This is a genomic window from Chryseobacterium jejuense (assembly GCF_900100075.1).
Lineage (GTDB): Bacteria > Bacteroidota > Bacteroidia > Flavobacteriales > Weeksellaceae > Chryseobacterium > Chryseobacterium jejuense.
Window position 1 is genome coordinate 115,343 of sequence record NZ_FNEG01000004.1, and the last position, 230,686, is coordinate 346,028.

Below are 230,686 nucleotides of genomic sequence, written 5' to 3' on the forward strand. Positions count from 1 at the left end.
AACTGAGGTAAGCGTAATCAGTGCGGTACTTACCCCTTGTAGTGTAAAGCTTTGTTCTCTATATCTTAAAGAGCCTATTACAATACAGCTGCCAATGATTCCGGTAAGGATTATCATCACGGCTGCAAAGACTGTATCTCTGGCAAGGGTAATGGTTTCTAAGCCTTTCGCTCCCATCATAATGGAAATAATAAGTCCTACTTCTATAACCGTAATAGCAAATGCCAGAAGTAAAGTTCCGAATGGCTCCCCCAAACGATGGGCAATGACTTCGGAATGATACACTGCAGCCAAAACACTTCCTATCAAAAATAAAGTAAGAATCACAGAGTAATACCCTGAAGAAAAAACAGAATTTCCAACATAAGAGAGCCACGCCAGGATAGGAACCAAAACCGTCCACATCCATAAATATTTTTTTATATTCATAAAAACATTAATAATTTACAATTGAACTGTCCTTTGGAGGAAATCAAGAGTTTTATATTTTCTTTTTCAAAACAGTCTTATTAATGATTTGAAGCAGATTAGAAATAATAATATACCGGAAATATTAAATAATGAAAACAAGAGAATATGTAGGAACTGAAAGTCCGGATCACCAGTTCAATGTCGTTATTCAGCAAGATACGAATAATCAATCACTTATTTGGAGTTATATAGCAGCATTTTAAGTTTGTAATCTTTTCCTAAGACTCAATAACTTCCATCACTTCATCAGACTCATCAAACTGAACAACCGTATTTCAAATGCTCAAAACAAGCTGATATTTTGTAAAAGTGTGATATCTGCAACATAAAAGAAACTATCTGTAATGCAATAGAGTATTAAACGTCCAACTTTGTACTGTAGCAATGGTGTTACACTAAAATCCACCTTATGGACACAAACCACAATAAAGGCGATAAATCGTTCAACATTCCCGGAGATTGGAATGAACAGTCTAAACAACTGAAAGAAAAATTCTCAACATTAACGGATTATGATCTGAAGTTCGAAGAAGGTAAAGAAAAGGAAATGCTTGAAAGAATCGGAAACAGATTAAGAAAAAACCGTGAAGAGGTTCTCAATATTATTAAAGAAATTAATCTTTCATAAATTGTTTTCAAGGACAGTTAAAGCCTATGATAAAGCCATATTCATCAAAAGTTTTAACTGGAAAAAGGGATAGGATATTAGACAGTTCTGTCCCTTTTATTTACAATACCTGTCTAGTCTTTTATACTTAAAAAGCTGTGATGAATCATAAAGAACTTGAGAAATCAAAAGTATATATTACCAGCCAGATTGTAGAATACATTCCGAATTCTGTTGTCAGCAAGACGATACTGGAAAAACTAACCGGCACTATCAGTGCTTTATCGTTTGATGACAAAGAAGGGCTACCCGAAAAAATCTCTCCTTTTGATGCTGTTGCACAGATCATTGAAGGTAAAGCAGAAATTATGATAGACGGAGCTTCTTATTTTATGGAAGAAGGTGAATGCATTATCATTCCCGCCCATAAATCTCATTCTATAAAAGGAAACAAACGCTTTAAAATGATAGTAACGATAATAAAAAGTGGCTATGAATAATGTAGATACCATATCAATTTTAACCAAAAAGATATTTAAAAAAACGGTTGAAATTCAAAAAGAATTTCCTGAACTGTATGAACTTTTAGATGAAACTCCACTATTTTTTTCTGCAAAAGAGAAAAATATCACGATCAAAGATTTAAGACAATATCTTATTTCCCTTATTATACAACAAAAGTCCTTTGAAAAGGGGACTATCAAGAAAAATAATTTACAATAAAACTCTGATGAAAAAGCTAACTAAGCATCCAAAGAGCAAATTGGGACTCAGAAATAAAAAAAATATTTCAAGAAGAGCCTATTACTCACAGTTTGTTGCTTTATTCTATATTAGAAATACCAATATCACCCTGGAAAGGGATGCAACGGAAATTCTTAGAATGTTAAAAGAATTGCAGCAGCTTATTAACAGATCAAGATTGGTATTCAGTACATACTGCAGCTTAAGCCAGCATAATCTGTGGCAGTCTGTTTTAGAAGATCTAAGCGAGAACATAAAATATATTAGAATGCAGTTTGAATATATACTGGAGAATATTATTAAAAAAAATACAATCAATGCATCTATATTCTGGCAGCAAAACAAAATCTATATGGATGAGCTGGAAGTGAGCCATAAAAAACTCATCCAACTGGCCACTCAGGTTTTACCAAAAGAAGAAAGATTATCATGGAAAGTAACTATTTGCAATTTTTATGATGAAATTTTTTCTTTACTCATCCCGCTTATCGGCATGTGCAGGCTTGAATTGGACTTTATAGAAAAACACTCACCTAAAATCTTTAACCAAACCACTATGGATATTATTAAAGATATTCCGAAAAATTACACATTACAGGAAGCAAAGGAATATGAACATGAGTACTTAAAAGTATTAACCAACTACAGTCATGAATTCTATAGAAAAAATAACTTTTGGAACAGCTTATTATATATCCTTTCAGGCGGTATATACCCATTGCCATCAAAACGTACCTTGTCTAAAAGATGGATCAGCAGGAAAATGAAAGATAAGCTTCCAAAATAAACCTCAAACTAAATTTTCATCTTATTAAATATTTTTGCAGTGAAAACAATACATCTTTTTCGGTTTAACGATACTATTTTCCATAAAATTCCTTTTTTTAAAGAAGAACATAGGCTGAAAACCGATGTAAAAGAACTCGATGTAATGAATATTGAAATTGTAACTGAATATATTGTGAAAGCCCACGATGACTTTAATTTCGAGAACACATCCAGGAATGACCTTTTATTAATGTGCAGAGAAGCACAAAAAACAATTGAACATTATTTTGTGATAAGCTTAGATCATTATGATTCTATATGAAATGATAAAGAAAAATAACATCTCCTACATAAGCCGGTTTAGCATAGTCTTTTATCAGAAGTTTCGCTTCTACCACTACTTTTACCGTTCCTCTTAGATCTATCACAGATTTTATGGCAGCTTGTAGTCTCACCTCACTATCTACAGGAACTGCCTGTCCGAATTTAAGATTCTCAATCCCGTAATTGATTTCCATTTTCACATTTCTCACCTCTGCAATTTGTTTCCAGAGATAAGGAATTAGTGATAATGTTAAATAACCATGGGCTATAGTGGATTTAAAAGGACCTTCCTTTTCTGCTTTTTCTTTATCGGTATGAATCCACTGATGATCTAAGGTTGCTTCTGCAAACCTATTAATCTGAGCCTGATCTATTGTATGCCAGTCAGAAACCCCAATCACCTTGCCTTCAAGAGCTTTATATTCAATAAAATTGTTGATAATAATCATATGGTGTTCTTCTTGTTTATAAACGTATATGCTGGTGTTTAATTATCTTATTTCCGAATACTTCAGATTTCTTATTTCCAACATTTTTAAAAACCTCTTACCAAAAGTAAGAGGCCAATGAACATTATGGAAATAAAAAGTAATGTATTTATAGTAATGTCCGTTCAAATAATATATCCAAACGAATACGTATGGATTCTGAATTTGTAAAAAAATATAAAATGATGAAACTGGAATTGCAAAAAATTTTCTTTTGAAATATCTACAATCAAGTTTAAATTATGCCAACTTTACGTTAACAGCATTTAAACCCTTGTCACTTTTTTGTACATCAAAAACGACTTTATCATTTTCACGAATTGAACTTACGCTTAACCCTGAAGAATGTACAAATATATCCTTACTTCCATCTGCTGGAGTAATAAATCCGAAGCCTTTTGCTTCATTGAAAAATTTTACGGTGCCTTGTTGCATTGTAATTATTATTAAAAATTGAATATTATGTTCTGTAAACGCTACAGACTTTATTTATAAAATGATCTGACCGGGACTGTAAATCCGATCAGCTTTTGAATGTTCTTAAGATCTACACGCTCATCTGCATCGCAAAATGAAATGGCGGTACCTTCTGCTCCTGCTCTTCCTGTTCTTCCAATTCGGTGAACATAGGTTTCCGGGACATTTGGAAGTTCGTAGTTAACTACATTTGGAAGGTCATCTATATCAATGCCTCTCGCAGCAATGTCTGTAGCCACCAATACATTAATTCTGCTGCTTTTAAAATCCTCAAGCGCATTTTGTCTTGCCGCCTGTGATTTATTTCCATGAATAGCTGCTGCAAAAATCCCCACATCCTCTAACTGCTGAACGAGTTTATTCGCGACATGTTTAGTACGGGTGAAAACTAATGATCTAACAGTACTTTTTTCTTGCAGAATATCAATCAACAGATCTGTTTTATCTTTTTTCTCTACGAAATATACAGATTGTTTTACGGTTTGTGCTGTTGAAGATACAGGGGTTACCGTAACTTCTACAGGATTATTCAGAATTGTTTCTGCAAATTTCTTTATGCTCACTGGCATGGTTGCAGAAAAAAACAATGTTTGTCTTTTGCGTGGAAGTAATTGTAAAACCTTTTTTACATCATTTACAAATCCCATATCAAGCATTCTGTCTGCTTCATCCAAAACCAATATTTCAAGCTTAGAAAGATCAATATGTCTTTGATTCACCAGGTCCAGTAATCTTCCGGGAGTTGCTACAAGAATATCTACTCTTTTTCTCAGGGCAGCAAGCTGGCCGCCTATTGAAACTCCTCCAAAAACAGAAAGTTGAGATAAGGGCAGATATTTGCTGTAAATGCTAAAATTTTCTTCTATTTGTATTGCCAATTCCCGGGTTGGAGTGAGAATTAGGGTTCGTATTCCTTGATGTTCAGGGTTATGTCTTTTCAGTAACTGTAGTATAGGCATAGCAAATGCTGCAGTTTTCCCGGTTCCGGTTTGTGCACATGCTATGATATCCCTTCCTGCCAGAATATGTGGAATTGCAGTACTCTGTATTTCAGTAGGTCTGGAATATCCAGCTTCCGTTACAGCACGAACAATGGGATTGATTAAGTTTAAGTTTTTAAAGCTCATTATAAATTCCGGTCTTCCGGTAATTGGTAAGCAAATCTGTTTATCAGAATTTGAATTGGTATAAGGATAAACAAATAAAGAGTACTTTTCCGGTTTATCATTTTGCTTGCTTTATCAGTAACAATACCATATTGTTTATGATCAGCAATAACATAGCGCTCCTATTGATAGTAGGACTTTTATAACCTTCGACTTTTCATTCATGAAATCAAGATTATAAATGGTAGCTGAAAAAGCAAAACTGGAAAAGAAAATTGTGATTTTAAACTATTACAGAATAGCAAAGGCAGTGACCTGTTTTATTAATGTTCTGCAAACCTACGATAAAATAAACAAAGAAAACTACATTTAATTAGTTGATTATCAAAAAATTATTTATAACTTCCGCACGTTAATCGAATTGTTTGCGGATGCGGATAATTTTAAGCTTTCCCAAATGCAAACTGCTTTTCCCATACCCAAGACTCAGACTCAACCTCTAGAATCATCCTCAATACCGCATGTAAAAATTGCCTATTTTATAATGATACATCATAAACCTCATGTATTCAAGGCAATGTTTCAGAAAATTTATACAAAAGATCAGTTCTACCTTATACATATTGACAGAAAGGCTCAACCAGCCTTCACAGAAGAGATACAGCTCTACATAGCACAATTTCCCAATGTTTTTATTTTAGATAGTTTGAATATTGTTTCAGGAGGCTTCAGTATGATCCAGGCAGAGCTTAATGCAATGGAATTCCTTTTAAATGCAAGTCGGGAATGGGATTATTTCATCAATCTGAGTGGTGAAGATTACCCCCTGAAATCCCAGCCCATCATACGTAACTTCCTTACGGTGAATAACGGCCGGAATTATCTGTTCTATTACGACCAGAAATTTTACAGACCAGACACCCTGAAAAGAATACAAAATCATTTCACTGAATTAGCCTATATCATCTCCTCATTCATTTATAAAAGAGAATTTATGAAAGGCGTAATACCCTATATTGGAGGAAAATGGTTTATGTTCACAAGAGAAACCTGTACTTTCTTAACAAGCAATAAAAAGGTAATGGATTTTGAAGATTACTACCTCCATACTTTTTTACCTGCCGAATCATTTTTCCAGACTGTTCTTATGAATACAGCATTTAATGACATTATTGTGAATGATGATAAAAGAGCCATATTCGAAAAAACAATTTTTCAGAATAAGCAGGATACACTGAATTATATAGAGTCTCTGAAATCCACCAATCAGCTTTTTATCAGAAAAATAAATAATAAAACGGATGAAAACATCCGCAGCTATATTGAAAACACCTTTCTTCTTCCTTTAACAGAGATTGATGAAGTGGAAAGAGAATTAAGAAGGGATGACCGGCAAAATAATTAGTTTATTGAATGGTCTATGAATTGTAGCTGGTAAAGCAATCACACTAAATATAAGTATTATGGCAACAAAAAATGTAACAAAGAAAACAACAGCAAAAAGAGCACCTGCTAAGTCGGTTCCGGCAAAAAAGACAGCAAAGAAAAATACTGCCAAAGGACTGAAAGACCTGTTTGAAGATGGACTGAAAGACATATACTGGGTAGAAAAAGCATGGGTAAGAGCATTGCCTAAAATGCATAAGAATGTAACCGACAAAAAGCTTAAACTGGCTATTGAAAATCATCTCAGAGAAACAGAAATTCATGTAAAAAGACTTGAAGAATGCTTTAAATCCCTGAAGAAAAGAGCACAAGCTAAAAAATGCGATGCCATGCAAGGTCTTCTGGATGAAGGAAAAAACATCATGAAAGAAACCCAGGCAGGAGCTGTAAGAGATACAGGAGTCATAGCAGCTTCACAAAAGGCCGCACACTATAAAATTGCTGCCTATGGAACGCTTGCTGCCTACGCAAAAGTTCTGAAAGAGAATGTTTCCCTCAAAAACCTTCTGGCAACCCTCAACGAGGAAAAAAAATACGATAAGCTCCTTACAAAAATTGCAGATACAGCACTAAATACTAAATCTTTATAATAATCCCAGTTGGTTATTTTTAAGGAAATTTGTCATCAAGTCTAGAGTAGACTGTTATAAGGTCACTTTATTTAAAATAAAAATCTGAAAGGGCAATTATGCCCTTTCAGATTTTTGCGATATTTCTTTTTAGATGGTATATAATTAACCTCAGTTCGGGATAAGAATTCCTGATTTAAAACCGGAAGTAACTTCCAACCTGCCTCTTCCAGCTTCCAGCCTTTACTCCTGATTTCCTTATCTCAAACTCAGCGTAAATATATTCTCTGCTAGTTTTGAAGATTAAATAGCTCCATTCAAATATTTAGCGGCTTTTTCATCAACCAAAAATAAAAGTTCACCTTGGGTAGGCGCTAATAATTGTGAAGGATATAATGAAGGATTATACGCTCCTTTCAGAACTTCCTTCAAAGCTTCAGCTTTCGCATCACCAAAAGTAAGAACAATGATCTTCCTGGCTTTATTTAAAAAAGGAGCCGTAAGGGTAACCCTGTACATTTGCTGAGCATCCAGATAATAAGCAGCAACCCACTTTTCTTTCTCATCCAGAACAGCAGTTCCCGGAAAAAGAGAAGCAGTATGGCCATCACCTCCCATTCCCAGAAGGATGAGATCCATTACTCCATCATCGCCCAGTTTTTCTTTTAAAAGTGTACTGTATGCTGAGGCAAAATACTCCGGGTCTACCCCTTCCTTGAACATTGGAAAAACATGAGATGGCAGAACAGGTACATTTTTTAGAAGAGTTTCCTGTGACATTTTAGCATTACTCAGTTCATTATCCAGGGGAACCCATCTTTCGTCACCCCAAAAAACAAGAACTTTGCTCCAGTCAATCTGGTTTTTATATTGATCTTCTGATAACAGCCTATACAGCCCTTCCGGTGAAGAACCTCCTGTTAAGGCCACTGTAAAAGATCCTTTCTGATCTATTGCTTCATTTGCAGCGGTTACAAATAGTTTTGCTGCTTCTTTAAAAATTTCTTCTGTTGATGATAATATATTAAGCATTTTCTTCACTTTTCAATGTTTCTTGGGAATTAGTAAACCAATAATGGCCTTGTCTCTTTAGCAATTCATCGGCAGCTTCCGGTCCTGAACTTCCGGCAGGATAAGTATACATTTTTGAAACGTTTCCTTTTTCCCAGGCCGTCTGGATATTGCTGATAACATCCCAGGCCTCCTCTACCTGATCAGAACGCATAAAGAGCGTGGAATCTCCATCCAGCGCGTCCAATAATAACGTCTCGTAAGCTTCCGGTGTATCGGGTGAGCATTCAAAATAATCGAATACCATTTCAGCTGGTTTTAATTGCATCTCAAGACCCGGTTTTTTGGTCATAAAGGATAATTTAATATCCATTTCAGGTTGAATATCAATCGTTAATTTATTGGGCTTCAATGTATTTACTGTACTCTTAAAGGTGGTACAAGGAGCTTCTTTAAAACTGATAATTACAGAAGATGCTTTTTCTGACATCGATTTACCAGTACGCATATAAAACGGAACGCCATTCCATCGCTCATTATCAACATAAAACTTCATGGCAACATACGTTTCCGTGTTTGAATTTGGATTAACTCCAGGTTCCTGCAGATATCCCCGTTTATGTTGTCCTTCAACTTCTCCCTGAGTGTATTGTGCTCTGACTGTATAGTGATTGATATCTTCCGGATTAATTCTTCTTACACTTTTCAGTACATCTACTTTTCGGTTTCTGATCTCTGTAGATTCAAATTCTGTAGGGGCTTCCATGGCTACCATACAAAGAATCTGCATTAAATGGTTCTGGATCATATCCCGCAAAGCTCCTGAACCGTCATAATAACCTCCCCTGTCTTCAACGCCTACTGTTTCTGCAACAGTAATCTGTACTGAATCAATATATTTATTATTCCACAGGGGCTCAAAAATAGTGTTCCCAAATCGGAAAGCCAGGATATTCTGTACGTTTTCTTTTCCCAAATAATGGTCTATCCTGTAAATCTGTTCTTCTTTGAAGGTTTGTGCCAACATAGTATTCAAAGCCACTGCCGATTCTTTGTCGTACCCAAAAGGTTTCTCAATAATCATCCGGTCCTGATCCACATTTTCAGCCAAGCCATTTTTCTTAAGACTATTCGATACCTTTTCAATAAAACTAGGGGCTACCGATAAGTAAAAAAGACGATTAGCTCTGCTTCCTAAATTGGTATCAATATAATCGAGTTGATTTTTCAATTGAATAAAAGATTCTTCCTGTGTAATATCAAACCTTATGAATTTGATTTTTTCTTTGAATGCATTCCATTTGTCTTCAGAGAAGTTTTTGATCCTCGAAAAAGCTTTGATATTTTCTAAGATATAGGCTCTGAATTCTTCCTGGGTATGCTCAGTTCTTCCCAGGGAAAGAAGCTCAAAGTCGTCCGGCATCCAGCCTTCCAGAAACAGATTGAAAAATGCAGGAAATAATTTTCTTTTTGCCAGATCCCCTGTTCCTCCAAAAACGACGATAGAGGTTGGCTTTTTATCATTATTTTTCATTTGATTTATTTTTTATGATTCCCAACGGGTATGGAAAACGCCTTCTTTATCGATTCTTTCATAAGTGTGTGCACCGAAGAAATCACGCTGGGCCTGAATAAGATTAGTGGGTAGATTTTCAGAACGGTACGCATCAAAATAAGATAATGCATTCATCCAGGCGGAAACCGGAGTTCCATTTTGAATGGCTTCATTCAGAACAGAACGAATACTGCTTTGTGCTGTAATTAACTGAGTAGCAATCTGTTTATCAAGCAACACATTTGGTAAATCTGATTGTGCAGCAAATGCTTTTCTAAAATCCTCCAACAGAGTAGCTCTGATAATACAGCCTCCTCGCCAGATTTTACACACTGTTTCCAGATGCAGATCATAACCATAGGCATCAGAAGCTATTTTAAGCTGAGCAAGCCCTTGCGCATAGGTGGTTATAATGGCAAAATAAAGCCCTTTTTTCAGCTGATCTAAACTAACATTCTTGATTTCCTTATCATTATTCCAGGTCAGCAGCTTTGAAGCCTGAATTCTTTCCGGTTTGTATTTGGACATATCTCTCATATTTACCGCTGCATCAATTACCGGTATCGGAACCTGCAGATCCATTGCATTTTGAGAGGTCCATTTTCCTGTTCCCTTGGATTTAGCCCAGTCTGAAATCAGATCTACCAAATACCTGTCCCCTTCTTTTTGCTTTAGAATATCAGCAGTGATTTCGATGAGATAAGAATTTAATTCTTCTTTATTCCATTGTTCAAAGGATTGTTGTATTGTTTCATGATCCAAATGGTAAACATTCTTCATGATATCGTAGGTCTCTGCAATAAGTTGCATAATTCCATATTCTATACCATTATGCACCATTTTCACATAGTTTCCGGCAGATCCGTTCCCTAAAAACTCTACACAAGGTTCACCATCTACCTTAGCCGCAATAGCTTCGAAAATTGGGCGCAAACGTTCATACGCTATTTTATCACCTCCAGGCATCATGCTTGGACCTCTTCTTGCCCCACTCTCTCCACCTGATATTCCCATCCCGAAAAAATGAATCCCTTTTGAAGAAAGTTCTTTATATCTTCTGTCTGTATCTGTAAAATAAGTGTTTCCGCCATCTATAATGATATCGCCCTGATCCAAAAACGGAAGCAAAGTTTGTATTGCTCCATCTACAGGAGCTCCGGCTGGAACTAATAGCATAATAGCTCTTGGTTGTTCAAGGGATTTCACAAAGGCTTCCGGCTGAACAGTGGCATAAATATGATGGCCTTCTTGAGCTTCTGCCTGTAATGAATCTGCTTTTTCCTGATCTAAATCTAAACCAGCAACCGCATATCCGTTATCAGCCATGTTAAGCAATAAATTCCGGCCCATAACGCCTAAACCAACTATACCAAAATTGTATGTAATCATTTTCAAAATGTTTTTTATGAATGTCAATTGATATCGAGTACTGCTAATAAATGAGTTATTTGAAATAGCAGCAATTCTGTATTTAAAATACTTGATTAAAATTAGTCCTTATTTTCGACATGTCTGAGATAAAAAAAGAGATATTTATATAATCAATAGCAGAAAAAGAAGGGTTGAAGAAGGATACTGGAGGCTGAAGGCTGGAAGTTACTTTTAGCCATACCACTACTCACAACCCAGCACGAAACCTATTTCAACACTGAAAATACAACAGTTACATTTTCATAAGCTTCAAAACATTACTCTTCCAGCTCCTATGTTTATTTTCAAATAGTTTAACAAGATTTTAAGCGGTATAACTACTGAGAAATCTCAGATTAAAAATTCCTCTAAAATTTGTATTTTTATAGTATGGAATATATTTTCTGCTCAGTCAATATCATAGCAGTAGAAATCCAACACTATTATTCATGAAAAAATTAAATCCCAGTTATTTCGAATTCTTCTTTTTCAGGTATGGATTCATTGTTATTTTTGTTCAAATAGTTTCAATATCACTTTATTTTTTCACTGAAGAAAAAGATACTGCTTATATGGCTGTTATGGCTGTTCTATGCTTTTTATTTCTGGTGTTTGTATGTTCATCAGACTATCGCATGCTGAGAAAAAACCTTCCTCTTGCCAATGTTTTTCTAACCAATGATGGCCTTATCATTAACGAAAAGCCTTATCCTGCCGAACAAATAGAAGAAGTTGCCTTTATGCCCGTAAGACATGCTTTGAACAAACTTCCGGCTTATTTTGTTGAAATTACAACTCGTGATGGAGCTGCTTTTTATTTTCTTGAGAAAAATATGGGCTGGAATTTTGAATCACCCACCATAAAAGTATTGAACCAACATCCTCTATTCTCTTCAAAAACAAAAGAAAAAAGTGAATCTTCAGAGGGGTTTTCAGCCTTTAAAAAGCAAAAACAATCATAAACCCGGAAGCTAACCGAAAAATAAATTATCTTTAATACAAACCTAAAATTTCTCAATTATGAAGTTAGAATTATATCAGATAGATGCGTTTACGGAAGAGATTTTCCATGGAAATCCTGCCTGTGTTGTTCCCTTGAAAAATTGGTTACCCGATGAAACCCTTTTAAAAATAGCCTGTGAAAATGCTGTGGCAGAAACAGCGTTCTTTATTGATAATGGCAATACCATTCATCTGAGATGGTTTACTCCTGAAATAGAGATGGATTTATGCGGACATGCTACCCTTGCTACCGCTCATTGCTTAGCGACCATCCTAAATTATCCGAACAGCAGAATTGTTTTTGAAACCAAAAGCGGTGAATTAACAGTAGATGTAAAAGACGGATTTTATTATATGGATTTCCCATCAAGAATGCCTGAAGCATCCGTTCTTCCTGATACTATTGCCAAGTCCTTGAATATACAGCCTAAAGAAGTCTTCAAATCAAGAGACTACGTTCTGGTATATGAGTCTGAAGAGGATATCAAAAATATTAAAGTTGAAAAATCTATTTTAGACCTTATCAATCTGGATCCGGGAGGTGTTGTAGTGACTTCCGCAGGTAGTGACAGTGATTTTGTGTCGAGGTATTTCACACCACAGGCTTCAATTCTTGAAGATCCTGTAACCGGCTCTGCACACTGTTCCCTTATTCCGTTCTGGTCAGCACGGCTTGGAAAAGATACACTTTTTGCCCGCCAGCTATCAGAAAGAGGCGGCCAGCTTTATTGTGAAAACAAAAATGAAAGAGTGATTGTGGCAGGGAAAGCCAGAACCTATTCTACAGGAAATCTTTGGATAGAATAATATTATTTTGATTGGGCAGAACAGCTTTATCTAATAAAAAAGTGATCTGAAAATAATCCTTTCAGGTTCATCAACTACAATAGGCACTTATTTAGGAAAACAGGTGCCTATTATTGTAAAGGTATAAAAGTTTATTTTTATTCACGCTTTCCGTTAATATAGGCATACATAGCAGTAGCATGCCCATGTCCTAATTCAAAATCTTCTTTTAGCCAATTGATTATTTCTGTTGCTTTTACTCCTTTTTTAAGTTTTCCTTCTTCGGTAAATCCTTTGTTGGCGGCTAAACTTTCAAAATCAGAGCGGGACTTTCCGGTTTTTTCTTCAATGTTTTTAATGTAGGTTTGAAATGACATACTATTTTATTTTTTGGTTACTCTTTATTTCTAATGATTAAGGGGCTATACTTTTGTTACATTCGGTAAATCTACCCCTGCTCCTTTGAGGGCTGCATAGGTTAATTTATCCATCATTGCTCCTTCAAAATCAATACTTTTAAGGGTTTTATAATATCTGTTGGTAAGGGCAAATGTTGATCGGAAAGAAACATTTTTCAATGCAGATCCCTTAAAAGAAACTCCTTTTAAACAGGCATTATCGAATTTTACATTAATGAAAAGCTGCCCATCAAGACACAGCCCGCTCATGTCTGAAGAACTAAAATCTACCCCGTCAAATTCACAGTTTTCAAAAATTGTTTTTCTCAGATCACCGCCCACCATCTTTACATCCATTAAGTTGATATCGGTAAATCTTGCATGAGTAAGATCAGATGAGGAAAACTCTGTTCGATGCAAAACAGCTTTGTTAAAGTTTGCTCCAGAGAGGTTATTATTAGACAGCACACAATCTGTAAGATCTGCACCTTCAAAATTACCATTACTCACATCACTGTTTTTAAAAGAACTGCCTGCTAAATCTGCTTCGGAAAAATCTGCTCCCTTCAGATCACTTCCCCAAAATTTTCTCTCCGGAGCGTTTACTCCAGCAAAATCTGTCCCTACGAAAGCTCCACCGCTAAAATTAGTGAGTAATGGTTCACTTACAGAATGTGAAGACTCAACCTCTGCATTATTTTTTTGCTCAGTTTGGTCAACATTATTAGCACTATTTTTAATAGCCAACTCTTCTTTTTGAGCGGGTGCATTCTCTGAAAAATAGTTAAGGTCTAAATTAAAAATTTCAGAGAGACGGTTAATGGTAATAAAATCAGGTACTGATTCTCCACGCTCCCATTTTCCAACTGCCTGCGGACTGATAAACAAAAGTTGCGCAAGCTGCGCCTGGGACATTCTGTTTTCTTTTCGTGCCTGAACGATTTTATCGCCTAGTTTCTTTATATCCATATTCTTGTATTTTTAGTCTTTTTGACAGGACAAAGATAGCTTCTGGCTTATCCATATCTATCAGGATTATAGATACTCTTAGTTATAATTACACTACTTATAGTTGTATTTGACAACGTACAGTAGTATTGGGAATATTTGTATTCTTTAATAATAAAATTTCTCTTCAATACGGAACAACTACCTCCAGGAATTCATTTCATAATTTGAAAAGTTCATCTTCATATCTGCTATTCTATCTTCAAGGGCTTTTATGCCTATTTGTAGGTATTTTTCTTTCTCGGTTTCGTTCAATATATAAACAATATCAAATCCAGGGGTTGGTTTAGCAGTTGGGATGGACAACTCAATATGGCCATTACTTTCAAAAATATAACATTCCCATTCTTTTTTTTCCAGTAACTTTTTTTCATTCATTTTCTAGTATATTTTACAGGCTGTTTATTATTTATGACTTTTAATTCTTCTGCTCTATTTTTTCTGCTTCTTCCACATTGTATTCAATCCTGTTATCCTGGTTTATTGAAAGAGTAAAAACCTGTCTATATTCATTGAATTTATTTTTGTCATAATGAACCAACACCGGAAATAATTGGCTGGCCTGATAGTATCTTTTATTTCCCAAAGCATTTTGCATTCCTTCTTCCATTTCTTTTAAAAGTGGACAACAGTCTTTCTTCAATAAAAAATGCTTTAAATGAGATTCAAAAAACCAGTCTCCGTATAGGTTCAAAAACTGTTTGATATAAGGATATAATTCCTGCCCATCTTTCCCATTAAAAGTCGAAATATACAATGCATTGGTAATGATATCATACACATTATCTTCACCATGAAGCCTATGAGGTTCAAATTCTTCTTTTTCAGCCCATTTTTCGCTCATAAACCGATTGAGGAATTCAAATCCCTCCGGTATTCCCCATGCAAGTAAAATAAGCATGGCCTGATAAGCAATATATTGATCGTTATTATGAAGCAGCAATTTCAATCCTTCAACCCTGTCAATATCTATTTTTTCAAGGAGCTGTACTTCGTTCAAATCGTAACCTTCCTCCCCATCTTCGTTATAGTGATAGAGCAGTTCATGGATTTCTTTATTCATTTGATTACATTTCATTAATTGCTTCAACTTTATGTTCAATGTGATTCATCCAGCTCAAACCACTACTTCCAACTTATTAGATAGTATCCTCGAAAATTCAAAGGTGATATAAAATTTTTCGTTTCTGGGAATCCTGAATGAAATTCCTTTGAAGGATAATATCTGCTCACCATCTTCTTCAAAAACCTTAGCCGGAAACTCAAACCGCTGTGTTTCATTGGGAGGCAGTCTATTTTCAGAAACCGGCTCAGCATTATATGCAGGCGACATAAAAGCTCTCTCGTAGATTTCTATTTCTGCATCCTTTGCATCAAAAAGTCTTATCCCGTTCCTGGCCAATCTGCCCGTCTCATTAGAGAAATAAAATTTCCGTTCTTCACCGCTATGGTTGGTGATATCTAGATAAAGTATAAATCGGTTTTCTTTGAGATGATAAGAAATATCATGTTTCATGTTTATAGCATTCATCATGTGAAGATAAATCAAATAAAAAATATTTTGGTTGAATAATAATAAATTAGTTTAAGGCTTAATGACCATCCAAAGATCCGTTAGATCTGGAATGTAAGTCGTTATGAATGAGGACTGCTGTTCTGGATAATCTTTTGCTTCAACACATCCCCATTCGCCACGTTTTCTATACGGAATTACATCTTCCCAAAGTGCTTTCGAAGGATCAATTGCCAATAAAGCTGCCACAGTATCGTGAAGCGCTTTTTCTTTGAGTTCTATGGCATCCAGAAACAGATCAAGACCTTTGTTGTGGCTGCGAAACGGAATAAGCAGTTCGGCATCCGCTTTGGTAAAGATGGCACCATGGCATACATTTTTACTAATCATACGTCTCTCACTCATCGGGATCGAAAAGAGGGCTTCGGCGGCAAGCGGGTTCCCGTTCAGGTTAAAGGTTGCACAAGTACGTTTTCCGTCAAATTTTTCCAATCGATATTCTTTTGGGACGATATTATCTCCTGCAAAACCTCCCTGACAAAACCAACGGTCAAAGAAAATCCCGGTTTCAAATAAAGCGTATGGATTCGTAAGGGCAGCTCCAGTTAACAAAGTACAGTCGGGAAATTGAAGAAGCGTTTCTGCCATAATGTTTGCGGCAGTATCATCGGCTTCTGAATGTTCAAAATTCCCAACCCATTCCTTGTGAAACACAGAAACGCGGCTGGCAGATGATTTGGGAGTTCCGGCTCCAATGCGGACATCTTCCCTGTCAAGAATTCGTAAAATATGGCGTACAAAACCAACTTGGTCTGTTCCTCCCGGATGCACGGAAACACTTACCAAGTTTACCTTTGGGTGAGTTGCCAAAATAGCCAGGGTCATAGAATCATCGGGATCTGCAGTTTCCATATCAAAATGGAAAGGCAATTTAGGTTGCATATAATGAGTTTTTATTTAGTATACTAGTTTTCAAGGGCAAAGATATGGAAATTTAAAAACACACCTAACAAAATCGTCGCACCACCTTCGCGGAAGGAAGAATAAAGAAACCTCAATATTTGTTAAATTTAATAGATCAACACATATCCCTTGTTCACAAATTCTATCCTGAAGATCTTAATTATTAATTTCTTTCTTTTGAAATAACCTGCTAAATATCAATTTTCAAATCTTTAAATGATTAAATTAGCGCTGAATTAAAATGCGTTAAGATTTCTATGAAAAATATATTCGGTGTATTGCTTCTTTCCATGGTGCAACCTATATTGGCCCAAACGAAACTGGAAAAAGCAATTACAAGTCTTGAGGATAATTACGAACAAGAAAAAGTATATGTACTTACCGACAAATCACAATATGCTGCAGGTGACAAAATCTGGTTCAAAAGCTTTGTATTTGATGGATATAACCGTTCCACCTTATCTACTACTCTATTTGTAGAATTGTACAATTCTGATAAAAAATTAATAGCCTGGAAAACAGTACTTCTTACCAATGGTGAAGGCAGCGGAGACTTTCAGCTGAAAGAAGATCTCCCGGAACAAGTGTACTTTGTAAGAGCTTATACGCCTTACATGACCAACTTTAACGAAGAATTCCAGATTGTTAAATCTTTTCCGGTTTACAATCCCAACTCTACGGAATCATTAGTAGTTTCTAAAAGTTCAGACTGGTCTGCAAAAACCATCCCGGAAGGTGGTAATTTCATTAATGGTGTGCCTACAAAATTTGCTGTAAGATTAACCAGCAATGCTTCTTTGCCGGAAAACTGGTCCGGAAAAATAGTAGATGCACAAAACCCAAATGTTTCTATCACAACCTTTAAGTCTTTTGATAAAAATGTGGCCTCTTTTACGATAACTCCAGCTTCAGGAAAAAAATACCAGGCTATCATTCAGGATAATGCGGGGAAAAGTAAAACAATAGATCTTCCACAGGTTGCAGACAGCGGTCTTCATTTAGTAGTTAACAGTTCAAAAGAGGGAATTAAGTATACTTTAAAAGGTGTTAATTTAAAACAACAGCTTCAAAATTATAAAATTGTAGGAACTATTAATAACCACCTTGCTTACAAAGCCACTATTAAGCAATTAAGCAACGAAGCATCCAGTCTTATTCCTACCAAAATAAGCAATGGAGCTAACGGTGTTTTTCAGTTAGCTATTTTTGACGATCAGGACAATCTGGTTGCCCAAAGACTTTGTTTCATCAAGCCCAACGATTTAAAGCTTGAGAAAGCTGAAATTATAGGTCAGAGCATCAAACAGACTCCAAGATCTTTTAATAGTATTGATCTTTCTCCGGAATCTTATTTTAAAAACTATACGGTTTTGGTAAGCGAGGATGACGGAACTCAGAAGCCTGAAGAAGACAATATTCTGAGCGGACTTTGGTTAACAGGAGATTTTACTACCAAAATAGACAACCCGGCTCAATATTTTTCTAAAACTGCCAATAGCGAAGCTCTAGATGCTTTACTTATTTCTGAAAAATGGAACAGGTTTGATTGGAACTCGGTATTAAACGGATCTGTACCAACCATTAAAACCAAATCTCAGAAATTCCTTTCTTATAAGGTAAAACCTGTTAAAAATAACGCCCTGATGATCAACTCCAGTGTCATTTTATTATTGAAGTCAGGGAAAAGTGAACCCATTATCAGTCCGTTTCAAACTGACCAAAGCGGTTATGTCTATTTAAATAATCTTAGCAATGATGAACCTTTGACGGTCTCATTATTTGCCAATTCAAAAGATGATAAAGAATCATCGGCAGAGAATTTATTCGTAACGGCAGAACCATTGGTAAATCCTACACCGTTTACAGGCAATTTCCCGGGGACAAAATATAAATTGGTAAAAGCCAGTGGAAATAAAACCCTTCCACCAGCCATCGCCAAAGCAATTAATACTCAAAAAAACATCAAAAAGACAGAGAGTAATGATATTGAGATTAAAGAAGTAGAATTGGTAGGAAAAAAGAAAGATCCAAAAGAAGAACTGGACCAACAACTTTCCACCGGAATGTTCAGCTCTATGAATTCTACTATATTTGATTTTGTAAATGAAGATCAACATGCTGAGGGAATGGCTAATATATTAGACTGGCTACAGGGAAGAGCTGCCGGTTTAACCTTCCAGAAAAACAATTCAGGGGTAAATGTACCTTATATTCGTGGTCAGCAGGCTAAGCTCTATTTAGATGAAATCCTTACAGATCCTAGTATGATTTCTACCCTGCCTATCAACAATATTGCTATGGTAAAAATCCTTAAAGGAGCAGGATTAATAGGTGATGCAGTAGCCATCTATACTATGAAAGGCAATATGAAGTCTAAAAATAAAGGAAAAGAAGCCCCAAAAAACAATTCAGCCATTATAAAAGGCTATGATAGACCTTCAGAATTTCTTGTTGAAATGATAGATGAGAATGCAAAAATTGAAAATGATACCCGCGAAACCCTTTATTGGAATCCTAATTTATTTGACAGCGACTATGTTCCACCAAGAATTAAATTCTTCAATAACGACAGCGCAAAGCAGTATAAAGTAGAGATCATAAGTTTTGATGAAAGTGACAATCTTCTTTATCAGAATGAGATTTTTAAATAATAAAAAAAGCCTTTCAGGAAAACTGAAAGGCTTTTTTGTATTGAAGCTGGAGGCCGGAAGAAGGAAGTTATGAGGGTTGAAAAATGGCTGGTTATCTTTTTATCTAAATGATTTAATTTCATAGAATAAGAATATGAGATATTTTAGCCACGAAAGAACAGTTTTTTGAGACGCAAAGAATGAGTGATTCTACCGTTTTATCTTAAGGCGGTAAAAGAGAGCGACAATGTCGCTGATGGAGTAATATGGCCCTGCGTTCGCTTAAAAAGAATCAATGAAATTGATTCCTTCTTTGCTTCCTCAACATATTGCAATTGTATTATAAAATCTTTACGTTATATTTAAACAGGGATACAAGCAAAAGAACTAAGAAAACAAATGGCCATAATGCATGCCCTAAAACATCCATAAACTGCTACTCTATTCTCAAAAAAAACAGGATATTTCAAAAGAAAACACTAAATATTCCGTTTAATTCTTAAATTTAACCAATGCAAAAGAATCTTTATCTCATCATCATATTATTTTCTCTTACCAGCTGCTATACTTACCAGGTTAAAAAGCAGACGAATACAGAAACCAACAACAAGCAAGAACCTAAAAGGGCCTCAGCTTCTGCTAATATGGCTTCTTTACCAATGGAAAGTACAACCACTGAATTTAAAAGTAAGAGTTCTCAACAACCCGCTGCACCCATCAATATCCAGGAGAAACTTTCCTCTAATAAAAATGTTAAAATTGACGTTGATGGCAAGAGCTATAAAGTAATCGTTGACAAATGGGAAGGCGACAGCCTTGTAGCACACCCGGTTCATAATGCTAAAAAAACGCTGAAATTCCATAAGAACCAAATTAATGCCGAGAAAATTGCGGAAAAACGGTTTTCACAACCCATAGCTGATATTATTACCGTTGTTGCCTATGCCGGAATTGCTGCTGGAATATATTTTCTTGTTCGCTAATTTTTAAAACGTATCCGTTAAAATTTCCTGGCTTTGGAGTATTTTACGGAATTGTTTTTATTGCATTGACTTAAAGTCAGGAAGCTTTGTGTAGCTTTTTGAAACGCAAAGAATGAGTGATTCAACTGGTTATCTTAAGGAAGCAAAAGAAAGCGACAATGTCGCAGATGAAGCGATGTGGCTATGTGTGCGCTTAGAAAGAATCAATGAAATTGATTCCATCTTTGCTCCCTTAAAATATTACAATACATTATAAAATCTTTGCGTTTTTAAAGCAATTTGTTTTTGTAATACTTATCCAATTACTATAACTTAAAGTAAACTCCAGTTTCCAACTCTCAACCTTTATTGAATAGCTTTTTTTAAACGCAAAGAATGAGTGATTCTACTGGTTATCGTAAGGAAGCAAAAGAGAGCGACAATGTCGCTGATGAAGCGATGTGGTTATGTATGCGCTTGGAAAGAATCAATGAAATTGATTCCATCTTTGCTCCCTTAAAATATTACAATACATTATAAAATCTTTGCGTTTTTAAAGCAATTTGTTTTTGTAGTAGCTATCCAAATACAATAACTTAAAGTAACCTCCAGCTTCCAGTCTCTAACCCTTTTCCTCTCTCCTTTCCAGAATGAGGTGTGCTGCATCTAGCATTTTTATCAGATGAATATACGGATTAATGATATTCTTTTCCGGCAGGTTCTCATAAACACCCATTGAGAAATAAACCATTCCGGACATAAAATAATCAAACTCTTTGATGCTGTATTCGCTGAAGGCCTTTTGAAAAACCAGCAAAGGATTTTGGTATTCTTCCTCAGAAAGCAACCCGAAAAGTAAGGGTGAAACCTTCTCCAACTGAGTATTGATGACCCATTTCCTTTCCTTCAGCATGATAAGATATCCTGCTCTGATCAACGACCGCACCGCCTGATGAAACTGAAAGATCACCACCGAATCTGCATCTATTCTGCTGTTTCTCCTTACGGCATGACTCACAATCCTATTTAATAGCTCTTTAGAACCCACCAGATCATTGAACTGAAAGAACGCTTCTATCTGCTGTAATGCGGAGTATTTCTTACGATTGATCCGGCATCTGGTTTTTAAATCTGTTTTATTCTTTTTCATGTGTTTGTATTTTTTTATAAATGTAGTAAAAATCTACAAACATTCGGACTTAAGTCCGAGATTTTTATAAGAATAAGTAATTTATTTGTTTCTATGACAGAAGCAAATAGAAAAATTGTTGAATTTATAAGGGATGAATGGGTTATCCCCATGAATAATAACAGCAAGTTTGCAGTAGATCATAATATAGATGAAAAGACCGTTCGAAGAATAAAGGATGATGAAAACTATCAAATTGCTCTTCTTACGATCATGCGAATTTGTCATGCTAAGAATTTAACCCTTGCCAACTTTTTCAAAATGGTTGGAATATAGATAGAATTTATAGATCTCACTATTTTTTCTATTCATACTTAATAACTAACAAATGATTAGAAAATATTTATAAACCTAATCCAGGGTTAGATTATATTTTCGCAAAATTTATATATAAACTAGATCAGAAATTAAAAAATAATAAATAAAAATATCTAAAACCATGAAAGAAATATATAATCAAATAATTGAAAATACAAAGAAAATTGCTGCAAACCAAGACAGTTTTAGTTTACCACAAATAAATAATGCCACTGTAATATCTCAAGAACTTGAGACAATAGCTCCAATCCTTTTTAAAGAAAAATTCATTATTGAAAACAATGATGGAAAAATTGAAGTAACTTATGAATCAAAAGATAAATGTAGAGTTAGCCAAATTAATCCAGATTGGAATAGAGTAGAAGTTTTGTATTTAGGAACTAATGGTGATCGTGAATCATATACTGATGGCTGGTCTGATAAAATATAGAGTTCAATTCTTATTTTATATAATTCAGCAACTATAAAATAATCAGGATCCTCATAATTTATAAATTAAAACACTTTAAATTCGCTGATCTAGAAAACTCATAAGTTAAAATCTAAAATTTAATTAGTAAAATCGACACAATAAATCCCAACAAAAGTTGGGATTTATTGTGTCGATTTTACCAAGTTTTAAATTCTATACTTATTTTAAGCTTTAAAGGAATTCAGTAAAAATACTGACTCAAAAATTTAAGAAAGTTTTTATTTTTGAGATTTACGGAAATCCATAATAAAAATAAAGTACAGTTTTATATATTTAAAAAATAATTCTATATCCATGAAAAACAGCAAAACTTATAAATAGATTCCTATTTGCTCGAAGTGACTGGTACTTTAAACAAGTCAGAAAAATTCCCATATTTATATAACTTATTAGCAAATACTATATAACGATTGACAACGGATATTAAAAAAAATAATAATCTATATATCTACAATAAATAAAGAATTAATTATCACCAATAATCATAATAATATTTACAGGAAATGAACCTAAGCCTAGATAAAATTAAGTTAGCATACAATAAATTAAAAACATATGTCTATTATGATAATACTGAACTTTTCCTAAGGGAAAAACTTGTAGAATTCGAAACGGACACTGTAAAATCCAATTTTAATCTTAATTGGGAAGTTTCTAAATTATATACAGCAGATAAAACAATAGACATATTTGATATTTTCACACAAAATGAGAAAAGTATAGAAGAAAATCTAGAATCCAAATTTACAAAACTACTTAATGAGTTAAACGATTTTAATCCAAACAGTGAATATTTCAAACAACTTTTTAATTCTATAAATGTAAATTATTTTCCTAAAAAAATACACGATTCTAAACAAGATGAGAATTTTGTTACTAATAAGAAGCAATCTAACTTATATGAGTTAGAAAAGATTACAGCATTTATTAATATTCCAATTGAATTACATATTATATCCATTATTTGGATAAATGAGTTTGGGTTTAAATTTGACACTGAATTATTAAAAGAATGTAAGGGTAACAGATTAATCTTAAACAAAGAAAAAACAGATGTAATTAAAAACTCATCATTATTTAAGCCATATTTTACACAATATCAAAAGTGGAGAGATGAATCTATAATCGTTGCTCAGAATCTATTAAATAATGAAAAAAATGCTCTATTTATAAATTTAGATATTAAAGATTACTTTCACTCCTGTCGTGTAAGTTTAGATAGATATTTTAATATAGATAATGAAAATTTTAATTGTATAAATTATATTCTAAGAAAAATACACGTTATTTATTCGAATCTAATTGCAAAAAAGCATAAATTCCCTTATGACTTTTCTCCAGAATTGGAAAGTAAATCATTAATACCTATAGGGCTATTATCATCATATGTTATCGCTAATCACTACTTAAATGATTTTGATAAAATTATTACTAATAAGTTTAAGCCTGCATATTACGGTAGGTATGTAGATGATATATTAATTGTACTTTCTGAACCAAATATCGAAGATTATCCAAATGGAATTTATGAAAAATATTCTTTTGACTTTGATGAATATAAAACAAAAGTTTTAGCCGAAATCAATTGGGATACTAACCAAACGGTTTTTGAATTGTCAAGAGTAGACAAATATTTATTACAAACACTATATCCACTGTTTAAAATCATACCAGGTCAAGATGGTAAAAATATTGTCAAAATAGATCAGTATGATAATTTAGTTTGTCAATCACAAAAAACATCTATGTACTACTTTGATTATAAAGAATCGGACTTAGTAATTGATAAATTGAAACAAGAATTAGATTTTAAATCAAGCGAATTTAAAGATCTTCCTGATGACAATGAAGACCTTGGTGACTTTGATAAAAATGCATATTATTTGAACTATACTGATTCTGATGGTAAAGTGAGAACACTCAAGGATTATAAAGAAAATAGATATGGTTTAACTGTTTATTTAACCAATAAAATTCTTGGAGCAATTAAACATAAGAAAAGTGTTTCCGATGATGAAATTAAGAAGTTTTTAAAACTGTTTAATGGCCAAAATATAATTGAATTTTATAGATTATGGGAAAAGATATTTACATATTTATTAGTTAATAATAAACCTGCTGAATATGTAGATTTTTATTTTAGGTGTATAGAAGAAATAAAAAAAATTAATCTACATAAAGACTATTTCAAAGGTACAAATGTTAAAAATCATCATATTATGGATACTTTGATTAAATTTTTAGATATTTCTCACGAACTAGTTTTATCATTAAATCCAAATTTCTTAAAACAGAACAAAAAAGTTTTAAAAAATTTTGAATATAGAAGTAACAAATTGGAAAGTGATTATATTAACTATTTTTTTAACGAAATAACACGCCCAGATTCATTTTGGTCAATGAGGTACCGAAAAACAAATATGATGAGACATCATTATGTTTCTATACCATTATTAAATTATACTAAAGAAAGTTACACAACACGGATTAATCTATTAAGCTTAAATTTTAATGTGGAAAACTATACAATTGATAACAATCTGATATCAAACTCACCACGCCCTATTAAATTTTGGGAGTGCACAATTTCACAATTATTTACTGATTTAAAAGAAAAAAGCAATGGAAAATAAAAATGGATATTTTGATATCGCAGATTATTATGAAAATGAACATTTTCTCAATCAAGCTTTTGAAAGATTCAAAATGGCAAATCAAAATCATATGTCATCAGATAAATTTGAGAAAAGTATCGATTATTTTAGGGATAAGTTTTATAAAATAAAAGAGAATAATAATGATGATGAAGTTTTGCAAGAAATACATTTTAACTCTACTGAAGAGAAACTAAAACCTAAAATAGGCGTAGCAAATACTTTTATTGATCATAAAAATATTATTGAAGGCTTACGTAACACCCCCAATATTTCCAATACACGTTATCAAAATCTTGTACGGTTTCTTAAAGAAACAAGAAGAAATAAGGTTGACATTGTAGCTTTTCCTGAATTCTTTATTCCAGTAGAGATCTTTTCTAGTCTGGTTAGATATGCAGAAAAAAATCAAACTTTAGTAGTGTCTGGTTTGGAACATATAACTGTAAACAATTACTCATTTAATTTTGTAGCGACTATCTTACCTATTGAAATTGATGGCTATAAAGATGCTACAATTGTTTTCCGATTAAAAAATCATTATGCACCTCTTGAAGAAGAGTTTATTAAAGGGAATCATTATTTAGTTCCAAAACCATCAAAAAGCAGATACCACATCTTTAAATGGAAAAATATATACTTTTCTGTATTTTATTGTTTTGAACTTGCTAACATTGCACATCGCAGTTTATTACGAAGTAAAATTGATTTACTTTTTGCTATTGAATACAATCAGGATACAAATTATTTTTCAAATTTAGTTGAATCGATTATAAGAGACATACATTGTTATGTTGTACAAGTTAATTCAAGTCATTTTGGTGATACTAGAATTAGTCAGCCTGCTAAATCATATGATGTTGATATTGTAAAGCTAAAAGGTGGGGAAAATAATGTAACTGTTTTAGGAACTATAGAGATAGATAAACTGAGAGAATTTCAACGAAAAAAATATAGTTTAACAAAAACAGATAAGACATTCAAACCACTCCCGCCTGATTTTGATAAAAATGAAGTTCTTAAAAGAATTAAAAATCAATAACTTGCTACCAGACAAATTTTAAACAATCAATAATTTATCAATTTTATAGATTAAAAATCATGAAATCTTATGAGTACACCGCGTAATCATCATTATATTTCACAGGTTCATATAAAGAATTTTTTTAATGAACAAAATGAGATATACCTGTACAATAAGTCTTCTAAATTGTTTCAAACAAAAAAATCTTCTAAAAGGATTTTCAGTGAAAAAGATTTAAATACAAAATACGAGGATGGTTTAAATGACTATACAACTATTGAACAGCAACTTAACCAATATTATGAAAATGATTTTGATTTCTATTATAAAAATATATTAAAATTAATTGCTGATAAAAATGTAAATATTGAAGCACAAACAGCACTCTTGTATCTTGCGAGATATGGAGCAATTGCAAATTTTAGAAATCCAACATATAAGGCAAACTTAGAAACCATTTTTTTTAATGCATTAAAACCAGTAATGGATAATGCAGTAAATGGTTTAAAGAAGAGCTTTTATGACTTTTTTAATAATAGAGGAGATTCTAAATATCTTGGTGGAGATGATTATTTACAACTTGGTAATGAAATTATTTCAAAAATGGGATTAATTTATTTTATAATAGAAATACCAGAAAATAAAGATGATTATTTCATTTTGCCTGATTTTGGAGCTGCCACCCATCGAAAAAAAATTAATCCATATTTTAACCCTGACATAGAAGAAATTGCATACATAAGTTTACCACTAAGTAGTAAAATATACATTCATTTTTATTCTGGAAAGCACCCTGAAGGTATTAATACGTCTGGAATCAAAAAATTAAATTCAGAACAAATGTATTATATCAATAGACATAACTTATTACTTGCAAATGAGATTGTAGCTTGTGAGAATAAGCAATATCTAGAAAATCTTACTTATCGAGTTTATTCAAACCAAGATCTGTAAGAGCAGATTCAATATTTTAGCCACTATTTCACAAATGAAAATCATCATTATTGTAATGACAATTTTGTCTTATAAATCTTTGATACACAGCCATCCTCTACTCATACTTCGAAAAATCCACCGCAAAAATACATCTGTTAACCTGGCTACCGTTCTGGGCTCCGGCATTGGGTTCATATTCTGTGAGGCTCCACAGATAGTTGTATTGGGATTCGTGATAAAGGGATTCTGCACCATAGGGCCATCGATAGCGTACAGTATCATCGGCACCGTCGGTATATCTTGCCAGTCTGGCATTGGAACCATAAGAATTGCTTGGAGATCCGGTGCAGGAAAGCCATGTTCTGCTTCCTTTTCGGAAAACGCCTTGGATGCCGTGGGCATGATTATCGGTAAAGAGACTGTTCTTGGGAGCTACACTCACAATTCCTGAATTTTGAAGTGTTCCACCGGCATCAATAGGGAAACCAAAAACTTTAGGAACAATAGAAGCATCAGAACTACCTGCATAGTATTGGCCGGTCCAGAGTTGGGTTCCTTCATCATTCACCTGTATGGTAGAGAAAGGGCTGGCATTATTAATTTTCTGATATCCTGTCTGAGGCAATATATACCGGTAGTTGAAGGCAAATAGATTACCATTGGCATCTTTACCACATTTATCATTAGTAGTGTCTCCTGTACTTACTTCAATGATTTTATCCAGATCGAATATGCGAACGCCCAGATTGGTACTGCTGAGATACACCTTCCCTTTGAAATAGGCAATTCCACCAGCATGTACTTTGAGTGGAGCGTAAGAACCATATTGTGTATAATTGGTGATATTGGCTGGAATATCAGGCTGTACCAACAAGATGTGTCGGTACGTGAGATAAGTGCTTGAACTTGGACTGATGTCAATCAAGGTAATTCGGGAACCTTTGTATTCGGCATCATCTTTTGCATACCAGCTCACTAAAAGATATCGAACTCCGTCTTTGGAAAACCCTGCAATGCCTTGTGGACGCCAGATAGAGGTCGTTTCATCATCTGTATTCCAACGGATTCCTCTTACTCTGTTTTCTTCCGGAATATTGAATCCATAGACTTCAGTGTAAGCATTTCCGCCAATGGCCTGACGGTTTTTATTAACCTGAGCCGAATTTAAAAAGCTGAAGCCAGAATTGATATATGCACTCGTATCTACATAAGGATTAACACTTATCTCTGCAGCCGCTGTTCTGCTGGCATTACCTTTCAATGGAAGTTCTTCCTCCATGGAAGCTGAAGTTAACTGATTATCCTGGCACCCAACTCCAATTACTGCAAGCATAAGCATCCAGCCTAATATTTGTTTTTGAATCATAGTTTAATTTTTAGAAATAATACCCTTACTATTCGTTTATACATTGCTTACGAAACTACCGGATTCTGCTTTCATAGGAATTACCTCAGCATTAAATGTGTATTACATTTTATGATTCCTGCACGCTCCTACCTTTCTGATAAACACGACATGTAACCCTTGTTTTCGGATCATACTATTTAATTATATTTGATGATAGACCAACAAATCGTTCAAAATGACACACATAACACTCAGACCCACAGTAGTTGGTGATTTGGATATTCTTTTTCAGATTCAACTTGATGATGAAGCCAATTATCAGGCTGCATTTACTTCAAAAGATTCCCAAAATAAAGAAGCTTATCTGGCTAAATACACCCAATTACTGGATGAACCCACCGTTAACAATCAGACTATTATTGTTGATTCCACTATTGCAGGAAGCATTGCAAAGTTTGTGATAGAAGGCGATGCAGAAATCACCTATTGGATTGATAAAAAATTCTGGGGACAAGGCGTTGCCACAACAGCATTGAAAGATCTTCTTACCCTTGAAAAGACCAGACCTATTTTCGGACGTGTTGCCTTTGACAATCTGGGTTCTCAAAAGGTGCTGGAAAACTGTGGTTTTATCAGAATTGGTACAGATAAAGGTTTTGCCAATGCCAGACAAACAGAAATTGAGGAATTTATTTATAGGCTGGATATTTAATTTGGATTAAACTGTGGAGCTTCATTTACAGGAATCAGGTATTATTTCATTGGCCCAAATGAGAAACTGTTTTTTTGAAACGCAAAGAATGAGTGATTCTACTGTTTTATTGTAAGAAGGCAAAGAACGGCGACGGTGTCGCTGATGAAGCAGTATGGCTATACTTACACTTAGAATAGGGTATCTTAATAGTAAATATTTGTCTTTTTAAAGCAATTTGTTTTGTAGTGACATCAATTATTATAGCTCAAAATAACTCTGCTCTCCGCAGTCTCCTGACTTTGGGCATGGTTTACAGAAATCATGTATTATTTCATTGGTCCAAATGAGAACCTATTTTTTTGAAACGCAAAGAATGAGTGATTCTACTGTTTTATTGTAAGAAGGCAAAGAACGGCGACGGTGTCGCTGATGAAGCAGTATGGCTATACTTACACTTAGAATAGGGTATCTTAATAGTAAATATTTGTCTTTTTAAAGCAATTTGTTTTGTAGTGACATCAATTATTATAGTTCAAAATAGCTCTGCTCTCAGCAGTCTCCTGACTTTGGGGCATGGTTTACAGGAATCAGGTATTATTTCATTGGCCCAAATGAGAAACTGTTTTTTTGAAACGCAAAGAATGAGTGATTCTACTGTTTTATTGTAAGAAGGCAAAGAAGAGCGACGGTGTCGCTGATGAAGCAGTATGGCTATACGTACACTTAGAATAGGGTATCTTAATAGTAAATATTTGTCTTTTTAAAGCAATTTGTTTTGTAGTGACATCAATTATTATAGCTCAAAATAACTCTGCTCTCAGCAGTCTCCTGACTTTGGGGCATGGTTTACAGGAATCAGGTATTATTTCATTGACCCAAATGAGAAACTGTTTTTTTGAAACGCAAAGAATGAGTGATTCTACTGTTTTATTGTAAGAAGGCAAAGAAGAGCGACAATGTCGCTGATGAAGCAGTATGGCTATACGTACACTTAGAATAGGGTATCTTAATAGTAAATATTTGTCTTTTTAAAGCAATTTATTTTGTAGCGACTATCAATTATTATAGCTCAAAATAACTCCTTATTCCCTTTATTTTCTAAACTCTCTTATCATCTATTGAGTCGGATATTTCAGGCATAATCTTTTTTTGCTTATTTTTACATAAAATAAATAAAAATAACACATGAAAAGAGTCGTATTAGCAGGGCTAATAACTATGGGAGGATTTCTAACGGCAAAAGCACAATGTAAAACCGAATCTGCAATTTCAGAAAATTTCGATAGCTGGAAGGATATCAACAAATGCTGGACTGCTCAGGCAGGTGGAAAAACCATGCTTTATGCCAGTGACAAAAAGATTATATTTTATTCGATGAACAGCCCGGGAGAAAATATGTATTTAGTGACTCCAAAAATTAAAGAAGGAAACTATACGCTTACTCTTGATATTTCAGATAACGGAGGAGAGACCACACTGGAAATTTTCTCAGTAAACAATACTTCTGATCCTAAATCATATGTTTCTATAGCTAAGCCTTCCAAGATAACGGGAGATAAAAAAACATTTACTATTTCTATAAAAAAAGATACTCATTTAGGTCTGAAAGTTTTATTGAATGGAGTTCATCAGGCCGTTTACGTGGATAATTTTTCATTGACACCAAAAAAATAAAGTCGGATAGGCTTTTACACAACCTATCTTTTAAAAGATATTTAACCAGGTTTATCATGCTCCGAAGTCTTTTGGCTTTGGAGTTTGTTTTATAGCATGATTTTAATGTATGGCCTACTCTAGCTTAAAAAAGAAATATACTACCGCTGCCCATTCTTTTTTGATGCCTTTCGCATAGCCAATGGTACTTCGGCTGCTATTTTCCACCGTTCCATCATCTTTAATGTAACCAAGGGTGGAACGATTACTGTTTTCTACAGTGCCATCTTTTTTAACATATCCTACAGTAGAACGATTTTGATTTTCTATAGTACCATCATTTTTGATATACCCGATTATTGAGCGGTTTTTATTTTCAATAGTTCCGTCTGACTTAATGTAACCAACTGTGAAACGGCTGCTATTTTCGATAGTTCCATCCGATTTGATATACCCTGTTGTACTTCGGCTTCCTGACTCTAAAGTTTGTGCACATACAATAGAAAAGCTAAATAAAAGAAGGCCAATGAATAGTATTTTTTTCATTATTTTAAAATTGTAATAAATTATTATTCAGGGATTTTTAATGAGTCTCTCTATTCAAACTCAAAATCCCATTCTTTACTGAACATCTGGGTTTCCTGATGAATGATTTCAAATAAACGATCCAGTTTTTCTTTGCCGTGAATACTTTCTAATTCTACCCATTCTGCTTTTGATAATGGCAAAAAGGCTAAAGTATCAGATCCATCACTCCCTTTACAGAATCTAATTTCATAATCAGGCTGCAATACTCTATTTAAGAAAATCAGTGTAGGATCCCGGTCAATAACTTTTTCTTTAAAAGTCTGGTCTTTATAAGTAATCGTAAGAAAAATATCATCTCCACTGTAGTTCATTTCAGCCTTTAAAGCATCTGTATGGAGGCATTTTTCGCAATATTCTACAATGGCATCATCTTCTTCCCGCCAATCTACCCAAAAGATATGTTGATTATTAAGGGCGTTCAGTTCTTCAAAACTTTCTGTTTCAATATATTTTTTCAGAGTATCAATCTTATTCATTCTGTGATTTTAAAGATTAAATATACAATTTATATGAATCTCAAACCCTATCAAAAAATAGCGCCACTTAAAAAATAAGTGACGCTATATATTTAATAAAAACTAAGATTGTCAGGATTTTACCTCTCAATAATCTTTAGCTATATAATTTATCGTTTGATAACTTTTACAGTTTTAACAATGTCATTAACAGCATTTATTTTAACCAGATAAACCCCTGATACAAATCCGGAAGCATCTATTATTCCTTTTATATCATTAATTGCTTTTGTAAGAACCAGCTGTCCTGCTGCATTGTAAACCGTTACAAAAAGAATCTTCTGATCGTATGAGATTGTAAGAATATCCTGCACCGGGTTTGGATAGACTTTCCATTGATCTGCTTTTGTTGAAACTTCGGCAATAGCTAAAGTACCTGTAGGGCAAGCAATAGGTGTGAAAATTGTTTTTTGAATGGTTGTACCATCTCCTAACTGGCCATATGTATTTCCTCCACAGCTTGATAAAAATCCATGGCTATTGATAACAAGTCTGTGATGCATATTTATTGCAACGACTTTTCTATCAGTCTCTGTTCCTATTTGAGTAGGTATAAGTTTGTTAACTGTTGTACCGTCACCTAGTTGTCCATAATTATTACTTCCCCAAGCCCAAAAGGTTCCGTCTTTTTTGAGCCCTGCAGAGGAGCTAAAATAGTCAGCATTAACACTCTCCCAATCTGTTGCCATTCCAATTTGTATTGGAGTAAGCTTACCTGTTGTAGTTCCATCTCCTAACTGGCCACTAGAGTTATCTCCCCATGCCCAAAGCGTTCCATCTATTTTGAGAGCTACCGTATGGGTAAACCCACCACCAATATCTTTCCAATTGGCAGCTGTACCGATTTGTGTTGGACTCCATTTATTAATTTTAGTTCCATCTCCTAATTGTCCATCAGAATTATATCCCCAGGTCCACAGTGTTCCATCTGTTTTGATAGCAAGAGTATGCATGCCACCAGGCGTAACAATTTTCCAATTATTTCCGGTTCCAATTTGTATAGGAACATTTTTAGGTATGGTTGTTCCATTTCCTAATTCACCATGACCGTTTGATCCCCAGGCCCAAAGTGTTCCATTTGATTTTATTGCTATTGTAAAATGATCCCCCGCAGCAATACTTACCCAGTCTGTTGCTGTTCCAATTTGTGCTGGAGTAGTTCTACTGGTATTAGTTCCATCGCCTAATTGTCCACTTGAATTATATCCCCAGGTCCAAAGCGTTCCATCTGTTTTAAGAGCTGCAGTATGGCTGAATCCGGCTGTTATTTTCTTCCAATTATTTGCGGTTCCTATTTGTATTGGGCTATTTTTTGAAGTTGTAGTTCCATCTCCCAGTTGTCCGTCTAAATTATCTCCCCATGCCCAAAGAGTTCCATCTGTTTTAAGTCCTATCGAATGATTATAACCAGCACTCACATTTCCCCAACAGCCTGTTGTAATTGCAGGTGGTGTAGTAAATGAACCAGCAGGTACCCAACCAGGCTGGCTGGATCCACAATTAGAAGCCACCCACCAATAGTAAGTAGTGTCCGGTAGTAAATCCATCAAATTGGCTGTTGTAGAAAGAGTTTTTACCTCTGTTCCTCCAATAACTGAACTGGTACCGTAAAGATACGAATACCCTTCACTAGGAGCTGTAACTGCTGCCGTCCAACTAATATCAGCAGTAGTAGAAGTGATATTAGAAGACAAGAATTGGCTAGGAGGATAACAACTTACAGGACAGGCAATAGGTACAAAAATTGTTTTTGAAATAATGGTACCATCTCCTAACTGCCCATATCCATTTTCTCCACTCGCTGACAAGAATCCATTCGTATTGATCACAAATCTACTATTCGTACTTGATGAAATACTTTTTGTATCAGTAGCAGTTCCTATTTGGGTTGGAACAATTTTGTCAATTTTTGTAGCATCACCAAATTGACCATAATTATTATTTCCCCATGCCCAATAGGTTCCATCATTTTTTATTCCTGCAGAAGAATAATAACCATCTGCATGAATACTCTTCCAATCTGTTGCTGTCCCGATTTGTATTGGGGTTAATTCATCAATTGTAGTTCCATTTCCTAATTGTCCATAAAAACTCTGTCCCCAGCCCCATAGTGTACCATCTATTTTGAGCCCTATTGAATGATGAATTCCTCCAGCGATATTTTTCCAATTTGTATCCGTTCCTACTTGTGTAGGCACATTTTTCCTTATAGTTGTGCCATCTCCTAACTGACCGGCAGAATTATAACCCCAGGTCCATAATGTTCCATCTGCTTTTATGCCAAGTGTATGATTATACCCAGTAGTAATACTTATCCAGTCTGTTGCTGTTCCTACTTGTGTAGGTACGGTTTTATTAACGTTTGTTCCATCTCCTAATTGTCCATAATAATTATCTCCCCAAGCCCAAAGCGTCCCATTTGACTTGATCGCTAATGTATAATTAGATCCAGCAACAATACTTGTCCAGTCTGTTGCTGTCCCAATCTGGGTTGGAATCATTTTTTCGGTTGTAGTACCATCACCTAGTTGTCCATCATAATTCTCTCCCCAGGCCCAAAGTGTTCCGTCTTTTTTAAGACCTATTGAATGAAAAGAATTTGCTGATACTTTCAACCAATTACTTTCAATTCCGATTTGTATTGGGTTATATTTTGAAATCTTAGTACCATCACCTAATTGCCCGTATAAGTTACGTCCCCAGGCCCAAAGAGTTCCATCTGATTTAATTCCTAAAGAATGTTGAATGCCTGCACTCACATTATCCCAACATCCTGTTGTAGTTGCAGGAAGTGTTGTAAAGGAACCTCCCGATATCCAATCTCCCTGACTGGTTCCACAATGAGATGCCACATACCAATAGTAGGTTGTATTAGGTAACAAATTGATCAAATTTGCTGATGTTGAAACACTCGTTCCAGACAGCCCACCCACAACTGGATGGGTACTGTAAAAATATAAATAACCACCGTTGGGAGCTGATGTTGAAGATGCCCAATTAAGAGTAGCCGTTGAAGAAGTAATATTGTTTGTTGAAAACTGCACTGAAGGAGTGCAACTTGAAGGACAAGCAACAGGAATAAACATATTTTTCCAATTATTTGTGCCATCACCTAACTGACCATTTGTATTTCCTCCACACACTTTTAAAAAGCCATCTACGCTTTTTAAAAGTGTATGACCAAATTTTGCTGAAATCAACATATTATCTGAAGAAGTTCCTACTTGCATAGGTGACATAACAGTTGCATTTGCACCGTTCCCCAGCTGTCCTCCACCATTGTCTCCCCAAGCCCAAAGAGTTCCATCTGTTTTGATTGCAAAAGTGAACATGCTCCCAGCAGAAACATTGAGCCAATTGGTTGAAGTTCCTATTTGGGTTGGGTTCAATTTATCAATTGTAGTTCCGTCACCTAACTGACCGTCTTCATTATCTCCCCAAGTCCATAAGGTTCCATCTGTTTTAGCTCCTAAAGAGTGATTTCTCCCCGCGCTGATACTACTCCAATTAGCAGCTGTTCCTACTTGTTTTGGTGTATTTCTGTTAGTAAGAGTTCCATCACCTAATTGCCCATCCCCATTATATCCCCAAATCCAAAGGGTTCCATTTGTTTTCATAGCAAGACTATGATGCCCACCTGTTGCAACACTTTGCCAGTCTGTTTCTGTGCCAATTTGGATTGGAATCATTTTACGGGTTGTAGTACCATCACCTAATTGACCAAAACGATTCTCTCCCCATGCCCAAAGTGTCCCATCCGTTTTGATAGCTAATGTATGAAAACTTCTAGTACTGATACTCTGCCAGTTAGTTTCTGTTCCTATTTGGGTTGGAACAAGCTTATCAGTTTTAGTACCATCACCTAATTGCCCATCCCCATTATTTCCCCAAACCCATAGTGTTCCATCTGTTTTTAGAGCTATTGTATATTGACTTCCCGCCTCTATTTTTTTCCAATTATTGCCCGTTCCTATTTGAGTAGGTACATTTGTTGAAACTACAGTTCCATTTCCCAATTGTCCATTAGAGTTACGACCCCAAGTCCATAATGTTCCATCTGATTTTATTCCTGCTGAATGATCTTCTCCAGCACTAAGACTTTGCCAACATTGAGCAAAGGAATGTAAACTGATGAATACAAATAATAAAAATATTTTCCTCATATTTTAATTTTCTTCATATTGTCCTACTCGTATAGCTTTTCGGTTCCGCTTTGTTTAAATAACTTTTGAATTCCCTGAAATAAATCATTTGAACCTATTTTTCAGAATGAAATTGAATGGATATGATTTCTAACTCTAAAAAAATTTTGAGTACTTATTACTGCTTTTATATTGTTGAAACAATGAGTTGTGATGAAAGGGTAAAGATAAATACAGTGTAGCTCACTCATTTTTGTGGTTTAATTGGTTTTCAGGTTTTGTTTTTAAATTTTGAACTAAAACAACAGTACATTACTGATGTTTTTATTTTGTTGGATGCAAAAGTATATTTTTATTACGGGTAATCAAATAGTTAATTAAGCATAATTTAGGCTCAGTAGAATATTTAAAAATAGCGCCACTTATTTTTAAGTGGCGCTATCTATTTAGAAAAGAATATGGTTACCAAGGTTTTAAACCTCAACACTCCTACTCATAAAATTTACCGTTTGATAACTTTTACTGTTTTTACAAAGTCATTAACAGCATTTATTTTAACCAGATAAACCCCTGATACAAATCCGGAAGCATCAATTGTTCCTTTTGTATCATTAATTGCTTTTGTAAGAACCAGCTGTCCTGCTGCATTGTAAACCGTTACAAAAAGAATCTTTTGATCGTATGAGATCGTCAGAATATCTTTTACAGGGTTTGGATAGACATTCAGCTGATTTGTTTTTGCTGAAATTTCCTGAACTGCTAAGCTACTTGTAGAGCAAACAATAGGTGTAAAAATTGTTTTTTGAATGCTTGTACCATCTCCCACCTGACCATAAGAATTATAACCACAACCTGATAAAAAGCCATTGGTATTAATAACAAATGTATTAAACATCCCTGCTATAAAACTTTGTACATTAGTAGCTGATCCAATAAGTGTAGGTACATGTCTGTTAGTTGTTGTTCCATCTCCTAATTCCCCAAGGATATTATCTCCCCATGCCCATAGTGTTCCGTTTGTTTTCAGTCCTATTGAATGTTCAAAACCGGCTTCAATGCTCTGCCAATCTGTTGCAGTTCCAATTTGTGTTGGAATGTATTTATCAATAGTAGTTCCATCTCCTAATGGCCCAAATTCATTTCTACCCCATGCCCATAGTGTTCCATCGGTTTTAATTCCTACTGAATGTAAACTTCCGGCAGCAATATCTTTCCAATTCGTAGCTGTCCCGATTAGTGTTGGAGTCGTTTTTTCAATGGTAGTTCCATCTCCTAGTTGCCCACTCTGATTATCTCCCCAAGCCCAAAGTGTTCCGTTTGATTTTATAGCAAAAGTACTCACCCCACCAGATGTAATCATTTTCCAATTATTTTCTGTTCCGATTTGGATTGGGACAGTTTTATTGATGGTTGTATTATCTCCTAATTGTCCAGTCTGATTATATCCCCAAGCCCAAAGTGTTCCATTTGATTTTATAGCTAATGTATAATCTATTCCTGTAGCAATACTAATCCAGTCTGTTGCTGTTCCGATTTGTGTAGGAATAGTTCTGTCCGTTGTTGTTCCATCTCCTAATTGACCATAACTATTTCTACCCCACGCCCATAATGTTCCATCAGCTTTGAGTCCTACTGAATGAAAATAGCCCGCAGCAACATTTTTCCAATTTGTAGTCGATCCAATTTGTATTGGAGTATTTTTTGAATTTGTTGTACCATCTCCCAATTGGCCAAAATTGTTACGTCCCCACGTCCAAAGTGTTCCGTCTGTTTTGATGCCTAATGAATGAAAATATCCCGAATTCACACTTTGCCAGCAGCCTGTTGCATTTGTAGGAAGTGTAGTAAAGGAGCCTCCCTGCACCCAATCACTCTGACTGGATCCGCAATGAGAAGCCACCCACCAATAATAAGTAGTGTTAGATAATAAATTTGATAAATTTGCTGTTGCAGAAAGAGTAGATGCCTCTATACCACCAACAATTGAATTCGTACTATAGAGATATACATAACCTCCATTAGGAACCGGAGTGGACGCTGCCCAACCAATGGTAGCCATTGTAGAAGTAATACCAGTTGTTGAAAATTGTGTTGGAATAGTACAATTTGAAGGGCAACCAATATCAGCAAATGTATTTCTTGAATTGTTTGTATCATCCCCTAATTGTCCATAATTATTTGCTCCACAAACTTTTAAAAAGCCATCATCCTTTTTTACGAGAATATGATGGTCTCCGGCAGAAATTTGCATATTGTCTGTAGAGGAGCCTATTTGGGTAGGTGCTGTAATAATAGATGTAGTTGATCCAGTTCCCAATCTTCCTTGGGCATTTTGCCCCCAGGCCCAAAGGGTTCCGTCTGCTTTGCTTGCAAAAGAAAAAAATAATCCGGCAGATATATTGAGCCAATTGGTTTCCAATCCTAGTTGTGTTGGGATATTTCTATCAGTAGTCGTTCCGTCACCTAATTGTCCAAATTCATTTACACCCCACGTCCATAACGTCCCATCTGTTTTGAGTCCTAACGAATGTTGATTTCCTGCATCAACACTTTTCCAGTTAGTCGCTGTTCCGATTTGAGTAGGGACACCTTTATCATTTGTAGTTCCATCTCCCAGTTGACCATAGAAATTTCCACCCCAAGCCCAAAGAGTTCCATTTGATTTGATAGCTAATGTATAATTAGCTCCTGTAGCAATACTTACCCAATCTGTTGCTGTTCCGATTTGAGTTGGTGTATTTCTATCAGTATTAGTTCCATCTCCTAGTTGTCCATTGAAGTTACGTCCCCATGCCCAAAGGGTTCCATCTGTTTTTATAGCTAACGTATGAGAACTTCTGGTGCTAATACTTTGCCAGTTGGTTGCTATTCCGATTTGAACTGGGGAACTTCTATCAATAGTAGTTCCATCACCTAGTTCTCCATAAGTATTCATTCCCCATGACCATAACGTACCGTCTGTTTTGATGGCCACTGTATAATTAGATGCACCATCTATTTTCAACCAATTATTGGCCGTTCCTATTTGGATAGGAACATTTCTTCCAACCGTAGTTCCATCCCCTAATTGCCCATACATATTATTTCCCCATGCCCACAATGTTCCGTCTGTCTTTATTCCTGCTGAATGTCCACTTCCTGCACTAAAACTTTGCCAGCAGCCTATTATAGTTGTGGAAAATGTAGTAAGAAAACCTTCGGGAGTAGAGCTATCCTGGCTCAATCCATCAATAAGTTTGGGTATCTTGTTCGTTTTGGGTTGAAGTGTAACATCATGATCGATAGAATCCGATCCATTGGTTTTGAAATTTTTAATATACAGACCTCCTGCAAAAGCCATAATACTGAATAGGCCTGTTAAGACAATCATTAATAATTTTTTCTTCATGATATTGTAAATTAGTTTTTAATGACAACAACACGATCATTCATTATGCTTTTATGTGTTGTTCGACACAAAAATATATCTTTATTATGGGATATCAAATAGTCAGCAAATAATCAAAATTTCACTTCTATATTAGTGCTAAAAACATTGAAAAAAGTTAATTATATTATTAAAATAAATGACAATAATACAGCCTTTCATGGGATAAATAGAATATAAAAATAGCGCCACTTAAAAATAAGTGACGCTATCTATTCGGAAAAGATTTAGGTTACCAAGTTTTTAAACCTTACTATCGGTAACCATTGAATTTATCGTTTGATAACTTTTACTGTTTTTACAAAGTCATTAACAGCATTTATTTTAACTAAATAAACCCCTGATACAAATCCGGAAGCATCTATTGTTCCTTTTATATCATTAATTGCTTTTGTAAGAACCAGCTGTCCTGCTGCATTGTAAACCGTTACAAAAAGAATCTTCTGATCGTATGAGATTGTAAGAATATCCTGTACCGGGTTTGGATAGACTTTCAGCTTATCTTCTTTTGCTGAAACTTCTGTAACCGCTAAATTGCTTGTAGGACAGGCAACAGGTACAAAAATCGGCTTATCAATATTTGTTCCATCCCCTATCTGTCCGTATTCATTACGGCCAGTGGCGGATAAAAATCCATTGTTATTGATAGTAAGTCTAGTATATGGTCCTGCTGAAACCATTTTTCTATCAGTAGCTGTACCTATTTGTGTTGGAATAAGTCTGCTAGTTTTAGTTCCATCGCCTAACTGTCCATAAGTATTTCTACCCCATGCCCATAATGTTCCATCTGTTTTAATTCCTACAGAAGAATTAAAACGATTAGTAGCTACACTCTTCCAGTCTATTGCTGTTCCAATTTGTGTCGGAACGCTTTTAAGGGTTGTGGTTCCATCGCCTAATTGACCTTCGTAATTATCTCCCCAAACCCATAATGTTCCATCTGTTTTCATTCCTACAGAATGAAAAGATCCAGCACTCACAGTTTTCCAATCTGTAGCAGTTCCGATTTGAATAGGGGTTGATACAACTGATCCTGAAGATGAAGTTCCATCACCTAATCTTCCATAACCATTGCTTCCCCAGCCCCATAGTGTTCCGTTTATTTTGATGGCAAGAGTATGTTGTATCCCTGCTGTGACCATTTTCCAATCATTGGCTGTACCAATTTGTACAGGTACAGTTTTACGGATGATGGTACCATCTCCTAATTGACTAGTTCCATTATATCCCCAGCCCCATAATGTACCATTTGATTTTATTCCTAATGTGTACGAATTTCCAACAGAAATGCTCACCCAGTCTGTTGCTGTTCCAATTTGCACCGGACTATGACTGGAAGCTGTAGTTCCATTACCCAATTGCCCCTCTGAATTAGCTCCCCATGTCCATAACGTCCCATCTGTTTTGAGAGCAGCAGAATGCTCGTCTCCTGCAAAGACTTTCAGCCAATTATTTCCGGTTCCGATTTGTGTTGGAGTATTTCTTGAGACTGCAGTTCCGTCACCCAGTTTACCATTAGCATTATCACCCCATGCCCATAGTGTTCCATCTGTTTTAATTCCTACCGAATAAAAAGAACCTGAGCTTACACTTTCCCAACAGCCTGTTGCAGAAGTAGGAAGTGTAGTAAAAGAACCACCCTGTATCCAATTATCCTGGCTGTATCCACAACTAGATGCCACCCACCAATAGTAAGTGGTATTAGGCAGTAAATTGGTCAAATTGGCTGCCGTATTAGATGTCTTTCCCTCTATTCCCCCAATAACTGGGTTTGTACTATAAAGATATGAATAGCCACCACTAGGAATAGGATCTACTCCCGTCCAACTAAGGGCAGCTGTTGTAGAAGTGATATTAGAAGACTGCAATTGGCCTGGAGGGTTGCAAGTTGGAGGACAAGCAACAGGAATAAAAATCTTTCTGTCAATCAATGTACCATCTCCTAGCTGGCCAAAGAAATTAGCACCACAGGCTGATAAAAGTCCATCATTACTTAGAATAAGACGATTAAGCCTCTTTGCTGAAATGATATTTCTGTCAGTAGCCGTTCCTATTTGAGTTGGGCTCAATTTATCAACTTTAGTTCCATCACCTAATTGTCCATTATAATTACTGCCCCATGCCCAGAAGGTTCCATTTGTTTTAATTCCCGCTGAGGAATCGGATTTGTCTGCAGTAACAGTTCTCCAATCAGTAGCCGTTCCTATTTGTATTGGAGTGGTTCTATTAGTAGTGGATCCATCTCCCAGTTGACCAGCATCATTTTGCCCCCATGCCCATAATGTTCCATTTGTTTTCAATGCGACAGAATGATGCCATCCTCCGCCAGCGCTTTTCCAATCAGTTGCAGTACCAATTTGTACCGGAGTATTTCTATTTATTTGGGTTCCATCTCCCAGCTGGCTTTTATCATTAAGCCCCCAAGTCCACAATGTTCCATCTGTTTTGATTGCAATATTATGATACTGTCCACAGACAACACTTTGCCAGTTATTGTCTGTTCCAACTTGTGTTGGGGTTATTTTTGAAACGTTAGTTCCATCTCCCAGCTGACCATTGCTATTATTTCCCCAAGCCCAAAGGGTACCGTTAGACTTTAAAGCTACTGTATAAACAAAACCTCCTGTAACACTTACCCAGTCTGTTTCTGTTCCTACCTGTGTTGGAACAGTTTTGCTAATTTTAGTACCATCACCAAATTGTCCCTCTGAATTTGTTCCCCAAGCCCAAAGAGTTCCATTTGATTTTATGGCAAATGTTGTGTTTTCTCCAGTACCAATAATTGCCCAGTCTTTGTCAGCACCAATTTGGTTTGGAGTAACTCTATCGATTCTGGTTCCATCTCCTAGCTGGCCAGAATTGTTACCTCCCCAAGTCCATAATGTTCCATCCGTCTTGATTCCTACTGAATGAATATCTCCTGCTAACACTGTTTTCCAGCATCCCGTAGAAGTTGCAGGAAGTGTTTTGAAGGACCCTCCGGATATCCAGCTTCCTCTACTGGTTCCACAATGAGAAGCTACCCACCAATAGTAAGTCGTATTAGGTAACAGACTGCTTAAATTTGCTACTGTAGAGTTTGTAGTAACTCCATCTATACCTCCAACAATTGGATTTGTACTATAAAAATACAAATACCCTCCATTGGGAGCTGGCGTTGATCCTATCCACTTAATAGTAGCTGCTGAAGAGGTAATATTAGTGGTTGAAAATTGTGTTGGAGGAGCACAGTTTGAAGGACATTCAATAGAAATAAAGCTACTTTTATGACCAATTGTTCCGTCTCCTAATTCTCCAGAAGCATTTCGTCCACAAACTCTTAAAGCACCACTTGTATTTGTTTCCAGAACATGATAAGTCCCCGCAGCGATCAATTTACTTGCTGACAAAGAACCTACTTGTACAGGGGATTGGGATCCTGGAATTTGTCCTAATGTTCCATTTACAGCTGATCCCCAGCTCCAAAGAGTACCATCTGTTTTATTTGCAAAAGTAAAATTACCTCCAGCAGATATATTTTGCCAGTTGGACGCTGTTCCGATTTGTGTAGGAATATTTTTATACACATTGGTTCCATCACCTACCTGTCCAGAAGTATTATAACCCCATGCCCAAAGGGTTCCGTCTGTTTTAAGTGCTACAGAGTGCATATTCCCAACATCTATACTTTGCCAATTCGCATCTGCCCCAATTTGTGTTGGAGTGTATTTCTCTAATGTAGTCCCATCACCTAGCTGACCGGTACTATTATATCCCCATGCCCAAAGGGTGCCATTTGTTTTAATAGCAAGAGTATGTGATAAACCTGTTTGTACATTTTGCCAATTCGTTGCTGTTCCTATTTGTGTTGGGACAGTTTTAGGTGAAATTGTTCCATCTCCCAACTGCCCATAATAATTATGTCCCCAGCCCCAAAGCGTACCATCTGTTTTGATCGCAATTGAAGAATAAAGTCCAGCACTAATACTTTGCCAGTTTGTTCCTGTTCCTATCTGAGTTGGAGTAAATCTATTCATTTTAGTTCCATCCCCTAATTGGCCATACTCATTTTTACCCCAAGCCCATAAAGTTCCATCTGCTTTAATCGCTAAAGCATGAGAACTTCCAGCAGCTATTTTCACCCAATTATTTGCTGTTCCTATTTGAATAGGAACATTTGTTGAAATTGAGGTTCCATCTCCCAATTGTCCATTCTGGTTATTACCCCATGCCCATAGTGTTCCATCTGTTTTTATTCCTAATGAATATTCACCTCCTGCACTCAAACTTTGCCAACAACCTGTAGGTATTGGAGTTTCTACATTAATAACATTTTTAAAAGCTGGTCCCCACGCTCCCGTATTATCTTTAATACGAATGTTGAAAACGTGCAAACCACTAGAAGGTAAAGCAATACCTGTTTTAATCAGTTGCTCATAAGTACTGTTGAAATTTCCATCAGCAGCTAATACCGGGGTACCGTTTCCTTCTCCCGGATCGGTATCCCAGAAATATTCGGCCTGCGAAAGAGAAATCACATTTGATGTTACAGGTTGCTGAACATCAATAACATTGCTAAAAGCTGGTCCCCACACCCCTGTATTATCTTTGATACGGATGGAGAATTTGTGTAAGCCATTACCTGGCGTAACAATATCTGTTTTGATAAGTTGCTCAAAAACACTGTTGAAACTTCCATCTGCAGCTAATACCGGAGTACCGTTTCCATTTCCAGGATCGGTATCCCAAAAATATTCGGCCTGAGAAAGAGAAATCACATTTGATGTTACAGGTTGCTGAACATCAATAACATTGGTGAAAACTGGTCCCCAAACGCCCGTATTGTCTTTGATACGGACAGAGAATTTGTGTAAGCCATTACCTGGTGTAGCAATATCTGTTTTAATAAGTTGCTCGAAAACACTGTTGAAACTTCCATCCGCAGCTAATACCGCGGTTCCGTTTCCTGTTCCGGGATCGGTATCCCAGAAATATTCGGCCTGGCTTACAAATACTTGTGCCGGGCACAGTATTACCATAAGCAAGGCTATTATACTATAGATATAATTTTTCATATTGTTATATCATTAGAAATTATTTAGAAAAACCAGATCCGTTGATATTCAAAGTACCGCCACTGATAGTTCTTGGAGTTGCTAAATAATTTACCTGAGGTTTATTACCAACATTTACCGGCCAATAATTAGCCCAGCTGTTAGAACCTCCATAGTGCCCTGCATCATTTCTGGTTAAATCTAAATCTGTGTATTTTACATCAGGATTTCCTGCATTTACATTCATTCCGGTTACCGTGTAGGCTGTATTGCTAAAATTCATATTCACAGATCCTGAATTGTTACTTTGGGTCATAGTTCCATCGATTACAAAAGGATTGGTAGATAGATTGTAACTGGCTGTTATATTAACATTAGTACTGTTATTACTAATACAAGAATTAGTTTGCCCTATCACAAAAGAGATAGCATTGTTCATAATGGCAATATTTCCCGTACTTGTACTATTATTCATGCTAATCCATAAAGGAGCCACATCACCAGCACTTGTGTCATAGATCGTATTATTAATTATTTCATTAGAACCTCCTGTTTTAATCCCATGCACAGATATACGGCTGCAAAAATTATTATACAATTTAAAATCATAAAAAGGTTGTGTATAAGACATTACATTCTCAACGATATTACCATAAACCTCAACATCAGACGTCGCCATGTAAGACTCCTGTAGATTAGAATTAGAGCGTATAGTAATAAACTGTGCTTTATTAGCTGTAGCTCTTCCGTGAGAAAAATTGAGGGCTCCCCTAACAATACATCCTGAGATATTTGTGGTTACATTGGATTGGTTAGCATACACATTATTCAAATCACAATTCCAAAGGTTGATGGTGGTTCTTCCTCCGGACGCAGGTCCGTTAACCGTTACATCATTGATTGTATAATTCCCCGAAGTCAAGTTACTGATGGTTATCACTCTTCCTGCAGCCGGATTGATGGTAATGGTTCCTTTAATGAAATACCTGCTATAATTGGTTTCGGAAACAAAAGTAAGTGATTTGTTGATGATGAGGTTTTCTGTATAAGCATCTCCATTGGCTTTGGGCTGAATGATGATTCTATCTCCATCTGAAGCTGCAGTAATAGCTGCACTTACCGTAGAATAAGCTCCACCGGTTCCGCTGTTTCTAACATATAAATCGGCTGCAAAAGCCATAGTACTTGATAAGCCTGCGAAGGCAATGATTAGTAGTTTTTTTGTCATGATCGTATAAAAATTGATTGGTTTATTATTAAATTCTTTGATTTTCAGCCTCCTCAAACAGTCCCAAAAGCATTACTTTTCTCCAAATCAATAGCGAAATACCTAATTATTGGGGTATCTCTTTTTTGATTTGAAAAAATAATCTGGTAGTCCTATTGATAAAATACGACTTGATGCTACAGGCACTGTGAGGACTTAGTAAGATTTACATTGTTGGACACAATGTGTTATGATGAATTCGTACAATGAGTGTGTTCATGGTTTAATTAGTTTTCAGGTTTAGGTTTTTAGTTTTTTAATTGACAACAAGATCTATTATGATTTTATATCGTCGAATGCAAAAGTATATTTTTATTATGGATCATGAAATAGCTGAATAAAAAATAACTGTAAGATCTTTGTTTGGTAAAATTGTATTGTCTTTGTAGAAATACGTCTTAAAAAAGTAATGCTCAGCAAAAATCTTCGATTTTTGCTGAGCATTACATTGAATTATAGTTAGAAAAACAGTACTGAATGTGATAGAAACATCAGCAGCCTATATCATTTCCGTTCAAGTTTGTTTTCTGCGAACGGAACCACCACTAAAGGATATTTCTCTGTTTCAATATGGCTTTTATCTAGTCCGAAATTGATAAAATCTTTTACAGAAAGGTAGCGCAGGTTATAGTAGCCTTTCATCACAAAATTCTTCCAGAACGGCATTCTGTTATCGTAAGAAAGGAAGCTATCCATAATCATGAATTTAAAATCACCAATTTTATTCTGCTGATAAGCCTGCTCCAGGGAATCTTCAACGTCTACTTCATGGTTTTCGATCATGTCATTAACCACTTGTTTGAAATAGTATCCAATTCTTGGGTCTTCACGAAATCCGAGATCAAATTGAACATAATACACATCATTTCTGATGATAGTTTCTACAGAATACTTTTGTGCATAAGGCTCATCCAGGATATTGACATGTACAAACCAATAGATATCCGCTCGTTTAGGAAGTCCGAATTTCAGGATTGAATCCATCACGGTTTTTTCAATTCTTTTTTCAGAGTCTGAAGTGGTGAGATAAACCAGGTTGGTAGCATATTTCGGAAGCTTTTCATCGGTACTCAGCTTGGTTAGCAATGGAAGGTAATCTGAAAATTTGACAAATGACTGGATATCCGATTTGATCTTCCTTCCCCTCCACCAGATATACATCACAGTGAATAATGAAAAACCAAGCAACAGCGTAATCCACCCGCCTTCTTTTACTTTTTGAAGATTGGCTGCTAAAAAGCTTAACTCAATGGCTAAAAAGATTCCTGTAATTAAGATATTCAATATAAACGGAACTCTTTTTATACGAAGGTAGGCATTGATTAAGATGGTACTCATTAACATCGTAAGTGTTACACTCAGACCAAATGCAGCTTCCATTTTGGTACTTTCCTTGAAGTAAAGCACCATTCCTACACATCCGCACATCAGAAACCAGTTGATAGCAGGAATATAAAGCTGACCTTTTACATTGCTTGGAAAAAGTACCATGTGTTTGGGCCATATATTAAGTCGTATGGCTTCATTAATCAATGTAAAGCACCCGCTGATCAAGGCCTGAGAGGCAATAATGGTAGCCAGTGTTGCAATACATAATGCTACCCAGAAAATTGATTTGGGAACAATATGATAAAAAGGACTTAAGCTTCCCACTTCTTCTCCTACATGGTTCAAAAGCCATGTTGTTTGGCCCGCATAGCAAAGAATAAGCGCCACTTTTATAAAGATCCAGGTAAATCTGATATTGTTTCTTCCACAATGTCCCATATCACTGTATAAAGCCTCTGCTCCGGTTGTACATAAGAAGATACTTCCCAGAAGCCAGAATCCTTTAGGTTCATTCACCAGCATCTGATAGGCATAATAGGGATTTAAAGCTCTGAAAACTTCCCAGTTATCCCCTATTGCCATCATCCCTATAGTACCAATAAATCCAAACCAGATAATCATTGCCGGGCCAAAAACCTTTCCTATTTTATCTGTTCCAAACTGTTGAAAAATAAAAAGTAATACTAAAATTCCGATGATAACAGGAACGGTATTAAAACCAGGAACCACTGCCTGAACTCCTTCTACCGCTGAAGAAACGGAAATGGGTGGAGTGATGATTCCGTCTGCCATTAAAAAAGCACCCCCTGCCATAGCAATAAACACCAGCCACTTGCCGCTAAACCGCCTTACTAAAGCATAAAGCGAGAAAATTCCACCTTCTCCTTTATTGTCTGCCTGTAGTGTAATGAGGACATATTTGATGGTGGTCTGGAAAACAAGGGTCCAGAAAATACAACTCAAACTACCCAGAGCAATGGCTTCTGTGATCATTTTATTGTGAAAAACAGCATTGAGGGTATACAATGGCGAGGTTCCAATATCACCGAATACAATTCCTATAGCGATCAGAGATCCTGCGAGGGTGATTTTCTTGTGAAAATCTAGACTGTTCTGTCCGGACATAATGATTTAGTTTTTGATGCAAATTAATCAAATTCCGAATCGAAATGATCCCTAAAGTATTTTTTTAAAACAATTCAATAAAAATGATGATGATTTAGCTTCAAAGGTTCCTATTTTCAAACAAAAATATTAAATAAAATACTAAAAATCAACAATATACACCACACCCATTTAAAACAAAGCAAATAAAGACAATTAAGGTTTGTTGTATCCTCTTTTAGGTCAGAATGTAAACCTATGCAGAAGTTTTTAATTGTTCCACAAAATAGGACGGAGTAAACCCTTTTTCTTTTTTAAAGGCATTCACAAATACCCGTGGAGTGGTATATCCACATTCTTCTGCAAGATAGGCGATCTTGTACTCTCTGTAAATTGGATTGGCGTAGAGCATTTTAATGATATAATTAATCCGAAGTTCATTGATATAGCTGGTGAAATTATGATTTTTGTAGATTTTTATAACCTCCGAAAGATACTTGGGATTAGTCGTAAGACTATTGGCCATCCAGGTAAGACTCAAATCCTTCCGAAGATACTTTTCTGAGGCTTCAAATTTTTCAAGCTTAAGAAGTAAGCCTTTTACGGTTTCATCTGTAATGGTAATAGAGGATTTTATTTCATTATTTCGCTCTACTATTGGTTCTATTTTATTTTCTTTTTTTTCCTGACTTATTTTCTCAATAAGATCTTTATATTTTTCATGAATAATCTTATTGCTTCTTCTTCGATAGATCAGCATTCCTCCGGTTATAAGACTAAGGATAACAACAGAAATAATAACAATTCTATTGATCTTTTTCTCTCCGTTGATTTTAGTTTCTGAAATAATCTTTTTAACAGGAACTTCTACGGCTTCCTTTTCTATGGAATTAATACTGTCATTCAATTTTGAAAAAAGATCTAGATATTTTTGAGAGGTTGGGCTGTCTCCGAGTCCCAGATACGATTTTGCCAGTACCATATATCCTACTCTCCGGTTATAAGGCATGCTGTTAGACTTCTCCAAAGCCAGCATATTCTCTCCATATTCTATTGCTTTTTGGTAATCTTTTTTCATTTGATAAAACTCCTGAAGTGCCTGATACAAATCTATTTTTGTCTCCGGATTTACTTCTCCTTTAATAATATCAAGTTGTTTTAAAGCTTCCATAAAATAGAATTCAGACAGCTTAACATCCCTTCCTTTATTTCTGCCATCCCTGTAGTGAATTCCCAAGTTCATATTGACTGATATCAACATATCAATTTTTTCCTCTAAAGGAACATCTTTACTTTTATCACTTACTTTTAAGATTTCTTCCCTGCTTTTTTCCAAAGAATACAGGGCCTTTTCATCCGAGCGTCCCTGGTAATACGGTGCCATGTTGTAATACACCAAAGAAGTCTGATAATACCTCTGATTGATTTCAGGAATCAGTTTTGCATATTTCAGCGCGGTTTCATATTCCTTTAAGCTCACATCATATAAGCCCAGATTTTCATGCAATATTGCTCTTTTATTGTATAAAATAGATAAGGTTTTATAATCTTTCTGGCTTACTGCCAACTCTCTGACTCTGTTTGATATTTCCAAAGCCTTTTTATAATCATAGTCCTGGGAATAGATCAACATTATATTTTTTGTTGCATTCAATTCTCCTTTTTCACATCCCACAGCCTTAGCAAGATCATTTGCTTTTTGAAACAGTGCTAGAGCTTCTTTACTTTTTCCGTTGTTATTAAGAGCGGTTCCCTGATCTATTAATTGGTCTATATTTTCATTTCCGGGACATGAAATTGAAGCACCATTTACAATGGAAAAAGAAAGGAAAAATAACAAAGAAATAAAAGTGGTATACAACCTTTGAAAAAACTGATTACTGCCCCACCAAACAAACCGGGATATTCGCAAAAGTAATTTTTTAGCCATAAGATGATATTTTATATTGAACTAGTATTTTTCATGATCCTGACAGTCAAAAAACATGAAAGGATTGAAAATTTATGCAGAAACTTTTAATTGTTCCACAAAGTAAGAAGGTGTAAAACCTGTCTCTTTTTTGAAAGCATTTACAAATACTTTCGGGGTTGTATATCCGCATTCCTCTGCCAAATAAGTGATCTTGTATTCTCTATATATCGGATTTTCATAAAGCTTCCTGATGATATAGTTGATCCGTAGCTCGTTGATGTAACTGGTGAAGCTATTTTCCCTGTAAATCTTAATAACCTCCGAAAGATATTTTGGATTGGTATTGAGATTATTGGACATCCAGGTAAGACTCAGATCCTTTCGAAGATATTTCTCTGATTTCTCGAATTTTTCAAGCTTACTGAGCAGCGCTTTTACCGTTTCATCAGTAATGACAATGGAGGATTTGGATTCATTATTTTTAATATAAGGTAATACCTCTGTTTCCTTCACTTCTTTTGCATCCTCATTGATCTTAGCAATCAATTCTTCGTATTTCTTGTGAATGATTCTTTTTTTTCTTCTCCAAAGCATAATGCTCACTATTATAGCTATGAGAACCAGGACACCGGTGAGAATTAGTTGCTTTTTAGAATTCTCCTGATGTCCTTTATCTACCTCTGCAACCATCTTTTTTATCGTAGTATCTGCATTTGTCCTACCTGCAATGGTTATACTGTCCTTAAGATTAGTATATTTCCTCATATAGTACTTGGACTTCTCCTTTTCACCAATTTCCATATAACAGGTAGCAAGAAACTCATAAGACTCTACTCTTGAAGATGGACGTTCATGATGCTTTTCCAATTGTAATGAACGGTTGGCATAATCAATAGATTTTCGATATTCTTTCTTTTCCAAATACAGCCAGCTCAATTGATTCAAAAGCGTGGTTTGTGAGCGGATAGGCAAAGCATTCGTTTTCTCCTGAAGTTTTTCTGCTTTCAGAAGATTTTTTTCTGATAATTCCAAATTACCTTTTTCATCGGAATATTCTAGGTAAAATATGCCTAAACGGGTATAGATAAAAATGACTTCGTTATATTTAATCTGATTAGAGATCTCGCCATTATCATCTTTTATTTTCAGACCTACTTCCAATGCTTTATTAAGATAGTACACTGTTGAATCTTTGTATCTTTTCTTTTGGAATTGATGATTCATGCTGTTATAGTAAGAATGCAAGTCCATATAGCTCTGCGTTAATCTCAGGTATTTTCTGTCAGAATTCTTTATGGTCTTTGCCAATCTAATGGCTGTTTCTACATCCTTCTTACTGGCACTATCAAGGCCTAGATACATTAGTGCCAACGCATTCTTCCTATATATGCTGGACATAACCCCAGTAGGATCCTCATGCTTATTTTGAACTATTTTTTTCAGCTCATTACCCAATTCAACAATCTCCTTATTTTTGTCCTGCATACCATATGCACTCATCAAATAATCACCACTTAATAAGACCCCATTTTCAAACTTTAATTTTTCTGATGCTTCTTTTAGTTGAAGCAACATGCTTTCCTGTTGTTTTGAATCTATGGAGTCTCCATTTTCTTTAATGTATTTCAGTTTTTTAATAATTACATCTTTTGTAATAGATTCAGCGCCCACTTCTTTTATATGTTGAGCAGATATTGCATAAAAGGCAAAAAGGATAAAAAATAAATAGATTTTTTTCATTTGGAAATTGGAATTAATTTTTAAAGGGAAGATTTAATAAGGGAAAACAACCAGTGATACCAACATCTATATTAGGATAAAGAAACTTAGGCGACTATCATAGGTCTATTATCTATTTTTTGTTTAAAAAATTCATAATAACTCATCTTTTAGCTTCAATACATCACGAACCCTCATTATATTGATTCTTTCACATAACTCACCCATTCGTAATTATCATTTGAGCAAATTTAATGAAATATATACTCCAAAAATACAAATACCTATTTGGGATTTTTTTAATTACACACAAATACATTAAAAAAATACAACACACTGATTTACAGTACATCAAAATTGTAAAATAGATTAAACAGCATATGAATCTTTCCGAATTATTCCTATACTAAGCTTGTACAGGCATTATCGTAGTTATAATATTGCATAGAAATGCTAACCGATTCTGAAAATAACATGATGAACCAACACTTCTCTCTACATTTATTTGGAGGGAGAAGGTTTTTCTTATTGATCTTTTTGCTGGTGAATTTTCAGATCGTACAGGCTGTTTGTAAACATAATGAGATTTCTTCATCCAATTCCGATCCCTCATCAACTGCATTATTTATATCTGAGGGAACCGTAGTTTCAGGTATAGAACAAATATATGCTTCAACCCCAAAAAGGGAAAAAATAAAGAAAAATTTCAAAAGAAAAAATTTTACCACATCCAATAAAAGGAAGTCCAAAAAAGAGAAGATTTTTTCTCAAAGAGTTGAAAACAGTCATAAAGCCGTATCAATCTTCATCAGGAATACACCATCAGAAAAATCCCTATTGGCTATTTCTGATAATGATAAACAGATTGTAAGACCCAATCAGCATACGATGAAATTCTTTCTGCTTGGATTCGAAAACAAAACACCAGCATTAGTGAGTCTATTGGACATTTTTCTAAAAAAAACTCATAAAGATCAATGGTTTTCCAATCTCATTGTTTTCCAAAGTTTCAACCGCCCACCACCATTCCTCAAAAGGGCTGCCATTTAATTCAATTCATCAGGTAGTTTCCATTTTTTTATTCAACGAAAATTCAGCATGATTCATCCATTTCGCCGGGCTTATCCGATGCGAACAGGGAGTATCATGTATTGACCCAAATAAAACAGATGATGATATTTCAAATCATAAAGTAAAGAGTATCATACTCTAAACCAATGTGAATATGATGAAACAACATCAATAATCAGTACTACAAACTCACGTCTTAAAAAAAACTTGAAAGAATAAAAACACATCAGGTTTTATCCTACCATAAAACTTTAAAAACCCTTTTTAAAATGAAAAAAAACACAATTTTCTTAGCAACATTCCTTATGAGCCTACCTGTTTTTGGGCAAGTAGGAATTAATACACCCAACCCGCACCTCAGTGCTTCTTTGGAACTGGCTTCCAACAACAAGGCCCTCTACCTGAATAGAGTGGCCAATACTTCTGTAATCAACGACCCACAATCCGGGATGGTTATATATGATCTCACGGATAAATGCGTAAAAGCATACCAGGGTAATCCGGCAGGATGGTCAGGATGTATCATAGGAAACAGCGGACTTACAGGCGCAGTTACAAGTATTAATTGTGCTGGCGCTTATTTTACTCCAAATTTTGCAACAGTGGGTCAGCCTTATACAGGAACATTAACTGTTCCCTACACCGGAGGTAATGGCGGAATATATCCTGCACAAACCACTACCGTGAACGGACTCACCTTTAACCTTCCTTTAGGTGTTTTTGCTACCGGAGATGGCAATGTGGTTTATAATGTTACCGGAACTCCTGCCACAGCAGGAACCACTGCGGTAAATATTACTATTGGAGGACAAAGCTGTTCCGGAGCTAATGCTATCTCACTTGTGGTAAATCCGGCCACAGGCAATCCTGGCGGTGTATTGCCGGGAACTGTTACATTAGCACAAAACAGCCGTTATTGGGTAGCTTCTGTATATGACAATGACTATCTGCCTTACACCGCTCCTACAGCACCTGCCAGCACTGCTACCATCAATGCTAATGGTAGTCCAGACACCTTGGTTGATGTACAGGGAAGCATTACTACTACAGGTATTACAGTTTATATTCCAGCTACTGTAACAGGAAGCGGCGGGACTGTTGCAGCATGGAGTAATACGATTACCATTCCAGCAAATTTTACACAGGATGGTATATCCAGACAGGTACAATTATCCTGGGCTGCACAGACTCTTACGACCTCTAACACCTCAGTTACCGCTACCCTCAAAGCTATTGGCGGAACTTTGAATGCCAAGAAATTAGACATTAATGCAGGAATAGGGAATGATTATCTGGGATTGTTATTAGGTACTTTCCAATATCCATACAACCAAGCCGGTGCACTCACCACTTATCAGCTGCGTGACATACCAGGCATACCGGACAGGATGTTTGGGCAAATAGACAATGCCGACAAATATGAGCACAACTTCCTTTACTTACCAATACAGGCGGAAGACGGTAAAATATGGCTGAACAACAACCTTGGGGCAAATTATGCTAATCTGAATCATCCGGCATTTAATCTTACCCAGCAGGCAACGAGTACCACAGATGTAAATGCTATGGGTTCCCTCTTGCAATGGGGCAGAAAAGCCGACGGACATGAACTTATGGAAAGAAATATTAGTGCGCCAAGTTATGGGACTTTTAAATCTGGAGTTGTATATGGACAGGTAGCAACCTGGACCCCCACCTATCCTTATAGAATATTTTCAGCACCTAGTCACGTTCCTAGTGAATGGACATCAGCTACTGTACCACCAGCAGGAAACAGATGGCTGGCTTCTTCCCCCAACAATCCTTGTCCACAAGGCTTCAAAGTGCCTGTAAAAGCAGAATGGGAGGCAGAAATCACAGCTTCCGGCAGTGGTGGGCTATATTCAACAACCAAAAAGTTAAAATTAACTTATGCCGGAGAGGGTATTGATAATACAGCAATATTTAATCCAACCGTTCCCGTCTATTCAGCAGCAGATGGTTATAATGCTACATACAACGCCACAAACACTTTAATGAATAGTGTTGTTTACGGACCTGGCATAGGTAATACTGAAATAGATAAGGCTAAATCCGTACGCTGCATTCAGGAGTGATAAACATCGTCCAATACGGGCAATAAAAGAAATGTACAACAACACCAAACCTTACTAAAGTATTATGTTCTGGTTGAGGTTTTAGAAACAGTCATAATTTTTGCCAAATGACTTCTTCCCTGTAAAACAGGATGCCAACAAGCCATCAATACTAAGGTTTGGTGTACTCTGAAATAATAAAAAAATCATTAAATGAAATCCATTAATATTTTAAAAAGAATAATAACCAGCATTGCACTTATGCTGGGAATCCTTTCCTATTGCCAGATTGGTATAGGAACTGCAACTCCACACCCAAGCTCTGACCTGGACCTTGGTGCTAACAACAAAGCTCTTTATCTGAATAGGATCTCTAATACCACAGTTATCGACGACCCACAACCAGGTATGCTGGTCTTTGATGTATCTGAACAATGCATCAAAGCATACCAAGATGATCCTCCAAAATGGTCCGGCTGCCTGGACTCAGCGTCCGGTATCGTATCAGGATTTACTTGCTCCTCAGCATCATTCAGTCCTGCAACGGCTAATCAAGGAGTTGCCTATACAGGGACACTCACAATCCCCTACACAGATGGCAATGGCGGAACTTACTCTGCACAAAGTTTCACACAAAATGGGCTAACGTTCGCTCTTACAGCAGGAAACTTCAGCATAGGAACCGGAAACCTGGTATATAACATCAATGGTATTCCTACCGCTTCCGGAACGACCTCAGTAAACATAATGGCAGGAGGACAAAGCTGCAACGGATTGACGTTGACTGTAAATCCATAAAAATAACAAACCACCTTTTTTTGGAGAGAACAATATCAGGAAATAAAACATTCCATTCATATAAACCTAATTAAAAATCATGAAAAACAAACTTTTGCCCATAGCAATTCTACTTGCTGTAACGGGTACTGTACAGTCTCAGGTTGCCATAGGAAAACCAACAGTAACCAATACTGCGGTATCCTTGGAATTTGCAGACACAGAAAATAGGGGATTGATACTTCCTTATGTAGAAACGAAAACAGGAATTACAGAGAACGGTACCATCATTTATGACACCACCGATCACAAAGTAAAATACCTGAAGGATTCCGGAACGTGGACCGACTTAAGTGTTGACAACACCGGAACTGCCAACATTTTGATCCAAACCAGCAAGACTGAATCCACAACGGCAAAAACAGCCATCGGATCAGCTGCTGCTACAGACCCCACACCGGGGGTATTGGTTTTAACGGATACCAACAAGGCGATGATATTACCTAAAGTGGTGAGTCCACACCTCAACATCATTAATCCTGCCCCTGGTATGATGGCTTATGACACCGTGAAGAAGCAGATCGCTGTGTATAATGGCACAGTCTGGAGTTTTTGGAAACCTTAGATCAATAAAAATGAAGGAAAAAACACTTTTATCAGTCTCATTCTTTAAAAACACCCATTGTCGAAAATCCGACTAAAAACTATTAAGTCATGAAAAAACAAACCGTCTTTTTCTTCATATTCCTCATTATAGGCAATATGATGATTCTGGCACAGAACTGCAACATTAATGCAGGCGCCAATGCCGTTATTTGCGGCACATCAGCCAACCTCTCGGGAAGCCCTGGAGGTAGTACGTCAGGGAATCCCACCTGGTCATTGGTTTCCAAACCGGCAGGTGCACCCAATCCTATCATCGCAACCCCTTCAACATATGCTACCAACGTCACAGGGATGACTTATCCAGGTAATTATGTATTTCAGATTACCCAGAACTGTACTACAGGAACGGCAACTTCACAGGTAACCATTACGGCACCAGGAGAAGTTTCATCCTTTACGGCAGGGCCAGATATCACAAATATCTCTGCCAGTACTGGTACAGCAACCTTAAATGCAGTAATACCAACGGGGTATACGGCATCGTGGACTTATTACAACCTTTTTAATTATGAGAATTACAGTGATATCACGACCACGAATGCAACCATGTCTAATACGACAACAGCAAGCCCTATCCTGACCCTTACAAAGAAAGCCAATCATGATATTGATCCGGCTTATCGGGCAGTATTAAGGATAACATCCGTCAACAACCCAAGCTGTTGGTATGAAGATGATGCAATCGTGAGATTCATTCCCAATCCTCAGATTATTCCATCGGTAACCAACGATAGATGTTATCCATCAACAGATTCCGACCGCTATATAACCTTGAACAGTACTTCCCCTATGTTTGCTACCAGCACAGCAAACTCTTCAGGTAATCCTGCATTTGGTACTACAATAACCGTGAATCCTATTAGCCAGCCTGTAGGGGGAAATATATCATTTGGGAAATTAAGGAATAGCCTCCTATTTTTTAATGGTGTAAATACAATAGGAACCTATGTATTTACCATAACCATCACCAATGCTAACGGAACATATACCACTCCCCAGATTACCTACAATTATAATGGTATTCAACCGAATAATGTAAGTTTCCTTGATTCTTCATATCCTGAGCAGATGATGAACTACTCGCCAGGTGGAAGTGGAGGAGGCGTATATTGCAATATGGTAGGAAAAACAACTCCCATTACCTTTTATTTTAAAATTGACCCTTCAAATCAAGCATCCATAACTACTACAATTAGTAATTCAGGAATTACACCTCCTGGAGGAAATCCTACTTTTGTATTGAATGGAACAGGGACAATGAATAGAAATGTCATTGTAACTCCTCCATCTGGAGGATGGAGAGCAGGGACTTATGTCATTGCACTGTCTACAGGTGATGGGGCATGTAAGAACTCTCAATCCTATTATATCCATATTTCAGATGCAAGCCGTCCAAATGTAACGGTACCTACTACTACAGTATGTTATCCTGGATCTGGTTTAGTAACAGCCACTATTCCATTACCTGCTGTATATAAAGGAAATGTAAACACAAGCTATTTCCAGGCATTTAGTGGCAGATATGATTTTACGCTGATTTCTAAACCTACAGGAGCCTCCAATCCTACCTATGACGCTACCAACCTTAGAACGATTACCAATACTTCTACTACGATAAGCAATTTGGATAAGCAAGGAGAATATGTATTTAAAATAAAAGCTGTTCCCGATGCAGGAGGTGTAGATTCCAGATTCTTCGATAAGGAATATGCTTGCTCAGGAACTTCTTTTGAAGGTACATTCTCTATATTTGTTAGTACACAAGTTGGTTCTAATGCAGGATCCAACCAAATCCTGGGAATAGGAGCATCACAAGCCAATCTTAACGGAAATAATCCCGGAGTATCATCTACAGGTGTTTGGACTTTGGTATCAAAACCAGCAGGAGCTTCAAATCCTATCATAACAAACCCATCTCTATATAATACTGATGTTACGGGGCTTCTAAGTTCTGGAGCATATACTTTCAGATGGACAGTTACTACGGGTACTTGCAGCAGCTTCAGTGATCTGACAGTGAATGTTTCCGCACCATCTCCGGGAGGGGTTCCTGCCGCTGTCTGGTATAAAGCAGATGCTATTACTTCATCTGATAATACTGCACTCAACCAATGGAACGATCAGATGGGAACAGGATATAATCTTGTACAGGCTACTACTACCCTACAGCCTACTTTTTCTAATCTGAATAATCTTGCCAATTTTAATCCAACCGTTACTTTTAACTCTACAGGACATACGGTAGGACAAGGAGGTTTCATGGCTGCAGATCCGGGAACTGGAAATGAAATCATAGACCGTACCAAAGGAAGTATTTATATTGCCGGTAAAATGAACACGCTTGGTGCTGCAGGATTAGCAGGTTTTGATCCAACAATGGATTATCCAGGCTTACATATTTCCAATAATGCCACTACAGATAAATTATTGTTCTATACGGCAGGAAGTGGTTATACTACATTATCCACCAATTTATTTGCGGCTAAAAAACCTTTTGTAGCAGGATCTTCATGGTTGAATGCTGCAGGATCTACAGCGTCAAATCCTTTAGCTAAAGCATGGTTGGATGGTAACGAATCCATTTACAACAATACGCTTAATAATGTAAATACAGGAAATACAGCCCGTGCTTTTAGAATCGGACGTGATACCAACTGGGGAAGCCATGATGGACAAATGAATGAAGCCATTGTATTTGCCACTCCTCTTACCGCAACAGAAAAAGCCCGTGTAGATTCTTACCTGGCCGTTAAATGGGGAACAACACTGATGAGTGATTATGTAAATTCCACAAACAGTATTGTATGGAATACTTCTCCAACCTACCAAAATAATATTTTTGGTATTGCCAGAGACAATCTTTCCACTTTATATCAGAAGCAGTCACGAAGTGAAAATTCTAACCAAAAACTAATCATAGGAGTTGGAAGTTCATTAGCAAACACAAATGCTGCCAATACAAACAGCTTGACAGAAGGACAATTCCTGATTGCTGGAGATAATGGACTGAAGCAAGAACTGAAAACATTGCTACCTTATACAGCAGGAACCAATGGAGAAGCCAATTTCCGTTTTGAATCCATCTGGAAAGTTCAAAATACAGGAAATGTAGGAACTGTAACAATTGCATGGCCTAAAGGGGTTAAAAACATGTATCTGGTTCAGTCTTCTGATGCTACGATTGATGCTACAGACAACTTTACATCAATGGCTACAGAAGTTACTGTAAACGGAGTGGTATACAACACTGCCACTGTAACATTAACGAATGGACAGTACTTTACTTTTGCAGGATTCCTGCATGCACCAGGAGGAGTTGTTTCTTCTCTTTGGTATCGTGCGGATAAAAAATTAACTCCTGCAGGTGGAGTGGTGACTTCTTGGACAGACTATTCTTCAGGTGCAGTAACCATCACACCCAACCTAGCGACTACTACATCAGCGCCTACAGCAACAGATGGAACAGGGCTGAATCTGAACTTTAACCCAGGGGTTACATTCGTACCTGCAAACGCTTTGGGGAACTCATCCCTATTGAATGCTGTTTCCAGCACCAATTATTCAATATATACGAGCACTACACCAATTACCGGATCAGGTTATGACAGAGTTGTAGGATTGAATTATTCTACGCTTACAGGAGGTAATAAGTATGACAGCCCAGGGATTGCTGCTGTTAATATTAATATGAGGGACAATACATCAGGTTCCCATATTAATGCTGCTGTATCACCTGTTGCAGCTCAGTATGCGCAACTAAGCAATACAAGCATCGTAAGAAACAGTTTTACCAATAATCAGTTCCAAAGAGCTCTGAACGGTGCAGCTGTCATTTCTACTATGGCCATGGCCCCAGCCCTTACCACCTGGCCAGACGGAGGAATTGTATTGGGAAGAAATGCGAACGATGCCGGAGATGATAACGGTACTGGAATGACCATGTCTGAAACCATCGTTTTTGATAAAGCACTTACAACAAATGAAATCAACAGAGTTGACTCTTACTTGGCTATAAAAGGAGGTATTACTCTTGATGTTACCAGTACATCAAACTATCTTAGCAGTAATTCCTCTTCTGTATGGACATCCGGAAACAATACAGGATATAATAACAATATCTTTGGGATTGCAAATGATAAGCTATCTGATTTGAATCAAATGCAGTCCAGCAGTATCAATCAGGGGCAAAAGCTAATCATCGGAGCAGGAAGTTCATTGGCTAACACCAATGCTGCCAATACCAATACATTAGCAGATGGACAATTCCTTATCACAGGTGACAATGGTCTTAAACAAATCCTGAACACTCCATTAGTATACACAACAGGAGCGAATGGAGAAACTAATCACCGTTTTGAAGCGATCTGGAAGGTTCAGAATACCAATGCTGTAGGAACTGTAACAGTGGCGTGGCCTAAAGGGGTTAAAAACCTGTATCTGGTACAGTCTCCCAGTTCTGCATTTGATGCAACGTCTACTTTCACCCCAATGACAACGGAAACAACCGTAAATGGTGTAGTATACAACATAGCCAATGTAACATTAGCTAATGGGCAATATTTTACCTTAGCAGGATATTTATATGCTCCTGGAGGAGTTGTCGGAACAGATTTCTGGATCAGATCTGATGATGCAGGAGATATTGCCACTGCATGGAAGGATAATTCCATCAATGCAAATGACATTCCTGCAGTAGGTACATGGACTCTTTCTTCAGCAGACAGAGACCACAACTTCCATCCATATACTACAGGATACAGTGCTTCGAAGTTATTCTACAATAATGCTTCAGCATTAAATCCAACCAATGGAGAATTGCCTAATATCTCTCATTCTATTTTCTCAGCCGTGCGACCTACCACTTCAGGGACAGGACGTATTACAGGAATTGATGATGACGCAACCTATGCTTCTGAGCCTGCAACATCAATTGCCAATGGAAAGCCAAGACATTATGAATTTTACAATGTCACAACCTCAACAGATTTTTCAGCTACCTTCAATATCGGTGTTTCTAATGTATTCTCAACGATAGCAGATAATTCTGTTGCCAATGGTGGAACATCCACTTTTTCAGGAGGAGAAAAAAGATTAGGTTTGAATGGTACTTATGAAGCCACTACATTCAATAACACAAATAAATTCCAGATTTTTGGCCGTAACCTAAGGGTTGGACATGCTGGATGGGATGCCGCGGGAGCTTTCCCTGGAGACATTATGGAGGTTATTTGGTACAAGCGTACATTAACAACCAATGAACAGTCAAGAATCAACTCTTATCTTGCTGTAAAGAATGGAGTTACTCTGAATGAAAACTATCTTTCTACTAACAGTAATGTGGTATGGGACAGAACCAACAATACCGGATACAATAATAATATCTTTGGTATTGCAAAAGATGAGGTTACGGTCTTGAATCAGAAGCAATCTGGTAGTATCAATAATGGTCAAAAGCTTATTATCTCCACTACAGGACTAGCGGATAATAATATGGCCAATACTACTGGTCTTCCTACTAATCAGCAATTCCTGATGGTTGGAGATAACAACCTGAAACAAGGTCTTAACACTCCATTAGCTTATACTGGTGGTGCTAATGGAAATGTGAATTATCGTTTTGAAGCAATCTGGAAAGCTCAAAATACAGGAAATGTAGGACAGGTAACTGTTGCATGGCCAAAAGGAATCAAAAACCTGTATTTGATACAATCTACAGATGAAACTTTTGATACAACAGATAATTTTACCCCAATGACTACAGAGGTTACCATTAATGGAATAATCTATGAAACAGCTAATGTAGCATTAAACAATGGGCAGTTTTTCACTTTTGCAGGTTTCGGACTGGCTCCGGGAGGAGTTGTAAACAACCTTTCTTATTGGTACAGAGCTGATAAAGATGCCGTTAATACGGGAGATGGAACAGATGTTACAGCATGGACGGACCAGTTCTCAGGAACTACATCAGCACAATTAGGAAGCAACGCTCTACCAAAATTCAAGACGGGTACTTCCAATTATTTCAACTTCAACCCAGGAGTTAATTTTACAACAGGAACACAAACTCTTGGTAATGTAAATGTCAGAACATTTTCTGAAGACTCTTATGATGTGTTTACATTTACTAAAGAAGGTATGACTAGTGGAGGTGCCCATCCTAGTATCTTCAGATCTCTGGTGGATAATGCATTACTTACCGGAGATATACGCAGATGGGATGGCTTGGGTATTGTAATGGATAATAGAATAGAAAGGTTTTCCAATACAGGAGGTAATACCGATTATTATGGAACTCCAGCCGGAGCATTTTCAACAACCATCCCAAGTATCATGTATCATACATTTACAGCTCTTAGTACCACTAAGGCTCTTAATGGAGCTGCAAATTTTGCAACAACCAACCATACAGGTACGGGGGTCCGAAATCTAAATGGAGGACATTTATTCGGAGATTCTCAATTTGGAGGTAATGGTAGTGATAACCGTGGATTCATAGGTAATTTAGGAGAAACCATTATCTATGGTGCAGGTAATCTTACCACTACTGAACGTAGAAGAGTAGATTCTTATCTTGCGATTAAATATGGAGTTACACTAGGAAGAGTGAATACAGACCACTACCTGGCAACAGATGAAACTATCGTATGGAATGGAACGGCCAGTACTCCTTACAACAACAATATCTTTGGAGTTACCAGAGATGATATTGAAGTCTTTGAGCAGAAAGTTTCAAAAAGTGTAAACGCAGGAACAATTCTTACCGTTGCCACGATCAGTGATTTTGCTTCTCCCAACCAACTTGCCGCAAGAACAGGATTTGTAAATGACAAAACCTACTTCCTGATGGGAGATAACAATGTTACAGCAACACCGCTTGTGAACACTACGATTGCCGGAAATATGATGAAGAGAATCCAGAGAACCTGGTTGTCTCAACGTTCAAATACTCCGGGAGCTTTATACTTCGAAGCTGATCTCTCAGCTTACGGAGCTACTTTCTCCGCAGGAAATAGTATTCAGATGATTGTAGCAGATGATGCTGCTTTTACAACGAACGTAAAAACAATTGCCGGAATATTTACAGGTGGAAGATGGGTATTCATGAATGATTTTAATGCAGATAATGCTTTAAGATACATCACGTTTGCGGAGGGAAAAACCTATTGTTACAAACCTGGGGCTATTGCTACAGCTGGTAATCCTGAATTGCCTACAAAAGTGGGAATTACTTCTCTTGGAAGAGCCGGAGCTGGAAGTGCAGACAACTGGCCAATGGTAAGAAAAGGAGGATGGCTTGCAATGGAAGCAAAAACCAAAGGATTTGTACCAAACAGGGTTAAGTTCAATGCCTCTAATCAACCTGTTGCTGCTGATGGGGTAACTCCTGTTATTACAGCTCCAGTGGAAGGTATGATGGTATATGACACTACCAACAAATGTATGAAGGTATTCACCCTCAAAGAAGGGGATTCATCTACGGCTTGGCATTGTATATCTACGCAGACATGCCCTGATTAAAAACAAGTTAGTTCATTAATTGATAACCACTTAGCTCCGGGAAGTATTGTACGGAACGGAGCTAAGTCTATCAATTTAAAAATAATTGATTACAACACTTAGGCATTGAAAACCATATCATGATAAAAAATGGTAGTAAATACCCTATCAACACTATTTTAACAGGAAGGCATTTACAGCATTGTAACACCCTTCTCTCTCTTTTTAAAAGAAATACGGCTTATGAATTCAAATTTTAGAAATATTCATATTGGAAAACTCATCCATCTACGGGTTAAAGAAAACAATATTGACTTACCCCGTATCTGTAATTTTATCAAATGTACAGAGATTGAAGTCTCCGAAATGTATATGCAGGAAAGCCTATCCACCAATATCTTATTGAGATGGAGCAAGCTGCTTGAATATGATTTCTTCAGACTCTATTCCCAACATCTGATACTTTACGCTCCTCCTTCTGCCCCAATTCGGGAAGCTGATGTCTCAAAACTTCCCCGTTTCAGAAAGAATATCTATACGCGGGAAATGATAGACTTCATTCTGGAACTGGTAGAGAAGCAAGAAAAGACTAAACGACAAGTTACAGATGAGTATGGTATTCCTTATACTACTTTATGCAAATGGATTGCAAAGAATAATAAATAACAACATCAAGCCGGAAATGAGAAGTTAGCCATATTCACCATTGGATAACTTCATCCAGCATTTTAAAATAAAATAATGAAAAAACAGAGTCAACCTAATTATCAAAGAATCTATTCGGATATCATTGAACAGAAATTCCCTTATAAGAAAGCAGAATGTGAAACGTTATTGGAAAAAAAAATACTTTCCGCCATGGATATCATGGAACTGAACAACAGAATTTTTGGTACTAAAGATCAAGATTTCAAAAAAATGAATCAACAACTCCGTTCCTACAATGAATCGGATATTTTATCTATCCTTAATTATCAAAAAAGTCATAAAATGAATAATCTGCAGGTCGCTGAACATTTTGGACTGAGCAGAAATACGATGACCAAATGGAGAAGAATGTTTCAATAACAGATAGATTATTAATTATTTCATTAAAAATATAATGAAAAATCACAAAGGAGCTCTTTTAGGGCTCTTTTGTTTTTTAAAAGTGAATTAGGGTAAAGTATGAAATATAAAAGCTAAACTTTAAAAGTATAATTAGCGATAAAATATCCCATAAAAAAACAGAGTAACAGATAAATACCATTTAGGATCATCAATGTAACGCCCAATTTCGTTTTCCTTGAAGAAATGGCTAATAACAAAGCTAAAATGACAAGCATTACGATAAAAAGCATAGCGGCTTCCTCCCAGTCATTTTTATGCAATACCTCATCACATTTAATTAATAATACGAGTATAAAAATATGGATAAAGGTCGCTAACAGACTTAATTTTGAAGTAGATAAAAATTCTTTCAAAGGATAATAGATTGATGATTGGGCTAATATTCAATAATCAAATATAATAGAATTTTTTTCAGCACTGCATTTTCTGAGAACATTACTTATATTTCCCACCATACTGTTCCATATCATCAAGAATTTTTTTCCATTCAGGATCATTGTGGGCATTCATTTTGGAAATATCACCAGCACTTGTGGTTACGATAATCTTGGTATCAATCCCGTCTACAGGCTGTACACTATGCCCTTCCTTTGCCGCTCCAAACATTTTCAGATCAATTTTATCAACCAGGTTTTTCCAGTCTTCAGGCTTTAATTTTCTATTATATTCCATATTATTCGCTTCATTGGCAGCCATTGTGCGACTGTAATGAATAGAGTCTTTATCTATGACTGTACTGGAAGAAAATCCCAGTTCTCCGCCTGCAGAAACTACTTTCACTGCTTGTATTGTCGTAGCAGGTACCATCATATTCTGTTGTGAAGTGCTTTTGTCTTCTTTACAACCCGTAAGAATGAATACGAGTAGAATTATCAGCATATTCATTACCCCTTTTATATTTGATTTCCCAACATCTTTCATATGGTATTGATTTTTAAGTATTGCCCTTCAATAGATTATCTGATGAGACTATTCTTTAAAAGTATCATTAAAAATACAGAACAACAAATAAATGATGCAGGTAGTTACACCAAAAAAATTGAGCACTAAAAGAGTGCCCAATTCAATAGTAATATAGGTAGATCGTTATTAGTTTTGTTTGTCTTTTAAGCCTTGTTGAGTTTCTTTCTAAAGAGAAATAACAGTGAGCTGAAGAATGTAAGATAAGCAATATTGAATATCGCTCCCCCAACCCATCCTGAGTAAGGTAATGGTAGAAGACCTTTTATTGGAATAATGAATAAAGTCAGTACAAATGGAGTCAGCAAGGCCATCCATCTTGGAAGCAGTGTTTTATTTAAAAGGATACACACGGCAAATGAAATCCATCCAATCGCTAATACACCAATGGCAGCTCCCCAGGCTATATTAAGCATTTTCATAAACCCTCTGCCCGTTTCTAAAAGATAAGGATGGGCAACAGGATCTGTATGATAAATTGCTTTATAGATCTCTCCCACATAGAAGAACCCGGCATGACCTAAAGGAGATAAAACCGCACCCATCAATAAGATCCAATAGACCGCTACTGAATACCATGCTTTGGTGTCTTTAAAAAACTGGAAAACCAGCCATGTCGCAGGAAGCAGCAAAGGTCCCGTTAGCGCTCCGATTAAAGCTCCGAACATCAATCCTGGTGTTGAGCCTTCCAACATTAAAGTGGCAAATTCCACATTCACCTGATCGGCATAGGTCTTTGAGAATAATGGATAATCTGCTGGGTTCGGATCAAATCCCGCGACAAAAACATCACCAATAATCCAGCAGATAGACACCATTATGGCCGCTGCAAAAGACCAATTTACTTTACTTGAATATTTCATAATTTAAAATCATTTATTACGTTTACTTTCTTCATTATCTCTTTTTTCTCAATATTTTTTATTTCTCTTTGTCCTTAAAAACAAAAAATATTATTAAGAATCATTCTAAATAAATATCTATATTTGTGCAAATGTAATGCGTAAAGTAGCATCCTGAGGTACGCAAAAAGGAGTAAAAAGTCCGTAAAAAGGAGAATTCTAATTAAAACAAAACTAATAATGACATTACGACTTTATGATGATAAAATTGGCGGAACATTGGTTGAAAGAAAGTATCCCAATGCCTATTTTGTGAATGATGGCGATATCAAAGAGTGTATTACCTATCTGAAACCACCTTATGGAAATGGTTTTTATCACGAAATCTGTTTTGAGAATGTTCATATCGGTTTTGGGAATGTTTCTTTAGACAACAAGATCCTCCTTTATTTTGAGGCTGATTTTGATAGTGTGGAAATGCATTTTTCATTAAAGGGCAAAAGTTCTGCTCTTTCAGAAAATTTCAGCAATAAAGTAAGCTTTGACAGCTACCAGCATAATATTATTTATGCTCACCAAATGTCCGGGCAAATGGAATTTGATGGGCAGGAAATGCAGATTTTAGAAATCAATTTAGCTCCTGATTTTTTCAAGAAATTTCTTCCTGAAGATTCTGACCTATTCAATAGTTTCAGAAATGCTATCGAAAAACAGCACTCATGTCTTATCAATCCGGATCACAACCGCATTAGTCTGGAAATGTACCAGATTCTGAATGACATCATCCATTGTGATAGAAAAGGAATTTTTAAAAGAATTTATCTTGAAGCAAAAGTAGCCGAACTCCTCCTTTTACAACTGGAACAGCTTTTCAACAGCGAGTCTTCAACCTCATCCCTGCTTAAAAAAGATGAAGAAAAGATATACGCCGTAAGAGATTTTATAGTTAACAATCTTGATCAAAATTGTTCCCTGATTGACCTTGCTCATCAGGTAGGAACCAATGAGTTTACATTAAAGAAAGGGTTTAAGGCATTATTTGGAACCACCGTTTTTAATTTCTGGAATGATATTAAGATGGAACAGGCTAAAAAAATGCTCCTTGAAGGGGATTTAAACATCAATGAAATTTCTGAGCTGATTGGCTATAAAAATCCAAGACATTTCTCTACAGCCTTTAAAAGAAAATACAATCTAATCCCGAGCAAACTTAAAAATGTAAACGGAATACACTCTTAAAATTTATCAATAATTCCATGTAAAGCAATTGATATTCCTAATTAATTACAACCTTATTTATATCTGATAGTAACAAGATCTCCCATTATAAACTGTTGAGCCTAACCATAAGAGATAGCATCCCCTGTTTTAAATAATGAAATGGCACCATTTTTTGCCAGATCTAAGAATGCTTTTTTGTAGAATAGACTATTTTTTAGGGTTTTCTGTATATTGAATATCATCTACACCGGTTTTGTATTGGGTTGCAGCTATTTTACAGTATCTAAACAAAAAATCACAGATATCTCTGAAATATTTAAACAGGGCACTCTTTCATCATAAATCTTTTTCTATTTTAAGTTGATTTCATATTTTGAAGTTATACTTTTAATCAATAGATTTGGTACTGCTAATATCCACCTACCTCAAACCGTGAGGTTTAGTGGTTCATAAAACCATGAAATAAATAATCAACTATGACAAAATTAAGATTGTCTTTACTCATCATTACCATTACTACATTATTTACAAGCAGCCATTTATCCGGCCAAATAACCTCTAAGGAAGTAGATATTCTTGTTAACAATGCAATAGAGAAATTCCATGTTGCAGGAGCGGCTGTAGCTATTGTAAAAGACGGAAAAGTAATTCACAAAAAGGGATATGGTGTAAAATCAATAGATACAAAATCGCCTATTGATGAACATACAAATTTTGAAATTGCGTCCAACAGCAAGGCATTTACAACCGCTGCTTTATCAATTTTAGTAGATGAAGGAAAAATTTCCTGGGATGATCATGTTAAAAAATATATCCCTGAATTTAAAATGTATAATGATTATGTAACAGAAAATTTTACCATAGAAGATTTACTGTGTCACCGTAGTGGGCTTGGTTTGGGAGCTGGGGACTTGATGATGTTTCCGGATGGTACAGATTTTACGATTAATGATGTAATAAAGTCTTTCCAGTATTTCACGCCTGTTTCCGCTTTCCGAACCCAATTCAATTATGATAATCAATTGTATTTGGTAGCGGGTGAAGTCATAGCAAGAGTAAGTGGAATGAACTGGGAAACTTTTGTTCAAAAACGTATTATGGACCCCTTACAGATGCAAAACACATTCAGTTCCATAAGTCATGTAAAAGATCTTAGTTTAATGGCTTCTCCACATTCATCAGAATCAGGCAGTATTAAAAAAATATCTTTATATGGGGCAATGGTGAATGGTGCTGCGGGAGGGATAGTATCCAATGTTGATGACATGTCCAAATGGATGCTTGTTCAGCTCCACAAAGGTAAATATGGATCCGGTTTAGAAAAGCAGCTTTTTACTAAAGAAAGACAAAATGAAATGTGGACAATCCACACTGTTGATCAAATCAATCCTAACCCAAGATATAACCAACATTTTAATGGGTATGGTTTAGGCTGGAATTTATCCGATATAAAAGGAAATCTAAGTGTTTCCCATACCGGCGGCTTACCGGGAATGCTTTCCGTTGTTACCATGATTCCTGATTTAAATTTAGGAATCGTAATTCTTACCAATACTGAAAATGGTGGTTCAGGTGTTTTTTCTTCGGTGAGCCAAACCATTATTGACAGCTATTTAGGACTTAACGATATGGGGTGGGTAGATAAGTATGCCGCTTATTTTAAGTCTCAAAAAGAATCTGGAGATGAGGTAACCAAAAAGGTTTGGGAAACGGTAAGCAAAGCAAAAAACACAACGATAAAAAACGAGGATCTAATTGGACTGTATGAGGATAAATGGTTTGGGAAAATTGAAATTTTCTTACAAGGAAATCAATTATGGTTTAAATCTTATCGTTCACCAAAATTAAATGGACCCATGAGTTTTTATAAAGCAAATACATTTGCCATTAAATGGGATTATAAAGATATGAATTGTGATGCCCTTGCTATGTTTAACTTAGATGAAGAAGGAAAAGCACAAAGCATAAAAATGAAAGGAATTTCTCCCAATATTGATTTTAGCTTCGATTTTCAGGATTTGAATTTACAAAGAGTAAAGAAATAGCAGTAAATGAAATAAAGTAAGTTAACCGAAGCATAAAAATACATCCGTGTACCAAGCTCTGAGTCTTTACTACTTACTGTAAAACATTTTCTAACCACAAAAGGCACAAAAGTTTTTTATTCTTACATACTTTAGTCCACTTAAGAAAGTTTATAATGATCCTTTATATAAGTACCAATTAAGAGAAAATATGAGCTTCCAAAAAAACTTAAGTGACTTCATCTTTATAAGGACTGTCCCTTTAAGTAAATTAAGTATTTAAATCTTTTGTGGCTATTGCGGTTTACATCAAACTAGTTGAATGTAGCTCTGAATTCCAATGGAGAAACAGAGGTACGGTTTTTAAACAAACGGTGAAAAGACTGTGGATGCTCAAATCCTAATTGGTACGCTATTTCTGAAACTGACATTTCTGTAGTAGACAATAATTCTTTAGCCTTTTCAATCAATCGGTTCTGAATATGCTGTTGGGTAGTCTGCCCTGTCTGCACCCGAAGCATATCACTGAGATAATTTGCACTGAGGTTTAGTTTTTCAGCAACAAAGTGAACAGTAGGAATACCATTTACGATGAGTTGGTCATTCCTGAAGTACTCATCCAGCAAGGTTTCCAGCTTTGAAAGCAGATCGTTATTCACCTTTTTACGGGTTAAAAACTGACGGTTATAAAAACGGTCACAATATTTCAATAGTAGATCCAGATTTGACAGCAACAAATCCTGAGTAAAAGAATCCATATTGGCATCAATCTCCTGCCCTATATTATCAATAATGTCTATGATTGATTTCTCTTCTTTTTCAGAAAGAAAAAGAGCCTCATTGGCAGTATAGGAAAAAAAACCATAGTCTTTAACCTTTGAAGCCAAGGGATAGCCTTGAAGAAAATCGGGATGTACCACCAACACAAATCCCGTCACACTATCCAACAATATATCTTCAAACTGCAAGACCTGATGAGGGGCAATAAAATACATAATGCCTTCATCAAAATCGTAATACTGCTGTCCATATCGGCATTTTCCTCCTGCACAATCTTTCTTTAGAGCCACTACATAAAAGTCTGTGATCACCGAGCTCAGAATAGTTTCAGGGTCTACGCTTACATCATCAAAATTGAACACACTGACTAGCGGATTTGAAGGTCTTTTCAACCCCAAAGCCTGATGTAAAGCGTTTATTGATGAAACTTTTATGGGTGTTTTCATAACTGTTTTTTATTTAACCACATAGATACATAGGCTTTATGAGGTGCTAAAAATTTAATAAATACTTTTGATATAATAGCTTTATATATTAACCCATCTAGATATTTTAGCATTATCTATGTGCCTATGTGGTTTAAAATATAACCAATACTAAGTTACCTGTTTTTTTACTTTCCCGAAAGCTGTTCACTTTTAATCTGGCTAATCCCTTGCTTATAAGTGGTTACCTTAAATTCAGGAAATCTTGTTCTAAATTTTGAATCATCAAATATATTGTCATGCTCATATCTTGGAAGAAGTTCCAACAATTCCTTTATTTTTTTATTGAATAGAGCTCCTATTTTAAAAACGAATGTAGAGACCGCAGAATACTCCAGCTCTTTTCCGTAAATCCCGGAAGCAATTCTGATGAATTCTCTATAAGTTGGATGGCTTTTATCTACCGGAAGATGCCACGTTTGCCCGAATGCATCTGATGTATTTCCAATCAATGCTGTTGCCCGGCTTGCATCCGGAGTCCAGATCAGGCTCCTTTTCTTTCTCGTACTCAATGGAACTTTCAGTTTTTTACCTGCTTTGATATTATTAAAAACCAATGTATTGGTAATACTCTGTGTCTTTCCGGGGCCATAAAATTCCGGAGCACGGCAGATTACAGCTTCCAGCTCACCAGATTCTATTTCTTTCAATACCATTTCTGCCATTTTCCTTCTTACTCTTCCTTTTCTTCCCACCGGAGCAAAAACTGTATTTTCAGTTAAAACACAGTCATCCTGCGGATACATATAGGTATTATCAAAGAATACAAGCTTAGTCCCATTGATTTTACAGGCATCTATCACATTTTGAAGAATTAATGGAAACCGTTCCTCCCAAAGGTCTGAGCTTATTGGAAGTCCTAATGTAAAATAAGCAATTTCACTGCCTTTCACCGCTTCAATGGCCTTCTCACGAATAGAGAGATCTGCGGAGAACACCTCATCAGTATCATTTACTTTTTTTGCATTTCTGCTGACAATACGAATATCTGAAGTAAAACTTCTTTTTAATTCTCTTGCCAGTTCTTCACCAATCTGTCCGTTGGCACCTAATATTGTTTGCATATCGGTTCTATTTTTAACAAGGCTTTTACCTTGTTGTTTTGTATGACAAAGTTCAGAAGAATAACAATACCCTGAGTATCCGAATTAAGGTATGTTGTAACAGAATCTCTGTTTCGGAAATTGAGTTAGAGTTTCTGCCTTATTGCAAGATATCTACAGACTGATAAAATTGGAGAAAATAGCTTAAAGTATTTTGAACCCATATTGGAAACTTTTAAATAATTTCTTCTCGGTAATATGTTTGAATACCATTTTCTCAGCTTAGTTCTATTTTTATGGTAAAAATTTTTAATAAAAATGCCACACGAAAGGATTCGTGCGGCAGCGTGGGGAATTTATTTTATTATGCAAATATTTTGTTTTTTTTCTAAAGTATAATAATGATTATATTTAATTATAGTTGAATCATTTAAAATGTATTCATCGGGGGATTCAATACCATGTTGTATTAAATCACTAACAGGAACTATTTTTAAAGAATATCTTTTTCCTAATTTAATTTTTTTACAATTGTTAGATGTATTTTCTTTAAATATCTCAATAATATCGTTATTATCGGCTATTAATATATTTACCTCTTTATTTTCTTTAAAAGTGATTATTTTCCTTGTTATTTGAACAGGTTTTGAACTAATAATTACATTGTTTGTTTGACAACTATAAATAAAGAAAAAAAATAAAAAAACTATATTTTTCATAAGACTATTTTTTTAATCTTTGATCATCTGAATAAACTTTATATAAAGGTTGTGTCTGAATTTTTCCATTAGCATCTTTTTTTCCGGCAAAACCTTCGTAATATTTTCTTGTGGTTCCAACAGTATCAAACCTTGTTCTAGCTGATATCACTAAATTATCATACGGCATCATACTTCTTGTTTGATCATGGAATTTATCAAATATTGGACTAGGATTTAATACTGTTTTTATCGGAACGTCTGTTTTTGTATTTAAAGATTCTTGGGTTATAAGAACATTTTCGACAACTTCATGTGTTATTCCTGCTCCTTTTTGAGTTCCTATAAAACTTTCTGCACTTCCTAATACATCAGGATTTGTATACTGAGTTCCTATGCTAATTCCATTGGCTGAATCATAATCGGCGCCACCAAAAGATCCACCGGGGATTAAGCCTCCACTTGGCGTTATATTATTACTCTCAGCATAAATTATTGAATCAATATTGGTATTCTTTATACCATCATATATAACTTTATCAGTTGCTGAAAGCTTACTATAGTCACTTTTACTCAGCTTTGCAGTATCTAATTTGCCATTCGAATCCTTTGTCATAGCAAGACTACTATTTGCATTTAACTGCTCAAGTGCCTTATCTGCTAAATTCCCAAGAAGATGAATATCCTTATTCTCCATTCCATCCGGATCAATAAACCTTATCGGGTTGTTGTAAGCGTAGTTATAAGCCGACCAACGTCTCGATGTTTCAGCTAGCGGATCTACTACAGCCCATCTTCCTATATCCGGCATATACATTCTCGCGCCGTAATCATACATTCCACTTTCCTGCAATTCCTTTCCGTTGTACTTGTAGCTATATAATCCTCCAAAATTAGAACTACTAAACATTCCAGAAATATGGTTTAATCCAAATGGATAATAATTGTTCGTATCCGTAACTTCAAGAACGCCTGCGCTGTTTTTAGCAAAACTTACCCTCGTATTTCCTAAATGATCTTTATACTGGTAAATATAACGATTTTCTGTAAAGCTGTAAAAGCCTTCTGCTGTAGGTACAAAATCTAACTTCCATGTTGGAGTTCCTCCCAGATCAGGAAAAGTTTTATTGATACTTCCATATGCCTGCTCTTCAAAGGCTGCCTCTGTACGACAGGTTATACATATTCCACCACCTTCTTTATAAGAATACTGAAATCCATCCAAATAATCGGTCATAGATGTTCTTGTATTTCCTCTAGCAGGTCTGGTAGAATAGGTTTTTCTCAGCTTAGTTCCATCTGCACGGTATAAATATCCAATATTAGCACTAGATTGCTGACCAACAATAATAGGATCCGGATGACTTATTGCAATTGTATTGGGAAGGTTAAGATAATTATAGGTAATAGTATCGATCCCTTTATCCTTCATATTGATCATATTCCCATTTGCATCATAATCAATCATATTATTTCCGCCTTCATATCCTGTATCATTCATCGCCGATTCTATCACCTGATTTAAACGGTTTCCGGTGTATTTGTATTCAAGATTATCTACCAAAGTAGAAGTGCCTCCTGATACAGGAATAGCATTTCTTTTCAATGTATTGATATTCCCATTTACATCATAGGTAAGATATTCATCAAAATTACCATTAGAAGGATTAGTGGAATTAGGTTCTGAATAGAATCCATTTTTTAAGCGATTCAGAGGATCATACTCATAATTGTACCTTTTCAGAACGTCTTCTGAAGAATTTCTCCAGTCTACCTCTGCAATATTTCCATTAAACCTGCCTGGTAATTTTGTAGGGTTTAATGGATTGTTATACTTTATTTCATACCCAAATAATTTCCCGTTCAGAGTAGAAGGATCATTGATCTGCGTCAGCCAGCCACGGATATTGTATTTATAATCCATCTGCTGAAGAGAAGATCCTACTGCAATCCCTCCTACTTTTTTAGATTCCAGCTGGGAAATCTCGTTATACTTATTCCGGGTAAGGATTTCAGTAGAGTTGGCATCTACCTGATGTTTGTGCACAAGTAATCTGTTCTGATGGTCATATTCGAAGTTTTCTGTAATAGTTCTTTCGGTATCTGTTTCCAGCCTTTTATGTTTGGTGATAACGGTTTGGGCGGCTCCTGCAAAATCCAGTTTGGATTCTGTTTTGGTATACCCTCCCAAATGATTGATGGAATAGGTGCCTATCACTCTTCCTTTGGTATCGTAATAACTATAATTCTTCGTCCAGTTATCATCTTCAATATTCTTTACCAAACTCATCACTGGAAGCCCTTTGGTGCTTTTTCCTTCAGCAGATACCGTTTCTTTTAAGGTTTCCACATCCTGAATAGCTGATGGAAAGGATGGATTAAAGCCATACCCCGGATAGGTATCATAATAATTGACACTTAAAATAGTAGGAATTTCTCCAACAAAGGCACTATCGGTATAATAAACAGTAATACCATTTCGGGTAAACCCTGTGCTACTTCTATCTTCAGTAATCACTAAATCCTTGATCTGATTCTGCCTGCCAGCTCTATCACCGCCGGTTAAAAAACCGGTATAAGCAATTCTCCCCAACTTGTCATACTTGGTAATGAGCCATTTATTGGCGACACTGAGATTAGCATCCTGAGAGAGAACTAGCCTGTCTGATTTGTCATATACCATTAATTCCCAGCCTTTGCCAGGTAGTTTCTTTTCTACCAAACGGTTGCTGCCGTCATAACGGTATTCATAAGCTAAAGCCTGTTGATCGTCCCATCCCCAGGTTTGTTTTTTTGATAACAAAGGTGGAATTACCCAAGCCAGTTGCCCATATTCATTATAGACATAATAGGTATCTGCATTTTCTGTTGTACTTAGAATTTTTCTTACTAAAAGGAGCTGACCTTTGCCATTTTTGAACTCTATGGTTTGGTTTCCATCTTCATCGGTAACGGTATTTTTATACAATTGACCCATATTATAAGTTCCACCATGATCAATTGTTGATTTAGTAGCATTATTTTCCCAAGTTGTCGTAGTGGTATATTTTATTACTTCTCCTGTTTCATTGGCTGCATAATCAAATTTGATAGGTTTAGTACTCCAGTCATTTCCTACCTGAATCTGCTGCTGAATCCTGTTTAAGGGAGAATTTTCCACTATTTTCTCGGAATAGATCTTTTCTGAGCCATAAGGAGTACCAGCTGCATTGGATAACGGATTGGGAACAATAGCACCGTTCAAAGTTCCTCCCTGAGGAACGGGTAGATAATCTTTAAGTTGTCTTCCAAACTGGTCATATTCAATATGAGTAGCCACATCTCTTCCCAATGGTGATGCTTTGACATTAACCACCTGTTTGGGCCTTCCCAGACCATCAAAATACTGGACGGTTTCTGAGGTTTTGGTAGCAGTAGCTCCATTATAATCCAGATAGGTTTTGGATTGAATATAGTTTTCTCCCTGGGTAAGCTGGGCATCTACTGAATGACTCATCAGCAACATGCCTATGGGGATTATTATTTTTTTCATCGTCTTAGTTTTTGTAATGGTAGTTAAATTCTTTTAATAGCTTTCCGTCATTCTTATGCTCTCTGACTTCTTTAAGTCTGCCAGCATCATCATAAAGATAAATTTCCCGGATGCCGGATGGCGGGGTAATGCTTCTTACTCCTATTAATGGGTCGTAAGTATAAGTCGTAATCTGATAAGCTAACAAGTTATCTCTAAAGTTCTTAAAGGCATTTAACAGATCAGTTTCATCATTATTTCTTTCAGCTGATGCATCCGTATTAGAAGCATTTACTATACTATCTATCAGAGATTGATTAATATCAGAGAGTTTTGCTCCCATTATTCTGGCAATGGGTTGGCTTTGGGTATAGCCCCAGATAATACTTACTGGAATACCATCTTTTGTAGTATATTGTACTAGATTTCCATTGGAATCGTATTTATCATAGCTTACTTCCGTAGTGCCTACTAGAGGATTTTGGAGTTCATAGGATAATATTGAGGTAGGAAATAGTGTAGCCGGATCATCGTACTTGGTTTCAGTTTTTGAAACTATACTTCCTGAATCATTAAGGTTCTTCTTTTGTATTACCGAGGTTTCCAGCGGAATCTCTACTACATTCGCATTGATCAATTTCTGATTTCCTTTGTCATAAGCATATTGATAAGTCGTTAGACTAAGGGATTCATCAGGAAGCAACCTATTTTGTGTTTTGAGTTGATAATGATTTGTTGTTCCATAAGTATTTGTCACAGTATTCTTTATTTCCTTATTGGAAAAGTATTCTTTTGTAGTAGAGGACTCTAATAAATAAGGGGTACAATATATTTTAGAATAATGATACCAAGATACAGCTCCTCCTACTGTACTTACATAATTGTTAACAAGTAAAGGATTAGAACTTAAAGAAGTATATTGATTAGTGGTTTCCCTGATCTTAGCTCCTTCAGAATAATCATAAGTTTTAAGAAGCCTTCCTCTTTCATTATCCTTGTTTACATATTGAATAAAAAAATTTTTTGAATATAAAAGAGGGGTTACATTATCTGATATAGCAGGAATCTTTTCGGTACGATAAGATAATACATCAGGGTTTGTATTGTAATCTGTAAAATGATACTTCTTATATAGCTTGCCATTCTCTAATTCTGAGATTTCAGAATAACTAATATTATAAGAACTTAATGAATTGATACTAATATTATTCGCGTATTCCAATAATGTATTTGACTGGAATATGGTATTCCCTACCCAAGTTTGAGCTTTCAGATAATCAACCATTCTGTATTCATTATTCAAAACTCCACTTGAGCCACCTTGATTAGGCTCTGCGTAGTTGGTAATGTATTTATATTCTTTTACGGTTGTGTTTTGTCCATCAAAATTGGATAATTTACTGATTCTGGCACCTCCCACATATCCATTCTCATTTCTTAATGTTTTAAAAAACGAACCAGAATAATCTCGAACTACTTTTTTACCATAACTATTAGGTTCATATTCAAAAATTGTATACCCTCCTGTAGGATAGGTAAGCATTTTAAGTAAACTTACATTATAAAGAGAAAGATTAGGATTTCTGGTATCCCCAATAATCTGTAAATCTCCGGTATCAGTATTAAGTTGGTAAGACGGAATAAGTTTATTAGTAGTTTCATTTTTTCCATTCCAATACCCCCAAAAATCAACCCCCAATGTATTTGGGCTAGGCAGGTTATTCAAATTATAATAATCTAAAGAGTATTTTTTTCCACTTTGATCCTGTATACCGGATAAGAATCGATAACTCCCGCTGGATAGGTAATTAAAAGTAAATTTTTTAATATTATTAGGAGTACTGTTTGGTGTATTGTTTGGATAATTAATATTGACTTCATCAAGTAAGTACATATCAAATTCAGGCGCAGCAAATGCTACAGTAGTATATTTAAAATCAATAATGAATTTTCCATTGAATATAATCTGTTCGGGGATTACTTTTTTTACAGAAGAAAATGTTCTTACAGGTTGCTGATAATTAGAACTACTTCCTCCTTCTGAAATTAAATTGCCATTTAGGGTATAGCTTTGTAAAGAATTGGTTTGAGAGTAATGAACATTCACATCAAACAAAAACTGGAATGTCTTGAAATGCGTTTTATTGGGCAAGCTGTTTATACTTTTACAAAATGTATTGCCCATTCCTATAAAACCTAATTTTTTATTTTTTATTTCTAATTTTTCACCATTAGTATATTGTACTTCATAAAGGTTCCACGAATTAATATAAAAATTTGTATTTTGTTCAGTGTTTACACCTCCTTGACTTCCTAAACCATAATTAACTTCAAGATTTTCATGTTGTCCCCCAAATAAGTACTTTGTTCCTTTTCCATCCGTAATAACAATTTTTGAAAAATCCGGGGTACAGTTCCAGTTGGACTGTAAGGAAACCTCATCCAGTGATATTTTGAGATTAGAATCATTAGAAGAAATGACAGGTTTTCCATCATTACCAATATAGAAATACCCGCTGTTTCCAAAAAAATTAAAAGAAAACTTATCAGGTTTTAGTTCTGCCTGAACATTATTAACTATTAAGTTATCACTAGTTCCATTAAGTCTGGGATAAGCTCCATTATAAATATTTAAATTGCTGTTGGAAGCATTTCTTACTGTATAAAGGAATCCATGAGTAATATTATCTCCAACACGATCATCAGCCACTCCATTAACTTGCCGGGTAACACTTCCACCAAAATTTAACAGCCAGTTATAGCCAACATAATTATTCTTTTTAGCAGGTATAAAACCGCTTGAATTGTAGTTTAGAGAAATTGAAAATTCATTATTATCAGGTAATGCATGAGAAAATAAAGGTAGTGCTACATCTACACTTCCCGTATTAAGATTAACCGGGATATTTCCATACCTTTCAAAATCCAAAGCCTGGGGTGATTTTATATTGAGTAAGGTAGCCTCAGATTTATTTTGAGCTCCTAAGATATTATATATTAATATTACCCCTATAATTATTTGTTTCCTTTTCATGTTTTTTAATTTTTAATCAGCTTTGCACTCGCTGTTTTATTATTATCCGTTTTTATAGTCACCAAATAAGCTCCCTGTACCAAAGCCTGGGTATTGATCTTGGTCACTCTATTCTTAGTTTTGAAGTTCTGAAGCTGCCTTCCGCTCATATCATACAGCATAATATCAGCCTCTTTAAAATCAAAACCGATTTCTACATACGCATAGTCTGATACCGGATTGGGATAAATCTTAATATCATATTTTTCAATCAGATCATTCACTTGTTTATCTCCCAATTTGACAATCTTCCAGTTCTCTTTTCCAAGTTCTTTAGCACTGGTTCCGGCAAGAATAATAGAACCGTCCCTGTTTAATTTTAAGTCTGAAAGTCTCTCTTCTTTTTGTCTCGAGTCTCCACTTACATGCTTTCGCCATTGCTCATTTCCGTTTCCATCCAAGTACAGCATCCAGAAAGTCTCATCGTCTTTTTCTATCCTTCCTTCTGCTTGAGTATAACCGCCTAACAGAATTCCTTTTGAAGAGTTGTCATTTGCAGAATGGATTACACTCATTCCCATCAGAATATCCCGATTTTTGAAATTGTAAGATTTCTGCCACTGCTCATCGCCTCTTTCATTTAAAGCAATCAACCAAAGGTCTGTACCTTCTTCAATACCCACTGTTTTGTTTCCGGATCTTTCGGATCTGGATTCTCCACCGATGATATAACCGTTTGCTGTTAAAGCCAACGTTCTGATATGATCGTCTCCTTTGCCACCAAAGTTCTTTTCCCATTCTACTTTTCCGGTTTTGTCCAGCTTGATGATCCAATAGTCGCCTTCGCCAAAATTACTGCTGGCTTTGGGCATTTGGCTAATGGCTGTTGAACTGACAGATCTTTCACCAGAAGACTTCTCTTCGCGGGTTATAACCCCGGAACCCGCATCGCGAATCTCGGAACTCCTTGAGTAAATTCCCAGTAAGGCTCCACCATCTTTTGTTGGAATCATTTTTTCAACTTCATCTAACCCTTTTCCTCCTAATATCAGTTGAGAGAGTTCCTTTCCGTCTTTATCCAGTCTGGTGATCCAGACATCTTTAGAACCATAGCCTTTGGATGAGTTTTGTACATTTCCAGCTACAAAAAAGCCCAAGTCTGTACTTTGAATCACTGCTCTGGCTTCTTCATCGGAAGAAGTTCCTAAGGTTTTCTGCCATAATTCATCCCCAAATTCGTTAATCCTGATAAGCCAGATATCTGATCCGCCTTTAGAATCTTCTTTCTTATCAAGACCTTTCCCCGAATAGGTGGTTCCAGCCAATAGAAATCCACCATCCTGAGTGGTTACTGTTGCAGATAAATAATCATGGTTATTTCCTGAGAAATATTTTTCCCAGGCTTCTTCTCCTTGCTGATTCAATTTTACCAAATGGAAATCGTAGCCATTATTTTGTCTACTTCTCTGTTGGAATTTGTCGCTCTGTATTGAGCTTCCTGTAATGAGATACTGCTGATCGATGGTAGTAGTCACCTGGCTTAGAAAATCCTGAGTAGAGGATTTAATATCTTTTTGCCACAGAACTTCCTGAGCAGATAGCCCCAGAATGGTGCATACAGTACATGCACTGAGATAAATTTTCTTCATTCCCGTGTTATTTTGAGATTAGTAATTAGCTTTTCAAATTTTGCACAAATTTAACTTTTTTAGTTCGTACAAGTCATTATTTCGTGATTTAATATACATTATTTTTTTAAATCACGAAATTTCATTGTATTTCTGTGATCCTTCATTGATTCTACAAATCTACTACAGCATTGCGACAGAACTTGTCGTAAAATCAATCTGCTTTCATTTTATATTTAAATAAGACCATCGAAAACAAAATAAAATCAAGGCACTAAAAACAAAATAGCACCATTAAAAATGGTGCTATTTTATATTCACAAGATGACAATTAAAAACTATCATCTATTTTTATCCAGATATTAATTCAGTTCCTGATTGGCTTTCTGAACAAAATCATTCCATTGGGTATTCAGATATTCTATGGATTGTTTTTTCTTACCCTTATTTAAGGAAGAATAATTAATTGAATTGAAAACAAGTTTTTTCAACGCTTTTACATCCAATTCCCAATACACATAGGCCGTCCAAAAGTCATAACTCAATCCTTCATAACCGTATACCGCAGGATCATCACTATTAAGGGAACATTGTACTCCGCTGCTCATCAGCACTCTTGCAGGATGATTTCTCAGGTCGCTCACATACCCCAGAATCTGGTTACTGATTGGGCTTACTTCCACCAATTTGTTTTGTTTTTTAATCAGTTCCATTGATTTTGGAAAGTAAATCAGGTTAAGGCCATGACCAATTCTTTGGTTGTTCAGTAGGGTAATATCCAGTACATTTTTATTGAAAACGGAATTGCTTTCTCCTGCATGAAGGAACAAAGGTATTTCTACTCCTGATTTTTTAGTGATCTCATTAAGTTTCGTCCAGTTTTTCTGGAAAGAATTTATACTATTTCCAGCTGCTTCATCAGCAACAAGATCAAAGCCGGAAATCATATCAGGGAATTCCTTCTTTAATTTAAAAGCAATATCAAGTTGTTTTTCAATACTTTCTGAATCCAGGAATTTAAAGCTTGAATAAATCAGTTTCAGGCTAAACTGAGGGTCTGACTTACGCATTTGCTTCACAATATCCTGTAAATCTGTAATGGATGTTTCCAATGAATATTTCCCATGCTGGAAATCATACAATTCATCAAATACATATCTGATTTCAACGTGCTGTACTTTATCTTTAGCCAAGTCCTGAAAGCCTTTCAGATAATATTCTTTAAAGAAAGGACGATAAGGCAGCAGCAGATTGATACGTTGAAAACGTTTCTCAAATTCAATCCAATAATCGGTGTAAGAACATAGATTATCCCTTTTTAACAGAAGAAGTTCATGCAATACCTTTTCAAAACCTGGATCTGAAGTCAGTTTTTGATTGAGATTAACAAATCCATTGGGAACTTTCCCACTTTCAAAGAAACCTAGCTGACCGAAAATAAATTGAGCATTGTCTTTTTGATCATATACATAACATTCTTTATATTTTCTAGCCGTTGCAATGAGCCATGTAGCACTGGCCAAACCACCACTATGGGTATGCAGCAGCCCACCTTTAGGCATTGTCTGAATGACTTTAAACAACTTGCTGGATTCTATTAATGGTTTTATTTCATTAAAAGAACGGTTATATAAAGGAAATTTTTGTTTTTCTGTTTCGGTAAGGAACTGCTTCCTGATCTGGAATAATTTTTTATCCAAGGCGATTTCAGCATCAGATAATTTTATATCTGCATCAAAGGCCATTGCTGCATTTTCTTTCTCCAGCAATGTCCAGTTCTCTTGATAAGTGGCTTTTTCCGCCACCTTAGTTTGGGCTCCCAACAGAGGAAATCCCAACATTACAATATAGGTAAGGTATTTTCTCATAATAATAGTAACCTGCAACTGGCAAAAAAGACTTTGCCATGACAGTATTCAAAAATATAATTATTTTTTTTTGTAAAAGAATTTCAATCTGAAAAAAACAAATGATAAACCTTTTAACGACACATTTTTCATCTTTCATCATCCTTCCCTAGCCCCGATAGTAACGGTTACCCCGCAACACGCGTAAGCCTTAGCCCTGGTGTGAGGAGTATGAGTGGATAGCGGGATAAAGCTCCCTAAAAAAGAAATCGGGCGTAAAATACACAAAAAGTCTACAAAAACAATAGACTTATAGTGTTAAATTTTATTCATCTCTTAAAATGAGATTTTTTTTGAATATTTAAAACGCTCTTCAAGAAAACACAAATAACTGACAACCAATAAATTAAATTTTAAAACTAAGGCGAAATATCTTCATTTTTCAATTACCCCACTAAATTAGTAGACTAATATGATTTTTCTCATATCCCTTTTTAACAAAGTTTTATGAATTATTAAATAATTTTGACCCAGTTAAAAAAATAAAACTCTATTCTCATGAATAAGAATGACTTTAATTCTTACCAATGCACTATCATGGCTGTAGTTTCTGTTCAACATAAGTGTTGTACAGGGAAGAGCCTTTCACAGCACAACATTACTTCTAAGAACATGTGCTTTGAATGGATGATGTGTAAAATGATGATGCCATAAATCCCAAAGAAATAGGCACATTATTGTAGGAATTAAAGCCCGATAAGCTCAAGGCCTATTTAATCCGGGTACACCTCCTCTATTTTAACATTTTCTTTCTTACACCTCCTTACAAAAGGGAGGCAGGGACTTATTTTTTCCTAAACGGGAAGATAAAGCGTAATACACAATTCAATTTTTAAAACCTAAGATTAATATAATGAGAAAAAAACAATGCAAACTGGGTGTATTGGCCGTGCTCTTATTCGCAGAATATGGCTTTGCACAGAAAAAAGACAGTCTTTCTCAGGAGACTGCCATCAAAGAAGTGGTGGTGGTAGCCTTTGGAAAGCAAAAAAAGGAAGAAATTACAGGATCTGTACAGTCGTTAAAGGCTAAAGATCTGGGTAATCTTCAAAACGGAAACGTCCTTCAGGGAATTGGCGGTAAAGTGGCAGGGGTACAGGTGATCTCTTCCGGACAGCCGGGTTCTCAACCTACGATAAGAATGAGAGGAATTGGGTCTATTAATGCTTCCAGTGATCCTTTAATTGTATTGGACGGAATTCCTTACAGTGGTGATCTGAACAGTATTTCTTCAGCAGATATTGAGAGCATTTCTTTTCTGGAAGATGCTTCTTCCAACGCTTTATATGGTTCCAGAGGAGCCAATGGAGTAATTATTGTGAACACCAAAAGAGGTAAAAATAAAAAACTGAGCGTTGATCTTGATATAAAAACCGGAGTTAACTTCAGATCTATTGAGGATTATTCGGTGTATACTTCCCCACAGGATTATTATACAGCTTATTATAACAGAGGCCGAATTGGAGAAATTGCAAGACAAAAACAGCCAGGTGCTGTTCCTTCCACAACAACTCCTCATGCTGCAGGACTATCAGGTCTGAATGGACTTGGATACAATGCTTACAATATCCCTTTTAGTCAATTAATTGCTCCAGACGGTTCCTTTAATACCAATGCCAAGCTGCTTTATCAGGACAACTGGAAGAAACTGCTCTTCAAACCTGCTTTAAGAAGAGAAGCTACAGTAGGAATTAATGCCAGTGGTGACCAGGTGAAATCTTATACGTCTTTAAATTATCTGGATGATAAGGGATATCTTATTTCTTCCGGTTTTGAAAGATTCGGGATCAGATCGAACGTAGACTACTCTATCACACCAAAGTTAAGATTAACAACTGCATTGTCTTATACTTACAGCAAGCAGAATTTCGGAGAAACGGGTGGGTTTTCTAATCCATTCCAATTTGCCAGAAATATAGCTCCCTTTTATCCTGTTTTTCTTAGAAATGACAATTACCAGCAGCTTTATGATAACCACGGAAATGCTTTATACGATTATGGAGACGGACAAGGCCCCAACGGTTCTACAAGATCTTATGCTGTTTTTGAAAATCCGGTAGGAAACCTTCAGCAGGATAAATCTCAGAGAGTAACTAATATCAGCAATATCAATCTGGGTTTAAATTATGAGATTATTAAAGGATTAGATTTCACTTACAGTTTTGGAGCTTATCTTGAAAACTTAAGAAACCTTCAGTTCGGAAATACACTGGGTGGAACTTCTTCATCTGTGGGAGGAACGATTACTCAGGAATCTATATTTAATTATACCCTGAATCATCAGCAATTGCTTACATACCAGAAGAAATTTGATAAGCATAACTTCAATATCCTTGTTGGTCATGAATTGAATAAAACAAAGAATGAAGGGTTTGCAGGAACAAAACAGCAGCTTTTACTGCCTGAGTCATGGTCTTTTGATAATGCCGTAAAAATTACAGACTTGTCAGGAAACGGATATGAATATGCTGTAGAAGGTTATTTCTCAAGGTTATTATATAACTATGACGGTAAGTATTTCTTTAATGCGAATGTACGTAGAGACGGTTCTTCAGTTTTTGCACCGGAAAGCAGATGGGGAACATTTTATGGGTTAGGAGCTGCATGGAATGTTGCCAAAGAAGATTTCCTTAAAGACAATAAAGTAATTAATGCATTGAAGCTGAAAGTCTCTTATGGACAACAGGGAAATGACAACATTTTACTGAATAGCACAACCAGAGATTACTATGCCTATCAGGACATTTACGGGATTAATGATTTTGGAGATGGTAAACCTGTACTTACTTTAAAGAAACAAGGAAACAGAGACCTGAAATGGGAAACTTCCAAAAACCTGAATGCCGGTTTTGAACTCTCTCTACTTAACAACAGGGTAAATCTAAATGCTGATTATTTTGAGAGAAAGGTATCGGATATGATCTATACGCTTCCATTAGCAATATCCAATTCAGGTTCGTATGTGAAGTATGGAAATATTGGGGATATGTATAATAAAGGGATTCAGGCCAATATTAGTGTAGATATTGTCCGCACAGAGGATCTTCAGTGGAATTTTTATGCTAATGCGACTCACTATAAAAACAAGATTACCAAATTACCAGAGCAGCAAAGAGCTACAGGTTTGGTTTCAGGATTATTTGTTCTTGCTGAAGGCGGAGACCGATATACTTATTATTTAAAAGAGTTTGCCGGAGTAAATCCTGAGAATGGAGATGCATTATGGTATAAAAATACAATAAACCCAACCACCAAACAGGTAGAAAAAACCGTTACCAATAATTATAAGGAAGCGAGCGACTACAATACCGGAAAATCTGCAATTCCGAAAGTATACGGTGGTTTTGGAACGGACATTACCTATAAAAGGGTAAACCTGGCGGTTAATTTTGCTTATCAGTTTGGTGGATACGGATATGATGATATTTACAGATCCCTGTTCCATTCTGATACTTACGGTTCTAACTACACCAATGATCTTGATAAAACATGGACTCCGGAAAACCCAACAGCTGCATTACCGCGTGTAGATCTTACTTCTACCAACCAGAATGGGCATTCCACATTATACTTGGTTAAATCTGACTATATCAGTCTTCAGGACGTAACATTATCATATCAGCTATCTGACGATTTTACAAAACAGATCGGTTTATCAGCATTGAAAATTTATGCTACAGGAAACAACCTGTATTTATGGTCTAAAAGAAAAGGATATGATCCGAGAGCTTCATTAACAGGAGTTTCCGATGCTTACAAATACTCTTTATTATCCAGTGTTTCACTTGGTTTTAAACTAACATTTTAAAAGAAATTATGAAAACAATAAAATACTATATATCAGCTTTAGCCGTAGCCCTCATTACGACAGGCTGTGCTAATGATCTCAATACCTTACCGGAGGGTGATATTTCTGGTGAACAGCTGAGTGAAGATCAGTCAAAACCTGAAAAAATCCTGGGTGGAATTTATCTTGATCTTCGCAGCAATGGAGCCGGAGGAAACGTTTCATCTCACTCTGATTTCGGGATCATGGGAATAAAGGCAGGTGCTGATTTAATGTCTAATGACGTGATCCAGGCAAAAAACCAACATTTGGGAATGTTTTATAATTATGAAGCAACCAATGCCAGTAATATCGCTTCAGAAATTGTATGGACTACTTTTTATGCAAGGATATTCATCATCAACAAACTTCTTAGTGATTTAAAAGGTGATGAAAGTCCTAAAAATAAAGCCATTAAAGGACAGTTACTTGCCTTAAGAGCCTATTCATATTTTAATCTGATCCGTTTTTATGCGAATGATTATAAAGGCCATCAGTCTGATCCGGGTCTTCCTTTGGTTCTTACAACCAATAATCCGAGCCAGGGACTTCCAAGATCAACAGTAGCAGAAGTATACTCGCAGATTGGTCAGGATATTGAAGAATCTATTGTTCTTTTGGAGAGCTTTGCCCGCCCATCAAGAGCTCAAATCGATCAAAGAACTGCTAAAGCCATTGCTGCAGAGGTATTTCTTCAAACCGGAGATTACGCAAAAGCCGCAAAATATGCTGCAGATGGTAAACAGGGAATTGCCCTGATGACAGAAAATGATTATACCACTACCGGATTTTCTAACCTCAGTAATCCTGAGGTGATCTGGGGATTCCATAATACGATTTCTACAATGAGTACCGGAAATTATTATGCTTCTTTCTTCTCTATGTTTGATAATACCAATGAAGGATATGCAGGAGCAGCCCAGATTTATAAGCTTATTGACAAGCGTTTGTATGAAGCTATTCCGGATACGGATTACCGCAAAAAGGTATTCAACGGAAGCCAGCCTGCCAAGTACACCTTTAACGGAAAGACCAAAAACTATCCTGCCTATGTAAGCTGGAAGTTCAAAGATCCAAGCATGTTTGAAGGAGATTATATCTACATCAGAGCCTCTTCATTATATTATATAGAAGCGGAAGCTTTGGCAAGACAAGGAAGAGAAGCGGAAGCAAAACAGGTATTATTTGAAATCGCCTCCAAAAGAGATAAGGCTTATACCCTATCTACCAAAACAGGAGCTGATCTGATTAATGAAATTATCCTGCAGAAAAGAATTGAACTTTGGGGTGAAGGTTATGCATGGTTTGATATGAAGAGATTGAATACACCTTTAGAAAGAATATATACAGGCACTAACCATACATTTGGAAGATTTAACCTGACACCAGATAAATTTAAATTCCAGATCCCGAATAAAGAGATTAATAATAACCCTCAAATCAAACAGAATGACTAGATAAAGCAACAAAACAATTTTAATATATTTCAAGCAGCCACCATTTACAGTAAATGGTGGTTTTTTATGGGTTAGTAATTCCTTCCAAGTTTTTATTTTTCCGTAAGGAATTTATACCGGACCACCAGAATATCAAGAATTCCGATGCAGAGATAATAGATGCCTCCAAATAACATATTCACCAGAATATCAGAATAGATCGTTTGGAAAAACAAGGAAAAAATGAGAATAAAAAACCACAGGATCAACTTTGCTGAAAAAACTCCGGCAACCCGGGCAATCATCTCATCATCCTTTACTGTCTTAGATTGAACCAGGCACTGGACCAATGTAATCAGGCATCCGTAAAACAGTTCTTTTTCCTTAAATAAATCAAAGGTTAGAAAGTAAAGAATAGGTCCGGCAGCAGCCAACAACCAAACAAAAATTTTCAAAAAAAAGCCGGCTTTAAACTCTTTAGTAAGAATAAGGGTTGAAAAGATAAACAACGGATACACAAAAAACACAGAATAGAGCATGTATTTATATGTCAGAAGTTCTACTGTTTCTCTGCCTTCAGAAATCCAGAACATTCGAAAATATAAAAATGACAGGTAGAACGAGTTCAGCCCAAAAGCCACTGGTAATACTCTATGTTTCATAGAAAATGATGGATAAATTTGTTCATAACTTTATCATTTACTTTCCATTTCGAAGACTAGCCAGTTTATAAAAAAACTACGAATCTTCTTCAAAATCAGTCACCTGTTCTTACAATAAAAACAGCACCATTTGCTATAAATGATGCTATTCATACAATTTGATTATCAATAGAATAAACTTTTCTTCTTATTTATTTTTTCTGATTCCTTAAGTTTTCGTTTCATGTATTCTATTTCTGGCACCTAAGTTTCAGGAATAGATTTTATGCTCCGAATCATAGTCCTTATCAAGGTAACGGTTAATAGCTCTAAAAATTATGTGAGAAAGAATGAATACCTATATTTTTAACATACATTGGGCTTTATTTACTAAATGATTACTTCCTGAAAATTTTCCAGTTCTGTATTAAAAATGATGTGTCCGAATTCTTTAAATCAAAACATTTTTTTGCTTTTAGCTTTTAAAAGCTTACAATAATCCTCTGCAATGGTATAATAGGATTGATGGTCTCCGTTACCTATTAAAAAGTAAACAGTACATGTAATTTTCGGAGTTGAATCAATGAGGTTTACAGGGAATGAATATAAGAAGTGGTAATGTTATACTCTTATAAAAAGTAAAAAACTCCAATGGATAAAAATATTGATTTCAAATCAAAAAAGAGATACCGGAAATACATATATTTGGAAACCAAAAACCTATTCAAATAACCACCGTAAAATGAAGTCAAAGAAAATTATTCTTACCCTTTTCATCCTATTTATAAGCCTACCACTCTTTTCGCAAAACAATACCAATCCCGAATTTAAAAAAGTAATTGAAACTATTATTGCCCATAAAAAGGCAGATATAGGGGTTTCTATTGTAACAGCAGGAACTCACAAAAAAGAAGTAACCCAGATCAATGGGAATAAGCCACTTCCTATGTTAAGCACATTTAAGTTTCCTGTCGCTTTAGCAGTTCTTCATAAAGTGGAAAAAGGCGAACTTTCTTTACAGCAAAAAATTTACATCAAAAAAGAAGAGCTTCTGGAGGACACTTATAGCCCATTCAGAGAGAAATACCCTGAGGGAAATATGGAACTCAGCCTGGAAGAATGCATCCATTGGATGATGGTTTATAGTGACAATAACCTAACTGATATCCTGATTAGGCTCATTGGAGGCCCTGATTATGTTCAGAATTTCATCAACAGCAAAGATATTGTCATTAAAAATGATGAAGAAGGTATGCATAAGGATTGGGACTCTCAATTCATCAATACCATCACCCCCAACGCAGCGATCAGATTACTGGAACAGTTCTACAATGGAAAAATACTTAATAAAGAACATACGAAATGGCTATATACCGTCATGATCAATAATGCGACAGGAACTAAAAGACTTAAAGGGAAGCTGCCTAAGGATGTTAAAGTAGCCCATCGCACCGGAACCTCCTTCACCAATAAAGCAGGAATGACTGGAGCGATCAATAATTATGGAATTATTGAACTTTCAGATAAAAAAAGAATCTATATTGCCGTTTTTATACATGATACTTTTGAAACTTTTGAAAACTCAGAAGCCATTATTGCAGACATAGCCAAAGCAGCATACAACTACTACAACAAATAAATCCATGACCAAAACAAAATTATTTTTCACCCTTGCTATTTCAGCATTGTTGTCTGTTTCAGCAAAGGCACAGAAGACCCCTTCTTATTCAAAAAAAATTGACAGCATCATGACAACTTCTACTCCATTAAAATTCAATGGAGTGGTTCTGGTTTCTCAAAATGGAAAAATAAAATACCTGAAGGCCAATGGATATAAGGATTTTGAAAAAATGACTGCTTTAAAGACCAATGATCAGTTTGAAATCATGTCAAATTCAAAACAGGTCACAGCTGTTCTGATTTTACAGGCCGCTGAACAGGGGAAACTTGATCTTCAGACTCCTATCAAAAAATATCTCCCAACAATTACTCAATCCTGGGCAGATACGGTCACCATACATAACCTTTTGAACCATACCCATGGGATTGTAGACTTAGAGAAACCTGTTGCTTTTAAAGCTGGCTCACAGTTTAAATACGGAAACCTGTCTTACACGCTCCTGGGAGAAATTCTTCAGAATACAACAGGGGAAAGCTTTACAGAACTCGCTACTACCCTATTCAAGAAGCTGAAGATGGAGAAAACATTTGTGTACAACAGTAAAAATAATCAGGCTTTGGTTCCAGGGTATAGAAGTGAGCATAACCAATTCGAAAAGGTAGAAGGTTCATTTTTAAATGATGATATCGCTCCTGCAGCCGGAATTGTTTCCACTGTAGAGGATGTTGCAAAGTGGGATCAGGCGTTGTTTAAGGGAAAACTTCTTTCTCCAAAGTTTCAAAAACTGTTCCTGACACCTTCTACATCTTCCCAACACAATGTCTTTGGAAAAGAAAGTATGGGATTTGGATACAATATCAGATTCATCAAGGAAGTTGGGCTTAATTATTATGCAGTAACGGGACTTGGTGACGGTTTTACATGTCTGAATGTATATTTCCCGTCTACAGACACGAGTTTGATTATTCTTGAAAATCAAATGCCCAGAAACAGTGAACACTGGAGTTTTCAGGAGGCAGCTATTAAAAATATTATATTGAAAAGTATTACGTCAAAATAACTCCATCTTAAACAACAATATAAAAGGCAGCTTCTCTTCTGAAAACTGCCTTTTTTTTGTTACTAACCATTTGTAAAGTGTTGGAAAACGCAAAGACGCAAGATTTTTTTTAAGATTGTGTTATTAAGGCGCAAGGATTTTATCTCCGATAAAATTGTATGCTGCTAGAATATGTTCTAATAATGACGGCAAATATTTCCAAGTTTCTTTCACTCTATTTTCTATACTCCTATGAGGTTTAATCTTTTTACCACATAGGAGCATAGACTTTTAAACTATATATAATTTACTTATTTATGCATTAGTGGCTAAAGGCTTGTGAGCTTTACAATTTTATCTTTAATACCGGCAAAAGGCTTTTCAATGAAGAATCTATACAGTAAGCTACCTGCAATACATCCCAATAAACAAATGATAAGGCATCCGGTATCTGAAGGTTCTAAATTAAATCGTTCAAAAAGAGTCTGAATCATATGAATAATCCCCTTGTGGGAAAGATAAATCGAATAAGATAAGGCAGCTAGCTCAGCCGTAATATAAGATTTCCATTTTGAAAGAAATGAAGATGCTGAAACAGCAGACAAAACAATACAGCCATAGCTTATTGCTACCAAAGTAAATCCAAATACAGATGCTTCTTTTGAGGCTTGCTCATTACAAATCCAAAATGACATACTCAGCAATAGTATTCCTGCAATAAAAAGTTTATTTCCATTTTGATGAACTATTCTTTTAAAACCTGAAGAATACTGCATAAAATAGCCAATAAGAACTCCTGTTGCAAGTCCATCTAGTCTCGTATGAGTCGGGTAATATATTTTCATATACCAGTTTCGCCAAAACTCCAGGGAATTAGTATCCATTCCAGCTATAGCTACATTCCATGTTACAAGCCTCATGATTACGGAAGATATGATGAAGAGGAATATTAAAACAGGAAAATATGTAAACAGCCTTGAAGGTATTACCACCAAAAGAAACAAGGGAAGAAGAAGGTAAAACTGCTCTTCAATACACAAAGACCATGCATGAGAAAATGTTCCCTGATCTATTACATTCAATCCATAATTCTGAGTGAAGGTGACAAACTTCCATAAAGGTGGCAACGCTTCCCGCTCTCTGAAAAAAGGAATGGTACAATACAGAAAAAGAGTAAAAAAATAAGCTGGAACAATTCTGAAAAATCGTTTCATATAAAAGGTCTTTAAGCTTATGGTTCCTTTACGGTTCATCTCTTGAAACAATTGTCCTGAGATCAGGAAACCACTCAAGACAAAAAAGAGATCAACTCCGGTCCAGCCAAATCTGCCTATCGTATCTATCCATTCCGGATGTTTAAATGCCCGATAATGGAATAATAAAACCAACACTATAGCTAATGTTCTCAGATGATCTAATCCGTAAAGCCTTTCCGAACGTTCTGTTATCATATTTTTTTACTGCAAATCTTGCTAAAAACTGGATTCATTTTCAACAGAAAGTTCAGAAAACAGGAATTCAGGGGTCAATGATAAGATAGGCCGTCTGAACGTTGAATAATGCTATTTACCCTTAATGTATTGGATTCTGCATTACTTCTGACAGTTGTGTCTTAAGATTCTTTATTTTTGATGATAATGAAAATTGGAACAACCTCTTATCATCGACAAAATATATACTTCCAGCTATTTTTCTGGATCGCCTTGTTTTTGTTTGGAATCGCAAGAACTTATGATGATTATAATGATGAAATCTTTAAACAGTTGATAATCTATAACTTTTGCCATTGGATTTTTCAGATCCTGGCAGCCAATTTTATCTATTATGTTTTGGTTCAACATTTTTTTGACCGAAAAAGATATGCTGAATTCACATTCTATCTTATTCTAAGCTTATATTTTATTTCGGTAGCCAACAGAATATTTATTGTTGATTTTGCTGAACCCTTTTTCATCAATGAACCCCAAGACAGCCTTATCAGCATTTTTACCGACATCCGATACCTATTATTCCATTATACATTTCCGATCATCAGTGGTGCTTTTATCTTTATTTCAATCATATTTTTTATGCGGTATAAAGATGAAAAAGAAAACTCCATTCAACTGGAAAAGGAGAAAGCTGAACTGGAATTGAAATCCCTCAAATCCCAGCTTAATCCACATTTTTTATTTAATACTCTAAATAATATCTATTCTCTTTCCATCAGTCATTCAGATAAAACATCCCAATCCATTAGCCAACTCTCCGATATTCTGGACTACATCTTATACAAAGGACAGAAAAAATGGGTCTCTGTTACCGATGAATTGAGTATTATTGATGATTATATTGCCCTGGAAAGCCTGCGTTATGCTGATGAAAGATTAAAAATAACCAAGATGACCAGATTAAGTTCTGCTAATTGTATTCCGCCACTGCTGTATCTTACTTTAGTAGAAAATGCCTTTAAACACGGGGCGGGGAAAAGTTCTGAACAAACGGAAATAAAAATAGAACTGGAAACCAATGCCCAACATTCTGTCTTCAGAATTCAAAATACTTACAGTGATATTTCAGATCAAAATGAAAAAGGAATCGGGCTTCAGAATATTAAACGACAGCTTGAGCATTATTATCAGAACCATTTTACCTTCCATATCTTCAGAGAAAACAATATTTTTAATGTTGAAATAATCACTCCTTCACAATATGATTAACTGTATCATTGTAGATGACGAGCCTTTAGCGGCAACCTTACTGGAAAATCATATTTCCAAAATCGATCGTTTAAAACTGACAGGTAAAGCAGAAAATGCTCTTGAAGCTTATAAACTCCTTCAACATCAGAGTGTGGATCTGATGTTTCTCGATATTCATATGCCTCATCTCAATGGAATTGATTTTTTAAAATCTCTTTCTCAAAAACCCAAAACCATTTTTACAACCGCCTACCGGGAATTTGCTATTGAAGGCTTTGAACTGGAGGCTGTAGATTACCTTTTGAAACCCATCACTTTTGAGCGTTTTTTCAAATCTGTAGAACGGGTATTGAGGAATATTGATGATTTAAAAGATGATTTTATCATTCTTAAAACAGAGGGAATGCATCGGAAGCTTTCTCTTGCAGATATCATCTATATTGAAAGCCAGGGAAATGATATTAAAATAACTCTATCTACCACCGAAAATTTTATTTCAAAAAGTAAAATTACAGATCTGGAATTGCTTTTAGCCACAAAAGGTTTTATAAGAATTCACCGTTCGTTTATCATCAATACAGCATTCGTTACAGCTTTCAACAATAATGAAATTCACCTTGGAGCCTATGAAATTCCTGTGGGGAGAAGCTACAAACAGGAATTTGATCATTTTATCTCTACGTTCTCAAAAAAAAGACTTTTATAACTGTTTATTAATACCTTATGATTAGATTTATTATGTATTCTTATCAATTCTTCACTCACTGCCTATCATTTTAACATTTATTTTAAATATTTTTTAAAGACACCTTTGCAGATTAATTATTTTCATCCTGTTTTTCAATATATTACACAATTCTACCTCCATAAATACCTCATAAACATAAGTGGAGATATTTTCCACATAAAAGAAATAAAAACCTGTATTACAGCTTTTTACATACAACAAAAACAACCTGTCCCTATCTGTCCATTTATCTTAGATATTAAAAAAAAGTATTACTTTTGCCAGAACGAATAAAGTTGCTTTTTAGCCGTTTTATTCGTAAGTTTATGTGCACCAATTTATAAAACATTAAAATTCATTCCATGAGAAAAATAATTCTACTTATTACATGTATGTTCGGTATTTCAGTTTTCTCTCAGATTAAAGTGTTGAAAAATGAAAGTTTGGTGGAAATCGGCAAAGACAACTCTGTTGGTTTATATAAAAAAGAAGACAAGTATACCGTCAATTATCAGGATCTGAATACCAGCAACCTGAATACAATCCGAGCTTTTTCATTTCAAAATCTGAACGGAGACGTTTCAGGACTCTATAAGCTCATTACGGACGGCTTTATTTCTGCTCCTGAAGAGAATATCGTATTGGAACTTCCTAATGATATCATCGAACTTCATTACGAAAAAAACTATGGCCAGCCTACTGTACAGTTTATACAATACATCAACAAGAACAGAAAATATGTGGGAAAATCACAGTTTCTAACTCAAAAACAGGTTGATAAAGTATTTGGAAGAACAAACGGTAAGTATTCCATGTATGACAAAGCATCCGGCATTAATCAGGATGGAAAAAAAGGAGGCGCAAGTACAGCTTCTACTACTAATCCTGCTTCTGGAGCTAAGAAAAAAGCAAAAAAATAATTATAATTTATAAATATTGCGAAACTCATTCCATTGAATGAGTTTTTTTATTTTATTTTTGCAGAAAGACATTAAAAATTATGCCGCTTCAGATAAACAATTTAACTAAAAAATTTGGGGAACAGACTGCCTTAAACAATATCAATATTTCTATTGACAAAAATGAGATCATCGGTCTTCTAGGCCCTAATGGAGCTGGAAAATCCACCCTAATGAAATCAATTGTAGGAGCACTGAAAATTGATGAAGGAGAAATTATTTTTAATGGTCTGAATATTTCACAACACGAAATTGAAAGCAAGAAAAAAATAGGCTTTCTTCCGGAAAACAATCCGCTTTATCTGGAAATGTATGTGAAGGAATATCTTCAATTTGTAGCCAATATCCATAAAATTTCAGAATCTAGAGTTGATGAAGTTATTGAACTGGTAGGAATTACCCCGGAAAAATCAAAAAGAATCAGCCAGCTTTCCAAAGGATATAAACAGCGTGTAGGATTGGCTCAGGCTATTATCCATCAGCCTGATTTATTAATTCTGGATGAACCTACGAACGGACTGGATCCTAACCAGATTCTGGAAATCAGAAATGTGGTAAAGGAAATTGGACAGCAGAAAACAGTTTTACTTTCCACACATATCATGCAGGAGGTGGAAGCGCTTTGTTCAAGGGTTATTCTTATTCATCAGGGAAATATTCTTCAGGATTGTCCTATTGATGAATTTAAAAGGAAATTCAACAGTCTGGAAGAGGCTTTCGCAAGCTATACTGCTGTTCAGAAAAACTAAGATTTTTCTTGATATTGATTACATTCAAATCTTGAAAAAACTTTAAAATATTTGTATTGAGATTCCTACGGAATGGCACATCTGGTAAGTAAAAATAAGATTTGTCATTCCGGAGGAATCTCAGTCTTTTTACACTAATATATTGGAAAATTCCGTTCTTCATTAAGATGTATATTCCATTAAAAGAACAAATAATGGCTTCATATTTGATGGAGTTTGAACTATTAACCAATAACCATTACAATATGATTAAGTACTTCCTATTAGGAGCTTTCTCTTTAGCTCAATTTTCTTTTGTTTCTGCTAAAGAAACTCCTGAATTTTCAAAAAGCACTACTATTACCAATAATGTTTTTCAACAGGTTCCTAAAACCGTGATTATTAAAACTAAGAAATTTAAGATCAGAATTGATAAGCAGCCTAATGGTAAATACCTGTATCAATCGTGGAATGCCAATGCAAAAATTACGGCTAAGCCAAGCATGATTATCAGTGACGGGGAACTGATTCCTGATGGCAGCGGAGGTAATTATTACTTTAATTTTAATAATGATGGTCACAGCTATCAGGTATGGAGAAACTACCTTACCAACTCTGCGAAAAAAGCACCTTATACTCTTGTTGTTTATGATTCTAATGACCAGGAAATCGTACGTCAGGATGCACAGGTAGTTAAAAATTAATATAAGTTAGTTCCGGCAGAAAACTGGAAGCGAGAAGTTGAATGTAAGCTGTTTTTAAGCTATTAACCTCCCTCTTCCAGTATCTGCCTTTTTATTTTTAAATATTTATGTTCCGGCTTGTCTTAATTCCGTAAGAAAACGGCTGTCTCCATAGCTTTCTTTAGCCGCCTGATAGCCAATATCAAAAATTTGTTCCAGACGGTCTTTTCCACGTTCAAAAGTTCCGTAAGTAGATAGCTTTTGAGAAGAAATAAACCAATCGCAATAATCAAATTTAACTTTCTCGATTCTATAGGAAAGAAGGTCATAAGAACGGGAAACAATGGCTTTAATAGAGTTCAGATCTTTGATTTTAGCTTCATTGGGTGGTGAAACAAATACTCCAATCAGTTTATCACAATCGTCTCTGATGATATCTGCCGGGAAATTGTTCAGCACACCTCCATCACAATACATTTCATCACCAATAATATAAGGTGTTGTAATTCCCGGAATAGAACACGAAGCAATAATGGCGTCTACTACTTCAAAATCTTTATCAAAAATCTTCTGGGTTCCGGTAACCAATTCTGTCGCCACAATCTTCACTTCAATATCCAGATCTCCCAATTTCATGTCATGAAAAATAGGTTTAAGATAATTCCTGAAAATAACTGAAGAAACCAATCCCGGCTGGTTGAACGCAAAATGCTTCCAGTTAAAAAAATAAACGGAATTAAAAAATTCCATAATCTCATCAGGAGTCTTTCCTATGGCATGAAGGCATCCAACAATAGACCCTGCACTACAGCAGGAAAGAAGGTCTATTTTAATATCTTTTTCCTTCAAGAATTTCAATACTCCCGCATGAGCGATTCCTTTAGTACCACCGCCTGACAAAACAAGTCCAACTTTCTCAAAATTCATTGAATAAATGTAAGGAAACAGCTTGATATAATTAGGTTAATTTTTATAAATATGCTTATTTTAAAATTATTTTAACACAAAACCGTTAACAACAATCAGAATTTCACCATAAGGCTATTCAATGAGAAAATAGGATGAGCTAAGTAACAAACCTAACAGGTTTCAGAAATCTGTTAGGTTTTAGTGATCATTTATCTCAAACTATGAAAAAAGCTCAGATTTCTCTGAGCTTTTATATTGTACTGATCTAATCAAATTTTGCATCCCATAATTGTAAAAGCTGAATGCATTCTTTCTCTGATTTGGCTTGCTGGAGTTTTTCTGTAAAAACTGAATCATTTTTGAATAACTTTTTTAAACTCTGTCTAAAGTCATCAAAAGGACCTTCTTTATATTCGTAAAGGATATTTTTATCTTTATCTACCAGATATTTGATAAATTGAACTTTCGGTGTCAGAATTGAATTATTAAAAGATTTATACCAATTTATATTCTTTCCTTCATAAAGCACTTCAATCAATCCTTTCTCCTTAAGGAATTTATCTGTTGAAGCAAAATATTCATGCTTATTCTGATTTTCATCTAAAATTTTAATATACCTTACTTCATTAATGGGAACCCAGTTGGCTGCTCCTTTTTCGTCCATCATTTTCATTTTGAATAAAATGGTAGCAAATGAGTATTTTGTATTGGTATAAAGACCGGTATTTCTCACTTTAGCTTTTATAGTATCTCCAGAGGTTTTTAAAACATATTCTGCAGGAAAATATCTTTTGTTTTCTTTTTCTTGAGAAAAAAGGAGAGTAAAACAAAAGATCCCTAATAAAAAGATTACTTTCTTCATGGATAGTTATTAAAAAAGCTCAGAAAAATCTGAGCTTTAAATATAATAAAATAATTGATTAAATGTGAATCACTTCACCATAAGCTGCTGCTGCTGCCTCCATGATTGCTTCAGAAACAGTTGGGTGCGGGTGGATAGATTTGATGATCTCATGACCTGTAGTTTCTAATTTTCTAGCAACTACTGCTTCAGCAACCATATCAGTTACTCCTTCACCAATCATGTGACATCCTAACCATTCACCATATTTAGCATCAAAGATTACCTTGATAAATCCGTCTGTATTTCCGTTTGCAGTAGCTTTACCACTTGCAGAAAGAGGGAATTTACCTACTTTAATTTCGTATCCTTTTTCTTTAGCCTGCTTTTCAGTAAGACCTACAGAAGCTACTTCAGGGTGACAGTAAGTACATCCAGGAATATTGCCATAGTCAATTTTCTCAACGTGCATTCCTTTGATTTTCTCAACACAAGTGATTCCTTCTGCAGAAGCAACGTGAGCTAATGCCTGAGTTGGGATGATATCACCAATTGCATAGTAACCAGGTGCTGAAGTTTCATACCATTCGTTTACTAAAACTCTACCTTTATCTGTCTGGATTCCTACTTCTTCTAAACCGATGTTTTCGATGTTAGCAGCAATACCTACAGCAGATAATAGAACATCAGCCTCAAGAGTAATATTTCCGTTAGCTGTTTTAACGTTTGCTTTTACTCCTTCTCCTGTTGTATCTACACTTTCTACAGAAGCGTTTGTCATGATTTCAATTCCTGATTTTTTCAGAGATTTCTCTAAGTGTTTAGAGATTTCTTCATCCTCTACAGGAACAATGTTTGGCATAAATTCAACAACAGTTACTTTAGTTCCCATTGTATTATAGAAATCAGCAAATTCTACCCCAATAGCTCCAGAACCTACAACGATCATAGATTTTGGCTGCTCAGGAAGAGATAATGCCTGTCTGTATCCGATAACTTTTTTACCATCTTGCGGTAAATTTGGTAATTCTCTTGAACGAGCTCCTGTAGCGATGATAATGTGGTTAGCAGCATATTCAACTACTTTACCGTCTTTATCTGTTACAGAAACTTTTTTACCTTTCTGTACTTTTGCAGTACCAAGAATTACGTCAATCTTATTCTTTTTCATTAAGAACTCGATTCCTTTGCTCATTTTGCTGGCAACACCACGGCTTCTCTGAATTACATTCGGGAATTCAAAGCTAGCTTCTACTTTATTTAATCCGTAATCTTCAGCATGGTTGATATAATGAAAAACCTGAGCAGATTTCAATAAAGCTTTGGTTGGAATACATCCCCAGTTAAGGCAAATTCCTCCTAAGTTTTCTTTCTCGATAATTGCGGTTTTGAAACCCAATTGTGCTGCTCTGATCGCAGTAACATATCCACCAGGACCACTTCCAATGACAATAATATCGTAATTCATTACTTTAAAAATTTTTATGCGAATTTAAGGAAAAATATTGGATGTTTCACGTTTCTTCAAATTGATCTTAAAATCCATCAATAAGCCATTTTCATTCAATTTTAAACAAAAAAAGAGAACACAAAAAGCATTCTCTTTCAACAAAAATTATTTTAAACTATAAACTTCGTAAAATTCCCTTTATAGAATTCTACTCATCAAATTTTAATAAGTGCAAGAAATCTGTATTATTTCGCTTGTTTAAGCAATCGTTTTTCTGTCTGATATCTTTTATTTAGAGCCTTCATCTGATCTCTTTTCATCTGTTTGGTAGCCAATGGATGATTTAGGATCAGCTTCTTTTCGGTATTGTATTTTTTATCTAATTCCTGTGCCTTAAGATTGATTAATTCATTTTTTGACGGATGCGGTGGAGCCGGTGGATGTTTTTGTGCAGAAACGTTCATGGATAAGCCTAATAATAACAGGGTTGAAATCAATACTTTTTTCATGATGGTTATATTTTTGAATGAATTCAATGGGTATCAAATTCATTCTGGTTCATCCATTAATCTGCATATATCATACCAATATTTTATTATTAATCAACATGTCCATTTACCAGCAATTCGCTATTTATGGTTATTCTAAATAAAATAATTAAAATTTATTATTCTTTTAAAACAGAAAGATAAAGACCCTATTAGGATATATCTCATATTTTTTAACCATACAATCATAAATAACTCAATACAAATATATTCTATGTAATCATTTTTAATTATTTCACAATCTTCAAATATCCCATCATAGAGATTTATGTTAAAAAACAATAAAAATCATCAACAAAAACTATATCAATGATTATTTTTCTATATTTTTGCATAAAACATTAAAAAAAATAAATATGAGAAAATATATTTCAATTTTCTTGTTTGGAGCAGCTACTTTAAGTGCTCAGGTTGGTATTAATACCCCAACTCCTAATAGTACTTTAGCCATCAACGGATCTTTAGGTGCCGGCTACAAAGAAGTAACAGCAGCAGCTTATACTATTCTGGCTAACGATCACTACATTACATATAATGGAGCTGCTAATGCAACATTTACTCTTCCTGTGATCGGGACAGGAACAACAAGCTATACGGGAAGGATTTATAAGATTAAAAATATCTCCTCTTCTTCTATCACACTTCAGGCTTCCAGCGGTAACACCCTACGAATTGATAATACCCCTGTAGCATCATTTGTAATTCCTATAGGAGCTTACGCTGAAGTGGTGAACAACGGTAATACCACAGGAGGAACATGGGATCTGTCTTTTACAGTACTTCCCAAACCAAGTAATGTTGAAATTTATGGAGCACAGCTTTCAATTCCTCCTCATGGAGGCGGAAGTGGTGCCATTGCTGACTGGGATAACCATACGGTTACTACTTATGATACAGGTACTGGAACTGACAGATGGTGGATCATCAGTAAAACATCAGTAAGCAACGCTCATACTGCCGGATATTCTAATGCTAGTAGAATGACCATTGTATATGAATATCAGGGGGCTCCATTCAATGTAACCAATATGTATCCTACTTTAACAGCCGGAAATAACTCAAGTTTCCCTGATGTATTTACGGCATCTTTTGTAAGTCTTGCCAATAATGGCACTAGTGGAAGAACAAGGCTTACAGTATCGGTTGCCCGTATTGATTTTATTGGAGCTAACGGAAGTAACAATAGTAACTGGACAGGTACATTCCTTCTGAACTTATTATTGGCAAGAAAATACTAATAGTAAAGATGACTCTGTGATATCACAGTCGGTCTCCCCAATATCTACTCCTTCAATGATCTATTGAAGGAGTTTTGTTTTTTGAAAAATGGATATTGAAGCTCTATCAATTAAAATGGAAAGTTTTCATCCTCTATTTTAATATGAATTTAAGGTAGTAAGATTCTGACTGTGAAGTATTTTTAATACCTTTAAATATAAATATCATTTAATCACCATTCAAAAAACATCAATGAAAAAAAATACATTGACCAGAGACAATCTCTGGATGAAGGAACCAGAAGACCACGACTTTCCTGCAGCATTAGACTACCTGGAGCTTCTCTATATTCCTGATGAAGCAAACAAAATTGTTGAAAGCTTAAAAGGCGCAAAAACGATTACCAAAAAATCTAAAGATATTCTCAGAGCTAGTAAGCTTGCCCTGCTTCCAGAGACCAATATCCACGTGAAGGAAAATCTGAAAAAGGTAGAAAAGAATAAAAAATTATCTCCCATCCTACTGGTAAGAGGACAACATGAACTTATCATTGCTGATGGTTATCACCGCTTATGCTGCAGCTATTATCTTACGGAGGATTTAGAAGTTCCATGCAGACTGGTTTAGGTACATCATTCTTATTAAAAATTAAGTCTTCATAATTTAAGAATGGCCTCATCAAAGGTTGGATAAGAAAAGTGAAATCCGCTTTTCATGAGTTTTGCAGGATAAACGTTGCGACTCTTCAATAATAATTCGGTTTCTGTGTTCAGAAATATAGAGGCAATTTCCAGCTGCCATACCGGAGCATTCAATCCAAATGGAGCGCTGAATTCTTTTCTCAGTTTTTTCATCATGACTTCATTGGATAATGGAGCTGGTGCAGTTATATTAATTGCACCTTCCATACTTTTATTTTGAATAATCCAGTCAACAGCTCTGCAAAAATCATCAATATGAATCCAGCTTACCATTTGATTTCCTCTTCCCTGTTTACCTCCTAATCCTAATTTTGTAATCATTTTCAGCTTTGGAAATGCTCCACCGTTGTTTCCCAGTACAATGGAGGTACGAAGGGCTATTTTTCTTATTCTGTCATGTTGAGTTTTAAAAAATTCTGCTTCCCAACTCTTACAAATGTTCATAGAGAAATCATCACCGATAGTACCATTCTCTTCAGTATTTAAATGGTTTTCTGAATGTACATAAATGGTTGCAGAACTGGCATTCAACCAATTTTTTGGTGGAATAGAACAAGCGTTAACGGCTTCGTGTAATACTTTTGTACTGTTAATTCTTGATGCATAAATTTCTACTTTATTCTTCTCATGGTAACGGCAATCAACAGATTTCCCAGTAAGATTGATGAGAGCATCAGCTTGTTCAAGAATATTTTTCCATTCACCTATTGTTTTAGTGTCCCAATAGATTTCATTTTTACGTTGAGGCTTACGGGTCAGAATGTAGACCTGATCGCCTTTTTCTGTAAAATATTTTTCTAAGTTTTGACCGAGAAATCCGGTTCCAGCAGCGATGATTATTTTCATTTTTGTGAGGGTTTGAGAGTTTTTGAGTATTAGAGTTTAAAGATGTTTTCTATTTTAAATAAGGTCTTTTTTTGTTCTTACTTCTATTTCTGAACCTTCTGCCAGCATTACTGAAATGGGATCCTGATGATTAAGAAATTCAAAGTCTTTTCCGTAAACCTTTTGAAAATCGATTTCCAATTGATACTCTTTTACCTGATAACAATCCCATTTGGGGTGACAGACTTCATATTCTGAGGTTTTATCATCCTTTTTCGTGAAACCATAATAATGTTCTGTAATAAACTCAAACTCTGAGTCTGTTTCCATTGGTTGCACCTTATTTTCAGCAGTGATCTGGATAGAATGCCAGCTTTTATCTTTCCATGAATATTGGATCAGCAACTCATTTTCTTGATGATGAATCAGGTTTTTCATCGGCATCGTATGGTAATTTTCTTTATACACAGAATTAGCAACAAAGCTTAACGCTGGTTTTGGAACAATTTCTTTGATAAAAACCACCCCCCTCTTCCATTCTCCGTTTTCATTTTTCCTTACATAAAATCTGAGGTTTACTTCTTCGAAATTACGATGAAACGGAATCGGTAAGCCTAATAATTTTGTATTTAAAAACATAAAACCCACCACACTCACATAACACTTACCTTTATAAAAATCGAGTTCTGTACCTTTAGGCAGGTATTTTAATAATAGATCAGGATTGATTTCATAATTGATGATGGCTAATTTTCGCCATTCTGCTTTTAAAAAATTCATGATGTGGGATGTTTGATGGTTTGTTGTTGTTGTTGTTGTTGTTTTTGTTGTGATGGTTGATAGAATTTTATTCTATCCTGGGTTAAATCGCCACTTCGTGGCTGGTTGATTGGTGTCTGTTTAATTGGACGCCGGTTGATTGTGGGCTGGTCGATTGCGTGGTTGGTTCGTAGTTACTGGCTGCCGATTCTGCAGTGGATTTGATGAGTTTGTTTCTTTCCAATAGGAAATTTTTGAGATAGTTTTTCAGGAATATTTTGTTAAACACTTTCCCTATTATTCCTAATGGAGATTCGAAATTAAAAATGTCTGTCATCAATGTTTTGCCATCTATCGTTTTAAAAATATGCTGGTGATGCAATGATTTGAAGGTTCCTTGCTGCATTTCATCTGTAAACTGATTAGGCTTTTCCATGCTGATAATTTTTGTGGTGAGGGTTTGATATACTCCCAAATGTTTTGCTCTCCAGGTAACGGTTTCATTTTCTTCAATTAAACCGGATGTACGACCTGCAATTGCTTTTTCATGAGTTTTCGAGGTTGATTGTTGGTGTAAATCTATATTTCTTGCTAAATCAAAAACGGTTTGAATATCAGCACTAATCAGGGTTTCTAAATAAATTCGGGACATATCAAAAAGGTTTTATTTTATAATCTTTAAAGGCTGGTCAAAAGAATGATGGCCAAAGCGGTTAGTCTGAACAATATCCATGAAATGGTAGGAAGCATATTCAGTTTTAAGATTCTGCATCTTCTTAAATGTTCCAGGAACATGATGCATACTACAACTCCAAAATAGATAAGATAGAAAACCGGAGCAAAATTGGTCAACATAGCAGGAATTAGGAGTAGTGTTCCTAGTAATGAAACAGTCAGCATATTTCCGAGGTAATCCCAAATCTTATCTTTTAAATAAGCTTTTAAAAATAGGGTTTGCCAAAGGATCTGTCCAAAACAAACGGCTAATTCCCTTAAGAAATTTGGAGTTAGATTGACCCCAAGTCTTCCTGAATATAGACTTAAAATATAAGCTGAAAACAGGGCCACAAAAGTTATATAAGCTAATCTGTATTTCAGATTAAAATCCGGTACACAAGATTGTTCTGTATTGTCTTTTCTGGATGGAATAATCTGTTTCCGGTTATAGGAAACAAAGGAATATAGTTTTTTAAAGAACCAATACAAGGGCTGTATTCTGGCTATTTTTTCTAACAATGGGAATGAGCTTCCGATAATTAGCAACAAACTGTCTAAGCCATAAGTCACTTTATTATTTTCGTGATCCACAAGGGCAATTTCGTTTTTTGCCCGGTTAAAGTCTACCAGATTTTTATTTCTGACTGATATTTCTGTAAAGGCTTCTCGTCCATTTTCATCAAGCATTCCGCATTTTGTAAAGCCCTTGGAATAAATAGAACACATAGGGCATTCATTATCGTAAATCAAGGTGTGATTCTGTAGTGTTTTCATCATAGTCTATTTTAAAGGTTAAGAAAATCTCCTCGGGTTCGTTTGTGTTTCAATCGGAAAGTAATGTACATCCAGATCTTAAAGATTAATGTTTTCATTCTTAAATATTTTAAAAATATTATATTTTCAGTAATTTTTGAAAATTAAATTGAAATAAAAAAGGATTAGCATCCCTTTCTACTTTATTTTAACAGGTTGGTAATCTTTCCTACCAGCCAGTGATCATCACTCTTTATAGCCAGATCCATGATATTATTAATCTTTCCGGTTACAGAACTGAAATCATTCATCAGCTTGATAAATTCCTTTGCCTCTTCTGAATCATTATCATCAATATCTCTTAATTCTTCCAGAAAAGATATGACCGGTTCAATTTCTCTTTTTCTACGTTCTTTGGTAATTTGCTTAAAAAGATACCATACATCTTTTTCTGCAACGAAGTATTCTTTACGATCTCCTTTTATAAACTCTTTTCTTACAATTCCCCAATCAATCAAAGCACGAAGATTCATATTAGCATTTCCTCTTGAAATTTCCAATTGCTCCATTACTTCATCCGTAGACAATGCTTTTCCACTTGCCAAAAGCAGTGCATGCACCTGTGCCATTGTACGGTTGATCCCCCAATTGGTAGCAAAAGTTCCCCATGTCTGAATATATTTTTCTTTGGCTTCTGAAAGTTGCATTTTGTCTGTACTTTTAATTTCTGATACAAATGTAATTATATTTTTTGAATTTTCAATAATTTTTGAAAATAAAATATAAAAAACTACCTCTAGAAAATAACAAGCTGGTTTAAAACATATTAACCCAATAAAACTCAACCACAAAAGAGACAATAGAAACTCTTACTATCCCTTCTGAAAGTTTAAAATGATGATGCTGGATAAATTCACTAAATAGAAAATCCGTTCCATAATTAATGAAACGGATTTCTAGAGATTCATTTAAAAGGATATCTCATGATAAAAATTTATGGATGGGTTGCTTTATAACTCTCAACAAGTCTTATAAATTCTGCTCTGTAGCCTTCTGTATCTGTACTTCTTCCCTCTTTTGCCAGATCTTCTATTTTTTTAAGATCTTTATTCTTAATGAGTTTAGATTCTCTTAAAACTAATCCGAACCATGCTACAGAGGAAGCAAATTTAAAATCTGGGCTCGATGACGACATCTTACTATTCGTATTCTTCACTATTTGGCTAATTTCCTTGCTTGTATCCTCATTAGGTTTTTTATATCTAAATTTTATCGTAGCCAGTTCATCTCCAAATGCTTTGGATGAAGTATTTTGTGTATATTTCAGATCACTTTCTGTTGGGAGAAAACTTGAGTGAACTCCTGTAGGAATTATCTCATACAATGCTGTAACAGTATGCCCACTTCCCAATTCTCCTGCATCTATTTTATCATTTATAAAATCTTCATTTTTCAATTTTCGGTTTTCATACCCAATTAAACGGTAAGATTTTACATACTCAGGGTTAAATTCAATCTGAATCTTAACATCTTTAGCTATTGCATACATACTTCCGGCAAATTCTTTGCCCAGAAACTTATTGGCTTCCTGAAGATTATCTATATAAGCATAATTACCATTGCCTTTATCTGCAAGTGTTTCCAAAGTATTATCTTTATAATTGCCCATCCCAAAACCTAGACATGTTAAGAAAATACCTTCTTTTCTTTTATCTTCAATCAAAGTTTTAAGATCGGATGTTGAAGACATTCCTACATTAAAATCACCATCTGTTGCGATAATAACACGATTATTTCCATCTTTTATGAAATTTTCCTGTGCCAGTTTATAAGCCAGTTCAATCCCAGCACCTCCAGCTGTACTTCCTCCAGCCTGAAGGCGATCTAATGCCTGAATGATTTTGTCTTTTTCTCCTGCAGAAGTTGGTGGTAAAACCACTCCTGCACTGCCTGCATATACCACAATTCCTACTTTATCTTTAGGTCTTAGCTGATCTAACAATACTTTGAAAGAGGATTTTAATAATGGTAATTTATTTACGGCATCCATTGATCCTGAAACATCAATAAGAAAAACAAGATTGGATGCAGACAGTTGTTCCTTCGGAATGCTCTTTCCCTGAAGTCCTATTTTCAATAATTGATGATCCGGATTCCAAGGTGTTCCACTATATTCTGTATTAATAGAAAATGAATCTCCGGTTTTCGGTTGAGGGTAATTGTATTTAAAATAATTAATCATTTCCTCAATTCTTACTGCATTTTTATCAACTTTTTGCCCGTTGTTGATCATTCGTCTAACATTAGAATAAGAAGCATTATCAACATCAATAGAAAATGTAGACAGAGGCTGGCTTTGTGTTAATTCAAATGGATTTTCAACAAAATCATCATAAGCTTCATCATGGGAAACAGGTGATATTTGTTTCTGTTTTATAATTTCTTTCTGAAGCTTTTCTATTCTTTTCTTTTCTCTTCTTGAAAGATTTTTGGTTGTGACTATAACTGCCCCGTTTGCTGCGCTACTTCCATATAATGCCGTTGCGGAAATTCCTTTCAGTACATTTATGTTTTCTATTTTATTAGGATCTAAACTTCTGAAATAGTCATCTTTTTCCATTTTTCCATTAATAATATACAAAGGAGCATCCCCAGGGTTGATAGATGCTATTCCTCGGATCATTACCTGGTTATTATCAAAATATCCGGAATTAATATTGTTAGAAGCATTTTTAATATCCTTCTTTCCTCTTCCGCTCCCTGCAGCAGTAATTTGTATACCAGCAATTCTTCCTTGTAACGCATTCTCTACAGAAGGCTGAGAAACAATACCTGTTGTAATTACCGAAACCGCTCCAGTTGTATACGTCTTAACTTTCGGTTTATATCCCACCATAGCAATCTCATCAATATTTATGACTTTATCAGAGGTCTCCATATGGCGTTCAATCACAGGTGGCGGTGCCGAATCTACATGACTGAAATTAGGTGATTTTAATGGTTCCGGAACAGTATTATTATAAACGACAACCTCTTCTACTGTTGCATTTACTTTATTTTTATCTTTCTGAATATTCTTCTTCGTTATACGGTCTATTTTTGCAATATGGGTATCAACAGTCGGTTTTGGTATGGCTTTATGTTCTGCTATTTGAGTTTGGGCAGCTTGTTCTAGAGTACCTTTTTTATTCAGGAAATACAAGGCCCCCACTCCTATCATCAGACTTGCTGCCATTCCGTAGGGAAACCAGACAGGAATGATTTTCTTTTTTTCTTTTTTCTGATCCAGTTTTTCCTCAACCTTTTCCCAAACTTTATCAAAACCAGGAAAAACTGTTGGTTCCTCTGAACGCTGAGAAGCTTCATTGAATTGTTGATCTATATGATTATTTTCCATTGTTGTAAAAGTTTAAATGTTTTGATTCACCAAAAGTTCCTGTAATTTTTTTCTCGCAAAATTGAGCTGAGATTTTGAAGTTCCTTCACTGATAGAAAGCATGGAAGCAATTTCCTTATGCGGATACCCTTCAATGGCAAAAAGATTAAAAATGGCTCTGCAGCCTTCAGGAAGAAAATTCAGCAGGCTCAGAATATCTTTTTCAAAGGAAATGTGCTCTGATAATCCTTCTGAAAAACCAATCTGGTTCTCTTCCAGGGAAATAAATAAGGCTTTATCCGTTCTTAATTTCTGAAGACATTCATTCACAGCAATTCTTTTTGCCCAAGCTTCAAAAGTATCGGGATTCTGAAGCTGGCCAATCTTTGTGAAGATTTTGTAAAAGGTATCAGCCAATACCTCTTCTATATCTTCATCGTTTTTCAAATAGCGTTTGCAAACTGAATATAGCCTGCCTGCCATTTTCTCGTAGACTTTCCGCTGGGCTTTGCGATCGTTACGCTGACATTCCAATAATAATTCTCGTTCCATAATCAGAAGTTATATTAGTATAGATGCAGGAACTTTGGTTGGGGTTGGAAACATGATTAACTTTTTTAAAACAAAAGACTAATTTTAAAATTAGCTTATTTGTTTTTACTTCTACAATATTTTAATTTCAAATTTAACTTTTCCCCTTGTAACAAATCTCTATTATTAACGACTATTAATACAAATAATCTTTTTATAGTAATGAAAAATGCGAAAATTGCATCATTACTTTTTGTTTTGTCTGCAGGAAGTATGATGTTTGCCCAAGATGACTTAATCAATAAGTTAAAAAACAACCACTCACAAAATGCTAATTTTCAGTTCACAACGGTAAAAGACGTTGGCGCGACTTCTGTAAAGAACCAGGGTTCATCAGGAACTTGCTGGAGCTACTCAGGTAACTCTTTCCTTGAATCTGAAATGCAGAGAATGGGCAAAAAACCTGTAGATCTTGCTGAAATCTTTACCGCAAGAAACTCTTATCATGATAAAGCGAAGTTATATGTTTTAAATAACGGCGCTATCAGCTGGGGTGACGGAGGAGAACTGCACGATGTAATCAATATGTACAAAAAGTACGGAGCAGTTCCTCAGGATGTATATTCAGGATTAAAAGCTGGACAGACTACCAACAACTTCAAGGAGATGCAAGGTAAATTAAAGCCAGTTCTTGACAGCCTTGTTCAGGCTTCTTCTAAAGGAAAGCTTACTGACAACTGGATGGATTCTGTAGATGCTATTCTTGATGAATATTTAGGAAAAGTACCTGCTAATTTCACTTATGAAGGGAAAAATTACACTCCAAAAACTTTTGCTAAGGAAGTAGTAGGAATTAATGCTGAGGATTATGTAGAATTATCTTCTTACAAAGATTATGCTTACTACCAGAAATTTGTAGTTCCAATTCCTGACAACTGGAGCCATGATTCTGACTGGAATGTACCGATGAAAGACCTTACTACAATTATTGACAACGCAGTAACTAAAGGGTATTCTGTAGGTTGGGCAACTGACGTTTCTGAGCCTTATTTCTCTTATAAAAACGGGGTAGCTTATGTTCCGGATATGGATTTAGACCAAATCAATGCTGAGAATAAGCAGACTTTGTTTACAGAACCTAAAAAAGATAAAACCATCACTGAAGATATGCGTCAGAAAGGCCTTAACAATCTTTCTACAACGGATGATCATGGTATGCATATCGTAGGATTGGCTAAAGATCAAACGGGTAAAGAATATTATATGGTGAAAAACTCTTGGGGAGTAACAAATGACTTCGCAGGGTATCTTTATGTAACAAGACCATATGTTGAATATAAATCAACTGCTATTTTGGTTCATAAAAATGCGATTCCAAAAAGTATTTTAAAACAGTTAAAGCCAACTAAAAATATTGGTTTATAAGAAATCACTTCTGTCATTTTGATATGACAGTTTTAGATATTTAAATCTGTTAAAAAACGCGCTCCCAATATTAAGGGAGCGCGTTTGTTTTTTGGATCTGAGGATTATTTTTCAGTTATATGACGATAATAATCTACCAAAGAATATATTGTAGGTTTAGAACCCAGTTTATAATCAATGACTAACCATTTATCTTCAGATTTCCTTTTATCAAACACATAATTTTCGTTTGGAAAATCAATGGTTTTATAGTTGGAATAAACAGCTTTAGGAACGGCTTCATATATTTCTGCTGAATAATAATTAGCATCATCAGCAATCGTATAAAAATTATCTTCCCCTTGTTTCTTTTTAATCTCCTCTATCTCTTGTTCATCAGGCCCCAACAATACTATAGTTGACTTTGTGATAACTGTATCTGCCTTTATTTTTTGTTCTAATTTTTGTTCTGTTGGCTTATGTTCTATTGGATCATGTTCTATTGGTGTATGTTCAGCTTTTGTACACGCAAGTATACCTAATAGTGAAAAAGACAAGACTGTAATATATTTCATAGTTCTAGTTTTAAACATCATCATTTCGTTTTATTTTTTCTTTACTTCTCTTACCTGATCTGGATTCATAAAGTCATACAGCATTACTTTATCTCCATTTTTCTTCAATTTGAAGAAGTGATCTTCACAATCGTTTCCAGCATATCTTAGTTCGATTTCATCTTTGTTTCCTGTCATATTATAAACTCCTGTACAGAAAGATGTATTTCCATCAACGGTAACTTCATCTTTAAATATAGAAATCTCATAACAGGTTACGGATTCCCTTCCATCTGTTCTTGCATCCGGCACGCAATAACTATACACTCCTTCCCATTCGGTATTAAGATCCAATGTAGGAGTACTTTTTTGTTCAGTAGCTTCTTTTTTATGTACAATTTCTTGTTCTTTCTGTTTCTGTTTCGAAATAATCTGATCCGTAATACTAGGCTCTGTTCTCCTTATTTCTTGTTTACAGGACAGTAGGAAAAATGGTAACATAAGTAGTGAATATTTGTGTGACATTTTGTTTTTAATCGCTTTATTTTGAAGATTAATTGATTTACAAAGAAAGGAAAAACCTTTCAATCTAGATCTATTTAGGTTTATTTTTGGAATTTCAAGCAAAGTATTGCAAGATTAATAAAAAATATTACATTTGTAACCACTAACAAATCACCTAAACATGAAAAACCTTAAGAAATTAGTAAAATCAGAGTTAAAGAGAATCAATGGCGGAAGTGCTCCGGAATGTCCAACTGGAACGCAAGCGTGCTACTACACTGGTAAAGACGGATCTCAAAGATGGAGATGTATTTCGGAAACAACAGAGTGTCCTTAATCCTCTGAAGAATATCACACCAAACTTCAGAATATTACTTTTTACCCACCCACAAATTATTACTTATGAAGAATTTAAAAAAAATTGTAAAGTCGGAACTAAAGAAAATTCATGGCGGAAATGCTCCTGTATGTGAACCTGGAGAAATAGCATGCCGCTATCCTCCTGCAGATGGTTACCCGGCTTATTGGTCTTGTGAACCTGCAGAATACGGATGCAGACGCTAATAAGAACTGAACTTTCAAATTTCCGAAAATGGTTATTCTGAATTTAAGGGAAGCCATAAACTACCTTTATTTAGTAAAAATCCGGATGATTTACGAAATATAATATTGACAACTTATAACAAATTATTAAACATGAAAAATCTAAAAAAATTAGCAAAATCAGAATTAAAGAAAATCAATGGCGGAAACGCCCCTGTTTGTGAACCTGGAGCAAGACCTTGCCGTTACAAGGCAGCAAACGGACAGCCTGCCTACTGGAGCTGTGTAGCGGAAGAGTATGCATGTTGATTTTAAGAAATACTAAGAAATGTTTTCACGCGTTTGAAAACATTTCTTTTACCTTCACATAAAGCTATTGCAATTTATATCATACCCAATATAAAGTATTGATAGCATTGCAGAAAAAATAGGTATAACTTAACTAACTAATAACAAACAAAACTTATTTACCATGAAAAATTTAAAGAAACTAGCAAAGTCCGAATTAAAGGAAATTAACGGCGGAGGAACTCCTGGTGTCGTTTGCCGTCCCGGAACTATTGCATGTCCTTACAAAGAACCAGGATTCCCAATGTATTGGATCTGTGAATCAGCAGCAACAGCATGTGGATATCAAGATAATCTTTAAAAGAAACCGGCTTTCAGAATTTTTCTGAAAGCCGGTTCTTTAATAAATAGGTGAAAATTAAATATAAAATAAAGTGAATTATGATGATTAATATGAATAGTGAATCGTCTATTTTGCTTCGCAAGTGAATAAAATATGCTGTTAAAAAATTGACAGCGAAACAAACTTATTATTCAATATTGATATTAAAATAATACGCTCATACTTTCTGCTGAAAAGTCTAAAAGAGATTCTGTATTCCCTTCTTTGATCTTCTGTACCCACTGGTAATCCTGCAATATAGCACGTCCTACTGCTACAAGATCAAATTCTTCATTATCCAGTCTTTTAATCAGTTCTGTAAGATCTGTTTTTTCAGTTCCCTGACCTGCAAAAGCATTTAAGAAATCTCCGTTCAACCCTACAGAACCTACAGTAATGGTTGGTTGCCCGGTAATTTTCTTAGCCCATCCTGCAAAGTTCAAGTCAGAACCTTCAAACTCCGGCTCCCAGAAACGACGTTGTGAACAATGGAAAATATCAACTCCAGCTTCTTTTAAGGGTAACAACCAGTCTTCCATTTCATTAGGAGTAAGAGCCAGCTTGCTTTTATAATCCTGTTGCTTCCACTGTGAAAGGCGAAGGATAATGGTAAAGTCCTCTCCTACTGCCGCTCTGATTGCTTTTACAACTTCTACTGCAAATTTGCTTCTTTCTTTCAATGTTTTACCACCGTACTCATCTGTTCTTGTATTGGTTACTTCCCAGAAAAACTGATCGATAAGATATCCGTGGGCTCCGTGAATTTCAAGACAGTCGAAACCGAGATCTTTTGCTGATTTCGCAGAAGCTGCAAATTGGGCAATTGTATTCTGGATATCTTCAATCGTCATTGTTGAAGCTTTCTCCATAGGTAATAAAGGATAATCTTCAGACATTCTGGTATCTCCAACATGCCAGATCTGCGGCCCCATTTTTCCACCATTCTGATGAACAGTATCAATTACATTTTTCCAGCCATTTAAAGCTTCATTTCCGTAGAAATCCGGGATATTCTGTAGGTTTTTTGATCCGGGTCTGTTGATTACAGTTCCTTCTGAAAGAATTAATCCTACTTCTGAAGCAGCTCTTCTTCCATAATAGTCAGCTATTTTCTGAGTTGGCACTCCATTGTCAGATTGAGCTCTGGTCATAGGAGCCATTACAATTCTGTTTTTAAGCTGTAAATTTTTATATTGGAACGGTTTAAATAATGATGATGTACTCATATTTAAAATCTTGTTTTATAATTGTTACACAAAGTAACTAATAATAGTTCGTTTTTGTATCCTTCATTAAAAAAATAGTGGTAACTTCGCAGTAACTTACATTAGTAACATTGAAGTAACGTATGAAAAAGAATGAATTAATGCAATACAGCTGTCCTCTGGGCAAAGCAATGGCCGCTTTGGGAAGCAAATGGAAACCGATTATTGTATTGGTGATTAAAGACCGAAAACTACGTTTTGGAGAGCTTGCTGTACGCATTAATGTGATCTCCAGAAAGGTATTGACCGACCAGTTACGGGAAATGGAAACTGATGGTTTGGTCATTCGTGAAGAATTTAAAGAACTTCCACCAAGGGTAGAATATTCTCTAACAGAAAAAGGATTAGCACTGTTGCCTATTTTATACCTTTTGGAAGAATGGGAAGCAAAATACCAAGTGAAAGGAACATACTCTGAAGATTGTATAGAATTGATAAAGGAAAAGAAAAAAACAGCTAAAGTCTGATTTAATTAATCTCTTACTTAAAACAAACTCTAAAATTATTTTCAACTCTTGTTAACGTATTTTTATATTTCCCGGGTTTCCATTTGGAATAATCAGTTAGAATTTTGTTTTTCGCGAGACTCTCTAGTTCATTCTTGTACTTTTCATTCCTCTTAAAGCCACTTACCCAGTTTTTATTCTTCACATTGCTAATAGTTCCATCTTTTTCAACGATAAAGCTGATATCAATAAAAGGATAAGTATCTAATTCATGTTGTAAAGGAAGTCCTGTCTGAACAGCTAGGATATCCTCTTTCTTGGTAATCTTATTTTCTTTTACCAAATTTGGCTGATCTTCTTCTGAAAGGTCATAAACACTTAATATTTTTGTTCCGGCTTTAATCTTTTGAATCATCAATCGTTCAGCTGCATGCTCAATTTTCTGACGAAAGTCTTTCCCGTGAATTCCCTCCATTTTTAAATCAATCATGGCTTTATAACATCCTTTAGTTTGCCCTTCTATCACAACACAGCTATAAATATCGTTTATCACTTCTATCTTTTGTTTTGCCGCATATTCTATTATTTCATCTGCATAAGGAGATGTCTTGCAACCAAAACAAGATGTGGTTACATAAATATTTTTATATTTATCCAAATCTTTCTCAGCTTGTTCAATATCATCTTTACACATTCTATCATTTAGATTTGGATTTTTCACATAGCTACGAAGAAATTCCTTAGGATTTGGAGGTTGTTCTTCCATAGGCTTTGCATGATCCTTACAACCTAACAGTAATAGTACGAAAAAAAGATAATGGAGAATTTTCATGATATTTTTTGACATTCCTCGTTTCAAATGTACAAATTACAGTTCTGATATCTTCATTATCTGCTTTCAAAAAAGTAAGTAGCTCACGAAAAGGTAAGCATATAGTTTCATCATTATTTCTGATCCAACTTTGCAGAAAAATTTTTCATTATGAATTACAAAGAAATTGCGAAGGAAACTATTGGCCATCTGTATAAAGCACATACCAGCATCCGAAAATCCGGCATTGATGAAAAGCTGATTGCATTGGCAGAATTACGGGTTTCTCAAATTAATGGCTGTGCTTACTGCTGCAGCTATCATGCTAAGGAACTTCTCAACTTTGGCTTTGAACAGGATGTCGTAAACAGACTTCCAGGTTGGAAACACACCAATGTCTTCAATGATCAACAAAAGCTTGTTTTAGAATGGGCAGAAGCTGTCACTTTCAACAATAATGAATGGCAGGGAATCAAAGGAAGATTATTGCAGTATTTTACAGAAAGAGAAATTGTAGAATTAACTTCAAGTATTACTTTGATGAGTACTTTGAATAAGCTGCGAATTACTTTAGCCGAGCAAGATTAACAGTAAATGGGTTGTCTGTACCCGGCAACCCATCAACTATAATTTATTCGAGTTCTATCGGGTTTAAATATTTTCTGATCAAGTCCAATTCTTTCTGCCTTTGATTAATCTTTTCCTGTCCACTTAAAATTGTAGTTCCAGAGCTCGCCAGTACACCGGCGATATTATCATTACTGGCTTTTAATGCCTGTTCAAATTTGGACTGAGTGGTTTCAACAGCTTCGGTATATCTGGTTTTCTTTATACTAATTGATTTTCCTGCCAATTGAGAAGTAGGAACAGACTTTATAAGTTCAAAATCATATTCTCCTTTTTCATCTGTTATTTTGATAATTAATCCTGGTAATCCACTGAACTTATAAGGCCCATAAGGAAGTGGAATCTCGGTTGAATACCAAGCAATCCAATTTCTTCCCTTGTAAGTAACTTCAGCTCTTTTACAGTTGATTGCATTGATTGCTTTTACTTCATCAATAAGCTTCCAATTCCCTATAACTGGCTCTTGATAAGTAAGCACAGCCATTCCAACGGGTTGAAAGTACTGTACTTTTTCATTGGACTGTATAATGGTATATGGAAATTTTGTTTTAGGTACTGAAGTCCCATTTTTAAGATTAATGGTTATGCTGCCATCAGGATTATTACCCATTACGTAAGATTTTCCAAGCACTGAATCTTTTTTAATAGATTGTGTACTTGCAAAAAAAGCTCGCTTCTCCCCAACCTGTAAAGAGAAAAATTCTTCGTGTATATAATCCGGAGTCTGCTTGTTTAACTTAGCTTTTAGTACATAAGTAAAATTCCCGTGCAGAGCATCATTTTTATCGGATTGAGAATAGAATAAAATACTGATAAATAAGGCTAATAATTGAAATAGTTTTTTAGTGTAATCCATAAAGGTGTTTTCGTTATAAAAATGCACATATTTTTATAATTACAAAAGTAAAACTGAATAATTGCTCCTAAAAAATTAATAAAACAAATAAGATCTTCTATTTTTAGCCATATTATAAAAAAAGCCGCTCTCAGAAATTGAAAGCGGCTTAAAATTTATCTTTAATCCCAATTAGAATATCGCAGGATATTTCTGAGGATTGGTTTCATTAAACATAGCATAGATTTTTTCTACCATATCATCTGTAGACGGCTTGCTGAAGTAGTCACCATCACTTGCATACGCTGGTCTGTGATCATTAGCAGAGATTGTTAACGGATCTGAATCCAAGTATCTGAACGCTTTCTGCTTTTCTAAGATCTGCTGTAGGATAAATCCTGTTGTTCCCCCTTCCACATCTTCGTCAATAACTACTAATCTGTTCGTTTTCTTAACACTTTCAGCAATTTCGTGAGATAAATCGAAAGGAATTAATGACTGGATATCGATTACTTCTGCAGAAATACCTAATTTTTCTAACTCATTAGCTGCTTCTGTCACAATTCTCCATGTAGAACCGTAAGTTACCAACGTAACGTCTTTTCCTTCTTTCGTAACTTCAATTTTACCTACAGGAACAGTGAATTCACCTAAATTATCAGGCTGCTTTTCTTTCAATCTGTATCCGTTCAGACATTCTACGATAATTGCCGGTTCATCAGCCTGAAGCATAGTGTTATAGAAACCAGCAGCTTTAGTAAGGTTTCTTGGTACCAATACTAAGATCCCTTTTGAAAGGTTAAGAATACCTGCCATTGGAGAACCTGAATGCCAGATTCCTTCTAATCTGTGCCCTCTTGTTCTGATAATCAATGGAGCTTTCTGACCTCCTTTGGTTCTGTAATGTACAGTTGCCAAGTCATCGCTCATTCCTTGTAAGCAATAAAGAACATAGTCTAAATACTGAATTTCAGCAATAGGTTTCAATCCTCTCATTGCCATACCAATTCCTTGTCCAAGAATCGTAGCTTCACGAATTCCTGTATCAGCGATACGTAATGCTCCGTATTTCTCCTGCATACCTTCTAATCCCTGGTTTACGTCACCGATGTTTCCGGTATCCTCTCCAAAGATTAATGTTTCAGGATATTTTTCAAAGATTTTATCAAAGTTATTTCTGATCACCACTCTTCCGTCTACATCTTCGGAACTGTCTGAGTAAACAGGCTTGATTTCTTTAATGTTTTCAGCCTTCCATTCAGACTGAGAATATAAGTGAGATGAATAATTGTCTTTTTCAATTTCAGATACTTCATTGTACTTCTGCATCAATTGATTTCTTTCTGCAGAGTTAGTCCCTCTTGTAGCCAATAAAGTTTTTCTTGCTAAATGGAATACATCTTTCTTAGCTTTTGAAACTAATTTATTGAAATGAGTAAGCGCCGCTTCTACTTCAGTATTCTGACCTTTAAGGTTTTCTACTAAAGGAATGATAGACTGAACAAGTTCTTTAATAGCATTTTGGTAGTTATCCCATGCTGCTTTCTGACCTGTTTTAGCTAATTTTTTAGCTTCTTCATCAATGGCATCCAACTCTTCAGTAGTAGCAATTACTTCTTCTTTTCCATCAATCTCGATAGAATAGTTGATAATCCACTCTCTGAATTTTACCAAACCATCAAATTCAGCTTCCCAAGCTAAACGTGCTTCGTTTTTATATCTTTCGTGAGATCCTGATGTAGAGTGTCCTTGAGGCTGAGTAACATCTACTACGTGAACTACTACAGGAACGCTTTCTGTTCTTGCAAAATGTTCTGCTCTAGCATAGGCATCCAATAGGGCCGGATAATCCCAAGCTCTTACCTGAATGATCTCACAACCTTGGTTCTCTCCTTCTTTTCTTTGGAAACCACTAAGCATTTCGCTGATATCAGCTTTTGCTCTCTGGTTTTTAGTAGGAACTGAAATTCCGTATCCGTCATCCCAGATTGAAACAATCATAGGAACCTGAAGTGCACATGCTGCATTCAATGTTTCCCAGAAATGACCTTCTGCTGTAGAAGCATCACCAATAGTTCCGAAAGCAATCTCATTTCCTTCTCTTGAAAACTTTTCAGAACCTTCAAATTTTACACTTTTATATATTGTAGAAGCCTGAGCCAATCCTAATAATCTTGGCATTTGTCCTGCTGTAGGAGAAATATCGGAAGAAATATTCTTCTGCGCCGTTAAATCTTTCCAGCTTCCGTCTTCATTTAAACTTCTTGTTGCAAAGTGCCCATTCATTTGTCTTCCTGCTGAAGCTGGTTCTCTTTCCACGCTTGTATCAGCATACATCTGAGCAAAGAAACTTTCAGCCGTTAAAGCATTAATGGCCAATGCAAAAGTCTGGTCTCTGTAGTACCCAGAACGGAAGTCTCCATTTCTGAAAACCTTCGCCATTGCAAGCTGAGGAAGTTCCTTACCATCCCCAAAAATTCCGAATTTAGCTTTTCCGGTAAGTACTTCTCTCCTTCCGAGATAAGACATTTCACGAGAGATCCTTCCTAACTTGTAGTCTTCAAGTATCTGATTTTTAAAATCTTGAAAGGATATTTGCTGTGTTTCAATATAAGTTGTCTGCATAGCTAAGTAAAAAAGTTTTTGTTCTTCAAGTATTTTGCTAATATACACTTTTTAAATTAATTTTAATTTTTAATAATCTTTTTTAAAAATTTGATAATAAAAAAAATAGTGCTTTATTTTGAAAAAATTTGTAAAGATGGAAAAAAAGTCACCTCATATCCTGAATGCATCCAGCAACCTTTTAGGGTTTTCATTGATTATTATTACCTCATTAAAAATCGCTAAAATCAGTCACAACACCTATTTGGATGAATTTGCAGGACTTGCATGCATCCTTTTTGCATGCAGTTGTTTCTTTTCATTTCTGGCTATCAGAACGGAAAATAAAAAGCGGGAATACACGTTTGAGAGTATTGCGGATTATTTATTTTTAATCGCTTTATTTTGTATAGTTCTGGCCGTTATTATTTTAACTCTAAAAATTATTTAATTAAAAATTTTTGCTCTATTGCATACTCTATGAAACTATATAATGATTTTCCGATATCACATCCAGGAATCTTATAATATTAACTCCATATGCCTATTCTCTGAACTTTTACAATTCTGTTCAGATTACTTTTTTATTTTTGAACCTAGCTCAATATTAAAAAAAGTGTTCTGCATACATTTTTCAGTTTCCCAAAAAAAATACGCAAAACACTTTATCGTTTTAATTGTACTGATAAAGATAGGATTATATCTTCTGAACGGTCACATTAGTAACATTACCACTTCCCGTAGATCCTGTTTCCGTTGCAATAATGGTTGCATTTTGATTGGGAGCTGCTGTAAAACGGATCTGATAACCCGCTGTGGGAGCTACAACTACGGTTGTATAGTTCATCAACTCACCTACCGTTCCTGAAACAGCAACCGCATTATAATGGCTTCCTCTTCCCAGATAATTAGCGTCTGGTACAGGTCTTATACCGATGAGTAGCTGAGTATCTGCTGGCATATTGACAAAACTTGCCTGTAACGTTATCAGATAATTCCCAGGCTGATTAAAAGTCATTACTCCAGTTCCGGTATTATAAGAATAGAAAGGAGAGGTTGCTATTGGTGCAGCAAATAATAAAGTAGTAATTGTAGAAGAACTGATACTCTGGTTAGCTGCTAAACGGGCATGAAACAGTGAATAAGCCGTAAAATCTATAGTCTTCAGAACTCCCGTAGCATCAGCCACAACAACCCTGTCTGTTCCACCGATACCTATATTCGAATTAATATTACGGATACGAGCATTTCCGGACGCCACATCTAATTTTTCAGCCGGGAAAGCTGTTCCGATCCCTACCTTGGCACTTGATGTTACACTAAAATCGTTATCCTGTTGAGCTGCAGAAGGAATTCCTGTAGCAGGATTATCTTTAGAACCGTCAATATGAAAAGTTGTCTGGGGATTTTGAGTACCAATTCCCATTTGTGCGTAGGTGAGAAAACTTGAGCTGATAGCGCACGCTACCATCATTGTCTGCATTTTTTTCATTATTTCTGTTTTTTTATAATGACAAATAAACAAAAATTATACTGAAAACCAATGAATTGTTAACAAGTACTTTATTTGAATTATGCAAAAGATTAGTTTATAGTAATTTACTGACATTAAAAAACACAACTAATCACAACTGCTTGAATTATTGGGGAATAGCGCTATTTCTTTCCAAAAATAATGACTTCATACACCATACAGGATTAAAGGGGAAATAACAGAAAAAAAATCAAGACAGTTAAAAAGTATTTACATCAGAATTTTCGCTCAATTACGTAATCCAACATACTGTGTAAAGATTTTCTTTCTTCAGATTCCGGAAATTCATTCAGAATATCCTTAGCTTTCTGCTGGAAGTCTTTCATTACAGTGATCGCATACTCCAAACCGCCGGAGTTTTTAACAAACTCTATCAGTTCTTTTACCCGTTTTGGATTGTTATTATAGCGCTTGATAGTATCGAAATAGTATTTTCTGTCCTTTTCATTGGCTATTTTCAGGGTATGAATTAAAGGAAGGGTCATTTTCTGTTCTTTAATATCAATTCCTACTGGTTTACCTATTACATTGGAGCTTAAATAATCAAAAAGGTCATCTTTGATCTGAAAAGCCATTCCTGTGAAGGTCCCGAAGTTCTGCATTTTTTTTGCCAAAACTTCATCCACATTGTTAGAAAGAACTCCTATTTCGCAGCAGGCAGCAATTAAAGTTGCTGTTTTCTGACGGATAATTTCGTAATAAACATCTTCTGTAATATCCAGTTTTCTGGCTTTCTCCAATTGAAGAAGCTCACCTTCAGACATTTCGCGGATGGTTCTTGAAATTACACCCAATAAATCGTAATCTTTATGATCTGTAGATAATAATACTGATTTTGATAGCAGATAGTCTCCTACCAAAACAGCAATTTTATTTTTCCATAAGGCATTAATGGAGAAAAAATTACGGCGCTTAAAGCTTTCATCCACCACATCATCATGTACCAAAGTAGCTGTGTGAATAAGCTCAATCATGGAGGCTCCACGATACGTTTTTTCATTAACATTTCCTACTAGCTTGGCGCAAAGAAATACAAACATTGGACGCATCTGTTTCCCTTTGGTGGTAACAATAAAACGAGTTACCTTATCTAATAAAGGGACTTTACTCTGCATTGATTCATAAAACTTCTGTTCGAAAAGTTTCATTTCATCATTGATCGGTTGTTTAAAATCTTCTACAATGTTTGCCACAATCTGCTAATGCTGGGTGAATAAAATTATTAATTCTCACAAAGATAATTTTTTTCGCTCAATTTTAAACGAAAATTAATCTTTGAATTGCTCTTTGGGGATAAAATAAAGGGCCGGCTTGGTACTTCCTAGCGGAGATTTAAACTTTTCCCCTGAAATAGAGATTCCTGTTTCATCCACAGCAATGCCTTCAATTTGCCCAATCGATAAAGCACTTCCCAGATAATAATGTTTGGGTCTCTCTTTAAAAAATATCCCAGGTTCTGTTTCTGTAAATACATCCATAAAGACCTCTGTTTTCTTGCTATACCCTACCAAATAAAGCTTTTTATCAAAATAGGCTGCATCTGTCACCATGAAGTTTGTTTTATAGGTTTCTGTCTTCACAGCATCCTGTTTTTCATTCTTTTCAGGATCAATTATATAATGTATAGTTGATTTTGACATCCATTCTTTGGTAAACAAATGAAGCTTTCCGTGAGCATATACCATCGCTTCAGCATCATAATCGGTATTAAAATAACTGGATTTATAATCGGTCTGCTCCGGATAATGAAATTTAATCTCCCTTACCTGGCTATTTTGCAAGCTATCTCCCTGAAAAGGTACTTTATAAATGGTAAGATGTCTTCTGCTTCCGTCATTATTTCCGAAATCACCGATATAAAAATTGCTTCCGTCATTGGTCAACGCTTCCCAATCGGTATTTTTAGCATTTACTTTTAAGGTTTTCAGTACTTCTCCTGAGGTTTTATTGATCTCATATAACTCAGGAGCATTTCCACTGTCATTAAAGGTATACAGCTTTCCATTAAAAATATTGAGTCCGGAAGTTTCCTGGATCTTCTCATCCAAGTGGCTGACTCTGTATTTTTTTATTTTCAGGAAATCTGTCCGTTGAGAAAATGCAGTTTGAAAGGCCAGAAAAGCCAATAACAGAAATGTTCTTTTCATAGTGCAAAAATAGGACTTTCTATCAAAACAGTAATATTTAGAATAATTCTTTTCTAACAGACTATCTATTTAAACCTTATATAAAAATTATTGAACATATTTTCTACTAAGAAGTAATTCTAATAAACCTCCAACTTCATACTTAGATAAAATAAGGGTTTATAATGTGGTTTTTGTAAACACCTGTACAGACATGTAACCTTTTCCCCAGTTGAAATTAGGATCAATAGTAGACCACATATTAAATCGAATGGTGTCTGATCCCACTGTAGGCTCAACATATCCATTTAAAGCGTAGGTAACACTGACAGGAGTAGAAGTATTATTAATAATAGTATCACCTACAGTTGCACTTATAGAAAACATTCTGGAACTAGGGCTAGCTGCAGAAGAACTAGCAAATAAAGTAGACTTTCTTGATCCTATTGGAAGCTCAGTACCATTTTTTAGAAATCGGATTCCATAATAGCCACTAAGATTATTGTTTGAAGAAGTTGTCCCCATTGGAACGCTATAAGTAGTTACTAGTTTTGCTTGAGTAAAAGCTGGTACTGTTACAGTAATGCTTAATCCTAAGTTAATATTATTGATTGTTGTCCCTGAGGTTACTGCCTGATCTACAGGGGCAGAAGCAACACTATCGTAAAAATTTTCAAATTTCCATATTGTTTTATCATATTGTTGATACGTAACCCATAGAGGGGCTGACGGAGTACCTATATTCGTGTAAAAGCCTTCTACCATACTTGTTGTAGTATTCATATTGTAGACAATAAGTCCTTTTGCAGGGGAAGAAATTGTAGTTCCATCATTAGGAGAGGTAATCATTACCCTGGGAATAAGTAATCCTTTGTTAGTGGTATTGATTTGAAGTTTTGCTGAAGAATCTACTGTAGTGGTCCCTATGCCAACATCACCAGTACTTGTCACTACAACATCGTTAGCTTGTTGTGCTACAGTAGGAGAAACTGCATTGTCTTTAGCTCCATCAATATGAAATGCGCCTAACGGGTTAGCGGTATTAACTCCAATCCCAGTCTGAGCATTTGCAAAATGAAAAAGGCCTAACAATATTACAGGTAACAATTTAATTTTCATGATTCTATATATTTAAATTATGTTGAATACAAATATATCACTTTGAAAGGATAAATTTTATGCATTTTGGGCTTATTTAAACATTTGTAAAACAAATTCTTAAAATAAACAATTTAAGATTGTAAAAAAGAATTAAAATCAGGAGCTTACAAGCAAAGATAAACTGGAAAAAACAATTTTTAGCGAGATTTAATTTAGGAAAAAACTGAAAGTTTTATAAGATTCATATAATAGAAAAAACGGGCTAAAAAACCCGTTTTCTCTTTCAATTTTTATCGATTCTTCGGACATTAAGCTGTTTTTTGCTCTGCCTGATTTTGTTGTTGCTCTCTCTTTTTAGCCTGTTTTGCAAAGTATTCTTTCTGGTATTGTCTTACCGTTTTTCCGGTTCCGTCATGTCGCCATCCCGGTGAATTGAAAATATAATTGATCCTATCAGTAAATTTTAATCCCGGCTGCTTAAGATCTTTCCAGATTTTTCTCCATTCATAGAAGAGTACTGTATCAGGTCTGTTGTCCGGCATTTTAGGATAAATTCCGTATTTTACCGGAATATTTGGATCTTCTTTCTGGAAGGTACCAAATATTTTATCCCAGATAATAAGACACATTCCCATGTTTTTATCCAGGTATTTAATATTACAAGCATGATGTACACGGTGGTGGGAAGGAGTTACAAGAATGTACTCTAAAACGCCCATACTCTTTACTGTCTGGGTATGTACCCAAGTTCCATATACCTGTCCAACAGCGTATGCAACCATGATATGCCAAGGATTAAATCCTAAGAATGCTAATGGTGAAAAGTATAAATATCTGTAAAGCGGTTGTAAAACAGGACTTCTGAATCCTGTGGTAAGGTTGAAGAATTCTGAACTATGGTGGGTTATATGAACCGCCCAGAATGCTCTGGAGCGATGGTCCACATAATGCAGGACATAGTAAGCAAAGTCTGTAATTATAAAGCAAGCTATTAAATACCAGATGCTAATATCCCATGAAAAAAGTCTGTGGTGGTAAAAGAAAAACATTACTCCCATTGCAAACGCCTTCATGATCAAGTCAAGACCAAAGTTCATCAATGCCAGATAAACATTGGTAGCAAGGTCTTTTCCACTGTATAGTTTCGCTTCCGAAACGTGGCTGTAAATCATTTCAGCTAAAATAACTGTAGCATGCAACGGAATTGACCACGCATATACATTTTCTAATCCGTTCTCGCTCATAAAGTACTCCATCATCACAAAATAATTTTGTGCAAAGGTAGGGCTTTAGGCAATTCTTTAAGGGGAATTTAAGGTTTTTTTAAGGAAATTTTAATCCGCATTTTTGTTGGCTAATTGCCCACAAGCGGCATCAATATCACCTCCACGGCTTCTTCTAACCATCACCGTAATACCTGCATTTTCAAGCTGACGGATATAGTTTTCTTCCGCCTGTTTGTTACACTGGTCATACTTTCCATCTCCGATTGGGTTGTATTGAATAAGGTTCACCTTGGAAGGAACCTGCTTACAGTATCTGATTAAAGCTTTGATATCTTCATCTCCATCATTAATTCCTTTCCATACACAATATTCGAAAGTGATGACTGAACCTGTTTTCTGATACCAATATTGAAGTGCCTCCATAATATCCGTTAACGGGAATTTATCTGAGAAAGGCATAATTTCATTACGTTTTACTTCAATGGCTGAGTGAAGAGATAGTGCTAATTTAACACGTAATTCATCATCAGCAAGCATTTTGATCATCTTTGGAATTCCTGATGTAGAAACGGTAATTCTTCTTGGAGACATTCCCAATCCTTCCGGCTGAGTGATCTTTCTGATGGCTTCCACTACATTTTTGTAGTTCATCATCGGTTCTCCCATTCCCATGAATACGATATTGGAAAGTGGTCTATCAAAATACATTCTGCTTTGGCTGTCAATTAAAGCAACCTGATCTACAATTTCTGCCACTTCAAGGTTTCTCATCCTTTTCAGTTTGGCAGTAGCACAGAATTCGCAGTTCAATGAGCAGCCTACCTGTGAAGATACACAAGCTGTTGTTCTTGTTTCTGTTGGAATAAGAACAGATTCTACCAATAATCCATCATGAAGTTTCACTCCATTTTTGATGGTTCCGTCTGTACTTTTTTGAAGAAGGTCTACGGAAACAGGATTAATGGTATATTCTTCGGAAATTTTTTCACGAAGAGATTTCGAAAGATTCGTCATTTCATCAATCGAATGGAGGTTTTTACTCCATAGCCAATCATAGACCTGTTTCGCACGAAACGGCTTTTCACCTAAAGTTACGAAGTATTCTTTAAGTTGATCTAGTGATAATATACGGATATCTTTCATAATATTAAAGAGCCAAGTTAAAAGTAAAAAGTTTTAAACTTTAGTATTATTAACTATTGTAGCCAAAATGTTTTTCAATTCGTTACTTTCATTCAATAAAGCTTTAAATTCTTCAGAATCATAGCCATCTAATTTTTCTAAAACCCGAAGCCAAAAATTACTCTCTCTGGCTTCTCTTAAAGCAATTTTTACTTTATTTTTAAAATCAGCTTTAGAAGATCCGGCCTGTGATTCTTCATAATTAGCACCTATTGAAGTTGCTGATTTCCCAAGTTGAAATCTTATTAATTTACTTTCAGGATCATTTGGAAGTGTTCTTAAAAATTTAAGACAATTAACTCCAAATGTAAAAGTTCTTATAAGTAAATCATTTTGTCTCATCTCTACTTGTATTCCTTTTAACTTGGCTCTTTTTACTTTTTTATAGAATTAACATTGCGTCACCGTAAGAATAGAATTTATACTTTTCTTTTACGGCTTCTTCATAAGCATGCATGATGAAATCTCTTCCAGCAAAAGCAGCAATCATCATAATCAATGTTGACTTCGGTGTGTGGAAGTTTGTAATCATTGTGTTAGCCACTCCGAAATCGTGAGGTGGATAGATGAATTTATTCGTCCAACCATTGAAAGCAGATATTTTTTTGTTTGAAGAAACAGAAGTTTCCAAAGCTCTCATTGTAGTAGTTCCTACTGCACAAACTCTTCTGTGAGATTCTACCGCTTTGTTAATGATAAGAGCATTTTTCTCATCAATGATGATCTCTTCAGATTCCATTTTGTGCTTAGAAAGATCTTCTACCTCAATTGGGTTGAAAGTTCCTAATCCTACGTGAAGGGTAACTTCAGCAAAATTGATTCCTTTGATCTCTAATCTCTTCATCAAATGCTTAGAGAAGTGAAGACCTGCTGTAGGTGCAGCTACCGCTCCTTCTACTTTAGCGTAGATTGTCTGGTATCTTTCTGCATCTTCCGGCTCTACTGCTCTTTTGATATATTTCGGAAGTGGAGTTTCTCCTAATTCCTTAAGCTTAGTTCTGAATTCGTCGTAAGAACCGTCAAATAAGAATCTTAACGTTCTTCCTCTTGAAGTGGTGTTATCAATAACCTCAGCTACCAAAGACTCATCTTCAGTGAAGAATAATTTGTTACCAATTCTGATTTTTCTTGCCGGATCTACCAAAACGTCCCAAACTCTTGTTTCTTTATCAAGCTCTCTTAATAAGAAAACTTCAATTTTAGCACCTGTTTTTTCTTTATTTCCGTAAAGACGTGCAGGGAAAACCTTAGTATTGTTGAAGATGAACAAATCCTCTTCATCAAAATAATCCACAACATCCTTGAATAATTTGTGCTCGATAGTTTGTGTTTTTCTATCAAGTACCATTAATCTCGCTTCGTCTCTGTGCTCTGATGGGTGTTCTGCTAATAATTCCGCAGGAAGATCAAAATTAAAATCTGATGTTTTCATTTTTTAAATTACGGTTTAAAAATTATTGAAATTACAAGGTGTAATTTTCGGAGTGCAAATATACGACATTGAACACCCCTTTGTCAAGTATTATTTTCAATCAAATATAAAACCGTGATTTTACGGGGTTTTTTAAAGCTTAAAAAAGAGTATTTTTGGGAAAATTGAAATTGAGTATGGAATCTGTAAGTAAAATATATTTCCTTGATAATCCATATCCTAATGGCCATAAAATTGAAGTCTTTAGTTGGAGCGGACGAATTGATGAGAACGGATTCATCTGGTTTGATTTTCATTTAAAAACTGAAAATTATTATGCCAATGATGATGAAAACAATGAAGACGACAAAGAGGACGAAGACGAAACTCTGCCTAATTGGAACTCCAAAATAGTGTGGGAAAATTACCATGCCTGTACTCTGTCATCCAATTATTGGAGTGAACAAAGAGGAATCAGAATTAACAAACCGGATGAAAAACTGGATTTCGATACTGTTGTTAAAAATGATCTTTTCAGCAATGATCTTCCCTCTGAACAACATTTTGATGATGACGATCTCGCTTTCAATATTTATTTGCTGGGACATGACAGCTGTGCAGACCATCAGATCCGATTTTCAAAAACTCATAACAATCAATATGATATTACATGGACTGGTAAAATAGCACTAGCGTACTCTGGTGGTGGTGAATTTTCACATGATTTTAAAGCAGATATCTTCAATGCCGAATTTGAAGGTTTCCATTATCCTAAAAACTGGTCAGTAGAAAAAGCAACAGAAATCTTCAAAACTCACCTTGCCCATTTTGAAGCATATGAATTTGTGGATCTGAATCCTAAAAGTAACAAAAGAGAGTATAAACTCGACAAACTAAAATACTAACAGCGTAAAAACAACAAATTAAAAAATTATAATTATGAGCAAATATTCAATTGAAACGTTTATCAACGAAACAAAAGAGAATCCACAACAAAGGGATTATTTCGAATTGGAAACCAAGCATCTTTTAGAAATCAATCTTAATAATCAGGCGGTATGGACTAAAAAAGGAAGTATGGTAAGTTACGTTGGAAATATCAATTTTGAAAGACAGGGAATGCTGGCAGGCGGTATCGGAAATCTGCTGAAGAAAGCCATCAGTGGAGAAGGAAGCAAGCTAATGAAAGCTGAAGGTACCGGAAAATTATATGTTGCAGACTCTGGTAAAAGGGTTCGTATTCTTTATCTAAACAATGAGTCGGTTTGTGTAAACGGAAATGACGTTTTAGCTCACGAACAAAGTGTAAACAGTGATATTACTATGTTGAAAAGTATCGCAGGAATGATGTCCGGAGGCCTTTTCCAGGTAAAACTTTCCGGAACCGGTCATATTGCGATTACAACACATGGAGATCCTTTAACCTTACTTGTAACTCCTGATACTCCTGTTTTCACTGACCCGAATGCTACCGTTGCCTGGTCTGGAAACCTAAGTCCTGAACTAAAAACAAATGTTTCTTTTAAAAGCCTTATCGGAAGAGGAAGTGGTGAAGAATTCCAGATGAAGTTCTCAGGACACGGCTGGGTATTGATTCAACCTTATGAAGAAGTTTATTATATGGAAAAATAATCCGTAAATCACTATCTTTGAAGTAGGTAATTCAGTTCATAACGCTTAAAATGTGAACCTATGAAAAATATATTCTTGGGACTATTCTTAATGACAATCAATGTAGTCCATTCACAAGTACAGAAAGTTGAGCAAGTAATCGACTCGTGTGTAAAGAAAGATAATTTCAATGGTTCTGTTTTAATAGCTCATAATGGAAAAACTGAATTACTTACTTATAAAGGTTTATCTAACAGGCATTATAACATTGCCTTTTCTGATGAAACCAGATTTCATATTTTCTCTCTCACCAAGACCTTCACTGCCCTATTAATCATGCAGCTTTATGAGAAAGGAAAGATTGATTTGGATGCTACCATTTCCACCTATTATCCGGAATACAAAGGAGAAGCAGCAAAAAAAGCTACCATTAGAAATCTGCTTACTTATAGCAGTGGCAGAGATAACAAGGATATCAATTCACCGGAACTTATTCATCAGGCTTATGATAATACGATCTGGAATCTCGATGATTTTATCACCACTTTTCTTTCTGAAAAACTAGTCAATAAACCCGGAACAAAGTTTAGCTATAACAATGGTGATTTTATATTGCTGGGTAAAATTATTGAGAAAATATACAAAAAGCCTTTTGAAGAAGTTCTCAAAGAACAAATACTGGTTCCTCTTAAAATGGAGAATACGGGTTTCCTTCATCACAATGACATCATTCAAAATATAGATGAAGGATATTCAGCTGATGCTACTGATCCATTTGCTCTTCATATGCCTACCAATACTTATATTGATAATTTTTATTCTGCAGGAGCTATGTATTCTACTCCTAAAGACTTATTAATTTTTGATCAGGCTATATTTAACAGTGTTTTAATTACAAAAAAGACGTTGGCTACTATGCTTACTGCTGATTCCAAGCTGGAAGATACGGCATTAGGTTTTTGGGTGTATCCTAAAAAATTCGGTTCTATCAATACCCTATTTGTGGAACGTCAGGGAGAAGGTTATGGCCATAGTGCTAATTGGGTTCATTTGGTTGATAAAAACCTCAGTATCATCATTCTATCCAATACAAAAAGCATTCAATATCTGAATAAAATGAGAGAAAGACTAATTAAGGCTTACTATGGGCAGTGATTATTTTTTTATTTAGACTTGAGATGGAGATTAGAGATATTCAATGTTACAGGGAATTTTGCTTGGCAAATGAATGATGGGTTTTGGAAGGCTTATTAATTTAAAGTCCCTTAGGATTTAGATTTTGCTCGGTTGTTTAGCCACCCTGTCAAAAATTTTTTGAATTTTTGACACCCCTCCAGAGGATGGGAATGGTCATCCATTGAAATGGTAGTGTCATTGTAGAAAGTATGATACCTTATACAAAGCATTTTACAATCATATCCTAAAACAGCAACACTCTCAAACCCACACCCCGAAGCCTTACAACTCTCTTACTCTAAAATCCTCCTACTCCCAAACCCGCACCCCGAAGCCCTCTCACTCTCAAACCCAACAACTCTCCAACTCCCACCCCATCGCAGTTTGCAAAAGTTTTAATATATTTAGGAAAAAAATTAATGGACAATAGCACTTCCCGCAGAAATTTTATCAAAACAGCAGCTTTGGCAGGTTTTGGCGCATTGGTTGTACCCAATTCCCTATTTGCCTATTCGAATGATTTTAAAACAGATAAGAAAGTCCGTGTAGGCTTTATTGGTGTAGGACTTCGTGGTCAGGAGCATGTAAAGCTATTGGCTAAACGCAGTGATGTGGAGATTGTAGCTTTTGCAGATCCTGATAAAAGAATGCTTGCAGCTTCTCAAAAAATATTAAAAGACAACAATAAGTCGGCAGCCCAGGAATTCTCCAACGGTGAATATGATTACCGAAATCTTTTAAAATTAAAGACAGTAGATGCCGTAGTTATTGCGACTCCATGGGAATGGCATCTTCCGCAAGGTGTAGAAGCCATGCGTGCTAAAAAGATTGTAGGAATGGAGGTTTCCGGAGCGATAAAGCTTCAGGATTGCTGGGAATTTGTGAAAGTATATGAGGAAACAAAGGTTCCTATTTTCATGATGGAAAATGTATGTTACCGAAGAGATGTTATGGCTATTCTGAATATGGTTCGTAAGGGAATGTTTGGGGAATTGGTTCATGGAAGAGGCGGCTATCAGCATGACTTAAGAGGCGTTCTTTTCAATGACGGGGTTACGCCTTACAATTCAGGAGCAGAATTTGGTGAAAAGGGTTTCAGTGAGGCTAAATGGAGAACCGAACATTATGTAAAACGTAATGGAGAGCTTTATCCTACCCACGGATTAGGTCCAATTGCTATGATGATGGATATTAACCGTGGAAACCGTTTAACAAGGCTTTCTTCTTTCTCTTCCAAGTCTGTAGGGCTGAACAAATATGTTAAAGAGCATGCAAAAGGTGGGGAAAATCACCCGAATGCCAAGGTAAAATTCAATCAGGGAGATATTGTAACCACACAAATTGCCTGTGAAAACGGAGAAACCATTCTTTTAACTCATGATACCAGCTTACAAAGGCCTTATGACCTTGGATTCCGTGTACAGGGAACTGAAGGATTATGGCAAGACTTTGGTTGGGGAGAATTCAACCAGGGACACATTTATTTTGAAAAAACAATGAACCACACCCACCGTTGGGACAATACGGAAAAGTGGATGAAAGAATATGACCACCCAATGTGGAAGAAGTTCGAAAGCACAGCTGCAGGAGCAGGACACGGCGGAATGGACTTCTTTGTAATGAATACTTTTATTGAATGTATCAAAAGAAATATAGAATTCCCGATGGACGTTTATGATCTGGCTTTATGGTATTCAATTACTCCATTGAGTGAAGAGTCTATTGCCAAAGGAGGTCAGGTAATGGATATTCCTGATTTCACTAACGGTAAATGGAAAACCCGTAAACCTGTATTCGGAATGACTGATGAATTCTAAAAAAACATTACTCATATTGGCAGGTGGATTAGGCAGCCGATATAAGGGACTAAAGCAAGTGGATGGAATACTCGATAATGGTTCGCCGATTTTGGAGTATTCTATCTATGATGCTTTACAGGCTGGCTTTTCCAAAGTGGTTATTATCGTCAATAAATTAATTCCTCAAAGTTATATTGAAAGACTGAATTCAATCTCTGAAAAAAAGAGCTTTGAACTACACTGGGTATATCAGGAAATGAACAGCATTCCTCTACAAGGTTTTGACTATCCTGAGCGTGAAAAACCATGGGGAACCGCGCATGCTGTTTTGTGTGCAAAATATGCCATACAGGAACCTTTCGTTATGATTAATGCAGATGATTTTTATGGAAAAGAAGCTTATCTTCTCGCTGCTGATGAAATTAATCATCACCTTATTTCCGACTCTCAATTGGGTATGATTGCTTATCCTGTAAATACTACATTAAGTGGTCATGGGACAGTAGCCAGAGGAATTTGTACTTTGGATTCTGAACATTATCTGATCCGTGTAGAGGAACAAACCTCTATTCAAAAGCTTAATGGTTCCATCATTTATATGGAACACAATGAGCATATAAAACTGAATCCCGATACATTGGTATCTATGAATTTTTTCATTTTTCATCCTCATATTTTCTGTTCTCTGGAAGCTTATTTCTATGATTTCATAGAGTCTGATCCAACGCCCAAACAAGAATTCTATATTCCCAGCGCAGTTCAAAGAATGATGGATGAAAAGAAGGTGAAAGTAATGGTAAAAGCATCGCCATCACAATGGATGGGAGTAACGTATGCTGATGATAAAAAAGCTATCAAGGATTTTCTGACCTCAGAAATTCAAAATAACAGATACCCGGAAAATCTATGGAACTAAATGACATTGTAATTGAATTCATCGGTACAGAAAATTATAAACTTTCCCCTATTACTGATGGACTGATTAATACAACTTATCTTTTGGAGGATAAGGACCGCAAAAAAAAGTTTATCCTACAAAAGATCAATCATCATGTCTTCAGACAACCGGAGGTTATTGTCAACAATCATTTGATGATTAATGAACTTCTCAGGTCAAATAATTACCAATTTCAAATTATTGAACCTATCCCCTCTCTTAGCAATACCCTTCTGGTAAAAGATGCTAATGATGAGCCATGGCGTATGCTAAGTTTTGTAGAAAACAGTACTACCTTTCTTACTGCTCCATCTTTACAGACGGCTTTTGAAGCAGCTAAAGCCTTCAGTTATTTCCTTAGCATTGTAAATACTGAAAAGCTACCGGTTATTGAAGATACGCTTCCTAATTTTCTCAATTTCGAAAAAAGAATTGCAGATTATAAAGAGGCACTGGAAAATGCAGCTCCTCATTTAAAGGAAAATGCAAAGGCCGAAATAGAAATCACCAACCAGCTTATTTCCTTACCTGATCAATGGATAGCAATGGAGAAAAGCAATCAGATTCCCAAAAGAATCATCCATGCTGATGTAAAAATCAGTAACATCCTCTTCGATCAAAATCATAAACCGTTAGCTGTAATCGATCTGGACACCATGATGATTTCTACTATTTTATATGACTTCGGAACAATGATTCAGTCCTACACTAACAGAACCCATGAAGATGACGGAAGTGCCAACAACAATTTCAATGCTGAAATGTATAAGGTGGTAAAAGAGGGATTCCTTTTCTATCTAAAGGAAAAACTGACTCCTGAAGAGTCTGCTTACCTTGATTATGCAGCACAAGTCGCTATTTATATTCAAGAGGTTCGTTTTTTAACCGATTATCTGAATGGAAGTATTTATTATTCTACGAAATATCCGGAACACAATCTGGACAGAACAAAGAATCAGCTGGAACTATTGAAAGGATTGAGAGCGTATTTAGACTGCTAATTTTATATCCTTGTCAAAATACAATATTGAGATTCCTACGGAATGACAAAGTGTGCGGATAGTCTAAGCGCGTTGTTTGTCGTTCCGTAGGAATCTATACTTTTATTGTTCAGAGATATTTAAGGTTCAGCCCCGCTCTAATACTCTAATACCCTCAAACTCGATCATCCCAAAAACTCCAGAACCTTCTTCCATTCTTCAAACTTCCTTTCAAAGGAAATGGTATGAAGCGGACTTGTAGATGGCATTAGAAAAATAGGAAGCTTATAGTTTTTTCCTAAAAGCTTTTGCAGATTTTTATATGATTTTCCACCGTTACAGAAGATTGCTTTCACATTCGGATATTCTTCCAAAAGTGCATCAATCTGATTGGCTTCTTCATTTTTAATCTCAGAATCCAGACTTCCTTTTCTTTCACAGGAATCTATGACATCCCAAAGAGCAATGTGATGTTTCTTTATGATCTCCATTCTTTTGGAATAATCTTCAGTAAAATATTCATTCAACAGTTCAAGGATGATTTTCCAGAATTTATTTTGTGGATGGGCGTAATATTGTTGCATTTCCAAGGATTTCACTCCAGGAATAGAACCTAGAATTAGAATTTCAGACTGGTCATCAATGAACGGTGGAAATGATGAAATACGGTTTTGCATATTCAAATATATAAATTTTGTCTGTTTTATTTTCTATTGTTTAGAAGATTGAAGCGCCTGTTTTTCCAGGTTTTGGCTAAAGCCATTGGAATAGTTTGTTATAAGTAAAGCAGGCTAAAGCCCGCTCCTATTGATATTATTAACCACAGATAGCACAGATTTTCACAGATGATCATGAATATTATCTATAAAGCTTGGGCTTTTCCAATAAAAAAAGCGGGCTAAAGCCCGCTTCTATTCATGTATTATGTATTACAATGTTTCTTTTAACCAGTCGAAGAATTCTCTCTGCCATACTAATCCATTTTGTGGATGAAGTACCCAGTGGTTTTCGTTCGGGAAATAAACCAATTTAGATTTTAATCCTTTTAGTTTTGCAGCCTGGAAAGCTTCCTGCCCCTGCTCATAAGGTACACGGAAATCAATTCCTCCCTGAACGATCATGATTGGCTTATTCCATTTGTCTACAAAGTTGCTTGGATTGAACTCTGTATACGCTTTTGGCTGTGGTTTTTCCCATGGAGAACCGATATCCCAGTTGGCAAACCAAAGTTCTTCAGTGGTAAGATACCATGATTTCATATCGAATAATCCGTCATGAGCAATGAAAGTTTTGAATCTGTTTTCATGGATTCCAGCTAACATAAATACACTGTAACCTCCATAACTTGCTCCAACCGCTGCTACTCTTTCTCCATCTACATATGGTAATGTTTTGGCGTAATCTGTTGCCGCAAGATAATCTCTCATTGGCTGTCCACCCCAATCTCTTGAAATCTCTTCATTCCATTTTGTTCCCCAACCCGGCATTCCTCTTCTGTTTGGAGCTACTACGATATAATCATTGGCTGTCATTAGGGCAAAATTCCATCTTACACTGAAATATTGAGTTAATGCAGATTGTGGACCACCCTGGCAGTATACCAATGTTGGATATTTTTTGTTAGGATCAAAGTTCGGTGGATAGTGGAACCATACGCCCATTTCTTTACCATCCGAAGTTTTTACCATTTTAAGTTCAGATTTCCCTTGTGTTAACTTAGCATAAGTATCTTTATTCGCTTCAGTAACCTGCTTCATCTCTCCGTTTTTAAGATTTACAGAGAATAATTCTGTAGCATGGTTTACATCTGTTCTTCCTACTAATACTGAAGTTTTGTTATCTGTGAAAATTTCATTCACATCAAAATCTCCTTTGGTGATCTGCTGTACTTTTGCAGACTTTGAATCTAAAGAGAACAGTTGTTTTGTTCCTCTGTAGGCCGCTGTAAAATAAATCGTTTTTGAATCTGCACCCCAAAGTACATCTCCCGAAACACTATCATCCCAAGCTCCAGTAAGATTAGTGGTCTTTCCTGACTTCCAATCTAAGATTTTTACATCATTTTTATCAGCTTCATATCCGTCTCTGGCCATACTCTGCCAGATCAAAGATTTTCCATCCGGGCTGAACTTTGGATTGACATCATATCCTTTATTTGACTCTGTAAGATTCTTGGTTGCACCTGTAGCTAAATCATAAGCAAAGATATCTGTATTGGTACTTGTTGCGTACTCTTTACCGCTTTTTGGTTTGGTAACATATAAAAGCTGTGCAGAATCTGGGCTCCAGACAAAATCTTCAGCACCTCCGAAAGGTCTTTGAGGAGAATCCCAAGTTTTTCCTTCCAACAGATCTTTAGCAGCTTCTACTTTATCTGAAGTATTTACAACAAATACGTGGTTATATTTTCCTTCATTAAAGTAATCCCAGTGTCTGTGGTTAAGGTCTGTATATACTTGAGCAGTCGTTTTAGGGGTGTCGGCATATTTGTCTTTCCCCATTAATTTTTCTACCAATACCTGCTTACTGAAAGCAATTCTTTTTCCATCCGGAGAAATTACAATATTGTCAGCTTCACCAATGGTATAGAATTCTGCCCATGTTTTTCCGGCATCTTTTGAAAGATAGATCTTATCTCCTTCCTGCGCATAGATTCCGTTTTTATCCCATTGGATCAATGCTTTTTTACCGAAATCAATTTTAGAAGCCTCATGATTAAGAACATTCAGAAAGTAGTTCTCATTTTTAGTTTTTTCTGTTTTCAGATCTACTTGTCCTACTTTATAAATAAGGGATGCCTGATCCGGTGAAACTGCCTGTACTCCCACTTTTTTCAAAGTCCAAAGAATTTCAGGCGTCATTAATTGTTGTGCATTCATTAAAAACGGAGCTGCCAGAGCCAGCAGGCTGTACTTAAGTTTCATATGTTGATATTCATTTTTTAGCGGATCTACAAAACCATAGTGATTTCATATAATCCTTTCATTAAATTCAAAGATTGCCAAAGTTAGTATTTAAAATAAAAATCACCGAAAGAATTAACATTAAAATTAGCATTATAAAGGAAAATAGTAAAAATAGAGAAGGTTAAGAGACAAAGTAAAGGGGGTGAGCTATCAATTTTACTTATTATCGAATACTCAAGCTCATAAAAAAAGTCCGCCGGCATAATACCAACGGACTTTTCAAATTTATTTTCTATCTATTAATCTCCATCCGAGAACATTGAGTTCGCCAGAGACGTTACAATTGATAATAATATACTAAAGACAAAGGCCCACCAGAAACCATCTACCACCATGCTGTCTATAAAATAGTCTGCAATAAGGACAATTCCGGCATTAATAACCAATGCAAAGAATCCTAAAGTAAGAATGGTAAGCGGAAGCCCAAACAGGCTTAAAATAGGCTTTACAAATATGTTTAAAACCCCAAGTACAATCGCAAAGATAATCGCGGACGAAAATCCTTCAAAATGTACTCCCGGTAAAACTTTAGTTAAAAGGTATGCCACAATTGCAGTGACAAACAAGCGGATAATTAAGTTCATTTCGTTAATTTTTTAATATTTATGGGGTGTATGGAGCAAAAGCTATTCCATTTTATTAAAAAAATCTCTTTAAACCCTTTATTCATGGAATATTTTACTCAATACAATCTGAAAAGTTCGTTATTTTATCTTCATCATGGTGACTAATGAAGTTGCAACATGACTTTCTGAACCGGGGTCTTCACTCTGAACATAGATTTCTGTTCTGATGACACTGATCTTGGAACCTCCTTTGATAACATAGGCTTTTGAAACCAGAGCATCCCCTATAGCCGGACGAAGATAGTTCACTTTTAATTCAACGGTTACCACATAGCAGTCTTCCGGATAATGACTCACAGCAGCATATCCTGAGGAAACATCTACCAGAGAAGCAATCATCGCTCCATTGAACATCCCTGCTTTTCTGGTCATCATTTCCATTTTGGGAATTTTAATAGAAACGAAATCTGTTTCTACTTCCAGAAGTTCTGCTTTATAGAATTTTAGTGTTTCTGAACGACTGAAACTGTCTGTCATGAGTTTTTTTTTCTCTGGAGTCATGAGTCTTATTTTTAAACAAAGGTAAGGGATTGTATTTTTCAATGAATACATCATTGTAAAAAAGAAAACAGCCACCTCAAAATTGATGAAGTGGCTGTTTCTGGATTTAAAACCCCTATTTAAACTAACAATAACTTTTCTTCTACTCCAGATTCTTTTAGACAATGATCTTCTTTAATCATATCCGCTGCTTTTTCTCCAATCATAATGGTAGGAGCATTGGTATTTCCGGAAACTACATCCGGCATAGTGGAAGCGTCCGCTACACGGAGGCCTTTCACTCCATACACTTTTAATCTCGGGTCAACCACAGAAAGACTGTCTATACCCATTTTACAGGTTCCGGTCATATGATGATAAGTGGAACATGACTTTTTAATATAATCTATTACTTCTTCCTTTGTTTTGCCTTCACCAGGATAAATTTCACCGTCATTCCATTCTTTCATGGCTTCTGTACGACCCATTTCACGGCAGATTTCTACACATTTATACAGGGCTTCCAGATCAGATTCTTCGGATAAATACCTTGGATTGATTTCCAATGGTGAAGCCGGATCTGAAGATGTTAATTTAATATATCCTTTGCTGGCAGGTCTGATAAATCCGGCACAGAATGTAAATGCGTTTTCCGGCCCTGTGAATCCCGGACTGTAATAAGGAAGTCCCATGAATAGAGGCTGAAGATCAGGAAAAGCCATTTCTTCTTTACTTTTCCAGAAGAGCTGGGCTTCCAGCAAATTGGCTTCAGGAGCTGGAATTTTTTTTTTCGCTTTAAAAATCACACTGGTTAAAAGATGATCCTGAAGGTTTTTGCCTACTCCTTTCAGATCTTTTATCACTGAAATTCCCAGAGGTTCCAGTTCTTCTTGATCTCCGATCCCGGAAATCATCAGAAGTTTTGCAGACTCTATCGTTCCACAGGATACAATAACTTCTTTATCTGCCTTAGCTTCCAATAATTCTCCATTTTTTATATATTGAACACCAACGCATTGATTGCCTTCAAAAATTAGTTTTTGAGCAAGAGCATCAGTTTGAATATGCAAATTAGTGCGTGATGAAACAGGATCTAGAAATGCTTTAGCAGTAGAGCATCTTTTCCCATCTTTCCCTACGCTAAGGTGATTAAGACCTGCGCCCCAGATTTCTTTATTAAAATCATCAGTCAATGGATATCCTAATTCTTTACATGCTTCAATAGCACTTATTGAAATAGCGTTTGGACGTTTGATACGGCTTACAAAAAGAGGTCCTTCACCGCCATGAATATTGTCTTCCCCTTCTTCGTGAGTTTCTGATTTTTTAAAGTAAGGCAGTACACTTTCCCAGTCCCAGCCCACACATCCGTTATAAGCCCAATGATCGTAATCCTGCTGATGCCCTCTGATATAGATCATTCCATTGATAGAACTTGAACCTCCTAACGTTTTTCCACGAGGCCAATATCTTGTATTTCCACCTGCACTTTCCTGAGCAACGGTATGATAAGCCCAGTCTCTTTCTGTATTCCAGATCGCGGGCCATCCGGCCTGGTCCTGTACTTCATTCACTTTATCATCAGGACCTGCCTCCAACAGGAGTACATTTATATTTTCGTTTTCACTTAATCTGTTAGCAATGACAGCCCCTGCTGAACCGGAACCAACCACTATAAAATCGTATTTCATGAGTTTTAATTTAAGATGTTTACTTTTTGATGCTGATTACTTTGGGAGTGGTTACAGCTTTTAACCCTTCAATTCCGAATTCTACTCCATAACCGGATTGTTTTGCGCCCCCAAAAGGCACAAAGGGATGAATAGCTCCATGCTGATTGATCCAGACTGTTCCTGCTTCTAGTTGTGCTGCTACTTTTTGAGCCTCATCTAGATCATCACTCCAAACTGAAGCGCCCAGCCCATTTTCTGAATCGTTAGCCTTTATGATGGCCTCATCTAATGTTTTATATTTAATGATAGGCAAAACAGGTCCAAACTGCTCTTCATCAACAATTCTATCTCCGTTATCCACGTTCCCGACAAAGGTTACAGGAATAAAATAGCCTTCCAAATCTGGCTTTTGCCCTCTGAATATAAAGTCTGCTCCAATATTTTCAGCATCATGAATCAGATCCTGAATTTTATTGTACTGCATTTTATTTTGTATGGGGCCCAGAACAACGTTTTCATCGGCTCCGTTCCCCATTGGAATATTAGCGGAATATTCCGCTAAAGCCTGGCTTATTTTTTCATATTCATCTTCATGCACATATAATCTTTTCAAACTAGCACAGGTTTGTCCCATATTCAGAAATGCTCCCCAGAAGATATTTTCTATGTGTTTGGCCACATCAAGTCCGGGTAAAATAATTCCGGCATCATTACCACCACATTCCAAGGTAAGGCGAGCCATATTAGCAGCGGAAGCCTCAATGATTTTTTTCCCTGTTGCCGTAGAGCCTGTAAACATAATTTTACCTATTTCCGGATGCCCTATAAGATAAGATCCTACTTCTCCTTTACCTGTAACTACCTGTAAAATTCCTTCAGGAAGCACCGTATTAATTACTTTTATCATTTCCAGGCTACAGTACGTTGTATATTCTGAAGGTTTAATAACCACAGCATTTCCCATTCTCAAAGATGGAATAATCTGCCAGATGGCAATCATTAACGGCCAATTCCAAGGGGCAATTGCGGCAACAATCCCAATTGGATTTCTGTAGAGTACATCTTTTCGGGTTTCATCTTCAAAAACAATTTCTTCAGGAAGATCGAGAGATGCCGGTACCTGAGTCCAGCCTACACAAGCCTGCATTTCAAAATGAGCACCCGGTCCATTGAGTGGTTTTCCTTGCTCTTTGGTAATCCATTCCGCTAAATATTTGGAATTGTTCTGTAAGGCTTCTCCTACTTTTAATAAAATTTCTTTTCTTTCTGCATCTGGCTTTGCTGCCCATAGTTTTTGGGCTTTCTTTGCTTTTTCAATGATAGCATCTATTTCTTCACGGGATGTATTTTCAACTTTACCAATAACCTCTAAAGTAGAAGGATTCAGAGATAAAAAATCAGTATTTGAAGTATAATTTTCTTTTTCTAACGATGTTGTTTCCATTATTTTAAATATTTTGTATTTTACACAATTCGAAAATGACAAAAACATGGTATAATTCATTTACTTATTCTCTATTTTTTTTAACCTAAACTCTATCCTATGGAAAAGATCGAAGAAAGAACTGTTTTCAGCATTCCTTTTGGTGAATTGAATGTATTTGAAACGAATGTTGTGTGCCATGATTTTCCTTTCTTTTTTGAAAAGCCTGTCATCACACTTATGCTGAGTGGCAATAAAATCATCCGAAGTGAGGAAGAAACTTTTGAGTTTAATGAAAGAAGTGTATTCATCCCGCCCTGTAATAAGGAACTCAGTATAGACATTCACCCTGTTTTCAAAGAACCAACTAAATGCCTGGTATTGAATATTGAGCAGGAATACATAGACAGTGTTTTTCATGAAGTTATTGAAAACTGGCATCCCGACTGGGACAGAACGGGAATTATGATGAAAGAAAATGCGGTGAAAAAGTTTGTAAGCTCAGATGAGTCTTTATGGAGAAGTCTCACCAATCTGTACAACAGAAGAGTGGATGAAAGTATTTACAACACATCAGATTTTTTGTTGAGTTTAAGCCTTAAAGAACTTATTTACGAACTGATGAAGACTAATGCCAAGCATATTCTGCTCCACTCTGACAGGACAGAAAATGTACAAAACGGACTTCATTAAGTCGTGTATTTTATCAAGCAAAACTACAGAGAACCTATTACCATAAAACAACTGTCTGCCTTAGCGGGAATGAGTGAGGCTAATCTGTTTAAAAAATTCAAGCATTCTTACAACTGTACACCGGTGGAATATATTATTCAATTAAGAATAGAACATGCTAAACAATTATTAATCAACAATCCGGAAATCGGAATTAAAAATATATGTTTTGAATCCGGGTTTAATACCCTGGAGTATTTTTACAGAAAATTCACCCAAATTACTGGAAAATCTCCGAAGAAATTTACTACAAATTAATAGCTTAGAGGTCTGAATATTGCTTTTTTCAGTAACGCGTTTGACTGGCAGTCAAAAGGCACGGGTTCGAATCCCGTATTCTCCACGAGAAAAAAACTTACTTTTGAACCTAGTCTATATTGAGATTCTTCCTTCGTCAGAAATCGAAGATTATCTCCTTTCAATCGATGAATATTATTTCGAGGTAGTCAATGACAAGGTATATAAATAAGAGGCTATATATTAGAATGATTAGCTAAGCAGTACCTGAAAATCATCTGTTAAAGAAAGTACGCCTTCTGCTACACCTTCCGGATGAGCATTGAACCCTTTCAGTTTAGAGGTTTTTCCTTTTAAAACAAGATCTAAAAGCTGCTTATCAGATAATTTTTTTCCGAAGATTTCAAAAGTAATTTTGAATCCGCAATTTTTGAAATCAGAACATCCTACAGCCGTTTTCCCTTTGATTAGATTATGTTCCTTACATTTCGGGCACTTTGTTTCTTCCCAGGACTGAAGTTCTTTTTTCTGTGCAGGTTCTCTTTTTTTCTTTTCCTTTACTTCTTCTTTCTCTTCGTCCTGTAGGGTAATCACTTTTCCTTTTCCGTAAACCACTTTATCAGTCAGTTCTGTGACCATCTGAATAAGTTCTTCTTTGAAAAGGTTGGCTTCATACTCGCCCTTTTCAATTTTACGAAGTTTAGACTCCCATTCTCCTGTAAGCTCCGGACTCTTTAAAAGTTCGTCTTCAATGGTATCGATAAGCTGAATTCCTGTTTGGGTGGCAATCAGGTTTTTTCGTTTCTTCTCAATATATTTTCTTTTGAAAAGTGTTTCGATGATGTTGGCACGGGTGGATGGTCTTCCAATCCCGTTGTTCTTGAGCATTTCACGTAATTCTTCATCTTCAACCTGTTTTCCGGCAGTTTCCATTGCTCTCAGCAAGGTTGCTTCGGTATAAGGTTTTGGCGGAGTGGTTTTCCCCTGGTGAATCATCGGATCATGAGGTCCGGTTTCTCCTGCAATAAATTCAGGAATGGTTTGTTCTTCCTCTTTTTCCTTTTCTTTATCTGTAGATTCTTCCTTAGGTTCTTTAGCATAGACAGCTCTCCAACCTGGTTCAAGGATTTGTCTTCCGCTGGTTTTGAAAGGAATAGTTCCTACTTTTCCTTCTACCAAGGTATTTGAAATTTTACATTCAGGGTAAAAAACAGCAACGAAACGTTTGGCAATCAGATCATAGATCAGCTTTTCTTCCCTGCTCAGATTTTGAGAAGGTGGAATTTCCGTAGGGATGATCGCATGGTGATCGGTTACTTTCGTATCGTCAAATACCGCTTTTGATTTTGGAATAGGAGCTTCCAGTAAAGGAGCTATTAACTCCTGATACGGATACATTTTTCGAAGAATTCCTTCTATTTTCGGATATAAACTATCTGATAAATAAGTGGTATCAACACGCGGATAGGTTACATGCTTCTTTTCGTAAAGACTCTGAACATAGTTCAATGTATTTTCCGCAGAATATCCGTATTTTTTGTTGGCTTCTACCTGTAATCCGGTCAAATCGAAAAGTCTTGGATTCTTTTCTTTTCCTTCTTTAATTTCGAATGAAACAATTTCGAATGGATTTACTTTAAGGTATTCCAGTCCTTTTTCTGCTCTATCTAACGTTTTAAGACGATCAATCGCCGCATTGAAAATTACATCACGGTATTTGGTTTTCAATTCCCAATATTCTTCCGTGGTAAAGGCATCAATTTCTTTCTGACGCTGCACCAGCATAGCCAATGTAGGAGTTTGTACCCTTCCAATGGAAAGAACCGCTTTATTACCACCAAATTTCTTGGTAAATAACCTTGTGGCATTAATTCCCAATAACCAATCCCCGATGGCTCTGGCATTTCCGGCCAGATATAGGTTTTTATAATCTTCTGCTGGTTTAAGGCTTTCAAAACCTTCTTTGATGGCATCTTCCGTCAATGAGGAAATCCATAAACGCTGAACGGGTTTGTTGCATTTTGCTTTCTGCAATACCCAACGCTGGATTAATTCTCCCTCTTGCCCGGCATCCCCACAGTTAATAACCTCATCACATTCTTCTACTAATCTTTCAATCACTTTAAACTGATTTTCAACGCCTTTATTCGGAATCAGCTTGATACCAAAACTGCTGGGAATAATGGGTAATGAAAATAAATTCCAGGATTTGAATTGTGGACTGTAATCGTGAGGTTCCTTTAGCGTACAAAGATGTCCGAACGTCCATGTTACGCAATAGCCGTTCCCTTCCATATAGCCTTGTTTAGATGTGGTAGCACCTAATACTTTGGCGATATCTCTGGCAACACTTGGTTTTTCGGCAATACATAATTTCATGAACTCGGGTTTAATGAAGGAGTGCAAAAATCGGGATTTTTTTTGGATTTAGCTAATTTAGTTGGGAGTTGGTAGCCAGGAATTGAATGGTTATTAAATTAAGTTCTGTGTTATAAAGGGTTGGAAGCTGAAGGATGGAAGAAGGAAGTCATGAAGATCATAAAATAGAATACTCTTTCTTTTTTCACCCTTTCTAAGGTTCTTTTATAATGGGGTTTATACAAAAAGCCCCCTTAAAAAAAGGGGGCAGGATCAACAATATTAATGAAACTAAGTTCATTATTTCTTGTGAGCTTCTGCAATGGCTTCAGAAATTCCTCCTCCAGCAATCTCAAAGAAGGAAGGACCAGCCAATAGATATACTTTTTCTATTTTTTTTGTTGTGGAAAGCTTATGTTCTTTTAGATAATTATCGGAACGGTTGGCCTGTACAATACCTCTCACTACATTTCCAGCAACTAAAGCTGTTGGGGAGTCTATTCCGGCATCTTTTAAATCACTGGCAAAAGCAAAATTTGAAACGCCTAACCTCATGGCTTCGCGGGCAGCAACCTCTCCTACTGATATCATCAGCTCAGGGGTAAATTGGGTACGATCACCTAACCCTATCAATAAGAGTTTTTTTGCAGACATAGCGCCTTGGGGAGATGTAATTAAGATTGTCTCCAAAGAATGTCCCAAAAACTGCCCTGATTTTCTGATATTGGTAAGTTCTCCTTTTAAAGCTTCATCTAAATGTACTAATCCATTCAAATTAGCGGGTAAAGCAGGAGCCTTAAAGATATCATCTTCAATATATTCAAAAACACAGGCTACTTGAAGCTGGGTATCCGCTGAAGAAGGGCCTTGTACCAGTCCTATCATGGAAATTCCATCTACAGAACCCCAGTTTTTGGATGTTCCTGTAGCAACTGTCTGTGCAAATATCAGGTTTGAAAGCACTAAAACGACAGCTATCATCAATTTGTTTACTAAATTTTTCATGATATTGTTATTTTACATTGTCATAGGAACTTCCATAAGAAGAATTTCTGTGTTTTCTTCTATCGTTTTAATATTTAGATCTTTGATATCCCATACTCCGAAACCGTCTCTTTCTTCTACTAACTGGCCTTCCATCTCAGCACTTCCTTTAAGGATAAAGGCATATACACCGTTTCCTTTTTTTCGGATCTGATAATTGATTTCTCTATTCTGATCGAAAGTTCCCAGATGAAACCATGCATCCTGATGAATCCATACTCCTTCATCATCGGCATTTGGAGAAAGAATCTGTTGGAATTGGTTCTGGTTTTTTGTTTTGTCTAAAGTGATCTGATCATATCTTGGCGTTACATTTCTTTTTTTCGGGTATACCCAGATCTGAAGAAATTTGACCAACTGATCGCTGTTTTTATTGAATTCGCTGTGCATGATTCCTGTTCCGGCACTCATCACCTGGATATCACCACTTTTGATAATGGCTGTATTTCCCATGCTGTCTTTATGTTCAAGATCGCCTTCTAAAGGAATACTGATAATTTCCATATTATCATGCGGATGGGTTCCGAAACCTCGGCCCGCTTCTACTCTGTCATCATTCAAAACTCTTAACACTCCAAAATGCATTCTTTCGGGATTATAATAGTTGGCAAAACTGAAAGTATGCTGGCTCAATAACCAACCGTGATCTGCCTTCCCTCTTGAATCTGCCTTATGAATGACAGAATTTTCTTTAATTTTCGAATCTGTATTGGGCAGATGATTATATCCTATGGGCTCTAGTGGTTCAATTTCGTCAATTTCGTTTTGCATGGTATTTCCCAGAGAAGCAGATGCTACAAACATTCCTGTTCCGAGTAACCCTTTTTTTAAAAAATCTTTTCTGTTCATATCTCAATTGTTATTTGTTTGTTTTGATGTGACAAATGTAAGGCGGTAAAAATGGGTGGACATTTAACTAGTTTAATAAATTGCTTTATTTTAAAAAAATGAGACTGTTGGAATACGCTAAGGCGCGAGATGATTTTAAAAAGTTGCTGATATAAGGCGCAAGGATTTTATCTCCGATAAAATTGTACACTGTTGAGCTTTATGTTGGCCACGGATGCACGAATAGTTTTATCCTATGGATTTAATGAATGAGAAAATTTTACTCTCGCGGATTTTGCGGATTGTGCAGATTCTATTGGGTTGGGATATTGGAAATACAAATTATAAGAGTTAGCCACGGATGCACGAATAGTTTTATTCTATGGAGTTAATGAATGAGAAAGTTTTACTCTCGCAGGTGTTTCAGATTGAGCAGATTTTATTGTGTCGGAATCTTAAAAACCCCAATCATAAGAGAGGTTATTAATACTAATGAATCTTCAATCTCTATAAAAATTCGGCCGCCACCTATTACCTATTACCTATTACCTATTACCTATTACCCTTTTGAAGCCAGACGTTTTCTGATGGTGCTTACAAATTCTTTTGAAACTCCGAGATAAGAAGCGATATAGTATTGAGCAACCCGTTGTGGGATGGAAGGATATACTTTGATAAATTCAAGGTATCGGTCAGATGCAGACTTGGAAATGGTATCTACCAGACGGCTTTGAAGTGTAGTGAGATTCCTTTGTACCAGCATTCTGAAAACCCTTTCAAACTTAGGAACTTCATTTAACAGCTTTTCTTTTGTCATCGGACTCAGCATATAAATCTCTGAATCTTCCAATGTTTCAATATAGACTTTAGAAGGCTTTTGTTCCTGAAATGAGGCAATATCACTGATCCACCAGTCTTCAATAGCAAATAGAATCGTGACTTCAGTTCCATTATCATCCAAACAATACATTCTCAAACATCCTTTATGAATATAGCCTTCAAACTGGCAGATCTCTCCTTCTCTTAATAGAACAGTCTTCTTAGGAAATTCCTGACACACCAGTAAATCTGTAAATATTTTCTCTTCTTCCGGTGTGACGGTAATGAATCTTGTAATGTTTTTGATGATATTTTCAAACATGGAGTACGTTTTACTCCTGCAAATTAGGAAAAAGACTGTAAACTTCATTCTTTAAAAGTCCACTTCCGCCTCCATAATGGTCAATTACCTTAACCTCTTTATCTAAACCTCCACAAAATACTTTTATATCTTTTTCAAACTGGTCCTCCAATCCTGCACTCAACAGTACAATATCTACATGATTTTCTCTGATATATTCATAACAGAAGTTCTCATCACTCTGAATTTCGGCCGTCCAGCCTTCATTGTTTTCGATAACTCTTTTTAATACATCCAGAATTTCCTGATTCTTTCCTATGACTAAAAAATGTAATGTTTTCATGACTAAGTTCTAAGTTTAAATATAAATAAACAGTGATTTTCTGACTTTAGGCTCCAAATTTTTCGTTTTATGCCCTTTTCCGGTAACATCTTCTACCAGAAGAATTTCACCCGTCTGAAATCGTCTTTTTTCACCCAATGAAGTTTCTATCTCCACGCCACCATCCAAAAGTACGATATATTGCTTTTGTGGAGCACAATGAAAATCGTAATCATAGTTTGCAGAAACCTGTCTAAACTGTAATTTTTTAACTTCAAGCGTTTCAGAAAGAAATCCGATATCCCCCTGATCTATAAGAGGAATTTCTAAGGTTGCAAAATGAGTTTCTCCTTTTTCATCGCTGAAAATTCTTGTGATATTCATTGTTTTATTTTTTAAAGATTAATGCTCATCAATAGGGTTGCGTGTTTTTCTTATATCTCGTAGATTGAGCAAATCTCGCAGATTTTTTTCCCACAGATAGCACAGATTTTCACAGATGATTATGCATAAAGATCTGCGTCATCTGTAAAATCTGCGAGATATTTATTTCTGAGATTTTTCATTACGCGTTTGAACTACGTTCGCAAGCCTTCAGTCTGTATTCAGAATGATTTTCCAATCATTATTGTAAAAATTAATGTTCATCATCTACTTTGTGTAGATTCCTACGGAATGACAAATAGAACGCTCTAGCTATCCATACACTTTGTCATTCTGTAAGAATCTCACCTTACTTAACTACTAACAATATAAAATTTACCTGTTCAAGATTAAAACATTTATTTAAAAATGATTGAATTGGCCAGTTCAATTTCCTCCTGATTAATAGAGTGTCCGAAATTAGCGTATACTTTTTCCGTTACCTCAGCATTCATCTCTCTTAAAATATTGGCTGTAGCATATACTCTTTCTACAGGAACATGAAAATCCGGATTGCTGGTTCCCAATACAACAGGAGTTCCTGTGAAATCACCTTTGTAATTTTCACGGTTGATCTTATCACCAATCACTCCACCGATAATGGCGACTGCACCACCGAACTTCTGGGCATTTCTGGCTAAAAATTCTAATGTTAGACACGCTCCCTGGGAAAATCCGAAAAAGTAAATATTTTCAGGGGCAATTCCTGCATCTGTAACCGCCTGTACTGTTTCTTCCACCATTTCCAAAGCTGATGACAACCAGGGCTCATTCTGTTCTACCGGTGCCATAAATGACAATGGGTACCAGGTATGATTCAAAGCCTGTGGGGCTACTATTGCATACTCTTTTACATTCAAATGTTGTGAAAGGCTCAGAATATCCTGAGCAGTTCCGCCTCTTCCATGAACCATAATCAAAGCTTTTTTAGCCTGTCTTAGTGGTATTCCTGCTGTTTTTATATTTAAAATATGACTCATTATTTCTCTATCTGTATTTTTCTGTTGGATAATCAATCTTTGGAAGAACATCTAACAGACGATTTCTACGTTTTTCAAACTGTTGGGGCAACTGCAGATCTTCTCCTAAAAATGCAGCTTCTTCATCCACATCGAATCCCGGACCTGAAGTGGCAATCTCAAACAATACACCTCCCGGTTCTTTAAAATAAACGGATGTAAAGTATTTCCTGTCTTTCACTTCGGTATGTTCCAGTCCAAAAGCATTGAGTCTTTCAACCATTTCAAGCTGAGTCTGGGCATCCGGAGTTGCAAAAGCCACATGGTGAACGGTACCTCTTCCCGCTAGTCCTTTTAATGCATTAGGAGTAGAAAGAAGGTCTACATATTTTCCCGGAAGATCTTCTGTACCTAATCTCAGTCGGTCAGGGCTTTCTGAAATAATTTTATGATCCATCTGAGTCGTTAACAGAGCTGCTGTTCTTTCATAGGCATCCTGCCAGATTTCAACGTGGTGAATTCCTTTTAAGGCAAAGTCTTTAGGAATATATCCGTTATAGTATCCTTTTCTGTCATCTTTATCATTAAAAACCAACTCAAGTCCCAATCCGTCAAAGTCTTCAAGATAAATAAAAACCTCACCTGATAATCTTTGTTGTGGCTGTTTGTAAGCAATATTAAACTGATCTAAACGGTTTGTCCAGTAATCCAATGCTTCCATAGATACTGAAAAGGCAGTGGTATTCAGCATACCTTTACCATGTCTTCCATTAATCAGATCTTTACCATAAGGAAAGGTAGTCATAATGGTTCCCGGGGTTCCGTATTCGTCCCCGAAATAAAAGTGATATACATCTGAATAATCAAAGTTTACTGTTTTTTTAACCAGACGAAGTCCTAAAACTCCGGTATAAAAATCTATATTTTCCTGTGCATTACCCGTAATTGCTGTTACGTGGTGCAATCCTGTGATCAGGTTCATAATGTGGGTTGTTAATGGGTTGTTCTAATTGGCTAAGAAGAAAGAGAAGGTAAAAGAGGAAATACAATACCCTGTCTTTTCCCTCTCAAACTCTATGAGTTTTTATGCTTCTTCTTTTAACCAAACATCATTATATTCTTCCGGATGGCGCTTGAACTGTGCATGTACAAACGGACATAGCGGTAATATTTTCAAATCATTTTCTCTTGCATAGGAAACCAGCCTTTCCAATAAAATTTTGGCAAAACCTTTTCCTTCAAATTCAGGATCAACTTCGGTATGGTATACGGTCAGTTTCTTTCCAATAACTGAAATATCCATTTTACCGGCTTTCTTATCCTCTGAGAAAAGTTGGATTTCTCCTTTTCTTCCTTCCAAAACTATTTCTGTTCTTTCCATGTCTTTTATTTTTATTCAAATTTAATTCCTTTATACAAGGCAGATGATGATCTATGATAACTTCGGTAATACTCCTTCTATTTTACTACGCATTCCTTCGTACTGAGCAGGAAGTTTTAAGTTTTGTCCTAATTCATCCAAAGGTTCATCTACTGTAAATCCGGGATTATCTGTTGCGATTTCAAACAAAACACCTCCCGGTTCACGGAAATACAGTGAGTAGAAATAATCTCTGTTGATTTTCGGCGTAATACTTAAACCTGCAGATAAAGCTTTTTCACGGTATTCCATCAAAACAGTATCATCTTTTACTCTGAAGGCAATGTGATGGTTGGTTCCTGCTGCATTTCTTCCGGTTGAAGTTTTATCATTCTCAATAATATCAATAAGGTTGGCTGTATCAATTGCATCTGTTACAAATCTGTATCGTTCGCCTTCCTGTTTTTGAAGGTCATAGCCTAAAAGGTCAGTCAGAACTTTAATCGTTGGCTCTGCTCTTTTCAAGGTTAAGGTGACATTATGGAATCCTTTTAAAGCATTTTCATCCTTGATATCATCAGTAGTCCATACTTTTCGATTATCATCTCCAGCTGGTTCAATAAACTGTAACTGAAGCCCGTCCGGATCTTTAAAAGAAATCGTTTTCTCGCCAAAGATTTCCCCTTCTTCCACATTCACGTTGAAGCTTTTCAAACGGTTTTTCCAGAATTCCAGGCTTCCTTTAGGAACTGAATATCCAATATGAGTAGCCATTCCGCTTCCGTTGCTACCTTTTCCAATTCCTTCCCAAGGAAAGAAAGTAAGGATTGTTCCCGGTGTTCCGGTTTCGTTTCCGAAATAGAAATGATAAGTTCCCGGATCATCAAAATTAACGGTTTTCTTTACCATTCTTACTCCTAAAACCTGAGTATAAAAATCTAAATTTCTTTTCGCGTTGTCTGCAATGGCAGTGATATGATGTAGACCTAATATTCTATTGTCCATGTCTTTAATTTTGATGCTAAATTACACCGACTGAGAATTCTGCACATTTAACTAGTTTAATAAATGCAAAAACCCGGCACTCGACCGGATTTTTAAAATAACATCATATAAGTAACCTAAGTCACTCTATTTCTTTCCTATTTTTGATAAAAGGCTGATGAGCATTTCTACTTCTTCATCTTCCAAATTTCCATAAACAGCATCTACATTGGAAAGTTCATCAGAAACTTTTTTACATAGTGTTTCTCCTTTTTCTGTAAGCTTTACATCAATCAAACGTTTATCATCCGGGTTCACACCTTTTTCTACAAGATCTTTCACAATAAGACGGTCTACCAATCTTGAAACACCTGCATTTTTCTCCAGCATTTTCTTCAGAATATCAGAGGTAGATAACGGAGTTCCTGCATCATGTAAAATAGACAGGACATTGTATTGCTGGGAAGTGAGTCCATATTCCGCAAAAAATTCCTGTGATTTTTCATACACATTGTTGTAGGTTTCTACCATGGTAATACCGAGTTTTCTGCGAAGAGGTATATCGTTAAGATCTTTTGTATTCATTTCTCTGTTTTAAATTACTGTATCAGGTAGCCACCATCTACCGGAAGATAAGCCCCCGTACAGAAGCTTGCATCTTCAGATGCCAAAAATAAGACAGCTTTTGCAATTTCCTCGGGTTTTCCTAATCTTTTCATCGCATGTTTAGATTCCATATAGGATCTGTACTCTGCACTTTGCGCTGCATTATCCATTAATAGAGGGGTTTCTATGTATCCGGGACCAATGGCATTCACACGAATATTGTTAGTTCCATTTTCAAGAGCGGCAACTTTGGTAAGCCCAACCAGCCCGTGTTTCGATGAAGCATAAGAAGCAATTCCGAATTCTGCTACCTGGCTCATAATAGATCCCATATTAATAACTGCCCCACCGGTTTCCTGTTTTCTCATCTGAGCAATCTGATATTTCATTCCATAAAATACGCCGCTCAGATTAATATTAATCACTTTCTGCCATTCTTCTACAGACTTTTCATGAACCGGAGAAGCGTCTACAATTCCAGCATTATTCACCGCTACATCCAAGCTTCCGAATGCTTTCACCGTTTCATTAACTGCTTTTTCTACTTCTTCATGATTGGATACATCGCAGGCAATAAATCTGACATCGGTTCCTTCTTTCAGAACTTCTTCCAGTGTTTCTTTATTTTCTTTAAGATCAGCAATAACAATTTTTGCTCCTTCTCTGGCCATTAAAACGGCAACGGCTTTTCCTATTCCTGAATTTCCGCCTGTAATAAAAGCGACTTTGTTTTCAAAACGTTTCATACTATCTGTTTTTAAAGTTATTAAAATTGACATTTCAAAATTAATGACTAATCATCAATGTCTAATCATAAATATTGTTAAATTTTAATCTAATCTTGTTATTCAATTAATTACAACCATTCAAAAGGATATTTGTGCCATCGCTTTTTTAATAATTATTGATGGGATTTCTTCATTTCAATTTCAATTTCCACTAACAAAAACACTTTGCATTTTTCATAAAAATTTCAATTTATTTTACCTTTTCCATAACGTTAAAAACATCGAATTTCAATATTAAATGAATTAAAAAATAGAACAATCAATTTTAAACATTCTAAATCATAAAAAAATACAACAATCAAAATACTGATTATCAATGATATAATTCATTAACGATAATTTAATATTTAAAAACTCTACATTTTTGGTGGACTAATAAAAATTATATTATATATTTGCAAACGTATTCAGGAAATAAAATAAAATGAGCACAGAAACAAAGAATAACGCAACAATAAAACACATCATAAAAAACATGATGAAGGATATCTGTATGCCTGTGCATAAAGAATACTGTGGGTGACCTTACTTTTAATATGACATACTTTTAAAGGCCCTACCAAGTTGTAGGGCCTTTTTTATTTAAAAACCAAAACATTAAAAAAATAACAATGAGCAATTCTAAAAACAAATGGCTGGTTCCATTGGCATTTACAAATATCTATGTAATATGGGGGATTACGTTTTTAGCTATTTCATTTGGCTTAAAAGGTTTTCCGCCGTTCATTCTTTCGGGATTGAGATTTCTGGTAGCAGGAATTCTGATGATTGGATATCTCCTGGCTAAAGGGGAAAAAGCAAACTCTCTCATCAACTGGAAGAAAAACGCAATTACCGGAGTTCTTATTCTTACCGGGGGAACAGGGCTTGTAGCCTGGGGCGAGCAATATGTAACTGCTTCTGAGGCGGCAATCTCCATAGCAACCGGGCCATTCTGGTTCATTGCTATTGATAGAAAAAACTGGAAATACTATTTTTCAGATAAGTTTATTCCTATAGGATTAGCGATTGGTTTTGTAGGATTGGTCTTTTTCTTAAAAGGAAGTGTCAATTCAACGGCGGCACATGCTGCTGCAGATCCTCAACTCCGTATTACTGCTTTTGTGGTATTGGGACTAAGTTCTATTGCGTGGGTTTTGGGTTCTTTATATTCTAAGAAAAATCCGGCTTCGCAATCTACTTTTATGAATATTGCCCAACAGCTTATTGTGGCAGGAACAGCTGCTTTTCTTATTGCCTTATTAAGAGGGGAATGGACTGATTTCTCGGTGTCTACAGTACCGGTCTCAGCCTGGACAGGCGTTCTGTTTTTGATCTTCTTTGGATCGATAGTCGCTTATTTGTCGTACATTTGGCTGCTGTCTGTAAAACCCGCTGCATTGGTGAGCACTCATACTTACATTAACCCTATTGTAACGGTTATTGCAGGATGGATTGTGGCCAATCAAAGTATCAATGGAGGTCAGTTATATGGTTTGGCAATCATATTGCTGGGAGTATTGCTGACCAATGTCACCAAGTATTTCAAGCTTTCAAAAAGGGCTAAGGTCAAAATCAGAAGAGTTAGAAGATTTTTTAACAGGGCAGGCAAAAGGTATCAACCTATTTAAATAGTATAAAACATCAGAATGATAGAAATCAGAAACATATCAAAAACATTCCATCAGAAGAAACAGGCCTTCAAGGCATTGGATCAGGTGAGCCTCAATATAGATAAAGGAGATATCGTAGGAATTATAGGATTCTCCGGTGCCGGAAAAAGTACCCTGATCCGTACCGTTAATCTGTTGGAAAGACCGGATGAAGGACAGATCATTATTAATGGAAAAGATTTTACCCAATTAAGTTCAAAGCAGCTTGCTGAGGAACGTAAAAAAATAGGAATGATCTTCCAGCATTTTAATCTTCTTTCTTCGAGAACAGTTTTTGATAATGTAGCCCTTCCACTGGAACTGGATCACAGCAGCAAAGATCAAATCAAGAACAAGGTCAACGAATTATTAAAAATTGTAGGTCTTGAAGATAAAGCCAACGATTACCCAAGGAGTCTTTCCGGCGGCCAGAAACAAAGAGTAGCCATTGCAAGAGCTTTAGCTAATGATCCTCACCTTCTGCTTTGTGATGAAGCAACCAGTGCCCTGGATCCGGTGACCACTCAATCTATTTTACAGCTTTTAAAGGATATTAACCAGAGATTAGGAATTACCATCCTTCTGATTACCCATGAAATGGAAGTTATCAAATCTGTTTGTAACCATGTTGCTGTAATCGACAAAGGAAAACTACTAGCCAAAGGAACTTTAAGTGAGATCATTTCAAACCGTGAAAATCCGGTGATCCAACAATTTATAAATTCAGACGTCATGACCCTGCCACAGGAACTTAATAACAGACTACAGAAAGAGCCACAGGATGGTTTATTTCCGCTGGTCGAAATAGAACTTAACGAAAACATAAGTGTTGAACAAATTCTTTCAGCATTATATAATGAACATAAAATCCCATACAAACTTTTGAAAGCAGATGTAGAATATTTTGGGAATTCTAATTTTGGTAAACTACTTTTGCAACTTCAAGGTGAAGCTGAGGAAAACCAAAAAGCCATCTATTATTTTAATCAAAATAAAATTCAAAATACAGTAAAAGGATATGCTTAGTGATGTGGTACTTGCCCTTTTGGCAAAAGGAACCTGGGAAACGGTTTATATGACATTTGTGTCAGGATTTTTTGGTTTTGTGCTAGGCCTTCCGGTTGGAATTCTGTTATTTTTAACAAGAAAAGGACAACTATTGGAAAATGTTGCCTATTACAGAGCATTATCCATTATCGTGAATGTATTCCGTGCCATCCCTTTTATTATTTTAATTGTGTGGATGATTCCTTTTACAAGGATTTTAGCAGGAACATCCATCGGAGTAAACGCAGCATTGGTTCCATTAAGTGTAGGAGCAGCTCCTTTTATTGCCAGATTGGTGGAAAACAGCCTTATTGAAGTTCCTCACGGATTAATTGAAACAGCAAGAGCGTTGGGAGCATCTCCTTTCCAAATCATTAGAAAGGTTTTACTTCCGGAAGCACTTCCTTCGCTGATTAATAATGCTACTATTACTTTAATCACATTAGTAGGGTATTCTGCAATGGGTGGTGCTGTAGGTGCCGGCGGATTAGGACAGGTTGGTTATCAGTATGGATATATTGGTTATGATATTGTCATCATGAACACCGTTTTAGTATTGCTTGTTCTTTTGGTATTTATCATCCAGTTTATGGGAGATCGATTGTCTAAAAGATTTGACCATAGATAAGTTTCGGGGTGCGGGATTCGGGTTGGAGAGTTTGAGGGTTTGAGAGTAAAGGAGATTCTTGTAAACGAATTTTCTAAATAGTTTTACCTTCTTACCTTTATATATATTAAAAAGAATAGAATGAAAAAAATAAAGATTTTAGGTTTAATAGCTGCTGGTGTACTGCTTTTCAGTGCATGCTCAGGAAGAAAGGATGATCCGAATTTCATCAGGGTCGGAATTACTTACGGACCGGAGCAGGAAGTGGCCGAAGTAGCTAAAAAGGTAGCGAAGGAAAAATATAATCTTGAAGTGGAACTTATCCCTTTCAACGATTATGTAGTTCCCAACGAAGCCTTGGTAAATGGTGACATTGATGCCAATGCTTTCCAGCATGCTCCTTATTTAGCCGAACAATCAAAACAGAGAGGGTATAATCTTGCAATTGTAGGAAATACCTTTGTCTACCCTATTGTTGCCTATTCTAAAAAGATTAAAAACCTTAGTGAGTTGCAAAATGGGAGCACGATTGTTATCCCTAATGACCCTACCAATGGCGGCCGTTCTTTACTTCTGCTACAGAAAAACGGTTTATTGAAACTAAAAGCAGGAGTCGGATTGCTTCCAAAAGTCACTGATATTACAGAAAATCCAAAAGAGTTGAATATCATGGAAATTGAAGGGGCACAAATCCCTAGAGTTTTGGATGACAGAGATGTTGTTGTAGGAATTATCAATAACAATTTTGCAGCACAAGCCGGATTAGATTCGGAAAAGCAAGGAATATTTAAAGAAGATAAAGATTCGCCTTATGTTAACCTTGTTGTGACAAGACAGGATAATAAGAACAGCCAGAAGGTAAAAAACTTTGTGAAAGCTTACCAGTCTGATGAAGTGGAGAAAAAAGCCCTTGAGGTATTTAAAGGAGGTGCGGTAAAAGGATGGGATTAGGTGTTTGAGTATGAGAGTTTCGGGGTGCGGGGTTCGAGATACGGGGTTATAATCCCTTCGCTCCAAATTGATGATTCACTTGTGAAGCAAAATTAACTATTGACATTGAGAGTTCAATATTTTCTGTCTATTATCTCTTCGTCTATCATCTTCATGCCTCTTGTCTCTATTATAGCATTTCTACTTTACAATAAATAACAAGCTGTCAGCATTTTTGCAGGCAGTTTTTTTATGTCTGAAAATTTATTTTCTCAATTTGAGATAATATAAAAATTTTGTTTATTTTTGCTTTAATCCAATAAAAAGGCATTATGTTAAAGAAAACCGCCATTGTAAGCTTATTCACCTTTATTTCTGTTTCTTATATGGCCCAGAACAATACTCCCGTTTATTTAGATGAATCAAAACCTGTAGAAGAGCGTATCAAAGATGCTCTTTCCAAAATGACCCTGGAAGAAAAAGTAGCTATGCTTCACGCACAGTCGAAATTCAGTTCTCCTGGTGTTCCAAGATTAGGAATTCCTGAATTCTGGACAACTGATGGTCCTCACGGGGTACGCCCTGAAGTAATGTGGGACGAATGGGATCAAGCCGGATGGACTAATGATTCTATTATCGCCTACCCTGCCCTAACCGCTCTATCTGCAACATGGAATAAAAAAATGTCATGGAACTATGGTAAAGCATTGGGAGAAGAAGCCCGATACAGAAAGAAAGATATTCTTTTAGGACCTGGAGTTAACATCTACAGAACTCCATTGAATGGAAGAAACTTTGAATACATGGGTGAAGATCCTTATCTGACTTCAAAAATGGTGGTTCCTTATATCAAAGGGGTACAATCTAACGGAGTAGCCACTTCTGTGAAACATTTTGCCCTGAACAATCAGGAAATGTTCCGTCATACCAGCAATGTGAATGTGGACGACAGAACTCTTTATGAAATATACCTTCCACCTTTCAAAGCTGCTGTTACAGAAGGGGATTCCTGGACAATCATGGGTGCTTATGACCTATATAAAGGTCAATATGCCAGCCAGAATCAATACCTTTTGAATGATATTCTGAAAAAGGAATGGAATTATAAAGGTGTAGTAGTTTCCGATTGGGGCGCAGTTAACAATACTGAACAAGCGATTCACAACGGATTGGATCTTGAATTCGGATCATGGACCAATGGACTTTCTGCAGGAACTAAAAATGCTTATGATAATTATTATCTGGCCAAGCCTTATCTTGATCTGATTAAAGCCGGAAAAGTAGGAACTCAAGAACTGGATGACAAGGTAACCAGACTCCTTCGCCTTGCTTATAAAACTACCATGAACAGAAATAAGCCTTTCGGAAATATTGCTTCGGAAGAGCACAAAGCTGTGGCTAAAGAAATCGGAGAAGAAGGCGTTGTTCTATTAAAAAACCAGGGAAATATCCTTCCGATAGACCTTAATAAAGCTAAAAAAATTGCTGTTATTGGGGAAAATGCCATCAAGATCATGACAGTTGGTGGCGGATCTTCCTCACTAAAAGTAAAATATGAAACCCTACCATTGGACGGAATCAAATCCAGATTTGGTAAACAATCGGATGTACAGTATGCCAGAGGATATGTAGGAGACATTGGCGGAGAATATAATGGTGTAAAATCCGGACAGGACTTAAAAGACACCCGTTCAGCAACTGAATTATTAAACGAAGCAGTAGAATTAGCAAAAAAATCTGACTACGTAATTTTCGTTGGCGGACTGAATAAAGCAGATTTTCAGGATAGTGAAGGAAATGACAGAAAAAGCTATGGATTGCCATATAATCAGGACAATGTGATTTCAGCATTAGCCAAAGCCAACAAAAACCTAGCTGTAGTTCTGGTTTCCGGAAACGCTGTTGCCATGCCTTGGATCAAAGAAGTACCAACCGTTTTACAGTCATGGTATCTTGGTTCTGAAGCTGGAAATTCTATCGCTTCTATTTTAGCAGGTGATGCTAACCCATCAGGAAAACTTCCGTTTACATTCCCTGTAAAACTTGAAGATAATTCCGCTCATCAGCTTGGAGAATATCCGGGGCAGAAAGACGAATTCGCTGCCGGAAAAGGAAAAGATCAGAAAAACCCAATCAATATTACCTATAACGAAGGAGTATTTGTAGGATATCGTTGGCATGACACCAAAAACATCAAACCTCTTTTCAGCTTTGGGCACGGATTGAGCTACACTACTTTTGAATTTGGAAAAGCTAAAGCAGATAAAACCACCTTATCACCAAACGATACTATCACCTTTACTGTAACTGTTAAAAATACAGGCAAGAAAGCAGGAGCCGAGGTTGCACAGCTTTATATCAATGATGTGAAATCATCTGTACCACGCCCTGCTAAAGAGTTAAAAGGTTTTGAAAAGGTGTTTTTAAATCCTGGAGAAGAAAAAGAAGTGACTTTCACTATTGACAAGTCAGCTTTAAGTTTCTTTGATGCTCAGAAACACGACTGGGTAGCTGAGCCGGGTGATTTTGAAGCTTTAATCGGAAATTCTTCGGATGCCATTAAAACAAAAATAAAGTTTACGTTGAAATAGTAAAGGGTGGAAGATGGAAGCATGAAGATGGAAGTTACTATTTGACGGCTAACTAATCTATCTATTAATTTTGTAGAATTTGAGCAGGTTTCTTTTTGGAGCCTGCTTTTTTGTTTCTCATGCAGATCAAACTTATGACACAGATCAGATCTCCACATCAATCTGCGTAATTTGCGAAATCTGCGTGAAATTAAATTACTAAGTCATTAAGAAAAATTAAAGATTTTAAGAGAAGTTAAGTTTCATCAAAGATGAATGAAAAAAACGCTTACCAATAGCTTCAGCTATTTCCTTAACTATCCTTAAAAACTTAAAGCCTCTTAATGGTTCAATTTTTAGAAAATCTCTCGCTGATTGAGCTGATGACGCAAATTTTTTAGATAAAACGCAAAGAAAATTTGTTGAACCGTTTTATTCCAAGGGAGCTAAGAAGTGCGACAAGTCGCTGATGAAGCAATATGATTAACCATGCGCTTAATCAAAATCGATTGCAAATCGATTACTCTCTTAGCTTCCTTACAATATAATGTCAGAATATTTTAAAAACTTTACGTTAAATAAAACTATCCGTGATTCGAATTTTAAAAATTTCTCACAGACCAGATGATTACGCAGATTTTTTAGATAAAAACGCAAAGAAAATTTGTTGAATCGCTTTATTCCAAGGAAGCTAAGAAGTGCGGCAAGCCGCTGATGAAGCAATATGATTAACCATGCGCTTAGAAAGAATCAATGCAATTGATTCCCCTTAGCTTCCTTGAAATATAACATCAGAATATTTTAAATCTTTGCGTCAAAAAAACTCATAAAGATTAAGGTTTTTAGTAAATCTCTCGCAGATTTCGCAAATTGTGCAGATTTTTTTGAGCATGTATTTATGTCGTTATAAAAATTGGAACCTTGAAATAAGTAAAAAACAGGCCTCAAAATGAAACCTGCTTTATATTTAATTGATCTAACACCTCTTTTATTTTGCTCCACCAGCATTTTTCTCCACATCTGTTTTTGTGTTTTCTTTCACCTTTTGGTTTCCGAAACGCTTTACAAAAGTAACGTTCACCCCGTACCAATCCCATAATTCATATCTTCTGACTGTTCCTCCCTGATTGTAAGTGATATCATCAGAATAAGGTCTTTTAAAAATATTCATCAGCTGTATACTGGCTTCCATTTGTGTTTTAGGGAATATTTTGGTGATCGAGATATTATGGAATACGTTGGTGTTATTAGCCTGGGTATTTCCATTGTTCTGATTGGAAATTTCCATCCACGCACTCAGATTAATGTTCTTATTGAAAAGGTTTGTATAAGAAAGATTGGCTGAACCACCCCAATAATTGATATAAGCTTTTCCACCAATATCATTCTTCAAATTGAAATCATGATTATCAATATAGTACCAACCAAATCCAACATTCACATTTAGCTTATTTTTAAGGAAATTTTGATTGGTATTGGCAAAAAGGTAATATTTCTCAACTCTTCCATTAAAGTTCCCGGGATAAGACACATTTCTTCCACCTTCACTGGAATAAGTGGTCCAGTAATCCTGATTGGTATACATATATCTTGCAGAAATAAAATACTTTTTCAGGATTCCAAACTTCAGGTAAAGCCTGTCATTAGGGTTAGGATTCAAATCCATATTTCCTCTGGAATAGGTTCCATCAATAGAGGGTGTTAAAAAAGGATTGAATTCCGAATACCAAGGTCTCCAAATTTTGCGGTCGTAAGTAAGACTCAGATCATACTTATCTGAAAAACTGTATTTCAGCAATAAATTAGGGAGAAAAGTGCCATAGCCATCTTTTCTTTCAGTTCCTGCTACATCCTGTCTTATCTTAAAATCAATATATTCATATCGAAGTCCGAACCTGGCTTCCAATTTCTTGAAAAACGTTTTACTATAATTAGCATAAACAGAAGTGATATTATCCTCATAATGGAATCTATCTCTTGTTGAAAGCCCTGCATACTCAGAAGTCCCAAGACTGTATCCATAGAGGTTATTAGGAATAACATGGTTGTTGAATTCTGTTTTTGCTCCTACTTCAATAGTTCCCCAGGATTTTCCTAAAGGCTGGGTATAATCCACTTTCAGGTAATAATTACGCATCTGGGCATTGTTTATGGATCCTATTTCTTTAACCTTGGGATTGTTTACAATTGTCTTATTGATGAGATCATTATTATCATTACCTGAATAATTGGTCCCAAGATTTACATCCAAAATTCTGTTTTTTTCTTTATCATAATACTTATAAAAAGCATTGGTACCCAAGTTTCGGTAAAAACCATTAGCAGTTTGAGCCTGATGGTAATTTATAAAGTCTTTTTTATCATAATCATACTCTCTTCCGTCAGTATTGGACCATGATAAGTTTCTGCTCTGATAAAATTCCAGAACAAGCCCTATATTATTTTTGTCATTCAGTTCAAATTCAGAAGTAGAGGAAAGGGACGGGGTTTCACTTTTGGAAATGGTTTCATAGCTTAGATCCCTGTTCAATTTTTCATCAGCATAAAACACAAGGTTACTGGAGCCTTTTTGTACATAATTATTATTGGCATAACTTCCAATCAGGGTCTGGGTAAATTTCTTCTTATGATAATTCAGGTTAAAGTTAGAATACTGTGTATTTTTTGTACTGTGCCTGTTGCTTAGCGAAATACTTCCTTTTAATCCTTCATCATCGCGTTTCTTCAAAACAATATTGATAACAGAACCGGTAGCTTCATATCGTGAAGATGGGCTGGTGATCACCTCAATCTTCAATAGATTATCTGCGGGAATCGTTTTAAGATATTCTTTTAATTCTTTTCCTGTAAAAACTGATTTTCTGTCATTGATATATACAGTCACAGACTGTCCTTCCGCCTTTATAGCATCACTGTTATCAATGCTTACCAGAGGAGTCATTCTCAGAACATCCCATGTTGTATTTCCGGCTACAATGGCACTGTTGGCCACATTAAAGACAGTTCGGTCTACTTTAGACTCTACTGTAGGTTTTCTCGCCACAATGGTTACCGCTTCAATCTCTTTTGCATCGCCTTTTGTAGTGTCCTTCACAGCAGGAGCCTGAGTTTGTGCAAAAGCCAAAGAGCCCGTTAATAGTGCGATAGGAAATAATATTACTTTCATGTGAAATCTTAGTTTTATCTATAAGACCACTATACCCTAATATTTGTTACATCGAAAAAATTAAAGAACAGTAATAAACCTCTATGTTTTAACAGTTTACAAATTTTAAATTTAGGAATAATTCAAAAAAATAACATTTATTAAGACATGATAAATAATTAAACACTCTTATTTCTACTACTTGTACAATAAATTGATAATAGCAATAATTTCCATTAACCAAACTTTAACATATTTATTTTCATTTTACCCATAAAAAAAGCCCGGATCTCACCCGGGCCGCTAGCAATAGCAAATTTACAAGGATTAAAAAATAAAGAATATGCTAGTGTACGTTTTCAAAATAATGAATCATGCCTACTTCTGGTAAGTGATGCTGATCTATATTGAAATCAGTTTTCTGATTATGAGTATTTTCTAAAAAAGAATTACTGAATAAAGCATACGAAGGCTGCTGTGCCAATCCATTTTTCAAAAGCTGATGCGCCTCAACAATCGTTTTCCCATACAGCTTTCTGAAACTTCCGATATTATATTGCGAAAAGGCTCCATAATGAACGATAAACTTCAGAGACAAATCTATAGTGGTGCTTAAACTTTTACTCAATTCTTTTATTTTTCTGTTGAATGCATTACGCATTTTCCAAAGCATTCCTGAAATATTCTGATAAGACGGATTTTCATCATAGCGATAAAACAAAATGGCATCGCCTTCAATTTCAGAAATTTCAAAATACTGATCGTTCACATCAATCAGCGTAGATAATAGTTGTCTTACAATATATTCTCCTGTATAAAGTTTGGTATTGAACACAAATTCTGTAAATCCGCTGAAATCCGGAATTAAAATGATTCCCTCTTGTATATCTGTATTCTTCATAATGATTTTGGATTAAAAACCTGCTGCATCTAAAGACGAAGCAGGTTTAATTTTACTTTATTGCCATCCGCCACCTACAGAACGGTAAAGCGCAGTTATTGCATTCAATCGTTGAGCTTTCAGAGAAGCCAGTTCCAATTCGGCATTAAGCTTATTGGTTTGAGCCATGATAACCTCTACATATGTTGCTGAATTATACTTGAATAACAGATCTGCTTTCTTCACAGCTTCACCGGATTTCACTACCAATCCTTCAGCAATTTTCTGTTGCTCTTCCAGCTTCTGAATCTGCACCAACGCATCAGAAACTTCGCCTACCGCTTTTAAAACAGATTGCTTAAAACCTATTTCAGCCTGATCTGCTAATACTTTAGACTGCTCATACTGAGTTTTCAGCTGTTTTCCATTCAAAATAGGCTGAGCAATAGCTCCGGCAGCCATTCCAAAAAGAGATCCCGGAATACTGAACCATTTGCTAATCTGGAAAGCATTCACTCCACCTTGAGCTGTAATATTCAATGAAGGATACATACTCATTTTAGCAATATGGATTGCTGCCGCGCTTTTTCTCACCTCTAACTCAGCCGTTTTCACATCAGGTCTGTAACTTAATAACTCTGACGGAACTCCTGCTGAAATGTGATCGGGAGACTGTACATTATTCAAGCTTGCTTTTCTTTCAATTTTCCCTGGCATGGAACCGGTTAACAGACTTAAAGCATTCTCCTGCGTAGCCACAGAACTTTCAATGGCAGGAATCGTTTTCAGGATCTGATCTTTTACAATTTCCTGTTGCTGCACCGCCAAAGCTGTTGTTAATCCCAACTCCTGTTGCTTCACTAAAAATGTAAGGGTATTATCAGCATACGCTAAATTAGACTTTGTAATTTCCAACTGCGTATCCAGCATCAAAAGATTATAATACCCTTGAACTACAGCAGCCACCACTTGTGTCTTTACCGCCTTTGCTGCCTCCTGGGTTTTAAGATAGTCTGCCAATGCCTGCTCCTTTCTTCCTTTAATCTTTCCCCAGATGTCAGCTTCCCACGAAAAATTTAGGGCTGCTGTATAATCTTCCATATATCTTTTTCCCATAAACTGACCTGCCATCATTCCGTTCATACTGTTGTCAGAAGGTCGGCTGATATTAGCATTTGCAGTAGCATTGATAGTGGGAACATTTCCCCACTTACTTTGAGTATACGCCAGTGAAGCAAATTCGATTTGTTTTAAAGCAACTTGCAGATCATTATTCTGCACCATCGCCTTATCAATTAATCCTACCAAAACCGGATCTTTGAAAAAGTCTTTGTAACCGATTTTTGCAATATTTTCATTCTGCTCCACCACAATACTGTCACTTCTGAAAGCTTCAGGCATCTTCACTTCAGGCTGTTTATACTTTTGAACGCCACACGAAACGGCTGTCCCGGAAATGAATGCGATATATGCTATATTTTTAATTTTCATTGTTAAAATCATTTGAATTAATATTCCCAATCCGCATCTGTTACTACTTTTCCGTTGATTTTCTCATGCAAAGCCTGGAACATCACAAAAAGTACCGGAACTACAAAAATTCCTAAGATCGTTCCAAAAAGCATCCCTGAAATTGCAGCATATCCAATAGAATGGTTACCCATCGCAGATGGTCCTACCACAAAAATCAATGGAAGCAATCCGGTAATAAATGCCAGAGAGGTCATCAAAATAGGACGTAAACGAGCTTTAGCTCCCTCAACCGCTGAAGCAATAAGACTTTTCCCTGCTCTACGTCTCTGAATGGCAAATTCCACAATCAAAATACCGTTCTTCGCCAGAAGCCCAATCAACATGACAAGAGCAATCTGAACATAAATATTATTGGATAATTCTGCGAAAGTAATTCCCACAAAAACGCCTGACAATCCTACCGGAATAGCGATCAATACAGCTAATGGAAGGATATAACTCTCATATTGTGCTGATAACAGGAAGAATACAAATACAATACACAACCCGAAAATCATCACTGACTGAGAACTGGATCCTGCTTCTTCACGGCTCATTCCTTTATAATCATAAGTATATCCCGGAGGAAGTACCTGCTTGCTTACTTCTTCTACCGCAGCCATTGCCTGACCTGTACTGTAACCCGGAGCAGCCATTACTGTTAAATTGGATGAGTTGAAAAGGTTGAAACGGTCTACTACCTCAGCTCCTGTCGTCTGTTTTAAGCTTACCAAAGTAGTGATAGGAACCATTTGTCCCAGATTATTCTTAACAAAAAGCCCGTTAAGGGATTCTTTATCCTGTCTTGTTTCTGGAGTAGACTGTACTAAAACTCTATAATATTTTCCAAATCTGTTGAAATCAGAAGCCTGAATACTTCCATAATATCCTTGCATCACGCCTAAAACATCAGAAACATTCACTCCAAGCTGAGCTGACTTCACCTCATCTACCAATACTTCAAACTGTGGATAGGTAACATCAAATGTTGTAAATGCTACCGCAACTTCCGGTCTCTGCATCAAAGCTCCCATCATTCCGTAAGAGATGTTTCCAAGGTTCTGAAGTTCTCCATTGGTACGGTCCTGAAGCACAAGCTCCATCCCACTCGTATTCCCGAAACCATCTACTGTTGGCGTATTCAATACAAGAAAATTAGCTCTCTTATCCTGTGAAAGTGTCCCTTGTACCTGTCCGATAATCGCATTGATATCATTTACAGGACCTCTTTTCCCACCATTTTTTAATTTAACGAAAATAGAAGCTGCAGAAGAAGACATTGATCCACTGAATAAGTTTAATCCATCTACTGAAATTACCTTGTCTACTGCCGGATTTTTCATCAAAAGATCTTCTGTATCAGAAACTACTTTAGATGTTCTATCTTTAGAAGCTCCCGGAGCCAGATTCGCTGTTACGATAATAAAACTCTGGTCTTCATCAGGAATAAATCCTTTTGGAGTCGTCATAGACATCCAGGCAAACAATCCTCCGAATGCTACAATGATCGCCAATGCAATCCATTTTTTCTTCAAAAGGAATAATACAGCTTTTCCATAACGGAATGTCAGTTTATTGAAACTTGCATTAAATCCAGCAAAGAAACGGTCTTTAAAGTTCATTTTTTCATGATCTCCTCCATGATGTTGTTTAAGGAATAAAGCACATAAAGCAGGACTCAGCGTCAATGCATTGATCGCAGAAATCACAATGGCAATCGCCAATGTTAAAGCAAACTGCTGATAAAACAACCCTGTAGAACCACTCATAAATGCCACCGGAACGAATACCGCAGACATAATCAACGTGATGGAAACAATGGCTCCTGTAATCTCACTCATCGCTGACATGGTTGCCGCTCTTGGATTCAGTTTTTTATGCTCCATTTTAGCGTGAACTGCTTCCACCACCACAATGGCATCGTCTACTACAATTCCAATGGCGAGCACTAGAGCAAACAAGGTCAAAATATTGATAGAGAAACCAAAAACTTTCATGAAGAAAAACGTTCCCACAATAGAAACCGGAACTGCAATCGCCGGAATTAATGTGGATCTGAAATCCTGTAGGAAAATATACACCACAATAAATACAAGGATAAATGCTTCAATCAAAGTATGAATTACCTGTTCAATAGATTGATCCAACGCTTCTTTAGTAGCATACGGAATTTCATAATCCATTCCTGCCGGGAAAGATTTTTCCAGTTCCTTCATTCTGTCCTGAAGCGCAATCTGTACTTCATTGGCATTGGATCCAGCCATCTGGAAGATCGCCATCGTTACAGAAGCCTTCTTATTAAAGTTGGATGAAACTGTATAGCTATAAGCACCGAATTCAACTCTCGCAATATCTTTTAGCTTTAAAACAGAACCATCATTCAATGCTTTAATTGTGATATTCTCGTACTGTTCAGGCTCTGTGAATTTCCCTTTGTATCGAAGAACATATTCCATTACTTCCTTACTTCTTTCTCCTAATCTTCCGGGTGCCGCCTCAAGGTTTTGAGTCTGAATCGCACGGGAAACTTCGGATGGAGTAAGATTATAGGAAGCCAGCTTATTCGGATCAAGCCATACACGCATAGAGTAATCTTTGTTACCATACACCATCGCATCTCCTACTCCTTTTACCCTTTTTAATTCCGGAACAATATTAATTTTCGCATAGTTCTCAAGGAAAAGATCACTCATTGAACCATCTTTACTGGTTAGAGAAACCATTGCAATCATACTGTTCTGCCTTTTTACAGTGGTAATCCCAGCTTGGATTACCTCAGCAGGAAGCTGGTTGGTTACCTGCGCTACTCTGTTCTGAACGTTAATGGCTGCCTGATCCGGATCTGTTCCCAATTTAAAGATTACAGTGATACTCAATGTACCATCATTACTCGCCGTAGAAGTAATGTAATCCATATTTTCCACTCCATTGATGGCGTTTTCCAACGGCGGAGCCACAGATCTTGCAATCGTTTCAGCATTGGCTCCTGGATAGGCAGCGGTTACCATAACGGTAGGCGGTGCAATATCCGGGAATTTTGTAATCGGCAGGCTGACCATACCGACGATCCCGAGAATGACCAGCAATACGGAAATAACCGTTGCCAGTACGGGTCTTTTTATAATTTTCTTTAACATGATTTCTTCTTACGATTTTTTCTGTTGAGCATTTTTCTTTTGTGCCACTACAGGAGTTCCCGGCTGTAATCTGTCGAAACCGGATACGATATATTGATCTCCGGCTTTAAGCCCTTTGGAAACTATAAAATGATCACCCGCTTTTCCATTCACTTCTACCGGAAGCATTTCAGCTTTTCCATTCTTAATAGTGAACACAAAAACTTTATCCTGAATGGTTCTGGTAGATGCTATCGGAAGTAATACAACATTGCTGTAGAACTGATCTAACAAGATCTTTCCTGTATTTCCGCTTCTCAACGTATTATTCGGATTGTTGAATTTTGCTCTTAAAGTAATAGAACCCGTAGTTTTGTTAAACTGACCTTCAACAGCATCAATTCTTCCCATTTCAGCATACTTATCACCTCCGGAAAGCTGCAGAGATACTGCAGGAGTGTTTTTAATAACCTCATCAATACTGCTTCCCACATATTGCTTCTGGAAATTATTAAAGTCATTTTCACTTAAGCTGAAATAAGTATATACCTGATGAATGTCTGATAACAGGGTAATCGGTTCCTGATTACCTGGGGTCATCAAGCTTCCCAAACGGTAGTTGAATCTCCCGATAAATCCGCTTACCGGAGCTTTAATCGTTGAGAAGTTAAGATTGATCTTTGCAGATTCAATAGAAGACGTTGATTGGCTTACTGCCCCTCTTGCTGCATTATAAGCTGCCTCTGCTTCTTTCACCTGAATTTCGGAAACCATTTTATTTCTAAAAAGTTCCTTTTTTCTATCCAGGTCAATTTTTGAAGTGGAAAGATTGGCCTGTGCAGTAATTAAGGATGCCTGCGCACTTTTCAACTGCTCAGCAAATATCCTGTCTTCAATTTTAAAAAGTGGCTGCCCCGCTCTTACATAATCTCCTTCGTCCACAAAAATTTTGCTTAAATATCCGGTTACCTGAGGTCTGATTTCTACATTGGAAATTCCCTCAATGGATGCTGCATATTCTCTGGAAACAGAAGCGTCTCCCTGTTTTACTATTTCTACAGGAAGTTCCGGTGCCTGCTGTTGATAAGCCTGATTTTGATTACCTTTCTTACACCCCGCCAAAGCGATGAGCGCAAGGAAAAGTAAGGTTGATTTTTGAACAAAAAATCTTTGCATAACTCTAGTCATTTAAATTTTCTGTACAAAAATCGAACGAAAAAAATTCAATAGAATTATTCAAAAAACCCCTTGTTTTGTCAAAAAGACTCCTTATTTTTAAAAACATGAGAAATATCATTCATAGATAATTTAAATGAGATATTTCTAAATTTTAAATCGAAAATAAGTGTTAGTTTTATCAAAAAGACACCTAAAACACAACTGCCTCATTATCAATACAAATCATCTTTTCTGTATTCTAAAGGAGCTCTACCAGTGTGTTTTTTGAAAAATTTACTAAAAGACGCCTGATCAGAGAATTTAAGCTGTGCAGCCACCTCACTCACATTTAGATTAGGGTTTTTAAGCAGCAATCTTGCTTCTACCGCCAATACATGATGGATAATATCTCGTGGTGTTTTAAGCATGGTTTTATTGATAACCTTTGTAAGATATTTTCTACTGATAAACATCTTATCCGCATAAAACTGAACATTATGCTCTTCCTTGAAATGTTCCTGAACCAACTTAAAAAAACTGGTCGTAAGTTCATCTTCCCGATGAGTAACGGTATGAGGTTTTTCAATTTTCTTGAAATAATTGTCTATTTCATAAATCACCAGCGAGAAGTGATGCCAGATCATTTCATTGAAATAGTAGTTATCTTGCTCCTTGTTATTCAACTGTTTCAGTTCATCAAGGTGAAAATTCAATTTTCTGAATAAATCCGGCTCATTCCTGATAATATGGGTAGGATCTGACGAAAGGCTCTTCAGGACATTATTGGATTTGTAATTAAAACCTGCCTGAGAAATAAAATCAACGGAAAAGAAAATATAGGTTGCCCTATAATCCTCCGCAATATTTTCCACCCAAAAGGTTTCCGACATAGGGCAGAAAACCGCATCTCCTTTAAAAACTTCATAGCTTTTATCATCCAGTTTGAAGCCAACGCTCCCATCCTGCACAAGGAAAATGCAGAAATAATCTGAACGGTAAGGAATATTTGGCTTTATGATATAATTTTCCCTGTCTATATCCATCACCACAAACTCCTTAACTCTAAGATCAAATTCTACTTGTTGTAAAACTTCATCAAAAGCCAGCTGTGAAACAAAATCGGGTTGTTTGGAGAGTTCTTTGCGGGATTTTTTAGCCATGGAAAATGGGTTGTGAGGTACGAAGGTAGTGAAAAAGGTGAAATTGTGAAAAGAAGAGAACAATTGTGAAGCAGTTCAAAAAGATAGAATATACGTAACCACCCCGTCAAAAATTCTTTGAATTTTCGCCACCCCTCCAGCGAAGGGGAATGATTGAAGTCTTTTTTTATTAATAATAGTGGCTACTTTTACGTAACACATTTATTTCCTATTCTTTTTTTACTTTTTCAAGTTTTATATTTCAATAATCAACTCCTTCTCGTAGCCATTATATCTTTCATCAATATAGCCATGGGGATTACAAATGACCTCAGTTTTTTCAATTTTATATCTGGATGGGGTATGAATATGACCATGAACCCAATATATAGGCTGGTGTTCCAGAATCATATCTTCCAAATTGGAGGCGTACGCTGAAGTCAACGGATCTTCTTTATAATGTTCCGGTACAGATTGAATACTGGGAGCATGATGGGTAACCACTATATTTTTAAGTCCTTTCGAAACTTCAAGACTCTCCTCCAGCCACACTTTTGAAAGCTGATGAATCTTAAAAGTATCTATTGTTCTCAATTTAGAATAAGAAGGATCACGGGTGATCTTTTTATAATCATTCATCATGGGTTGGCAGATCATTCCATATTTTACAGGGTTTCCAAAAATTGAAAAATCAGTCCATAAAGTAGTTCCATGAAAACGTACATCTTCAATATCTATGAAAGAATTTTCGAGTACAAAAACATTGGAATCTTCAGCAGCATTTTTAATTTTATGTAATGTCTTCGGATAAGAACCTTTATAATATTCATGATTTCCCAGCACATAAATGACGGGCTTATCCGAAATTGCTTCTTTAATCCATTCAATTCCTTTGGTTCCCAGATTAATATCACCAGCCAAAACAACAACGTCCGCATTATCAAAACATAATTCAGTTCGTCCAAATTCCTGATGAAGATCGCTAATGATTTGTATTCTCATGCTGCAAAAGTAATGAAGAGGAATGAAAATAAAAAAAGGAACCGACGCCTAAACACCGATTCCCTGCTCATATAGTTTGTGTAATTTTAAGGCCGCTTATCAGGAAACAACTACTTCTGTCTGCTTCACTTTTAAGCTTTTCATTATAAAATAGAATAACATTCCAAGGGCTAAAAGAGCGTAACTAATCAATACGATCAGATTCAAGCTTCCTACGGCAAATTCTGAAGGAAAAACCTGACTCATTAAAGTCATGAATGATAGCCCGATCCCCGCTCCCAGGAAGTAACTTGTAGAACTCAAACTTGATGCCAATCCGTAATTGGAAGGTTCAACATCCTGAATTCCCATCACGGAAAGCGCTGTAAAGCAGAAAGTCATTCCTATTCCCGAGATACAGGCAGCTCCTAATAAAACTACCGTCAACGGATGTCCCGTATATACTGAAATTAATAACAATACTCCTCCTGTCAGCATAAAAGACCATCCCAACACTCCCATTTGAGATGAACTCAATCGTTTTGAAATGCGAGGTAAGATAAATTTAGCCGTTAAAGCAGACAGAAGACTGAACGGAACAAGCATTAATCCTGAAGCAGCAGCACTATAGCTCATATCTTTCTGAAGCATTAAAGAAATCAGGAATAAAAATCCGATAAAAAAAGCTCCTAAAGTAAAGAAAGCAGCGTTGGAAACTACTAAAGAACCATGCCTGAATAATTTCAAATCAAATAGTGGTTCTGCAACGGTTTTCAATCTGAAGAATACCATTACCAGAAGCAATACAGCAACCACTAATGAACCTATTACAAGAAAAGGCTGTTCTTTGATGTGAACCAATTCATGGGTTCCATAGGTTAAGCTTAAAAGACCAACAACCATTAATATTCCGGAAATAACATCTGTTTTTTGTGCCTTTTCATTTTTCTCATCTGTTGGTAAATAATAATAAGACAGAATAAGGGTGATTAAAAGAATCGGGACATTAATAAGGAAAACCCAGTGCCAGCTTAGATATGTACTGATAATTCCGCCTACCGAAAGTCCACTTCCCGAACCAATAGCTGCAAATGAACTAAAAACTCCGATAGCTCGATTTCTTTCCTGTTCTTCTCTGAAAGTATTGGTTACAATAGATAAGGCTGCCGGCATTACAAACGCAGCTCCCAATCCCTGTAAAGCACGGAATATCGCTAACATATTGAAACTTTCGGAAAGACCTGCTCCCAATGAAGTCAGCATGAAAATCAGCGCTCCCAATAAGAACATTTTCTTTCTTCCAATCTGATCGGAAAGTTTTCCGCCAATAATAAGGAAACCACCAAAAAACAGTACATAGAGCGTTTGCAGCCATTGAACTGTTCCTGCACCAATGTGAAACTGTTCCTGAATAGAAGGAATGGTTAAATTAATAATGGCAATATCCAAAGCCTCTACAAAAGTTCCTACAGATGCTAAAATTAATATTACATTCTTCCTTGTATCCATATATTCAAATTTCCTGCAAAATTAAAATTAACAGAACGTAAGTAAAAATTTTATGGTAAATTTGGAACAATAAAACTAAATAGACATTATTAAAAGAACAAATTAACTGAAACATCAAAATTAATCCTCTAAAACAGAACAAATGCCAACAGAAAATTATACTCCTGACGAAAAAGACCTTTCTATCCTGAGACTTCTTCAGAAAGATGCGAAGATGAGTGTCCGTGATATTTCTGCAAGGATTAACCTTAGCCCCACGCCTACCCATGAACGTATTAAGCGTATGGAAAAGCAGGGAATCATTAAGGAATATACAGCTGTAGTAGACCGCAAAAAGGTGAATAAAGGCATGATGGTGATCTGTATGATCGCTTTGAATGTTCACAATAAAAAAACAGCCGGAAAATTTATTGAAGAAGTAAGCAGGTTAAAAGAGGTGGTTGAGTTTTACAACATCAGTGGTGATTTTGATTTCATGCTCAAAATTTTGGCCCCCAATATGGATGAATTTCATGAGTTCTTCATCAATAAATTATCGGAAATTGAAGGCATTGCCCAAACCAAAAGTATTTTTGTGATGAGCAGCATTAAGGAAAGTGCTCAAATTATATAAAGAAAATTAAACACATATCAATCAACCAGTTAAAAATTCACATTTCAATCTTAGAATTTTATTTAAATCAAGTAGGTATTGGACCTGTACTTATTTTTCACTAATTTAGTTGCTTAAATCTGCTTTTGGAAGAATCAGATTTTATTAAGCAACAAAAAGATGATGAGTACTCAATTTATTAATTCTGACAGCTATAATAAGTTGTCGGGCATTGCATTACCAATCAATATAAAGAAATCCTGTATCGTTTTACCCTCCATTACAAATGAAAACGACAACCTTCTCTACAATTGGATATGTCTTTTTTCAGACAACAGTATCGAGACTATTTTCATCATTATATAAATGATACAAAATCATAGAATTCATGAACTTCATCAATGATATCTATTTAAAAAATCACAGAATATTTATATCTCTATGTATTGCAATTTCCTTGAGTAGTTGTGATAAAAAAATCGATATCCGGCAAATTGATAATACCTTACTTACCAAAAATGAAAAGCTAAGACTGGAAGGAAAAGAGACAGAGCTCATTACTTTGAATAAAAAAATCATCAGACAGTCAAAAGAAGGTGGATATTTAAAAGGAGAAGCATTGGGATACATTAATCTTGCTAATACTTATGGCATGATGGGAAGGTATAAAACCAGCCATGAATATCTGAAATCGGCAGAAAAAATAGCCACCCGCCTTAATGATAATTTCCTTTATGCTAGGCTCTATCATGAATATGGTCAGATGAATTATGTTACCGGACTCGTCAATACAGCATTAAATTATAATGCAAAAGCCATTCATTATGGCAAAAAACTGGATGAAAAAGGCTGGCTATTAGGCAATATGTACGAACAAAGAGCTGATTTTATTTCTTCAACCTATAAAGATTCGGCATTGATTTATCGTCACAAAGGTTTTAGTCTGGACCCTTCTGCCATCAACGCTTCTTTGATTGGGAATTATCATTTACAAGAAACCAGAAACCTTGATTCTGCTACTTTTTACAATGACAAAGCTCTGTCTCTTCTTAAAGCTCCTGAGTATGGAACGGTAAGAGAAGGCATCATTTACTATTTTTATGCTGATCTTCTTTCTGAAAAAAAAGAATTTGAAAAAGCATTAGATTTTTATAAAAAAGCCGCAGATATTTTAGTTAAAACAAAAAGGATCAATAAATTACCGGGCCTTTATCAACAGATCGCTTTTGTTTACCAAAATCTCAATAACAAAAAAATGGAAGATGCCTATACTTCCAAAGCTGAAGAATTGGATCAAAAACTTAAGGTATCTGGAAATGAAGCTATTGACCTTTCTCTAAGTGAAGTTATTGAAGAAAAAAACAAGGATAATATTAACCTCATTCTCCTTTCCATTGGAGCCCTTGTTCTGATTGTTGGAATTATTTTATTTTTAATGATCAGAAACAGGAAATATAAGAAGGAAGACAACAACTCCGGAAAATCGAGTAATATAGCTTTTCCTTCAAAAGAAAGAATTTCTAAGGAAGATTTCACAGAATTATTAGATCTTGCCAAGAGTAATGATCTTAAGTTTATTAAGAGGTTTGAGGAGATTAATCCTAGTTTATTTCAGAATATTTTAAAAATCAATCCGCAGCTGACAAAATCTGAGCTGGCTTTGTGTGCCATGATCTGGCTCGGTTTTTCGTCGAAAGATATTGCTGATTTTACTTTTATACAACACAGATCTGTACAGACCAAAAAAGGCAGACTCAGAAAAAAACTTAATATCTCTTCGGAAACAGATCTTTACAGCTTCTTTACTTCCCTGTAGCTTTTTTGAAATCGTAAACTCTTGCTTAATGGTAGGATTTTTATGATGCTTATGGCAACAAAAAGAGTAAGAATTTATTAAAACATCCTTCCCTTTCAATGATATCCATTACATAATATTTAATATAAAATTTACACTAAAAGGATACTTTTTATTAAAAAGACTAATGATTGTTAGGCTAAAAAGACATTCTTCATTGAAGGGTTTTCAGTTTTTATTTTGCAAAAAATAGTTTTCACAGCTTCCAAAACCTAAATTTAACAAACTAACAATCAGTAAATTAAATAACCCGTCGTAGCTATAGTGTAGCTATGTCGTATGTTATTTTTTGGAAATATTTATCATTATTGAATATGTTTGTGATGTTAAAAATATAAACCTTTTACCCTATTAAAATACCATCAAAAGAACAAATATAAAATCTCCCCCTCTGCAACTACTTTACTTATAATCTAACAAAAGTATTTAAAAACACAAATGACAAACACAAATGATGAAAACCACGAGGGGTGAGATTTATTTTATAAACTAAACAAATAATATTAGCTAAAAACACAAATAAAAAAAGAGGCCTATTTAACACAACATCCTATGATGAAATAATAATCTCAGAATTATAATCATACATCTTTTCATAAAAGCCTGAGAATATTACAATTTATATTATTTGTTTAACAGAGAGATTACACTTGAGAATTTGTAATCTCTCTTTTTTATAAAAAAGAGAGATTACACTTGAGAATTTGTAATCTCTCTTTTTTATAAAAAAAACAGCAGTATACATTCATATACTACTGTTTCAATACACATTATAAACTTATATACACCGGTTTCCCGGAAATTATTTCATACCAGCTTATTTCCAGTAATTCCAGACTGTTCCGTCAAATACTGCCAATGTTTTACTGGTTGTATCATAACACATCATTCCGGGGTATGGATTTTTTACATTAATATGGGGTGTTGCAATCTGAGGAAGGATCATTGCTTTATCTGGAGATTCCAGTACCAATACTCCATCTGCAGTACTGGATGGCGCCCCGATAACCACTCCTTTCCCTAGCTCCGCAGAATTGTTCGCAACAACAGCGCTTGAGCTGCCTGCATCAGATAATGGTTTCCATACATCATTCTCATACACCTTTACTTTATTGTCTGTTACATCAAAAACAAATGTTCCGTTTACCAGAGATCCGGTTGGAAGACCAGAGGTTGCAGGAAGGATTAATCCTTTTGTATTTCCGGATACATTATTGAAATCCAAAACAGTACTGCTTCCATCTACTGCTTGTTTCCCAATAGCTACTTGCGCAATTGAAAAGTTAAAAATAACAAGGGCAACAGCTATGCTTATATTTTTTATGTTTTTCATCCTTTTATTAATTTTTAGATTAATCATTACAGCCTCGCTCTACACACTTCCATTCAGTACCATTGTAAAGCTTCACACATTTATCCTGAAGATCATACAACAGCATTCCTTCTTTTGGGTTTGCAATAGCATCTCCTGGCTGTGGGGTCTGGCTTACGTGCTGAACTCTTGTAATCACAAAACCTTTATCTTTTGCTTCCATAGCAACAAAGCCGTTTGGAACATTTTCCGGCCAAGCATTATTTTTTTGCTGAATTGTAATTCCGAATTTGGTAAATCCATCAGGAGTTCCGGTAGCACCAGGTTTTGTACAGAACGTATCTATATTGTCAATAATTGTTGGCGCGTTACCACAACTGTCTTTATCATCAGATAATCCATTTGGCCAAAGAGATGGACACGTAGCTGAAGTTGCATTCGGGCCACAAAAGCTTGCTCCTCCAGCACCAAGCCCTATTACATTTCCCATAGCAATGGCTACAATCTGGCTATCATTACTGATAACTGCAGTACCACCACTTCCACTCACATCTGCTTTTGCAATACAATAGGCTTTTCCAGTGGGAATTCCAACATAATTAACTGATGGATAAGTTACTGATCGCTGAGTATACGTTCCACATATCTCCACTACACTATTAGTTCCCATTTCAATAACTGATGTTGTTCCAGGAAAAATCCCACCAAAAGTTGGATCATCCTGAGTAACAGATCCTGTAAGGGAAAGAAAAGACTTTGTACCTAGTTTAATTTTTGAATTTTGTTGAGTACCCCACACCCCTATCTGGATGGAACCAGTTGACTTAACACTTGCTCCATCGCCAATCTCTAGAGTTCCCATTACCTGAACACCAGAAACCTGAAACTGTCCAGATTTTACAATAAGTGTTGCTCCATTTGGAATTGTAACCCCAGTCGTAGAAGTATAGTTACCATCAATACAGTAAGTAGTCCCACTTACCATTGCCTGTCCCGTATACGGTGTACAGGTCTGCGCATTTACCCCCCCATAGAAGGCAATCATTAATAAAAAAATCAATTTCCTATTAAAATCGAAAAAATTTAAGTTATTCATATATGTTTATGCTAAATTAACAAATTATTCACATTATAATAATTAATATGTGTTTTTTTTGCAGCATTGAGTCCCTACCCAACAATTAACATACCAAACTTCATTATTATCTTAAATAACAATATAACACCATGCCGAAATTCATTTTTATCAAAAATATTTTTTTACTGTGTTTAATTCTACAATAAAAACAACTTATTGATAGGTAACTCTTTAAATAAATCAAAATTAAATATATTTAAGAAATCATTTTATATTATTTAAAAATTCAATATTATCATACATATGCAATGGTTTATTACTTTCAGAAAAAATCAATCTCAAGAAATATAAAGTAATAGATATCAATCTCATAAGTTATTCAATACTTTTTTCATCAGTTTATTTATTTATCATGAATACCCTTATTTCCCATACAATTTCAGCTTTTCCCTGTACCACCTCTTAAAAAACAGATATAATAAAATTTATCTATCAAAATAATCTTAATCATAAGGAAAGTCAACTTTTCTAACCATAATCACAAAGAATATTGATGCTTTTAGACGCCTGTATATATTCAAAAGATCATTTGATTGGAAAAGTGATGCTGGAAGACCTCTCCTGATAAGAAGTATAGACAATACATATAGCCTCCTCTATACAATTTGTATTAAAAAGCGTAAATTTGCGCCATGAATAACGATACTATTTGTGCGCTGGCTACTGCCAATGGAATAGGTGCTTTAGGCATTATCAGAGTTTCCGGAAATGATGTTTTACCCATAATTCAGAAAAGTTTCCCGGCAAAAAAGCTGGAGAAACAAAAATCTCATACCATTCACTACGGTTATTTTATGGATGGTGAAGAAGCTATTGATGAAATCATGCTTTCCATTTTCCTGGCACCGAAAAGTTTCACTACAGAAAATTCTGTAGAAATTGCTTTTCACGGTTCACCACATATCGGAAAACGTATTCTTGAAACCCTTATTAAAAATGGAGCAAGAATGGCTAAGGCTGGAGAATTTACCCTTCGTGCTTTTATCAATGGAAGAATTGACCTTTCGCAGGCAGAAGCTATTGCTGATGTAATTGCGTCTGAAAATGAAGCTTCCAGAAAAGTAGCTATCAACCAATTAAAGGGTGGAATTACAAATGAAATATCGTTATTAAGAACTGATCTTCTGAATTTTGTTTCTCTTATTGAATTAGAATTGGATTTTGCAGAGGAAGATGTAGAGTTTGCGGACAGAACCGCTTTAAGTGGATTACTGGATAAAATCGATGTAAAATTAAATTCTCTTATTGAGAGCTTCCAATATGGAAATGCCATTAAAAATGGTACTGCTGTTGCGATCATCGGGAAACCCAATGCAGGAAAATCTACCCTTCTTAATGCTTTATTGAAAGAGGAAAGAGCTATTGTAAGTAATATTGCCGGAACAACAAGGGACACCATTGAGGAAATTCTTCATATTAAAGGACATGCTTTCCGTTTGATTGATACTGCGGGTTTGCGTGAAACAGTGGATGAAATTGAGGCCATTGGGGTAAAAAAAGCTAAGGAAAAGGTAGAAAATGCCAATATTTTAGTCTATCTGGCTGATGCTGCTACTGAAGATTTCTCTGAGGACATTGAAATGATTGAGTCTTTGTTAAGAGAAGATTTGAAATTAATCATCTGTGCTACTAAAATTGACGAGGTTACCCCTACAAAATACGAAACGGTAGAAAATATTTTCAGAAAGGCTATTTCTCATGAATTTGACTTCATCAAAATCTCTGCTGTTGAAAATCAGAATATCCAGGATCTTAAGAATGAATTATCTTCTTACGTAGAGCAATTAAAATCGGAAGAAAATAACGTAGTTATCACCAATCAACGTCACTTCGAAGCTTTACAAAAATCTTTGGATGCTGTAAACAAGGTAAAAGAAGCTATTTCTATCCAGATTTCTACAGAATTACTGGCTTATGAGTTAAGAAATGCTTTGGAACACCTTGGTGAGATTTCCGGTGAGGTTACGAATGATGAAGTGCTGGGGAATATTTTCTCTAAATTTTGTATCGGAAAGTAGATATTTTTTAAATGATATAATTAAGGTTTTTATAAAAATCAGAGCGGGTTGTTAACTCGCTTTTTTTGTTTTTATATTTTATGAAATAATGATTAGTCTTGCACTCCATTGATATTGACCACGCCAGAATTGGTAACAAGAACCAGCCTTATATCATTGGTAGCTCCTTTGCTAATACACTAGGACATCTTTCTCCAAAAATTTAAAAACCCGTTATAAGCGGTATCAATTAAATCAAAATTACATGGAATTTCATCCCAATTGCTCCAATAGGTAACCAGTCGTGTCCCAACAGGAGTTTTATCAAGCTGTTCTTTTACATACTCTGAATAGGTATAGTACAGGTCCTTATCTGGAAATAGGGTATCATCTATTGAACATGAAGTATCAATATTTTCATAAAAAGAATTAAAAAAATAGAATGCTTCATAATTCAAAAAAGAAATTTCATCAATATTAGAATTTATAAATTCTACATTCTCAATTTTGTACCTGTCTGCTATTTTTTTTGATAGTTTTGTGAGAGATTCCCTTTGCTCAACACCGTAAAATCGACCCTTTGTAGAGGCTGCTCCCACTAAACAGAACTTTCCAGCCCCAGAACCAATATCCAATACTTTACTATATGGCTTCTCAACCAGATAATCTGCAGCAATCTTGGCAACATCAACAGGAGTCCAATGGCGCGCAGACAGTTCTTTTATGTGATAAGGATATAATTTATTAAAGGTATTATCATCCACATCAATATTTGATGCTAGCTTTTTAAAAATCATATGATAAATTTAGTCTATTTTTTTCTAGTTAACATTTCATTTCCAGAATATTGATTGAAATAGTTATAAATCAGTAATGAAATACTTTTGATTTAAAAACTTTTGTGAAAATAGGGTATGGACTAGAGATAACTGACTCTGCAGTTAGCCAAAATAAAGATCAATTTAACAAAAATAAGTTTAATGACAAAGCCATCAGCTAGGTGGTTTTGCTGTCAATATGAGGATTTTCGATGCAAACTCTCCAATCCAAGGAAGGCTCTGAGCTGCTTTCAAATTTATTATCTTCGTGATGAGTCACAGCTACAGTAATGCCAGATAAAGGTCGTATTTGACATAGGATATTCTAATAAAAAACCAAATATTTATTATTTAGAATAAATAGAAATAATATATCTTTGCACCTATCCTTTTTTAATAAATATATAGTTAAGAATCTTCTACCCTAGCATTACTAGCAATGAAAGTTAACCAATACAAAACGGCTAAAATTACCGCTGCACTTTTATACTTTTCTTATTCTTTATCTCCGAAAGTCTATGCAGAAATCCCCTTTAATGCCGAAAGCCCTTTGCAGGTTTATTCGTTGCATGCACAACAAAAAGGAGGTAATATAAGTGGTCGAATAGTCAACGCAGAGGGCAAACCTTTAGCCAATGTGCGTATTCAATTAATCGGAGTGGGGAATACTGTGTCTGACAAAGGAGGCTATTTCAAATTTGAAGGGGTGATGTATGGGAAATATGAGCTGGTAATTAGCTTAGAAGGTTATGAAAATATCACCCAAACTATTGAAGTAAACGAAGAAAATTATCAATTTGTTGAGCCACTCGTTATGCAAGCTGCACGACATCATTTGGATGAGATTGTTGTTACTGCGAGCAGATTAGCCGAACACATTGATGAAGTTCCGTCATCAATAACCTATATTGGGGGTAAGACACTGGACCAGCAGCGACAGATCAACGATAACCTGCCATCTATCTTAATGCAAAAGGTTCCCAGTATATCGCCCAGCGAAGAAAGCCAAAATAACTTTATCGCTAAGATCCGTGGACGTAATTTCCTGGTGCTGATTGACGGCATCCCACAATCCACCCCTTTGCGTAATGGTGGACGTGATCTACGCACTATTGATGCCAGTGCAATAGATCATATCGAAGTGATCAATGGTGCAACGGCCATGTATGGTAACGGAGCCGCTGGCGGTGTGATAAACTACATTACTAAAAAGCCCAAAAAAGGTAAAAAACTGAGTTCATCTACTTATCTTAATAATTCGCTAAGCTTGGTAAGACCAAACGAAACCTATGGCTACAATATTGCACAGGTTTTTTCCGGACAGATTGGAAAATGGGATTATGTCCTTCAAGGCAAAATGGGTCGTACTGGTGTTGTCCGAAGTTCTGATGGCACAGTAGTAAGCCCTTTTTATGGATTAGGCGAGACCAAATCTTATAATACATTGGCCAAAATCGGTTATCAGATTGCTCCCAACCATCATGTAGAAGTAATGGGAAACTACTATCGCAGTTTACAGGATAGCAAATATATAGGTACAACGGGTAAGTTTGGTGAATCACCAGCAATTGGTATTCCTACTAATACGAGCATTAATGGAGGTACTCCCTATAACAAGGCCTTACATTTAAAATATGATGGTCAGTATGGAAAAACTGAGGCCAACCTGAGTCTGTATTATGAAGATATGAATACGGTCTTTGAAACTTATAATCAAAACTATTCAGATCATAAAGGAGCCAGACTTAATTTCAATACTCCATTTCAACTTGGTGCCACTTCCAAAATCTCCCTTATTTACGGTATGGACCTCCTGAAGGATCATACGGTACAGAAAACTTTGAAAGACGAATTGGTGACACCGGATATGAACATGAATAATCTCGCCTTTTATGTACAGGGTAAAGTAAACATAGGGAACGACTGGATTTTAAAAGGAGGAATACGTTATGAAAATATCCGTTTTAAGGTTGGCGATCTGACTAAAAATGGTAAACTGACCGCCGGTGAAAATAATCATTCGGATGCTTTTGTATTTAATCTGGCAACACGATATAATAAATATAGCTACCTACAGCCTTTTGCTTCCTTTTCACAAGGATATTCTATTGGTGATGTGGGGCTTATTCTACGCAATGGAGTACCCTTAAGCAAGATTGATCCTAAGCCTGTTGTCGTTAATAACTTCGAATTAGGAGTAAATGGTAAGATAGATGTCTGGGATTACCAGTTGATAGGCTATTATAGTACCTCTAAGAAAGGAACTACTTTCGCTGAAACTTCTGTACCGGGTAATTACGAACTGAGTCAGGTACCGCAACGTATTTACGGAGTGGAATTTGTCGCCAATGTAAAACCTGTTCAGTGGTTGACTGTTGGAACTGTGCTGGGTTATATGGATGGCCGTCAGGATTTGAAAAATGAGGGGAATTTCAAGGACAAGCTGGACAATTCCATTATCTCACCTTTCAAAATTAATTTGAATGTTGATGTTAAGTTATCCCAGCAGTGGAATGTATACCTACAATACCTTCATTTAGGAGGCAGAAATGTGTTTTCTCCTGAAGAATACAACTATGGGAAATATCCGATTTCAGGTTATAATCTTGTAGATTTACAAACGAAATACAAATATCAGCAATTTACTTTTTCATTCTCCATTAATAATCTATTCAATGCTGATTATTATCCCATTCATGCTGAAGTAAGAGGTGCAACCAATGAAGGTCGCTATTATATCAAAGGGTCAGGAACAATGGCAAGTCTGGGGGTACAATTCGATCTTTAAGCATATGGTAAACTTCTTTGTTTTCCAATCAACTTAATGTAATCATATCATTTTACTTGCCCCTTATATTTATTTTTCAAGACGACTTTGAATAAGCTAAAAAATAGACTTATTGAAAAAATCTGTACTTTAGTAGAACGTTCTGGCTTTAAAATCCCGCTCGTCATAAGAACCAAGCCGTTAGTTGTAAATTTTCCAAAACAGACCGCACAAACTAAAAACTGATGAAGAATATAGAACAACTTCAAGAAAAATTCTGCAAAGCTCAAAATAATTATCAATCGATTAAAAAGAACACAGAACAAAAAGTAATTAGATGGTTCTGGACAACCGACAGCATTTCTAATCTTGAGCCTTTTTATTTTGAGGAAAACCACTTTCCAACAGGCAGACTTCATAAAGAGGAACCTGTAAAAAAAGAAAATCAATACCAATATGGTGTTGATGACAATAATGAAATAATTGTTGAAAGACAATTCACGGGTCTAAAAGATTTATTTTACGAAATTTTTTATATAAGGGAAAAAGATAGAATAGAAAGCTACCGATTTGATTATAGCGTGGAAAAAGGAGTAGACAATGTTGAGCTTTTCATTTATGAGAATTCAATATTAACTATCAGTTATACTGTTTTTAAAGACGGTTGGATTAAATATGTTTACACTTACAGTAAAGGAAAACTTTCAACTAAGACAATGCAGCGCATTTATCAAAACAGAGAAGTTCCTGATAGAGTATTTGACTATCATTATGACGAAATAGGATTACTTCAATCTATAAAAGAAAAAGAGCATTATTGGTATAATAAGCCTAACAAGAAAATTAGCTACAAAAAATTAACCGATCTTGTATCAGAAAAACTTCTTGAAATTCTGAAGCAACACATTTTAAATTATAACATTCGGGAAAAAATTTACTGCATTTATGTTTATTACTATCATGAGAATATTCTTCCCCCTTCAGTTGGATTTGGAACGGAGGCAGACCGCAAAGAATGGCAAAATGAAAAAGGGAAAGAAGCAAAATGGATCATTTGGAACCCAATAGACTATTCTCATTCTATTGAAATTGATTTGAATGAAGAAACTCAAAACCTGTTTAATGTATACAATCAAGAAACCTCTTTACATAATAAAGATAATAATACCATAAAAATGATTGTAGAATGCTGTAAAAATTTAAAAAATAGCATTTCTGAATTTGAACTTAACAAAACTGATGATTTTGTGATTGTTGCTTCAGACTATGAACAAAGCGATCTGAAGAAAAATTTCAAACTTATTAACCCTGAATTATTTGATGAATTTAAAAATAAGCTTGTGTAAAAAAGCTACATCAAAAAAAGATTTTTATGTCAGTTTAGCTGAAGTGCAAACTTCACCCTACACCAACAAAAATTAATAAAATATGAAGAAACTTGAAGAACTCATAAACTTGGAAGAGCCAGGCTGGGAATTAGTAACAGAATGGTTAAATGAAGCCAAAAATGAATATGAAATTTTACCCAAAGACGAGAGAAGAGCAGAAAAAGAACTTGTGAATGCTCAAGTCACAACACGATCGCCAATGGGTGCTGTAATCTACGAAACGGGTGGTATATTAATTGACAATGGCTGGCTTAGGATTTTAGGCTCAGGAAGTGAAAAACTTGACAGAGGTTTGGCTGAATGGAATAAAGGAAAAACTTTTAAAAATTATGGTGACCAACCTTCACATTTTTTAATTGCGGACGATATAATCGGTGGATATTTTGCCTTAAATGCCGGCGGAATTGGAAGCGAGATGGGACAAGTTTATTATCTACCACAAGACACCCTTGAATGGGAATGTTTAGACATCAACTATTCTGAATTTCTTTATTGGGCTCTGGCTGGCGACATCCATACGTTTTATGAGATTTTCAGATGGAAAAATTGGCAAAATGACATAAAAAAAGCAAACGGAAATCAAGTGTATTCCTTTGTGCCGTTTTTGTGGACTAAAGAAGGAAAAGACATAGAAAAAACAAGCAGAAAATTAGTACCGATTGAAGAAAACTATAATTTTACTGTAGAATCTGGAAAACTTGCTCCATAGTAATCCATTCAAATTGACTCGTTATTTCTGTATCGCTATTTCAGGACGGGACAATTAAATAAAATTCACATAGTTATATCGGGAAATAGACAGTTTATAGATTGCATATAAATTGCAAGTACAATAATACAACCCTTTAAAATTAATGTTTAAAGGGTTTTTATTTTCAATAGATCCTAACAAGCCACATCTATGTTTTGAGTAAAATATCATCGATAAATCCATTTGTTTTTTCCTAAATTGTAGACTATAAAATGAGACAAAACAAATTAATATATGATAGTTACAGAATTCCTGTTCCAGAGGAGTTTGAAGCGGTATTCTCTCATTTTTATTTTGCTGAAAATAATTCTGAAATAACAGTCACCAAAACCCTACTCCCTTCTTTCCAAACCATCATGGTTTTTAATTTCGGAGCTCATGCCTTCTTGATTTCCAAACAAAAAACGAAAATCGAAGTTGGTAAATGCATTGTTGTAGGTCCTATAAAGTCCTCATTTGAATATTGTCTGCCTCCCAACTCCAGTATATTGGTTGCTAATTTCAAGAATGATGCATTTTACCGTTTTTTTGGAAAGGCAATTCTATCTGATCATTTTCCAATCCACCCCGATGAAGCAATGGAAGAGAATTGTTTTAACCGGTTAGCATTGCAATTAAATACTATTGATACAGCAGAAGAAAAAGTAAATCATATTCTCAATTTCTGTAAGCCATACCTCAACCAGCAGGATACCACCTCCAGCCTATTGGCTAATTTTAAATCGGATACGATGAATCCCATCAAATCCATTGCTGAACAAGTTAAACAAAGTGAAAGAAACATTCAACTGATACATAAAAAACACTTTGGCTTCAGTGCAAAAGAAATCAACAGATATCATCGCTTTTTAAAAGCTATTGAATTGATTCAACACCTAGATTTTACTAAAGAAAAAGTAAACTGGTTTGACATTATTAATAAGTGTGGTTATTATGATCAAAGCCAACTTATTCATGATTTTAAGCATTTCATTAATCTTTCGCCAAAAAATTATCTGAAGTTCCAACAGGATATCTGCCAAGCGACCAGCGAATAGCCAATTTCGTTTTCTTACAATTTTTCCGGTGTCCCCTATTTTACTTTTGTACTGTTCAATCAATTAAAAGTAACAATATGAAACACCTTATTATCTATGCACACCCGAATCAGGAGAGCCTGAATAGTCAGATTAAACAATCTATTGAAAAAATTTTAGAAGAGCAGGAACAGGAAGTAATTGTCAGAGATCTTTACAGTCTTGGATTTGATCCTGTACTGTCTCTGGACGATATGGCAGAACAACGAAAAGGTATCGTTAATGAACTCATCAAAAAAGAACAGGAATATATTTTGTGGGCAGATGTAGTAACTTTCATCTACCCAATCTGGTGGACTGGTATGCCTGCAATCATGAAAGGATACATTGACAGGGTATTTAGCTATGGTTTTGCCTATCGTTATGATCAGGGAATACAAAAGGGATTATTAACGGGGAAACAGGCTATAATTCTTAACACTCATGGAAAATCTCATGAAGAATATTCAGCTATCGGCATGGATAAAGCATTATTACTGACTTCTGATAAAGGGATCTACACCTATTGTGGTTTCCAGATTAAAGAACATTTCTTTTTGGATAAGGCAGACCGTGCAACTCCTGAGGCCATACAAATATGGTTATCTAAAATCAGAGATGTATATACTATGACGAATAGTATTCAAGTGAAAAATGCTTAATAATAAAGGCTTTCATTTTTGCATGAGGAAAACTCTAAGAATTTGGATTTGATTTGGATTTAGTATCAAAATAGTGTGCTCAAATCGAAAGCTTACTAATTTTTAAAATCATGTTATCAACTATGAGTTCACCCTATTAGATTCTGCTCTCAACTCTTTTCCCAGGAACCATTTTCATCAAGAATTTTTAAATAACTGGAAACAGGTTCTTTATCATGGTAAAGTTGATACATCTGATCGGTTAACGCTGTGAGAAAGTCAAAGAAAACAGAAAAATCTTCCTTTGCGTTATAAAGCCCACTCCACTCACTCAACATCCAACAAAACGTTTTGCCATCATTAGCTGTAATTGAAGTGACGAGATGAGGGATATCTGCTTCAGTTCGTTTATAATAATCATAGTTTACTCCACCCAACAATGATATTTCCCGGGCAGGAATTTTGATAGAGGTTATATCCGAAAATAAAACAGACCCGAAACAGGAGCTGGTAAATCCTTCTTTATTTAACGTAATGATCTCTATCGACTGTCTCCTGGATGCTACTTTATACAGCTTATAAATGGATAGTAACATTAACGGAAAGGTGAACAGCAAGAGCCAGTTCGGAAAATAGGCTTCCACAGGAACCACTAACATAGTTGTTGTTAGTGTAATAGTAAGTAATGTCGAAAAAAACCAAAACAAAATAGCTGCGGTCTTATTGTTATTATTAAAACGGAATTGATAGGTATTCATTACTGTCCAAAAGGTTAGTTAAATAAAGTGACTTCTTTCTCAAAGAAAAACCATAGTCTCCAGTAGTAAATGTATACATATTCAGCTAAATATTAGCACAGTAATGATTTCCTTTCATAAAATCTCTGTCCAAATCAGTCTTTTAATATGGGAATTTTAACAAAACTATCGTTGTACCATTTCACTTTTAATGGTTCTTTGGCATCTTTAATGGTTTCTTCCGTTACCGTTTTACCTGTTCCGTAATTTAATTCAGAGAATGGATTCTTATTTACATTGAGATACACTAATAGTCTGCTTCCTTTGCTTAGTCGTTTGCTCACCAAGTGTGTATTAGAGAATGGAATGGTTTCAATAACATTGGGTTTTAATAACTTTCTGTGGGTGATATCATTTGCATAACTGGCCCGTCCGATAAAATAAGATAGGTGAAAATATTCTCCATTGGGCATTACTTCATATAATGTTACACCAATATCCATATCCAGCTTGTTGATGCTTGCCTTGATGGCTCCTAGAAATGAACCATTTATTAATATGGATTCTTTTAAAGGCTCACTCATAAAATTAAATCCATTGGCTGTATCTATTTCTTTCCGAATAAGGGGTTCCGGATAATAATCATTATTGGTTTTATCTCTATCGGCAAAATCAACTTCTTGCGATAAAAAACTACTTTTAACAGGTTTCCTGGAGTTCAAAGCATAGTATTTGCCAGCCTTGTCATTGGTTAAGTAAAGTGTTAAAAAACCATTACTCATTTTATCAATGGATGGGGCACTGCGCCATTCATTGGCACCCATTACCTCATAGTTGATTTTATCCTTTAGAATTTCCGGTTTAGTTCCGTTTTTTAGAATGTAATCAAACCATTGATAAGTAATTTTATTGATATCAAACAACGCAACGGGATCAACCTTATATTCATACAGAACACTTTCTCCGCCACTTTGTGTACCAAAATGTCCGTAAGGTCCAATAACAAGATATGCGGGTGTTTGAGGGCTATATTTCTGAAGTTCTCTCAAATAATACAATCCGGAGCTTTGTCCATCATTATAATATCCGTCAAAGGCTAAAACCGGAATTTTTATCTGTGCAAAATCTTCTTTATAAGGTGTCATTTTTTGCCAATAACTATCAAAAGATGGATGACTTATCCATCGTTGAAACCATTTATTAGGAACACCGTCTATGCTGTCTAATTTTTTATAGGCAACTCCAGTTTCCCACCATTTATTCTGCATTTCGCGAAAACGTTTTCTGTCATTTCCGGCTATAGTATCCAGATATTTATTATTTCCAACATAAAATGACCATTCGTAATTGGGGTTGACGAAAATATTATTTTCTACAGGCAGCCCCTGACCTGGTCGTGCGGCAACTGATGGTACAATTGTTTTAAGAGCTGGATGCAGGATTTTACACGCTGCCCATTGCGTAAAGCCATTATAACTTCCACCATACATCCCTACACTTCCATTACACCACTTTTGTTTGCTGATCCAGTCGATAACATCGTAAGTATCATGGGCATCATTTTCATAGGGAAATATCTCGTCAGGGCTAAATCTCTTTCCTCTTGCATAAGCAATAACACCCACGTAGCCATTGTCTACAGATCTCTTTAATGATATCATATCTCTACCTTTATCTCTAACATAAATAGTGGATTGAAGGATGACAGGTTTAGGATTCTCATCTCCCTTTTTTCTGACAATCATTAAAGATAATGTTGCTCCGTCTCTCGTTTTTACCAAAACACTATCCTGGATGTTATAGATGCTTTTTAAATCTTCTGACTTTATTTTTCGAGTTTGTTGTGCTGAACCGGTGAAAAATGCCAGAAACAGAATGATGAAATTCAAAAATGTTTTCATTAGTTATTGTTAGTTTTTTGAGAAACTGGAACGTTTATATTGTGTTTACTTATACATGCCAGAAAACAGTTTCATTATTTTTGTGATTCAGAATAATGAGTTGTTTTTTTAAAGCACTAATGTAGTAGTAATTTGTGAATATAAATGATCTATATTCTATTCATTCAAACAGTTTGGATGATGTCCTTCAAAATTCACCAGACAAAGTAAAGCAGGTTAATACATTATCGCTCATTTCAATAAAAATGTATGTACAAACTATCACATTGCGAGCATAAAATTAAAGATGATACATTTGCAGTTCCGGATGAAACGAATACGTTTTTGAATGCAATTCCAATTGGCAGGATATTAAAATAATTATTAACTGATGTACGAAAGAAAAATAGAAAAAGAATACAGTTGTGGGATAGAAATTACAAGCGAAATTATCGGCGGGAAATGGAAACCTACATTGATCAATCTGATCCATAGTGGTATTATCAGACCCAGCGAACTACAACGGGCTATGCCTGCAGCACCAAGACGTGCCCTTAATATCCAGTTGAATGAATTGCAGGAACACGGCATCATCGAAAAAAAGATCTATCCTGTTCTACCCCCAAAGGTAGAATATACACTCACAGAGTTTGGGATCTGCCTTCTCCCAATAACCCTCGCCATGGAGGAATGGGGAAATAAGTACCGTGACCATTTCAAAAAACTTCTTGAACTAAAGAAAAAAACAGACGATAAATAACTCTTCTATAGGGAATAATTTTGCCGTATCTGAATCGTTATGCCGTTATTGTGACAACTTTTTTTTGATGCTAACTTTGCAACAAAGAAAAAGAGTTATGATTAATGTAAGCATACGGTATTATTCTCCTATTGACGAAATGAGCCATTCAAGAGAAGTCTTAACTGCAACTACAGAATGGGTTCAACTTACTGACAGGTTAGAATTTAAACAATTTTGGATTTCTGAACATGGTGAAATCTCAGAACGCTTTAAGCCTACGGAAGCTTTATATCCCTATAGAAAGCAACATATTGAACAGCTTGTTACTCCATAACGGATGAAGTAATGCTATTTTTTGGTACAGAAAACAGAATGCAGGGCATTAAATTACTTTCAGAAGTATCCAATTAAGATTTCACATCATTTGAGGAAGTGACACAAATCTGAAAATTTCCTTTTCAATAATCAGAGACAGTACAGTTTAAATAAAAACGCATCAACAATGCAGTGCACAGGATTGGTGTGAGGGATCGGTATGCTCAAAAACTGATAACAGGCTTCAATCAACAAATGCTTAAATAACTGATTACAAATAATTTACAATACATAATAGATTCTACAGTATGCCACAATATAATGAACATAAAATAATATAGTTATGCCAGTCATCAAGATTGAACTTACGCGGGAAGGCGTTACCAGAGAACAAAAACAGATCCTCATAAAAGGAATAACTGATTTAATAACAAAGACATTGAACAAAGATCCTCATCTCACCCATGTTATCATTCAGGAGGTTGAGCTTGATAACTGGGGATATGCCGGAGAACAGGGTTCAGTGATAAGAGAAAAGGCTTTAAAGCTAAATAACAAACAAAAATAATTTTTTAAAACAATGAAAAAACAGACAATTATAGTTACTGGTGCTGCATCAGGAATAGGAAAAGGAATCGCAAAATACTTTTTAGACAAAGGTGATAATGTAGTGATTAATTCATTGTTACCAGCTGCACTTGAAGAGGCTTTCAAGGAATTGGGTGCAGGTAACAATCTTGCAATGGCTGCAGGGGATGTGAGTGATAAACAGACCGGAGAGCAGCTGCTGAAAGTAGCCCTTGAAAAATTTGGATCTGTGGATGTACTCATCAACAATGCAGGTATTTTTGACAGCAGACCATTTTTAGAAGTGGATGAAGATTATCTGGATAAATTTTTGAAAACCAATTTCAAAGGAACTTATTTCACCACACAAGCTATTATTCCACAAATGCTTCGCCAACAGGACGGTGTGGTTATCAATATCGGAACACCTCTTGTTACCCATGGTTTTGGAGGGCTGCCTGCTACAGCGGCTATTTCTAGCAAAGGGGCTATTCATGCACTAACGGTTCAGCTGGCAGCAGAATTTGGAAAACAGAACATTCGGATCAATACCATAGCTCCGGGGATCATACGTACACCGATGCATGGTGACCATGCAGACAAGAGCGCTGGTTTACACTTACTGAACAGGGTCGGAGAAATTGATGACATTGCAGAAATGGTGTATACTGTTGCAAAAAGTAATTTTATTACGGGTTCAATCATTAATGTTGATGGTGGTAAAGGTGCCGGGCGCAACTTAAATTAGAGATAAAACTATTGTAGCCATTAGTTTTTATTAAAAGAGGCTGTCTCAAAAGTGTTATTCTGAACACAAACTGAAAGTCTGCGAACATAGGTTATAAATGTAGTGAAGAACCTCATACACCAGGTTATCAAAGAGATTCTTCCTTCGTCATAAATCGAAGATTCGACGTATTTTCAATGACAAAAGCCAAATTATTTAACTTTTTGAGACAGCCTCTCCTCTATTTTTTTCATAGTTCTTTAAAAATTGAATCTAACAGAAAGATCAATCTAAGTATCTACGCTTTGATAAAAATGAACAGCTAAATGTTATCAAATCCAGAATTCTGTACTATCCAGAGATATTCTTATAAAATATTTAATTCTCTAAGAATCTTCAATGTAATTTCCTTTCTACATTTACCAAAATTATGGTTAAGATCTTTACGGTCTTTAATGAGACGTGTTGCAAAAAAATACACATTGTTGGGGCGCTCCACATATCCCACCCACCATCCGGTGTCTTTTCCTTTATCCCTCGTCCAGCCAGTTTTAGCCCTTATTGTATACTCTTCTGTTTTGGTATCAATCATCATGTCTTTGAGCGCTTTGAATGAGCTTTTTTTAAAAGGCAGGCTTTCTTCATAAACACCCCGTACTATTTCTATTTGGTTCACCGGAGAGATCGCAAAGTTTCCGAAATTCCAAAAATCATCGTCATTCACAGATAGGTCTCCATTTCCGTATCTGCTCATCTTCAAATATTTTTTATATCTTTCTTTACCAATTTTCTTTGCTACCTCAACATAGGCCCAGCCTGCAGACAATTTAAAAGCCTCTTTCATGCTCATGTCATGATAAATATCCGGGCGAAAACCATATTTCAGCGTATCTGTTGAACCCGGCCATTTAATCACTTCTTCTGCATTGGAGACTGCACCTGTTTCTAAGGCAATCAGGGTATTTATAATTTTAAAGGTCGAAGCAGGTAAAGTTGGCCGATTGCTGTCCATACTATCACTAAATATCCATTTCTCGTTCTTAAAATCATATATAGTGATACTTCCCTTGATCTTACAATCTTCAAAAGGCTTTACAAGATCTACCTGTGCATTAAACCTGGCAGTCAGCACATTGATTAACAATAGGAATAAAAAAACATTTCTCATTACATTAGTTTTATTTCGATAACCATATATCATCTATACTAAAGCTAATATACCTTTTTTAGTGTTGCCCTCTTCTGTAAATCCTTGGTCAGCTGCTACATTTTCAAAGTCTGAACAAGATTTTCCGGTTTTTCTTCAATGTTTTTAATGCAGGCTTGGAATGACATCCTATTTTGTTTTTTTTGGTTACTCTTTATTTTTCAAATATATAATCAAGCATTTCGGTATGGTACAACACTCTTAATCCTTTTTCTTTCGTATCTCCCCTACTCCTGCCTTAGTCAGCTTAATCGTTGAATATTTTCCTTTGGAATCTTTAATAAATTCAACTGTTCTGTTATCATCATCTGACCTAAAAAATTTAGTATCTGATTCCGGAAACAATTCAGTATCAAGGTCATTATAATAAAGCTTCCCATTATTTTCAAGAATTTTAATATCATCATAATTTCCTGTAAAAAGTGAGTAAAGACCTCCATTATTTTTAACCTTCTGATGATGATAAGGAAGTTCAACCTCTTTATCAAAACATATTGCCGCTAATCCGTAGGCCAACATATATGCTGGAGACTGATTATTGGAAAGAACGGTGATAAACAAGCCATCATCTGTATAACGGTTAAAGGAAGTCATTGTCCCAAAAAAACCACCATCATGAGCAATTAATTGATGTCCTTGATTGTAGAAAGGATTGATTACAAAGCCATATCCAAAATTTTGATCTTTATAGGAAGTAAACATTCGTTTTTTCATTTTTTTTGATAAAATAGTCGTCCCATAAAGCGCTTTGTCCCATAATGCCAAATCTTCAACGGTAGAATAAGCACCATCATGCCCAATGTTAAATTTCCAATTGATATAGGGGTTATGAGCCAACCCATTTTCTGTGTGATGATAAACTTTCGCTTTTTTTAGAATTATCGAATCATTATTACTAATTCCAGTATTCTTCATTCCTACTTTTTCAAATATATTTTTTCCCAAAAAAACTGCATATTTTTCTCCTGATACTTTTTCAATAATTTTACCTAATAAATAATATCCAATATTGCTGTATTCACTTTTAGTTCCCGGTGAAAATGCATAGGGTATTTTTTTTATTTCATTATAGGCAGAATCAGCTGATAGGGTACTTAAAGCCAAATCTTTAAATCCCAAAGAAAGGCCGGAAGAATGTGACAATAGCATATGAATGGTAACACTTTCCGCATTAGGGTAATCTGGAAAAAATTTACTTAACTTATCATCAAGTGATAATTTTCCTTTTTCTACCAATTGAAGGATTGCTGCTGCTGTAAATTGTTTTGTTACAGATGCTAACTGAAATTTGGTATCTATTGTGTTTTTAATATTCCATTCGTAATCTGCCAAACCATAAGCCTCCTGCAGAAGTACAGCATCTTTTCTGACAATCAGAACAGTACCGCTAAACCCATTCACATCTGCCTGGGCTTTCATATATTGTGACAACTTATCAGAAAGACTGATCCGATTCTTCGTTACGTTGACATTTCCTACAATTGCTTTAGTTTGTGAAAGGCCTTTGAAAGGGAGCAAGCTAACTCCTAAAAGAAATATTATTTTTGAGTTTTTCATAATTACTTTTTTCTAATCAGATATACGTTTTATTTTTAAGTGGACTTTGATTGTTATTCAGCAGGTCATCTGCAATCTGTATCATTCCTGCATTATTACCTCCACCCCAAATTGCCCTTCCAAAAATATAACTTGTTGTGTATTCTTTCCAGGTACTGCAATATTTTTTCAATTCCCTGTGGGATTTTGCTACATATTCAATGAGTTCTTTTTCAGAAATATAGCCTAATTCGTGGCAGCAGCGAGCTAAAAATACACTTCTGCCATAGTTCCAACCGCTATCTTTTATTTTTTTTAAATGAGTAAAATCTGTAATCACTTTCTGCTCAATTAATTCAGGAACAACATTTTTTAATGTTCTGAACAGATCCAGATAATATTCAAAAACGTCTTCTTCATTAGGAAGATTTGATCTTAAAATACCAACATAATTCTCTGAGCTTTCAAATGCTTTATATACCACATCAATATCTTTATCTTGATTTCTGGTATGCAAACTTTGAAGAATTTCTATAGCCTGATCCTTATCTGATATCTCCCAGTAGGTTTCTACTAACTTTATAATATCGGATTTGTTTAGCCCTGTTTCATAAGAATTCAAGTATGCCGACTGTTGTTCGGCATACATTGAACCTACGAGCAAATGCTCTAATAAATAACCACTTACTTTATTTTTATCATTTAATCGAATGCTCTTAAATGAATTTAAAAATTTTGAAAAAAGTCCCATGCTTTATTAAGACATTTTTAAATTAGGAAATCTATCTTGTAAAATCTCCACCAATTTTTCACCAACTACCTGATATTTTGCTCTTGTTTTTAACTGTTTTTTCAGGTTGAGCATATCTTCGGGATCTACCCTATAATTAAGTCTATCGTGAATTTCAAGAGATAATGAGCTTCCGTCTATATCAAAAGTGATAACATGTGTTTTGGGTAAATATTCTTCTGATGATTTTGCATAAACACCTAATTGTGATTTCAGGACACCACCATACTGAAGTGTGGCTTTTTCAATTCTAAAATTATCAAATACAATGTGCTCATCTAATTCACCTACTGTATCGGTACTAAAAAAATGCAAATCATTTCCGCTTAAAACCCAGAAACAATCTGTTTCAATCCGTCTAAGTTTTACCCCTATTGCAGATAATGCTACATTTTTTAGTCCATCAGTTACAAGCTCCTGCATCTTATTGGTTGTTGACTGGGGAACAGATCCAGAAGTAAAGGCATCAATTCGCTTCCCTCGCATCCACTCTGTTATTTTTGGAAAATCCTGAGCTAAAAGTTCTTGTTTATACTGGTTATATTTGGTTCTTTCAGAATCTAAATCAATTTCTGATTTTGCAGTTTTGTGTCTTTTATTCATGATAATCATGAAAACGATCCCTGCAATTATTGCTACAACTGGAATTAAAAATAATGGATTCATATTTTATTTGGTTTAAGTTTTTTACTATTTAAATAGTTGTTGGATTTACTTTTTTAGGCTTGTCTTTAGAAAAAATCCCATAGAGAATAAGTCCGATAATCAATACTACTATGAATTTTCCTCCATATTGGGTGTAAAGCCCAAGCTGCAGAAGACCTTCTTTATTCAGTTTATTTTCATTTATAATCTGATCTAGCTGCTCATTGGTTAACTCGAAATATTCGTCGCTTTCTTTTTTGGCCAAGACCAATTGGGGTTCTTTCGTTATCCAGACCGGAATAACCCAGGCAATATTATATTCCTGATGCATTCTTGCTAAATCCAGGTATTCTTTTGAATCTTTACTTACAGCATATTTCTCAGTATTGGGTAAATCTGCTATTATTTCTATTTTATCAATCTTTCCAAATGGAATTTTTGCCTTTGCCGATACAAGATTTATGGTAAACATGAAAAGAAAAGCTAATAAGAGAATTTTTTGTATCATATTTTGATATTTGATTTTAGCTCATGAATATTTTTGAACATTGTCCTATTTATATTTCTGAATACTCATGAACCGGATTAATTTATTATGGTTTTAATTTATAGGTAGAAAGCATTGCTGCTTTATCATATCGTTTGGAAAACTGTATCTATTTTTTAGTCATTTGAACTTCAGTTTTTATGGAACCTCTTGTTAAGACAACAGAGTTTACCTTTCCATTACTGAAATCAAATTTTAATACATTTGGATAATCTACAATTTTAAAAGTTCCATCTTTCAGATACAGTAACTCATTCTCATTCTTTCCTTTAAGAAAATCCAAAAGCATAGATTCAACATAAAGATGGTTATTCTTTTCTACTATTTTAGTTTCCATTCCCTGTCCATAAAGGAAGTCCTCATAAGTTCCTATAAGCTGTTTTTTTAGATGTAATGGGAGTTCCTGGGTATCATCATGAGTTGGTTTATTCCAGTTCATCAATGTAAGGACCTTTATTCTGGTAGTATTCATTACAGGAAAACGATTGGGCTTTTCACCATTAGCAAGATATACCATCCCGTTACCATCTGTCATAGAAGCCAGAACATTGCCCCCAACTCCAGTATTAGAACCATTACAAGAGAACCAATCATAGTTGTTATAACCAAAAGACTTCTGCCAGCCGTAGCTCCAACCTCCAACAGCATTTTTCAAAGCCGTTACTTCCGTTACTTTTTTGGCTACCTCATGCGAAATCACTTTATTATTTTTATTGCGTAAAGCGTTTTGTATCTCAATAGAAAGCTTGGCTAAATCAGTTGGGGTGGACCACATTCCGGAAGCTGCTACTTGTGGGGTTATTGGTAACCCTGTTCTAATCACTTTTCCGTCTTTATCATGAACAAGAGCCACATTTGATGGAAAGCCCTTTTCATTAGGTTGAATCATTGTGGTATTTTTCATACCAAGCGGAGAAAAGATATACTCTTGTGCCAGTTCTGCAATAGATTTATTCAAAGTATCTTCTAATGCCATTTGAACAATTACATATCCACCACCACTATATTCAAAACTGGTCCCGGGTGTGAACAGGAATTCAATTTCCTTATCATATCTTGGGATCTGTCCTAGAAGACTTTGTTTTATAGTTGGAATGACATCTCCTTCGTAATGGTCTTCAAATCCACCCTGACTTGTACCAGCCGTATGATTAAAAAACTGTTTCCAGGTTGGGCTATTATTTTCCGTGAACTTGCTTTTTGGCAAATGCCAGCGTTTTAAGTATTTATCTATAGGAGCATTAAGGTTTATCAGACCTTTTTCTTCAAGAATATGGCAAAGAAGTGCCGTTATTGGTTTTGAAATTGATGCCGTAGAGAAAGCCGTATTTTCATTTAACATTTCTTTAGAATCTACTGATTTCACTCCCCACTGGCTTGAGTATACAATTTTATAATTTTCAAAGACAACAAGACTAAATCCCGGAAGGTTGTACTTTTCTAACTGTTTATCAATATGCAAACTGTCAGTAAGAAAGCTATAGTCTCTTTTTGAGGTTACTGCATTATTCCTTGTTTGGCAACTCAGCACAATGAGTGCAGCAATTAGTAGATAAAAGGTATTTTTCATGGTATTATTTTTTTTAGGGTAAAAATTTTTATTCTTTAGCTAACCGTTTTTAATCTATTTTAGAACTGTATCATAGATTTTATTCAACAAATCTTGTCTCATTTTTGAGTTTCTATAGTCAAGAAGAATGATAATTCCCCATTTTTTATTCCTGTTGTAGCAGATGATGGAAGACTGTCCCATAGAATCTCCTGATTTCGAATAAATGGTATTTTTATCATCCGTCATCATGTTAAGACCTAATCCCATGTCTCTTTTCTCATCTTTATACACGATTTTTTCCGTAATGACAGCAGCTTTCCCAACTGTTGTTTCATTATTTAAAACTGCTTTTAAATAGGTAACCATATCAGAAGTATTAGATTTTACCAATCCTGCAGATGCTGTAATGTTCCATTTGAAAAACTCTTGAATTCCTCCGTTCGGATTGTGAGCCGTTGTTATATTTTTCACATTAAAGTCCTTAGTTAATGTGCTATTCATGTGTAAAGGCTTTATTATTTTAGCTCTGATAATTTCATCATAGCTCTTACCATACACTTTCTCTAGTATTTGCCCCAGTAAAGTATATCCAATCGTAGAATAACGAAATTTACCATAGTCTTTTAGCTCACTGCAGGTATTGATTATTCCCGCTAATGTTTCCATGGTCACACTGCTTACAGGCTGCTGCGGGTTCAGTTCCATCAATTTTGGAAAATCTAAATCAGGTAATCCAGACTGATGTGATGCCAGATCTGAAATTTTAATTTTGTTTCTAAGGTTCGGCTGTAATACATATTCTTTGGGAAGGAATCCGTCTATATAATCATCTAACTTTAGCTTATGATCTAAAACTGCCTGGGCAATTAAGTTTGAAGTCAGGATTTTAGTGATGGATGCAATTTCGAAGATGGAATTTTTATCAATTTTTGTTTGACTTTCTGCATTCAGCTTACCATAGGCTGCATAGTATTCTTCATTGTTATTGATAAAGCCAACACTAATTCCTACCTCAGGATTTTTCTTATAATTATCGCTGATGATAGAATCAATTTTTTGGGTAATGTTTTGTCCAAAAGAAAAGCTGCTTGCGAATAATAGTACTGCTAAAAATTTTGATGAAGTTTTCATTGTATCGTTTTTTTTATGTTTAAAAATTATTTCGATACAAAGATGTGGGAGAAAGAAGAATTAGGCGACCGAATAAAAGTATTCAGCCTCATTTGTATAAAAAAATAAGTACGAATCTGTACAAAAAAGAGTACGAGTAATTACAAATTGCTGATTTGTAGATTCTTACGATAGTTAGTTGGCGTATTGCCTGTATGTTTTTTAAAGGCTGTATTAAAAGAAGATTTTGAATTAAAACCAACTTCGTATAGAATTTCAAGGATCGTCACCTTACTTTTTGTACCATCTCTTAAAATATCCATAGCATTCTCTATGCGGTATGTATTTACAAAATCATAAAAATGCTGCCCTAATTGATGATTGATTAAAAGAGATAAATCCCGAACCGGAATTTCAATCTCACTGGAAACATCCTGGATGGTGAGCGAAGAGTTAAGAAAGGGTTTTTGCTCTACCATATACTTCTTTAACTTGATAAGCTCTTCATTATACTCTCTTTCATCTATTATGGGCTGCTCGCTGCTCTTCTCTTCTGCAATAATCTCAGAAACGAGTTTTAATTTTGAATCAATATTTCTGAAAAGCCCCGGATTGTTTAATGCTTTGAATAAATACCAGCAAAAAATAAAAAGAGAGGAAACCCAAAGACTAATCTTTAACCACTCCGAAATATGGGGATAATCTGAAAATTTAAAAATGTTTTTTAAAAGAGCTACCGCATATAAAATAGTCAGCACAACAGTAAACTGGAATAACCAATTATAGGAACTGATGTTTTTCCCTGCATAGTTTTCAAGATATAGTTTCTTTGATTTTCTCAGTACTCTAAAAACAGCAATGATGTAGCTAATAACCTGAACATGTATTAAAATATGAATGAACTGGAACTCTATCATATTTTGACGATTCTGAATAAAACTCATTTTTGATGCCGCATCTACAGTATAAAAACGAGGCAGTAAAACCAAATTAACAATTAAAAATGGGAGCAGATGCAGTACATATTTTGGTTTTAACTTAAAATCAGAGTAGCAGACTGATATGATATAGAGATAAAAAACAGGAATTTGCAGAAAGGCAAAAGAGGATCTAAACATTCCCAGGTTGGATGGGCCATCAACCATCAAATTAAACAAAGGCTCGCTAATATCTATTGCGTTTAACACCAGAAAAGCAGCAAACAGAGCATTACTTATTTTATACTTTGTTTTGAGTGTAATCAGGAAAAATGCCAGAAACAATGAAATGAATAAAGAGATTGTATTTACAATAATTAATAAATTCATATTATCCATTCTTTACTCTTCTTTGTTTATGGTTATTTTATTTTTAAGCTTTTGTTGGAATCCAAATGGTATTTTAAGATTTAAATTCCAAGTCGCACAAATATAGAAATTACATTGATATGATCAGAACTTTTTATATCCTGAGAAGTCATTAAGATAAAGAAATCTTACTCATCAATTTCCAAAATTCACAAAGTGAGGCACTTCCGTCGCAAAGCTATTCATTGGCAGAAGGTTATTTCGGTTGCTGTTAAAATCAAAGACTGAATTATAATCAAATGGAACACGAGGATAATAAGTAAAGGAAACCTGAATCCTATTGAACACCAGGAACGGATTATTAATTAAAACCCCTACTCCTATTTTAGTGTTTGCCCGGGTATTCAATAATTTATCATTAGGCATACCCAGCCAGCCTACCGCCATCGTTACATAGGGACTGAAATGGAAATTCTTCCACGTTTTATCAATAAACATCTGAAGCTGATATCTTAACACCATTTTTTTAGTTCCGATATAATCTGCATTATAAACAGGAAACTCATCCGGCGAAGAAAGGTTAATTCTATCTTTATACGAATAATTATGCTGAGGATTTCCCAACGCTAAAGTGGGAGAAAAAAAGTGTCTTACTTTCGCAAATTTCCAATCCATAAGATTCGTAAAATACGTTCCATCTATACGGAAAGACTCCCTATTTTGGCTGTCTTCATTAAAAAATCTTCCAAACTGGGCTTTCAATGTAAAATATCCCAGCTTTGTAAAGCTTCCATAAGATGCGGAAATTCCTACATAAGGATTCGTTTCTTTATTTCTTGATAATCCACCGGCAATAAGGTTTATAGAGTTTCCGTAAGCAATATCCTCAGGCAAATCATATTGGAAAATATTCTTCTGAACGGAAAATCGCCTGTTAATAAGCCCTACAGATACCAGAAAACTATTGTAGGAACTAAAATATTTATACTGATCAATTCCCGGACTGTCTTTGTACTGATAATTCTGAAATCTTCCTATGACCGCAATATTACTGGTCACTTTCTCATTGGGATCTGACGAGACCGGGATCTGATAACCTCCCCATAAATCCTGGTTGTATACTTTAATCTGAACTTCCGGAAATGCAGTATCGGTTTCCACCGGCAGTAAAACATTCCGCATAAAATATTCAAAAGTGAAACCACCCGCCCATTTGGTTAATGGGGAGAAAAAGTCTCTTCTGACATTGAAGTTGATTCTTTCATTTCTTGCAAAGTCCCTTTCTCCAAGGATTTGAGCACTGATATAAGACCCAAAAAGATTATGGGTGGTATAACTTCCTAAAACATAGTCCTGTTTTTCTTTGGAATCGTTTCTATAAAGGAAATCTAATGTGTGGCCTAAGCCCAATACATTCTCTTCGGTCACTCCCAAACCAATTTTACTTCCTGAATAGCTCAGTCTCGGCTTTAAACTCCAGGAATCAAGTACTTTTACCACCACATCAATAGAATCTTTGCTGGAAGTATCATCAGAAACGCTGATATTCACCCTGTTTATAAAAGGCATTGCCCTCATCAAACGTTCAGATTCATAAAGTTTCTGAGCATTATATTCTTCTCCTTCTTTAAAAAGTAAGTAATTGTTAACGGTAGAGGTTCTTGTGGTGGAATGAAGATGGTCTGCAAACCAATCGTACCATTTTAATTTTTCTTTCTGATCTTTGGATCCATACCCGAAAGGGTCAATGGTTTCAATCCTGATATTTCGGATATATCTTTTATTATAGGCTTCCTGTGGCAGTTTTTCGGTTCTGGATTTAACAGAGGTTGAATCTGCTTCCCTACGGAATATGAAGCGATGAAGAAATTTAGTGACTTTTCTTTTATCTGAAAACTCTTCTATTTTATAATAAAGTGAATCTTTCTTTTCCTGTGCATTTAAAAAGAAAAAACCACTTAAAAAGAAAATTAAAAATACAATTGATCTAGTCATTAGTCATCAAAATTCAATACAGTTTACAGCATCAATTTACAGGTCAACAGACCCTACAATAGGGATAATATCTTTTAAAGGTACTACTTTTGAATGAAAAGTCAAACTGCAATACCATTCAAAACAACTTAACAAATCAAAAGCAGACGATATTCGCCTTCGTTTTCAACAGGAGCTCTGTGCACGCAAGGCAAAACTTTTTGGGCCGGATGATCTACTGCCAGCCGCCAGAGATGTCCTAATCCCAGATTGGTAGGCTCTGCATTGGATTTAGCCTGATAATGCAGATCGAAGAAACATTCCTTCAGAAAGTCTTCAAATTCCTCTTCAGGTCCGTCATGTAATTCTTTGAGTTTTTCCCGGATTTCGGGAACCTGTATTTTTTGCACAGCCTGGTTATTGGGCAATATATCACTTGCTGCCCCATAATAAGTGCATAAAAAAGTATCTGTTCCAATGGGTGAACGATCTACATGGTACGAATAGACATCTGTTGAAATAAAATCGAATTCTTCATCCCGATCATAATTTTTAAGCAGATTGAGCGATGGTGATGCTCCGAAATCCGTTAATAATTGTAAATCATTTAAGATTATTTCCCTTGCTATATTTCCTTCTTCCGATAGTGGCAATGCTAAAAGGTCTTCAGCAGAAATTTCGGTAATATTCTCTTTTAACTGAAGCTTGGAAACAATTTCTTTAAAATCTCCGTCTAAATTCCTGTACCAGCACATGGCGTTTATATCACCCTGAAAATCGGTGTGTATAAGTTCAGAAAATGCAGAAACTATTCCTACTTGATGTTTATCGGAAAATGTATCGTTCATATTGTAGAATAAACTGCTTAGTCATTTATTCTCTGCAAAAATAAGAAATAGCTTTTATTAACCTCCATTATCCAGAAATCAGAACCCCAAGTGTATAAAAGTCAGCCTACAAAAAATGCTTAGGTTTCTTTCCCTGTGCAGCATGTTCCGCTATTTCATCAATACGTTTCTTTCGGGTTTCCAGTCGTTTAGCTAGAATAATCCACTGCAGCATCATTTTTTTCATGGATTTGCTTAAGCTTTGGAAATACTCTTCTGAACCTTTATGTCCTTTAAAAGCTTCGCTTAAATCTTCCGGTACTGTAAGATCTTCCACACTATCAAGAATAACCCAGGAACCATTTTCTTTTGCAATTCTTATACATTCATGGCCGGCTTCTTTCATCAGTTCATCATTAATCAGCCTTTCTACTTTTTCTTTATTGATTCTTGACCAAGTACTGTTGGGTTTACGTCTGCTGAATAGTTGTTTAAAAGAACCTTCGTCAATCGTCTTTTTTGTACTGTCTATCCAACCGAAACAAAGTGCTTCATCCACAAGATCACTCCAACCTACTACGGGTAAACCTGATTTTTGGGTATTACAAATTACCCAGACTGATTGCTCATCCTGATGAAATTTCTCTAACCATTCCCTCCAATCTAGCGTTGTTTCTATATGGATTTCTTTTCTTTTATTTGTTGTTTCCATGACAGTCTATTTCCATTATTATTGTAAAGATAATCAATGGGATTGACAAGTGTATGTCAGTAATACATTATATAAAAATCAGGTGTAATTCATATGAGGAAAATAGGGGGAATAGAAAGGATAAATACAGCTTTAGATATTCATTATTTTTCATAAAAAGTTGTCATTTTTGAGCTTATGGAATAAGGTATTCATCCGGAAGAGTATCCAAGGCATCTGGAATATTTAGTATGAAAATATATTATTTTTTATGCTTCCCCATAAAGCAAACCATAAAAAGAACCGTAAATTTGGCGCCTAAATTAAAAACTTAAGGAAGTTCCGGTTTATTCTAAATCTTGATTATAAAGAAATGGATATCCCAGGAAACATTATAATTTTCAATACGATCTAAGAACATCAAACGTGTATTATAAGGAAAGGCAAAAATATTATTTTAAAATTGATACTGAAAACAGTGAAGGAGTTGAAGTATTTGTAGGACAAGACGCAGGCAATCAATTGAATAAAGACATCCTGAATGCACAGTCAGAAGTTCTTATCATTTCCCCTTATATTGATGAAGTAAAGCTGGATGACCTTCTGATGCTGAAGAACAGAAATATCAATGTGAGACTGGCCTTCAGTGATCTGCGGCCCGAGCAATACGGAAGCATATTACGAAAACTGATTCATCAGAACCGGGTAACGGACGTAAAGAAAAAAGAGAAAAGGGAAAGTCTGAAAAATCTTTTCTTTTTATCTTCTATTGTGTTGTTTTGTCTGGGAATTTTTGCGCTCATTTATTTTGGAATTCATCTTGTTGATGATCTTACCAATTCAAATAACTTAGTGGCTCTTTTGGTAGCTATCGCCTCTCTGTATGGATTCTTCAGATGCTGGGAAAAGAAAACAGAAGTTGAAAAAATGGAGATTTACACCTATCATTACTCTGAAAATCTGAATTTCAAATACATCAGAAACAACCGCTATGATAATAAGTTCCTGCATTCTAAAATTTACATCATTGATAGAAAAGTAGCCTATCTTGGATCATTAAACTATACCAAGAGTGGATTTACCTCTAATTTTGAGTCCCGTATCAGAATTACCCAAAAGGAAAAAGTAAATGAGCTGGTTCGCTTTGTTCATGATATTTTTGAGGATAATATGAATCTAAAGAAGCACGAGATTTTCTATCTTGGAAGACAGGTCTACAGCGAAGATATGTGGTAATTATATACCATTTCACATCACTGTCATTAGCTCCACAGAAATAATTTCCGATTTCGAATGAAGGCGGAAGCTCATCCGCAGCACAGATTCTTCGCTATGCTCACAATGACACAGTTATAATAATAAGATTAATATAAAATAGACATCTTCTCTTGAGCGACCTTATTATATAAAAAAACAGTGTTCTCCAAAGAGAACACTGCTTATTAAAATGAAGTATGGATTAATTTTTAATCAATTTGCCTTGCAATGATTTTTCTCCTGCTTGTACAATAACAATATAAGTACTTTGCAACCAGTTAGAAACATCTACACTCACTTCTCCTGAAGATGATTTCAGTTCCTTATGGAATTTGATATTACCCATGGTATCAAAAACCTTAATCTGCGTTGCCAGTAATTTCTCGTTACCGGTATTATACGAAACCTTCACTATATCCTTAGCTGGATTTGGCATCAGCTTCAGAGAAGAAGCCGTAGTAAGACTTGGTGTATTTTCTGTTTTTGCAAAAACAGATTTGCCTTTAATTTCCGGCTCACCAATAAACTTACAATCATCCTGTCCTAAGAATAAGATTACATCACTTCCTCCAGGGAAGCTGGCATTCGGGTAGAATGTCAATGGATTAGAATTCATATCATATGTTCCTCCTGCCGGAATGGTAATCATAGATGGGAAATAAGTTCCATATCCGTTAAGACTTGAAATATCAAGCATTGCCGGCTGGCTTCCAGTATTAACTATTATTCCATGAACATTATAATGATCACCATCCCATTTGAATGCAGTAATTTTAACATCAAAGTTACATTGTGTTTCTATACCGCAATCTTTTCCAGGATAATAATTCAATGCTCCTGAATAATATTTACAATACATTCCACCTGCAGTCTGATCAATTCTCAGCCTGTAAGTTCCCGGCGTACCAGCAAAGTGGAATGCATCAATAAAGGTATTGGTTCCATTTTGCAAACTAACTCCGAATCTTTCCCATTGGTGATAATCAAAGTTGCCTTTTGGCCCAAGAATATAACGCTGCTTATCTCTACAATAGCTATAACAACCTGTAGGGAATACCCACATCAAACTTTCAATACTCAATGGTACATTGATCTGCCCAAATACTTTACAGCCACTTGGTGCAGTATAGAATACCTTATATGATCCTCCTTCATCCACTGTAATGGTTTGTCCACTCATTCCATTACTCCAGTTATACTCTCCATTGGCAGGTCCGGATGCTGTAAGTTGAATTTTATAAGGCTGGCATCCTACCTGAGTATATGTCACTATAGGATCTGCTGGTGGGCTGCTTACGGTAACAACAAAATCTTTAGAACCTGAACAATCTGTAGTTCCTGGTACACGTGCCTCCAAAGTAAAGGTATAGGTACCTGCCGATAATCCGCTTACAGTATAAGCAACTGACTGAGACGTAAGCCATCCTGCCGACAATGGAACCCCATTTCTCTTCCATCTGTATTCCAACGTATTATCTGTTAAAATACCTCTAAGTGTCGCATAGCTATTGGCACAAATATTTGCCTGTCCTGATATATTTACATACGGAGGTTTTTTAAATGCAACACCTACCGCTTTAATACTCATTGCATTCGTTTTACATCCATTTGCTGAAACCAATACCGGCCAGTAATTCCCTGATTCTGTTGGTACAAAATTCATTGAATTAGGTGCTCCCGGCACTTGAACATTCCCATTCATCCAAATATAACCTGAAGGTACCGTACCTGAAGGCACAAATGAAATAAGTGGAGATGTCCCTAAACACGCAACCGCATTTGGAGGGGTAAGATTTCCATCTAAATTAGCTTCATAAATAGTAATATTACGTACAGTAGAATTATACTCACATCCTTGTGGAGTTTTAACCATCAAACTTACGCTCTTCGTACCAGCAGTATTGAATGTAACATTCATATTCTGTTGTGAAGTCACAAAAGCTGTTCCATCAAAATACCATGTATAAATATTTCCAGCTGTATATGAACCAGGTGAAAGAGTAATCACCTCTCCTTTACATGCTTGAAAAGGAAGCATAAAAGTCGTATTTGGAACAGGTGCCAACGTTATAGTTTTCGTAATCGTACATGCTGGCAATGATGGCTGTGAAGGTATAGACATCTTCATCGTAAAGGTGTAAGTACCCGGCGCCAAATTATTATACGTAGCTGTCTGGCCCACTTGATCCGGCTGTCCAGTCATACTGAATCTATATTCTATAGAACTAGAAGGGTTAACTTCAAATATTGTAGATGAATTATACAAAGTAACATTATATCCGTTACCACTACACACCTGGCCAATATTGAACTTAGGTTCATATAGTTTTCGAACTTCAAAGCTTGTTGAATACCAACACGAGCCATATCTTAAACGTACACTCACAATATGCGCTCCGGCAAGATTAGTTTGGAATGTAGCTGTAGGCTGCCCTTGCGGACTTACCAAAGTAAGCACATTATTCGTTACCCATTGGATTTCATCCGGAGGGGTACTTACATTTAAATTATTTACTGTAATGGTATTACAGCCCGTCCATTTTGGCGTAAAGGTAACTATAGGAGGTAACGCACAGTTACTAGCTGTTGGGCAAGAATTAATTACTTTGATCTCCTGTGAATATACATAACAGTCATTAACATCTTTAGCTCTTACCTGATAGGTTCCTGCAAGACCAGTTCCTGATAAAGTATATGAGTTGGTATTAAACCCTGGTAATGAAACTCCATCTCTAAACCATTGCCACTCTATAATATTTGTAAGCCCTGTAGAGCTGTTAGCTGTAAGTGTATAAGGCAGTAAAGGATAGTCATCACAAACCATAAGATTGTATACCGGTGAAACGGTAATAATTGTTTCAGGAAGAATAATGAAACTTGCACTTGCTGTTGGCTTGTACACGCACCCATTCGTTCCACTGTAAGTCACCGTTACGATCTGATTAACATTTCCACCTGTAGCGTTCTGGATATACCCGTTATTTGGGAAATCATAAACTCCGGACGGATTAAATGTTGTTGTATAGGTATCTCCATTTGCAAAAGTAAATGTAACATCTGTTGCTGAAGTTATTATTCCCTGGTTAACAGTGAAATGAAGGTTTGAACCTAAACACACTTTTCCAACGTTCGTAAAATTAACCACTGGAAGAGCTAATTTACTAACAGGCATTGTAATTACCTTTTTTTGCCCACATACAACAACTTCCAGTCTCAGGTTAGTTGAATATACGTTATTAGCAACTTCATTGATATTTACTGTGATGTTAGGAGTACCTTGTCCGGATACAAAACTTCCGAAGTTAGGGTTTTCAAAACTCCATTCCATAGAATCCGGAACAATATCGCCTAAATTAGCGTCAAAATTCTGTGTACTGCTTGGGCAGAAAGGTCCTGAATTCTGTTTAATAAAAATCTTATTAATATTCATTGGTTTTATATCCAATGATAATGGTTTAGACAGACAAGCTGCTGGGCTATCCGTTCTGTAAGCAACCGATACTGAGTATAAAGATGCACCAGGATTAAATATAACGGTAACACTATTACCAGCATTACTTCCCTGAATAACACCATTTGTAACACTCCACACAGGAATTACCCCAGCTGGTTGCGATGCTACAAGTGAATATACATAAGGTTTATTTGGGCATACTGCAACATTTCCAAGAATAAATCCTCTTGGCGGTCGTGGAATACTCACTACCTTAATTAATAATGCATTACTTTCACATCCACCTCTGATTGCTGTAATCACATAATTTCCTGGTGTCAAGAAAGGATAATCAAGAGGAGCTGTTGTTGGTTGTGGCGATGTATATACTACTCCACCATTTAGAGTAACATTCCAGGTAACAGGAACAGTAGGTGAAGCCGTAAATGTCTGTGGTGTTCCCACACAGATTTCTTCTTTCCCCCCTGATATTGTTACAGGTGCTTCTACAACAATCGTTTTTTGTGCATCACCTCCGCATAATAGTAAAGTATTTTTATATGAAGCGGTAAGAGTGTAAGTACCTGGCACATTTCCTGTGAAAAGAATTTCATTTCTTTGTTGGTTATAAGTCAACTGACCCGGTGCAGGTCCTGTCACATCCCAATCAATTTGAGTAGTAGGCCACTGTGGAAGCGAATAGGTATATTGTTTTCCCAGACACACTACTGATTCTCCTTTAATTCTTGCATTTTTTAAAATCACAGGAATTTTTACAGTAGTCCACTCCGGGCAGCCACATTCAGATTTATACATTACATAGCCAAAGCCATCCTCAGGATTTACATTATCCCATTTTACTTCAATTTCGTTGTCGGAAATTTGTTGCCAAGATCCTCCCATTACTTGCCATTCTCCTTTACAGCCATTCTTTACACTGTATCTTTCGGCACTTCCTTCACATACCACTGAAGCACAGCTAATCTGTACCGGTGCAGCTTCCGTGATGTCTAATTTCTGATACGTTGTTTCTGTACAACCACATTTGTTGGTTACCGTTAAAGTAACAGTAACTCCTCCAGCCTGAGTATAAGTATGAGACGGCTCAAAAGCTGTAGATGTTGTTCCATCTCCAAAATCCCAGAAATAATTAACAATATCAGTCCCACCATTAGCATGAGACTCGTTATCAAAATGAACCTCAGTATTTTTACATGCTCTGTCCTTTAAGTTAACGAGATTAAATTTTGCAGAAGGTTTATTGATCTTCTCAATACAGATATCTTTGGTTTCAACAGTTCCATCCGTAAATGTAATTGTTGCCTGTAAAGAGCCTGCTCCTGCAGTACCCCATAAAATTTCAGCTTCAATATTGGCTCCACCTGAAGTGGTCTGTAGCACTCCACCGGTAGGCATCCATGCTACAAAGCTAATATTTGAGCCATGAGCAGTATATTTTACTTTACTGCCTTCACAGACCCGGACGCACGCACCGGAATCAATAGAAGAAGCGGCAACGGAATTATCTCCGGAACCTTTTTCGCCACGGAAGATCTGGCATCCGACCTGAGAATCCCAGGTAATATGGGTTGATGATTGTGCTTGTAGCCCCCAAGGCACAAGGAGCCAGCATAGCAGGAGCCATCTGAAGATGTGCTGCCTACTAAAGTAAGTAGTGTTTTTCATGGTTAATAAAAATGTATTAATTTTCATTTGGAAATTAATGAAAATTCTAATAACAAAATCATTTATCAGTGAAAAATATTGCATTTATACAATCTAAACATCAACAATATACCGTAATTACTGATTAAACCTTAATTCACACTCCTGGTAATTATTGATAAAAAAATTAATTATTCTCATTTTAAAGCAAAAACAAATCATTTTTCGCTCATTTAAGCTTCAATATTTAGAATAAAATTAACCAAAAACAATATCAACAATGAATTTTTTACAACAATAATAGAATATTAACGATAAAATCATAACAAAAAAAAAAAAAAAAAAAAAAAAAAAAAAAAAAAATTAAAAAAAAAAAAAAAAAAAAATTAAAAAAAAAATAAAAAAAAAAAAAAAAAAAAAGAGTGCAGAAAATTTATTTCCAAGAGTCGAAACTACCTCATTTAAATTATCATTCAATATCAGTACCAGTAAGCACATCCAATAGCGATGAATCTTTTACAACTAAAACTGTAGTCAAATACACACAATTAGCCCATCGCAGCTACAGATAAATCTCAAACTATCTTTTTTATTAAGCAAAAAGAACTTATTTTGTATCAGAAAACAATTAACTGGTAAAATGAAAAAATACTTCAAGGAAATAATGATAATAATCATTGTACTATTATCGCGATTGCCTTTTATTTTCAACAGTCTGGGAGCTGATTTGGATGCCTGGAGAGAAGTATATACAGCAAAAATAATACATGAAGACCATATTTATAATGTTTCCCGTTTTCCCGGATATCCATTTCCGGAATTTTTATATTCATTAGTATATGATTACCCTTATTGGGCAATCAATTTACTATCGGTTTTATTTACAATAGGTTGTTGCTTGTATCTTTTTAAGATTCTAAATTTTCTTACAATAAAACTTTCTTTTCTTATTTCCGTAGTATTTTCATTTGTTCCAATTATCTACCTCAGCAGTACAATAGCTATGGATTATAACTGGTCTTTGTTCTTTTTGCTAGGAAGCGTTTATCATCTTCTTAAAAAAAATCTGTGGTTTTCCGCTTTACTATGTGGGCTTATGGTAAGCGCAAGGTTCAACAATATTATTTTTCTTCCCGCCTTCGCTTTCCTTCTCTATACTTTTTCTGAAAAGGACATCAAAAAGGTTTTACAATTTTCAGTTTTAGCCTTTCTTTCCACATGCGTTTTCTTTTCACCAGTTATTTTAAAATATGGCATTGGCTTCCTGCAAAGTTATGGTGATGCAAAAGTTAGTCTTGGTAGTCTTTTAAGTCTTTCCACATTATACATTTATGGAGCTTTAGGAATATTGGCTATTATTTCAGGTTTAATCATCCAGCTATTTAAAGGAGGTTATCAAAAAATAAAGAATGTATCCAAAAATGATTTTGCAATATTCAGTATTCTAATGATTGTTTCCAATCTGGCATTCTTTATCAGATATCCATTAGAATCAGGTTATTTAATTCCATCTATCCCTTTTGTCCTTATTCTTCTGCAATATATTTTGAATGAAAAACTCATGAAACCCGTATTGTTTGCATTACTTCTGTCTCCTTTTTTAATCCATATAAATACACAGAAAATTAGGGTTATGGGAGGGATATTCGTTAATGAAAACTATGAAGATCAGCAATTAAAATATTGCAATAACCTTATCCGGGAAATTAAAAGACATTCCGGAAATCAGCCTGCCATTTTCCATGTAGGCAACTATTCCGAACAGGTCTCACTGATTGGGAACTTTGATAAAAACAGCAATATAAAAATCGTTAAACATCTTAGCCCTCAAGACCAGAAAGATATCATTAATAAAAAATATACACTCTATTATTCCAATACAGAAAATGGCAAGACTGAAAATAGTAAAACCCATATGCTGGATCAATATGGAACACTCCTTTATAAAGATTTTGAACTCATAAGATAATTGTAAGCCTAAAATAGAAATAGACACCATAGCACAAAGGTAAAAGAGTAAAACTTTCCATCCCTACCCAACCTTGCACAAAAAATGAAATATCTTATCTTTGTTTTTTCGAGGATCATTATAAACTCTTTATTCGAAATATTCTACATGAAAAAAAATAGCTTTTTAATTTCCGCTAAAGGAATTCTTATTGCAGGATTTTTATCCTTAAATACTGTGATGTATGCTCAGAAAACAACAGATCTTTCCCCCATTTCAGAGAAAACCTTAAATAGCATTTTAGAAAAGAACAGAAATTATTACACTCAGGGAAAAGTAGCTGACTATATTCCTGAACTAGGTAAAATGGATGCTAAAGCGATTGCATTTTCTGTAGTGGATAAAAGCGGGAAAGTATTCAGCACCGGTGATGTTCAAAAGAAATTTACTATGCAGAGTATTTCCAAGATCATCGCTCTGATGGTTGCTGTAAATGAGAGAGGCGAAACGAATGTTTTTGATAAAATGGGTTATTTCGGATCAGACAGACCTTTCAATCATTTTTCTAATCTTGAAACAACAGGAAAACCGCTTAATCCAATGATGAATGCAGGAGCAATCCTTACCACATCTCTGATTTCCGGTGAAGGTGAAAAACCATTCCTTAAAGTATTGGATATGGTTCGCTACATTACCAAGAACTCTACCATTGAATACAGCAAATCGGTATATGAGTCTGAAAAATCTACAGGACACCGTAACCGCGGAATGTTCTATATCATGAAAAACAGCGGCTTGATTTCAGGAAATGAAGATCAGCTGGATAATTATTTCAAACAATGCTCTATTGAACTTACGGCTGAAGATCTGGCAAAAATCGGATACTTTTTCGCAAACCAGTGTGTACGTTTTGATGGCGATTCTCAATATAAAAATGCAGATATTGCCAAACTGATAGAATCTCAGATGCTGACTGCAGGAATGTATGAATTCAGTGGAGAATACTCCAGAATGGTAGGATTACCAAGCAAATCCGGAGTAGGTGGTGGAATCACAGTAAGTGTTCCGGGGAAAATGGGTATTGGAGTATTCAGTCCCGCATTAGATCAACACGGAAACTCTTTAGCTGGCTATCACATCATTTTAGATCTGGCGAAACAATATAACTTAAGCATTTTTTAATATGCTAAAAGAGCCTGAAAGTCATTTGATTTGTAAATTTGATACTCGTATAAACCTACAATAAATAACTATAGCTCATGAAAGATGAAATACAGTTTTTAAAAGATTTTGTCGAGGGCAATATTTCCAGCCAGGATTTTGAGCAGCAGCTTTACACCAATTCAGCATTAGAAAAATTACTTTCAGACTCTTCCATCAACTGGAAAGGAAGCTACCTTCAGGATACCAGTCCATTTTTATATTTAGCAGAACAGAACTATAAAGATCCTGCGGGGCTGCTAAATGCTCAAGGGACAATCCGGCTCTTTTTAGACAAAAAAGGAGTAAAGGTTACTGAAACTTCGAAACATTCTGATGATGATAATCTGCTTTTAAGTACCAGCCCCAACTATATAGACGCAGATTTAAGTTTTATTGAAAAACACATTTTACCAGAAGATAAAAGTCTTTCAAAATCTGAACAAAAACAATATATCAAACAACGGTATATTGAACTTTTCAGATACCAGACAAAACCACCCAAATGGATACAAAATCCAGAATGGCCTATTCAAAACAATTCCCCCTTATTCTTTTTAGGGCAGATTGAAATCAAAAGAAGTGATCTGTTTCATGATGATGGAACTATCTATCTATTTATTGATTCAAAAACCGGAGTGATTGAAACTATAAAACAGTTTTATTAATTTTATGAATAACATAATTAATATTTCTTTAACATTTCTTATCAATAATTCACAAAATCCGTTTCCTATTTTCTCCCCTATAGTATTCCATTTCAGTTTCATGCGGAATAAACAAATATTTTTACAGTATTTTCAAAATCAATTTACGCCGATTTCATCGTCAAACAGGTATGTTATCTTTTGGTAATATAACAAAAACAAATCTCTTCTTTTTGAAATATTTTATTTTTTATTTCTATCTTTGCTTAACATTTCTTTAACTATAATTAGTTATTTTTATAGTTACCTAGATTGTGCCGGCTTGTTTATAACGAATAAGAAAATAAACCGTATACTTTTATAACATTTGAACAATTAACATTTGTTTGTTAAAAAATTATTATCGAATTTTATTTATGATTAACAAAATATCATAAATTTATTATTTTTATTCACGCATCACAAACAATCAGTCTTTATCCCCATTAGATTGATGTTTTAATGCAAAATCGCATATTATTATTTTAATACTAAATGCAATGAAAAACTTGACCATTATTAGGCTAATGCCTTTTGAAAAGCCGGACACTACTTTTAACTCTAATCATCTTAGGGCCAACTACATGTTGTTGAAAAATATTCAACAAATAAGCTTTACAATTAAAAATCTAATAAAAACCAATTTTATGGTTTTGTAATCAGTTATTTCTCTTTATATCAAAGATTTATGCACTTTTTACAAAATCCTTACTAACATATCACGCCATGAAAAACGTAACCATTATTGGACTAACGCCTTTTGAAAAGCCGGATGTCAACCTTATGCCTAAATTGCATCAGGCGGGTATATTTCCTGTCCTCAGCTTAGGCCAAGAGTTAACGACCGCCCGGGCAGCAATTAGTCAACTTGAAGAAACAAACTTACCTTCTTATGGTATTTATGTTTCCAATGAAAAACTATCAGCAATTCAACTTCCCGAAAATGTAAGATTTGCGATCTTACCATTCGGAATGACCGTTTCTCAAAATTCAAATCTGGATCTCATTTATCAGGTAACCAGTTTGGAAGAAGCTAAACAAGCTGAACAATCAGGAGCAAAAGGAATTATCATTAAAGGAAATGAAGCAGGAGGCCAAATCGGCTACGAATCTACCTTTGTATTATTCCAAAGAATTATCAATGAAATCAAAAGCATTCCGGTTTGGGTACAGGGGGGAATAGGACTCCATACTGCCTCAGCTGTGAAAGCCTTAGGAGCAACAGGAGTTGTTCTGGATAGCCAACTTGCTTTATTCCCTGAAAGTTCTGTACCAAAAGACATAAAAGATTTATGTTCAAAACTTAACGGAACTGAAACTAAAATCATTGCCAATCACAGAGTATTGGTAAGACCTAATTCTCCTGCATTACCGGATGACATCAATGCTGAAGATCTTAAACAATATTTTACAGATCTTGATATCAGCAAGAGCTACATCCCTATGGGCCAGGATATTTCGCTGGCAACTGATCTGTACGAAGAGTTCAGAACCCTGAAAAAAATGGCTTTCGGACTTAAAGAAGCTATGCATGGTCATCTGAAGCAAGCAAAAGCACTTCAGGTTATTGATCAAAACAATCCATTAGCACAGGAACTTGGTTTAAAATATCCAATTGCACAAGGTCCAATGACCCGTGTAAGCGATGTTCCCAGATTTGCCAATGCAGTAGCAGAAGCCGGAGCTTTACCTTTTGTAGCTTTATCATTACTTACAGGTAAATCAGCGAAGTCTTTGGTAATGGATACAAAAGAACTAGCAGGTAACAAAACATGGGGAGTAGGTATTTTAGGTTTTGCCCCTCAGGAACTAAGAGATGAACAGACTTCTTACATCCTAGAAGCCCAACCGCCTGTAGTTTTAATCGCAGGAGGAAGACCCGCACAAGCTAAAGTATTTGAAAAAGCAGGAATAAAAACATTCCTACACGTTCCATCTCCTGCCCTATTGGATATTTTCCTTAAAGAAGGGGCCAAGAGCTTTATTTTTGAAGGCCGTGAATGTGGTGGCCACGTTGGCCCATTATCCAGCATGGTTCTTTGGGAAAAACAAATTGAACGTATATTAAAAGAAGACCATCCAGAAAATATCAGTGTATTTTTCGCAGGTGGAATCCATAATGATTTCTCAACAGCATTCGTTTCCATTATGGCTGCTCCATTAGCTGCCAGAGGGGTAAAAGTGGGTGTCTTGATGGGAACGGCTTATCTGTACACTCAGGAAGCTGTACAAACAGGAGCCATCCAGGAGGAATTCCAGGTACAGGCGATGCAGGCTAAAGATACAGTCTTATTAGAAACAGCTCCGGGACATGAAACCCGTTGTTTAAATACAGCATTTGCTAACCACTTCAATACCGAGAAAGCCAAACTTATGGCAGCCGGAACAGACAAAAAAGTAGTATGGGAGCAATTGGAAAAATTAAACGTAGGCCGTTTAAGAATCGCAGCTAAGGGAATTGAACGCCAGGGAGACCAATTGGTCAATATTCCTAAAGACGATCAGCTGGACCTTGGAATGTACATGATTGGGCAGATTGCCACTATGCAAAACAAGGTGCTTACCCTTGAAGAGCTTCACCAAAACGTTAGTATTGGGAATTACGAATACATCCAGGAAGCAGCATTATCGGAATTACCTACATCCAGCGAAAAACCATTGGATATCGCCATTGTTGGAATGGAATGTATTTTCCCGGGCGCTAAAAATCTAGACGAATTCTGGAGAAACATCATCCTAGGAAAAGACAGTGTAACCGAAGTTCCGGATGAAAGATGGAATAAAGAGCTTTATTATAAACCGGATTCAGACGAAGCAGATGTATCGCATTCAAAATGGGGTGGTTTCATTCCGAAAATTGATTTTGATCCATTAGCATTCGGGATTCCACCACAGTCTCTAGCTGCTATTGAGCCTACACAATTGCTGACTTTATTGGTAGCAAAACGTGCCATGGAAGATGCAGGATATGGTGAAAAACATATTAATAGAGAAAACATCTCTGTCATTATCGGAGCTGAAGGTGGTAACGACCTTGCCAACAGCTATAGTTTCAGAGGATATTATAAACAGGTCTTTGGAGAACTTCACGAAGAAGTAAAAGAAGCCTTCCCACACACTACAGAGGATTCTTTCCCTGGTATTTTGGCTAACGTGATCGCAGGTAGGATTACGAACCGTCTGGATTTAGGGGGAAGAAATTTCACAGTAGATGCAGCTTGTGCTTCATCTTTAGCTGCCTTAGATTTAGCTTGTCAGGAACTTGTATTAGGAAAATCTGATATGGTTCTTGCCGGAGGTGCAGATTTACATAACGGAATCAACGATTACCTGATGTTCTCCAGCACCCACGCTCTTTCCAGAAAAGGAAGATGTGCTACATTTGACAGTGAAGCAGACGGAATCGCCCTAGGAGAAGGAATCGCAATCCTTGTTCTGAAAAGATATGAAGATGCGATCAACGATGGTGACCGTATTTACTCTGTAATTAAAGGAGTTGGCGGATCAAGTGACGGTAAAGCCCTTGGATTAACTGCTCCTAGAAAAGTAGGTCAGGTAAGAGCATTAGAACGTGCTTATACTCAAGCTGGAATCAGTGCTGCAGCTGTAGGATTGGTAGAAGCTCACGGTACCGGAACTGTTGTTGGAGACAAAACAGAATTAAGTGCTTTAACAAACCTGTTCAGCCGTTCAGGAGCATTACCTGGACAAACGCATTTAGGTTCTGTGAAGACCCAAATCGGACATACCAAGTGTGCCGCAGGATTAGCAGGTTTAATCAAAGCTTCTCTTGCCGTTTACCATGGAGTAAAACCTCCTACCCTTCACCTTAAGAAGCCGAACGCTTATTATAACGCACAAACCAGCCCGTTCTCTTTCCATGCTGAAACAGGATTATGGACTGAGAAAAACAGATATGCGGGAATCAGTGCTTTTGGATTTGGAGGAACAAACTTCCACACTGTAATTGCTAATCATCCGAAAAAAGATGACTCAATTGCAATGCAGTCATGGCCTTCAGAATTATTTGTATTCCGTGGGAATACTTATGAAGAAGCTAAAGGACAATCAAGCCAGATCAAAACGTTATTGGAAATCAATGATGAAATTCCATTAAAAGATATTGCTTACAGTTTAAGTATTAATTCAGAGAAACCAATTCAATTCAGTATCGTAGCTGATACCGCTGTAGATCTGATGATGAAAATTGAATTAGTACTATTAGGAATAGAGACTAAAGATACTTTCACTGTCAGTAAAAAAGAAGGTAAGGTAGCCTTTACATTCCCTGGACAAGGAAGTCAGAGAATTAATATGGCTCGTGATCTATTCGTAGTCTTCCCGGCTATGCGTCAGATTATCGACAATTATCCTGAGCTTGAAAAAGTAGTTTTCCCTTCTACAACATTTAGTGAAGCGGATTTAAAACAACAGAAAGAAACCATTAAAGACACCCGTCTGGCACAACCGCTTTTAGGAATTGTTGATCTTGCATTGGCTAAATTCTTAGAATCATTAGGAATCATTCCTGATATGCTGGCTGGTCACAGCTATGGTGAATTACCAGCTTTATGTTTCTCAGGCGTATTTGCAGAAGATCAATTAGTTGATTTAAGTATCCAGAGAGCTCAATCTATTCTAAACTCAGTAGAAGGTGGTGATCCGGGTTCAATGTTAGCTGCAAGTGCTACTCACGAACGTTTACAACCGATCATTGCTAAGGTGGAAGGATGTTATCCGGTTAACTTCAACGCGCCTACTCAATGTGTTATTGCAGGAAGTACGGAAGCCATCAATAAACTACTTGAAGTCCTTAAACAGGAAGGTATTTCTGCTAAAAAATTAGAAGTGGCCTGTGCATTCCATAGCCCATTATTGGCAAAATCTAAAGGTTTATATGCCGATGTATTAAAAGAGGTTTCCTTCCAGGAAATGCAGATCCCTGTATGGTCTAACACAACAGCAAACGTATATCCTTCGAATCCTTCAGACATCAAAGAAAGACTGACTGACCACTTGGTACAGCCTGTAAGATTCGTAGAGCAGATGCAGGCGATGTATAACGATGGAGCAAGGATCTTCATCGAGGTAGGACCAGGAAAAGTCCTGACAGGATTGGCAAAATCATGTATTGAAAAAGACCAGTTGACTTTATATGTTGAAGACAGCAGCCGCAATAAATTCACCCATTTACTTTGTATGTTAGCACAGTATTTAGGAACAGGACGCAGCTTCAATATTGAGAAACTTTTCGATGGCCGTTTCGTTCAGCGTGTTGACATTAATCAACCTGAACTGTACAAGAAAAGCCCTGCCATCTGGCGTGTTAACGGACAGGCTGCACATCCGACAACAGGTTCATTACCTGCTAATGGTGCACTCCCTATCATAAACCCTATTCCTATGAACAATTTTACCAATCATAATACGCAAGCTCCTGCACCGGAAGGCCTATCTACGGCAGAACGTATGCTGCAGGAATATTTAAACAGTATGAAACTCATGATACAGGCACAACGTGATGTGATGCTTTCCTTTATGGGACAGAATCCTCAGGTGAACCCAATGCCTGTTTACAATACTCCAATGCCGGCTCCAGCACCTGAACGTACAATTCCTGTACAACAGGTTCAACAAGCAACAACTGTTACAGTAGCTGCTACTGCCGTTGCTGTAAAAGCAGCTCCTACAAGAGATATCAAAGCTTTATTACTACAGGTTGTAAGTGATAAAACAGGATATCCACAGGAAATGCTTGGGATGGAAATGGACCTTGAAGCTGATTTAAGTATCGACTCTATCAAAAGAGTAGAAATCATCGGAACACTTCGTAGTGAATTAGGAACATTAGCCAACGGAAACACCAATGAAGACATGGTGATGGAACAATTGGCAGCCATCAAAACCTTAAGCGGATTAGTTTCATGGCTTACTGAGTTCTCAGGCGCAGATACAACGGCTACTCCAGAACAAAATGGAACTGCAACTGAAGTGGCTTCAATACCACAGGCTCAATCTGCATTATCATTAGAAGACCTTCAAAACGGTATTTTAAATATCGTAAGCGAGAAAACAGGATATCCAAAAGAAATGTTAGGGCTTGACTTAGATTTAGAAGCAGACCTTAGTATTGATTCCATCAAACGTATGGAGATCATTGCTGATCTTAAAAACAAGATCGGTTTCGGAGAGAATCTTGAGCAGGCTGATGATGTGATGGAAAAATTAGCAGCCATCAAAACCCTTCGCGGATTGGCAAGCTGGATCAGTGAAATGAGCGGTGACACTAGTGAAGTAAAAAACGAAGTAAAGGAAGAAATAACTTCTGAACCAACTAACAATGTATTATCACGTCTTCGTTTTGACATCACGCCTACAGATGCTTCTTCCGTACAAAATACAGATGTTTTGCAGGGAAAACGTTTCGCCATCACTCAGGATGACACTCAACAAACCTCAGCTATTAAAACTGAGTTGGAAAAGCACGGAGCTATCGTAGAATTGGTAGACGCATACAAAGACCTTTCACATGTTGACGGATTAATCATGCTAGACCTGTTCTCAGCAACAGATAAACCAAGCATTATCGATCATGTTGATTTGATTAAAAAACTGGATTTCGATAAAGCAAAATGGGTGTATTTAATCTCTGATATTGCTGCTCATATTCAGGAAGTAACTGATGTAAGTGTTTTACGTCATCACCAAGGGTATCCTGGACTTTTCAAAAGTTTGGCGAGAGAATTCGATCATACTACTTGTAGATTCATCAGTTTGAGTACTCCTCAGGAAGTAGATCAGATTGCTGAGATTACTTTAAAGGAAATCTTAACGAACGATAAACCTGCTGAAGTTATTTATAAAAACGAAACAAGACATAAGGTAGACATTATCCCTTCCCCATTGTCTACAAGTTTAAATGAAGCTCACATTCAGTTAGACCAAAAATCAGTGGTATTGGTACTTGGAGGTGCACAGGGAATCACCGCAGAATTGGTAAAACACATGTCTCAGGCTTATCCATGTACTTATATTTTGGTAGGAAGATCAGCAGACCCAAGAAATGAAGTTTCTGCGAAAGAATTGGAAGCAATGAAGACTAAAGAAGAAATCAGAGCTTACTTGATTAAATCCGGAAAATTCACTTCACCTGCTGAGATTGAAAAAGAAACTACAAAAGTTTATAAAAATAACCAGATCCTACGCACGATCCGTGATATGGAAGCGCTTGGAAACACTATTATTTATCAATCATTAGACCTTTGTGACGAAGAAGGATTAAGCAATTTAATCAGCAGTATTTATGAAAAATACAGCCGTTTAGATGGGGTGATCCACGGAGCTGGTCTTTTAGAAGATAAATTATTCAAACAAAAGACAACCTCTTCTTTCGGACGTGTATTTGATACCAAAGTAAAACCACTTCGTGTATTGGCTGAACAACTTCGTACAGACTGCCAGTTCGTTGTTTTATTCTCAAGTATCGCATCCGTATACGGTAACAAAGGCCAGACAGATTATGCTGCTGCCAACAGTGTACTGGATGATTACGCTAACGCTCTGAATAAAAGATTAAAAGGAAAAGTAATCTCCATCAACTGGGGACCTTGGAAAGGAGCAGGAATGGTTTCTTCCACCCTAGAATCTGAATACGAACGTAGAGGAATTTCCATGATTCCATTGGATGAAGGAAAAGAAATCTTCCTTAACGAAATAAAATACGGAACTGAAAGCCAAGTGCTTATCATGTCAGGAAATAATTGGTAACCCTCTGTATACACTAAGCATGAAAAAAACAGATGTTGCTGTAGTTGGACTATCCTGCGTCTTTCCCGGGGCGCAGGATGCCCAAACTTTTTGGCAGAATATTGTCAATAAAGTAGATTCTACCCAATCTGCTCCGGCTGATAGGATAGATCCGGTGCATTTTAGCGATGCCACCAACCCTGTCGATCGTTTCTATTGCAAACGAGGCGGGTTTATTCCTGATTATGAGTTCAATCCTACCACTTTTGGGATTTTACCCCTTGCCGTGGAAGGAACAGAACCCGATCATTTACTGACCCTTGATCTAGTTCAGAAAGCTTTAGAGGATGCTGGGGTATTTCAAAAGAATACTTCCCTTGAAAAGACCGGAATTGTCATCGGGAAAGGAAACTATACCGGGCCGGGAGCTACCCGTGCCATTGAAATTGTAAGAACCGGAGAACAGATTTCCTCCTTATTGCAGGAACTTCTGCCTCAGGTATCTTCTGCTGATATTGAAAAAGTAAAACATGCTTTCCAGGAACGCAAAGGACGTTTCGCTGCCGATACTGCCATGGGATTAATTCCCAATCTGGTAGCTTCATTGGTAGCCAACCGTTTTGATCTTGGAGGGGTTGCTTTCACAGTGGATGCCGCTTGTGCCAGTGCTTTAATTGCCGTAGATCATGCCGTACAGGAACTTCAGAGAGGTCGTTCCGATATGATGATCGCCGGAGGAGTACACACCGGACAAAACGCTGCTTTCTGGAGTATTTTTGCTCAATTGGGAGCCATGTCCCGCCAGGAACAGATCAAACCGTTCAGTAGGGATGCTGATGGATTATTGATTGGGGAAGGTTGTGGTTTCGTCGTGTTAAAACGATTTGAAGACGCCGTTCGAGATCAGGATAAAATCTATGCAGTGATTAAAGGAGTAGGAGTAAGCAGTGACGGTAACGGAACCAGCGTCATGAGCCCATCCGTAAAAGGTCAGTTGAAAGCTTTAGAACAAGCCTGGATCAATGCTGATCTGGATAAAAATAAAGTAGGTTACCTCGAAGCTCATGGTACAGGAACTCCGCTTGGAGATAAAACAGAACTTCAGACCTTAGCTCAGTTCTTTGGAAAAGAAGAAGCTGCTCCGGTAGCAGGAATCGGTTCTGTGAAATCCAATATCGGACATGCCATGCCGGCTGCTGGAATTGCGGGATTGATTAAAACCTGTCTGGCATTACATCATGATACTTTACCACCAACATTGTACTGTGAGAATCCTACTGCTGATATGCAGAATACAAGATTTGAGCCTGTACAGGAAGCTAAAAACTGGTCAAAAACAGGACTACCAAAAGTAGCAGCAGTGAACGCCTTCGGATTTGGAGGAATCAATGCTCACGTTGTTCTGGAAGGCTATGATATGCCGAAAAAAGACAAAGTATTGCTATTGGCAAGACCAACTCATGCAGAATTGGTTTCTGCATTACAAAATAACGAGACGACTTTAGGAGAAGGAGATTTCAGAGTTGCGATATTCGATCCAACCCCTGCAAGAGTAGAAAAAGCCCTTAAAATTGTTTCTAAAAACCTGATCTGGAAAAATAAACAGGACATTTGGTACACTTCTACCCCATTATTAAAAGATGGCGGTAAAGTAGCCTTTGTATTCCCTGGTTTAGATGGTCTGGCAAAAGGTGAAGTAGACAGTGTTAGCCGTTATTTCGGATTAACAGCGCCTATAGAAACTGAAGGAGAAGGTCTTTTAACTGATGCTTTAAACATCTTCAACAACTGCAGCATCCTTGATAATTCATTAAAAAAACTGGGAATCATCCCGGACATGAATGCAGGACACAGTTTAGGAGAATGGCTGGCAGGATATTCATCAGAGCTGGCAGAAGCCAATTCTGTAAAAGCTTTAATCGATGTATTGAATCCAGAAACTTTTGAACTAAAAGATTCTAAATTCATTGCCATCGGAGCCGGAATTGATGTCGTACAGCCTTTTATTACTGAAATTTCAGACCTGTATATTTCTAACGACAACTGCCCTAATCAGGTGATTCTTTGTGGCAGCAATGCCGCATTGGATGAATTGGTTCCGTTATTAAAATCAAAACAGATCTTCCATCAGGTACTGCCGTTCCAGTCTGGATTCCACTCTCCATTTATCGCTGATAAACTGGATGTAATCCTTGCCGGAATGGAAAAAGCACAGTTCCAGAAAACGAAGATTCCGTTATGGTCTGCAACGACTTTAGAACCTTATCCAGCAGATCAGGCAGCCATCAGAAAACTAAGTGCAGAGCATTTGGTAGAGCCTGTTCGTTTCCGCGAACTGACAGATAAATTATACGAAGAAGGTGCCAGAGTATTCATTCAGGTGGGTACCGGTGGTCTGATCGGATTTATTGATGATACCTTGAAAGGAAAAGCATTCAGCACCATTCCTTCCAGCGTCCCTGCCCGTTCTGCATTGGCACAGCTACAACGTGTTGTCGCTTCGTTATTTGTAGAAGGAAAAACCATTGCTCTTGACTTTTTAGAGCTTCAACAGCAATTAAAAAAATCATCAGGAAAAGGCATTAAACTGGAATTAGGCTCCCCTATTATCCGAAACTTTAAAGAAGTAAAAGCCTTAGCTCAAGCCTTTGAAACACCAAAACAATACACCGCCTCAGCTTCAGCCATGACTGCCAAAAGTGGTCATCCGCTGGTACAGGCATTCCAGGACAATGTGAATGATATGATCCGTATGCAGGAAGAAGTTCTTACTCTATTCCAAAACCGTCCGGAGATTACCATTCCACGTCCTGCTCAGGTTGCTCCTATAGCACAATATGCTGCTCCACAAGCGCCGAGAAGTACAACCTTCTCAAAAGATCTGTACGTAACGCTGGAAAGTCATCCGTACCTGATCGATCACAGCTTATTGAGACAGCCTAAAGGATGGGCTCATGTAGCCGATATGGAACCGGTAATCCCGATGACCATGATCTTTGAACAGTTAGCAGAAATTGCAGAAGCGGAAATTCCGGGAACACAGGTTCATAAAATCATGAATGTAAGTGTATTCCAATGGATGAACGTAGCGCAGCCTTTTGAGAAAACCGTGAAAGGACAATGGCGTGGTGAAAATCATGCGTATCTGGATATTGAGAACTTCGCCAATGCAGAAGTCACCTTAAAATCCGGCCCGATTCCTACTCCAAACTTCAATCTTTCCATTGGTGATCTTTTACCGATTGAAAGAACCCCTGAAGAAATCTACGACATGCACATGTTCCATGGTGACAAATACCAGGGAATTACTGAAGTTTCAGCGGTTGGAACTAAAGGAATTATAGGAAAGATCAAAGGAAATGGCGGAAAAGGATCTCTATTGGATAATGCCGGGCAATTATTCGGGCTTTGGCTGCAGCTTACTTTAGTGAAAGACCGTATCGCCTTCCCGGTGAAGATCAGAGATATTGAATTCTTCGGAGACATGCACGATCAGGAAGGTATTTTTGAATGCACCTGTATGCAGACTGAGCTTAACGATGAGTTTGCCATTGCTAATATCGTTCTTAAAAGAGACGGAAAAGTATGGTGTGCCATCACAGGCTGGCAGAACAGAAGACTGGAAATTGATGCCGCATTATGGAATGTTTCCATGTCGCCGTTGCACAACCGACTTTCTGAAGAGATTGCTCCTGAAGTATTCTTCTTCCACCAAGCCTATACCAGAGTCGCTTCATGGGATTTTATCCTGAAAAGATATTTCAACCAAACGGAAAAACAGCATCACCAGCAATTATTACCCAACAAGAAGAAAAACTGGATGGTAAGCCGTGTTGCAGTGAAAGATGCCGTGAGAAATCTTCTTCGTCAGGAAAAAAATCACGCCTGCTTCCCGATCACGTTTGAAATCCGTTCTGATGAAGTAGGAAAACCTTACCTCATCAGTGATTTTACAGAGGACATTCATATTTCACTCGCTCACAAAGGAAAAGAAGCTGTGGGAATTGCGAGATATGGCAAATCTGTAGGAATCGATATGGAACTCATGGAAGAACGCAGCGAAGGATTCTATGATCTGGTATTTACAGACAACGAATTAGCCTTATTAAAAGGAAAAGATCAGGCAGAATGGACGACCCGTTTCTGGGTTGCCAAAGAAGCCTACGGAAAATTCTTAGGAACCGGATTGAAAGGAAATCCAAAAGCCTTTGAAGTAGAACAAATAAAAGACGATCACTTGTGGATCAACAATATTGAAATCAAAACTATTAAACATAAAAATTATATTATCGGATGGACACTGTAAACGCAACATTAAAAATGAACCACGAAGAACTTTTTACTTTATTAAAAGGTTTTATTACTGAAGTGATAGGTGCTGAATTTGTAGAGGAGATGGACATTACTCCGGAAAGTTCATTCACCAAAGATCTTGAAATGGACAGCATCGAAATTGTCTCTTTCTCTGAAAAGATCAAGGCGCATTTTGGCGATCAGATCGACTTTACAGGTTGGTTATCTTCTATGGATCTTGACCAGCTTATTAATCTTGACCTTAGTATGATCATCAATTATATCTACGAATGCCAATAATCACTGTCAATAACAGACAAGTTCATATACAGGAACTCAATAAAGGAGCCGAACAAACCGTGGTCTTAATCCACGGTATGTTCAGTAACCTGTCCATTTATTATTTTAATATTGCCCCAATTCTGGCAAAACATTTCCATGTGGTGATGTACGATCTGAAAAGTCACGGTATGAGTGAACGCTTTTTGGATGGGTACGACCTTGAAAACATGTCATCCGATCTGATGGGTTTAATAGATCACCTTCAACTGGAAAAAGTACATCTTGTAGGCTATAGCTTCGGAGGTCTTATTGCTTTAAAAACAGCTTTAAAATACCCTGAACGCGTTAATCAACTGGTAGTGATGGAAGCTCCGGATCCTCAGGACGAAAAAGCCCGTAACATCATTGATGAATACAGCAAGGAATTCCTTGAGCATTATGTAGCCAATTTTACAGATACCACCAAAGTGCAGATGGGCAAAAGACAAATGGAAAAGAACCATCGTATGTATGAGTTTCTGTTTAATCAAACCAGCATCAAAGCAGATATGATTAAGGAAAAACATTTCCTTGGTGAAGCCGATTTCAATGAATTGACAGCTTCCACTTTATTGCTTTACGGTGCTGATTCCAATTGCAGACCTACAGGAGAATGGCTGCAGGCTCAAATCGGTTCGTCCGAACTTGAATTAATCTCCGGCGATCACAATATTCCGATTCAGGAACCTCAGCTTATCGCAGAGACGATCGCTCAGTTTTTATCTAATATTTTAACGAAGAACCATGGCTAAATTTGCATTTATAGTTCCACCCTTGACAGGACATGTCAACCCTACCCTAAGCATCGGTGCTACTCTGTTGGAAAGAGGGCACGAAGTAGCCTGGATCAGCCTTGACCCTACGTTAGAGGCTAAACTTCCGGAGGGCGGAAAATTGTTACTGATCCAATACGATCAGACCGACGCAGAAAAGAAAGAAAGTGAACAGTATCTCGATATTATTTCCAAAAAGGTAGTCTACGGAATAGACAGTGTGAAATTCCTTTACGAAGAAGTTCTTATTCCACTAAACAGACATTGCTATAACGGAATTGTTGCTTTATTAAAAACATATCAACCTGATTTAATTATTGGTGACCACCAGTTATTTGCAGCTCCGGTAGCTGCCAAAGCATTAGGAATTCCTTGTGCGACTTCCGTTACCGCTCCGGCTGCCATTAAAATCATGAATGAACTGCCTAAAGTTCACGAATGGGAAGTGAATCAGATCATTGATCTACAGAAAGAACTAGGTTTTCATGAAGAGCGTTCTCTTGCAACTTCAGATCTTTTGGCCCTTGTTTTAACCTCCAATTATTTCTTTGGGGAAATGGAAGATTTGGAACCTCAATACCAATTCACGGGACCCGTTCTTACCGAGCGTCGTATCTCTTGTGAATTCGATTGGGACAGATTAAAAAATGCCACCAACAAAAAGATTTTAGTAAGCATCGGAACTACTTTCGATCACGATCATAAAAAAGCATTCTTCCAAAAAGTTGTGGATGCTTTTAAAGAGGAAGATTTAACCGTTGTTGTAGTTTCTGATCCACAGCTTTTCGAGCAATGGCCGGATAACTTTATGGTGTATCAGCAGGTTCCTCAATTGGATCTGTTACCTCATCTTGACGGGGTGGTTTGCCATGGCGGTCACAATACCGTTTCTGAAACCTTATCCAACGGGATTCCCTTAGTCGTGATTCCTATTGCGTATGACCAGTCGCACGTTGCAGGACGTGTGGTACGTACAGAAGCAGGGGAAAGACTTAATTTCAACAGATTTAAAGCCAATCACCTGAAAGAGGCAGTACAACAAATATTAAATAACCCGAGCTATCGTGAAGCAGCTCAAAAAGTAGGACAATCTTTTATGGAAGCAGGAGGAGCATCTACAGCCGCTAATTTATTGGAAGAAGCCATCACAAAGACTTCAAAACCAGAAAAACCATCTAAATTTTTATTCGTTGTTCCGCCGTTTTTCGGACATGTGAGCCCTACATTAAGTGTGGGAGCCAGTCTGATTGCCCGTGGCCATGAAGTAAAATGGTTCGGAATTACGCCTTTAGACAGCAAACATATTCCGGAAGGAGGTTCTTATTTTTATCCTGAAGAAGATCTTATTCCGTATCAGGAAGAAATCACCCGCATTTTAAAAAGACAGGATGACGGACCGGCTTGTTCAGGTCCTGAAGTGATGAAATTAGCACTGGAAGAAACGTATGTTCCTTTTGCTAAAATGATGATGCCTGGATTAACCCGATTAACAGAAAACTGGATGCCTGATGTGATCGTGAATGACTGTATCACCTTCGGAGGTGCGCTTTTCGCTCACAAACATAATATTCCTTGCGT

Annotated in this window: 187 protein-coding genes (2 of these 187 cut by a window edge); 83 read left to right on the forward strand and 104 right to left on the reverse strand. The window is 35.9% G+C overall.

Translation table 11 applies throughout. From position 1 onward, the window contains the following. On the reverse strand, positions 1-429 hold the 5' end (the start) of the coding sequence (locus BLS98_RS12935) for a calcium:cation antiporter (RefSeq protein WP_089736929.1). It extends 669 nt beyond the left edge of the window; 429 of the gene's 1,098 nt are visible here — the first part of the coding sequence; it begins with the start codon at positions 427-429; its stop codon lies off the left edge, out of view. A gap of 451 nt (positions 430-880) precedes the next feature. On the opposite strand from BLS98_RS12935, the gene BLS98_RS12940 reads away from it, so the two are divergent. The 5 genes from BLS98_RS12940 to BLS98_RS12960 all read left to right on the forward strand — a co-directional run bounded on the left by BLS98_RS12940 (position 881) and on the right by BLS98_RS12960 (position 2,912). Continuing rightward, complete coding sequence (locus BLS98_RS12940; protein WP_089736930.1) at positions 881-1,099, forward strand: hypothetical protein; 219 nt, start codon at positions 881-883, stop codon at positions 1,097-1,099. 140 nt (positions 1,100-1,239) lie between these two features. Continuing rightward, the gene (locus tag BLS98_RS12945; RefSeq protein ID WP_089736931.1) at positions 1,240-1,578 is read left to right on the forward strand and encodes a cupin domain-containing protein; all 339 of its coding nucleotides are present in this window, start codon (positions 1,240-1,242) and stop codon (positions 1,576-1,578) included. Beyond that, entirely contained in the window at positions 1,571-1,801 is a 231-nt protein-coding gene (locus BLS98_RS12950; protein ID WP_089736932.1) for a hypothetical protein, read from the forward strand. The genes BLS98_RS12945 and BLS98_RS12950 overlap by 8 nt, the downstream gene beginning before the upstream one ends. Positions 1,802-1,808: 7 nt before the next feature. After that, positions 1,809-2,609 carry a hypothetical protein gene (locus BLS98_RS12955; protein WP_089736933.1) on the forward strand — a complete coding sequence of 267 codons (801 nt, stop codon included), beginning with the start codon at positions 1,809-1,811 and terminating at the stop codon, positions 2,607-2,609. A gap of 39 nt (positions 2,610-2,648) precedes the next feature. After that, on the forward strand, positions 2,649-2,912 hold the full coding sequence (locus BLS98_RS12960) for a heme oxygenase (RefSeq protein ID WP_089736934.1): 264 nt from the start codon (positions 2,649-2,651) through the stop codon (positions 2,910-2,912). On the opposite strand, the gene BLS98_RS12965 is transcribed toward BLS98_RS12960, so the two are convergent. The 3 genes from BLS98_RS12965 to BLS98_RS12975 form a co-directional block, all read right to left on the reverse strand. Continuing rightward, on the reverse strand, positions 2,905-3,363 hold the full coding sequence (locus BLS98_RS12965; RefSeq protein ID WP_089736935.1) for a MaoC family dehydratase: 459 nt from the start codon (positions 3,361-3,363) through the stop codon (positions 2,905-2,907). The two genes, BLS98_RS12960 and BLS98_RS12965, sit on opposite strands and share 8 nt — an antisense overlap. A 279-nt stretch (positions 3,364-3,642) precedes the next feature. Beyond that, entirely contained in the window at positions 3,643-3,837 is a 195-nt protein-coding gene (locus tag BLS98_RS12970) for a cold-shock protein (RefSeq protein ID WP_076549558.1), read from the reverse strand. A 50-nt stretch (positions 3,838-3,887) separates the two neighbouring features. Beyond that, on the reverse strand, positions 3,888-5,006 hold the full coding sequence (locus BLS98_RS12975) for a DEAD/DEAH box helicase (RefSeq protein ID WP_089736936.1): 1,119 nt from the start codon (positions 5,004-5,006) through the stop codon (positions 3,888-3,890). Between the two features lie 436 nt (positions 5,007-5,442). Between BLS98_RS12975 and BLS98_RS12980 the strand changes: the two genes are divergently transcribed. Both BLS98_RS12980 and BLS98_RS12985 read left to right on the forward strand, forming a co-directional pair. After that, positions 5,443-6,390: a beta-1,6-N-acetylglucosaminyltransferase gene (locus BLS98_RS12980; RefSeq protein WP_089737331.1), complete on the forward strand. Its 948-nt coding sequence runs from the start codon at positions 5,443-5,445 to the stop codon at positions 6,388-6,390. 58 nt (positions 6,391-6,448) lie between these two features. Then, a complete protein-coding gene (locus BLS98_RS12985) occupies positions 6,449-7,021 on the forward strand; it encodes a YciE/YciF ferroxidase family protein (RefSeq protein WP_089736937.1) in 573 nt (190 codons plus the stop codon). Positions 7,022-7,303: 282 nt separating this feature from the next. On the opposite strand, the gene pgl is transcribed toward BLS98_RS12985, so the two are convergent. The 3 genes from pgl to gndA are packed head-to-tail and all read right to left on the reverse strand — an operon-like array spanning position 7,304 to position 10,955. Beyond that, complete coding sequence (gene pgl, locus BLS98_RS12990) at positions 7,304-8,032, reverse strand: 6-phosphogluconolactonase (protein ID WP_089736938.1); 729 nt, start codon at positions 8,030-8,032, stop codon at positions 7,304-7,306. Beyond that, positions 8,025-9,545 carry a glucose-6-phosphate dehydrogenase gene (gene zwf, locus BLS98_RS12995; RefSeq protein WP_089736939.1) on the reverse strand — a complete coding sequence of 507 codons (1,521 nt, stop codon included), beginning with the start codon at positions 9,543-9,545 and terminating at the stop codon, positions 8,025-8,027. Before zwf ends, pgl begins: the two co-directional genes overlap by 8 nt. 12 nt (positions 9,546-9,557) lie before the next feature. After that, positions 9,558-10,955, reverse strand: a complete 1,398-nt coding sequence (gndA, locus tag BLS98_RS13000) for an NADP-dependent phosphogluconate dehydrogenase (protein ID WP_089736940.1) — start codon at positions 10,953-10,955, stop codon at positions 9,558-9,560. 470 nt (positions 10,956-11,425) lie between these two features. Between gndA and BLS98_RS13005 the strand changes: the two genes are divergently transcribed. Beyond that, complete coding sequence (locus tag BLS98_RS13005) at positions 11,426-11,938, forward strand: hypothetical protein (protein WP_089736941.1); 513 nt, start codon at positions 11,426-11,428, stop codon at positions 11,936-11,938. Positions 11,939-11,996: 58 nt separating this feature from the next. Continuing rightward, positions 11,997-12,785 carry a PhzF family phenazine biosynthesis protein gene (locus BLS98_RS13010; protein WP_089736942.1) on the forward strand — a complete coding sequence of 263 codons (789 nt, stop codon included), beginning with the start codon at positions 11,997-11,999 and terminating at the stop codon, positions 12,783-12,785. A 137-nt stretch (positions 12,786-12,922) separates the two neighbouring features. Here the strand turns inward: BLS98_RS13010 and BLS98_RS13015 are convergent, their stop codons facing one another. From BLS98_RS13015 to BLS98_RS13040, 6 genes are all read right to left on the reverse strand, one after another. Continuing rightward, positions 12,923-13,141, reverse strand: a complete 219-nt coding sequence (locus BLS98_RS13015; protein ID WP_089736943.1) for a DUF4287 domain-containing protein — start codon at positions 13,139-13,141, stop codon at positions 12,923-12,925. 45 nt (positions 13,142-13,186) lie between these two features. Further along, entirely contained in the window at positions 13,187-14,131 is a 945-nt protein-coding gene (locus BLS98_RS13020; protein WP_089736944.1) for a pentapeptide repeat-containing protein, read from the reverse strand. Positions 14,132-14,311: 180 nt separating this feature from the next. Next, positions 14,312-14,548 (reverse strand): hypothetical protein, encoded by a 237-nt coding sequence (locus BLS98_RS13025; protein ID WP_089736945.1) that lies wholly within the window; start codon positions 14,546-14,548, stop codon positions 14,312-14,314. 40 nt (positions 14,549-14,588) lie between these two features. Then, complete coding sequence (locus tag BLS98_RS13030) at positions 14,589-15,233, reverse strand: hypothetical protein (RefSeq protein WP_111994762.1); 645 nt, start codon at positions 15,231-15,233, stop codon at positions 14,589-14,591. A 54-nt stretch (positions 15,234-15,287) separates the two neighbouring features. After that, positions 15,288-15,686 (reverse strand): hypothetical protein, encoded by a 399-nt coding sequence (locus BLS98_RS13035; protein WP_139166112.1) that lies wholly within the window; start codon positions 15,684-15,686, stop codon positions 15,288-15,290. 69 nt (positions 15,687-15,755) lie between these two features. Next, positions 15,756-16,625, reverse strand: a complete 870-nt coding sequence (locus BLS98_RS13040; RefSeq protein WP_089736948.1) for a nucleoside hydrolase — start codon at positions 16,623-16,625, stop codon at positions 15,756-15,758. Between the two features lie 278 nt (positions 16,626-16,903). Here BLS98_RS13040 and BLS98_RS13045 point away from each other — a divergent pair, with 278 nt between their 5' ends. The 4 genes from BLS98_RS13045 (at position 16,904) to BLS98_RS23335 (ending at position 20,778) form a co-directional block, all read left to right on the forward strand. Next, positions 16,904-19,297 carry a hypothetical protein gene (locus BLS98_RS13045; RefSeq protein WP_089736949.1) on the forward strand — a complete coding sequence of 798 codons (2,394 nt, stop codon included), beginning with the start codon at positions 16,904-16,906 and terminating at the stop codon, positions 19,295-19,297. 491 nt (positions 19,298-19,788) lie between these two features. After that, positions 19,789-20,259 (forward strand): hypothetical protein, encoded by a 471-nt coding sequence (locus BLS98_RS13050; RefSeq protein WP_089736950.1) that lies wholly within the window; start codon positions 19,789-19,791, stop codon positions 20,257-20,259. Positions 20,260-20,371: 112 nt separating this feature from the next. After that, positions 20,372-20,515 (forward strand): hypothetical protein, encoded by a 144-nt coding sequence (locus tag BLS98_RS23330; RefSeq protein WP_167356225.1) that lies wholly within the window; start codon positions 20,372-20,374, stop codon positions 20,513-20,515. Between the two features lie 119 nt (positions 20,516-20,634). Then, positions 20,635-20,778, forward strand: a complete 144-nt coding sequence (locus tag BLS98_RS23335) for a hypothetical protein (RefSeq protein ID WP_167356226.1) — start codon at positions 20,635-20,637, stop codon at positions 20,776-20,778. 82 nt (positions 20,779-20,860) lie between these two features. Here the strand turns inward: BLS98_RS23335 and BLS98_RS13055 are convergent, their stop codons facing one another. Next, positions 20,861-21,388 (reverse strand): hypothetical protein, encoded by a 528-nt coding sequence (locus BLS98_RS13055; protein ID WP_089736951.1) that lies wholly within the window; start codon positions 21,386-21,388, stop codon positions 20,861-20,863. Between the two features lie 93 nt (positions 21,389-21,481). Here BLS98_RS13055 and BLS98_RS13060 point away from each other — a divergent pair, with 93 nt between their 5' ends. From BLS98_RS13060 to BLS98_RS13080, 5 genes are all read left to right on the forward strand, one after another. After that, the gene (locus BLS98_RS13060) at positions 21,482-21,703 is read left to right on the forward strand and encodes a hypothetical protein (RefSeq protein ID WP_089736952.1); all 222 of its coding nucleotides are present in this window, start codon (positions 21,482-21,484) and stop codon (positions 21,701-21,703) included. A gap of 163 nt (positions 21,704-21,866) precedes the next feature. Continuing rightward, entirely contained in the window at positions 21,867-22,175 is a 309-nt protein-coding gene (locus BLS98_RS13065; RefSeq protein WP_089736953.1) for a hypothetical protein, read from the forward strand. Between the two features lie 545 nt (positions 22,176-22,720). Beyond that, entirely contained in the window at positions 22,721-24,850 is a 2,130-nt protein-coding gene (locus BLS98_RS13070) for an RNA-directed DNA polymerase (protein ID WP_089736954.1), read from the forward strand. Next, positions 24,840-25,913, forward strand: a complete 1,074-nt coding sequence (locus tag BLS98_RS13075; protein WP_089736955.1) for a hypothetical protein — start codon at positions 24,840-24,842, stop codon at positions 25,911-25,913. Before BLS98_RS13070 ends, BLS98_RS13075 begins: the two co-directional genes overlap by 11 nt. A 69-nt stretch (positions 25,914-25,982) precedes the next feature. Then, a complete protein-coding gene (locus BLS98_RS13080; protein ID WP_089736956.1) occupies positions 25,983-26,849 on the forward strand; it encodes a DUF4238 domain-containing protein in 867 nt (288 codons plus the stop codon). Positions 26,850-26,946: 97 nt separating this feature from the next. On the opposite strand, the gene BLS98_RS13085 is transcribed toward BLS98_RS13080, so the two are convergent. Further along, entirely contained in the window at positions 26,947-28,197 is a 1,251-nt protein-coding gene (locus BLS98_RS13085; protein ID WP_089736957.1) for a hypothetical protein, read from the reverse strand. A gap of 217 nt (positions 28,198-28,414) precedes the next feature. Here BLS98_RS13085 and BLS98_RS13090 point away from each other — a divergent pair, with 217 nt between their 5' ends. Both BLS98_RS13090 and BLS98_RS13095 read left to right on the forward strand, forming a co-directional pair. Beyond that, positions 28,415-28,891: a GNAT family N-acetyltransferase gene (locus BLS98_RS13090; protein WP_089736958.1), complete on the forward strand. Its 477-nt coding sequence runs from the start codon at positions 28,415-28,417 to the stop codon at positions 28,889-28,891. Between the two features lie 1,167 nt (positions 28,892-30,058). Then, on the forward strand, positions 30,059-30,547 hold the full coding sequence (locus BLS98_RS13095) for a hypothetical protein (RefSeq protein ID WP_089736959.1): 489 nt from the start codon (positions 30,059-30,061) through the stop codon (positions 30,545-30,547). Between the two features lie 114 nt (positions 30,548-30,661). Here BLS98_RS13095 and BLS98_RS13100 read toward each other — a convergent pair whose 3' ends face one another. From BLS98_RS13100 to BLS98_RS23590, 9 genes are all read right to left on the reverse strand, one after another. Beyond that, positions 30,662-31,072 (reverse strand): 5-fold beta-flower protein, encoded by a 411-nt coding sequence (locus tag BLS98_RS13100; RefSeq protein ID WP_089736960.1) that lies wholly within the window; start codon positions 31,070-31,072, stop codon positions 30,662-30,664. Between the two features lie 50 nt (positions 31,073-31,122). After that, on the reverse strand, positions 31,123-31,590 hold the full coding sequence (locus tag BLS98_RS13105; RefSeq protein ID WP_089736961.1) for a hypothetical protein: 468 nt from the start codon (positions 31,588-31,590) through the stop codon (positions 31,123-31,125). Between the two features lie 149 nt (positions 31,591-31,739). Further along, entirely contained in the window at positions 31,740-35,792 is a 4,053-nt protein-coding gene (locus tag BLS98_RS13110) for an RCC1 domain-containing protein (RefSeq protein WP_089736962.1), read from the reverse strand. 481 nt (positions 35,793-36,273) lie between these two features. Beyond that, positions 36,274-39,159 carry a T9SS type A sorting domain-containing protein gene (locus tag BLS98_RS13115; RefSeq protein ID WP_089736963.1) on the reverse strand — a complete coding sequence of 962 codons (2,886 nt, stop codon included), beginning with the start codon at positions 39,157-39,159 and terminating at the stop codon, positions 36,274-36,276. 311 nt (positions 39,160-39,470) lie between these two features. Then, positions 39,471-44,252: an RCC1 domain-containing protein gene (locus BLS98_RS13120; protein WP_089736964.1), complete on the reverse strand. Its 4,782-nt coding sequence runs from the start codon at positions 44,250-44,252 to the stop codon at positions 39,471-39,473. Between the two features lie 19 nt (positions 44,253-44,271). After that, the gene (locus BLS98_RS13125; protein WP_139166113.1) at positions 44,272-45,459 is read right to left on the reverse strand and encodes a right-handed parallel beta-helix repeat-containing protein; all 1,188 of its coding nucleotides are present in this window, start codon (positions 45,457-45,459) and stop codon (positions 44,272-44,274) included. 543 nt (positions 45,460-46,002) lie between these two features. Further along, on the reverse strand, positions 46,003-47,952 hold the full coding sequence (locus tag BLS98_RS13130) for a KUP/HAK/KT family potassium transporter (RefSeq protein ID WP_089736966.1): 1,950 nt from the start codon (positions 47,950-47,952) through the stop codon (positions 46,003-46,005). Between the two features lie 235 nt (positions 47,953-48,187). After that, positions 48,188-49,861, reverse strand: a complete 1,674-nt coding sequence (locus BLS98_RS13135; protein WP_089736967.1) for a helix-turn-helix domain-containing protein — start codon at positions 49,859-49,861, stop codon at positions 48,188-48,190. Between the two features lie 72 nt (positions 49,862-49,933). Further along, complete coding sequence (locus BLS98_RS23590) at positions 49,934-51,583, reverse strand: helix-turn-helix domain-containing protein (RefSeq protein ID WP_228425220.1); 1,650 nt, start codon at positions 51,581-51,583, stop codon at positions 49,934-49,936. A gap of 453 nt (positions 51,584-52,036) precedes the next feature. Between BLS98_RS23590 and BLS98_RS13145 the strand changes: the two genes are divergently transcribed. The 7 genes from BLS98_RS13145 (at position 52,037) to BLS98_RS13175 (ending at position 64,716) form a co-directional block, all read left to right on the forward strand. Further along, entirely contained in the window at positions 52,037-52,612 is a 576-nt protein-coding gene (locus tag BLS98_RS13145; protein ID WP_139166114.1) for a hypothetical protein, read from the forward strand. A 290-nt stretch (positions 52,613-52,902) separates the two neighbouring features. Next, a complete protein-coding gene (locus tag BLS98_RS13150; protein ID WP_089736969.1) occupies positions 52,903-54,729 on the forward strand; it encodes a hypothetical protein in 1,827 nt (608 codons plus the stop codon). Between the two features lie 192 nt (positions 54,730-54,921). Further along, positions 54,922-55,506 (forward strand): hypothetical protein, encoded by a 585-nt coding sequence (locus BLS98_RS13155; RefSeq protein WP_089736970.1) that lies wholly within the window; start codon positions 54,922-54,924, stop codon positions 55,504-55,506. Between the two features lie 79 nt (positions 55,507-55,585). Beyond that, complete coding sequence (locus BLS98_RS13160) at positions 55,586-56,110, forward strand: hypothetical protein (protein ID WP_089736971.1); 525 nt, start codon at positions 55,586-55,588, stop codon at positions 56,108-56,110. Between the two features lie 89 nt (positions 56,111-56,199). Further along, entirely contained in the window at positions 56,200-63,669 is a 7,470-nt protein-coding gene (locus BLS98_RS13165; RefSeq protein WP_139166115.1) for a beta strand repeat-containing protein, read from the forward strand. A gap of 222 nt (positions 63,670-63,891) precedes the next feature. Further along, positions 63,892-64,314 carry a transposase gene (locus BLS98_RS13170; RefSeq protein WP_089736973.1) on the forward strand — a complete coding sequence of 141 codons (423 nt, stop codon included), beginning with the start codon at positions 63,892-63,894 and terminating at the stop codon, positions 64,312-64,314. 75 nt (positions 64,315-64,389) lie between these two features. After that, the gene (locus tag BLS98_RS13175) at positions 64,390-64,716 is read left to right on the forward strand and encodes a transposase (protein ID WP_089736974.1); all 327 of its coding nucleotides are present in this window, start codon (positions 64,390-64,392) and stop codon (positions 64,714-64,716) included. Between the two features lie 477 nt (positions 64,717-65,193). Here the strand turns inward: BLS98_RS13175 and BLS98_RS13185 are convergent, their stop codons facing one another. Continuing rightward, positions 65,194-65,679 carry a hypothetical protein gene (locus tag BLS98_RS13185; protein WP_089736976.1) on the reverse strand — a complete coding sequence of 162 codons (486 nt, stop codon included), beginning with the start codon at positions 65,677-65,679 and terminating at the stop codon, positions 65,194-65,196. Between the two features lie 185 nt (positions 65,680-65,864). Next, positions 65,865-66,581, reverse strand: a complete 717-nt coding sequence (locus tag BLS98_RS13190; protein ID WP_089736977.1) for a DUF6796 family protein — start codon at positions 66,579-66,581, stop codon at positions 65,865-65,867. A gap of 219 nt (positions 66,582-66,800) precedes the next feature. Between BLS98_RS13190 and BLS98_RS13195 the strand changes: the two genes are divergently transcribed. Then, complete coding sequence (locus BLS98_RS13195) at positions 66,801-67,799, forward strand: helix-turn-helix transcriptional regulator (protein WP_089736978.1); 999 nt, start codon at positions 66,801-66,803, stop codon at positions 67,797-67,799. A 101-nt stretch (positions 67,800-67,900) separates the two neighbouring features. Here BLS98_RS13195 and BLS98_RS23670 read toward each other — a convergent pair whose 3' ends face one another. Continuing rightward, positions 67,901-68,023 carry a hypothetical protein gene (locus BLS98_RS23670; RefSeq protein WP_262487355.1) on the reverse strand — a complete coding sequence of 41 codons (123 nt, stop codon included), beginning with the start codon at positions 68,021-68,023 and terminating at the stop codon, positions 67,901-67,903. Between the two features lie 234 nt (positions 68,024-68,257). Between BLS98_RS23670 and BLS98_RS13200 the strand changes: the two genes are divergently transcribed. After that, positions 68,258-69,826 carry a serine hydrolase gene (locus BLS98_RS13200; RefSeq protein ID WP_089736979.1) on the forward strand — a complete coding sequence of 523 codons (1,569 nt, stop codon included), beginning with the start codon at positions 68,258-68,260 and terminating at the stop codon, positions 69,824-69,826. Between the two features lie 293 nt (positions 69,827-70,119). On the opposite strand, the gene BLS98_RS13205 is transcribed toward BLS98_RS13200, so the two are convergent. The 7 genes from BLS98_RS13205 to BLS98_RS13235 form a co-directional block, all read right to left on the reverse strand. After that, positions 70,120-71,031 carry a helix-turn-helix domain-containing protein gene (locus BLS98_RS13205; RefSeq protein ID WP_089736980.1) on the reverse strand — a complete coding sequence of 304 codons (912 nt, stop codon included), beginning with the start codon at positions 71,029-71,031 and terminating at the stop codon, positions 70,120-70,122. A 167-nt stretch (positions 71,032-71,198) separates the two neighbouring features. Further along, the gene (locus BLS98_RS13210) at positions 71,199-72,134 is read right to left on the reverse strand and encodes an NAD-dependent epimerase/dehydratase family protein (RefSeq protein ID WP_089736981.1); all 936 of its coding nucleotides are present in this window, start codon (positions 72,132-72,134) and stop codon (positions 71,199-71,201) included. A 335-nt stretch (positions 72,135-72,469) separates the two neighbouring features. Further along, complete coding sequence (locus BLS98_RS13215; RefSeq protein ID WP_089736982.1) at positions 72,470-72,832, reverse strand: hypothetical protein; 363 nt, start codon at positions 72,830-72,832, stop codon at positions 72,470-72,472. Between the two features lie 4 nt (positions 72,833-72,836). After that, positions 72,837-76,343: a DUF6443 domain-containing protein gene (locus BLS98_RS13220; RefSeq protein WP_089736983.1), complete on the reverse strand. Its 3,507-nt coding sequence runs from the start codon at positions 76,341-76,343 to the stop codon at positions 72,837-72,839. 4 nt (positions 76,344-76,347) lie between these two features. Next, complete coding sequence (locus BLS98_RS13225) at positions 76,348-79,356, reverse strand: RHS repeat domain-containing protein (protein ID WP_089736984.1); 3,009 nt, start codon at positions 79,354-79,356, stop codon at positions 76,348-76,350. Positions 79,357-79,361: 5 nt separating this feature from the next. Continuing rightward, positions 79,362-80,984 (reverse strand): T9SS type A sorting domain-containing protein, encoded by a 1,623-nt coding sequence (locus tag BLS98_RS13230; protein ID WP_089736985.1) that lies wholly within the window; start codon positions 80,982-80,984, stop codon positions 79,362-79,364. 341 nt (positions 80,985-81,325) lie between these two features. Next, the gene (locus BLS98_RS13235) at positions 81,326-82,831 is read right to left on the reverse strand and encodes an amidohydrolase family protein (RefSeq protein ID WP_228425222.1); all 1,506 of its coding nucleotides are present in this window, start codon (positions 82,829-82,831) and stop codon (positions 81,326-81,328) included. 537 nt (positions 82,832-83,368) lie between these two features. Between BLS98_RS13235 and BLS98_RS23340 the strand changes: the two genes are divergently transcribed. The 3 genes from BLS98_RS23340 to BLS98_RS13245 all read left to right on the forward strand — a co-directional run bounded on the left by BLS98_RS23340 (position 83,369) and on the right by BLS98_RS13245 (position 88,153). Then, on the forward strand, positions 83,369-83,524 hold the full coding sequence (locus BLS98_RS23340) for a hypothetical protein (protein ID WP_167356227.1): 156 nt from the start codon (positions 83,369-83,371) through the stop codon (positions 83,522-83,524). Between the two features lie 199 nt (positions 83,525-83,723). After that, on the forward strand, positions 83,724-86,678 hold the full coding sequence (locus tag BLS98_RS13240; protein ID WP_089736986.1) for a SusC/RagA family TonB-linked outer membrane protein: 2,955 nt from the start codon (positions 83,724-83,726) through the stop codon (positions 86,676-86,678). Between the two features lie 8 nt (positions 86,679-86,686). Continuing rightward, the gene (locus BLS98_RS13245; protein ID WP_089736987.1) at positions 86,687-88,153 is read left to right on the forward strand and encodes a RagB/SusD family nutrient uptake outer membrane protein; all 1,467 of its coding nucleotides are present in this window, start codon (positions 86,687-86,689) and stop codon (positions 88,151-88,153) included. 92 nt (positions 88,154-88,245) lie between these two features. On the opposite strand, the gene BLS98_RS13250 is transcribed toward BLS98_RS13245, so the two are convergent. After that, positions 88,246-88,794 (reverse strand): hypothetical protein, encoded by a 549-nt coding sequence (locus BLS98_RS13250; protein ID WP_139166116.1) that lies wholly within the window; start codon positions 88,792-88,794, stop codon positions 88,246-88,248. 721 nt (positions 88,795-89,515) lie between these two features. On the opposite strand from BLS98_RS13250, the gene bla reads away from it, so the two are divergent. Both bla and BLS98_RS13260 read left to right on the forward strand, forming a co-directional pair. Further along, positions 89,516-90,412, forward strand: coding sequence for a class A beta-lactamase (gene bla / locus BLS98_RS13255; RefSeq protein WP_089737334.1), 897 nt, complete (start codon positions 89,516-89,518; stop codon positions 90,410-90,412). A 4-nt stretch (positions 90,413-90,416) separates the two neighbouring features. Continuing rightward, positions 90,417-91,454, forward strand: a complete 1,038-nt coding sequence (locus BLS98_RS13260; protein ID WP_089736989.1) for a serine hydrolase domain-containing protein — start codon at positions 90,417-90,419, stop codon at positions 91,452-91,454. Between the two features lie 308 nt (positions 91,455-91,762). On the opposite strand, the gene BLS98_RS13265 is transcribed toward BLS98_RS13260, so the two are convergent. Continuing rightward, positions 91,763-92,884 (reverse strand): acyltransferase family protein, encoded by a 1,122-nt coding sequence (locus BLS98_RS13265; RefSeq protein WP_089736990.1) that lies wholly within the window; start codon positions 92,882-92,884, stop codon positions 91,763-91,765. A gap of 186 nt (positions 92,885-93,070) precedes the next feature. On the opposite strand from BLS98_RS13265, the gene BLS98_RS13270 reads away from it, so the two are divergent. The 5 genes from BLS98_RS13270 to BLS98_RS13290 all read left to right on the forward strand — a co-directional run bounded on the left by BLS98_RS13270 (position 93,071) and on the right by BLS98_RS13290 (position 97,232). Next, positions 93,071-94,132, forward strand: coding sequence for a sensor histidine kinase (locus tag BLS98_RS13270; RefSeq protein ID WP_089736991.1), 1,062 nt, complete (start codon positions 93,071-93,073; stop codon positions 94,130-94,132). Continuing rightward, entirely contained in the window at positions 94,125-94,820 is a 696-nt protein-coding gene (locus tag BLS98_RS13275) for a LytR/AlgR family response regulator transcription factor (protein WP_089736992.1), read from the forward strand. The genes BLS98_RS13270 and BLS98_RS13275 overlap by 8 nt, the downstream gene beginning before the upstream one ends. A 383-nt stretch (positions 94,821-95,203) precedes the next feature. After that, the gene (locus BLS98_RS13280; RefSeq protein WP_089736993.1) at positions 95,204-95,761 is read left to right on the forward strand and encodes a hypothetical protein; all 558 of its coding nucleotides are present in this window, start codon (positions 95,204-95,206) and stop codon (positions 95,759-95,761) included. A gap of 80 nt (positions 95,762-95,841) precedes the next feature. Next, a complete protein-coding gene (locus BLS98_RS13285; RefSeq protein WP_089736994.1) occupies positions 95,842-96,549 on the forward strand; it encodes an ABC transporter ATP-binding protein in 708 nt (235 codons plus the stop codon). Between the two features lie 194 nt (positions 96,550-96,743). Continuing rightward, on the forward strand, positions 96,744-97,232 hold the full coding sequence (locus BLS98_RS13290) for a hypothetical protein (RefSeq protein ID WP_139166117.1): 489 nt from the start codon (positions 96,744-96,746) through the stop codon (positions 97,230-97,232). A 105-nt stretch (positions 97,233-97,337) separates the two neighbouring features. On the opposite strand, the gene BLS98_RS13295 is transcribed toward BLS98_RS13290, so the two are convergent. The 4 genes from BLS98_RS13295 to BLS98_RS13310 all read right to left on the reverse strand — a co-directional run bounded on the left by BLS98_RS13295 (position 97,338) and on the right by BLS98_RS13310 (position 100,920). Continuing rightward, on the reverse strand, positions 97,338-98,138 hold the full coding sequence (locus tag BLS98_RS13295; protein ID WP_089736996.1) for a patatin-like phospholipase family protein: 801 nt from the start codon (positions 98,136-98,138) through the stop codon (positions 97,338-97,340). Between the two features lie 247 nt (positions 98,139-98,385). After that, positions 98,386-98,982, reverse strand: a complete 597-nt coding sequence (locus BLS98_RS13300; protein WP_089736997.1) for a hypothetical protein — start codon at positions 98,980-98,982, stop codon at positions 98,386-98,388. 58 nt (positions 98,983-99,040) lie between these two features. Then, complete coding sequence (gene lpdA / locus BLS98_RS13305) at positions 99,041-100,429, reverse strand: dihydrolipoyl dehydrogenase (protein WP_089736998.1); 1,389 nt, start codon at positions 100,427-100,429, stop codon at positions 99,041-99,043. Positions 100,430-100,656: 227 nt separating this feature from the next. Then, positions 100,657-100,920 (reverse strand): hypothetical protein, encoded by a 264-nt coding sequence (locus BLS98_RS13310; protein WP_167356228.1) that lies wholly within the window; start codon positions 100,918-100,920, stop codon positions 100,657-100,659. A gap of 395 nt (positions 100,921-101,315) precedes the next feature. On the opposite strand from BLS98_RS13310, the gene BLS98_RS13315 reads away from it, so the two are divergent. Together BLS98_RS13315 and BLS98_RS13320 are read left to right on the forward strand one after the other, a co-directional pair. Next, the gene (locus BLS98_RS13315) at positions 101,316-102,197 is read left to right on the forward strand and encodes a hypothetical protein (RefSeq protein ID WP_089736999.1); all 882 of its coding nucleotides are present in this window, start codon (positions 101,316-101,318) and stop codon (positions 102,195-102,197) included. A 232-nt stretch (positions 102,198-102,429) separates the two neighbouring features. Further along, positions 102,430-102,804, forward strand: a complete 375-nt coding sequence (locus BLS98_RS13320; protein WP_089737000.1) for a hypothetical protein — start codon at positions 102,430-102,432, stop codon at positions 102,802-102,804. 29 nt (positions 102,805-102,833) lie between these two features. Here the strand turns inward: BLS98_RS13320 and BLS98_RS13325 are convergent, their stop codons facing one another. From BLS98_RS13325 to BLS98_RS13355, 7 genes are all read right to left on the reverse strand, one after another. Beyond that, positions 102,834-103,724: a TIGR01777 family oxidoreductase gene (locus BLS98_RS13325; protein WP_089737001.1), complete on the reverse strand. Its 891-nt coding sequence runs from the start codon at positions 103,722-103,724 to the stop codon at positions 102,834-102,836. A 54-nt stretch (positions 103,725-103,778) separates the two neighbouring features. Further along, the gene (locus BLS98_RS13330; protein ID WP_089737002.1) at positions 103,779-104,483 is read right to left on the reverse strand and encodes a YqjF family protein; all 705 of its coding nucleotides are present in this window, start codon (positions 104,481-104,483) and stop codon (positions 103,779-103,781) included. An 82-nt stretch (positions 104,484-104,565) separates the two neighbouring features. Further along, positions 104,566-105,114 (reverse strand): SRPBCC family protein, encoded by a 549-nt coding sequence (locus BLS98_RS13335; protein WP_228425223.1) that lies wholly within the window; start codon positions 105,112-105,114, stop codon positions 104,566-104,568. A 26-nt stretch (positions 105,115-105,140) separates the two neighbouring features. Continuing rightward, entirely contained in the window at positions 105,141-105,953 is an 813-nt protein-coding gene (locus BLS98_RS13340) for a DCC1-like thiol-disulfide oxidoreductase family protein (protein ID WP_139166118.1), read from the reverse strand. Between the two features lie 182 nt (positions 105,954-106,135). Next, positions 106,136-106,639, reverse strand: a complete 504-nt coding sequence (locus tag BLS98_RS13345) for a GbsR/MarR family transcriptional regulator (protein WP_089737336.1) — start codon at positions 106,637-106,639, stop codon at positions 106,136-106,138. Between the two features lie 287 nt (positions 106,640-106,926). Further along, complete coding sequence (locus tag BLS98_RS13350) at positions 106,927-109,329, reverse strand: vWA domain-containing protein (RefSeq protein ID WP_089737004.1); 2,403 nt, start codon at positions 109,327-109,329, stop codon at positions 106,927-106,929. A gap of 12 nt (positions 109,330-109,341) precedes the next feature. Then, complete coding sequence (locus BLS98_RS13355) at positions 109,342-109,860, reverse strand: RNA polymerase sigma factor (protein WP_089737005.1); 519 nt, start codon at positions 109,858-109,860, stop codon at positions 109,342-109,344. A 201-nt stretch (positions 109,861-110,061) separates the two neighbouring features. Between BLS98_RS13355 and BLS98_RS13360 the strand changes: the two genes are divergently transcribed. Then, a complete protein-coding gene (locus BLS98_RS13360; RefSeq protein WP_089737006.1) occupies positions 110,062-111,264 on the forward strand; it encodes a C1 family peptidase in 1,203 nt (400 codons plus the stop codon). Positions 111,265-111,368: 104 nt separating this feature from the next. On the opposite strand, the gene BLS98_RS13365 is transcribed toward BLS98_RS13360, so the two are convergent. After that, the gene (locus BLS98_RS13365) at positions 111,369-111,818 is read right to left on the reverse strand and encodes a hypothetical protein (RefSeq protein WP_111994765.1); all 450 of its coding nucleotides are present in this window, start codon (positions 111,816-111,818) and stop codon (positions 111,369-111,371) included. 30 nt (positions 111,819-111,848) lie between these two features. Continuing rightward, positions 111,849-112,298 carry a hypothetical protein gene (locus BLS98_RS13370; protein WP_089737008.1) on the reverse strand — a complete coding sequence of 150 codons (450 nt, stop codon included), beginning with the start codon at positions 112,296-112,298 and terminating at the stop codon, positions 111,849-111,851. Positions 112,299-112,482: 184 nt separating this feature from the next. On the opposite strand from BLS98_RS13370, the gene BLS98_RS23815 reads away from it, so the two are divergent. The 4 genes from BLS98_RS23815 (at position 112,483) to BLS98_RS23355 (ending at position 113,493) form a co-directional block, all read left to right on the forward strand. Continuing rightward, a complete protein-coding gene (locus BLS98_RS23815; protein ID WP_449384770.1) occupies positions 112,483-112,638 on the forward strand; it encodes a bacteriocin-like protein in 156 nt (51 codons plus the stop codon). 65 nt (positions 112,639-112,703) lie between these two features. Next, positions 112,704-112,865: a bacteriocin-like protein gene (locus BLS98_RS23345; protein WP_167356229.1), complete on the forward strand. Its 162-nt coding sequence runs from the start codon at positions 112,704-112,706 to the stop codon at positions 112,863-112,865. A gap of 132 nt (positions 112,866-112,997) precedes the next feature. Beyond that, entirely contained in the window at positions 112,998-113,153 is a 156-nt protein-coding gene (locus tag BLS98_RS23350) for a bacteriocin-like protein (protein ID WP_167356230.1), read from the forward strand. Between the two features lie 163 nt (positions 113,154-113,316). Continuing rightward, a complete protein-coding gene (locus tag BLS98_RS23355) occupies positions 113,317-113,493 on the forward strand; it encodes a bacteriocin-like protein (protein ID WP_167356231.1) in 177 nt (58 codons plus the stop codon). Between the two features lie 185 nt (positions 113,494-113,678). Here the strand turns inward: BLS98_RS23355 and BLS98_RS13375 are convergent, their stop codons facing one another. After that, positions 113,679-114,740, reverse strand: a complete 1,062-nt coding sequence (locus BLS98_RS13375) for an NADH:flavin oxidoreductase (protein ID WP_089737009.1) — start codon at positions 114,738-114,740, stop codon at positions 113,679-113,681. Positions 114,741-114,862: 122 nt separating this feature from the next. On the opposite strand from BLS98_RS13375, the gene BLS98_RS13380 reads away from it, so the two are divergent. Beyond that, a complete protein-coding gene (locus BLS98_RS13380) occupies positions 114,863-115,246 on the forward strand; it encodes a winged helix-turn-helix transcriptional regulator (protein ID WP_089737010.1) in 384 nt (127 codons plus the stop codon). Between the two features lie 13 nt (positions 115,247-115,259). On the opposite strand, the gene BLS98_RS13385 is transcribed toward BLS98_RS13380, so the two are convergent. Continuing rightward, positions 115,260-116,057, reverse strand: coding sequence for a hypothetical protein (locus tag BLS98_RS13385; RefSeq protein ID WP_146752526.1), 798 nt, complete (start codon positions 116,055-116,057; stop codon positions 115,260-115,262). A 150-nt stretch (positions 116,058-116,207) separates the two neighbouring features. Here BLS98_RS13385 and BLS98_RS13390 point away from each other — a divergent pair, with 150 nt between their 5' ends. Then, complete coding sequence (locus BLS98_RS13390) at positions 116,208-116,624, forward strand: carboxymuconolactone decarboxylase family protein (RefSeq protein WP_089737012.1); 417 nt, start codon at positions 116,208-116,210, stop codon at positions 116,622-116,624. A 43-nt stretch (positions 116,625-116,667) separates the two neighbouring features. Here BLS98_RS13390 and BLS98_RS13395 read toward each other — a convergent pair whose 3' ends face one another. Together BLS98_RS13395 and BLS98_RS13400 are read right to left on the reverse strand one after the other, a co-directional pair. Beyond that, positions 116,668-117,519 (reverse strand): GLPGLI family protein, encoded by an 852-nt coding sequence (locus BLS98_RS13395; protein WP_089737013.1) that lies wholly within the window; start codon positions 117,517-117,519, stop codon positions 116,668-116,670. Between the two features lie 171 nt (positions 117,520-117,690). Next, positions 117,691-120,123, reverse strand: coding sequence for an alpha-ketoacid dehydrogenase subunit alpha/beta (locus BLS98_RS13400; protein ID WP_089737014.1), 2,433 nt, complete (start codon positions 120,121-120,123; stop codon positions 117,691-117,693). Positions 120,124-120,259: 136 nt separating this feature from the next. On the opposite strand from BLS98_RS13400, the gene BLS98_RS13405 reads away from it, so the two are divergent. Beyond that, the gene (locus BLS98_RS13405) at positions 120,260-120,553 is read left to right on the forward strand and encodes a hypothetical protein (protein WP_089737015.1); all 294 of its coding nucleotides are present in this window, start codon (positions 120,260-120,262) and stop codon (positions 120,551-120,553) included. Positions 120,554-120,799: 246 nt separating this feature from the next. On the opposite strand, the gene BLS98_RS13410 is transcribed toward BLS98_RS13405, so the two are convergent. The 8 genes from BLS98_RS13410 to queA form a co-directional block, all read right to left on the reverse strand. After that, positions 120,800-121,594 (reverse strand): hypothetical protein, encoded by a 795-nt coding sequence (locus BLS98_RS13410; RefSeq protein WP_089737016.1) that lies wholly within the window; start codon positions 121,592-121,594, stop codon positions 120,800-120,802. Between the two features lie 257 nt (positions 121,595-121,851). Then, entirely contained in the window at positions 121,852-122,829 is a 978-nt protein-coding gene (locus BLS98_RS13415; RefSeq protein ID WP_089737017.1) for a polyprenyl synthetase family protein, read from the reverse strand. 75 nt (positions 122,830-122,904) lie between these two features. Beyond that, the gene (locus BLS98_RS13420; protein WP_089737018.1) at positions 122,905-123,783 is read right to left on the reverse strand and encodes a hypothetical protein; all 879 of its coding nucleotides are present in this window, start codon (positions 123,781-123,783) and stop codon (positions 122,905-122,907) included. Positions 123,784-123,942: 159 nt separating this feature from the next. Continuing rightward, positions 123,943-124,881, reverse strand: a complete 939-nt coding sequence (locus BLS98_RS13425) for a hypothetical protein (protein ID WP_089737019.1) — start codon at positions 124,879-124,881, stop codon at positions 123,943-123,945. 290 nt (positions 124,882-125,171) lie between these two features. Next, on the reverse strand, positions 125,172-126,119 hold the full coding sequence (locus tag BLS98_RS13430) for a sterol desaturase family protein (protein WP_394331779.1): 948 nt from the start codon (positions 126,117-126,119) through the stop codon (positions 125,172-125,174). Between the two features lie 78 nt (positions 126,120-126,197). Continuing rightward, positions 126,198-127,232: a dual-specificity RNA methyltransferase RlmN gene (gene rlmN, locus BLS98_RS13435; protein ID WP_089737021.1), complete on the reverse strand. Its 1,035-nt coding sequence runs from the start codon at positions 127,230-127,232 to the stop codon at positions 126,198-126,200. A gap of 33 nt (positions 127,233-127,265) precedes the next feature. Next, on the reverse strand, positions 127,266-127,613 hold the full coding sequence (locus tag BLS98_RS13440) for a four helix bundle protein (RefSeq protein ID WP_089737022.1): 348 nt from the start codon (positions 127,611-127,613) through the stop codon (positions 127,266-127,268). A gap of 40 nt (positions 127,614-127,653) precedes the next feature. Next, positions 127,654-128,703 carry a tRNA preQ1(34) S-adenosylmethionine ribosyltransferase-isomerase QueA gene (gene queA / locus BLS98_RS13445; RefSeq protein WP_089737023.1) on the reverse strand — a complete coding sequence of 350 codons (1,050 nt, stop codon included), beginning with the start codon at positions 128,701-128,703 and terminating at the stop codon, positions 127,654-127,656. 155 nt (positions 128,704-128,858) lie between these two features. Between queA and BLS98_RS13450 the strand changes: the two genes are divergently transcribed. The 6 genes from BLS98_RS13450 (at position 128,859) to BLS98_RS13475 (ending at position 135,206) form a co-directional block, all read left to right on the forward strand. Continuing rightward, positions 128,859-129,587 (forward strand): hypothetical protein, encoded by a 729-nt coding sequence (locus BLS98_RS13450; protein WP_139166119.1) that lies wholly within the window; start codon positions 128,859-128,861, stop codon positions 129,585-129,587. Between the two features lie 34 nt (positions 129,588-129,621). Continuing rightward, the gene (locus BLS98_RS13455) at positions 129,622-130,314 is read left to right on the forward strand and encodes an AIM24 family protein (RefSeq protein ID WP_089737025.1); all 693 of its coding nucleotides are present in this window, start codon (positions 129,622-129,624) and stop codon (positions 130,312-130,314) included. A gap of 60 nt (positions 130,315-130,374) precedes the next feature. Continuing rightward, entirely contained in the window at positions 130,375-131,448 is a 1,074-nt protein-coding gene (locus BLS98_RS13460) for a serine hydrolase domain-containing protein (protein WP_181575087.1), read from the forward strand. A gap of 440 nt (positions 131,449-131,888) precedes the next feature. Next, on the forward strand, positions 131,889-133,286 hold the full coding sequence (locus BLS98_RS13465) for a Gfo/Idh/MocA family protein (RefSeq protein ID WP_089737026.1): 1,398 nt from the start codon (positions 131,889-131,891) through the stop codon (positions 133,284-133,286). Further along, positions 133,276-134,184 (forward strand): sugar phosphate nucleotidyltransferase, encoded by a 909-nt coding sequence (locus BLS98_RS13470; protein WP_089737027.1) that lies wholly within the window; start codon positions 133,276-133,278, stop codon positions 134,182-134,184. The genes BLS98_RS13465 and BLS98_RS13470 overlap by 11 nt, the downstream gene beginning before the upstream one ends. Further along, complete coding sequence (locus tag BLS98_RS13475) at positions 134,175-135,206, forward strand: phosphotransferase enzyme family protein (protein WP_089737028.1); 1,032 nt, start codon at positions 134,175-134,177, stop codon at positions 135,204-135,206. The genes BLS98_RS13470 and BLS98_RS13475 overlap by 10 nt, the downstream gene beginning before the upstream one ends. A gap of 164 nt (positions 135,207-135,370) precedes the next feature. Here BLS98_RS13475 and BLS98_RS13480 read toward each other — a convergent pair whose 3' ends face one another. From BLS98_RS13480 to BLS98_RS13505, 6 genes are all read right to left on the reverse strand, one after another. Further along, positions 135,371-135,862 carry a DNA-deoxyinosine glycosylase gene (locus BLS98_RS13480; RefSeq protein WP_089737029.1) on the reverse strand — a complete coding sequence of 164 codons (492 nt, stop codon included), beginning with the start codon at positions 135,860-135,862 and terminating at the stop codon, positions 135,371-135,373. A 252-nt stretch (positions 135,863-136,114) separates the two neighbouring features. Further along, positions 136,115-138,109, reverse strand: coding sequence for a S9 family peptidase (locus BLS98_RS13485; protein WP_089737030.1), 1,995 nt, complete (start codon positions 138,107-138,109; stop codon positions 136,115-136,117). A gap of 281 nt (positions 138,110-138,390) precedes the next feature. Further along, positions 138,391-138,735 (reverse strand): phage holin family protein, encoded by a 345-nt coding sequence (locus BLS98_RS13490; protein WP_089737031.1) that lies wholly within the window; start codon positions 138,733-138,735, stop codon positions 138,391-138,393. Between the two features lie 120 nt (positions 138,736-138,855). After that, entirely contained in the window at positions 138,856-139,278 is a 423-nt protein-coding gene (locus BLS98_RS13495) for a PaaI family thioesterase (protein ID WP_089737032.1), read from the reverse strand. Between the two features lie 119 nt (positions 139,279-139,397). After that, positions 139,398-140,948 (reverse strand): GMC family oxidoreductase, encoded by a 1,551-nt coding sequence (locus BLS98_RS13500; protein WP_089737033.1) that lies wholly within the window; start codon positions 140,946-140,948, stop codon positions 139,398-139,400. A 19-nt stretch (positions 140,949-140,967) separates the two neighbouring features. Next, positions 140,968-142,374 carry an aldehyde dehydrogenase family protein gene (locus tag BLS98_RS13505; RefSeq protein ID WP_089737034.1) on the reverse strand — a complete coding sequence of 469 codons (1,407 nt, stop codon included), beginning with the start codon at positions 142,372-142,374 and terminating at the stop codon, positions 140,968-140,970. Positions 142,375-142,473: 99 nt separating this feature from the next. Between BLS98_RS13505 and BLS98_RS13510 the strand changes: the two genes are divergently transcribed. Both BLS98_RS13510 and BLS98_RS13515 read left to right on the forward strand, forming a co-directional pair. Then, positions 142,474-143,046, forward strand: a complete 573-nt coding sequence (locus BLS98_RS13510; protein WP_089737035.1) for an AraC family transcriptional regulator N-terminal domain-containing protein — start codon at positions 142,474-142,476, stop codon at positions 143,044-143,046. 3 nt (positions 143,047-143,049) lie between these two features. After that, complete coding sequence (locus BLS98_RS13515) at positions 143,050-143,343, forward strand: helix-turn-helix transcriptional regulator (protein WP_089737036.1); 294 nt, start codon at positions 143,050-143,052, stop codon at positions 143,341-143,343. 231 nt (positions 143,344-143,574) lie between these two features. On the opposite strand, the gene BLS98_RS13525 is transcribed toward BLS98_RS13515, so the two are convergent. The 12 genes from BLS98_RS13525 to BLS98_RS13580 all read right to left on the reverse strand — a co-directional run bounded on the left by BLS98_RS13525 (position 143,575) and on the right by BLS98_RS13580 (position 154,072). Then, positions 143,575-145,701 carry a type IA DNA topoisomerase gene (locus tag BLS98_RS13525; protein WP_089737037.1) on the reverse strand — a complete coding sequence of 709 codons (2,127 nt, stop codon included), beginning with the start codon at positions 145,699-145,701 and terminating at the stop codon, positions 143,575-143,577. A gap of 279 nt (positions 145,702-145,980) precedes the next feature. Continuing rightward, positions 145,981-146,685, reverse strand: a complete 705-nt coding sequence (locus BLS98_RS13530) for a M17 family peptidase N-terminal domain-containing protein (protein ID WP_089737038.1) — start codon at positions 146,683-146,685, stop codon at positions 145,981-145,983. A 12-nt stretch (positions 146,686-146,697) separates the two neighbouring features. Beyond that, the gene (locus BLS98_RS13535; RefSeq protein WP_089737039.1) at positions 146,698-147,573 is read right to left on the reverse strand and encodes a pirin family protein; all 876 of its coding nucleotides are present in this window, start codon (positions 147,571-147,573) and stop codon (positions 146,698-146,700) included. 538 nt (positions 147,574-148,111) lie between these two features. Beyond that, entirely contained in the window at positions 148,112-148,693 is a 582-nt protein-coding gene (locus tag BLS98_RS13540) for a Crp/Fnr family transcriptional regulator (RefSeq protein WP_089737040.1), read from the reverse strand. Between the two features lie 10 nt (positions 148,694-148,703). Beyond that, on the reverse strand, positions 148,704-149,015 hold the full coding sequence (locus BLS98_RS13545) for a hypothetical protein (RefSeq protein ID WP_089737041.1): 312 nt from the start codon (positions 149,013-149,015) through the stop codon (positions 148,704-148,706). Positions 149,016-149,030: 15 nt separating this feature from the next. Next, positions 149,031-149,378, reverse strand: a complete 348-nt coding sequence (locus BLS98_RS13550; RefSeq protein ID WP_089737042.1) for a cupin domain-containing protein — start codon at positions 149,376-149,378, stop codon at positions 149,031-149,033. 398 nt (positions 149,379-149,776) lie between these two features. Continuing rightward, entirely contained in the window at positions 149,777-150,397 is a 621-nt protein-coding gene (locus tag BLS98_RS13555) for an alpha/beta hydrolase (RefSeq protein WP_089737338.1), read from the reverse strand. Positions 150,398-150,404: 7 nt separating this feature from the next. Continuing rightward, positions 150,405-151,358, reverse strand: coding sequence for a ring-cleaving dioxygenase (locus BLS98_RS13560; protein ID WP_089737043.1), 954 nt, complete (start codon positions 151,356-151,358; stop codon positions 150,405-150,407). Positions 151,359-151,460: 102 nt separating this feature from the next. Next, positions 151,461-151,757 (reverse strand): GNAT family N-acetyltransferase, encoded by a 297-nt coding sequence (locus tag BLS98_RS13565; RefSeq protein ID WP_089737044.1) that lies wholly within the window; start codon positions 151,755-151,757, stop codon positions 151,461-151,463. Between the two features lie 51 nt (positions 151,758-151,808). Continuing rightward, positions 151,809-152,741, reverse strand: a complete 933-nt coding sequence (locus BLS98_RS13570) for a ring-cleaving dioxygenase (RefSeq protein WP_089737045.1) — start codon at positions 152,739-152,741, stop codon at positions 151,809-151,811. A 126-nt stretch (positions 152,742-152,867) separates the two neighbouring features. Next, positions 152,868-153,305 carry a MarR family winged helix-turn-helix transcriptional regulator gene (locus tag BLS98_RS13575; RefSeq protein WP_089737046.1) on the reverse strand — a complete coding sequence of 146 codons (438 nt, stop codon included), beginning with the start codon at positions 153,303-153,305 and terminating at the stop codon, positions 152,868-152,870. 14 nt (positions 153,306-153,319) lie between these two features. Further along, positions 153,320-154,072, reverse strand: a complete 753-nt coding sequence (locus BLS98_RS13580) for an SDR family NAD(P)-dependent oxidoreductase (RefSeq protein WP_089737047.1) — start codon at positions 154,070-154,072, stop codon at positions 153,320-153,322. Positions 154,073-154,725: 653 nt separating this feature from the next. Here BLS98_RS13580 and BLS98_RS13585 point away from each other — a divergent pair. The 5 genes from BLS98_RS13585 to BLS98_RS13605 all read left to right on the forward strand — a co-directional run bounded on the left by BLS98_RS13585 (position 154,726) and on the right by BLS98_RS13605 (position 160,920). Next, positions 154,726-155,724: an EamA family transporter gene (locus BLS98_RS13585; protein ID WP_089737048.1), complete on the forward strand. Its 999-nt coding sequence runs from the start codon at positions 154,726-154,728 to the stop codon at positions 155,722-155,724. 18 nt (positions 155,725-155,742) lie between these two features. Further along, positions 155,743-156,771 carry a methionine ABC transporter ATP-binding protein gene (locus BLS98_RS13590; RefSeq protein ID WP_089737049.1) on the forward strand — a complete coding sequence of 343 codons (1,029 nt, stop codon included), beginning with the start codon at positions 155,743-155,745 and terminating at the stop codon, positions 156,769-156,771. Continuing rightward, positions 156,764-157,420, forward strand: coding sequence for a methionine ABC transporter permease MetI (metI, locus tag BLS98_RS13595; RefSeq protein WP_089737050.1), 657 nt, complete (start codon positions 156,764-156,766; stop codon positions 157,418-157,420). Before BLS98_RS13590 ends, metI begins: the two co-directional genes overlap by 8 nt. 120 nt (positions 157,421-157,540) lie before the next feature. Then, positions 157,541-158,350, forward strand: coding sequence for a methionine ABC transporter substrate-binding lipoprotein MetQ (gene metQ, locus BLS98_RS13600; RefSeq protein ID WP_089737051.1), 810 nt, complete (start codon positions 157,541-157,543; stop codon positions 158,348-158,350). Between the two features lie 311 nt (positions 158,351-158,661). After that, a complete protein-coding gene (locus tag BLS98_RS13605) occupies positions 158,662-160,920 on the forward strand; it encodes a glycoside hydrolase family 3 C-terminal domain-containing protein (RefSeq protein WP_089737052.1) in 2,259 nt (752 codons plus the stop codon). Positions 160,921-161,887: 967 nt separating this feature from the next. On the opposite strand, the gene BLS98_RS13615 is transcribed toward BLS98_RS13605, so the two are convergent. From BLS98_RS13615 to BLS98_RS13650, 8 genes are all read right to left on the reverse strand, one after another. Beyond that, complete coding sequence (locus BLS98_RS13615) at positions 161,888-164,065, reverse strand: outer membrane beta-barrel family protein (RefSeq protein ID WP_089737054.1); 2,178 nt, start codon at positions 164,063-164,065, stop codon at positions 161,888-161,890. Between the two features lie 325 nt (positions 164,066-164,390). Further along, the gene (locus BLS98_RS13620; protein ID WP_089737055.1) at positions 164,391-164,945 is read right to left on the reverse strand and encodes a DUF2652 domain-containing protein; all 555 of its coding nucleotides are present in this window, start codon (positions 164,943-164,945) and stop codon (positions 164,391-164,393) included. Between the two features lie 57 nt (positions 164,946-165,002). Next, positions 165,003-166,415: an efflux transporter outer membrane subunit gene (locus tag BLS98_RS13625; protein WP_228425225.1), complete on the reverse strand. Its 1,413-nt coding sequence runs from the start codon at positions 166,413-166,415 to the stop codon at positions 165,003-165,005. Positions 166,416-166,432: 17 nt separating this feature from the next. Then, positions 166,433-169,573, reverse strand: coding sequence for an efflux RND transporter permease subunit (locus tag BLS98_RS13630; protein ID WP_089737057.1), 3,141 nt, complete (start codon positions 169,571-169,573; stop codon positions 166,433-166,435). Between the two features lie 9 nt (positions 169,574-169,582). Further along, the gene (locus BLS98_RS13635; RefSeq protein ID WP_089737058.1) at positions 169,583-170,728 is read right to left on the reverse strand and encodes an efflux RND transporter periplasmic adaptor subunit; all 1,146 of its coding nucleotides are present in this window, start codon (positions 170,726-170,728) and stop codon (positions 169,583-169,585) included. Positions 170,729-170,943: 215 nt separating this feature from the next. Continuing rightward, positions 170,944-171,870, reverse strand: a complete 927-nt coding sequence (locus BLS98_RS13640) for an AraC family transcriptional regulator (RefSeq protein ID WP_089737059.1) — start codon at positions 171,868-171,870, stop codon at positions 170,944-170,946. 234 nt (positions 171,871-172,104) lie between these two features. Continuing rightward, on the reverse strand, positions 172,105-172,851 hold the full coding sequence (locus tag BLS98_RS13645; protein ID WP_089737060.1) for a metallophosphoesterase: 747 nt from the start codon (positions 172,849-172,851) through the stop codon (positions 172,105-172,107). 99 nt (positions 172,852-172,950) lie between these two features. Beyond that, positions 172,951-174,339 carry an MFS transporter gene (locus BLS98_RS13650; RefSeq protein ID WP_089737061.1) on the reverse strand — a complete coding sequence of 463 codons (1,389 nt, stop codon included), beginning with the start codon at positions 174,337-174,339 and terminating at the stop codon, positions 172,951-172,953. Positions 174,340-174,481: 142 nt separating this feature from the next. On the opposite strand from BLS98_RS13650, the gene BLS98_RS13655 reads away from it, so the two are divergent. Further along, positions 174,482-174,952 (forward strand): Lrp/AsnC family transcriptional regulator, encoded by a 471-nt coding sequence (locus BLS98_RS13655; protein ID WP_089737062.1) that lies wholly within the window; start codon positions 174,482-174,484, stop codon positions 174,950-174,952. A gap of 367 nt (positions 174,953-175,319) precedes the next feature. Beyond that, a complete protein-coding gene (locus tag BLS98_RS13660; RefSeq protein WP_089737063.1) occupies positions 175,320-176,747 on the forward strand; it encodes a LuxR C-terminal-related transcriptional regulator in 1,428 nt (475 codons plus the stop codon). 856 nt (positions 176,748-177,603) lie between these two features. Here BLS98_RS13660 and BLS98_RS13665 read toward each other — a convergent pair. After that, the gene (locus BLS98_RS13665) at positions 177,604-178,119 is read right to left on the reverse strand and encodes a hypothetical protein (RefSeq protein WP_228425227.1); all 516 of its coding nucleotides are present in this window, start codon (positions 178,117-178,119) and stop codon (positions 177,604-177,606) included. 19 nt (positions 178,120-178,138) lie between these two features. Then, positions 178,139-179,194, reverse strand: a complete 1,056-nt coding sequence (locus tag BLS98_RS13670; RefSeq protein ID WP_089737065.1) for a hypothetical protein — start codon at positions 179,192-179,194, stop codon at positions 178,139-178,141. A 674-nt stretch (positions 179,195-179,868) separates the two neighbouring features. On the opposite strand from BLS98_RS13670, the gene mnmE reads away from it, so the two are divergent. Further along, positions 179,869-181,254, forward strand: a complete 1,386-nt coding sequence (gene mnmE, locus BLS98_RS13675; RefSeq protein ID WP_089737066.1) for a tRNA uridine-5-carboxymethylaminomethyl(34) synthesis GTPase MnmE — start codon at positions 179,869-179,871, stop codon at positions 181,252-181,254. 179 nt (positions 181,255-181,433) lie between these two features. Here mnmE and BLS98_RS13680 read toward each other — a convergent pair whose 3' ends face one another. Continuing rightward, positions 181,434-182,030 (reverse strand): class I SAM-dependent methyltransferase, encoded by a 597-nt coding sequence (locus tag BLS98_RS13680; RefSeq protein WP_089737067.1) that lies wholly within the window; start codon positions 182,028-182,030, stop codon positions 181,434-181,436. A 460-nt stretch (positions 182,031-182,490) separates the two neighbouring features. Here BLS98_RS13680 and BLS98_RS23675 point away from each other — a divergent pair, with 460 nt between their 5' ends. The 5 genes from BLS98_RS23675 to BLS98_RS13710 all read left to right on the forward strand — a co-directional run bounded on the left by BLS98_RS23675 (position 182,491) and on the right by BLS98_RS13710 (position 188,674). Continuing rightward, the gene (locus BLS98_RS23675; RefSeq protein ID WP_089737068.1) at positions 182,491-184,839 is read left to right on the forward strand and encodes a TonB-dependent receptor; all 2,349 of its coding nucleotides are present in this window, start codon (positions 182,491-182,493) and stop codon (positions 184,837-184,839) included. Positions 184,840-185,063: 224 nt separating this feature from the next. Further along, positions 185,064-186,164, forward strand: a complete 1,101-nt coding sequence (locus BLS98_RS13695) for a hypothetical protein (protein WP_089737070.1) — start codon at positions 185,064-185,066, stop codon at positions 186,162-186,164. A gap of 82 nt (positions 186,165-186,246) precedes the next feature. Beyond that, complete coding sequence (locus BLS98_RS13700; protein WP_089737071.1) at positions 186,247-186,915, forward strand: DUF2625 domain-containing protein; 669 nt, start codon at positions 186,247-186,249, stop codon at positions 186,913-186,915. Between the two features lie 254 nt (positions 186,916-187,169). Then, complete coding sequence (locus BLS98_RS13705; RefSeq protein ID WP_089737072.1) at positions 187,170-187,994, forward strand: helix-turn-helix domain-containing protein; 825 nt, start codon at positions 187,170-187,172, stop codon at positions 187,992-187,994. A gap of 77 nt (positions 187,995-188,071) precedes the next feature. Next, on the forward strand, positions 188,072-188,674 hold the full coding sequence (locus tag BLS98_RS13710) for an NAD(P)H-dependent oxidoreductase (protein WP_089737073.1): 603 nt from the start codon (positions 188,072-188,074) through the stop codon (positions 188,672-188,674). A 149-nt stretch (positions 188,675-188,823) separates the two neighbouring features. Here BLS98_RS13710 and BLS98_RS13715 read toward each other — a convergent pair whose 3' ends face one another. Then, positions 188,824-189,411, reverse strand: a complete 588-nt coding sequence (locus tag BLS98_RS13715; RefSeq protein ID WP_139166120.1) for a hypothetical protein — start codon at positions 189,409-189,411, stop codon at positions 188,824-188,826. A 134-nt stretch (positions 189,412-189,545) separates the two neighbouring features. Next, entirely contained in the window at positions 189,546-191,291 is a 1,746-nt protein-coding gene (locus BLS98_RS13720) for a CocE/NonD family hydrolase (protein WP_089737075.1), read from the reverse strand. Positions 191,292-191,661: 370 nt separating this feature from the next. On the opposite strand from BLS98_RS13720, the gene BLS98_RS13725 reads away from it, so the two are divergent. The 4 genes from BLS98_RS13725 (at position 191,662) to BLS98_RS13740 (ending at position 193,642) form a co-directional block, all read left to right on the forward strand. Next, positions 191,662-192,030 carry a winged helix-turn-helix transcriptional regulator gene (locus BLS98_RS13725; RefSeq protein ID WP_089737076.1) on the forward strand — a complete coding sequence of 123 codons (369 nt, stop codon included), beginning with the start codon at positions 191,662-191,664 and terminating at the stop codon, positions 192,028-192,030. Between the two features lie 97 nt (positions 192,031-192,127). Then, the gene (locus BLS98_RS13730) at positions 192,128-192,346 is read left to right on the forward strand and encodes a hypothetical protein (RefSeq protein ID WP_139166121.1); all 219 of its coding nucleotides are present in this window, start codon (positions 192,128-192,130) and stop codon (positions 192,344-192,346) included. A 324-nt stretch (positions 192,347-192,670) separates the two neighbouring features. Continuing rightward, complete coding sequence (locus BLS98_RS13735; RefSeq protein WP_089737078.1) at positions 192,671-192,895, forward strand: tautomerase family protein; 225 nt, start codon at positions 192,671-192,673, stop codon at positions 192,893-192,895. A 12-nt stretch (positions 192,896-192,907) separates the two neighbouring features. Beyond that, positions 192,908-193,642, forward strand: coding sequence for an SDR family NAD(P)-dependent oxidoreductase (locus BLS98_RS13740; RefSeq protein WP_089737079.1), 735 nt, complete (start codon positions 192,908-192,910; stop codon positions 193,640-193,642). Between the two features lie 346 nt (positions 193,643-193,988). Here BLS98_RS13740 and BLS98_RS13745 read toward each other — a convergent pair whose 3' ends face one another. From BLS98_RS13745 to BLS98_RS13795, 11 genes are all read right to left on the reverse strand, one after another. Further along, a complete protein-coding gene (locus BLS98_RS13745; protein WP_089737339.1) occupies positions 193,989-194,789 on the reverse strand; it encodes a penicillin-binding transpeptidase domain-containing protein in 801 nt (266 codons plus the stop codon). Between the two features lie 240 nt (positions 194,790-195,029). Next, on the reverse strand, positions 195,030-196,385 hold the full coding sequence (locus BLS98_RS13750; RefSeq protein ID WP_089737080.1) for a serine hydrolase domain-containing protein: 1,356 nt from the start codon (positions 196,383-196,385) through the stop codon (positions 195,030-195,032). 16 nt (positions 196,386-196,401) lie between these two features. Continuing rightward, on the reverse strand, positions 196,402-197,115 hold the full coding sequence (locus BLS98_RS13755; RefSeq protein WP_089737081.1) for a DUF1266 domain-containing protein: 714 nt from the start codon (positions 197,113-197,115) through the stop codon (positions 196,402-196,404). Between the two features lie 6 nt (positions 197,116-197,121). Beyond that, positions 197,122-197,820, reverse strand: coding sequence for a hypothetical protein (locus BLS98_RS13760; protein WP_089737082.1), 699 nt, complete (start codon positions 197,818-197,820; stop codon positions 197,122-197,124). 28 nt (positions 197,821-197,848) lie between these two features. Beyond that, positions 197,849-198,307: a hypothetical protein gene (locus BLS98_RS13765; protein WP_089737083.1), complete on the reverse strand. Its 459-nt coding sequence runs from the start codon at positions 198,305-198,307 to the stop codon at positions 197,849-197,851. Between the two features lie 148 nt (positions 198,308-198,455). Then, complete coding sequence (locus tag BLS98_RS13770) at positions 198,456-199,916, reverse strand: serine hydrolase domain-containing protein (RefSeq protein WP_089737084.1); 1,461 nt, start codon at positions 199,914-199,916, stop codon at positions 198,456-198,458. A 54-nt stretch (positions 199,917-199,970) separates the two neighbouring features. Beyond that, positions 199,971-201,029 (reverse strand): serine hydrolase domain-containing protein, encoded by a 1,059-nt coding sequence (locus BLS98_RS13775; RefSeq protein ID WP_089737085.1) that lies wholly within the window; start codon positions 201,027-201,029, stop codon positions 199,971-199,973. A gap of 140 nt (positions 201,030-201,169) precedes the next feature. Continuing rightward, positions 201,170-202,315, reverse strand: coding sequence for a helix-turn-helix domain-containing protein (locus BLS98_RS13780; RefSeq protein WP_228425230.1), 1,146 nt, complete (start codon positions 202,313-202,315; stop codon positions 201,170-201,172). 174 nt (positions 202,316-202,489) lie between these two features. Next, positions 202,490-204,289 carry a POTRA domain-containing protein gene (locus BLS98_RS13785; protein WP_089737087.1) on the reverse strand — a complete coding sequence of 600 codons (1,800 nt, stop codon included), beginning with the start codon at positions 204,287-204,289 and terminating at the stop codon, positions 202,490-202,492. Positions 204,290-204,417: 128 nt separating this feature from the next. Then, positions 204,418-205,116 carry a DUF1826 domain-containing protein gene (locus BLS98_RS13790; RefSeq protein ID WP_089737088.1) on the reverse strand — a complete coding sequence of 233 codons (699 nt, stop codon included), beginning with the start codon at positions 205,114-205,116 and terminating at the stop codon, positions 204,418-204,420. A gap of 106 nt (positions 205,117-205,222) precedes the next feature. Beyond that, a complete protein-coding gene (locus tag BLS98_RS13795; RefSeq protein ID WP_089737089.1) occupies positions 205,223-205,807 on the reverse strand; it encodes a YdeI/OmpD-associated family protein in 585 nt (194 codons plus the stop codon). 405 nt (positions 205,808-206,212) lie between these two features. Between BLS98_RS13795 and BLS98_RS13800 the strand changes: the two genes are divergently transcribed. Then, positions 206,213-207,022 (forward strand): phospholipase D-like domain-containing protein, encoded by an 810-nt coding sequence (locus BLS98_RS13800; RefSeq protein ID WP_111994768.1) that lies wholly within the window; start codon positions 206,213-206,215, stop codon positions 207,020-207,022. 223 nt (positions 207,023-207,245) lie between these two features. Here the strand turns inward: BLS98_RS13800 and BLS98_RS13805 are convergent, their stop codons facing one another. Then, complete coding sequence (locus tag BLS98_RS13805) at positions 207,246-212,189, reverse strand: PKD domain-containing protein (protein WP_228436024.1); 4,944 nt, start codon at positions 212,187-212,189, stop codon at positions 207,246-207,248. Between the two features lie 616 nt (positions 212,190-212,805). Between BLS98_RS13805 and BLS98_RS13810 the strand changes: the two genes are divergently transcribed. From BLS98_RS13810 to BLS98_RS13845, 8 genes are all read left to right on the forward strand, one after another. Beyond that, on the forward strand, positions 212,806-214,110 hold the full coding sequence (locus tag BLS98_RS13810) for an ArnT family glycosyltransferase (RefSeq protein ID WP_139166122.1): 1,305 nt from the start codon (positions 212,806-212,808) through the stop codon (positions 214,108-214,110). 147 nt (positions 214,111-214,257) lie between these two features. After that, positions 214,258-215,271 carry a glutaminase A gene (glsA, locus tag BLS98_RS13815; RefSeq protein ID WP_089737092.1) on the forward strand — a complete coding sequence of 338 codons (1,014 nt, stop codon included), beginning with the start codon at positions 214,258-214,260 and terminating at the stop codon, positions 215,269-215,271. A 77-nt stretch (positions 215,272-215,348) separates the two neighbouring features. After that, positions 215,349-215,957, forward strand: coding sequence for a hypothetical protein (locus tag BLS98_RS13820; protein WP_089737093.1), 609 nt, complete (start codon positions 215,349-215,351; stop codon positions 215,955-215,957). 744 nt (positions 215,958-216,701) lie between these two features. Next, positions 216,702-223,742 carry a type I polyketide synthase gene (locus BLS98_RS13825; RefSeq protein WP_089737094.1) on the forward strand — a complete coding sequence of 2,347 codons (7,041 nt, stop codon included), beginning with the start codon at positions 216,702-216,704 and terminating at the stop codon, positions 223,740-223,742. Between the two features lie 19 nt (positions 223,743-223,761). Continuing rightward, positions 223,762-228,027, forward strand: coding sequence for a type I polyketide synthase (locus BLS98_RS13830; protein ID WP_089737095.1), 4,266 nt, complete (start codon positions 223,762-223,764; stop codon positions 228,025-228,027). Continuing rightward, positions 228,015-228,314, forward strand: coding sequence for an acyl carrier protein (locus tag BLS98_RS13835; RefSeq protein WP_002977699.1), 300 nt, complete (start codon positions 228,015-228,017; stop codon positions 228,312-228,314). Before BLS98_RS13830 ends, BLS98_RS13835 begins: the two co-directional genes overlap by 13 nt. Further along, positions 228,305-229,087, forward strand: a complete 783-nt coding sequence (locus tag BLS98_RS13840) for an alpha/beta fold hydrolase (protein ID WP_089737096.1) — start codon at positions 228,305-228,307, stop codon at positions 229,085-229,087. The genes BLS98_RS13835 and BLS98_RS13840 overlap by 10 nt, the downstream gene beginning before the upstream one ends. Continuing rightward, on the forward strand, positions 229,080-230,686 hold the 5' portion of the coding sequence (locus tag BLS98_RS13845) for a glycosyltransferase (RefSeq protein WP_089737097.1). It continues 796 nt past the right edge of the window; only the first 1,607 of its 2,403 coding nucleotides appear in the window; its start codon is at positions 229,080-229,082; its stop codon lies beyond the right edge, outside the window. Before BLS98_RS13840 ends, BLS98_RS13845 begins: the two co-directional genes overlap by 8 nt.

What these genes read in the sequence shown, in the direction of transcription:
- BLS98_RS12940 (WP_089736930.1), top strand. Translation starts at nt 881, where the DNA reads ATGGACACAAACCACAATAAAGGCGATAAATCGTTCAACATTCCCGGA.
- BLS98_RS12945 (WP_089736931.1), top strand. Translation starts at nt 1,240, where the DNA reads ATGAATCATAAAGAACTTGAGAAATCAAAAGTATATATTACCAGCCAG.
- BLS98_RS12950 (WP_089736932.1), top strand. Translation starts at nt 1,571, where the DNA reads ATGAATAATGTAGATACCATATCAATTTTAACCAAAAAGATATTTAAA.
- BLS98_RS12955 (WP_089736933.1), top strand. Translation starts at nt 1,809, where the DNA reads ATGAAAAAGCTAACTAAGCATCCAAAGAGCAAATTGGGACTCAGAAAT.
- BLS98_RS12965 (WP_089736935.1), bottom strand. Translation starts at nt 3,363, where the DNA reads ATGATTATTATCAACAATTTTATTGAATATAAAGCTCTTGAAGGCAAG.
- BLS98_RS12970 (WP_076549558.1), bottom strand. Translation starts at nt 3,837, where the DNA reads ATGCAACAAGGCACCGTAAAATTTTTCAATGAAGCAAAAGGCTTCGGA.
- BLS98_RS12975 (WP_089736936.1), bottom strand. Translation starts at nt 5,006, where the DNA reads ATGAGCTTTAAAAACTTAAACTTAATCAATCCCATTGTTCGTGCTGTA.
- BLS98_RS12980 (WP_089737331.1), top strand. Translation starts at nt 5,443, where the DNA reads ATGCAAACTGCTTTTCCCATACCCAAGACTCAGACTCAACCTCTAGAA.
- BLS98_RS12985 (WP_089736937.1), top strand. Translation starts at nt 6,449, where the DNA reads ATGGCAACAAAAAATGTAACAAAGAAAACAACAGCAAAAAGAGCACCT.
- pgl (WP_089736938.1), bottom strand. Translation starts at nt 8,032, where the DNA reads ATGCTTAATATATTATCATCAACAGAAGAAATTTTTAAAGAAGCAGCA.
- zwf (WP_089736939.1), bottom strand. Translation starts at nt 9,545, where the DNA reads ATGAAAAATAATGATAAAAAGCCAACCTCTATCGTCGTTTTTGGAGGA.
- gndA (WP_089736940.1), bottom strand. Translation starts at nt 10,955, where the DNA reads ATGATTACATACAATTTTGGTATAGTTGGTTTAGGCGTTATGGGCCGG.
- BLS98_RS13005 (WP_089736941.1), top strand. Translation starts at nt 11,426, where the DNA reads ATGAAAAAATTAAATCCCAGTTATTTCGAATTCTTCTTTTTCAGGTAT.
- BLS98_RS13010 (WP_089736942.1), top strand. Translation starts at nt 11,997, where the DNA reads ATGAAGTTAGAATTATATCAGATAGATGCGTTTACGGAAGAGATTTTC.
- BLS98_RS13015 (WP_089736943.1), bottom strand. Translation starts at nt 13,141, where the DNA reads ATGTCATTTCAAACCTACATTAAAAACATTGAAGAAAAAACCGGAAAG.
- BLS98_RS13020 (WP_089736944.1), bottom strand. Translation starts at nt 14,131, where the DNA reads ATGGATATAAAGAAACTAGGCGATAAAATCGTTCAGGCACGAAAAGAA.
- BLS98_RS13025 (WP_089736945.1), bottom strand. Translation starts at nt 14,548, where the DNA reads ATGAATGAAAAAAAGTTACTGGAAAAAAAAGAATGGGAATGTTATATT.
- BLS98_RS13030 (WP_111994762.1), bottom strand. Translation starts at nt 15,233, where the DNA reads ATGAATAAAGAAATCCATGAACTGCTCTATCACTATAACGAAGATGGG.
- BLS98_RS13035 (WP_139166112.1), bottom strand. Translation starts at nt 15,686, where the DNA reads ATGAAACATGATATTTCTTATCATCTCAAAGAAAACCGATTTATACTT.
- BLS98_RS13040 (WP_089736948.1), bottom strand. Translation starts at nt 16,625, where the DNA reads ATGCAACCTAAATTGCCTTTCCATTTTGATATGGAAACTGCAGATCCC.
- BLS98_RS13045 (WP_089736949.1), top strand. Translation starts at nt 16,904, where the DNA reads ATGAAAAATATATTCGGTGTATTGCTTCTTTCCATGGTGCAACCTATA.
- BLS98_RS13050 (WP_089736950.1), top strand. Translation starts at nt 19,789, where the DNA reads ATGCAAAAGAATCTTTATCTCATCATCATATTATTTTCTCTTACCAGC.
- BLS98_RS23330 (WP_167356225.1), top strand. Translation starts at nt 20,372, where the DNA reads ATGAGTGATTCAACTGGTTATCTTAAGGAAGCAAAAGAAAGCGACAAT.
- BLS98_RS23335 (WP_167356226.1), top strand. Translation starts at nt 20,635, where the DNA reads ATGAGTGATTCTACTGGTTATCGTAAGGAAGCAAAAGAGAGCGACAAT.
- BLS98_RS13055 (WP_089736951.1), bottom strand. Translation starts at nt 21,388, where the DNA reads ATGAAAAAGAATAAAACAGATTTAAAAACCAGATGCCGGATCAATCGT.
- BLS98_RS13060 (WP_089736952.1), top strand. Translation starts at nt 21,482, where the DNA reads ATGACAGAAGCAAATAGAAAAATTGTTGAATTTATAAGGGATGAATGG.
- BLS98_RS13065 (WP_089736953.1), top strand. Translation starts at nt 21,867, where the DNA reads ATGAAAGAAATATATAATCAAATAATTGAAAATACAAAGAAAATTGCT.
- BLS98_RS13070 (WP_089736954.1), top strand. Translation starts at nt 22,721, where the DNA reads ATGAACCTAAGCCTAGATAAAATTAAGTTAGCATACAATAAATTAAAA.
- BLS98_RS13075 (WP_089736955.1), top strand. Translation starts at nt 24,840, where the DNA reads ATGGAAAATAAAAATGGATATTTTGATATCGCAGATTATTATGAAAAT.
- BLS98_RS13080 (WP_089736956.1), top strand. Translation starts at nt 25,983, where the DNA reads ATGAGTACACCGCGTAATCATCATTATATTTCACAGGTTCATATAAAG.
- BLS98_RS13085 (WP_089736957.1), bottom strand. Translation starts at nt 28,197, where the DNA reads ATGATTCAAAAACAAATATTAGGCTGGATGCTTATGCTTGCAGTAATT.
- BLS98_RS13090 (WP_089736958.1), top strand. Translation starts at nt 28,415, where the DNA reads ATGACACACATAACACTCAGACCCACAGTAGTTGGTGATTTGGATATT.
- BLS98_RS13095 (WP_089736959.1), top strand. Translation starts at nt 30,059, where the DNA reads ATGAAAAGAGTCGTATTAGCAGGGCTAATAACTATGGGAGGATTTCTA.
- BLS98_RS13100 (WP_089736960.1), bottom strand. Translation starts at nt 31,072, where the DNA reads ATGAAAAAAATACTATTCATTGGCCTTCTTTTATTTAGCTTTTCTATT.
- BLS98_RS13105 (WP_089736961.1), bottom strand. Translation starts at nt 31,590, where the DNA reads ATGAATAAGATTGATACTCTGAAAAAATATATTGAAACAGAAAGTTTT.
- BLS98_RS13110 (WP_089736962.1), bottom strand. Translation starts at nt 35,792, where the DNA reads ATGAGGAAAATATTTTTATTATTTGTATTCATCAGTTTACATTCCTTT.
- BLS98_RS13115 (WP_089736963.1), bottom strand. Translation starts at nt 39,159, where the DNA reads ATGAAGAAAAAATTATTAATGATTGTCTTAACAGGCCTATTCAGTATT.
- BLS98_RS13120 (WP_089736964.1), bottom strand. Translation starts at nt 44,252, where the DNA reads ATGAAAAATTATATCTATAGTATAATAGCCTTGCTTATGGTAATACTG.
- BLS98_RS13125 (WP_139166113.1), bottom strand. Translation starts at nt 45,459, where the DNA reads ATGACAAAAAAACTACTAATCATTGCCTTCGCAGGCTTATCAAGTACT.
- BLS98_RS13130 (WP_089736966.1), bottom strand. Translation starts at nt 47,952, where the DNA reads ATGTCCGGACAGAACAGTCTAGATTTTCACAAGAAAATCACCCTCGCA.
- BLS98_RS13135 (WP_089736967.1), bottom strand. Translation starts at nt 49,861, where the DNA reads ATGGCTAAAAAATTACTTTTGCGAATATCCCGGTTTGTTTGGTGGGGC.
- BLS98_RS23590 (WP_228425220.1), bottom strand. Translation starts at nt 51,583, where the DNA reads ATGAAAAAAATCTATTTATTTTTTATCCTTTTTGCCTTTTATGCAATA.
- BLS98_RS13145 (WP_139166114.1), top strand. Translation starts at nt 52,037, where the DNA reads ATGATGAACCAACACTTCTCTCTACATTTATTTGGAGGGAGAAGGTTT.
- BLS98_RS13150 (WP_089736969.1), top strand. Translation starts at nt 52,903, where the DNA reads ATGAAAAAAAACACAATTTTCTTAGCAACATTCCTTATGAGCCTACCT.
- BLS98_RS13155 (WP_089736970.1), top strand. Translation starts at nt 54,922, where the DNA reads ATGAAATCCATTAATATTTTAAAAAGAATAATAACCAGCATTGCACTT.
- BLS98_RS13160 (WP_089736971.1), top strand. Translation starts at nt 55,586, where the DNA reads ATGAAAAACAAACTTTTGCCCATAGCAATTCTACTTGCTGTAACGGGT.
- BLS98_RS13165 (WP_139166115.1), top strand. Translation starts at nt 56,200, where the DNA reads ATGAAAAAACAAACCGTCTTTTTCTTCATATTCCTCATTATAGGCAAT.
- BLS98_RS13170 (WP_089736973.1), top strand. Translation starts at nt 63,892, where the DNA reads ATGAATTCAAATTTTAGAAATATTCATATTGGAAAACTCATCCATCTA.
- BLS98_RS13175 (WP_089736974.1), top strand. Translation starts at nt 64,390, where the DNA reads ATGAAAAAACAGAGTCAACCTAATTATCAAAGAATCTATTCGGATATC.
- BLS98_RS13185 (WP_089736976.1), bottom strand. Translation starts at nt 65,679, where the DNA reads ATGAAAGATGTTGGGAAATCAAATATAAAAGGGGTAATGAATATGCTG.
- BLS98_RS13190 (WP_089736977.1), bottom strand. Translation starts at nt 66,581, where the DNA reads ATGAAATATTCAAGTAAAGTAAATTGGTCTTTTGCAGCGGCCATAATG.
- BLS98_RS13195 (WP_089736978.1), top strand. Translation starts at nt 66,801, where the DNA reads ATGACATTACGACTTTATGATGATAAAATTGGCGGAACATTGGTTGAA.
- BLS98_RS23670 (WP_262487355.1), bottom strand. Translation starts at nt 68,023, where the DNA reads ATGATATTCAATATACAGAAAACCCTAAAAAATAGTCTATTCTACAAA.
- BLS98_RS13200 (WP_089736979.1), top strand. Translation starts at nt 68,258, where the DNA reads ATGACAAAATTAAGATTGTCTTTACTCATCATTACCATTACTACATTA.
- BLS98_RS13205 (WP_089736980.1), bottom strand. Translation starts at nt 71,031, where the DNA reads ATGAAAACACCCATAAAAGTTTCATCAATAAACGCTTTACATCAGGCT.
- BLS98_RS13210 (WP_089736981.1), bottom strand. Translation starts at nt 72,134, where the DNA reads ATGCAAACAATATTAGGTGCCAACGGACAGATTGGTGAAGAACTGGCA.
- BLS98_RS13215 (WP_089736982.1), bottom strand. Translation starts at nt 72,832, where the DNA reads ATGAAAAATATAGTTTTTTTATTTTTTTTCTTTATTTATAGTTGTCAA.
- BLS98_RS13220 (WP_089736983.1), bottom strand. Translation starts at nt 76,343, where the DNA reads ATGAAAAAAATAATAATCCCCATAGGCATGTTGCTGATGAGTCATTCA.
- BLS98_RS13225 (WP_089736984.1), bottom strand. Translation starts at nt 79,356, where the DNA reads ATGAAAAGGAAACAAATAATTATAGGGGTAATATTAATATATAATATC.
- BLS98_RS13230 (WP_089736985.1), bottom strand. Translation starts at nt 80,984, where the DNA reads ATGAAGAAAATTTATCTCAGTGCATGTACTGTATGCACCATTCTGGGG.
- BLS98_RS13235 (WP_228425222.1), bottom strand. Translation starts at nt 82,831, where the DNA reads ATGAGAAAATACCTTACCTATATTGTAATGTTGGGATTTCCTCTGTTG.
- BLS98_RS23340 (WP_167356227.1), top strand. Translation starts at nt 83,369, where the DNA reads ATGAATAAGAATGACTTTAATTCTTACCAATGCACTATCATGGCTGTA.
- BLS98_RS13240 (WP_089736986.1), top strand. Translation starts at nt 83,724, where the DNA reads ATGAGAAAAAAACAATGCAAACTGGGTGTATTGGCCGTGCTCTTATTC.
- BLS98_RS13245 (WP_089736987.1), top strand. Translation starts at nt 86,687, where the DNA reads ATGAAAACAATAAAATACTATATATCAGCTTTAGCCGTAGCCCTCATT.
- BLS98_RS13250 (WP_139166116.1), bottom strand. Translation starts at nt 88,794, where the DNA reads ATGAAACATAGAGTATTACCAGTGGCTTTTGGGCTGAACTCGTTCTAC.
- bla (WP_089737334.1), top strand. Translation starts at nt 89,516, where the DNA reads ATGAAGTCAAAGAAAATTATTCTTACCCTTTTCATCCTATTTATAAGC.
- BLS98_RS13260 (WP_089736989.1), top strand. Translation starts at nt 90,417, where the DNA reads ATGACCAAAACAAAATTATTTTTCACCCTTGCTATTTCAGCATTGTTG.
- BLS98_RS13265 (WP_089736990.1), bottom strand. Translation starts at nt 92,884, where the DNA reads ATGATAACAGAACGTTCGGAAAGGCTTTACGGATTAGATCATCTGAGA.
- BLS98_RS13270 (WP_089736991.1), top strand. Translation starts at nt 93,071, where the DNA reads ATGAAAATTGGAACAACCTCTTATCATCGACAAAATATATACTTCCAG.
- BLS98_RS13275 (WP_089736992.1), top strand. Translation starts at nt 94,125, where the DNA reads ATGATTAACTGTATCATTGTAGATGACGAGCCTTTAGCGGCAACCTTA.
- BLS98_RS13280 (WP_089736993.1), top strand. Translation starts at nt 95,204, where the DNA reads ATGAGAAAAATAATTCTACTTATTACATGTATGTTCGGTATTTCAGTT.
- BLS98_RS13285 (WP_089736994.1), top strand. Translation starts at nt 95,842, where the DNA reads ATGCCGCTTCAGATAAACAATTTAACTAAAAAATTTGGGGAACAGACT.
- BLS98_RS13290 (WP_139166117.1), top strand. Translation starts at nt 96,744, where the DNA reads ATGGCTTCATATTTGATGGAGTTTGAACTATTAACCAATAACCATTAC.
- BLS98_RS13295 (WP_089736996.1), bottom strand. Translation starts at nt 98,138, where the DNA reads ATGAATTTTGAGAAAGTTGGACTTGTTTTGTCAGGCGGTGGTACTAAA.
- BLS98_RS13300 (WP_089736997.1), bottom strand. Translation starts at nt 98,982, where the DNA reads ATGAAGAAAGTAATCTTTTTATTAGGGATCTTTTGTTTTACTCTCCTT.
- lpdA (WP_089736998.1), bottom strand. Translation starts at nt 100,429, where the DNA reads ATGAATTACGATATTATTGTCATTGGAAGTGGTCCTGGTGGATATGTT.
- BLS98_RS13310 (WP_167356228.1), bottom strand. Translation starts at nt 100,920, where the DNA reads ATGAAAAAAGTATTGATTTCAACCCTGTTATTATTAGGCTTATCCATG.
- BLS98_RS13315 (WP_089736999.1), top strand. Translation starts at nt 101,316, where the DNA reads ATGAGAAAATATATTTCAATTTTCTTGTTTGGAGCAGCTACTTTAAGT.
- BLS98_RS13320 (WP_089737000.1), top strand. Translation starts at nt 102,430, where the DNA reads ATGAAAAAAAATACATTGACCAGAGACAATCTCTGGATGAAGGAACCA.
- BLS98_RS13325 (WP_089737001.1), bottom strand. Translation starts at nt 103,724, where the DNA reads ATGAAAATAATCATCGCTGCTGGAACCGGATTTCTCGGTCAAAACTTA.
- BLS98_RS13330 (WP_089737002.1), bottom strand. Translation starts at nt 104,483, where the DNA reads ATGAATTTTTTAAAAGCAGAATGGCGAAAATTAGCCATCATCAATTAT.
- BLS98_RS13335 (WP_228425223.1), bottom strand. Translation starts at nt 105,114, where the DNA reads ATGTCCCGAATTTATTTAGAAACCCTGATTAGTGCTGATATTCAAACC.
- BLS98_RS13340 (WP_139166118.1), bottom strand. Translation starts at nt 105,953, where the DNA reads ATGAAAACACTACAGAATCACACCTTGATTTACGATAATGAATGCCCT.
- BLS98_RS13345 (WP_089737336.1), bottom strand. Translation starts at nt 106,639, where the DNA reads ATGCAACTTTCAGAAGCCAAAGAAAAATATATTCAGACATGGGGAACT.
- BLS98_RS13350 (WP_089737004.1), bottom strand. Translation starts at nt 109,329, where the DNA reads ATGGAAAATAATCATATAGATCAACAATTCAATGAAGCTTCTCAGCGT.
- BLS98_RS13355 (WP_089737005.1), bottom strand. Translation starts at nt 109,860, where the DNA reads ATGGAACGAGAATTATTATTGGAATGTCAGCGTAACGATCGCAAAGCC.
- BLS98_RS13360 (WP_089737006.1), top strand. Translation starts at nt 110,062, where the DNA reads ATGAAAAATGCGAAAATTGCATCATTACTTTTTGTTTTGTCTGCAGGA.
- BLS98_RS13365 (WP_111994765.1), bottom strand. Translation starts at nt 111,818, where the DNA reads ATGAAATATATTACAGTCTTGTCTTTTTCACTATTAGGTATACTTGCG.
- BLS98_RS13370 (WP_089737008.1), bottom strand. Translation starts at nt 112,298, where the DNA reads ATGTTACCATTTTTCCTACTGTCCTGTAAACAAGAAATAAGGAGAACA.
- BLS98_RS23815 (WP_449384770.1), top strand. Translation starts at nt 112,483, where the DNA reads ATGAAAAACCTTAAGAAATTAGTAAAATCAGAGTTAAAGAGAATCAAT.
- BLS98_RS23345 (WP_167356229.1), top strand. Translation starts at nt 112,704, where the DNA reads ATGAAGAATTTAAAAAAAATTGTAAAGTCGGAACTAAAGAAAATTCAT.
- BLS98_RS23350 (WP_167356230.1), top strand. Translation starts at nt 112,998, where the DNA reads ATGAAAAATCTAAAAAAATTAGCAAAATCAGAATTAAAGAAAATCAAT.
- BLS98_RS23355 (WP_167356231.1), top strand. Translation starts at nt 113,317, where the DNA reads ATGAAAAATTTAAAGAAACTAGCAAAGTCCGAATTAAAGGAAATTAAC.
- BLS98_RS13375 (WP_089737009.1), bottom strand. Translation starts at nt 114,740, where the DNA reads ATGAGTACATCATCATTATTTAAACCGTTCCAATATAAAAATTTACAG.
- BLS98_RS13380 (WP_089737010.1), top strand. Translation starts at nt 114,863, where the DNA reads ATGAAAAAGAATGAATTAATGCAATACAGCTGTCCTCTGGGCAAAGCA.
- BLS98_RS13385 (WP_146752526.1), bottom strand. Translation starts at nt 116,057, where the DNA reads ATGAAAATTCTCCATTATCTTTTTTTCGTACTATTACTGTTAGGTTGT.
- BLS98_RS13390 (WP_089737012.1), top strand. Translation starts at nt 116,208, where the DNA reads ATGAATTACAAAGAAATTGCGAAGGAAACTATTGGCCATCTGTATAAA.
- BLS98_RS13395 (WP_089737013.1), bottom strand. Translation starts at nt 117,519, where the DNA reads ATGGATTACACTAAAAAACTATTTCAATTATTAGCCTTATTTATCAGT.
- BLS98_RS13400 (WP_089737014.1), bottom strand. Translation starts at nt 120,123, where the DNA reads ATGCAGACAACTTATATTGAAACACAGCAAATATCCTTTCAAGATTTT.
- BLS98_RS13405 (WP_089737015.1), top strand. Translation starts at nt 120,260, where the DNA reads ATGGAAAAAAAGTCACCTCATATCCTGAATGCATCCAGCAACCTTTTA.
- BLS98_RS13410 (WP_089737016.1), bottom strand. Translation starts at nt 121,594, where the DNA reads ATGAAAAAAATGCAGACAATGATGGTAGCGTGCGCTATCAGCTCAAGT.
- BLS98_RS13420 (WP_089737018.1), bottom strand. Translation starts at nt 123,783, where the DNA reads ATGAAAAGAACATTTCTGTTATTGGCTTTTCTGGCCTTTCAAACTGCA.
- BLS98_RS13425 (WP_089737019.1), bottom strand. Translation starts at nt 124,881, where the DNA reads ATGAAAATTAAATTGTTACCTGTAATATTGTTAGGCCTTTTTCATTTT.
- BLS98_RS13430 (WP_394331779.1), bottom strand. Translation starts at nt 126,119, where the DNA reads ATGGAGTACTTTATGAGCGAGAACGGATTAGAAAATGTATATGCGTGG.
- rlmN (WP_089737021.1), bottom strand. Translation starts at nt 127,232, where the DNA reads ATGAAAGATATCCGTATATTATCACTAGATCAACTTAAAGAATACTTC.
- BLS98_RS13440 (WP_089737022.1), bottom strand. Translation starts at nt 127,613, where the DNA reads ATGAGACAAAATGATTTACTTATAAGAACTTTTACATTTGGAGTTAAT.
- queA (WP_089737023.1), bottom strand. Translation starts at nt 128,703, where the DNA reads ATGAAAACATCAGATTTTAATTTTGATCTTCCTGCGGAATTATTAGCA.
- BLS98_RS13455 (WP_089737025.1), top strand. Translation starts at nt 129,622, where the DNA reads ATGAGCAAATATTCAATTGAAACGTTTATCAACGAAACAAAAGAGAAT.
- BLS98_RS13460 (WP_181575087.1), top strand. Translation starts at nt 130,375, where the DNA reads ATGAAAAATATATTCTTGGGACTATTCTTAATGACAATCAATGTAGTC.
- BLS98_RS13465 (WP_089737026.1), top strand. Translation starts at nt 131,889, where the DNA reads ATGGACAATAGCACTTCCCGCAGAAATTTTATCAAAACAGCAGCTTTG.
- BLS98_RS13470 (WP_089737027.1), top strand. Translation starts at nt 133,276, where the DNA reads ATGAATTCTAAAAAAACATTACTCATATTGGCAGGTGGATTAGGCAGC.
- BLS98_RS13475 (WP_089737028.1), top strand. Translation starts at nt 134,175, where the DNA reads ATGGAACTAAATGACATTGTAATTGAATTCATCGGTACAGAAAATTAT.
- BLS98_RS13480 (WP_089737029.1), bottom strand. Translation starts at nt 135,862, where the DNA reads ATGCAAAACCGTATTTCATCATTTCCACCGTTCATTGATGACCAGTCT.
- BLS98_RS13485 (WP_089737030.1), bottom strand. Translation starts at nt 138,109, where the DNA reads ATGAAACTTAAGTACAGCCTGCTGGCTCTGGCAGCTCCGTTTTTAATG.
- BLS98_RS13490 (WP_089737031.1), bottom strand. Translation starts at nt 138,735, where the DNA reads ATGAACTTAATTATCCGCTTGTTTGTCACTGCAATTGTGGCATACCTT.
- BLS98_RS13495 (WP_089737032.1), bottom strand. Translation starts at nt 139,278, where the DNA reads ATGACTCCAGAGAAAAAAAAACTCATGACAGACAGTTTCAGTCGTTCA.
- BLS98_RS13500 (WP_089737033.1), bottom strand. Translation starts at nt 140,948, where the DNA reads ATGAAATACGATTTTATAGTGGTTGGTTCCGGTTCAGCAGGGGCTGTC.
- BLS98_RS13505 (WP_089737034.1), bottom strand. Translation starts at nt 142,374, where the DNA reads ATGGAAACAACATCGTTAGAAAAAGAAAATTATACTTCAAATACTGAT.
- BLS98_RS13510 (WP_089737035.1), top strand. Translation starts at nt 142,474, where the DNA reads ATGGAAAAGATCGAAGAAAGAACTGTTTTCAGCATTCCTTTTGGTGAA.
- BLS98_RS13525 (WP_089737037.1), bottom strand. Translation starts at nt 145,701, where the DNA reads ATGAAATTATGTATTGCCGAAAAACCAAGTGTTGCCAGAGATATCGCC.
- BLS98_RS13530 (WP_089737038.1), bottom strand. Translation starts at nt 146,685, where the DNA reads ATGAAAAATTTAGTAAACAAATTGATGATAGCTGTCGTTTTAGTGCTT.
- BLS98_RS13535 (WP_089737039.1), bottom strand. Translation starts at nt 147,573, where the DNA reads ATGAACAGAAAAGATTTTTTAAAAAAAGGGTTACTCGGAACAGGAATG.
- BLS98_RS13540 (WP_089737040.1), bottom strand. Translation starts at nt 148,693, where the DNA reads ATGTTTGAAAATATCATCAAAAACATTACAAGATTCATTACCGTCACA.
- BLS98_RS13545 (WP_089737041.1), bottom strand. Translation starts at nt 149,015, where the DNA reads ATGAAAACATTACATTTTTTAGTCATAGGAAAGAATCAGGAAATTCTG.
- BLS98_RS13550 (WP_089737042.1), bottom strand. Translation starts at nt 149,378, where the DNA reads ATGAATATCACAAGAATTTTCAGCGATGAAAAAGGAGAAACTCATTTT.
- BLS98_RS13555 (WP_089737338.1), bottom strand. Translation starts at nt 150,397, where the DNA reads ATGAGTCATATTTTAAATATAAAAACAGCAGGAATACCACTAAGACAG.
- BLS98_RS13560 (WP_089737043.1), bottom strand. Translation starts at nt 151,358, where the DNA reads ATGAACCTGATCACAGGATTGCACCACGTAACAGCAATTACGGGTAAT.
- BLS98_RS13565 (WP_089737044.1), bottom strand. Translation starts at nt 151,757, where the DNA reads ATGGAAAGAACAGAAATAGTTTTGGAAGGAAGAAAAGGAGAAATCCAA.
- BLS98_RS13570 (WP_089737045.1), bottom strand. Translation starts at nt 152,741, where the DNA reads ATGGACAATAGAATATTAGGTCTACATCATATCACTGCCATTGCAGAC.
- BLS98_RS13575 (WP_089737046.1), bottom strand. Translation starts at nt 153,305, where the DNA reads ATGAATACAAAAGATCTTAACGATATACCTCTTCGCAGAAAACTCGGT.
- BLS98_RS13580 (WP_089737047.1), bottom strand. Translation starts at nt 154,072, where the DNA reads ATGAAACGTTTTGAAAACAAAGTCGCTTTTATTACAGGCGGAAATTCA.
- BLS98_RS13585 (WP_089737048.1), top strand. Translation starts at nt 154,726, where the DNA reads ATGAGCAATTCTAAAAACAAATGGCTGGTTCCATTGGCATTTACAAAT.
- BLS98_RS13590 (WP_089737049.1), top strand. Translation starts at nt 155,743, where the DNA reads ATGATAGAAATCAGAAACATATCAAAAACATTCCATCAGAAGAAACAG.
- metI (WP_089737050.1), top strand. Translation starts at nt 156,764, where the DNA reads ATGCTTAGTGATGTGGTACTTGCCCTTTTGGCAAAAGGAACCTGGGAA.
- metQ (WP_089737051.1), top strand. Translation starts at nt 157,541, where the DNA reads ATGAAAAAAATAAAGATTTTAGGTTTAATAGCTGCTGGTGTACTGCTT.
- BLS98_RS13605 (WP_089737052.1), top strand. Translation starts at nt 158,662, where the DNA reads ATGTTAAAGAAAACCGCCATTGTAAGCTTATTCACCTTTATTTCTGTT.
- BLS98_RS13615 (WP_089737054.1), bottom strand. Translation starts at nt 164,065, where the DNA reads ATGAAAGTAATATTATTTCCTATCGCACTATTAACGGGCTCTTTGGCT.
- BLS98_RS13620 (WP_089737055.1), bottom strand. Translation starts at nt 164,945, where the DNA reads ATGAAGAATACAGATATACAAGAGGGAATCATTTTAATTCCGGATTTC.
- BLS98_RS13625 (WP_228425225.1), bottom strand. Translation starts at nt 166,415, where the DNA reads ATGAAAATTAAAAATATAGCATATATCGCATTCATTTCCGGGACAGCC.
- BLS98_RS13630 (WP_089737057.1), bottom strand. Translation starts at nt 169,573, where the DNA reads ATGTTAAAGAAAATTATAAAAAGACCCGTACTGGCAACGGTTATTTCC.
- BLS98_RS13635 (WP_089737058.1), bottom strand. Translation starts at nt 170,728, where the DNA reads ATGCAAAGATTTTTTGTTCAAAAATCAACCTTACTTTTCCTTGCGCTC.
- BLS98_RS13640 (WP_089737059.1), bottom strand. Translation starts at nt 171,870, where the DNA reads ATGGCTAAAAAATCCCGCAAAGAACTCTCCAAACAACCCGATTTTGTT.
- BLS98_RS13645 (WP_089737060.1), bottom strand. Translation starts at nt 172,851, where the DNA reads ATGAGAATACAAATCATTAGCGATCTTCATCAGGAATTTGGACGAACT.
- BLS98_RS13650 (WP_089737061.1), bottom strand. Translation starts at nt 174,339, where the DNA reads ATGGATACAAGGAAGAATGTAATATTAATTTTAGCATCTGTAGGAACT.
- BLS98_RS13655 (WP_089737062.1), top strand. Translation starts at nt 174,482, where the DNA reads ATGCCAACAGAAAATTATACTCCTGACGAAAAAGACCTTTCTATCCTG.
- BLS98_RS13660 (WP_089737063.1), top strand. Translation starts at nt 175,320, where the DNA reads ATGAACTTCATCAATGATATCTATTTAAAAAATCACAGAATATTTATA.
- BLS98_RS13665 (WP_228425227.1), bottom strand. Translation starts at nt 178,119, where the DNA reads ATGAAAAACATAAAAAATATAAGCATAGCTGTTGCCCTTGTTATTTTT.
- BLS98_RS13670 (WP_089737065.1), bottom strand. Translation starts at nt 179,194, where the DNA reads ATGAATAACTTAAATTTTTTCGATTTTAATAGGAAATTGATTTTTTTA.
- mnmE (WP_089737066.1), top strand. Translation starts at nt 179,869, where the DNA reads ATGAATAACGATACTATTTGTGCGCTGGCTACTGCCAATGGAATAGGT.
- BLS98_RS13680 (WP_089737067.1), bottom strand. Translation starts at nt 182,030, where the DNA reads ATGATTTTTAAAAAGCTAGCATCAAATATTGATGTGGATGATAATACC.
- BLS98_RS23675 (WP_089737068.1), top strand. Translation starts at nt 182,491, where the DNA reads ATGAAAGTTAACCAATACAAAACGGCTAAAATTACCGCTGCACTTTTA.
- BLS98_RS13695 (WP_089737070.1), top strand. Translation starts at nt 185,064, where the DNA reads ATGAAGAATATAGAACAACTTCAAGAAAAATTCTGCAAAGCTCAAAAT.
- BLS98_RS13700 (WP_089737071.1), top strand. Translation starts at nt 186,247, where the DNA reads ATGAAGAAACTTGAAGAACTCATAAACTTGGAAGAGCCAGGCTGGGAA.
- BLS98_RS13705 (WP_089737072.1), top strand. Translation starts at nt 187,170, where the DNA reads ATGAGACAAAACAAATTAATATATGATAGTTACAGAATTCCTGTTCCA.
- BLS98_RS13710 (WP_089737073.1), top strand. Translation starts at nt 188,072, where the DNA reads ATGAAACACCTTATTATCTATGCACACCCGAATCAGGAGAGCCTGAAT.
- BLS98_RS13715 (WP_139166120.1), bottom strand. Translation starts at nt 189,411, where the DNA reads ATGAATACCTATCAATTCCGTTTTAATAATAACAATAAGACCGCAGCT.
- BLS98_RS13720 (WP_089737075.1), bottom strand. Translation starts at nt 191,291, where the DNA reads ATGAAAACATTTTTGAATTTCATCATTCTGTTTCTGGCATTTTTCACC.
- BLS98_RS13725 (WP_089737076.1), top strand. Translation starts at nt 191,662, where the DNA reads ATGTACGAAAGAAAAATAGAAAAAGAATACAGTTGTGGGATAGAAATT.
- BLS98_RS13730 (WP_139166121.1), top strand. Translation starts at nt 192,128, where the DNA reads ATGATTAATGTAAGCATACGGTATTATTCTCCTATTGACGAAATGAGC.
- BLS98_RS13735 (WP_089737078.1), top strand. Translation starts at nt 192,671, where the DNA reads ATGCCAGTCATCAAGATTGAACTTACGCGGGAAGGCGTTACCAGAGAA.
- BLS98_RS13740 (WP_089737079.1), top strand. Translation starts at nt 192,908, where the DNA reads ATGAAAAAACAGACAATTATAGTTACTGGTGCTGCATCAGGAATAGGA.
- BLS98_RS13745 (WP_089737339.1), bottom strand. Translation starts at nt 194,789, where the DNA reads ATGAGAAATGTTTTTTTATTCCTATTGTTAATCAATGTGCTGACTGCC.
- BLS98_RS13750 (WP_089737080.1), bottom strand. Translation starts at nt 196,385, where the DNA reads ATGAAAAACTCAAAAATAATATTTCTTTTAGGAGTTAGCTTGCTCCCT.
- BLS98_RS13755 (WP_089737081.1), bottom strand. Translation starts at nt 197,115, where the DNA reads ATGGGACTTTTTTCAAAATTTTTAAATTCATTTAAGAGCATTCGATTA.
- BLS98_RS13760 (WP_089737082.1), bottom strand. Translation starts at nt 197,820, where the DNA reads ATGAATCCATTATTTTTAATTCCAGTTGTAGCAATAATTGCAGGGATC.
- BLS98_RS13765 (WP_089737083.1), bottom strand. Translation starts at nt 198,307, where the DNA reads ATGATACAAAAAATTCTCTTATTAGCTTTTCTTTTCATGTTTACCATA.
- BLS98_RS13770 (WP_089737084.1), bottom strand. Translation starts at nt 199,916, where the DNA reads ATGAAAAATACCTTTTATCTACTAATTGCTGCACTCATTGTGCTGAGT.
- BLS98_RS13775 (WP_089737085.1), bottom strand. Translation starts at nt 201,029, where the DNA reads ATGAAAACTTCATCAAAATTTTTAGCAGTACTATTATTCGCAAGCAGC.
- BLS98_RS13780 (WP_228425230.1), bottom strand. Translation starts at nt 202,315, where the DNA reads ATGAATTTATTAATTATTGTAAATACAATCTCTTTATTCATTTCATTG.
- BLS98_RS13785 (WP_089737087.1), bottom strand. Translation starts at nt 204,289, where the DNA reads ATGACTAGATCAATTGTATTTTTAATTTTCTTTTTAAGTGGTTTTTTC.
- BLS98_RS13790 (WP_089737088.1), bottom strand. Translation starts at nt 205,116, where the DNA reads ATGAACGATACATTTTCCGATAAACATCAAGTAGGAATAGTTTCTGCA.
- BLS98_RS13795 (WP_089737089.1), bottom strand. Translation starts at nt 205,807, where the DNA reads ATGGAAACAACAAATAAAAGAAAAGAAATCCATATAGAAACAACGCTA.
- BLS98_RS13805 (WP_228436024.1), bottom strand. Translation starts at nt 212,189, where the DNA reads ATGAAAATTAATACATTTTTATTAACCATGAAAAACACTACTTACTTT.
- BLS98_RS13810 (WP_139166122.1), top strand. Translation starts at nt 212,806, where the DNA reads ATGATAATAATCATTGTACTATTATCGCGATTGCCTTTTATTTTCAAC.
- glsA (WP_089737092.1), top strand. Translation starts at nt 214,258, where the DNA reads ATGAAAAAAAATAGCTTTTTAATTTCCGCTAAAGGAATTCTTATTGCA.
- BLS98_RS13820 (WP_089737093.1), top strand. Translation starts at nt 215,349, where the DNA reads ATGAAAGATGAAATACAGTTTTTAAAAGATTTTGTCGAGGGCAATATT.
- BLS98_RS13825 (WP_089737094.1), top strand. Translation starts at nt 216,702, where the DNA reads ATGAAAAACGTAACCATTATTGGACTAACGCCTTTTGAAAAGCCGGAT.
- BLS98_RS13830 (WP_089737095.1), top strand. Translation starts at nt 223,762, where the DNA reads ATGAAAAAAACAGATGTTGCTGTAGTTGGACTATCCTGCGTCTTTCCC.
- BLS98_RS13835 (WP_002977699.1), top strand. Translation starts at nt 228,015, where the DNA reads ATGGACACTGTAAACGCAACATTAAAAATGAACCACGAAGAACTTTTT.
- BLS98_RS13840 (WP_089737096.1), top strand. Translation starts at nt 228,305, where the DNA reads ATGCCAATAATCACTGTCAATAACAGACAAGTTCATATACAGGAACTC.